Raw genomic sequence first — 226547 nt, forward strand, 5'->3', positions numbered from 1 at the left:
CAGTACCAACGTTCTAGGAGTTCACATGTTCAAGTCAGAAATCAAGAGTCTCTTCTTTGTCATGCTGCTGGCCACCGCCTCCATGGCCTCTGCTGCCCCTGCCAACTGCACAGAGTTCGGCGGCCGAAAGTTCTGCACCCAAGGTGGGAACGCGCCGCTGAAGGTATTCGGCATGTGTTGGAAGGAGCGCAGCGCGGCCGCTCAGCGCGGCGATGGCGCCAAGCTGGTGCCCAACTGGCTCGAACCGGCGACAGAGGCGACGGCATGCATGGCTGCCAAGGGCACAGAGGAATCACCTGTGAAGCAAAGCGCCGGAAAGGATTTCTGCACCGAGCAAGGCGACACATACATGCAAGGCATGCTGCGCCTTTGCAAAGCGGGCGCCACCCGAGACTTGTATGTCGTGCAAGAGGACTACTGCAGGATGGTCGCAACAACCTTCGTCGAGGTCGGCATGCTCAAGCCAGGCGGCGGGTCTGACCCCATCAACCTGCCGCTCATCGCTCCGTGTCTCAGGGCCCAAGGCTGGTCGATTTCTGCTGTCGAACCGAAAGGGCCGAAGCCGAACCAGCGCGTTGGAGCGACCGGAAGCCTTTAAGTGCGTGTGGCCGGCACATGCCGGCCGCCGCGATGACGACATTGGAGACGCGATGCGAGGCGCAGTGCCCCTGATCACGGCCGCACCCCTGATGGACCTGAGGTGCGGAGTTGAGTTGTTCGTTGTGGAGACTCGACTTGCGTTCCCCGGCGCCGATGGCGGAGATACACATCAGGAGCACAGCCTGACCGTGCTCGTGCTGTCGAATCCCGACGAGACTTCACGCCGGCGGTTGCGCGCAGAGGTGCCGAGGTATGTCGGCGCGCGGACCTGGATCGCCGAGTTCCCTGCCGATGACTGGGCTGGGCGCGTGGTCGAGCATTTGCACGCACTAGAACCGGCCTTCTTGGACCTTGTCATAGGACTGCAGGAGCCGAGGGATCAGGCAGTGCTACAGGTTTGCCATTTGCTGGAGCAACTGCGCGTAGAGGGTAGACACCATCTTGGTACGTTGGTCGCTGTCGCATCGCCGGAGGTCGCGCGGCCCGCGACGGCTGAACAATTGGGTTGGGTGTTGGCGCCACAGATGCCGGCCGCGGAGGGCGCCATGCTGTTGCACGCAGGGTTAGCCCAGCTGTCTGCGCCGGACCTCATTGAAGAAGTGTCTGCAGAGGATTTGGCGGGGGTCTGGGGTTCAGCGGCTCAGCCGGCATGTCTGATCTCTGCAGATGCTGGACAACTTTGCCATCTGCCGGTGTGGAGTGCACGCGGCCGTGTCGCTGCCTTTTGCCTGGTCAGCGCACAGTTCGGGCTGTACCAGGCCATGGTGCGTGATTTGAGCGCGTTGGGTGCCGAGAACCCCTTGATCGTGGTAGCAGCGAGGCTCACCCTGCCAGGCCGTGCCATTGAAGGATGGCCCTGCGTCATCGTGACCGCCGCAGGGCGAGTTGGCGATGTCACAAAACCTAGCTGAACGGTCAGACCTTGCGATGGACAAAGCGGGCACGCGAGACGCGCAATCGCCTCAAAAGAGCTTGCAGCTTCTCCGGCGGGTTGTTCTCGCGGGCGCCAATTGGTGACATGTGCGTCTTCGTGCTTCCTGCGTTCTCAAGCTTGAGTGTGATTTCCTTCTCCGCTCGGGGCGTGCACGGACGAACCAGTCCGCCCGGCACCCCGGAAAACTCGTCAAAACTGGAGTTGGTGCTGTTGTACAGACGGGGCCTTGGGGCGCCGCCGCGCTCCGCGCTTGCGTGGTTAACGTTCCGTAGATCACCGCTTTCGAGGAGATCGGTTGGCCGGCGCTGGCCACTCCCCTGCTGCACGAAGCAAGCGTGCCGTGTCATAGCCATCGATGAACATAAAACGGCATGGCGCTACGAGTGAGCGTTGAAGCGCGAAAGCTTCGACCGTCTTGCGGACGGCTGGCCCGATGGTGTGGCAGTGCTGCACCACATAGATGTCGGCTGGCGGGTTGAAGAGGCGGTAGACCTGGTCTCCGTTTTTGCCAAGATCTTTCATCGTCATCGGATGAAATTTCGCTGGTCCCTTCAGTAGGAATGCGCCGGTCCTACGTTGACCGTCCACAAGCAGCGTTCCCGAAAAGAGGTCACTTTCCTCGCCTCCCCAGTCTGCCGGCACGTGAAGCTCGCCGAGCATGCCAGCGATGGTCTCCTTGACCTTCTGCTCCGGAACTTCGCGCATGCGCTCGAACTCTGTCTTGGAGGGCATCCAGTGTGGGTCCATCCTTGAGAACTGATCGATGCTGGTGGGCAATAGCTGCAGCGATGACGCGAAAGGCAGCGACATGCCGGGTGTGTGGGTGACCAAGTCGCCGATGGCGAACGGTATCCCACGCACAGTGTCATCGGTGATCTCGGCGACGTAGGCATAGACGAACAACCGCGTTGATCCGGACATCCGCGAGTAGGCCGTGTCGTTGAGGAGCCCGTTCTTCGAGAACTCGATGACAAGCTTCTTGCCTTCGAGCGGATCGTCGAGCTTCTCAGTCAGCGTCAGTCCGCGGGACTTGTTGTTGGCACCAAAGCCCTTCCCGTAAAAGTGGCCGTTGTAGATGAACGGCTTGCCTGCAGCCAGCGATCCATCCAATGCCAACTGTTGCAGTGCCCGAACTTCACCGGTGGCAATCGCGTCTAGCAAGTAGTTGCCAACACTGTTGCTCAGGAGCGCCGAGGCCATTGGCACTTCGAAGCCCTGCAAGGCCTGTATGTGAGAGAGTGGGAGCTCTGTCGATTCGAGTAGGCCCAGCACGCGATCGCGACTCAGGTAAAACGACATCAGCCTCGCGGCCATGGGAGCACGGTCCGTCGTCATTTACTCGGCCTTCCTATCGCGAACCTTGGTTATGTCTGGGGGACCAACTTCATCTGCGCGGTATGTCGGCTCGCGTCTGGGTCCTGAGTTGCCTCTATCGCTTCAATCGCCGCACGGTACGTCGCTGGCAGATCATGCTCGCGCGCACCGGCCAGGACGTGGGCCTTGTACCAGCTGTACGGCTTTAGCGTCGAATCGGTGCGCGTCGCGTAGTACAGGGTCGCGACGAGTGGCTCGCCATTGACCTCAAGGTCAACCCGTCGTTCTGAGTAGCCATTGCCGAGGCCTTCCGCGCGATCGAGTGCAGCCTTTTGACATTGATCTATGGCGTACACCACGCCGTGTACCACCGCGCGGGGGGCATCAGTCGCGACGACATCACATTTCCCAGATCCATCCTTGCTGACCTTGTGCCAGACAAGCTGATGTCCTGTGAGAACCGCCCGGCCGATGACTCGGGCGGAGGGAACCCGCTCGCGCAGCCGCGCCGAACTCATATTTGATCCATAGGCGAAGTTGAAGAAGGTCAACGGATTGGCAGGCATGCCATCCTCTTCAAGGTGAAGTCCGGGACCACTTCCGGTAGACGCGGCTGGTTCGGCAGTCGAAGACATAGATGTGTGCGAACTGGCAGTTGCGGCCGAGCGTAGCGAGGTATGTATCCAGCCTCGGCAGCCAAACTTCGTCGGGGAACATGGGGTTGCCGTCGATATAGGCCAGCAAGGACAGCTCGCCTTGTGGTTCATAGTACTTCGCCATCTTCCCGCTGATTGCGTCAACGGTCGGGTCTCCTACCCAGGTCACGCCAGGTACATCAAACAGCGGTCCTCTCAAGCGGCCGCGGTCCACGCTGATGCGATCCACGAGGTCCTGGAGTGGTCCGCCATCGTCAAAGGCATCGCCGGTGAACCCTGGGGGTAGGCCCGTGAGCGCCGCGAAGATCTCGGGCAGGGCTTTTTTGCGTCGTTGGATGGTCAGGCGATCGTGGAACCCGAGGAAGATGTGGGCGTTGCCGTACTGCGCCCGGAAGGCATTTGACTCGGCAGTAGGTAGCCCCTCAAGGTAGGCAAGGCATGCGTCCTTCGTGCCGAGCTGCTGGCCTACCGTGGCTGAAAAGTCCTGATCGAGGATTTCGACAAGTTCGAACGCTCGCGGAGCGCCGCTCTCGGGCGAGTAGAGGATGTCTGGCTCGGGTGTGGGGCGACTCTCGAACGCGCCACCAGGTAAGAGGCCCACCGTGGTTCCAAAGCGCTCGAATACGAGTCGTTCCCGCTCTTCCTTTGTATGCATGGTCTGCGCGGCAAGCGGCTGGATCACTTCAACACCGTGGCTCGAAATAGTCGCCGGTCGCCACCGCCACATGAACTGCCGAAGGCGCGCCGTGCCTGCTGATCTCTGCGATCAGCAGGTTGACGTGATGATGGAGCACTTCATCGTTAATCAGTTCCAGCAGTCGGTACAGATCCTTCACGAAGGCCGACATCTCGACCTGGCCGATGATGATCTTGACGTCGGATTCCAGATAGCGAAGCTGTCGGATGCCGTAGGCCTGCCCGATACGGTACATCCGGAACAAGACCGAAGTTGGAAAGTGCAACGTGGTCGTCCCCTGGGCACCTCCGACCTTGAAATACGAATCGCCGACAGCGTCGGCCTCTTCGTCAAAGACCGACCGGACTGTGCTGTAGTTCAAGGCGTTGCGCTTTCTCATAAGCTAACGTTACATCTGAAGCAGCGCGAGTTGGTACCTGGCTCGGTCATGGCAAGTTCCTAGTGACGACGGCTGAGACTGCGGGCGAGCCGAGGACTACAAAACTTGTACGCGACGTTCTTGTGCCGGCGGCCACAGGTCGCTACTGGTCGACGAGCGGACGTTGCTACCAGTGCTTATGCCGCTGTCGCCGGCCAGAACACTGCTCCAGCGCGTTCCGTGAGCTGTGGCCGAGGTGCTGGCAGCGCACCGTGCCGCACGGATTTAAGTGTCTCGTGGTCGCGGAAATGGTGTCGTACTCGCCAGCCAACGGCGCGGGGAGCGCCCAGCTTCTCCGCAGAGCAGTTGTCCGCAAGATTTCAACATCGGCACGCTGGTCGATTGCAGCCAGCGTGGCGGGCCAGGTCAACCCAGCGCCCAAGCATGGCCTATGCGGTTGCGAGCCGCAAGACCAGGGGGCACCATTCAGGATGCACTGTCATCCGTTAAATTCAAGAACGCATGATGCAACTCAACGGGTTCGGAAGCCGGCGTACGGCCGTGCTCGCTATACCAAGTTGCGTCGCTAATGATGTCCGCCACCAGAAGCTTTTCCGCCGTGCGCGAAACCCGTCCGAGATAACCATTAACTCCGGCGGCGGCCTGAACTGAGGTGCCTGAGAGAACGTAGCCAACCATAAAGCCGACCGCGTGGTTCTCTCCATACTTGCCACTGGCGAAGCGGTCCACTCCCTCCACGACGTATTCGCGGCACAGGTGCGCATCGGAGCCAGAGATCCTCTTGCATTCGATGATCGCGTGAGGGTCGTGCTCCTGCGTCCGCAAGAAGACTTCGATCATCATCAGCGGGATATCGGTCCTCCCGTCAGGCAGCAACACGCTGGCTTTGGAGCGGGACTCTGTACCTGGCAAAACGATCAACTTCCAGGCTCCGCCCCTCAACGCACTACGCATGCCATCGCGCAGGCGTTCGGTCATCAGGACCTCGCCGGCGCCCGCGTTAACGTCCGATGATGCAGACGCCTGCTTCCACCCCGCGATAACAGTCAGCAGAATCGCTGCCACTACTTCGGGTCCCAGTTGGATGAATTCCCGTCCAATCGGTGGCGATGGCTCGTAGGGGATCCTCAAGCACCACCTCGTGAGAAGCTCTCCGCAACAACTGCGTCCGCATCTTCAAGTGCCGCTACGCCCATCCAATGCCGGCGTGCTGCTGGCTTGATGATCACGACCTCGTCACGGCCGTGTATGCGAAGCTCTCGTTCAGCGTTCAGCGCGGTCGCGATCTGAACCTTCAAACGCCTGCTTATTCGCGCAAGAACGTCGGCTAGTGGCCCCAGCGGTGTGACGGTTGCCACGTCGGATTCGCCCCATCCCTCCTCGACAACGAATCGGACCACGCGTAACGCTGCACCCCTGGGAAGGTCTATCACCTCGGCGCGCATGTGACGTTTCCTGCGAGCGGAAAACCAACCGTTCATTACCGATAGGAACGTCTTAGCGTATTCGGTGACTTCCGCGCTGCTGTCGCACGGCAGCGCTGAGTAAGCTCGCCCATCCTCCCACTGCCAGCCGGCTCGCAAATGACCGTCACGAACAACGACACGGTCGCTATCCGTCAGCTCGTAAAGATCGAAAACAGCCTCGTCTAGGGCGATCCAGTCAAGTTCTTCTCCAGGACGCTTCCGCATTGCCTGCTCGATTGCCAGCAAGCGTTTTCCTGCGTCCGAATTGATTGCAGTCTTGAAGTCCGGGACAGGGAGAAATCCGACATCGCGCATCAACAGCTTTCGCTTGTAGATGCCGAACTCAGACGCCGTCAGGCCGAAGAACCAAGACGCCAAGGACGAACTCAGGATCGTCGCCAGCAGATGTGCTGATTGCTTGTGTTTGCTTGGCAGCGATACGCCAAAGTACGAGTCAGTGAAGACTAGATCACGATCCGCGACGGCTACCGTGGCGCGCGGATGGCCCACGACCATCTCCTTGACGATCAGCAGCGGAGCGCGATAAGTGTCTCGAGAACGCGGCCACTGGGCCTTGGCCCTATTGAATGTCTGCAGGTCTCCTGGGATGTGAAAGTGCTGCATGTCGTTGGACTGCAGCAGCGCCAAGCCTCTCATCTCGTGCGCGTCGCGAGTCTGATTCGCAGGGCTACCCTGTGTCAGTCCATCGCGGAACTTGGTATCAAGGCCCGAGAGCCGCTCCGCCAAGCTCTCATGCGCCACCGTCAATTCTTGCAGCAACATGAGATCGCGACGGCGCCCAACCGCAGCAGCCTTCAACTTGAGCGGTTGTTTCTCAATCTCGCCCAGCGTCAGTTGAATCACGTCGCTAGGGGCAACCTCAAATGCGTGCGTTCTGGCGCCGCTGGGAGTCCAGGGGATCTGAACAACAGTCACCTGATCCTGTCGCTGCTTGGGCCTATGGCGCGCGAATAGCACCACGGCCGGCATCGCCGCAGTAGCAAACAGCCAACTGCACAAGTTTGAGAGATTGACCAGCGTGACTGGAGCAAGCGCACGCATGACGTGCTGAGCCGCAGCCATCCCTGTTCCGCTTCGACTGAAAAATGGCGTTGCACTGAGAATGACGCCAAAGCGGGTCTTTTCATGAGCGAACTCTGACGCCCTCAGAACAAAGTCCAGTCCCTCCCCGCGCGGCTGCGCGGGCACACCGACGGCTCTGGCTTGTCGCCGGACCGCAGTTCCAGCTTGCCCCTTGAAGCTCCAGGGAGGGTTTCCAACGATCAAATCGAAGGTCTTCAGCCCGGCTGGTGTCGTCAGCACCGCCTGGCCTTCGGCTTGACTTTCTACGCTTCGCGCGTCGCCTACCAGCAAAGTCTTGCCGATTAGCGGCTGGAACTTCAACGAATGCGGTGGCTGCGGGTCTGGATCCAGTTCAAGCGCAGCCAGGTAGAGGCTGAACGCGGCAACGCGAATGGCTGCATCACTGATATCAACCCCGTAAACCTGCTTGTACAGGGTTGAGCGAATCAGATCCCTTGTTAGCGGCTGACCATTCGCTCGCAAATGCACCAAGCGTCGGAGTGCTTCGACGAGAAACACCCCCGAACCGCAGGTCAAATCGAGCACGGATTCATTGCCGGTCAGACCGTCCATGACCTCGTCAAGGACCAACGAGACAACTGACAAGCGCGTGTAGTGGACCCCGTTGCGCAATGCCTCGTTTCGCTGCCCATCGACATGGGGCTCGGCGTGCGCGAACTGTTCGTAGATCGAGCTGATCAACTCGACTGGGATCACGTCAAATTGATAGGGGAAGAAGCTGAGTTGTCCGCTTTGAGGATCGACTGCTTCGAGGAAGTCCGCAACGCGCTTCAGATGATGGCCTGCGGGTGTCGTCCTTACCGAAGACGGTGGGAACATGTCGCCGTTGAAAGTCTCAGCCAGCCAAGCAAATAGCTTGGCCGTCGCATGGCGATCTCGTAACGCTGACGGAAGTGCTAGGTGGCCGCACACGCGCTTCAAGCGCGCGGCGCTCACGATCTCGCGGTCGATCAGATACTGGGTAAAGATGACTCGGCCGATCAGTGCCTGTGCAGCGGCGCGCGCCAAGTTGCCTGCGACCAGGTCGTGTTCGAGAAACGCCAGGTCTGCAAGCAGCTTCTGATCAACACTCGTTCTGCGATCAACTGTAGGCACCTTGGCCCAGAACTGACCAGTCTCAATCGCCAGCCGCCCGGCGAGTTCGTCCAACTCGATCAGCGACGCCTCGATGTTCTCGAATCGCCTGATCAGGTGCTTCTGGGCGTCACCTTCTTTGACGGGCGCTCCGAAACCGTTGTACAGGTCAATGCGTTGCGGAGAGATGACCCACAGCAGCGGAGCGAAGCCCTCGTTCCACACCTCGCGTCGCCATTGGCTGACGACATCGTCTGAGGGAGCATGCTGCTCAAACTTAAAGTAGACGGTCAGCGAAGAGGTGCTGCGCCAAAGTGCATCCGGTGCAAAGCCGCGGCCGCGGCGCGCGGCCTTCGCTTCGGCGCCGAGCCGAAGCCCGGCGGCGGGCTTTCCGTCAGGCAGATAGCCGGTTGCGGACAGCACATGTTCGAGGTTGGCAGCGCTCACGCCCTGCTCCGCACGGCTTCAGGTGGAAACGGCAAACTGGTCTGGCTGGGAGAGGGTGCGACGGGTAGCACGTGCTGCTGCAACCGCGAGATGAGCGGGTTCAGCGGAATTGCCAAGGTTGGCGAAGCCGACGGGTCGATGCCCCAGCTTCCCGAATCGCAAACGCTTGCCGCAGTGGGCGTGATGATCGCGATACCGCCTTCGAGAACCGGCGCTGCGGACTCTTCCAGCAGGCGGAACAGCGTGTCAACGCCACCGCTTATCGTCCCGATGTGAACACCTAAAGAATTGACAAGTTCGTGCGTGACGGCCAAGCCCACCAAGTCAGCAAAGCTGAAGCGGGCTGCTTTCCCCGTCTTGGTCGCCAAGTAGGGAATGGTTTTGCGCCAGTGCCGCACCGTCTCAGATGAGACTCCTGTAAGGGCTCGCATCTGATCTTGGGTGAATTGGATGACTGCAAAGCCTGGCATTCGCGTTGTTGACAACAAGAAAATCAGTGGATTCTTTCATGATGAGGCGGGCTGGGCAACAGGGAACTCATAGTGTCGGCAACCCTGCTGACAAGATCCGGCTACCCAAGGAGACCGTCCAGGGAAGGGATGCGCACGGCTAGTGTGCAGACAGGCTGCCAACTTTTTTTGCAGCTTCACCCACGCCGCCGCGACAGGAAGGCTGAACTTTGGCTTGGCGAAGCATTCCAGCAGCGAGGGCGCCTACCAACTGTAGATAATGCGGGGAGGTATCTACTCCTTGCAGCTTCGTTTTGGAACCGATTGCACGTCCAGCCGACCTTGAGCCCAGCGACCAAGAGTTGCTCGCACGGCCGTTCGTCGGACGAAGCTCGGTCAAACTGGACGTTGATCAAGCCGTCAGCAGCATTGATCGATTCGCTTGTTCTTGGCGATGGCGGAAGCCATCAACGCGCTGAGAACCTAGCACCCTGTTGCGCGCCACCCAAGACCTTCACGCTCTCGGAAACCTCCGAGAAGGTGGGTACAGCGTCAAGCAATGCGGGTAACGATGCGGGTATCAATCGAACAAATTTCGATTGATCGCCTGAAATTCTGAATCAAATCAATGGGTTATAGAATTTATGCTGCTGATGATCGACAACTACGACAGCTTCACGTTCAACATCGTCCAGTACCTCGGCGAGCTGGGCGCCGACGTGAAGGTGGTGCGCAACGACGAGATCACGGTGGCCGAGATGGCCGCGCTGAACCCGGATCACATCGTCTTCTCGCCCGGCCCCTGCACGCCCAATGAGGCGGGCGTCTGCGTGGAAGCCATCCAGCACTTCCTGGGCAAGAAGCCGCTGCTCGGCGTGTGCCTGGGCCACCAGTCCATGGGCCAGGCGCTGGGCGGCAAGATCATCCGCGCGCAGCGGCAGATGCACGGCAAGGCCAGCACGATCACGACCGACCAGCGCGGCGTGTTCAGCGGGCTGCCGCAGAGCTTTTCGGTGATCCGCTACCACTCGCTGGTCATCGAGGAAGCCACCTGCCCCGCCGTGCTGGAGATCACGGCCCGCAGCGAGGACGGCGAGATCATGGGCGTGCGCCACCGCGAGCTGGCCGGCACCGCCACGCCGTGCGAGGGTGTGCAGTTCCACCCCGAGTCCATCTTGAGCGAGCACGGCCACGCGATGCTGCGCAACTTCCTGGAGCTCAAGCCATGAGCGACTACGCGCCCACCTCGGGCGGTGCCGCGCGCGGCCCGGTGGTCGACCTGCGCAGCGACACCGTCACCAAGCCGACGCCCGCCATGCGCGAAGCCATCGCGCGGGCTGTGGTCGGTGACGATGTCTTTGGCGACGACCCGACCGTCAACGCGCTGCAGGAACGCGTCGCCGCGCTGCTTGGCAAGGACGCGGCCCTGTTCATGCCCAGCGGCACACAGAGCAACCTCTGCGGCCTGCTCGCGCATTGCGGCCGGGGCGACGAATACCTCGTCGGCCAGCTGGCCCACACCTACCGCTACGAAGGCGGCGGCGCGGCGGTGCTCGGCAGCATCCAGCCGCAGCCGCTGCCCAACCAGCCGGACGGCACGATCAAGCTCGAAGACATCGCGGCGGCCATCAAGCCGGACGACCCGCACTTCGCCCGCACCCGGCTGCTGGCGCTGGAGAACACCTGGGGCGGCAACATCCTGCCCGCCGGCTATGCCGAGGCTGCCTGCGACCTCGCCCACGCCCGCGGCCTGAGCACGCACCTGGACGGCGCCCGGCTGTTCAACGCCGCAGTCGCCACCGGCCGCACGGTGGCCGACCTCGCCCGCCCGTTCGACTCGGTCTCGATCTGCTTCAGCAAAGGCCTGGGCGCGCCCGTGGGTTCGATGCTGGTGGGCTCGCGCGAGTTGATCCAGCGCGCGCACCGCATCCGCAAGATGGTGGGCGGCGGCCTGCGCCAGGTCGGCCTGCTGGCCGCCGCGGCCGACCATGCGCTGACGCACCACGTCGAGCGCCTGGCCGACGACCACGCCTTGGCGCGCCGCCTCGCTGACGGCCTGGCGGCGCTGCCGGGTGTCACCGTCACGCCACCGCAGACCAATATCGTCTTCGCCCAGGTCGAAGGCGGCCGCGGCCCCGCGCTGCTGGACCACCTCAAAGCCCACGGCGTGCTGGCCACCGGCCTCATCGGCCTGCGCTTCGTCACCCACCTGGATGTCGACGCCGCCGGCATCGACCACGCCATCGCGGCTGCCCGCGACTTCTTCGAGAAGGCTTGACTGCCATGCCGATCACCGACACCGAAGCCCTGACCCGCGTCATCGAGCACCGGGAGATCTTCCACGACGAGATGCTCACGCTGATGCGCCGCATCATGGCCGGCGAGATGTCGCCCGTCATCGCGGCGGCCCTCATCACCGGCCTGCGCGTGAAGAAGGAAACCATCGGCGAGATCACCGCCGCCGCGCAGGTGATGCGCGAGCTGTCCAACAAGGTGCCGCTGGGCCCCCTGCCCCACCTCGTGGATGTGGTGGGCACCGGCGGCGATGGCGCGCACAGCTTCAACATCTCGACCTGCTCGATGTTCGTGGCCGCCGCGGCCGGCGCGCAAGTGGCCAAGCACGGCAACCGCAGCGTCAGCAGCAAGACCGGCAGCGCCGACGTGCTGGAGGCGCTGGGCGCCAACATTCAGCTCACCCCGCGCCAGGTGGCCGCGAGCGTGGCCGAATGCGGTATCGGCTTCATGTTCGCGCCCAACCACCACCCGGCGATGAAGAACATCGCGCCGGTGCGGCGTGAGCTGGGCGTGCGCACGATCTTCAACATCCTCGGGCCCCTCACCAACCCGGCAGGCGCGCCCAACATCCTGATGGGCGTGTTCCATCCCGATCTCGTCGGCATCCAGGTGCGCGTGCTGCAGCGCCTGGGGGCGGAGCATGCGCTGGTCGTCTACGGCAAGGACGGCATGGACGAGATCTCGCTAGGCGCGACCACGCTGGTGGGCGAGTTGAAGGACGGCGCCATCCGCGAGTACGAGGTGCACCCCGAGGACTTCGGCTTCGCGATGGCCAGCAACCGCAGCCTGAAGGTCGAGGGGCCCGAGCAGTCGCGCGAGATGCTGCTGGGCGTGCTTGACGGCCAGGCCGGCCCGGCGCGCGACATCGTGCTGCTCAACGCCGGTGCCACGCTCTACGCCGCCAATGTGGCCGCCTCGCTGCCCGACGGCATCGAGCGCGCCCGCAAGGCGCTGGACAGCGGTGCTGCGCGCGCCAAGCTCGACGCCTTCGTCAAGGCGACAAAGGGCCTGGGGGGCGCGGCATGAGCGCGGACATCCTGAACCGCATCGTCGAGGTCAAGTGGGAAGAGATCGCCGCCGCCAAGGCCCGGCGCTCGCTGGCCTCGCTGCGTGACGAGGCCGAGGGCCGGCGCGGCGAGCAGCGCGGCTTTGAGCGCGCGCTGCGGGCCAAGCTCGAAGCCGGCCAGCCGGGCGTCATCGCCGAGGTCAAGAAGGCCAGCCCCTCCAAGGGCGTGCTGCGCGAAGACTTCCGCCCCGCGGCCATCGCCGAGAGTTATGCCCGCCATGGTGCGGCCTGCCTCTCGGTGCTGACCGACGAACGCTTCTTCCAGGGCGCCACGGCCTATCTGCAGCAGGCCCGTGCCGCCTGCGAGCTGCCGGTGCTGCGCAAGGACTTCATGGTCGACGAGTACCAGGTCATGGATGCCGGCGCGATGGGTGCCGACTGCATCCTGCTGATCGCCGCCTGCCTGTCGGACGCGCAGATGAGCGACCTGGAAGCCGCCGCCCACGCCATCGGCCTGGATGTGCTGGTGGAGGTGCACGACGGCGACGAGCTCGACCGGGCGCTCAAGCTCAAGACGCCGCTGGTGGGCATCAACAACCGCAACCTGCGCACCTTCGAGGTGACGCTGGACACCACGCTCGGCCTGCTGCCCCGCGTGCCGGCCGACCGGCTGCTGGTCACCGAAAGCGGCATCCTCGGCGCCGCCGACGTGAAGCGCATGCGCGATGCGAACGTGCATGCCTTCCTCGTCGGCGAGGCCTTCATGCGCGCGCCCGACCCGGGCCAGGCCCTGGCCACGCTGTTCGGATGAAGCTCCCGCTGGCCATTCCCGACACCGACTGGCGCCCGGTCGTCGACGCCTGGGCCGCCAGCCCTGTGGGCCAGAAGCTGCAGGCCTATCTCGCCGAGCGCGTGGCCGCCGGCGCCACGATCTACCCGCCGGAGCCGCTGCGCGCGCTGCGCCTGACGCCGCTGTCGCAGACCCGCGTGGTCATCCTGGGCCAGGACCCGTACCACGGCCCGGGCCAGGCCGAGGGGCTGTCCTTCAGCGTGCCCGAGGGCGTGCCCTTCCCGCCCAGCCTGCGCAACATCTTCAAGGAAATCCAGCGCGACCTCGGCAAGCCCTTCCCACCCACCGGCAGCCTGGTGCGCTGGGCCGAGGGCGGCACGCTGCTGCTCAATGCCGTGCTGACCGTGGAAGACGGCCAGGCCGCGAGCCATGCCGGCAAGGGCTGGGAGGTGCTGACCGACGCGCTCATCCAGGCCGCCGCGCAAGACCCCGCGCCCAAGGTTTTCATGCTGTGGGGCAACTACGCCCAGGCCAAGGCCCCGCTGATCGAGGCCGCCGGCCAGGATCACCTCGTGCTGAAGGCCAACCACCCATCGCCGCTGTCGGCCACCAAGCCACCGCGCCCCTTCATTGGCTGCGGTCACTTCTCGACGGCCAAGGCCTGGCTCGAAGAGCGCGGCCGCGGCGCACCTCGGCGAACCGCTGACTAAGGCCGGGCCGGCACGACATTCGCGACCCAGGTGGGCAGATGCCAGGCACCGCCCGGCGCGATGAGCCGGCACTGGCCGGTGCTCGCCGACAGGGTCGGCACGAAGGCCTTGCCGTCCCAGGTCCAGGCCTCGTGGTGCCAGCAGTCGCCCAGGCCGCGGCCCTTGTGATCGGCGCTGACCGTGCCGGCGCTGTAGTCGCTGCCGTCGGTCGTCACCAGCACCGGCGCATAGGGCTCGCGGGCGTTGATGACCCAGAAACCCGAGCCCTGGTTGTAGGCCGCCGTCCAGCACACGCCGCTGGCCAGCAGCTGGTTGCGGCCCAGGCGTCGGACTTCCAGCTCGGCCCCCGCATTCGCCCCTGACAGCAGCTCACAGCTGTCAGCGTCGGGTGTCGCCGCCCGCAGCGCGCGCAGCAGCTGCTGCTTTTGTTGCGCGCCCAGCGTCACGGGGCGGTCGTCAGTGGCTGCAGCCTTCACCACCGGCGCGGGCAGCGGCTGCGCCACCGCGGCTTCGTCGGCCGCACCGCGCTTGACCAGAGCGCCCGACGTGCCCACGCGCCCCTGGAACTCGTCCATCTTCAGCAGCACCGCCGTCGCACCCGCGTTGGACAGGGCCCACTGCGCCTTGCCGGCCTTCCAGACGACGCGCCCGGTCCCGACCAGCGCCTGCAGCAGCGCCTGCGTCTGCGCGGGGCTCAAGGCCAGGCCGCCCGAGTCGTCTGCCCAAACCACCGTGCCCACGGCGCGGCCGTCGACGAACATGCCCAGCCGCGCGTCCTTGGGCAGCTTCGCCGCCTGCGTGTCGTCGCCATAGCTGGCCAGCAACAGCTCGCCCGTGACCGGTTCACGCGGCCCGGCCTTGCGGGTCAGCAGCACCGACACGCCCGCCATGTCGTCGTCTCCCTCGGCGTGATAGCCCGCTGCCCGGCAGGTGCGGGTGTTGTCGCACACCAGCTCCCAGTCCTTGTGAGCGAACGACAGGCTCCGCTCGGGCGCCTGCGCGCTGGCGGCGAAGGCCACGAAGGCGAGCACGAGGGCAAGAGCGACGGCGAGGGCGGTGGTCCAGCGGCTGGAAGACATGGGGGTCGGGTGGATGAAGTTCATGTCCAGTCTCGGCTTGTGGGGCCGGAGGATGCCAGCCGGTGCCGCGGAATCTTCCTTCCGGGCCCGCAGATTGTTCCGCCAGCAGCAACTCGTCGTTCTATTCGCCCGGCTTTATCCAACTCCAGCGAATACCTACAGTGGCGACCATCGGACAAGCCCCTAGATTTCCAAGAGGGTCCCCGAGCAGGAGAGTCCCCATGAACACGCGCTCCGTTTTCACGCTGATCACCGCCGCCACCGCCGTGGCCGCGCTCGCCGCTGGCATGCTGCTGGCCATCAATGCGCCCGTGCCATCGGCTGAAGATTTCGGCCAGTCCAGCGTCGTCGCCGCCAGCAACGAGCCGGCCTGAGGCGGGCTCGACCGTCCCGCCCCGGGCGATTCACTCGCCCGACTCGCCGCAACGCATCTTCAGGCCGCCCATCACCTCGCGGCCGATCAGCTCGACGACCCAGTCGACGAACACCCGCAACTTGCTGCTCAGGTGGCGGTTGGGCGGGTAGACCACATAGACCGGGATGGGTTCCGCGTCCCAATCCTCCAGCACCCTCACCAGTTCGCCGCTGCGCAGCAGCGGCCCGGCCATGAAGCAGGTCAGCTGCATCACGCCCAGGTGCGCCAGGCCCGCCTGCAGATAGGCACTGGCATCGTTCACGGCCAGGATGTGGTTGCCCACGATCTCGACCTTCTCCTCGCCACGCAGGAAGGTGTCGCCCATCACCTTGCCGGTACGGGCCGAGAAGTAGCCCACCATGCGGTGCGGGGTGTCGCCCAGGTCACGCGGATGCATGGGCTTGCCGTGGCGACGGATGTACTCGGGCGTGGCGCAAGTGATGAAGCGCAGCTCCGAGATGCGCCGTGCCACCAGACTCTGGTCGGTCAGCTCGCCGCCGCGGATCACGCAGTCGATGTTGTCGCTGATCAGGTCCACCGTGCGGTCGCTGACGCCGAGCTCGATCTGGATGTCCGGGTAGCGGGCGTAGAAGTCGGGCAGGTGCGGAATGATCATCTCGCGCCCCACCACGCCAGGCACATCGATACGGATGCGCCCACGTGGGGTGACTCGCGCCTGGTTCATGCTGCCTTCGAGCTCTTCCAGATCCGACAGCAGCCGCATCGCGCGCTCGTAATAGGCCGCGCCGTCGGGCGTGACCGTCACCCGCCGCGTGGTGCGGTTCAGCAGCTTGGTGCGCAGATGGGTTTCGAGCGTCTGGATGAGGCGAGTGACGGTGGCCTTGGGCAGGTCCAGCGAGTCGGCGGCCTTCGTGAAGGTGCCGGCTTCGACGACCCGGACAAAAGCTTGCATCGCAGAAAGACGGTCCATGGGCGAACGGTGGGCGGGCAAAGCCCCAGGGCTGGCAGGGATGCTGCGATTGTTCCACGGCCGGGAAAAGTGAGTCCGTTTTCGACCCGTTTATCCCTAACCCATCAATCACTATCTTTCGGGCCATGGACAAGCTCACGCCCCCTGCCTCCCTCCGCATCGGCCCCGCGCCGGGCCGGATGGCCCAGGTCTACCGGGCGCGGCGGCCGCTGGACGGTGACCGCCGCGCCTTGCTGCTGTGGCTGCACGGCGGCTGCTTCACCGGTGGTACCGTGGCCGACGCCGACCACCGTGGCGAACTGCTGGCCCAAGCCGGCGCCGACGTGGTCGCCCTGGACTACCCGTTGGCTCCGGACCATCCCTTCCCGGCCGGTCTGACCGCCGCCTTCGAGGCCCTGCAGGCGATTGCCGCCAAGCCGGCCCGCCTGACCGGCAGCACGCGCACCGCGCTCTTCGTGGGCGGGGAAGAAGGCGGCGGCAACATCGCTGCGGCCCTCGCACTGATGGCCCGCGACCAGCACGCCCCCGCCCTGGCGGGCCAGCTGCTGCTGTCGCCCATGCTCGACCCGCAGCTCGGCAGCGCCTCCATGCGCGAAGGCGAATGCGGGGGCTGCGAGTGCATCTACGCCCAAGGCTGGAAGGCCTATCTGGGCGACGGCATCCGCGCCGACCACCCCTACGCCGCGCCGATCAATGCCACTCGCCTCAGCGGCCTGGCACCCGCCCTGGTGCTGAGCCAGGCCGCCCACCCACTGAACGACGAATCTCGCCGCTATGCCGCGGCCCTGCGCCAGCACGGCTGCCAGGCCCGCGACCTCACCCTCGACACCCTCACGCCGGCCACCGCTCTCAATCCCATCCACGAATTCCTGCGTGACGCCGCCCGCCGGGCGCTGTCGCTGCCGGAGTGAATCCTGCCTGTCTCAAGGAGAGAACTCGAATGTCATCCACCCCTCGCTTCAACCGCCTCGGGGCCATCGCGGGCGCCGTCGCCCTCGTGGCCCTGGGCACCATCGGCTTCGGCCAATTCAACCGCCCGGCCCAGGCCGACGCCGGACCGGCCACGCCCCCCGCCACGCCCGTCTCGGTGGCCCAGGTCGTCAGCCAGGACGTGACCGCCTGGCAGGAGTTCTCCGGCCGGCTGGAAGCTGTGGACCGCGTCGACGTGCGCGCCCGCGTGTCTGGGGCCGTGCAGGCCGTGCACTTCCGCGAAGGCAGCCTCGTGAAGGCCGGCGACCTACTCGTCACCATCGACCCCGCGCCCTACCAGGCCGAGGTGGCACGCATGGAGGCCCAGCTCGCCGCGGCCCAGGCCCGCGTCACCTACACCCAGAGCGAGGCCCAGCGCGCCAAGGCCTTGTGGGACGACCGCGCCGTCGCCAAGCGCGAGTTCGACGAGAAGGACAACGCGGCCCGCGAGGCGGCGGCCAACCTGCGCGCCGCCCAGGCTGCCCTGCAGGCCGCCCAGCTCAACCTCGGCTACACCCAGGTGCGTGCGCCGGTGGCCGGCCGTGTCGGCAAGATTGAAGTGACCGCCGGCAATCTCGTCGCCGCAGGCGCCGGCGCGCCGGTGCTGACCACCCTGGTGTCGGTGAGCCCCATCTATGCGAGCTTCGACGCCGACGAGAAGATCGTCACCAGCGCCCTGGCCTCGCTGCCGGGCGACCGCCGGGGGCTGGAGCGCATCCCGGTCGAGATGGATGCCGGCGCCGAGGCCCAGACCGGCCGACTGCAGTTGGTGGACAACCAGGTCGACGCCAAGAGCGGCACCCTGCGCGTGCGCGCCGTGTTCGACAACAAGGACGGGCGGCTGATCCCGGGCCAGTTCGCCAAGCTGCGCATGGGCCAGGCCAAGAGCGCCCCGGCGCTGCTGGTCAATGAACGCGCCGTGGGCACCGACCAGGACAAGCGTTACGTCATCGTCGTCGGCGCCGGCAACCAGGCCGAATGGCGCCCGGTGACGCTGGGCGCGAATGTCAACGGCCTGCGCGTGGTGACCAGCGGCCTGAAGGGCGGCGAGCGCATCGTCGTGGGTGGCGTGCAGCGGGTGCGACCGGGGTCCGTCCTCGCCCCCAAGGACATCGCCATGGACGCCAAGCCTGAGCTCGCTGCTCAACAGGCGACCGGCAAGACCTCCTGATCTAGGACACCCAACCCCACCCGCGAGCGCTGTCTGCGGGCCGGCACCACCGGCCTGCGGGGGGCGTGCTGTCGCCTGAAACCGCCGCGCCCGCACCAGGAGTACCCATGAATCTCTCCAAATTCTTCATCGACCGCCCGATCTTCGCGGGCGTGCTCTCGCTGCTGATCTTCATCGGCGGCCTGCTGTCGATCCGCGCACTGCCGATCTCGGAATACCCCGATGTCGTGCCGCCGTCGGTCGTCGTGCGCGCCCAGTACCCGGGTGCCAACCCCAAGGTGATCGCCGAAACCGTGGCCACGCCGCTGGAAGAGGCCATCAACGGCGTCGAGGACATGCTCTACATGAGCAGCCAGGCCACCACCGACGGCCTGATGACGCTGACCGTCAGCTTCAAGCTCGGCACCGACCCTGACAAGGCCCAGCAGCTGGTGCAGAACCGCGTGAGCCAGGCCGAGGCGCGGCTGCCCGAGGAAGTGAAGCGCCTGGGCATCACCACGGTCAAGAGCAGCCCCGACCTGACCATGGTCGTGCACCTGACCTCGCCCAACGAGCGCTACGACATGACCTACCTGCGCAACTACGCGGTGCTCAACGTCAAGGACCGCCTCGCGCGCATCCCGGGCGTGGGCCAGGTGCAGCTGTTCGGTTCAGGCGATTACGCCATGCGCATCTGGCTGGACCCGCAGAAGGTGGCCGAGCACGGCCTGTCGGCCAGCGATGTGGTGGCCGCCATTCGCGGTCAGAACGTGCAGGCCGCGGCCGGCGTCGTCGGCGCCTCCCCCGGCCTGCAGGGCATCGACCTGCAGCTGTCGGTCAACGCACAGGGCCGGCTGCAGACGGTCGAGGAATTCGGCGACATCATCGTCAAGACCGGCAGCAACGGCGCCGTCACGCGGCTGCGCGACCTCGGCCGCCTGGAGCTGGGCGCTTCCGACTACGCGCTGCGCTCGCTGCTGGACAACAAGCCCGCCGTCGCGGTGCCGATCTTCCAGGCCCCGGGTGGCAATGCGCTGGACATCTCCACCAACGTGCGCGCCACGATGGCCGAGCTCAAGGCGCTGATGCCGGAAGGCGTGGACTACACCATCGTCTACGACCCCACCCAGTTCGTGCGCGCGTCCATCGAGTCCGTCATCCACACGCTGCTGGAGGCCGTGGCGCTGGTGGTGCTGGTCGTCATCCTGTTCCTGCAGACCTGGCGAGCTTCCATCATCCCGCTGCTGGCCGTGCCGGTGTCCATCATCGGCACCTTCGCGGTGATGCACGGCTTCGGCTTCTCCATCAACGCGCTGAGCCTGTTCGGCCTGGTCCTGGCCATCGGCATCGTGGTGGACGACGCCATCGTCGTGGTCGAGAACGTGGAGCGCAACATCGCCGCCGGCTTGAGCCCGCGTGACGCGACCTACCGCGCGATGCGCGAGGTGTCGGGCCCCATCATCGCGATCGCGCTTACGCTGATCTCGGTGTTCGTGCCGCTGGCCTTCATCACCGGCCTGACGGGCCAGTTCTACAAGCAGTTCGCGCTGACCATCGCCATCTCGACGGTGATCTCGGCCATCAACTCGCTGACGCTGTCGCCGGCGCTGGCCGCGATGCTGCTGAAGGACCACCACGCCCCCAAGGATGCGCTGACCCGCGCCATGGACCGCGTGCTGGGCGGCTTCTTCACCCGCTTCAACCGCCTGTTCACGCGCAGCTCCGAGAAGTACGGCAGCGGTGTGAAGACGCTGATGTCGCGCAAGGCCGTGATGATGGTGATCTACCTCGGCCTGGTGGCGGCTACCGCCGGACTGTTCAAGGCCGTACCGGGCGGCTTCGTGCCGGGGCAGGACAAGCAGTACCTGATCGGTTTTGCGCAGCTGCCGGACGGCGCCACGCTCGACCGCACCGAGGACGTCATCCGCCGCATGACCGACATCACGCTCAAGACCCCGGGCGTGGAGCATGCGGTGGCCTTCCCGGGCCTGTCGATCAATGGCTTCACCAACAGCGCCAGCTCGGGCATCGTCTTCGCGACGCTCAAGCCGTTTGCCGAGCGCAAGAGCATGGACCTGTCGGCCGGCGCCATCGCCGGGGCGCTGAATGCGCAATACGGCCAGATCGAGGACGCCTTCATCGTGATGTTCCCGCCGCCGCCGGTGCAGGGCCTGGGCACGACGGGCGGCTTCAAGCTGCAGCTGCAGGACCGCGGCGGCCTGGGCTATGAGGCGCTGGACCAGGCGCTCAAGGTCTTCATGGCCAAGGCGTACCAGACGCCCGAGTTGGCCGGCCTGTTCTCGAGCTACCAGGTGAACGTGCCGCAGCTCTACGCCGACCTTGACCGCACCCGCGCCCGCCAGCTCGGGGTCGCCGTGACCGACGTGTTCGACACGATGCAGATCTACCTCGGCAGCCTGTACGTGAACGACTTCAACAAGTTCGGCCGCACCTACTCCGTGCGCGTGCAGGCGGATGCCGCCTTCCGTGCGCGGGCCGAGGACATCGGCGCGCTGAAGGTGCGCTCGGCCTCGGGGGAGATGGTGCCGCTGTCGGCGCTGATGAAGGTCAAGCCGAGCTTCGGACCGGAGCGTGCGCTGCGCTACAACGGCTATCTGTCCGCCGACATCAACGGCGGCGCTGCACCCGGCTTCTCGTCGGGCCAGGCGCAGGCTGCGGTGGAGCGCATCGCCGCCGAGACGCTGCCGCCCGGCATCGGCTATGAGTGGACCGACCTGACCTACCAGGAAAAGATCGCCGGCAACTCGGCCGTGTGGGTGTTCCCGCTGGCCATCCTGCTCGTCTTCCTGGTGCTGGCCGCGCAGTACGAGAGCCTCACGCTGCCCATCGCCATCCTGCTGATCGTGCCCATGGGCCTGCTGGCGGCCATGGCCGGCGTGTGGATGAGCCATGGCGACAACAACGTCTTCACGCAGATCGGGCTCATCGTGCTGGTGGGGCTGTCGGCCAAGAACGCGATCCTGATCGTCGAGTTCGCTCGCGAACTGGAGTTCGCGGGGCGCACACCCGTGCAGGCGGCGCTGGAGGCTGCGCGGCTGCGGCTGCGTCCCATCCTGATGACGTCGATGGCCTTCGTGATGGGCGTGCTGCCGCTGGTGCTGTCCACCGGCGCCGGCGCCGAGATGCGCCAGGCCATGGGTGTGGCGGTGTTCGCCGGAATGATCGGCGTGACGCTGTTCGGCCTGTTCCTGACGCCGCTCTTCTACGTCATCGTGCGCCGCCTCACCGGCAATGCGCCGCTGCGCCACCACGGCGGGCAGGTCGCCGCGCCGGCCGACGTGGCCGCCGCGCCTGTCATCGATGCCCTGCCGCAGCGCGGCAAGTGAAAGCAAAGAGGCTCTCCATGAAATTGAACCTGACCCCACTTTTTGCAGCATTGCTGCTGGCGGGCTGCGCCTCGGTCGGCTCGGTCGATCCGGCGCGGCTGCCGCAGCCGCCGGCCGCTTACAAGACGACCGGCGCGAGCGACGCACCGGCACTGACGGAGACCTGGTGGCAGCCGTTTGCCGATCCGGTGCTGGACGACCTGGTCGCCCGTGCGCTGTCAGCCAACACCAGCGTGCAGGCGGCGGCCAGCCGGTTGGCGCAGGCCCGCGCGGCGCTCGGCTCGGCCCAGGCAGACCGGCTGCCGCAAGTTGGCGCCACCGCCGGCGCGGGCCGCTCGTCGACGCCGGGCCAGCTGGTGCCGCAGCCCGCCACGCAGTACAGCGCGGGCCTGAACCTGGCCTATGAACTGGACCTCGGCGGCCGGCTGCTGCAGGCGCGCAACGCGGCAGCGCTGGATGTGCAGGCGCGTGAGCAACTGCTTGCCGACGCCCGCCTGCTGGTGCAGGCCAACGTCGCGCGCGGTTATCTCGCGCTGCGGGCTCTGGATGCCGAGCGCGACATCGTTCGCAGCACGGTCGCGGCCTATGCCGACACCCTGGCCCTGACCGAGAAGCGGGCCCGCGCCGGTGACGTGGCCGACCTGGACTTGGCCCGGGTGCGCGCCGAACTGGCCGCCAACGAAGCCGAAGCGCTGGCGCTGGACCGCCGCCGCGTGGAACTGGAAACCGCCCTGGCCGTGCTGCTGGGTGAGCCGGCCTCCGGCTTCCAGCTCGCACCCACGGCATGGACGACCGCACTCCCCACCGTGCCGGCCGGTCTGCCTTCGGAGCTGCTGCAACGCCGCCCGGACCTGGCCGCCGCGCGCAGTCAGCTGGAGGCGGCACGTGCCCGCGTCGGCGAGGCGCGGGCCGCCTGGTGGCCCAGCCTGTCGCTGACGGCCCAGGGCGGCGGTGTGTCCAACGAGCTGTCCAACCTGCTCAAGAGCGGCGCCAGCACCTGGGGCGTGGGGCTGCTGGGCGCTTTGCCCCTGTTCGACGGCGGTCGCCGCGAAGCCGGCGTGAATGCGGCACAAGCGCAGCTCGACGGCTCGGTGATCGCCTTCCGCGAGCAGTTCCTGCTGGCGCTCAAGGACGTGGAAGACCAGCTCGGCGCCCTCGCCTTGCTGCAGGCCCAGGGCGAGGCGAACGCCCGCGCCGTCGCGGCGGCCGGCCAGGCGCTGAAGCTGTCGGACACGCGCTATCGCAACGGGCTGGTCAGCCAGCTGGAATTGCTGGATGCGCGTCGCAGCGAGTTGGCCAACCGGCGCGCGGCGCTGCAGGTGCGCTCGGCGCAATACCAGGCCACCGTTGGCCTGATCCGCGCCCTGGGCGGCGGCTGGCGGGACGAATCCGTCCGGCTGGCGGCAGGACGCCGTTGAAATGACCCGGCGGCGCGGCGCGGCGCCGCGTCAGGGCTCGGCCTTGCAGTTGGGCTTGCAGACCACCTCGTTGCGCCCCAGCAGCCGGATGGACTGCAGGCTCGACGGGGCGCGGTGCTTGCCGCACTTGAAGCAGGAGCGGGTATGGCCGCTGCCGAGAAAGGGCGATCCGCCCACTTTCGACGCATAGCGCAGGCCATCCTGGCGGACCGCGGTGACGGTGTCTTTGCTCATTCTTCGGCACAGGTCGGACGAAAAAGCCATTGACTCACGTCCTCCATGACAACGCCATCTCGCAAGCCCGCGGTTCTGTCCGAAAAACGCCGAACTCGCGGGCTTACCCTGCCCTGATCTGCGGGGTCGGGCACGCCGGGCTAATCGCGCAACCACGGAGAACGACCGGCGCCCGCCTGCGGAGACAATGCCGCTCCGTCAGGAACGACCCATGGCCAAGCTCTTCTTCCGTTACGCCGCGATGAACGCGGGCAAATCCACCGCCCTGCTGCAGGTGGCCCACAACTACGAGGAGCGCGGCCACCGCGTGCGCATCTTCACTGCGCGGCTGGACGATCGCTACGGCCATGGACGGGTCACATCACGCCTCGGGCCACAGCGGGAGGTGGAGCAGTTCGACGAGCACACCGATTTCGTCGCCCTGATGGACGCGACACCCGGCATTGCCTGCATCCTGGTGGACGAGGCGCAATTCCTGTCCAAGCCGCAGGTGGTGCAACTGCACGAGATGGCGCACCTGCGCAACCTGCCGGCCATCTGTTACGGCCTGCGCACCGATTTCCAGGGCGAGCTCTTCCCCGGTTCGGCCACGCTGCTGGCGCTGGCCGACGAGATGGACGAGATGAAGACGATCTGCGACTGCGGCCGCAAGGCCACCATGAACATGCGTGTGGACGCCAACAACCGCAAGGTGACGCAGGGCGCGCAGGTCGAGATCGGCGGCAACGCCCGCTACCGCTCGGTGTGCGGCCGCTGCTTCCGCCAGGGCTAGAAACGAGAAGGCGGCCAGCGGCCGCCCTTCGGTACGAGCAAGTCGACCCGGTGAGAGGGTCGAGTGGGCAGCCCGCGTCCCCGCGGGCTGGAGCCCGTTACTTTGCCGCGAGCTGCGCGTCCAGCTCCTTGCAGGAAGGCGAGCAGACGGGTTGCGACTTGCCAAGCAGCTTCTTGGACTTCAGCATTGCGCGAGGCCGATGCTTGCCACAGAGAAAGCACGACATCGTGGCCGCGCCGAACGAGGAGGTCGCCGCGAAAGGCGAGCCGGGAGCTTTGGAGCGGTAGCGCAGACCATCCGCTTCGATGGTGGTCTTGGTGGTTTCTTTGGCCACGCTGGTCCTGTCGAAGAGTGTTGTAAAGGGGACGCCGGGCAGACGTCGAGGCCCCGTATTTTCCACGATGTGGCGACCACCCCGGCCTAGGGCTTTCAACCCCCCTTGAATTGCGCTGGCCTTTTGCCGGCCCAGGCGGCCTGGCCCTCGACCAGATCAGCCGAATCGCGGGCCCGCGCGATGTCCTGCGCCAGGCGCTGCGGATCGAGCCGGCCGGCGGCGATCGCGTTCAGGTGCTGCTTCATCGGCAGCAAGGCCAGCGGCGCCATGCCGAGCAGGTCATCGACGAGTTGCTGCACGGCCGCGTCGAGCGCGTCGATGTCGGGCAGCAATTGATCGAGGTAGCCACACGCCAGCAGTGCTGGCGCGTCGAAGCGGCGGCCGGCCAGCATCACCTGCTTGGCCATGGCCAGGCCCAGGCGGTTCACGAAGCGCTGCAGGCCGCCCGGGTAGAAATGCAGCCCGATGCGGGCCGCGGGCACGAACATCTCGCCCCCCGGGCCGCCGAGGCGGAAATCACAGGCCAGCGCGAGGTCGGCCGCGCCGCCGAAGGCGCCGCCATGCAGCCGTGCAATCGTGATGGGGCGCACGGCTTCCAGCGCATCAGCCAGCTCGCCGAAGCGCGCGCCGGCATCGATCGCGCCCAGCGCCCCGAGATCGAAGCCGGCGCAGAAATGACGCCCGGCCCCGGCCAGCACCAGCACCCGGACGGTGTCGTTCGCGTCCACCTCGTGCAGGAAGCCACGCAGCAGCGCAAGGTCTTCGGCGGCCAGCCGGTTGGCCTGCTGCGGCCGGCGCAAGGTGATGCGGGCAACCGCCCCCGTCACAGTCAGCTCGGGTGGCAGCCCGGCGCGGGTGTCATCGGGCAAGAGAGAAGCGTCCACGGGAATCACGGCGCGTGCCGGCGCCTGGCTTTACAAGCCAGACATTGTGACGACGTAAGCTCCGGTTTCCACCGTCACAAAACCGTCATGTTGCCTACCCGCCGCCGCCTGCTGGGGCTGACCCTGGCCACCAGCCTCACCGCTGCCCTCACCGCCTGCTCGACCACGCCGCCGGCCACGCCGGTTGCCGCCGCAGCGCGCCCGCAACTCGTGGTGCTCGTCGTCATCGACGGCCTGCCCATGCGCCAGGTCACCGGTTACCGCGACCAGCTCGCGCCCGATGGGTTTGCCCGCTTCCTGGACCGCGGCCGCTGGTTCGCCGATGCGCACTACGCCCACGGCCACACCGTGACGGCCGCGGGCCACTCGGTCATGCTCAGCGGCGCCTACCCGCAGCGCAGCGGCATCATCAGCAACGAATGGCGCGACCCGGTGACGGGAGACCCGGTCTACAACACCGGCGACGCGGCCTACCAGTACATCGACAGCCCCACGGCGCCGCTGTCGGGCACCAGCCCGCGCAACCTGAAGGTCGAGACCCTGGGCGACGTGCTGCGCACCCGCTCGCCCGCCTCCAAGGTGATCGGCATCTCGGGCAAGGACCGCGGTGCCATCCTGCCGGCCGGCCACAAGGGCACGGCCTACATGTACATGACGGAGACGGGCCGCTTCGCCTCCAGCACTTACTACATGCCCGCCCACCCGCAGTGGGTGACCGACTTCAATGCCGCCAAGCCGGCCGACGCCTTCTTCAAGAAGACCTGGGCCCCGCTGCTGCCGGAGTCGGCCTACGCCCGCTCGGTGCCCGACGGCCAGAGCTGGCAGGTGGCCAGCGGCAACGGCAACAAGCTGCCCGCCGTCATCGGCGACAAGATGGATGCACCGGGCCCGCGCTTCTACGGCAACCTGCTGGCTTCGCCTTTCGGCGACGAGCTGACGCTGGCCTTCGCCCGCGCCGCCGTCACGAACGAAAAGCTCGGCCAGCGCGGCGTGACCGACATCCTGTCGGTCAGCCTGTCCAGCCACGACTACGTCAACCACGCCTTCGGCCCGGAGTCGCGCCTGTCGCACGACCACACGCTGCAGCTGGACCGCCATCTGCAGGCCTTCTTCCAGTTCCTGGACAAGACGGTGGGCGCCGGCAACTACGTGCTCGCGCTGACGGCCGACCACGGCTTCACCGACACGCCCGAATGGGCCATCACCCAGGGTCGCGACGCCGGCCGCTTCACCAACGGTCCGGCGCTGGCGGTGGTCAACGGCGCGCTGGCTGCCCGCTTCGGCGTGGACAAGCTGGCCTGGAACTTCTCCGCCTCCGGCCTGCTGCTCAACGAGAAGCTGGCCGCCGACAAGGGCCTGAAGTTCACCGACGTGCAGGCCGCGGCCCGCGACGAGCTGCTCAAGCTGCCCGGCGTGGCTGCCGTGTTCACCCGCGAGCAGCTGCTGGGCAGCGACACGACCACGCCGTTCCTGGAAGCCATGCGCAAGTCCTACGACCCGACGCGCGCCGCGCAGCTGCAGATCGTGCTCAAGCCGGGCTGGATCTTCAGCTACCGCGCCGGCGGCAGCACGCACGGCAGCCCGTATGACTACGACACCCATGTGCCGCTGCTGTTCTGGGGCCCCGGCTATGTGGGCCAGGGTGAAGTGAAGACCCGCGTGGAAGTGGCTGACCTGGCGCCCACGCTCGCCGGCATCACTGGCCTGCCCGCCCCGGCCCAGGCGCAGGGCCGCGACCTGAAGCTCAAGCCCTGACGAGCAGCTGAGCCGCCGTCTCGCCCCAGACGGCCTCGGTCAAGGCCAGCACGCCCAGCCGCCGGCCCAGCGCCGCGGCCTGGGCAGGGCCGGTGGCCGGCAGCATGACCAGCAGCCGGCCGTCGTCCAGCCGCATGCAGCCGTCCTCACCGCGGATCTGGGACAGCACCCGGGCCGGATCGCTACCAGCCGCAAGCGTGGCCACCGACAGCGGCCAGGCGCGCGGGTCGGCCAGCAAGGCTTGCAGCAGCTCACGCCCGACCTGGGTCGTCAGCAGTTGACCGGTCAGGGGCCGCGGGCCGGCCAGGGCGCTGATGTCGACGCCGGTGACGGCCAGACCGCCACTGGCCGTGCGCTGCTCCACCCACCACAGACGCCGGCCATCACGCCAGGCCTGCTCGTAACCCCGCTGGGCAATGCGGCTGCGCCGCTCGGGCGGGTCCACCGGCCCGAGGCCGGCGCGCTGGGCCGCCGCCACCAGCTCGGGCCAGGCAGGCGTGACGTGCCCCTCCAGGCCCCAGGCCGCGCGGTAGGCGGCATTGGCCTGCAGCAGCCGGTCGTCGGCGTCGTACAGGGCCAGCATCAGCGGGCCCTCGGCCAAGGTCTGCCACCAGAGTTCGTCGTGTGTCACGCCCCGATTCTGGGGCGGCCGGGCTCAGCGGCGCTGGATCTCGCCCGAGCCGGTGACGCTTTGGCGCAACTGTGGCCGGCCGGCGTAGCTGACATCGCCCGAACCGCTCAACTGCGCGTCCAGTTGTTCGGTGACGCCGAGTGACAGGTCGCCCGAGCCACTGCTCTGCACTTTGGCCGCCCGGCCGGCCAGCGCGCGGGCGTCGACATCGCCCGAGCCGCTGAGGGTCCACGACTGCTGCTCGGCACGGCCCGCCAGGCGCACATCGCCCGAGCCGCTGATGGCGACATTCAGGTCCTTGACGTCCACCAGGCCGAAGTAGGCGTCGCCGGAGCCGTTCACGGTCAGGCCGAGGCTGTCGCCCTTGAAGTTGTCCATGCGCAGATCGCCCGAACCCTCGATGGCGATGGCCTGCAGGCTGCGGGCGCTGAGCGTGACGGCCAGCGCACCGCGCGTGGTGAAGCTGGTGTCACGCTTCAGGCGCACCACCAGGGTGTCGCCCTCCACGACGGTCTCGACCAGGGGCTCGATGTTGTCATCGGCGATGACGGTCGCCTGGTCGCTGCCGCCCTGGCTGAGCTTCACGTCCACCGGGCCGTCCAGGCGCAGCTTGCTGAAGGCCGACAGCGCCCGCGTCTTCTCCACCTTGACGCCCGAGCCGCGCACACGGTGCTTGCCGCCGCCATATTCCACCGGGCCGGTGAAGCTGGCGGACCAGCCGTCGACTTCCTTCTTGATGCGCAGATGCCAGTCGTTCTCGCCGGCCTGTGCGGCGCTTGCGCAAAGCGCGGTGGCCAGGGCCAGCAGGGCGAGTCGTTTCATGAGGGTCTCCCGATTCGTCGATGCGGCGGCAGTGTGGCCAGCCGCACTGCCCCCTGCCCGGGGGACGCGACAAACTGCGCATTCGTGGGCATGAGCCGTAGCATCGGCCGATCACCAGGAGAGCCGCATGAAGTGGGAAGGCCAGCGCGAGAGCGAAAACGTTGAGGATGCCCGCGGCAGTGGGGGTGGCGGCGGACGCGGCCTGCCCATCGGTGGGCGCGGCATCGGCCTGGGCGGCATCGTCATCGCGTTGCTCGCGTCGTGGGTGCTGGGCGTGAATCCGCTGACGGTGCTGGGCTTGCTGAGTGGCGACGGGGGCGGCGTGGCGCCGGTGCAGGCGCCTGCGGGCGACTCCCATGCGCAGGACCCGGGCTACCGCTTCGTGAAGACCGTGCTGGCCGACACCGAAGACGTCTGGACCGCCTACTTCCAGCGCAGCGGCCAGGCCTACCCCATGCCCAAGCTGCGCGTGTTCCGCGGCAGCGAGCCGACCGCCTGCGGCCAGGGCGAGGCCGCCATGGGCCCGTTCTACTGCCCGGCCGACCGCAAGGTCTACATCGACCTGAGTTTCTACGACACCCTGCGCCAGCGGCTCGGGGCGCCCGGCGACTTCGCGCAGGCCTACGTCATCGCCCACGAGGTGGGCCACCACCTGCAGAACCTGATGGGCACCACCGCCAACCTGGACGAGGCGCGCCGGCGGGTGTCCGAGCGCGAGATGAACGCGCTGAGCGTGCGGCTGGAGCTGCAGGCGGACTGCTTCGCCGGCGTCTGGGCGCAGCTGTCGCAGCGCAGCAAGGGCTGGCTGGAGCAGGGGGACATCGAAGAGGCGCTGAATGCCGCCGCGCAGATCGGCGACGACACCCTGCAGCGCCGCGCCCGCGGCACGGTGGTGCCCGAGAGCTTCACCCACGGCAGCAGCGCGCAGCGGGTGCGGTGGTTCAAGCGCGGGTTGGAGGCGGGCGACTTGAAGGCCTGCAATACCTTCGGCGCTGAAGCGCTCTGAAGTGCTGGCCTGCGCCTGGCGTCAGTGGGTCGCGGCAGCCGCGCTGTCGGCGGCACTCGCCCGGCGCCGCATCCAGGCCTTGCGCAGAAGATGCCGGATCAGCAGCCCGGTCGGCATGCGAAGCGCGTGCGACCGCACATAGATGCGCTGCCGAGCCCAGGCGGCGCGCACGCTTGTGGCGCCGGTAGCCGGCTCCAGCAAGGCTGCCTCGTAAACCGGCAACCAGCGCTGCCAGGCCCAATCGGGCGACGCGGAGGCCGACAACGCAGCCAGTGTTGCGTTGGGCACGTCAGTGCCGAAAAGGTGCACCAGCAGGCGCAAACCCAGCGACACCGGCCCCGCAAGGTCGTTGCCCGCCGCCACGGATTCCAACCGCGCCCAGAAGTCCTCGGCGGCCGCGAACAGACCTACCATCCGGTGGGCATCGTGGAGATCGCGCAAGCCGTTGTGCAATTCCCCCTCGTGCATCAAGTGGGTCAGGCAATGGACCAGCAGGTCCTCCGGACAGGGCAGCCGCAAGGCCGGCAAACCGGGCAAGGGCCGTGAGCGGTCCAGAATAGCCTGAGCATTCGGTGCATTGCGCGCGGTGAGCGGCAAGATGTTGTGGTGCACGTCCAGCACCGTGCCCCGGCGCAAGTGGCTCATGGGCGGTAGTTCGTGCATCCACTGCCGGTAGTAGCGCTGGTCGTAGGGATCGGTCTTGGCACTGACCCAGCCGTGCAACATGAGGCGACTCTCGACATCGGCGAGCGCCGCCTTGGGCACCAGGATGTCGATGTCGCCAAACAGCCGGCCTGCGCCAATCTCGGGAAAGCCCATGACGTAGGCACTGCCCTTGAGCAGCAGCACCGGCACCTCCAGCACGCCCAGGGCAGCCTGCAACTGATGCGCCTCCCATCGGATCGACAGATGCTGGCGCTCGCCCATGGCATAAATGCCATCCAGGTGCAACTGCGCTTGGGGGTCGGCGCGCAAGCCGGCTTCCCGTAAGCGGGTGGTCAGCGCGCCCAGCAGGTTGGCTTCGCGCGCGGTGCTCACCAGCACCGACCAGGCCCGCGGGTCGAGCGCACTCGTGCGCGCCGGATCACGCAAGGTAAGCAGCAGCTCGCGGCGGGCTTTTGTGCGGCCAGGATCCGTCATGATGCACAGATCTGCCGCACGCCCGCGATACCGTCCTGCGTTGAGCCGTACACGAGCTCATAGCAAGCGACCCCGTCGAACATCGCGCACAAGGCTTCGAATCCGGGAGCGCCCATGCGCTCGCCGTTGAACGACTGTTCGGAGATCAACGTGAAAGCCTCCACCCGGCTCAGCGGCTCGACCTGGAGCGAGGCCCCAGCCTCGAACCTCGGGAACACCACCCAGGCCGCACGCGCCCGCTCACTCGCCCGCAACTGAGACTCGAGCGGGCTCGCCGCGTGGGTCACCGTGCCCTTGCGCGTGTCGCGGTAGATCGGCCCGAGACGAGCACCGGGGAAAGCGGACACGACGTTGATCGAGGCGTTCTTCAGACTGATCGGCCGCGGATGCGGCACGAGCAGGCCGTCCACGGGGTCAAGCACCGTCAACTCGTCTGAGAGCAAGCGCCATCCCTCCAGGAAGGCCAGGGACGCGCACAGCGTGCTCTTGCCCGCGCCCGGAAAGCCCGGCATGACGATGGCAGCCCCGTCACGCGCCAGCACCGCGCCGTGCATGACCAGCCAGCCCAGCGGACGTTGCGCGACGCACCAGTTCATGCCCCATTCGAACATCGGCGCTGCCTGCGCCGCCGGCAAGGGAAAGAAGGGCTCGACCCCGTCCAGCAGAAAGCGCGCCTGGGGCCGCCAAAAGCGCCGCACACCGCGGCCAGGCAGGATCTGGAGGTCGAAGTCGACGAAGCACGCCTCGCCCACCGCACGCTGCGCCTGCGGATAGAAGGTCTGGATGTGCTGACGCACGGCCGCGAAAGGAGACCGCAACCGAACGTTGAAAGGGGGAATGTGAAGAGTGGCTTCGAACACCGTCACTCGGGGGCAGGCGGAGCGACAGGTTGTATCACCCCGGCCTCAAGCAGCTGCGCCAGGGCAGCCTGCAGCTCATGGCCGGATGGCGCCGGGACGCCTGGTGCGTCGTTCACGCCAAGCGGCGCGGGTGAGGCGCCGGACTGGCGCCGCAGCAGTCGCGAGACGATGCGTTGGCCCAGGGCGTCGAGGACCCAATAGTCCCCTGAACAATCGTCGAAAGCCAGCCGATCCGAGCTTTCTTGCCAGTCCGGGCCCAGCCGAAGCTGTCGACCCGCACGGATGGTCCACGCCGCCAGGAGGGCAGCGTCCCCATCCGTCACTGCTTGCATAGATTGTCGACTGCCGCGTTGTCGTCGTACATGCCGCTGATATAGGCGATCACCTCAGCCGGGCTCCAGGGCTTGCTGCACTTCATCGAGCCCGGGCAATACATGCCCGTTTTGCTCAGCTGCGTCCACATGTCGACGACCTGCGCCTTCGTCATGGGGTAGCGGGTGGAGTTGCTGGTGAAGTAGCCCGCGTTCAGCCACGCGGCGGTCAGGTGGCGAAGCAGTTGCCCGGAGCCCGCGGCGCCGCCAAAGATGGCGTCGTTCGGCGCATTGAGGACCCACCACAGACTGACGCTGCCTTGGTACTGCGTCTTGCAGGTCCAGCCCGGGAACACGCTTTGCAGGCTGGTGCCCTGGTTGGTGATGTCGGTGAAAACCACCTTCTGGAGGGCGGTCGTGCAGGTCACGATGTTGCCGTTGACCTGCGGAAAGGTCGCGCCAGCGGGCGCCCAGTACGGCGAGTGCTGCGGCTGAACCCAGAAACCCGGGGAGCGACCGCCGGAACACACCGTGCTCGAGGCCGGACGGGGGCTGGTGTTGCCGCTCATGATGGCCGACGGGCTGCGGCAGACACCCCCGCCCAGCGCCGACTTGGCGCTGACCGCCAGCAACACCCCGGCGCCACCGCCGGCGCCTCGGAACAACCGGCGGCGGGCCAGGTTCACGCCCGGGGCGATGGCCGATTGCGGCTCGCCGTGCAGCGCTCCCTGTTCACTGTCGAACCGATTGTTATCCATTGAGTTCCCCTGGGTGCCGAAGGTGTGCAAGCCGCAGGCTCGCCTCTAAATTATCGCGTGGCCTCTCAGCGACGCCTCCCCCCGAATCAGGGTGAGGGCACCGACAACCGTGTCACGAAGTCCGCAATCCCGCGAGGGCGGCGAGCCCCCCAGATGCCTGGGCTGTCACCGCAGCTGGCGTGACCCCGCTGCGCGTCAGGCGGTCCGGCGCGACAGCCAGCTCAACGGCGATTCCTGGGTCGCGTGCCCCGACCCCGACTGGGATTCGAGAAAGTCGCTCGGCGGCTGGCTGCGGTACTCGCTGATGCCGCCGCCATCCAGGCAGGCATCCAGACCGAAGGCGGTACCGAGGTCGGCCGGGTCGGGCTGTTGGCGTGTTGCGACGTCACGGCGGAACAGACGCAGTGAAGGAACGAATCGCATGGCACACCTCGCTTGCTGGACAACGCGGACAACCACATCCAGCGCTGTGAGGTCAGTGTGCGGGAATCGTGTGACAACTGTGACCCCAGCTGTGAGTAAATATTGCCTCGGCAGGCATTCCGACACGGCTGCCAGGGGCCTTCTTCCCAGGAGAGATGCGTTCCCACCACGCGCGGCCTTCAATCGTGGGGGTCGTTGCTCGTTTGCAATTCTTTTCTCCTGTTGACCGCAGAGCCGGTTAGGGTTTGCACCTCCGCGCTTAAGCTGTGCGCCACCCAAGCCCCCCGGCTTTCGAATGAGTTCAAACCTGTTGACCTGGCTCGCCGCCGGCCTGATTGCCGTCGTGCTGGCCAGTACGTTGTGGATGGCCCATGCCATCCGTCCCGAGCAAGGCAGTTCCGCCGTGATGGTGGCCCAGGCACCTGCGGCCGCGGCTTCCGCCCCTGCGCGCCCCTGATCAGGCCAGCGCCAGGCGAGCCCCCTGCGCCAGCGCCTGGCCGATGCGGTCGAGCAGGGCATCTCGCCCTTGCAACTGCCATTGGTGCCAGTACAGCGCCACGTCCACGCTGACCTCGGGCTGCAGCACCAACAAGTCGCCGCTCGCCACCCAGGGGCGGATCTGGATCTCGGGCGCCACGCCGACGCCCCACCCCATGACCGCAGCGCGCACGTAAGCCTCGCTCGACGGCACGAAACGCTCGCGCAAGCGGGGTGAGCGCACACCGAAGGCCTGTGACACCCACTGCGCCTGCGTGTCGTCCTTGCGGTTGAAGACCAGGAACGGGGTGTCGGCAAAGCTGCCGGCATGCAGCCCCTGCGGCAACTGGGTCGCCAGGAAGCGCGGGCTGGCCACGGCCACATAGCGCATCACGCCCAGCGGCTGCACGCGGCAGCCCTGCAGCGCCTCGGCCACCGTCGAGACACACCCCAGCACGGCGCCCTGGCGCAGGCTGTCATGGGTGAAGTCCTGGTCGTCGACGACCAGTTCCAGACCGTAGCCCTCCTGCAGGCCCTGCTGCACCAGGCCATCCAGCGCCGGCAGCACCCAGGTGGCGAGGCTGTCCGCGTTGACCGCGATGGCCAGCCGTGACTGGGGCGCCACGCGCTCACCCAGTTCCCGCGCCACATCGACCCGCAGTGCCTGCAACTGCCGGGCAAACCGCAGCAGCACCTTGCCCGCCTCCGTCAGTCGCAGCGGCCGGGAACGCACCACGAGCGGCTGGCCCACCTGCGCTTCCAGGGCCCGCAGCCGCTGGGACACCGCGCTTTGCGTGATCGCCAAGCGCTGCGCCGCGCGCTCGAAGCCGAGCTCGTCAGCCAGGGCGGCCAGGCATTCCAGGGCTGCAGGATCGAACTCATTCATAAGCACTGCTAATGTATGGCGAAGAATATGAATGACTCTTCTGGAATTCACGCCCGCTGCCGAGAATCCGCCGATGTCCGCCTTCGCCCACCTCGCCCATCCGCAGGCGCCTGCCGTCTTCGCGCAGGGCTGGGCCATGGGTGCGGGGCTGATCCTGGCCATCGGCGCGCAGAACGCCCTGGTGTTGCGCCAAGGCCTGAGGCGCGAGCACGTGGGGGCGGTGGTGGCGGTCTGCACGCTGTCCGACTGGCTGCTCATCCTGCTGGGCGTGTTCGGCCTGGGTGCGTTGATCCAGGCCCAGCCGCTGCTGCTGGAGGTGTTCCGCTACGGCGGTGCGGCCTTCCTGCTGGGCTATGCAGCGCTCGCCGCCCGCCGCGCCTGGCGTCCGTCTGCCGGACTGGAAGCGGCCGGGCCGGCTGCCAGCCTCGGGGCCACGCTGAGCGCCGCCCTCGCCTTCACCTACCTCAATCCGCATGTCTACCTGGACACCGTGGTGCTGCTCGGCGGCCTCGGCGCCCGGCAGCCCCCTGAGCTGAGAGCCGCCTTCGCCACCGGCGCGGGCCTGGCGTCGGCGATGTGGTTCAGCCTGCTCGGATTCGGCGCTGCCGCGGCCGCCCCGCGCCTGCGCAGCCCCGCCACCTGGCGCGTGGTCGATGCCCTCATCGCTTTGCTGATGACGGGCCTGGGTTTACAACTTCTCCTGCAACCTCTCTAAGAACTCGAAGGATGGCCATGAAGATCGTCGTTCTCGGTGCCGGCATCATCGGCATCGCCACCGCCTGGTACCTGCTGGACGAGGGGCATGAAGTCATCGTCGTGGACCGCCAACCCGATGCCGCGCTGGAGACCAGCTTCGCCAACGGCGCGCAGATCTCGGTGAGCTTCTGCGAGCCCTGGGCCAACGCCGGCGCCCCCTTCAAGGTGGCCAAATGGCTGCTGCGCGACGACTCGCCGCTGCTGTTCCGCCCGCGGCTGGACCCCAACCAGTGGCGCTGGGGCCTGGCCTTCCTGATGCAGTGCACCGATGCCGCCTTCGAGCGCAACGTGGAAGAGCTGGTGCAGCTCGGCCGCTACTCGCACGAGTCGCTCAAGGAACTGGTCTCGCGCACTGGCATTGAGTACGACCGCCTGGAGCGCGGCATCCTGCACTTCTTCTCCAGCCAGGCCGATTTCGACAACGGCGCGGCCGGCGCCGAGATCATGCGCCGCCACGGCGTGGACCGCCGCGTGCTCAACCGCGAGGAAGTGCTGAAGGTCGAACCCGCGCTGGCCGCCTTCGGCCCGAAGGTGTTCGGCGGCACCTACACGCCCAGCGACGAAAGCGGCGACGCCAAGGTCTTCACGCAGAAGCTCGCGCGCCTGTGCGCCGAGCGCGGCGCGCAGTTCCTGTACGAGCACGACATCCTGGGCCTGCAGCGCGTGGGCGACGGCATCGAGTCGGCCCAGATCGCCCATGTGCGCACCGGCGAGCGCAAGACGCTGAAGGCCGATGCCTTCGTCGCCGCGATGGGCTCGTACACGCCCGCGCTGGTGCGGCCGCTGGGCGAGTGGCTGAACATCTACCCGGCCAAGGGCTACTCGGCCACGCTGCGCCTGAAAAAGCCCGAAGCCGCCAGCGTCGTCAGCCTGCTGGACGACACCCGCAAGATCGCGATCTCGCGCCTGGGCGACCACATCCGCATCGCCGGTACGGCTGAGCTCTCAGGCTTCGACCTCAACCTCGATTCGCCCACCGCCAAGGTGCGCTGCGCGGCCCTGGTGCGGCGCTACGAAGAGCTCTTCCCGGGCGTGGCGGACACGAGCGAGCCCAACTACTGGACCGGCCTGCGCCCGAGCACGCCCACCAACATCCCCTACATCGGCCGCAGCAAGGCCGCACGCAACCTGTGGCTGAACGCCGGCCACGGCACGCTGGGCTGGACGCATGGCGCCGGCTCGGGCCGCGCGGTCGTCGAGCTCATGGCCGGCCGCAAACCGGCGATGGCCTTCCGCTGCTACAACGTCTGACCCGAGCGCTTGATCAGAGCGACTTGAGCATCTCCTGCACCTGCGCCTGCTGCGGGAGCTTCGGGCCCAGCTTGGCCAGACCCTCCAGCTCCTGCTTGGCACCGGCCTTGTCGCCTGACTTCAACAAGATCTCCGCCAGGTTGAAGCGGTAGGCCGGCTGGTCCGGCAGATCGCTGACGAGCTGCCGCTGCTGGCTCACGGCCTTGGCGTAGTCCTTCTCGTTGGCCAGCACGGTGGCGTAGGTGTCGCGCAGCGGTGCGTAGTCGGGCTTGAGCTTCAGGCCGCGCTCCGCCAGCTCCCGGGCTCCTGCCTGACCGAACTTGCTGCGCAGCCAGGCCACGTTGTTGATCACGGGCAGCGCATCGGGGCTGCGCTTGAGCAGGGCCTCGTAGCGCGCGAGGGCCGGCTCCAGTTCGCCGCGCGACAGCAGCACATCGGCGGCTGCGCTCTCGAAAGTCACGTCCTGCGGGTGCGCGGCACGCCATTGCTTCTCGAACGCCAGCGCCTCGTCGCGCTTCTTGGCCGCCAGCAGCAGCGTGAACAGCCGCGCCGGCGCATCACCCGGGTCGTTCAGGGTCACGGCCTTGCGCAGCAGCGCAGCCGCGGGCTCGGGGCGATTGCGCCCGACCTCGATCTCGGCCTCGGCGATCAGCGCGAACGCCTCCTGCGGGAACTTCTTCTGGCGCTCGCGCAAGGCGGCCAAGGCTTCATCCACCCGCCCCTGGCGCGCCGCCAGCTGGATCACCAGCCGCTGGGCCGCCACGGATGACGGCTCAGCCTCCAGCGCGCGCTTGACCTCGCGCTCGGCGCCGGCGTAGTCCTTGTCCAGGTAACGCAGCTGGCCCAGGCCCAGCCAGCCTGAGGCGCGCGTGGGAGCGAGCACGGTGAGCTGGGTGTAGGTCTTGGCGGCCTGCGCCCGGTCGCCCGAGGCGATCTGGGTGCGCGCCAGCCGCTCGATGACGTCGGCGTTCTGAGGCATGGCCGCTGACGCCTCCTGGGCCGCCTGCGCCGCCTTGGCCGCGTTGCCCATGCGCAGGTAGTGATCGACCAGGGCCAGGCGCAAGGTCGCGTCGGTCGGCTCCTCGTTGACGCCGGTGGTCAGCACTTCGGTCACCCGTTCGACCGGTGCGCGGTTCTGCACCAGCAGCTCCGCCAGCGCCAGGCGCGCGGTCGCCGAATGCTTCTGGCTGGCCACGAAAGCCTCCAGCCGCTTGATGGCCCCATCGGCCCGGCCCGCCTGGATGTCCAGGGCCACCAGGCCCAGCACGGCGGGCAGGTAGCCGGCATCGGTCTTGACGGCGGCGTCGAAGGCGGCCTGGGCGGCTGCGTTGTCCTTGCGCGCGAGCTGGATGCGACCGCGCAGGCCATCCGGCACCGGACTGCCCTGCATCTTGGGCGCCAGCTTGTCGATCGCGGCCAGCGCGGCCGGCAGGTCGTTGCGCCGCAGAAGCGCATTGATCAGCATCAGGTCGTAGTTGTTGCCACTGTCCTTGGCCGCAAGCTCGCGCAACTGGGCAATGGCCGCATCGGCCTTGGCGCGGCTGGCACCCCCCGGCGCGCTGCTGTCGCGCACGATGGCCGACAGCGCCAGCGCCGCGGCCGTCTTGGGGTCGTCCGGGCGCAGCTTGGCGGCCGCCCCGAAGGCCTGGTCCGCCGCCTCGAAATTGCCCTGCATCAGCTGCGCCTTGCCGGCCAGCAGCAGGGTCTCGGCGTCGGCCTTGCCCGACTCCAGCAGCGGGCGCACCGTCTCCAGCGTCTTGCCCGGCGAACGGCGCTGCAGTTGCAGCGCGGCGTACTGGCGACGCAGGGCCGGATCATCCGGCGCCAGCTTGAGCGCCTGATTCAGCAGGTTCTCGGCCTCCGCCATCTCACCCAGCTGCTGATGCGCCCCCGACGCCACGCGCAGCAGCGGCAGGAAGTTGGGCATCTGCTTGAGCAGCGGCAGCGCCAGGTCGCGCGCCTTGGCCGGCTCGTTGCGCGCCAGCGCATCCTGCGCCTGCAGGAAGCGCCCTTGAGGCTTCTTGGCCAGCGCGGGCGGCATGTCGGCCACCAGCTTGCTGGCCACGTCGAGCTTCTGCTGGCCCAGGGCGATGCGAATCAGCAGCGAACGGGCGTCATAGACGTTGGGGTCCAGCACCAGCACGTTCTCCAGCAAGGGGCGCGCGTCCTCCACCTTGCCGCGTGACAGCAGCACCTCGGCCTTGAGCTGCAGGGCCTTGGGCGACTTGGGGTTCTTCAGCAACAGCTCGTCGAGCTGGGCCAGCGCCTCGTCGCCGGCGTTGCCGGCCCACTTGACCCGCGCCGACACGAGCACCGCCTCTTCAGACTCCGGCTGCAGCTGCAGCGCACGGCCCGCGCAGGCCTTGGCGTCCACCAGGTTGCCCTGAGTCAGGTGCGCCACGGCCAGGTGGCGCTGAAGCGTCGCCATCGCCACAGGATCCGCCAGGGACTCGTCATGGAACTCACCGATCAGCTTGCGCGCCTGGCCGGAGTTCAACATCGCCTCAGCCAGCGGCGGCACCACCTCGTCCCGCGGCGCGCCAAGCTCCCAGCCCCGGCGCAGCTCGATCTCCGCGCCCGACATGTCGCCCGCCTCCAGCAAGGCCTTGCCGAGCAGATAGCGGGCCTGGGCGTTGTCGGGCGATTGCTGCAGCAGGTTCTTCAGCTCGATCGCGGCACCGGCCGAGTCCTTCTGCGCCATGCGCTTCTGCGCCGAAGCCAGCAAGTCCTGCTCGGAGCGTTGACCGCAGGCCGTGAGGGCGGCGAGCATGATGAGGGTGAGAACACGGCGCGATTTCATGAGGTCTCCTTGTCGGCGCGGATTGTGTCCCTAGAATCCGCGCCCCCTTCTCAGGTCCGGCCCCCAAGCCCGGTAGTTTGCATGCTTCACCGCCCCCCTTTCTGCGCGATTGACTTCGGCACGTCCAACTCCGCAGTCGCGGTGCCGGACGCCGCCGGCGGCATGCAGCTCATCGAGCTGGAGCCGGGCCAGCGGACCATGCCCACGGCCGTCTTCTACTTCACCGAGGGTGAGCACGATGCCGACGGCCCGCCCCGCGCCTTCGGCCGCGCCGCCGTGGCGGCCTATGTCGAAGGCCACGACGGGCGGCTGATGCGCTCCATGAAGAGCATCCTCGGCTCGGCGTTGATCGACCAGACCACCGACGTCGGCGGCGGGCGCGGCGCCAAATACTCCGACATCGTCTCGGGCTACCTCAAGCGCCTGCGCCGCCTGGCCAGCGAACCCGAGCGCGTGGTGCTCGGCCGGCCGGTGTTCTTCGTCGACGGCGAGCCCGAGCGCGATGCCGCCGCCGAGGCCCAGCTGGCCGCGTGTGCCCGCGCGGTGGGCTTTCGGGAGGTGCAGTTCCAGTTCGAACCCATTGCCGCGGCCTTCGACTTCGAGCAGCAAGCCATCCGCCAGGGGCGGGGCGAGCAGATCGTGCTGGTGGCCGACATCGGCGGCGGCACGAGCGACTTTTCCATCGTGCGCGTCGGCCCCGAGCGGGCACCGCGCCTGGCGCGGCGCGACGACATCCTGGCCAGCCACGGCGTGCACATCGCCGGCACCGACTTCGACCGCCACATCGAGCTGGCCGGCGTGCTGCAGGCCTTCGGCTACCGGGCCACGGGGCCGAGCGGGCGCGAACTGCCCAGCGGCCTCTTCTTCGACCTCGCCACCTGGCACCTGATCAACACCTGCTACGCCCCACTGCGCGTGGCCGAGTGGCGCGGCATGAAGAGCTGGTTCAGCGACGTGCGGCAGCACGCCCGGCTGATGACGGTCCTGGAAGAGCGCCTGGGCCACGAACTGGCCGCACGGGCCGAGGGCGCCAAGATCGCCATCTCCGGTGGCGCCGACACCACCATCGACCTCAGCCATGTCGAGCGCGACCTGGTGCTGCCGCTGAGCGAGAAGACCGCGGTCGACGCGCTGCGCGCCGACCTGGACCGCATCATCGCGACCGCCCACGAGACCGTCGCCCTGGCCGGCCTGCAGCCGGCACAGATCGATGCGCTGTACTTCACGGGCGGCTCCACCGGCCTGCGCCTGCTGGTGGAGGGCATGGCGGCCGGCTTCCCGCAGGCCCAGCGCGTGACGGGCGACCGCTTCGCCTCGGTAGCCACGGGCCTGGGCCTGCACGCGCAGCGCCAGTTCGCCGCGGCCTGACCTCCGGCATCGCCGGCCCGGCGCTGCTACGCTGCGCGGCTTCGCACACCGAGGACGCGCTCCATGATCAAAGCCCTCACCTGGGCCACCCTCGCCCTGGCCGCCACCACGGTCCAGGCCGCCGAGCCCCAGACCTACCAGCAGCCTTCCGCCGAGATCCGCGCGGTGCTGGATGCGCCGCCCCTGCCGGGCCACATGCTGTCGCCCGACCAGCGCACGCTGGCCAGCATCAGCCTGCGCCGCTACCGCAGCATCGCCGAGCTGTCTCGGCCGGTACTGCGCCTGGCCGGCATGCGCATCGACGCCGGCGCCAGCAGCCCGCAGGTGACCGGCGCCATCGAATCCCTCACGCTGCGCGAACTGACCAACCCGGCGGCACCGGAGCGCGTGGTCAAGCTGCCGGCAGGCGGCAGTTTCTCGGCCATGCGCTGGTCGCCGGACAGCCGGCACTTCCTGCTGCACCGCCGCACCGCCAACGCCACCGAACTGTGGGTGGGCGATGCCGCCACCGGGAAGATCCGCGCGGTCAAGGGCGTGAAGCTCAACACCATCCTGAGCAGCTCGGTCGCCTGGGTGGGGCCTGACGAGATCGTTGCGCTGACGGTGCCCGAGCGGCGCGGCCCCGCGCCGGTGTTCGAGGCGCCCAGCGGCCCGAGCATCCAGGAATCCATGGGCCGCACCTCGCCCGAGCGCACGCTGCAGGACCTGCTGAAGAACAGCCAGGACGAAGCCCTGTTCACCTACCACGCAACCTCGGCTCTGCGCCGCATCCAGCTCGCCACCGGCACCTCTCGCGAGATCGGCAAGCCGGGCTTGTATGCCGACCTCGAAGCCGTCGGCACCCAGGGCGTGCTGCTGACGGAACGCCTGGTGCCGCCCTTCAGCTACCAGGTCACCTGGCAGGACTTCGCGCGCCAGGTGGCGCTGCACGACGCCAAGGGCCAGGTGTTGCGCGACCTCGGCACGGTCAAGCTCAAGGAGGGTGTGCCGGTCGAAGGCGTCATCACCGGCCCGCGCAACTTCAGCAGCTCGCCGCTGGCCGATGGCGCGGTGTATTGGGTCGAGGCCCTGGACGGTGGCGACCAGCGCAACAAGGTGCCCCAGCGCGACAAGCTCATGCGGCTGGACCCGCCCTACCAGGGCGAGGGCCGCGAAGTGCACCGCACCGCGGGCCGCCTGAGCAGCCTGATCTTCGTGGAGGGCAGCCCGCGCGCCCTGGTGACCGACTTCGACCGTGACCGCCTCTGGGTGACCACCGACCTCGTCGCGCTGGATGGCAGCGGCAAGCCGCAGCGCCTGCAGGACCGCTCCTGGCGCGACCGCTACAACGACCCGGGCCAACCCAGCCTGCGCCTGCAGCCCAATGGCCGTTATGCCGCCCGCGTGGACGGTGGCGACCGGCTGCTGTTCGCCGGTGCCGGCGCCAGCAAGGACGGCGACCTGCCCTTCCTCGACAGCGTCAGCCTGAAGGACGCCAAGGCCACGCGACTGTTCCGCTCGGGCACCACGCACTACGAGCGCCCGATCACGCTGCTGGCCGACGGCCGCCTGCTGACCAGCCGCGAAAGCGCCGCCGAGCCGCCCAACCTGATGCTGCGCAGCGGCGACGGCTTCGCGCAGATGCAGGCGCTCACGACCGTGGCCGACCCCACGCCGCAGCTGCGCGCCATCAAGCGCGAGCTGGTGAAGTTCAAGCGGGCCGACGGTGTGGAGCTGTCGTTCTGGATGTACCTGCCGCCGGACTACCAGGCCGGCCAGCGCCGCCCCACGCTGGTGTGGGCCTATCCGCTGGAGTTCACCGATGCCTCCACCGCCGGCCAGGTCAGCGGCTCCAGCAGCCGCTTCACGACGTTTGCCGGCTCCAGCCCGCTGATGCTGCTGCTGGACGGCTATGTGGTGCTGATGGACGCGACCATGCCGGTCGTGGGCGACCCCAAGACGGTGAACGACAGCTTCGTCGAGCAGATCACCGCCAACGCCCGCGCGATCGTGGACAAGGCGGCGGAGCTGGGCGTCAGCGACCCGCAGCAGATGGTGGTGGCCGGCCACAGCTATGGCGCGTTCATGACGGCCAACCTGCTGGCCCACACCCAGATCTTCAAGGCCGGCATCGCCCGCAGCGGCGCCTACAACCGCACGCTCACGCCCTTCGGCTTCCAGAGCGAACGCCGCACCTACTGGGAAGCGCAGGACGTCTACCTCAAGCTCTCGCCGTTCAACTACGCCGACAAGCTCAAGACACCGCTGCTGCTCATCCACGGTGAGAGCGACGACAACCCGGGCACCTTCCCCATCCAGTCGGCGCGCTTCTACCAGGCGCTGGCCGGCACGGGCGGCCAGGTGCGCTACGTGGTGCTGCCGCACGAGTCACACGGCTACTCGGCCCGCGAGTCCATCGGCCACACGCTGTGGGAGATGAGCACCTGGATGAAGCGGCAGACCAGCGATCCCAAGGCGCCTCGCTGAGCGCAGGGTCAGCGGCGCGGCGGCGGGGTGCGGCGCCGCTGCGCCGGATGCGGTGCCGGGCGTGTACCGGCGCGGGCGGCGGGCTTCAGGGGCCGTGACACATCGGCCAGCATCAGCACTGCGCTGACCAGGCCCTCCACCGCCTCTTCCAGGTCGGCCGGCGGCTCCAGGGACTCGATCTCCTCGAGCAGCGCATCGGCGTCTTCGAGGTCGTCGGGGTCCAGGTGCAGGTAGATGGCGGCCAGCGGCTCCAACATGGGCTCTTCGGGCAGCTTCATCAGCGCCGGATGCGCGTCCAGCGCATGCGCGAAGCCAGCCACCCAGGGCAGCACGGTTTCGCTCGGGTCATCGGTCTCGTCGAGCTCGAAGATCCATGGGTCGAACCACTGCCGGCCGGCGATGGCCACGTTCAACTCCTTGTGGCGGCGGCGCAGCAGGGCCAGCAGATCGTCGTTCACGCGGGCCGGCGTGGGGCGGCCTTCGGTATCCAGCACCGGCGGCAGCCAGGCGGCCAGCGGCACCGGCTCGGGCTGCAGCAGCACGCCGCAGAGGTAGCCGTCCACCATGCTCACGTCCAGCGGCTCCAGCGGCGCCGGCAGGGCGTCCAGCAGGGCCTGCAGGCGGTCGAGATCGGCTTCGGTCAGGGCTTCGGGCGGGCGGTGCGAGGCTTGGGGCATGGACGGATTATCAATAGACCGCCGTAAATATTGCCCACCACCGTCGGAGCCCGCCGCCTACAGTGGCTCATCCCAACGACGCCCTCGACCCCGAGGGCTTCCAGACCCGGCAGCTTGCTGACCGGGTCTTTTTTTGCCTGCGCTTCAGACCGCCATGCGCTCAGGTGACACGTAATGGCGTCGGAAGGTCTCGAAGTCCAGCGTGTCAGCCGCCTCGATGCGGGCCTGCTCGGCCAGTGACTGCGCCGCCATCTGCTCGAAGCGCTGCTGCAAGGCTGCCGGGTAGGGCAACGCCAGCAGGGCGTCACGGGTCAGGTCGCTCTGGTGCCGGATGAAGCCGACATAGCTGTTGTCAAAGCCCTCGCGCATGGCAGCCAGCATGCGCGCCGAGGGGCAGAGCTCGGGATGGGCCAGGCGCTGGGCCACGCGATCAAGCGCCTCGCGGTAGGCCCGCCCGCCGTGGGCAGCGTCCAAGGCATCGGCCTGCACCGCGCAGCCGGCGATGATCTCGCGCGCCCAGTCGGCGAGGCTGCGCTGGCCGCCTCGCCAGTGCTCCAGCATCAGGCCCGGCTCGCGGCCGCGCGCCGCCACCGCGTGCTGGTTGCGCGCATTCGAGGCGATCTCGGCGGGCGTGTCGTTGGGGCTGTCGCTGGCCAGGCAGTGCAGCAGGAAGGCGTCCAGCACGCGGATGGTGTCGGCGCCGATGCCCACCGGCTCGAAGGGGTCGAGATCCATCAGGCGCACCTCGATGTACTCCACACCGCGCTCGCGCAGCGCATGCAGCGGCCGCTCGCCCGAGCGGATCACGCGCTTGGCGCGGATGGTGCTGTAGAACTCGTTCTCGATCTGCAGCAGGCTGGTGGAGAGCTGGTTGTAGTCGCCGCCGGGCGTCTGCACGCCGATCGCCTCGTAAGCCGGATAGGGCGTGGTCAGCGCGTCCTGCAGCGAGGCGGCGTAGCTCTCCAGGCAGTTGTAGCTCACCGCGATGCTGGCCTGCGCGTCGCTCTGGTAGCCCAGCCGCCCCATGCGCAGCGAGGTGGCGTGCGGCAGGTAGAGCGTGCTGCCCGACAGGCGCTCCAGGCCGTGCTCGCGGCCGGCGACGAAGCTCTGGCACAGCGCCGGGCTGGCGCCGAAGAGGTAGAGCAGCAGCCAGCCCTCGCGGCGGAAGTTGCGGATCACGCCGAGATAGCCGTCCGTGCCCACGCCGGGGATGGACCAGTTGTAGTGGATGCCCGAGATGGTCTGCATGCGCCGGCCATAGCGCTGGCCCAGGCCCATGCGATAGACGCTCTTGGCGCGGCCGACGTTGCTGCTGCCGTAGCGGCCGATGGGAATGGTCTCGTCCGTCGGCAGGCCGCAGGGCATGGAGCCCACCCACAGCCGCTCGTCGGCCAGCGCGCGGTAGACGGCCTGGTGGATCTCGGTCAGCTCGGTCAGCACGTCATCCACACCGGCCTGCACGCCGGTGATGAGCTCCAGCTGGCTTTCGCTGTAGTCGGTCGTGATGTGCGGATGGGTCAGCGCAGCGCCCAGGGCGATGGGATGCGGGGTCAGCGCCAGGCCGCCGCCGGGCAGGGCCCGCAGGCTTTCCTTCTCGATGCCGCGGCGGATGCCGAGCAGGGTCTCTTTGTTGTTCATGGCGTCCGGGGACCGGAAATTGGGCCGAAACGGTAGCAGAAGCGCGCTACAACCGCCCGGGCACGCCCATTAAACGTGGATTACAGCTGGCCGGGCATGTCCCTGTCGGCCTGGCTGGGCCGCAGTTCATGGGTGCCTGCCTGGATGCCTTCGTGGTGGCTCAGATAGAGCGACACGTCGTAACGCTCCAGCCAGCCGACGGCCCGCAGCTTGTCGAGCACCGGCCCCTTGACCTCCGAGAACTCCAGCCGCAAGCCCTCAGCCGCGAGCGCCGCATGCAGTTCCTGCAGCGCCACCAGTCCCGAGACGTCGATGTGGTTGACCGGCGCCATGAGCATCAACACCCGCTGGGGCTGGCCCACGAAGGCGCGGTGGTCGCGCACATGGCCCATGACCGCATCACCCAGGCCCCGCGCATTCGTGAACACGAGGCTTTCGTCCACCCGCAGGCCCACCACCTCGGGCTGGCACTCCACCGCGTAGCGCTCGATGTTGCGATAGTGCTGGGTGCCCGGTACGCGGCCGATGCGCGCCACGTGCGGGCGCGCAGTGCGCTGGATCAGCAGCGCCACCGAGCCCACGACGCCGATGGCCAGCGCCGCCGCGATGCTCCACAGCAGCACCGCCGCGGTGACCGCGGCCATCAGCAGCCCTTCGGCCGGCGCGTAGCGCCAGGCATCGCGGTAGGGCTGCAGCGAAAAGCCGCCCAGCACCGCCACCACGATGGTGGCCGCCAGGACCGGCTTGGGCAGATGCGCCAAGGGCCCGGCCAGCATCAGCATGGCCAGGGCCATGAAGACCGCGACGAACACCAGGCTCCAGCGGGTGCGCGAGCCGGCCTCGTGCAGCAGGATGCTGCGCGAGAAGCTGCCCGCCACCGGCATGCCGCCGCTGACGGCCGCCACCAGGTTGGCCGCTGCAAGCCCGCGCATCTCGGCAGCCGGCAAGAGCTTCTCGCCGCGGCGCTGGGCCAGGGACTCCGACACCGCCAGGCTCGACACGAAACCCATCAACGCCACCAACGCCGCCGACGGCAGCAGCTGCAGCCACAGGCCGGGCTCCAGCGACGGCAGCCCGAGCGGCAAGGCCAGCGACGGCAGCGCCCCCACCTGGGCCACGCCTTGCGCCGCCGGCGTGAAGGCCGACAGCCCCATGGCCACCACGAGCAGCAGCAGCGGCGCCAGCCGGGCCAGCAGCGGCCGCCCGGCGCGCCGCGAGGCCAGCAACAGGCCGATCGCCACCGCGCCCCAGACCGCGCTCTGCCAACGCCAGCCGCCATGCACGGAGGAGGCGATCAGGTCCGGCAAGGTGAAGCCTGCCGCCGCGCTGCCCAGCAGCACCGGCAGCTGCCCGGCCGCGATCATCAGCGTCGCGCCGTTCTCGAAACCGCGCAGGGCCGGCACCGACAGCAGCGACGCGAGCGCATCCAGCCTGAGCAGCGCCGCCACCGCCAGCACCCCGCCCACTTCCGCCGCCAGCACCAGCGCGCCCGCCTCGGGGCTGATGCCTGCCGGCAGGCCACCCAGCGCCTGGGCAATCATCAGCGCCAGCACCGCCACCGGCCCCAGGCCCAGCACCGGGCTGGAGCCGAGCGCCGCGTAGGCCAGCAAGGGCAGCAGGCTGGCATAGAGGCCCACCTGCGGCGGCAGGCCGGCGAGCATGGCGTAGGCCAGGCTCTGCGGGATGAGCAGCACGGCCACCACCGCACCGGCCATCAGGTCGGCACGCCAGGTGGTGGGGAGGCGCACCCTCATGACCTCAACGATCGCCCCTGATGCCGGAGACCTCCAGCACGCGGGCCCACTTGGCCGTCTCGGCGGTCATCAGTGCCGCCAGGCCGGCCGCGCCCGTGCCATGCACCACGAGGCCGCGCTGGGTCAGGCGGTCCCGCAGCATCGGGTTGGCCAGCGCGGCCACGCAATCGCGCTGCAGCCGCGCGACCTGGTCGGCCGGCTGGCTGCTCGGCGCGAACAGGCCCGCCCAGGCGCTGGCTTCGTAGCCTTTCAGCGCCGGGCCGCCGGCCTCGGCCACCGTGGGCAGGTCAGGCAGGCTCGGACTGCGGCTGGCGGTCGTCACCCCCAGGGCCAGCAGCTTGCCGGCGCGGATCTGCGGCAGCGCGGTGGGCAGGGCGTCGAACATCAGGTCCATGTTGCCGGCCACCACGTCCTGCTGCGCCGAGCCGGTGCTGCGGTAGGGAAAGTGCAGCATGTAGGTCTGCGTCAGGCGCTTGAACAGCTCGCCAGCGAGATGGGTGGGCGTGCCATTGCCGCCCGAGGCGATGTGCAGCCGCCCGGGTTGGGCCGTCGCTGCATGGATGAGATCGGTCAGGCGGCGCACACCGAGGCTCTGGGCCACGGCGGGATTCATGACCAGCACCAGCGGCACGGTGGCGACCAGGCAGACGGGCGCGAAGTCACGCACCGGGTCGTAGGGCAGGCGGCGCGACAACAGGGGGTTGATCACGTGGGTGCTGACGCCGGCCATCAGGAAGCTGTGGCCGTCGCTGGCGCCTGCCACTTCGGCGCTGCCGATATTGCCGCCGGCCCCGGGCTTGGCTTCAACCACCACCGGCTGGCCCAGGCTGCGCTGCAATTCAGGCGCCAGCAAACGCGCGGCAACCTCGCTTGCCCCGCCAGCCGGAAAGGGCACCACGATGCGCAGCGGCCGGGTAGGCCAGGCGGAGGGCACACCGGTCGGCTGGGACCACGCGGAAGGAGCGGAGGAACCGGCCGCCGCGGCGGCGAGGGTGATCAGCAACTCCCGGCGCCGCAGCGGACCATGCGGCCATCCGGGGGGCCGTGCGGGAATCATGTCGGACCGGGCAGTTGGCGGAGTTGGACCTGCCCGTTGAGGCAGGCCCCATCAAAGTCTTGAAGGAGAGACGCGAGCATATCCGCGTTGGGCGCCTCCACCGCCGTGATGCCGACGCCGCGGTTGCGGCCCTCGGCCTTGGCCTTGTAGAGCACCATGTCGGCCCAGTTGACCGCCTGCTCCCAGTGCAGGCGCAATTCGGCACCGGCCGCCCCACCCAGCGGGAAGCTGGCGAAGCCGATGGAGGCGGTCACGCGCAACGGGCCGGCCGGCGTGTCGATGGTTTCGCCACCGATGCCGCGCAACACGCGGTCCGCCATCAAGGCGAGGTCTTCGCCCGGCAAGGCCGGCGAGAACACCAGGAACTCTTCGCCACCCCAGCGCACGACGAGGTCGGACTCCCGCACGGCCGCACGGATGCGGCGGGCAACCTCGACGATCACCGCATCACCCGCAGCGTGGCCATGCCAGTCGTTGATGTTCTTGAAGTGATCGATGTCGATCATCATCAGCGCGCCCTCGAAGCCCTCGTCGGGCTGCTCGCGGGTGCGCTGGTCCATGACCGCCAGGAAGTGGCGGCGGTTGGACAGGTCGGTCAGTGGGTCGCGCTCACTTTGCGCGCGCAGCAGGCGCTGGTTGGCCGTCAGGCGCGCCTGCGCGCGCCGCATGCGCACCAGCGTGACCACCACCAGGCCCAGCGACAGCAGCAGCAGCGCCCCCACCGCGAAGCCCACCTTCTGGGCCAGTTGCTGGTTGGCCAGCTGTTGGTCCTTGAGCTGGCCGTCGCGGGCCAGCAGGTCCAGATCGCGCTGCTTGGCGGCGCTGTCGTACTTGCGGCCCAGCTCCTCCAGCGCGGCGGCGCGGTTGCGCTCGTTGGCCCGGTCGGTGAGCTCACGCTCGGCATGCAGCGCGGTGAGCGCCTCCTTGAACTGCCCGGCCTCGGCCCAGGTGTCGGCCAATTCACGCAGCTCGCGCGCGCGCAGCACGAAGTCGCTCGGGTCCACGCCGAACTCGCTGACACGCATCAGCTCCAGCCGCGCCTGCTCGAACTGGCGCAGCTTGATGTGGGCCACCGCGAGGTTGTGGTGCAGGCTGCGCTCGTAGAAGCGGTCGCCGAAGCGCTGCAGCACCGGCAGCGCCCGCTGCCCGGCGGCCAGGGCCTCCTTGAGCATGCCCTGGTGCATGTAGGAGTCAACCAGGTTGGAGCGCAGCACCGCGGCCAGATGCGGCGCGTCGGCCTGCTCGGCCAGCAGCAGACCGGCCTCGAAGGCACTGCGGGCTGCCGCCATGTCCCGGGCGCGGCGTTCGATGGCGCCTTCGTAATTGCGCACCCGCGCGCCGGCCACCAGGTCACCGGCCGCCTCCGTCTCGGCCGCACGCAGTTCGGCGCGGGCGGCATCGATCTTGTCCTGGGACTGCAATGCCACCGCGAGCATGCCCAGGCTGATGGCGGCGAGATGCTTGTCTTCCCCGCCGCGTGCCAGCGCCAGGCTGCGCCGCGATGAGCTCTCGGCCAACGCGAACGCGCCCTGCGCATACTGCTCGCGCTGCTGGAGTCGCAAGGCCTCCCAGGCACCTCGGAAGTCGCAACCCATCTCGCGCACAGCGCGTCGCTCATCGCCCGGCGGGCAGCGCTTGTCGAACTCCGTGAGCGCGCGCTGGGCCAGCGGCGCGGCAGGCTTGCCGGCACGCTCCAGCGCCAGCGCACGCAGCAGCCAACTGGCGCCTGCGCCATCGGGCAGCGACATCAGCTGTTCCGCGATCGCCTCGGCCGCGTCGGCCTGACCCGCCTGCAGCAGGATGCGGCCGCGTGCCAGCAGCCAGGCCGCCTCGCGCGGCTGCCCGTGGTGGGCCTGGGCTGGCCAGCGCTGCTGCAGCTCGGCCAGCATGGCCTCGGGCGCGTCGTAGGCACGGCGGGTGATCTGCGCCAGCAGCGCATCCTCGGCCAGCGTGTCAGGCGCAGCCGCTGCCAGCCAGCAGGTGGTCAGCAGGGCCCATCCGACGATCCAGCCAGGCCAGCGCCTCATGCACCGAACTCCTTGGGCATCAACTCGCCCGCGCCGCTGCTGCGAAAACTCTGCGGGCCGGTCAGCGCCAGCAGGCCCACCTGCCCCTCGGCCCACGCGGCTTCGAGCCGGGCGGTCAGCTGCGCAGCCGCCAGCGCATCCGCGGCCTCGATGCGTTCCACGCCATAGGCCTTGTTGCGGCCATGCGCCTTGGCGAGATACATGACGGTGTCCACCAGGTCGATGGCCCGCTCCCAGGACAGCCGCAGGCCGTGCGGCGGCACCGGCAGGCTGACGAAACCGATGGAGGCTGTGACGGGAATGCTGCGGCCGTCCTGCACCACAGGCCGGCCGCCGATGAGGTCGAGCAGGCGCTGCGCCAGCTGCGGCCCGAACTGCGGCTCATGGCTGCGGGCCACGATCAGAAACTCCTCACCCCCCCAGCGCACGATGAGGTCGTCCTCCCGCACCGCCTCGCGCAGGCGGCTGGCAATGTCGATCAGCACGGTGTCACCCGCGGCATGGCCGTAGCTGTCGTTGATGCGCTTGAAGTGGTCGATGTCGATCAGGAAGACGCTGGCGGCCAGCCCCTCGCCGCTGGACAGGCTCTTGATGGCCGCCTGGAAATGCCGCCGGTTGGCCAAGCCCGTCAGCGGGTCGGTCTCGCTCTGGCGCTTCAGCGAGGCGTTGCTGTGGGCCAGGGCCTCGTTGGTGCGGCGCACGCGGCGGAACACCTGCCACAGCAGGCCCAGCGACACCAGCACGCAGCCGCCCAGCGCCGCCCACAGCATCAGCGCCAGATTGCGCTGATGGACCTGCTCGGCCTTGAGGGCGTTGTCGCGATTGAGCAGCTCGATGTCCCGCGCCCGCTGCTCGGCATCCTGGCGCTCCTGGGCTTCCAGCAGCAGCTTGCGGGTCTCGTCGCGCAGCACGCGCTCGCTGACGCGCCGGTGCTCGCGGTAGGCCGCCACGGCACCGGCCAGGTCGCCAGCACGTTCAAGATAGCCCGCCAGCTCTTCCCACCCAGCCGATGCATACGACAGCGCCCCCTGCTGCTCATCCAGGGTGTTGCCGGCGCGCACGTCGTCACGGCCTTCGGCCACGCGGCCCAGGGCGATCTTGGCCAGGCCGATGTTGGCCCGCGCCACGCTTTCCGCGCTGCTGTTGCGGCTGCTGCGGGCCAGCGGCAGGGCCTGCTCGGCGAGCTCCAGCGCCCGTGCCCAGTGACCCTGGCGCAGATGATGGTCGGCGAGGTTGGCCAGCCCCAGGGCGCGCACGGAGTCGGAGTCCGCGCGCTGGGCCTGCTCCAGCGCATCGGTGTAGGCCTGCAGTGCGATGCCGGGGTCACTGTCGCCGGAATAGACGATGCCCCGCATGGTGTAGACCCGGTTCAGTGTGACGGGGTCGGGGTCTTTCTGGGCCTCGGTGAGGGCCTGGCCGATGAGCTGGCGGGCACGCGCGGGCGTGTCGGCCCGGTTGGAGGTGAAGGCCAGCTCCATGAGACTGAGCGCCACGCGCCAGGGCTGCCCCATCTGCTCCCCCAGGCGCTGTGCGGCGTGGCCGTTGTTCAGCGCACTGTCGAGTTCACCCGAGTCGCTGCAGATGGCGGCCATCTGGTCGTGGTAGCGCCAGCGGAACACCGGCCCCGCGGCGGCGAGCTGGGTGGCATCCACGGCCAGCAGGGTCTTGCGGGCTTCGCGCAGGTCGCCATGGGCGCGCAGGTATTCGGCCGTGGCCGTGGCTGCGGCCACCAGGGCACTCGGCCGGCCGGCACCGGCCGGCCAGTCGCGCAGTTGCTGCACGAGCTGATCATTGAGGCTGCGGTCACGCGACAGGCCGGCCAGGTGGGCCCGCAGCGCCAGCACCTCCAATTCAGCGGTACTGCCGGGCGCAATGCCACCAGCCAGGGCCCGCAGCTCGCGCTCCAGCGGCGCCGGCCGCGCGCGCGCGGCCCGTTCGATGCGGTCCAGCTCCCGGCCCAGCTGTGCGTGCTGCGTGGCCGACGCGGCCTCGGCGGGCGCCCGGGCTTCCTCACGCGCGGGCGAGCAGGCACACAACAGCAGCAGCGCGGCCAAGGCCGCGCACAGCGTCGATCGTGAAGCCTGAGGAAGTTGCATCAAGGATGGGGCCTGGCGTTCCTGATGCCCGGCAGGCCCATTTCAGCGCGGTTCGGCACGCCCGCCACGCCAGATGCCCCCGGGGAGCGTTGAAAACGCACGTTACCGACCCTCAGGCCGGTTGTGCAGCCCCAGGGTTGTAACCGCGCGGCACCGCCCCGAGCAGGCGCTGCGTGTAGGCCTCACGCGGCGACCGGATCAAGACCTCGGTGGGTGCCTGCTCGACCACGTCGCCGTTCTGCATCACGAGCACCTCGTCGGAAATGAACTTCACCACGGCCAGATCGTGGCTGATGAAGATGTAGCTCAGGCCGAACTCGTCCTGCAGGTCGCGCAGCAGGTTCAGCACCTGCGCCTGCACCGACACGTCCAGCGCCGACACCGCCTCGTCCAGCACCAGCACTTCCGGCTGCAGGGTCAGGCAGCGGGCGATGGCGATGCGCTGGCGCTGGCCACCTGAGAACTCATGCGGGTACTTGGCCATGGCGGCTTCGTCCAGGCCCACGCGCTGGAGCAACGCCACCGCTCGCGCATCACGCTCGGCGGCATCCTTGCCGATGCCGTGGATCTCCATCGGCTCGCGCAGCGTCTGGCCGATGGTGAAGCGCGGGTTCAGCGAGGCATAGGGGTTCTGGAACACGACCTGGATGCGGCGGCGCATCTGCTGCCAGTCGGCGCCGCTGAGCTTGAGCAGGTCGCGCCCCTCGAACAGGACCTGGCCGCCGGTGGGCTCGTGCAGGCGCAGCAGCGTCAGGCCCATGGTGGTCTTGCCGGATCCCGACTCGCCGACCACGCCCAGCGTGTAGCCTTTGCGCAGCTTGAAGTTGACGCCCTTCACGGCCTTGAACTCGCGCTTGCCGAAGAGGCCGTCCTTGAGCCAGAAGCTCTTCTGCAGGCCCGTGACCTCCAGCAGCACCGGGGCCTCGGGGTCCTTGGCCCGCGTCTGCGCGGCGGCGCTGCGGCCGGCGATGTGGTCGTCGATGACCATCAGCCGCGCCGGGTTCTCGGTCAGCGACGGCCGGCAGGCGAGCAGCGCCTTGGTGTAGGCGTCCTGCGGGTCGCTGAAGATGCGCTCGACCGGCGCGTTCTCGCGCACCTGGCCATGGCGCATGACCACGACGTGATCGGAGATCTCACCCACCACGCCCAGGTCGTGCGAGATGAACAGCAGGCTCATCTTGTGGGTCTGCTTGAGCTTGGCCATCAGCTCCATGACCTGGCGCTGGATGGTCACGTCCAGAGCCGTCGTGGGCTCGTCGGCGATCAGCAGCTTCGGGCTGCAGGCCAGGGCCACCGCGATCATCACGCGCTGCTGCTGGCCGCCCGACATCTCGTGCGGAAAGGCCGACAGACGCCGCTTGGGCTCGGGGATGCCCACCTCGTGCAGCAGCTCCTCCGCGCGCACCAGGGCCTGGCGGCGCGTCATGCCCATGTGCTTCATCAGCGGCTCGCAGATTTGCGTGGCCACGTTGAAGACCGGGTTGAGCGAGCTCATCGGGTCCTGGAAGACGCAGGCGATGTCCTTGCCACGAATGGCCTGCAGCTCGCGCAGGCCCGTCTGCAGCAGGTCGCGCCCCTGGAACAGGATGCGGCCCTCGCGCTCGGCGTTGGTCGGCAGCAGGTTGAGCACCGACATGGCGGTCACGCTCTTGCCCGAGCCCGATTCGCCCACCAGCGCGACGGTGCTGTTTTCGGGCACGTCGAAGCTCACACCCTTGACGGCCAGCTGGCGTTGCATGACGCCGTCGACACGGCCCATGCGGAAGGCGACCTTGAGGTCTTGAATGCTCAGCAGCATGGTTTCACTCCAGCCCGCGAAGTTTCGGATCGAGGGCATCGCGCAGCGCGTCGGTGAAGAGCGCGAAGGCGGTGACGAACACGGCCATGAAGGCCGTCACGGCGGCGAGCTGCCACCAGTAGCCGAGGATCATCTCGTTCTGCGCCTCGGCCAGCATCGTGCCCCAGGAGACCTGGTCGACGCTCACGCCCAGCCCGAGGTAGCTCAGGATGACTTCGCTCTTGATGAAGCTCACCACGTGCAGCGACAACTGCACCAGCGCCACGTGCGACACGTTGGGCAGGATGTGCTTGAACATGCGCGACCACTGGCTCGCACCGATCGCCTCGGCCGAGCGCACGTACTCGCGCACCCGGTGCTTCATGAACTCGGCGCGCACCAACCGGTAGATGCCCGTCCAGCCGGTGAAGGCCAGGATGCACACCACCGCGCCAATGCCCCGCGGGAAGATGGCCGCGAAGGCGAAGATCAGCAGGATGGTCGGGATGGCGGTGAAGACGTTGTAGACCCACTCCAGGAAGTCGCCCACCTTGCCGCCGAAGAAGCCCGACAGCGCGCCCAGCACCGTGCCGATCAACGTGGCCACCAGCGCTGCCGCCAGGCCCACGACGATGGACACCTCGGCCCCCTTGATGACCTTGGCCAGCACGTCACGGCCCAGGCGGTCGCCGCCCAGCGGCAGGGTCTCGGCCCGGGCGATCTCCTCGGTCTTGAAGGCCTTGGCACGCTCGGCCCATTCGGCATAGCGCGGCGCGAGCGGGTCGATGTCGGTCAGGTCGACGTTGGGCCCCTTGGGCGAGACGATGGCGCCGGTGTCCTCGGCCGGCTGCGGCCCGAGCACCGTGGGTGGCGCGTTGGGCACGCCCACTTCCCTCTGCCAACCGGCGGCGATGAGGTCCGTCGCGGCCAGCAGCACCAGCACGAGGAAGAAGCCGACGATGGCCATGCAGACCATGCCGACGCGGTCGGTCTTCAGGCGCCGCCAGGAGGCGGCCCAGACGCCGCCGGAGGAGGAAGCAGCCGTTGTCATTTCAGAACCACCCGCGGGTCGACAAGCTTGTAGAGGAGGTCCACGAGCAGGTTGAAGGTCATGGTGAGCGCGGCCAGGTAGATGGCGAAGGCCTGCAGCACGGGGTAGTCACCGCGGTTGACCGCCAGCAGCAGCTCGCGGCCCAGGCCCGGGATGGAGAAGAACACCTCGATCAGGAAGCTGCCCACCAGCACGCCGGGCAGCAGCACCGACACGTTGGTCAGGATGGGGATCATCGCGTTGCGCAGCACATGCTTGAGCAGCACGGTGCGCTCCGTCAGGCCTTTGGCGCGGGCGGTGCGCACGTAGTCGTGCCCGATCTCGTCCAGGAAGAAGCTGCGGTACAGCCGGATCTGCGGTGCCAGCGACACCGCCACCGCCACCAGGATGGGCAGCGGCGCATAGGTGGTGAGGTTGGTCCAGTGGTTGCCCGTCCAGCCCTGCACCGGGAACCAGCCCAGGCGGAAGGCGAACAGGTACTGCGCCAGGATCACGTAGACCAGCAGCGAGATGGACACCGCCACCGTCGTGCAGATCATCACCGCGCGGTCGGTCAGGCTGCCGCGCACGGTGGCCACGGCCAGCGCAAACGGGATGGCCAGCACCACCTCGAGGATGAGGATGGGCACCGTCACGGTCAGCGTGGCCGGCAGGCGCGTGGCGAACAGGTTGGCCACCGACTCATTGGTGGCCCAGCTCTTGCCCCAATCGAAGGTGACGATCTGCTTGATGAAGATGTAGAGCTGCTCCCAGACCGGCTTGTTCAGGCCGAGCTGTTCGCGGATCGATTCGATCTGCTCGGGGCTGGCGTTCAACCCCCCAAGGATCACGGAAGGATCACTTCCAAAATACTTGAACAAAAAGAACACGAGCAGCACGACGCCGAGCAGGGTCGGGATCATCTGCCACACGCGCCGGATCAAATAGGCCGCCATCGAGGACTCCAGTGGGGCACCAAACAACCAGGTGCACCGCGGGTGACACGGGCAGCCTGGACAAAAAGCGGGGCGGAGTCTATGCGAGCGCAGGGCCTGCGGGCATGCCGGTTTCACTAGACTCCGCCACTTCGTTCGAACCCCCTTGCCCGAAATGAAGCTGCCCGTCCTGATCTGCGCCCTGCTGCTGAGCTGCGCCCTGCCCGGTGTCCAGGCCCAGGCCCCCGCACCGCAGAAAGTGCTGCGCTACGCCTTCAAGGTGGCCGAGACCGGCTTCGATCCGGCGCAGATCACCGACGCCTACTCCAAGGCCATCGCGGCCGGCATCTTCGACGCGCCGCTGGAATACGACTTCGGCGCCCGCCCGTTCAAGCTGCGGCCGGCCACGCTGAGCGAGATGCCCGAGATCAGCGCGGACTTCAAGACCATCACCATGCGGGTCAAGCCCGGCATCTACTTCGCCGACGACCCGGCCTTCAAGGGCCAGAAGCGCGAACTGACCGCGGCCGACTACGTCTACAGCGTCAAGCGCCACTACGACCCGAAGTTCAAGAGCGGCAACCTCTACATCCTGGAGAACGCCAAGATCCTCGGCCTGTCGGAGTTGCGCCGCGACCTGATGAAGGCCAAGAAGCCCTTCGACTACGACCGCGAGGTGGAAGGCCTGAAGACGCTGGACCGCTACACCTTCCAGATCAAGCTCGGCGTGCCGGACCCGCGCTTCGTCTACCAGTTCAGCGACGCCGGCTTCCTGGGCGCGGTGGCGCGCGAGGTGGTGGACTTCTACGGCGACAAGATCATGGAGCACCCGGTGGGCACCAACGCCTACCGCCTGGCGGAGTGGCGCCGCAGCTCGCGCATCGTGCTCGAGAAGAACCCCAACTTCCGCGAGGTGCGCTACGCCGAGACCGCGCCGCCGGATGCCAGCGAGCAGCTCAAGGCCGAGGTCGCCGCACTGCAGGGCCGCAAGCTGCCGCTGGCTGATCGCGTCGTCATCGACATCATCGAAGAGGCGCAGCCGCGCTGGCTGTCCTTCCTGCGCGGCGAGGCCGACGTGATCGAAGAGGTGCCCATCGACTTCGCCGGCGTGGCCATGCCCGGCAACCACCTGGCGCCCAACCTCGCCAAGCAGGGCATCACGATGACGCGCTACCCGCGCGCCGACATCTCGGTCAGCTACTTCAACATGGAAGACCCGGTGGTGGGCGGCTACACGCCGGAGAAGATCGCGCTGCGCCGTGCCATCAACCTGGCGGTGGACCTGGACAAGGAAATCCGCCTGGTGCGCCGCGGCCAGGCGCTCAAGAGCCAGGGGCCCATCCCGACCACCGTGTTCGGCTACGACCCGGCCTTCAAGTCGGAGATGACCGAGTACAGCGTGCCCAAGGCCCGTGCCCTGCTCGACATGTACGGCTACAAGGACCGCGACGGCGACGGCTGGCGCGAGCAGCCCAACGGCGAGCCGCTGTCCATCGAGTACTCGACGCTGGCCGACGGCGAGCGCCGCCAGCTGGCCGAGCAATGGCAGAAGAACATGGCGGCCATCGGCATCCGCATGACCTTCAAGATCGGGAAGTTCCCCGAGCAGCTCAAGGCGGCCAACGCCGGCAAACTGCAGATGTGGGGCGTCGGCTGGGTGGGCACCACGCCCGACGGCGACACTTTCCTGGCCTTGGGCTCGGGCAAGGCCAAGGGCTTTGCCAACAAGCCGCGCTTCGAGCTGGCCGCATTCGATGCGCTCTACGAGAAACAAAAGGCCCTGCCCGATGGCCCTGAGCGCCAGGCCCTGATGACCGAAGGTCAGCGCCTGCTGGTGGCCTACGCACCGTACAAATTTCACGTTCACCGCATCTGGACCGACATGGCACAGCCATGGGTGAAGGGCTACAGCCGCAACATCTTTGTGCGAGATTTCTGGAAGTACATCGACGTGGACCCCGCGGCCCAACCCAAATCCAGCTCATGAAGACCCTGCTTGCCACCCTGGCCACCGCGCTGGCGCTGGCACTCCCCGCAAGCGCCGCCGAACCCGCGGCGCCCGCCAAGACGCTGCGTTATGCGTTCCTGATCGCCGAGACGGGCTTCGACCCGGTGAAGCTGTCGGACATCTACTCGCGCACGATCACGGCGCACATCTTCGAGTCGCTCTACACCTACGACCCGCTGGCCCGGCCGAGCCGCATCGTGCCGCTGATCGCCGCGGGCGAGCCCGAAGTCAGCCCGGACTTCAAGACCTTCCGCTTCAAGATCCGGCCCGGCATCTACTTTGCCGACGACCCAGCGTTCAAAGGCAAGCGGCGCGAGGTCACCGCGCAGGATTTCGTCTACAGCATCAAGCGCTACGCCGACCCGGCCAACAACGCCCAGGGCTGGGTGGCCTACGAAGACGCCGGCATCGTGGGGCTGGCCGAGCTGCGCAGCCAGGTGATCAAGAGCAAGAAGCCCTTCCCCTACGACACGGAGGTGGCGGGCCTGAAGGCGCTGGACCGCTACACCCTGCAGGTCAAGACGGAAGAGCCCCGCCCGCGGCTGGTGGAATCGATCTTTGCTGGCAACGACCTGTACGGCGCCATGGCGCGCGAGGTGGTGGAGTTCTATGGCGACAGGATCGCCGAGCATCCGGTGGGCACCGGCCCCTTCATGCTCACCGCGTGGCGACGCAGCTCGCAGATGGTGCTGGAGCGCAACCCCGCCTACCGGGAGCGCTTGTATGAGGCCCAGCCGGCGCCCGACGATGCCGAAGGCCAGGCCATCCTGGCCAAGTTCAAGGGCCGACGCCTGCCGATGGTCGACCGCGTGGTGGTGGATGTCATCGTCGAGCGCCAGCCGCGCTGGCTGGCCTTCCTGAACAACGAGCATGACTTCATCGAGCGCGTGCCCGAGGAGTTCATCACCCAGGCTGCCCCCGGCGGCAAGCTGGCCCCCAACCTCGCCAAGCGTGGCATGCAGGCGCTGTTCACGCTGGCGCCGGATGTGTCGCTGACCTGCTTCAACATGGAAGACCCGGTCGTCGGCGGCATGACGCCCGACAAGATCGCGCTGCGTCGCGCCCTCTCGCTGGCCTACGACGTGCGCCGCGAGATCGTGCTGGCGCGCCGCGGCCAGGCGGTGCCGGCGCAGAGCCCCATCAAGCCCCACACCACCGGCTTCGACCCGAACTACAAGAGCGAGATGGGCGACTACGACCCCGCCCGCGCCAAGGCCCTGCTCGACATGTACGGCTATGTCGACAAGGACGGCGACGGCTGGCGCGACATGCCCGATGGCAGCCCGCTCGTACTCACGCGCAACACGCAATCCGATTCGCTCAGCCGCAGCATCGATGAGCTCTGGGACAAGGCACTGCGCGCGATTGGCATCAAGCTGCAACTCAAGATCCAGCAGTGGCCCGAGAACCTGAAGGCCGCGCAGGCCGGCAACTACCAGATGTGGCCGGTGGGCTCGACGGCCTCTCAGCCGGATGGCCTGGGCATCGTGCAGCGCTACTACGGCCCGGCCAGCGGCACGCAGAACCTGCCGCGCTTCAAGTTCGCGCCGCTGGACGAGCTGTACGACCGCATGCAGGCCATGCCCGACGGGCCGGAGCGCGAGGCGCTGTTCAAGGAGGTCAAGCGCATCGCGGCGGTCTACCTGCCCTACAAGGTGCACGTGCACCGCATCATCACGGACATCGAGCAGCCCTGGATGACGGGCTACCGCCGCCCGCTGTTCTGGCTGGACTTCTGGCAGTACGTCGACATCGACCCCAGCAAGCAGCCCGTCCGCTGATTTGCGCGGGTGCATCCTGCGCATTTGTCGGTCTGTCGCACGAGGCTGGCCCGCAGTGGCCCAAGCGTTAGGCTTCGCTTCATCAACACCGAGAGGAGCCCGACATGAACGACGCCGACGAACTCGCCAAACTGGCTGACCTGCATGCCCGCGGCGTGCTGAACGACGAGGAATTCGCCAAGGCCAAGGCCCGCGTGCTGAGCGGCCAGGGCAGCCCGGCCGGTGCCTACGCCGGCAGCAGCACCAGCCCGAACGTGGGCGCCGTCAACGGCTTGCGCCGCTCGCGCATGGACCGCTGGCTGGGTGGCGTCTGCGGCGGCGTGGCCCGCGCGACCGGCCTGGACTCCTGGGTCTGGCGCCTGATCTTCACGGTGCTTTTCCTGGCGTTCGGCAGCGGCATCCTGCTCTACATCCTGCTCTGGATCTTCGTACCGGAAGAGTGAGCCCACCCCCTACGGCCTGACGGCCGCCCCCTCAAGGGGGCACTGCCAGTGGCCCGGCGAAGCCGGTTCCACGGCAGTTGCTGGAGGGGTCGGCCCTGAAGGGCCTCCGAAAGTCTCCCGGGTATGCTGGGCTTACAACACGGAGACAGCGGATGAAGCAGCTTGCCGGGCTGGATGCCAGCTTCCTGTACCTTGAAACCCCGCAGATGCCGATGCATGTCGGTGCACTGCATGTGCTGGAGCTGCCGGCCGGGTACGACGGCGATTTCGTCGAGGACCTGCGGGAGCACATGCGGGCGCGGCTGCCGCTGCTGCCGGCGCTGCGGCGCAAACTGCTGGCGATGCCGCTGGGCCTGTCCAACCCGGGATGGGTCGATGCCGACCCCGATCTCGACGAGCACATCGTCGAGATCCCGCTGCCCGAAGGCAGCGGCATGGCGGAGCTGGAAGCGCAAGTGGGCGAGTTGCATCCGGTGCTGCTGGATCGCAGTCGCCCGCTGTGGAAGTTCCACGTCTTCACGGGCCTCGCGCCCAGCGACGAGCCCGGGCACGAGGGCCAGCCCCGCGTGGCGCTTTACACGCAGCTGCATCATGCCGCGGTTGACGGGCAGGCCGCCGTCGCCCTGGCCCAGGTCATCCTCGATCTGAGCCCCGAACCGCGCCCGGTGGAGGCGCTGGCCGCCCGCGGCAAGAAGCGGGGCCAGATCGGCACCGTGGGGCTGCTGCGCGCGGCCGTCTCGCAGCAGTGGCAGCAGACGGTCAAGCTCGCCCGCTCGCTGCCGGGCGCGGCTGGCATCCTCGGGCAGATGGCCGCGGGCTATGTGGGCGGCGCGGCGGCAGGCGCTTCGGTGGGCAAGCTGCGCCAGCTGCTGGCCGACGTGGCCGCGCAGACCACGGCCGTGGTGCGGGGTCGCGCGGCGGTGTCCAGCCTCGGGCCGGCGCCGCGCACGCGCTTCAACGTGAGCCTCTCGGCCACGCGGTCATTCGCCGGCGTCACCTTGCCACTGGCCGAGCTGAACCGCACCCGGCGGCTGCACGGCGCGAGCCTGAACGACGCCGTGCTCTTCGTCATCGGCGGTGCCTTGCGGCGCTACCTGACCAAGCATGGCCCGCTGCCGCGCAAGTCCCTCATTGCGGCGGTGCCGGTGTCCACCCGGGCCGCGGGCGACACCACGTCCAACAACCAGGCCACCATGACCCTGATGAGCCTGGGCACCCACCTCTCCAGCCCTGCCGAGCGCCTGGCCCACGTGATGGCCGCCAGCCACGCGATGAAGGCCCAGATGGCGCAACTCAAAAGCCTGATGCCGACCGACTTCCCGAGCCTCGGCATCCCATGGCTGATGCAGGCGGGCGCGCTGCTCTACGGCCGCGCCAAGGTCGCCGAGAAGCTGCCGGTCATCGCCAACGTCGTCATCTCCAACGTGCCTGGGCCGCAGGTGCCGCTGTACCTGGCCGGCGCACGCATGCTGACCAACTACCCGGCCTCGATCGCCGTGCACGGTCTGGCGCTGAACGTGACCGTGCAGACCTACGACCAGTCACTGGACATCGGCCTGATGGCCTGCGGCGAGGCCCTGCCCGGCACCGCCGAGCTGGCGGCCTACATCGAGACAGCCTTCATGGAGTTCCAGGCCCTGCCGGTGGCCGAGCCCGTGCCGACGGCGCGCAAGTCGGCGGCTCGCAAGACACAGGCACGCAAGACGACCGCTCTCAAGACGACCTCTCGCAAGGCCCCCGCCGCCAAGCCCGCTCGCACACCGCGCCGAGCGGCCAAGGCCGCATGAGCGCGGCTTGCCGCTGCCAGGGCTGTGGCGATCTGCTGCCCCAGCCCGATGCCATCTGCCCACGCTGCGATGCGGCGCTGTCGACACCGCCGACCGACACGGGTCGCTTCGTCTGCCCGCACTGCCAGGGGCGCTTCAGCCAACTGGCGGAGGTGCCTTGGCCGCCGCAGGTGCCCTGGTGGCGGCCGACGACGCTGCAGCTGCAATGCCCTCACTGCCACACGCCGCTGCGCGACCGCTTCGCGTCGCCGCCGTCGCGGTGGCTGGTGGCCTTCGCCATCGCCGCCGCCGTAGCGTCACAGCTCTACACGACGGGATGGACGCGACTGCTGCTGGGCCTGGCCATCCTCGGCGCCGTGTATGCGCCGCTGGCCTGGGCCGTGTGGTGCCACCGGGCCCACCGCAACGACCCGCACCGCTTCGTGCCCGGCACGACACGCCTCTGGGCCCAGGGCAACGACCGGCTGCGCCGACCGAGCGCTTTCTAGCAGGTCGCGCAGGCGACACGCCCGCCCCGGGCAAGCACGCCCCGGGCGCAGGCGCGGTCTGACTAACAATGACGGCGCTGTCCTGACTCCTGATTCCGCATGCCCAGCCCCCGCTCTCCGCGCTTCTCGCGCTGGCAAACCACCACCGCCGCGCATGTGCCCGACTGGTCCGACCTGCGCGCGCCCAATGCCTGGCTGCTGCTGCTGGAAGGCCGCGCGCCCTGGGAATACGCCGCCCTGCTGGCCGCCACGCCCTGGCTGAAGAAGCTGCCCCACGGCGACGGTCACCCGGTGCTGGTCTTCCCCGGCCTGGGCGCCAACGACCTGACCACCGCGCCGCTGCGCGCCCTGCTCGACTCGCTGGGCTATATGACCCAGCCCTGGGGCCAGGGCTTCAACTTCGGGCCGCGGGCCGGCGTGCTGGAGCAGATCAAGCACGACCTGCAGGCCCTGCACCGGCGCCACCATCGCAAGGTCAGCCTGCTGGGGTGGAGCCTGGGCGGCATCTATGCCCGCGAGCTGGCCAAGGAATGCCCCGACCTCGTGCGCTGCGTCATCACCCTGGGCACGCCTTTCACGGGCCACCCGCGCGCCACCAACGCCTGGCGCTTCTTCGAGCTGGTCAGCGGCCACACGTCCAACGACCCGGCCCTGATGGAGGCCATCCGCCAGCCGCCGCCCGTGCCCACCACCTCCATCTACTCCAAGACCGACGGCGTGGTCGCCTGGCGCTGCAGCGTCAACGAGCCCGGCCCGCTGGTGGAGAACATCGAGGTGCATGCCAGCCACATCGGCCTGGGCTTCAACCCGATGGCGCTCTACGCGCTGGCCGATCGCCTCGCCCAGCCCGAAGGCGCCTGGCAGCCCTTCGAGCCCAAGGGCGCGCGGCGCTGGTTCTACAAGACGCCAGGCGCTGCCTGAGCACGCGCAGCAGCCCGCCCGGCGCGCCGCTTTCGATCTCGCGGTAAGGTATCGCCTTCAACCCGGACCTGAGCCATGCACCACACCACCCTCGCCGCCGACGACAAGGCCGCCAAGAAAGAAGCCCCCGAGAAGATGGAAGAGCAGCTGCTCTTCAAGAGCCGCTACGTGATGATCTTTGGCGAGATCGACGACAAGATGGCACACGCCACCTGCCGCCGCCTGCTGGCGCTCGCCCAGGAGTCCGACGCGCCGATCACGCTGCTCATCTCCAGCCCCGGCGGCCATGTGGAAAGCGGCGACGCCATCCACGACATGATCCGCTTCGTGCGCGCCCCGGTCACCGTCATCGGCACCGGCTGGGTCGCCAGCGCCGGCACGCACATCTACCTGTCCGTGCCCAAGGAACGGCGCCTGGCCCTGCCCAACACCCGTTTCATGATCCACCAGCCAGCCGGCGGGGCCGGTGGCCAGGCCAGCGACATCGCCATCCAGGCCAAGGAAATCATCCGCACCCGCGAGCGCATCGCGGCCGTCATCGCCCGCGAGACTGGCCAGCCGCTGTCGCGCGTGGCGGTCGACATCGAGCGCGATTTCTGGATGAGCACCGACGAAGCCATCGCCTACGGCCTGGTGTCGCGCGTCATCGAGAAGCAGAGCGAACTCGGCTGATGCTCGCCGCGCGTTCCCGGGGCGCGGGCTGATGCAGCTCTCCTGCAACGGCGTGCGCCTCGAGGTGGAGGTGCACGGCCCCGACAGCGGCGAACCGCTGCTGATGATCATGGGCCTGGGCATGCAGCTCGTGGCCTGGCCCGACGGCCTGGTCGAGCAGCTGGTGGCGCGCGGCTTTCGCGTCATCCGCTACGACAACCGCGACGTCGGACTCTCCCAGCCCTTCGACGCCCTCGGCGTGCCCAACCTGCCGCTGGCCGCGTTGCTGCACACCTTCGGGCTGCCGGTGAAGGCGCCCTACCAGATCGCCGACCTGGCGCGCGATGCCGTCGGCGTGCTGGATGCGCTGGGCATCGCCCGGGCGCATGTCTGCGGCGCCTCCATGGGCGGCATGATCGCCCAGCACCTGGGCTTTGCCCATGGTGACCGGCTGAAGAGCCTCACGCTGATGATGACCACCAGCGGCCACCGCAGCCTGCCCAAGGAGAGCCTGAAGGTGCGGCGGGTGCTGCTGTCGCGCCCCAAGCCGGGCGCCACGACGGCGCAGAAGTTCGAGAACGTGCTGGACCATTTCGCGCACGTCTACGGCGTCATCGGCAGCCCGGGCTACCCGGCCGCACCCGAGGCACTGCGGGCGCGCATTGCAGCCGTGGTGAAGCGCTCGCACCGGCCCCAGGCAGTCACGCGCCAGCTTGTGGCCATTGCCGCCGACCGCCACCGGGCCGCGCGCCTGCCGCGCATCACCGCGCCCACCCTGGTGCTGCATGGCGAGGCCGACCCGCTGATCCCGGTGGCCGCCGCGCACGACCTGGCGCGGCGCATCCCGGGGGCGCAACTGCAGACGCTGCCGGGCTGGGGCCATGACCTGCCCGAGGCGCTGTGGCCGACGCTGGCCGAGGCGGTGGCCGCCAACGCGGCCCGGTCCGAAAGGTCCTGAACTCGGCGCTGAACCCTCAGCGCTGCGCGTCCGCCAGCGACGCGATGGTCTGGTAGGCCTGCAGCGCCTGCTCCAGGTCGGGGCTGCCTTCCAGCATTGCCCGCTTCAGCGCCAACTGCGCGTTCTCGGTCTGCTGTTCCTGGTCGGACACCGTGCCGTCCTGGTTGACGTCGGCCGAGGCCTGCACGATGCCGGTGGCGACCTTGGCGCTGTCCTGTGACGCCGCCGCACGGGCGCCCGCCGCCGAGACGTTCACCACCACCGAGGCCGGCTCTTCCTGCGGCCGGCGCGCCGGCACGGGCGACTCCATCGTGCCCGCCATAGCGGGGTTCGGGGTGGAGGAGACCGGGGTGACCATGGCGGATTCGGCGCGTTCGTACCGGGTTATCGGCCGCCGCCCGCAGAACTGAAGGCCAATCTCAGCGCCCGCGCGCCTCGGCCTTGATTTCGACCGTGGTGCGCTGCTTGTCCTCGCCCTCCACGGTGAGCGTCAGCGGCACGGTGTCACCGGCCTTGATGGGCGCCTTCAGGCCCATCAGCATCACGTGATAGCTGCCCGGCTTCAAGGCCACCGGCTGGCCGGCCGGCAGCGCCAAGGCGTCGACCGCGCGCATCTTCATGACGCCATCGTCCATCTTCATCTCGTGAATCTCGACCATCTCCGCCACCGGCGAACTCGCCGCCACCACCTTGGCGGCCTTGGTCGAGGTCAGCTGCATGAAGGCCCCCGTGGCCTTCTGCGGCGCCACGGTGGCGCGCACCCAGGGGTCGTCAACCTTGACCTGGGCGTGGGCAGCAAAGACGGTGAAGAGGGCGGAGGCGAGGAGGAAGCGGCGCATGGGGTGGAGATCGAAGTGCTGTGAGCCTTGAACTCTACCCACGGTGAGATCCAGCATGGCCGGCGGGCTTTTCGGTGACGCGTGCCAGCCCCGTCGCCGCCGATGCGCGCCAGGCGCGCTAAGGCCTTCGAGCCGTGCTGTCGACGAATTCGGCGCGCTGAGGCTTGAGGCGCGGGCCGTCGATGTATTGCGCGAGCTGGTCGATGTCACGAGGGCTCACGCCCTCGGCCCTGAAGAACTCTTTCCAGCCATCCACGACCACCGCCACCCGCTTGACCGCCTCGACGGCCGCATCTTTGGTGAGCCCAAAGGCCTGCACCTCCGACAAAGCGTTGTCGATCGAAGCATCGGCCTGATCCTTGCCGACCCTGAGCTGCTGCTGGCCCAGCCCCTGGACAGACGGCACCACGTCATAGGCCGGCGACAGGTCGTAGAACCCATCGGCTGCGCGCACGAAGGCATGGTTCTTTTCGTGGTCGTCCGTGTTGTCCATCAGGATGTTGAAGACCATGCGCTGGAACAGCTCCTTCTGCTGCGCACGGATGTCGGACGCGCGACCCAAACGCCGCAAGCTCTGAGCGAGCTCCGGGTAGCCCATGGGCAGGCCATTGGCCCGCAGCACGGTGTTGGCCGAGATCACGTGGGAACGCTTGTCGCCGGAGCGATCAAACCGCCTCACGGCGACGGCGTGACCGCGGCTCAGCGGCAACGCGCGGGTCTGCGCCACGGCCAGCCCGCAGTGGCTTGCCAAGCGCAGCGTGGCGTGCTCGACGAGCTCGGTGTTGAAGTCTTCGCCTTCGGAGAACTTCACGACCCATGGCGCACCGTCCATCTCGATCAGGGATTTGGGCCGGGCCCCGCCGAAGGATGGGCCGGGCCTGACCAGTCGCACAAGCCGTTCGTCCAGCTTCTCATCAGCGAGGATGGCGGCGATGGCGCGCCGCATCTCTTCGAGGTTGGCCAGGCTCGCCATGGCCCCCCCGGTGCTGGGCACATAGCGGCCCACCTCCGCGGAGACGCCCAACCCGCCGAAGCGGTCGTCGCCCGCAAAGTAGAGGTACTCCAGCACCGAGAGACGAGCCGGCTTGTAGAGGTTGCGAATGACCCGCTCACCCCAGCGATCGGGGCGCGCGTCATCAACGGCACCGGCGGCCATGTCGCGCTCCTTGGGCAGGTAGATCCCGCGGCCGAGCGGCAGGTCCTCGCTGAGCGCAAAGCCGTGCCGGATCCAGTCGGCCGCATACGCCAGGCCGACCTTGCGGTTGCCCACCTCGACGATGCGGCCCTTGTCCATCGCGATGATGCGGTGCGCGTTTCGCACGGCCGAGAGGCGGTGGGCAATGATGAAGACGGTGCGGCCCTGGCAGATGGCGCGCATGTTGTGCTGGATGATGGCTTCGCTCTCATAGTCCAGCGCGCTGGTGGCCTCGTCGAAGATCAGGATGCGCGGCTGGCTGAAGAGGGCCCGGGCGATCGCGATGCGCTGGCGCTGGCCGCCGGACAGGCTGCTGCCTTGCTCACCCACGACGGTGTCGTAGCCCTGCGGCAGCTCGGAGATGAACTCGTGGGCGCCCGCCAGCTTGGCAGCGTGGATGACGGCTTCCAGCGGTGCCGCCGGGTCGGCAATGGCGATGTTCTCTCGCACGCTGCGGTTGAAGAGCATGTTCTCCTGCAGCACCACGCCCACCTGGCGGCGCAGCTGGGCGGCGTCGATGAGGGCGATGTCGTGGCCGTCGACTTGCACGCGGCCACTCTCCGGGACGTAGAGGCGCTGGATGAGCTTGGTCAGCGTGCTCTTGCCGGAACCGCTGCGGCCGACGATGCCGATGACTTCGCCGGGGCGCACGTCCAGGCTCACGCCGTGCAGCACGGGCGGCGCGTCCGGGCGATAACGGAAGGTGAGGTTGTCCAGCGTCACACGGCCCTGCAGGCGCGGCAGCGGACTCACGCTCTGGGGCGGCAGTTCGGTGCGGGTGTTCAGGATGTCGCCCAGGCGTTCCATGGACAGGCCCGTCTGCTGGAAGTCGGTCCACATCTGCGCGATGCGCATGATGGGCTGGGCAAACGGATCGCGCCGTCGTCCTCGAGGCGCTGCCACGGCAGGCCCAGCACCAGGGCGTGCAGCTGCGGCTGCGTCAGCGGCATCTGTTCCAGCGTGACATCGCGAAGCCATACGAAACGGCCCTGGTGCAACCGCCGCGCTGCCAGCCATCGACCTTGTGATACGGCTGGATCAGGTCCTGCACGATCATGGTCAGCGAATTGCTCGCGCTATACAGGGCCCGCTTCAGGCTCGGCACGCCGTAGCCGCAGTGCCGCAGCAGCTGGCGCATGGTGGCTTGGTTTCGCTGGCCGCCCGGGGTGTAGGTGTCGAGCATCGGCGGTGTCCAGCGAGCCGAGTGAACCATCAGACCTCGAACGGTTTCCGGCCAAAAACTGGGATAGGAGGCGGCGATGCGTGCGCACATGCCAGCGGCGAGTCCAGTGGATGCGCTAGTGGCCCAGCTGAGAGCAAACAGCCGCTCATGCGGCTCATGGCCTGTAGTCAGCAAGGACAGGCTGTCCATAGAACTGGTGAAACCGGAGGCCTCGATGGCGGCATTGCCGCCTTCCATGACGATGTCCGGCTTGTAGGGCCAGCCTTGCTGCCAGGTGGCCGACGTCGTCGTGTACGGGCTCAGCCCGCCGGCGCAGGCGATGGGCTGGTATGCGGGCGCGTCTGCCGAGATGGTTGTCATCTCGGAATACGCCCCGACGGTCAGCGCATTCCACGCTTGGCCAGGGTCATGGATGGAGCTGGTGCTCAAGCTGTGCGGGTACGCAGCCCAAGCGGCACTGTCATTGGTGTTGCCTGCGGAAAGAACGAACAGCCGTCTTGTCGCGCCCTGTCCCTCGTAGTCGCAAGCCAGCCGGTCGACCTCGGCTGACCAGGATGAAGGCCGACCACGGTCGCGGCCGTCGGTGGAAGACACCGCCATCGCGAATACGCGGCGGCGCTCGACATCGGTGATCTCCACACGAGCGACAGCCTCCGCCGTGATCGCGCCAAATGACTCACCCTCGTTGTCGCCCGGCCCGCGCAGCACCTTCACAGACTCAAGGCGATGCGGAACCACCAGCGGCGCGTTCTCGGCCAGTGCGGCCGTGAGGTCGCCCAGCAGTGCCAGGCCGGCGAGCTCACTTCCATGGCCGTTCGCATCGTCTGGCCCCCAGGCCGGCTCTATGGCGTGGCGGTCCTCGTCGGCCACGAACGGCGCAAGAAGTGGGTGGCCGTGATTCACGCCGGTGTCCAGCAGCGTCACGTACGCGTTGCCGGTCGGTTCGGGAACCAGTCGCTGCAGCAGATCGTCCTGCCAGTCCGCCTGCTCACCGAGCGGCAGATTTGCGAAGAACTCCGCAGTGGTCTTGGCGCGGCGCAGTTCCGCGATCATGTTCAACACCAGTGGCGACTGCAGGAACTGATGCTTGGTACCGTGGACCTGGGCGACCATACGCTCGGGAAAGTGCAGCACGCGATCGCTGACCCGCAGCCCTGCCATGCCGGTCACCTTGCGGAAGTCGGCCAGCGTGCGCTCGGCATGCCCGCCGAGCGGGAGCCATGCCTCCCACCAAATGGCTTGATCCGCGGTGTCAGGCAAGGCCGCGACGTCATCCGTCCAGAGCGAGTCGAAGGTCGCCACGCGCAGCGCGCTGATGGCGTCCACGAGCGCTTGGTGATCAAGCGGAGTGCCGTTCTTGCTGGTCTTTCCGTCGACGTACTCAGTGATCAGGTTCTCGAAATGGCTCAACTTGCCTTGCGGCACGAACACTGTGGCCAGGATCTGCGCGCCCTGGTGCCGGACGTTCATCAGCTCGATGCCGCGATGGTCACGAGCAAGGCTCGCGGCGGCCATGGCCACACCCTGCTCGCTCTCAAACTCAACCTGGATGCCGATCGCACTCTGCACGCCAGCTTCGGCTTGCTCGGCCACACGCTGCTGTTGGGCGGTGGCGACCTGCGCCAACTGGGCGCGTAGCGCCCCCGCATGCTGCTGCCGGTCTTTCGCCGGTACCGTCGGTTTGGCGCCCCCGCCGATCGGCTTGGCGGTATAGCCCTCAACGCTGCAGGTGCCTTGAGGAAACAGGTGCGGGCGGTGCTGCTGATCTCCGGTAGCCATTCAGCGAACGCGCACTCAGACCTTGGCCACAGACGTGCGGCGACGCACGGCCTGGCGTTGTTGGAGAAGAACCTTCACGTCGTCAATCGGCACACTGACCTGGTCATGCATCACGGCTTCCTTGACCGCATCGCTTACGGCCCGCGTGATCTCTGCATGGCTTAGACCGACGGCTTCGGTCGTCAGCGCAGAGATGGCCTTGGTCGACTTCAGATAGCTACCCAAGCGCATGCGCAGCAGCGCACGAATCTCGTCTGCGGATGGCACGTGGTACTCAACCAGGTCATCGAAGCGTCGGAATAGAGCGTCGTCAAGGATGTCCACGTGATTCGTGGCGGCGACGATGACGCTGCTGGACTCATCCTGCTCGATCATCAGCAGGAAGCTGTTGAGGATGCGCCGGATCTCACCGACGTCGTTGGCCATGCCGCGCTGGCTGCCGATGGCGTCAAATTCGTCGAAGAAATACACGCCTCGGGTGGAGGCCACAGCGTCGAACACCTGGCGCAGCTTGGCGGCCGACTCGCCCATGAACTTGGTGATGAGCGCGTCCAGGCGCACTACAAACAACGGGATGCCCAACTCACCCGCCAACGCAGCGGCTGTCATCGTCTTGCCAGTGCCAGAAGGGCCAACCAGAAGGAGCTTGCGGCGCGGATGCAGGCCGTGGCTGCGTAGCTTGCTCAGATGTCGCTGCTCCTTCAGCACGCGCTGCAACCCGGCGAGCACTGGCGGCGCCAGCACCATGTCCGAAAGCCGTCTGGACGGGTAGGACACGGTCAGCAGGGATGCCAGCTCACCCTTGGGGCGAGCAAGCGGAATGGCGCCCTCGGGGGAGCCCGAGGGTCGGCGCGACTTGGCAGCGTCAAGCAGATCGCGCAGTTCCTCGGCGAGCTTGCCGTGTCCCTGTTTGGCCTCGTGCGCGGCCATCTGCATAGCGACCGAGTAGAAATGGCGCTCGTCTCCCTCCGCATAGGAGCGAAACAGGGCTTTGAGTTGATCGCCATTGGCCATGAGGTCATTGTCGCGTATGGCGCCCTGCGGAAGTCCAGTCTAGGGTTTGCCTGGGCCGTCTGTCGGCTCGCGCCACAGTGCCCCAATCAGCTGTGCTGACGGGTCACGACCTTGACGCCAGCTGGCTCAGCGGTCGTGGCTCCAGTATCGCGTAGCTGTGGTACGCCAGAGCGGCCAGACGCCCGTAAGCCGGGCTCGACGACCCGACCCACTCGCTCGGTCGGCGCAGCCCGCCACAGGCCACGGGAAGGCCCTGTAGGGGGCCGTCAGGCCTGCCCAAAGACCAGCGCACCACGCCAGCCATCCGCGATCCACACCTTTTGCAGCGAAAGTTCGCCGCATACGGAGTTGAGCCAAGCAGCGCCTGGGGGCGATTTCATTGGCACGCAGCGCTGCAGCTCTGTCATGGACCCCGCAACTGGGGGCCGGAATCGGCCCTTCATCCTCCTTCAATCCCGGCCGAGGGCCTGCACCCAACGCGCCCTCCCCGCGTCTCCTCGACATGTTCCACAAGAGTCCAACTCCATCGCTTGAATGGTCACCTGTTACCAAATCCGAACAGGGGCCGCATCCGAAAAGTTCAGAACTGAGTGAACAAAGTTCAGAACTGAATGGTTTTCGACACCTCGTCCAGGATCGGCAGTCGCCCTGCGCTCATCAGACACTTGCGCCAACTGTCCACGTGTACTATCGTACTAGTACACATTGGCAGCTCGCATGGACCCCACCCACTTCGTCCAGATCAACACCGGCTCGCCCGAGCCCATCTACCGGCAGCTCATCGAGCAGGTGAAGCGCCGCGTGGCGGCCGGGCAGTTGCAGGCGGGGGACGAGATTCCGTCCGTGCGGGAGCTGGCGCAGGCGCTGGCGGTGCACCCCATGACCATCTCCAAGGCGTATTCGATGCTGGAGATGGAAGGGGTGTTGGAGCGCCGGCGGGGGCTGTCGATGGTGGTGGCGGCCCAGCACCAGGGCGCCCAGCCCACGGCCGACCGGGTGGAGCTGCTGCGCCCCACGCTGGAGAAGGCCGCCGCCGAAGCCCGTGAGCTGGCCCTGCCGGCGGCGCAGGCACTGCACTTGTTCAAGACCATCCTCGAGGAGGCCTCCCGATGAGCCCGCACTTCCCTCCGGCCAGCACGCCGAGCGCCGACATCCGCGGCCTGAGCCTGCGCTACCCCCAGGGCCCCGCCGTGCTCGAAGGCCTGGACTGGCAGCTGCTACCCGGCCAGGTGGTAGGCCTGCTCGGGCGCAACGGCGCCGGCAAGACGACGCTGCTCGAAGCCCTGCTCGGCCTGCGCGAGCCCAGCAGCGGCGAGGTGCAGCTGTTCGGCCAGCCAGCCCAGGTGCTCGACGACGCCACCCGCGCCCGCATCGGCTATGTGCCGCAGCACAGCGACCTGTTCGAGAGCTTCAGCGCGGCGCAGCTGCTGGCCTACTTCCGCAGCTTCTACCCGCGCTGGAACGAGGCCAAGGTGGAGGGTCTGATGTCGCGCTGGGACATCGACCGCGACAAGCCCATCCGCAAGCTCTCGGGCGGGCAGAAGCAGCGCCTGTCCATCATCCGCGCGCTGGCCCATGAGCCCGACTTGCTGGTGCTGGACGAACCCGTCGCCAGCCTGGACCCGGCCGGCCGGCGCGACTTCCTGCGGGAGCTGGTGGGCGAGGTGCTGGACCGCGGCGCCACCGTGGTGTTCTCGACCCACATCCTGTCGGACCTGGAGCGGGTGGCCTTCAACATCGCCTTCCTGAGCCAAGGCCGCATCGCGCTGCAGGCGCCACTGGACGAGCTGCTGGAGCAGGTGCGCGCCTTCACCGGCAGCGTGACCGAGGTGGCGGCGCTGATGGCGCGGCTGGGCGCCCAGCCGCTCAAGCGCATACCGCTGGAAGCGGGCCGGGAGCGCGTGCTGGCCCGACTGCCCGCGCATGCCGAGTTGCCGGCCGGCGTGGCCGCCGACCGGCTCAACCTCGATGACCTGTTCACGGAGCTGACCTGATGAACACCGCCCAGCTGTCGCAGGTGCTGCTGGCGGCATGGCGCCAGCGCGACCGCAGCTCACCCTGGGGGCGCTGGCTGATCGCCGCGCTGGTGGTGCTGCCGAGCGTGGCCAGCGCGCTGCTGCTCCACGGACCGGCCCGATGGGGACTGCCGGCAGGCATTTCGCTGGTCATCATCCACATCGGCTGGCTGTTGATGGCGGCCAACCTGCAGATGCAGAACACCCCATCCGCCGCGCGTTTCGTGCCCGGCCATGTGCGCGCGCTGAGACAGGCCGGGTTGCTGTGCTGGGTGGCCTGTACCGCCGCGAGCTGCCTGCTGCTGGTCCTCGTCATGCCCACCCGCTTGCTGACCTGGCAGGCCGCGCTGCTTGGGAGTGCCGCCGCGGTGACCTTCACGATGTGGTCGACCCGGATCTGGTGGCTGTGGCTCCTGTTCTTCTTCTGGGGGCCGCTGCTGGGCGTGCTCAGCGAGCACCTGCCCCTTCCCCTGCAGGCCGCGCAGGCGCTGTGGCATGAACACCAGCACCTGACGCTGGCCGCCGGGCTGCTGGGGCTCGGGGCCCTGATGCCCGCAGCCTTCGGCCAGGGGGATGCGGCGCACCGCCGTGCCTATGGGCGATTGAGCCGCCTGCAGGAGATGCAGCGCATGTTCCAGGAAGGCCACCAGGCGACGCCGGCCCAGGCCTTCGTCGGGCTGGAGCGCTTCAGCCGGCCCTTCAACGCCGTCATCACGGCCTGGCGCGAGCATGTGCTGCGCAGGGCAGACAACACCTCGACCGCCAGCCTGCTGGCCCGCGCCGAGATCGTGCTGCATGCCAACCAGCACTGGGTCTATCAGCTCCTCACCGCAGCCTCCATCATGGCCAGCCTGGCGCTGATGTTGGGCGTCGTCGTGGGGTGGACGGGCGCGCCGTGGCAAGACCTGATCCACCACGGCGCCTTCGGCATCACCGTGGGCCTGGGCAGCATGGCCGTCATCCCGATGCTGGGGCGTGCCATGCTGTGGCAGACCCGTCGGGAGCAGGCCCTGCTGCGGCTGTTGCCGGGCCTGCCCCAAGGCCGCGCCGCGAACCGCGCCGTTGCGTGGCTGTCATTGCGCCATGCACTACTGGCCGCCGTGCTCGCGGCCGTGCTGATCCTGCCGCTGTGCCGCATCACCGACCAATGGGGGCTGCTGTGGCTGCCGCTCATGGCCGTGCCCTGGTCGCTCTGGACGGCCACGCGCTCGCCGGCCCACATGCGCCAGCCCACCGGCCTCCGGTCCATGCTGCCCGTCATGGCCTATTACCTGAGCGCCGCGGTGGCTTACGTCGGCACCGAACGACTGGGCCTGCCCATGGTGCCGTGGGCCGTCGGCCTGCTGGCCGTCAGCGCGGCCTGGGGTGCATGGCGCTGGCGCCGGCTCGACCACCAACCCGCGGCACTGCCGGCCGGGCGCCTGAGCTGAACGGTAGCTCGCTCAGATCGGCAGCTCGGTGAAGTAGCGCCCGCCGTGGAAGATCAGCGGCTGCGCGCCCGGCCGCGAGGTGCAGCGCTCCACCTCGCCGACGAAGATGACATGGTCGCCCTCTTCATAGCGGCTACGGTTGGCGCATTCGAAGGTGGCCACGGCGCCGTCCAGCACCGGCGCGCCGCCCGCGCCCTCGCGCCAGGCGACGCCGGCGAAGCGGTCGATGTCGCGGGTGGCGAAGCGCTGCGCCAGGTCTTTTTGATCGGCCGCCAGGATGTTGATCGCGTAGTGGGAGCCATGCGTGAACACCGGCATGGACCCGGCGCGTCGGGCCAGGCTCCACAGCACCAGCGGCGGGTCCAGCGACACGGAGTTGAAGGAATTGGCCGTCAGGCCCGCGAGGCTGCCGTCGGAACCGCGCACGGTGATGATGGTCACGCCCGTGGCGAACATCCCCAGGGCGGCGCGGAATTGCTGACTGTCCATGGCCAGGATTGTCGCTGCCCTGTCCTACGACAGCCCGCCCAGGGGCATCGCACAATCACGCGCATGAACGCCGCCGACTTCACCGTCCAAGACGACCTTCAGTTCAGCAACCAGCCGCGCCGCATGTTCGGCGACTGCGCCGACTGCGCCGCCGGCCGATGCACCCCGCCCGCCCAACGCAGCCGGCGGCTGTTCACCGGCCTGCTGGGCGCTGCCGCGCTGGCACCGGCCTGGGCGCGCGAAGGGGTGGATGTGGGCCCCAAGAGCAAGTTCGCGGGCCTGGTGTCGGCCGAGCAGCTGGAGGCCGCTGGCGGCCAGCAATACGCGCAGATGATGCGCGAGGCGGCACAGCAGCGGGCCCTGGCACCGATGGAACACCCGCAGGCCCAGCGGCTGCGCTACATCGCCCAGCGCATCGTGCCCTTCAGCTACGAATGGAACGACCGCGCGCGCCAATGGAAGTGGGAGGTGAACCTGCTGGGCAGCCCGCAGCTCAACGCCTTCTGCATGCCGGGCGGCAAGATCGCGTTCTATTACGGCATCCTCGAAAAGCTCCAGCTGGAAGACGACGAGGTCGCGGCCATCATGGGCCATGAAGTGGCCCACGCGCTGCGTGAGCATGCCCGCGAGCGCATGGGCAAGACGGCGGCGACCAACGGCGTCATCGAGCTCGGCTCGGCGCTGCTCGGTCTGGGCAACCTGGGCCGCGGCCTGGCGGGCCTCGGTGGCCAGCTGCTCACGCTGCGCTTCAGCCGAGAAGACGAGAGCGAGGCCGACCTGGTCGGCATCGAGCTCTCGGCCCGCGCCGGCTATGACCCCTCGGCCGCGGTGCGGCTGTGGGAAAAGATGATGTCGGCCAACAAAGGCGCGCCGCCGCAGTGGCTGTCCACCCACCCGGCCAGCGGCACGCGCATCCGCGACATCCAGGCCAACTTGTCGAAGGTGGCGGGACTCTACGCCCGCGCGCCACGCCCGGAGCGCCGCTTCCCGGTCGCCCCGCCGCTCAGGAGCGCGACCACCTCGCGCGACGGCTGACGCCCGCGCCTACCAGCGCGCCGGCAGGTTCTTCAGCCGCTGGTACTCGCCCGCGGCCACGCGGCGCAGGTAGCCGCCCAGCTCCAGGTCCTTGACCAGCTTGGACACCATCTCGCGCGAGCAGCCCAGGCGCTGGGCCATGCCCTGGTGAGTCAGCGCCAGGTGGCGGCCGTCGCCGGTGGATTCGTCCACCAGGTTCTTGAGCCGGCCGTAGACGTCGTTCAACGCCAGTTGCTTGGTCGACAGCGTGGCGGCCCGCGCACGGCGGATCACCTTGGTCAGCAGCTCGAAGGCGAACTCCGGGTGCTCGCTGATGTGGGTCAGCAGGCTGGCGCGTGTGACCATGACCAGGCGGCTGGCTTCTTCCGTGATGACGCTGGCCGAGCGCGGGCCACCGTCCAGGCTCATCTCGCCCACATACTCGCCGGGGCCGTAGACGCCGTAGGTGATCTCGCGGCCACGCACGTCGCTGCTGAACGCGCGCAGCGAACCGCTGAGGATGAGGTAGAGGTTGTCGCCGATCGAGCCTTCCTCGATCAGCACGATGCCCTTGCGGTAGCTGCGGGCAATGCCGCGTGCCGCCAGCAGCCGCAGCGACGGCGGCAGGGACTGGAATTCGTTGTCGAGAGCGTCGTCAGCCATCCAAGCAACGCCGGGGCATGAGGCCCGTGGCGCGCCCGAATGTTAGTGCTTGCCGGCCTGCCGACGCCCGCTGCTGCACGCCCTTGCGGCGTGACTCAGTTCACGAGCTTGGCCGGCCGCAGCGACGACACCAGCGGCGGCAGCAGCGCGAGCTGGCGCATCAGCTCGCCGATGCTGTCGGCACCGCTCTTGGCGCGGATGCTCTGGATCTGGCTGCGCACCGTAGAGATGGCCACGCCCTGGCGCTGCGCCACTTCGGTGGGCTTCACGCCATTGGACAGCGCCTTGAGCACCTCGGTCTCGGCCGGCGTGAGCTGGTAGCGCAACGCGAACCACTGCGCAGCCAGGTCACCGCAGAGCTGGCGGCGCTCCAGGATCAGCAGCACCGCCGCCTGGCTGACGTCGCGGTTGAGCGGCACCACCACCACGTTGGCCTTGCCGCATTCGGCGCGGTCATCACCCAGGCGCAGCAGGCAGCGGCGGCCGCTGGCTTCAGCGCCCTCCAGGGCTTCGGCCAGCGGGACGGCGTCGGTCAACAGCCGCGCACGCAGGTGCTGGCCGACGAGTTCCAGCGGATGGTTGTCTTCCAGGGAGGCGCGCGCCGCCAGGTTGGTATGCAGCACCCGGCCCGCGCCGTTGAGCAGCACCACGCCGTGGTCCAGCTCTTCGAGCACCAGGCTCATCCACTGGTTGGACAGCGAGGCCGCCGCGCGGCGCTCGCGAGGACGAGAGCCGGACGCTTGGCCCGGCGGCACCATATCGGACATCCACATCGCTCTGCACTCCCGGCCCGCACCCCGCAAGCCATCCTTAAAGCGTAGGAGAGCATGTTTGGCGCGCGTCGTAAATGTTGCTGAATGTGTTTGTGAACGAATTACAGCGGAGCGTGGCGCTACAGCTTAGGGATTGCGCGCCGGTCCAGCCAATGTTCAGCCGCGCTCGGCGACATAGGGGTTGGTGCGCCGCTCACGGCCCAGCGTGCCCTCGGGGCCATGGCCGGGAATGAAGACGGTGTCATCCCCCATCGGCCACAGCCGCGTGCGAATGGCGTCGAGCAGCTGCTGGTGGTTGCCTCCGGGGAAGTCCGTGCGGCCGATGCTGCCTGCAAACAGCACGTCGCCCACGAACGCCCGTTGCGCCGCCGCCGAGTGAAAGACCACGTGGCCCGGCGTGTGCCCCGGGCAGTGGCGCACCGTGAGGGTCTCGTGGCCGATCTGCACCGTGTCGCCATCATCCAGCCAGCGATCAGGCGTGAAGGTTTCAGCCGGCGGGAAGCCGAACATGCGGCTTTGCTGTGCCAGCCCGTCGATCCAGAACTGATCGCCCGGATGCGGCCCGACGATGGGCAGCCCCTGCTCCCGCGCCAGCTGCCCGGTGCCTCCAGCGTGGTCGATGTGCGCATGCGTCAACCAGATGGCCTTGAGCGCAAGCCCCCGCTGCGCCACCGCCGCCAACAGCCGCGGCAACTCGCCGCCTGGGTCGATGACGGCAGCGTCCAGGGTCTGGTCGCACCAGACGATGGAGCAGTTCTGCTGGAAGGGAGTGACGGGGAGGGTGAGGTATTGCAGCATGGGTGAGTGACGGGGACCTGGTTCAACCTGCATGCAAAGCCTGCAAGGCGGCCACGCAGCCGCGGTGCGACCCAGTGCCCGCATCGCCGTGCAGCGACGCGACTGGCTGACCTCAACCTCTCGATTGTCTGTTCACCAACCCTCGCGGCCGACGCAACGCCCAGGCAGCCGTCAAACCGAGCAGCCCCGCCAAGCCCACTTTGGCCCAGGTGTCCAACGCAGGTACCGAGATGATCCCACTCGGGGCATTGAAGTTGGTGATGGTGAACACCGCGTTCGTGCTGCCGTTCAGAGTCAGCGAGAAGGTCTGTCCGGCGACGACCGGGATCGAGACGGTGCCGCTTTGCGGGCCATCGTTCGAGCCCAGCGTTGTCGTGACCCCTGCCAAGGTGTAGCTGCCGGACGTGACAACACCGGCGTCGTTGAAGGACGTGCTGTCGTAGCTCCAGCTGAACGACAGCGTCCCGTTTGCGGGAATGTTGCCGGTGAGCGTGTAGCTGGATGAAATGTTGGCGCAGCCCGTGAATGTCCTGAGAACCAAGGTGTTGGGCATGCCCGCCGTGTTGACCTGGGACGAGCCACAGCCGAATGTCTGCGTGAATGGTGTCCAGTTGGCAGGTGCATAGCTGCCTGAAAAATCCGCCCGAGCGGGCATGCAAACCAGCAGGGCTGCGGACAGCAGCATGGCGAAGCGGCGATCTTTGCGGGAATGCAGCATGGCGAAGGCGTGAGTTTGATCTGCAAAACTGCCTGCAAAGCGTATCAGTTGCTCTAACCCGTCTGTTCAGGGATAGCACGGTTTGCAGCGATCCGGCCTGCGCTTCAACGTTGGCACAAGATGGCGGCGCCAGGGAATCGACGCCCGCGCGGCCTGCGGCCGCCCAGTTCAGCGCAGGGCCGTATCAATCCAGACCCCGAGCTTCGATGAGGACATCGCGCCGCTCTGGCGCGCTACTTCCCGGCCACCCACGAAGAGCAGCGTGGTCGGGATGCTGCGGATCTGCAGCGCGGCGCTGGCGCGTGGTGCAGCATCGCTGTCGACCTTCACGAAGCGCAGCTCGGGCCGTGCGGCGGCGAGTTGCTCGAAATGTGGCGCGTAGGCGCGGCAGGGCCCGCACCAGGCGGCCCAGAAATCCACCACCACCGGCGCCTCCGTGCCCTGCAGATAGGCCGACAGGTCGGCATCGCCCAACACCACCGGCCGTGCCGGTGCCACCGGCTGGCCACAGCGGCCGCAGCTCGGGTCATCGGCGAGGCGTGCTTCGGGCACACGGTTGCGGGTGCCGCAGTGGGGGCAGACGAGCAGCATGACAAGGCTCCTTGAGGGTCTGCCGCATATCGGGTGCGCCGCGGCAACTTAAAGAGGGCCGTCACGGTGCGGCTCGTTCATTGGCGGGCGGCTGCGCGGTGAGCCGGGGCAGTCCCAGGCGGTCTCCATGGACTCACCCTGTGGCGGCGCAGCCTCAAGCCGGCGAAGGTGCCTCGAAGACCAGGCAGAACCTGGCGCCACCACTGAGCGAACCCGTGAGGCCCACGGTGGCGCCATGCAGCTCGGCGATCTCCTTCACGATGGCCAGGCCCAGCCCGGTGCCGGGGCCCACGGCGCCGCTGCCGCGTGCAAACCGCTCGAAGATGCGTTCGCGCTCCTGCGCGGGCACGCCCGGCCCGTCGTCCTCCACCACCAGCGTCGGGGGATGGTCGGTGATGCCCAGGCGCACGACCCCACCAGGTGGCGTGTGGCGCAAGGCGTTGTCGACCAGATTGCCCAGCGCTTCGCTGATCAGCTCGGGCTGGCCTCGAATCATCACCGCGCGACCGCCGTCGGGCTCGCTGAGCTCCAGCCTCACGCCGCGGTCCGAGGCGGCGTCCTGGTAGGCGAGCCCGACGCCGTAGGCCAGCGGGGCAAGATCGACGCGCGAGAACTCGCGGCTCTTGTTCAGTTCGGGATCGAGCCGGCTCAGCGCAAGCAACTGTTGCAGCAGGCGGGCAGTGCGCTGCGTGGTCTCGCCCAGGTCCTGCAGCGCCGCCTTGACCGAGGCGAGGTCTGGGCCCTCCGCCGCCCGGGCCAGGCCGAGCTGCAGCGCGGTCAGCGGGGTGCGCAGTTGATGGGCCGCGGTGGAGGCGAAGCGCTGCTCCCGGGCCAGCACCTCCCGCACGCGCTGGTGCATGTCGTTCAGCGCGGTGGCGAACGGCAGCAGCTCACGTGGCACCTCGTCGGTCGGGATGGGGTCCAGCGAGAGGTGGGACCGCTCGTTCCAGCGCGCCGCCATCGCCTCCAGTGGGCTCACCGTCCGGCGCACGCCGCGCGCCACGACAACGGCGGCCAAGAGCAGCACCAGGCTCAGCGGTGAGAAGACGAGCAGCAGATCCGTCCGGGCATGGGCCCGCTTGATGAGCGTCTCCGCGACGCCCACGCGCACGCGCGGCGAGCCAGCGGGCGCGGCCTCCACCCAGACCACGCGCACCGGCTGCCCCCGGTAGACCGCATCGATGGCGCGTCCCTCCGCGCCGTAGAGGCGCTCATGGCGACCGGCCTGCGGCAGGTGCGGGCTGCCTGCCAGCAGCTGATCGCCCTCCAGCACGGCGAAGTAGACCCGGTCGGCCACGTCGTAGACCAGCATGGTTTCGGCCTGCCGGTCCAGCGCCAGCCGTGCATGCCCGTTCTCCGAGCGGACCTGCTGGGCCAGCGACCGTGCCGCATCCAGCAGCCAGCGATCGAAGGTCTTCTCGACCAGATAGTCGGCCCCCACCGCGCTGAAAAGACCGCCCAGCAGCACGATGGCCAGCACCGGCAGGCCCAGTCGCCATTGCAGCTCGCGCTGCAGCCAGCGACGGTGGCGGCGCGTCATGGACCGGCGGGCGCGTCCGCGAGGACGAGCCGGTAGCCGAAGCCCCGCACGGTATCGATCTGCACCGGGCCCTGCCCGAGCTTGCGCCGAAGTCGGGACACGTACACCTCCGCGGCGCTGTCGCCCACCTCGAGGTTCTTCTCGGCCAGGGCATCGATGATCACGCGCTTGGGGACCAGCCGCGGCGCGCGGCGCAACAGCAGCCCGAGCACCTCGAATTCGCGCGGATGCAGCTCCAGCGGCTCGCCGTCGAGCAGCAGCCGACCTTCGTCGCGCAGCCACAGCAGCGGGCCGAAGTGCAGGCGCGCATCACGGTCCCGCGAGTTGCGGCGCATCAGCGCCTCGATGCGGGCGTCCAGTTCGGTCGCGGCGAAGGGCTTGATCAGGTAATCGTCGGCGCCTGCCTGCAGCCCGCTGACGCGATCAGCCACCCGGTCGCGCGCCGTGAGGATGAGCACCGGCGTGCCGGGGTCACGGCTGCGCCAGCGCTGCAGCCAGTCCAGGCCGTCGCCGTCGGGCAGCTGCAGGTCCAGCACGATCAGGTCGTGGATGAGCTGGCGCGCTCGCTGATCCGCCTGCGACAGGGTTTCGCAAGGCATGACCTCCCAGCCCCTGGACTGCCATCGCAGCAGCAGTTCGCGGCGGATGTCGGGGTCATCCTCGATCAGGAGGATCTGCATGATGTGGCGCGTCCGAGGGCGACTGATAGGAAGTTGCAAGACTGCATGCCTAGCGTGGCGGCATGTCCCTTCAAGCACCGCATTCTTGCCCGCGCCAGCCGTCGTGAAGCCGTCAACCTCGCCACGCCCTCGGGTCATGCCCGGCTCGCTGCCGACGCTGGCGCGGCTGTCGCTGCTCGCCTTGCTGACAGCCTGCAGCAAGGCCCCCGCTCCGCCCAGCCCTGCCGCGCCGGCACCAGCAACCGCAGCCCGGCATGCCGATGCCGACCACCTCCGGTTTGCGCCGGGCTCGCCCCAGCTCGCGATGATCCACAGCAGCGTCGCCACAGCCTTCCCGCTACCTGTGGCGCAGCCCCTGGAGGCCCGCCTGGCCTATGACGAGGATGTGACGTCCCGACTGTCGCTGCCGGTGTCCGGCCGCGTGACCGAGCTGCGCGCCCGGCCGGGTGACCGGGTGCGGCGGGGCCAGGCCCTGCTCGTCATCGACTCGCCGGACGTCGGCAGCGCCATGGCGGACCTTGCACGGGCCGAGGCCGACCTGGCCCTCAAGCAGAAGACCGTGGCCCGGCTGCAAGACCTGTCGGGCGGCGACGCCGTGGCCCGCCGGGAGCTTGAGCAGGCCCAGGCAGACCTCGCCCAGGCCCGGGCGGAACAGGCGCGAGCGGCGCTGCGGCTGCGCAACCTCCACCTGGGCGAGAGCAGCCGGGAGGGACAACGCCTGACCCTCAGCAGCCCGCTCGACGGGGTCGTTGTGGAGCGCAATGCCAACCCCGCCATGGAGGTGTCGCCCTCGCTGACGTCGCCCCTGTTCGTGGTGGCCGACCTGCGGCACCTGTGGGTGCTGGCCGACCTGCCCGAGAAGCTCGGGCCGCAGGTGCGCGTCGGTGACCGGCTGGTGATCGAATCCGACGCCCTGCCGCAGGAACAACGCGAGGCACGCGTGGTGCAGGTGGGCCCGACAGTCGACCCGGCGACCCGGCGCGTGGTGCTGCGCGCCAAGCTCGACAACCCGGATGGCCGCCTGATGCCCGAGATGTTCGTGCGCGCCTGGCTACCCGCGCGGCGCGGCGAGCCGGCCGTGCGGGTGCCCAACACCGCCATCGTGACCCGCGGCGTGCATGCCTTCGTTTTCGTGGAGACGCAGGCCGGTGAGTTCCAGCGACGGCGCGTCGACCTCGCCGCCCGCGGAGGTGACGACAGTTTCGTCAGCCAGGGCCTCACGGCCGGCGAGCGTGTCGTGACGCAGGGCGCCCTGCTGCTGGACGCGGAGCTGAGCGCCCCGGCGGACGGGCAGCCATGATCGACCGGCTCATCGTCTTCGCGCTGACGCAGCGCGTGTTCGTGTTCGTGCTGGCCGCGGCGCTGATCGGCTTCGGCGCCTATTCCCTGAACAACCTGCCGATCGAGGCCTTCCCCGATGTGCAGGACGTGCAGGTGCGCGTCATCGCCCAGCTGGCCGGGCAGGCACCGCAGGACATGGAACGTGCCGTCACCTTGCCCATCGAGCGCGAGGTGTCGGGCATTCCCGGTCTGATCAACGTGCGCTCCGTGACCATGACCGGCCTGTCCATCGTCACGCTGACGTTTGCCGACGGCACGGACGACTATTTCGCACGGCAGCAGGTGCTTGAGAGGCTCTCGACGGTGAACCTGCCCGCGGGCGTGCAGCCGCAGCTGGCGCCGCTGTCGACGGCCGTGGGGGAGGTGTACCGCTACACCATCGACGCCCCGGGCCTGTCTCCCACCGAGATCCGCACCCTGCAGGACTGGACCATCCGGCCCGCGCTGCGCATGACGCCAGGCGTGGCCGACATCGTCACCTTCGGCGGCGCGATCCGGGAGTACCAGGTCGACGCGGACCTGATGGCCCTGCGCAAGTACCAGATCACGCTGGACCAGCTCAGCCAAGCCCTGGCCAACGGCAATGCGAGCACCGGCGGCAATGTGGTGCGGCAGGGCGATGCCTCGCTGGTGGTGCGCACGCAGGGGTTGTTCGCCAGCCTGGAGGACATCCGTCGCGTCGTCGTGGCCGCACGCCAGGGCCGGTCCATCACGGTGGCGGAGGTGGCGAACGTGCACCTGGGTGAGCGGCCACCCTACGGTGTCGTGGGCGTCGACGAGCGGGACCAGGCGGTCGAGGGCATCGTGTCCATGACCAAGGGCGGCAATCCGGCCAAGATCAACGCCGAACTGCGCGCACGCATCGAGCAGTTGCGCCCCCACCTGCCGGCCGGCGTGTCCATCGTGCCCATCTATGACCGGACGCAGCTGGTGCACCACACCGTCGCGACCGTGGCCGAGAACCTGCTGGTGGGCGCGGTGCTGGTCGTGGCCGTGCTGGTGGTGTTCCTGTCGAGCTGGCGTGCCGCGCTCGTCGTGGCCACCGTCATTCCGCTGGCGCTGCTGTTCGCCTTCATCCTGATGCACGCCCGCGGCGTGTCGGCCAACCTGATCTCGCTCGGCGCGGTGGACTTCGGCATCATCATCGACAGCGCGGTGGTCATTGTCGAGGCGCTGATGGTGCGCCTCGCCCTGCCCGACCGCACACCGGAGCCCGGGCTGTCGGAGGCCGGCTATCGCGTGCATGCCCTGCACCAGACCATGGGCGGCATGGCGCATCCGGTGCTCTTCTCCAAGGCCATCATCATCCTGGCCTTCGTGCCCATCTTCACGTTCCAGCGGGTCGAAGGAAAGATCTTCACGCCGGTTGCGCTGACGTTGAGCTTCGCGCTCATCGGCGCGGTGCTGCTGACCTTCACCGTGCTGCCGGCGCTGCTGGCGGGCATCCTGCAGCGGCGCAGCCTGCGCGAGAAGCACAAGCCCTGGCTCGCGCGGCTGCAGGACCGTTACCGGCGCGGACTGGTCGGCGCCCTGGCGCGTGGGCGGCTGGCGCTGGCGCTGTCGGCCCTGCCCGTGGTGGCTGCACTGGCCCTGGCGCCGCGCTTGGGCAGCGAGTTCCTGCCCAAGCTGGACGAAGGCAACATCTGGCTGACCATCACCCTGCCCACTTCGGCGGCGCTGGAGACGACGCAAGCCATCGAGAGCCGGGTGCGCGGCCTGCTGCGCGGCTACCCCGAAGTCGCCCACGTCATCTCACAGGTGGGGCGCCCGGACGACGGCTCCGACCCCAAGGGGGCCAACAACCTCGAGATCCTGGTGGACCTGCAGCCGCACGCGCAGTGGCGCTTCGCCAGCAAGGAGGCCCTGATCGCCGACATGACGGCACAACTCGCCGTCATCCCGGGCCTCTCCACCAACTTCTCGCAGGTCATCCAGGACAACGTCGAGGAGTCGCTCTCGGGCTTTCGGGGCGAGATCGTGGCCAAGATCACCGGCCCGAACCTGGACATCCTGGAGCAGAAGGCCGACCAGGTCGCCAACACCCTGCGCCGCCTCCCCGGCGCGACAGACGTGGACTACACCCGCGTGGGCGGGCAGGCGGAGATCGTCGTGACGCCGGACCGGCTTCGCCTGGCGCGCCTGGGCCTGGCCGTGGCCGACGTCAACAACCTGGTGAACGAGGCCATGGCCGGCAATGCGGTGTCGAGCTTCTTCGACGACGAGCGGCGCTTTGACATCGTGCTGCGCGCCGCACCCTCGCAGCGCAACAGCGTGGATGCGATCGGCAACCTGCCCCTGCCGCTCCCCGACAGCAAGAGCGCCAACGGGCTGGCGGTCGTCGCGCTGTCGGACGTGGCGCGCATCGAGGTGCGCGAGGGCGCCTCCCGCATCGTGCGGGAGGCTGGCAGCCGGGCGGTCATCGTCAAGGTCAACCTGATCGGCCGAGACCAGGGCAGCTTCATCGCCGAGGCGCAGGACGCCGTCGCGGCGGCAGTGCCGCTGCCTGACGGCTACGAGCTGCGCTGGGGCGGCCAGTTCGAGAACTCGCAGCGGGCGCTTGCGCGGCTGAGCGTCATCATCCCGCTCACGGCGCTGCTGATCTTCTCGCTGCTGTTCTGGACCTTCCGGTCGGTGCGACTGGCGCTGATGGTGCTGGCCATGGTGCCTTTCACGCTGGTCGGTGGCCTCGCGGCGCTCGGCCTCGCGGGCCTGCACCTGTCGGTGTCGGCCGCGGTGGGCTTCATCGCGGTGGCCGGCATCTCGGTGCAAAACGGCGTGATCCTGGCCGAAGAGGTGATGCAGCGTGTCCGCGCCGGCAGCGCGGTCGCGGCAGCCATCGTGGAAGGTGCGGTGGCACGCCTGCGCCCCATTCTGATGACGGCCCTGATGGCAGGCCTCGGGCTGCTGCCCGCTGCGCTGTCGCACGGCATCGGCAGCGAGACCCAGCGGCCCTTTGCCTGCGTCATCGTCGGCGGCATCGTCACCGGCACCCTGTTCACCCTGATCGCATTGCCAGTCGCCCTGCGGCGCTTCGCGAACTTCTCCGAGATCGAACATGACCGCTCGCGCGCCTGACCAGACCCGGCACCGGGCACTTGGCCTGCTCGCGGCCGCGGCCGCGCTCGTGCTGGCCGGCTGCGCCGCCGGCCCGGACTACACCCGTCCCACCGTGCCCACCGGGCGCGCCTTCTCCGAGACGGCACCGGCCGATGCCGCGCCCGTGCATGACCTGCCGCGCGACTGGTGGACCTTGTTCCGCCACCCGGCGCTGGATGCGCTGATGGCCGAGGCCTTCAAGAACAGCCCGACCCTGGCTGCGGCACGGCATGCGGTGCGGGCGGCCGAGGAGGCCCGGCTGGCGCAGCAGGCCGCCTTGTGGCCGCAGGTGCAGGCAACCGAGAGCCCGACCCGCACCAAGATCGCCGGCAACCTGGGCGGCAATTCGCCCGGTGTGCAGGGCGATGGCAGCGTCATCAGCACGGTGTCCAACCCGCCCCGGTCAGCGGGCGGCACCGCCCCCTTCAACCAGCCGGTGATCTACAACTTCCACACGGCCCAGGTGTCCATCAGCTATGCACCGGACGTGTTCGGCGGCCTGGGGCGGCAGGTGGAGTCTTCGGCAGCGCTGGCCCAGGCGCAGACCTATGAATGGCAGGCCGCCCGCGTGACGCTCGCGGCCAACCTGGCCTCCGCGGCCATCCTGGACGCGCAGCTGCGCCAGCAGATCCGCTCGGCGCAGGCTGCCGCCCAGGCTGCGCAGGACGCGTTGCGCCTGGCTGAACGGTTGCGGCAGGGCGGCTATCTGGCCGGCAGCGATGAAGCCGCCCAGCGACTGGCGCTGCTGAGCCTGCAGCAGGCCGTCCCGCCGCTGCAGCAGCAGCTGGAGCAGAACCGCAACTGGATGCGCGCCCTGATCGGCGCGCCGCAGGACCGGCCCTTGCCGGCGTTCGAGCTGTCGGACTTCCACTGGCCACAGGCCCTGCCGTCCAGCCTGCCCTCCCAGCTGCTGGAACAGCGTCCCGACGTGCGTGCCGCCGAAGCGCAACTGCACGCGGCCGTGGCGCAGATCGGTGTGGCCCGGGCCGCGCGGTTGCCGCAGTTCGCGATCACGGCTGACGCCGGCGGTGCCGCGTCGCGGCTGTCGCAGGCCTTCCTGGCCAGCGGCCGCTTCTTCGACCTGACCGCCACCTTGACCGCACCGTTGTTCGATGCCGGCGCCGCCAGGCACCGCGAGCTCGGCGCCGCGGCCACGGCGGCGCAGGCCGAGGCCCAGTACCGGGCCACGGTGCTGGGCGCGCTGCAGAACGTGGCCGACGTGCTGCAGGCCATGTCCGCCGATGACGCAGCCTGGACGCTGGCACAGCGCGGCACCGACACCACAGCCCAGGCACTGGCGCTGGCCCAGCGTCGCGTCGACGCGGGCTACCAGGACCGCAGTGCCCTGCTGGCCGCAGAGACCGCACACCATCAGGCCGAGCAGCAGGCCGCCGCAGCCCAGGCGGCGCGGCTGACCCACCTCGTGGCGCTGTACCAGGCGCTGGGCGGCGGCTGGTGGCATGACGACGACCCGCCCCGGGCGGCGGCCTCCCAACCCTGACGAAGGCACCTCCATGCATCCGACCCTCAGGCTCCTTCCCGCATGTCTCGGTGCGCTGCTCAGCGGCGCGTTGCTGGCGGGCTGCGCCACGGCCGAGCAGACCCAGCGGTTCAACGATGGCTGGAAGCCCGGCCACGTGAAGGCCGTCGGCACCGCGGCGGCGCTCGGCGAACAACATCCGCGCCTGGACTGCCGGTCGACCACCGACGCCGACGCGCCCAACACCGTCTATGCCGTCGTGAGCTACCCGCAAGGGCACCGCCACCCGTCGGTCATCGCGTCGGTGCCCGAGCAGTTGCATCCGGGCCTGGGCGAGACCGTCTGGGTCAACAGCCAGCGCTGCGTGCCGCTGGAGCCGCGCGCGGCGGGCGACTGAGGAGCACCGCCTCTCATGCACAAGCCAACCATCCTTGGCGCGGCGCTGCTGGGCACGGCGCTGCTGGCCCACGCGCAAGCCGCCGAAGACTGGAACCTGCATGGCCAGCTGACCTACATCGGCCAGCGCAAGCCGCGCTTGAACTCGCCCTATGCGGGCCCCAACAGCCTGCTGGCCGAGGCTGAGACCAGCTACTCCTTGACCGCCACGGCCGCTCTCGGCCTGCGGCTCGGCCCTCGCACGGAGGTCTACGTGAACCCGGAGGTGGCGCAGGGCCGCCCCATCTCGGGCCTGCTCGGCCTGGCCGGATTCAGCAACGGAGAACTCGCCAAGACCTCGGGCAGCCAACCCAAGCTCTACCGCGCCCGCCTGTTCGCCCGGCACACCATCGACCTCGGCGGCGATGCGGTGGACCTGGCGTCGGCCGCCAACCAGCTGGCGGGCGCGACGACGACCCGCCGCGTGGTGCTGACGGCCGGCGCACTGTCGGTGCTGGACATCTTCGACAACAACACCCTGGCCCACGACCCTCGCATGCAGTTCATGAACTGGGCGTTCATGACGCATGCCGCCTACGACTACCCGGCAGACTCGCGCGGCTACACCTACGGCCTGGCCGCCGAATACATCGACGACGGCTGGGCCCTGCGGGCCGGGCGTTTCAGCGTGCCGCGTGAGCCGAACCAGCTGCAGCTGGACAACCGATGGCGTCGCCACTTCGGCGACCAGGTCGAGCTCAGCCGTGACTACCGCGTCGGTGGGCAGGACGGCACCGTCCGCCTGCTGGCCTGGCGCATGCACGCCGCGATGGCGGATTACGCCGACCTGCTGCCATCGGCAGGCAAGCCGCTGCCGCTGGATGACTCGGTTCGCGCGCTGCGCAGCAAGGCTGGCCTCGGGGTCAGCGTCGAGCAGGCCTTGTCCGACCAGCTGGGCCTCTTCTTGCGCGCCTTCGCGGCCGATGGCAAGACCGAGACCTACGCCTTCACCGAGGCCGACCGGTCCTTCTCGGTCGGCGGCCAGCTTCGCGGCGCGGGCTGGCAGCGCCCCGACGATGTGATCGGCCTGGGCCTGGCCTGCAGCGGGTTGTCGGCTCGCCACCAGGCCTACCTGGCGCGCGGCGGGCAGACCTTCTTCCTGGGCGACGGCGCGCTGCGCTACCGCGCGGAACAGGACGCAGAGCTGTACTACCGCACCGCCCTCGCGCCCGGCCTGTCCGCCACGGCCGACGTCCAGCAGATTCGCAACCCTGGCTACAACGCCGACCGCGGCCCGGCCTGGTTCTATGCCTTGCGGCTGCACTGGGAACAGTGAGTGCCGCGCCGCCAAGCTGTCGCCCGACTGTCGGGCGTCAACGCCCCTCGTGCCCTGCCGTTCTTGTTCGCACGGGCCCGCCGTTTCAAGACTTCTCACCCACCCTTCAGGAGCAACTCATGAAAACCGCCCTCTCCCTCGCCCTCGGTACCTGCAGCCTGGCCCTGGCCAGCATGGCCTTCGCTCAGACCACGCCCACGCCCGACCCGGTCACCCAGGTCCAGCAGGACAACGCGCAGATCCGCCAGGACAACCGCAACATCCACGTCCAGCGCAAGGAGATCGCGCAGGACAACGCCCGCGCCAACGCCGACAAGCGCCGCATCGGCCACGATGACCGCAAGCTCGCCCGCGAGCGCAGTGAACGCAATGCCGACCAGCGCGCCGAAGACCAGGCCATCAAGCGCGGTGACGTGGCGGCAGCCCAGCGCGACGAAGCCGCCCGCGAACAGGAGAACCGCGACATCGGCCGCATCAAGCGCAACGAGGCCCATGCCAAGGCTGACCTCGCCGCCACTCGCGCTGACCGCCACGAGGAGTACAAGGAACTCGGCAGCGCCAAGGCCCAGAAGGCCGCCGACGTGCACAAGCGCAACGTCGACGCGAGCAAGATCCACTGAGGCCCGCGGCCTGCGCGGGGCGCTGCAGACCGGCGCCCCGCCACGGCCGCGGCGGCGCGCCAGCCCCACTCTCACAAGGAGTTCAGGAAGGCCAGCAGTGCGTCCCGGTCAGCCTTGGACAGTGCCTCGAAGCGCTGGCGCGATTTCTCCGCCTCGCCACCGTGCCACAGGATGGCCTCGGTCAGGTTGCGGGCGCGGCCGTCATGCAAATAGCCCACCTTGGCGCTGCTGCCCATGACCTTCTCGGTGTAGCCGATGCCCCACAGCGGTGACGTGCGCCAGAAGCTGCCCTGGGCCTGGCCTTCGCTGAAGCTGTCAGCCAGGGCCGGGCCCATGTCGTGCAGCAACAGGTCGGTGTAGGGCTTGATGGTCTGGTTGCGCAGCTCGGCGAACAAATGGCCCGAACCGGTCTTCAGCGTCGTGGTGTGGCAGGCGGTGCAGCGCGCATCCGAGAAGATGCGCGCGCCGGCTGCGACCTGCAGCGGGTCTACGCGGTGCTCATCCAGCGGCGCCACGCCCTTGGGGAAGCCGCTGGCCAGGCTGCGCTGGGCCGGCACGGCCAGCAGCGCGAGGTAGCGCGACACCTGCTGCAGGTCGGCCTCCGAGATGCCCGGCTCGGCCTTGCCCGCGGCGCAGGCCGCCGGGCCGCTGTTGCAGGCACGGCTCGGGTAGACGGGCGAGGTCACCGCCATGTCCTGCAGCAGGGCCGCGGCCGTCTGGTGGCGCAGCGAGGCCTTCGCGGCCTTCCAGCCGAAGCGGCCCAGGCGCACCGCGCCGGTCTCAGGGTCGAAGACGAAGTTGGGCACGCCCTTCACGCCGTCGGCATCGGGCGTGGCGCGTGCCAGCGCGAGGATGTCGGCTTCGGGCACGGCCTCCAGCAGGCCCACGCCGATCATCGGCTGCGCAGACCGCAGCGAGAACACCGGCGGCACGGGCCCGTCGAAGGCGAGCGTGGGCTTGCGCAGCTCCACCACCGTGCCATCGGCCAGCTTCACGCTGCGCGTCTCGAAGCCCGACACCCGCACGCCCTGGCCCCAGTCCTGCGGCGTGCCGCTGGCGGACTGCGCATTCATCTGGATGGCCGTGCCATAGCGCGAGTGCGGCACCTGCTGGCCGGTGGCGTCCAGCATGGCGGCGCGCACGGTCATGGTGTCAAGGCGCTGGTTCACCGCGGTGGGCGCGGGGCTGCGGCCGTTGTTCACGTGGCAGCCGATGCAGGCGCTCTGGTTGAAGCGCGTGCCCTGCAGACCCACGGCGGGTTGGTAGCGGTCGTTGCCGGGCTCGTTGTGGTCGCCGGTCGTGAAGTTGGTATGCACCAGCCGGCGGCCTTCCACGAAGCGCTGCATGTTCTGCATGCCCGCATGGTTATGCGGCTGCTGGAACATGAAGAGGCCGTTGTCCGAATAGTTGTACGACACCGAGCCGTCACCGCCGGTCAGTGTCGCCACCGGCAGCGGCGCGTTCATCAGCCGCGGCTGCACGCCGTAGGACGGGCGCAGGCCCACGCCGACCACATAGGTCCATTCGCCGGCGTAGTAGCGGATGCCCCCGTTGTCGCCGATGGCCTGCATGGCCTGGGTGGTCGAGAAGAACGAGGGCGAGACCTCGATCACATCACCCACCACCAGCGGCCGGGCCGGCACGCTCTTGCCGTTGGGCAGGCCGTCGGCGCCGAGGTCGGCATGGCCCGGGTAGTTTTTCACCGTGAGGCTGCAGCCGTTGTTCAGCAGGTTGGCGCTGAGCAGCTTGCCGTTGGGCGGGTAGGCGACCGGCGGGCAGATCGCGAGCTTGTTGTCGACCAGCTCGCCCGGCGCCATCCAGCCGTAGCCGGTGACGCCCGGGCGGTCGAAGGCGCGGAACCACGCCACGCCGCCGGGCAGCTGCGGCTGCGTGAAGTACTGGTTGACCTTCAGCGCGGGCTGGGTGACGCCGGCCACGCGACTGTTGTCGATGATCTCGAAGCCCCAGGTGCGGTTCTTGAAGTACTGCGGCACGAAGGTCAGGAAGTTGCCTGGGCCCTTGTCGACCGGGTTGCCGAGTGCATCGACCGTTTCGTTGGGGCCGTAGCCAGGCTCATTCCAGTCCTCACCGCGCTCCCGGCCGTGGCGGGCCAGGCCGCGCACGCCGAAGCGCGTGACGAGGGTGCCGTCAGGCAGCGTGAACTGCAGCGACTCCAGCGGCTCGGCGCTCGTGGGCAGCGGTACCAGGCCGGTGCCGCTGGCGGGGAAGCGAAGCGCCGAGGTGGCGATGTCGGGCAGGGTGTTGTCGCTGCCTGGCGTCTTGAACTCGACCTCGAACAGCGAGTAGCCGTACTGCGTGGCCCGCGCGATACCCTGCAGACGCAGGTAGCGGGCGTTCATGCCGAGGTTGAAAAACTCCTCGGTGCCGCCGCGGCCGTTGGCGACGTTGCGGATCTCGGTCCAGGTCTTGCCGTCGTCCGACGTGCGCAGCGAATAGGCCTTGCCGTAGGCGTTCTCCCAGACGAGCTTGAGATAACCCACCGCCGTCTTGCTGCCGAAGTCGAACTGGATCCAGGCGCCGTCCTCGAAGGCGCTGGCCCAGCGCGTGCCGGGTTTGCCGTCGATGGCCATCGCGGCGGAAGCACCGGCGTTCTCTGTCGCCGAAGAGGTGGCTGCGACCGGCTTGACCGCCTGGCCCGCCTCGGTCGGGCTTGGCGCCGGTGAAGGTGCCGGTGCGGGCGCAGGCGCGGGGGCCGGTGCCGGGCTGGGCGCCACGCCCGAGAAGGCCTGGATCTCGAAGATGGAGTACCCGTAGGCCGAGGAGCGCTGGATGCCCTTCATGCGCAGATAGCGCCCCTGGCCCGACAGGCCCGTCCAGTCCTCGGTGCCGCCCTGGCTGCCGGAGACGGCCTTCAGGGTGGTCCAGGTGGCGCCGTCCGCCGACACCTGCAATTCGTATTGCGTTGCGTGCGCCCGCTCCCAGTCGATGCGCACCCGGTTGATGGACACGGTGCGGCCGTAGTCCAGCGTCAGGAACTGGTCGTCCGTGAAACCGCTGCTCCAGCGGGTGTTGCTGTCGTGGTCGATGGCGGCGGCGGCCGACAGGTCGCCGCGCTCGGAGGCGCTGGCGGTGGCATTGACCGGGGTCAGTGCAGCTTCGGTGTCAGCCGCGGCGGCAGCCAGGGCCTTGGCCAGGGGCGGCGCTTCGCTGCGCTGTACACCCGGTTCGGGATTGCCGCCACCACAGGCGGCCAGGGCAAGGCTGAGGGCCAAGGGCAGGCCTCGTGTGGAAAGTTGGCGCATCGGCGGTCGTTTCATGGGGTTCTCCTGATTCGGTCCCTGCCATCCCTGCGCCTTCGGCACCTAAGATGACATCGTCGTCATTCACGGCTCATGGCCAGCTTCTGGCCGGCTCAAGACGGCGCGCATGCTGCCCCGAGGGCATGCCACCGGTCGCAGACCAATTCAGGCCCGCCCGACCAAACCAATTCAGCTCCACCATGCGCCGCCCGACCGAGCATTCGCTGACCCTGAGCCCGCGCGCCCCCGGCGTCACGCTGCAGCAATGGCTGTACGCGGCCCTTTGTGAAGCAATGCGCGACGGGACCCTGCAACCCGGCAGCCGGCTGCCGACCACCCGCAGCCTGGCGCGCGACCACGGCGTCTCGCGCTCCACGGTCACCGCAGTCTTTGAGCAACTTCTTGCCGACGGTTACATCTCGGCGCGGGTCGGTCGCGGCAGTTTTGTCGCGCCGGGTCTGGCGCGCCAGGCCGCCGAGCCGGCGCCGCGCCGCCCGGCGCCCGAGGCATTCCTGTCCCGCCGCGGCCGGCAGTTGGTGGACGAGGGTGCCGGGGTGCTGTCACGCCACGGCCCCTTGCCTCGCACCTTCGAGGCCGACCGCATCGACACCAGCCTCTTCCCGGCTGCCGTGTGGGCGCGGCTGGCTGCACGACGTGCGCGCTGGTACGAAGGCCAGGTGATGGCCGAGCCGCAGTGGCAGGGCCTGTCGGCGCTGCGTCAGACCCTGGCCGACCAGCTCGCGCTGTCGCGCGGCCTGCGTTGTGACGCGGGGCAGATCGTCATCGTGTCGGGCACGCGCCAGGCGACCGACCTGCTGGCGCGCTTGCTCGTCAACCCCGGCGAGCCGGTGTGGCTCGAAGACCCCGGCTCACACGCGCTGCAGGCGGTGTTGGCCGCCGCCGGAGCCCAGGTGGTGCCGGTGCCGGCGGATGACGAAGGCCTCGCCGTCGACGCGGGCCTGCGCGTGGCGCCCCGCGCCCGCCTGGCCTGCGTGACGGCCGGTGCGCAGATGCCGCTGGGCCAGCCCATGTCGACCGCACGGCGACAGGCCCTGCTGGCGTGGGCGCAGGCCAGTGGCGCCTACGTGCTGGACAAGGATCTCGCCGGTGACCTGCATTTCGACGGCAGCGGCGGCGACGCCCTGAAAGCCGCGGACACCGGCGACTGCGTCATCCACCTGGGCAGCCTCGCCTTCAGCATGGCGCCCTGCAAACGCCTGGCCTATGTGGTGCTGCCCCACCGCCTTGTGGACCCGTTCTGCAAGGCCCTGACGCTGACCCAGGGCCAGCCGTCGTTGCTGGAGCAGGCCGTGCTGAATGACTTCATGGCCGACGGGCATTGGGCGCGGCATGTGCGCCAGCTGCGCGCGGTCTACGGTTTTCGTGCCGACGTGCTGCGCCATCACCTGGACCGCCACTTCGGACGCTGGCTGGAGATGCCGCCGGTGCAACGCGGCCTGAACATGACCGTGCGCCTGCCCGCGGCCACGCGCGACGCCGACATTGCCGCCCGCGCGGCCGCGGCTGGCGTCTCAGTCACGCCCCTGTCGGCCTATGCGCTGCAGCATGCAGCGCCGCCGGGGTTGCGGCTGGGCTTTGCGGCCTTCTCCGAAGTGAGCATCCGCGACGGCGTGATGCAACTCGCTCGCGCAGTGGGCTGAGCCCAGCGCGAGCGAGCCCCGATCAGACGGCGGCTTCGAGGACCGCGCGGCTGGTGTCCAGCGTCACGTCGCCGTGCTCGCCGAGCTTCGTCATGCCGTGGGCCTCCAGCTTGGCGAGGATGGCGTCCAGACGCGGCTCGCGGATGCCGTGGCCCGACAGCTGCGTCGGCACCCCCATGCGTTCGAAGAAGGCGCGGGTGGCGGCAATGGCGCCGTCGATGCGGGCCTCCTCGCTGCCCTCACGCAGACCCCAGACGCGCTCGGCGTACTGCAGCAGCTTGGCGCGCTTGGGCTCGCGGCGGGCGGCCAGCATGGCGGGCAGCACGATGGCCAGGGTCTGCGCATGGTCCAGGCCATGCACGGCGGTGATCTCGTGGCCGAGCATGTGGGTGCTCCAGTCCTGCGGCACGCCGGCGCCGAGGTAGCCGTTCAAGGCCATGGTGGCGGCCCACATCACGTTGGCCCGGGCGTCGTAGTCGCTCGGGTTCTCCAGCAGCTTGGGGCCCTCCTCGATGAGGGTCAGCAGCAGGCCTTCGGCCATGCGGTCCTGCACCTTGGCATTGACCGGGTAGGTCAGGTATTGCTCGATGGTGTGCACGAAGGCGTCGACCACGCCATTGGCGGTTTGCCGCACCGGCAGGCTGAACAGGGTGCTCGGGTCCAGCACCGCGAAGCGCGGGAAGACCTTCTCGGAGCCGAAAAAGAGCTTGTCGCCCGTCTCGCGGCGGCTGATGACGGCCCCGGAGTTCATCTCCGAGCCGGTGGCCGCCAGCGTCAGCACCACGCCCAGCGGCACCGCGGTCTTGACCTTGCCCTTGCCGGTCAACAGGTCCCACGGGTCGCCCTCGTAGGGAATGCCGGCCACGATGAACTTGCTGCCGTCGGCGACCGAGCCGCCGCCCACCGCCAGCACGAAGTCGATGCCCTGCTCGCGGCCCAGCGTGACGGCGCGCATCAGCGTGGCGTAGTCGGGATTGGGCTCGATGCCGCCGAACTCGGCCACGATGCGCTCACCCAGGGCGGCACGCACCTGGTCCATGACGCCGTTGGCCAGCACACTGCCGCCGCCGTAGGTGACGAGCACACGGGCGCCGGCCGGCACCTGCTTGGCCACGCCGGCAATCTGCCCCTGGCCGAAGAGCACGCGGGTGGGGACGTAGAGGTTGAAGTTGTTCATGATCGGTTCTCGCGGGGGTGGAGGAACGGGAAAGCTTGACATCTTGGCAGGACATGCGCATCTGCGGCCGGCCGAGGGGAAATGCAAGGCGCGCGATCAGGCGGCCTGCGGCTGGGTGAACTCGGTGTAGCCCTCGGCACCGCCGCCGAAGTAGCTCGACGCGGGAGCGTCGAACAGTGGCCGGTTGTCGCGCAGGCGCTCGGCCAGGTCGGGGTTGCCGATGAAGGCGCGCCCGAAGGCGACGGCGTCGGCCCGGCCCTGGGCGGTGGCGTCCAGCGCGGCCTGGCGGTCGTAGCCGTTGTTGGCCATGTAGGCACCGGCAAAGGCCGCCCGAAGCGCACGGATGTCGAAGGCGTCGGCGCCGTTGCCAGCGTGCATCTGGCCTTCCACCACGTGCAGGTAGGCGATGCCCATCGCGCTGAGCTTGGCCACGAGGTAGCCGTGGGTCGGCATGGGCGTGCTGTCCAGCGGCGTGTCGCCGATGGCGGTGGACAGCGGCGACAGCCGCACGCCGACACGGTCGGCGCCCCAGACGCCGGCCACCGCCGCCACCACCTCCAGCGTGAGGCGGGCCCGGTTCTCGATGGAGCCGCCGTAGGCATCGGTGCGGTGGTTGGTGCTGTCGCGCAGGAACTGCTCCAGCAGGTAGCCGTTGGCGGCATGCACTTCCACGCCGTCGAAGCCGGCCGCCTTGGCACGCAGCGCGGCCTGGCGATAGTCCTCGATCAGCCCCGGGATCTCGTCGGTGCGCAGGGCGCGCGGCATGGACGGCGGCTCGAAGCCGTTCTCGGTGAAGACGCTGCCACCGGCCTGCAGGGCCGACGGCGCGACCGGCGCGGCGCCGCCTTCCTGCAGGCTGGTGTGCGACATGCGGCCCACATGCCACAGCTGCAGCACGATCTTGCCGCCGGCGGCGTGCACGGCGTCGGTCACGTGGCGCCACGCGGCCACGTGGTCGTCGGTGTAGATGCCCGGCGTGAAGGCGTAGCCGCGGCCCTGGCGGGAGATGTTGGTGGCCTCGGCGACGAGCAGGCCGGCGGAGGCGCGCTGGGCGTAGTAGGTGGCGGCCAGCGGTGTCTGCACGCCGTCCATGCCCGCACGGGAGCGGGTCAGCGGGGCCATGACGATGCGGTTCTTCACATCGATGGCGCCCAGGCGGGTGGGGGTGAACAGGGTCGGGGTGGTGGTCATGGCGGTCTCCAGATCAGGGGTTGCTGAGGGATGACCGAAGAATGGATGCAGTGCAGCAATTCATCCAATTTATCTATTGAATTCCAGATATTCACTGGTCAACATATCTGGATGCGCTACGACCTCAATCTGCTGCCCGTCTTCATGGCCTTGATGGAAGAGCGCAGCGTGACCCGCGCCGCCGCGCGGCTCAACATCACGCAGCCGGCGCTGTCCAACGCGCTCACGCGGCTGCGCGCGCTGCTGCTGGACCCGCTCTTCATCCGCGAGCGCTACGGCATGCAGCCCACGCCCAAGGCGCAGGAGCTGGCACCGGCCATCGCGGCGGCGCTGGCGGCGCTGGATGGCGTGATCCTCGGCCAGCAAGCCTTCGACCCGGCCCGGGCCGAGCTGCTGCTGACCATCGCGCCCAACAGCTATGTGGAGTTCGTGCTCGTGCCGGCCATCGTGGCGCGGCTGCGCGAGCGCGCGCCCGGCATCCGGCTGCGCCTGACGCCCTACGGCAGCGACCTCGCCGACACCGGCGTGATCTCCGGCACCACCGCCCTGGTGCTCGGCCGCATCGTCGACCCGCCAGACAACCTCGTGGTGCAGCACCTCATCGACGACGGCCTGGACTGCATCGTGCGCGCCGATCACCCGACCGTCGGCGCACGGCTGACCAAGGCGCAATACGAACGCCTCAAGCACGTCAACATGCTGCCGCCAGGGCGGCTGCGCGTGGGCCTGTTCCAGGCGCTGGAGCGCCAGGGCCTCAAGCGCGAAGTGGCGGTGTCGGTCACGCACTTCCTGGCCATCCCGGAGATGGTCGCCGTGACCGACTACTGCGCGACGCTGCCCCGCCTGATCTGCCGGCACCTCGCGCAGGACAAGCGGGTGAAGGTGCTGCCCGCGCCGGTGGACCTGGGCACGTTCCCGGTCCACATGGCCTGGCATGTGCGCTACCGGGACGACCCGGCGCACCGCTGGCTGCGGGCCCTGGTGGACGAGGTCGCCAAGGACGTGGCGGCCGGCCGTGCGGCGAGGGCTTCATAAAATCCGGCATGGCCACCGCACCGCTGACCCGACTCGAACTCCTCGCCCCTGCCCGCGACGCCGACATCGGCATCGAGGCCGTCAACCACGGGGCTGACGCCGTCTACATCGGCGGGCCGGGCTTTGGCGCGCGCGACAAGGCGGGCAACCCGATCGAGGACATCGCGCGGCTGGTGACGCACGCGCACCGCTACAACGCGCGCATCTTCGTGACGCTCAACACCATCCTGCGCGACGACGAGCTGGAGGGCGCCCGCCAGCTCGCCTGGCAGCTGTATGAGGCCGGCGTCGACGCCCTCATCGTGCAGGACATGGGCCTGCTGGAGCTGGACCTGCCGCCCATCCAGTTGCACGCCAGCACCCAGACCGACATCCGCACGCCTGAAAAGGCGCGCTTCCTGCAGGACGTGGGTTTCTCGCAGATGGTGCTGGCGCGCGAGCTGGACCTGCAGCAGATCCGCGCCATCAAGGCCGAGGTGCAGCAGGCCCACCTGGAGTTCTTCGTGCATGGCGCGCTGTGTGTCGCCTACAGCGGCCAGTGCTTCATCAGCCATGCGCACACCGGGCGCAGCGCCAACCGCGGCAGCTGCAGCCAGGAGTGCCGCCTGCCCTACACCGTGACCGACGCGGCCGGCCGCGTCATTGCGCACGACAAGCATGTGCTCAGCCTGAAGGACAACGACCAGAGCGCCAACCTGGAGGCCCTCATCGACGCCGGCATCCGCAGCTTCAAGATCGAGGGCCGCTACAAGGACATGGCCACCGTCAAGAACGTGACGGCCCACTACCGCACGCTGCTGGACGCCATCCTCGACCGCCGCCCCGAGCTGGCGCGCACCAGCCACGGCCGCTGCCGCTTCACCTTCACGCCCGAGCCCGAGCAGGCGTTCAACCGCGGCGGCACCGACTACTTCGTCAATGGCCGCAAGATCGACATCGGCGCCTTCGACACGCCCAAGCATGCTGGCATGCCGTTGGGTGAGGTCAAGCGCGTGGGCGCGGCGGAGTTCGACCTCGACACCGGCGACGCCACCCGCGTCGTCAACAACGGTGACGCGCTGACCTGGTGGGACCGGCAGGGCGAGCTGCAGGGCGTGCCAGTGAACGTGGCCACGCCGCTGGGCGGCACGCTGTGGCGCATCGAGCCCAACCTGTCCAAGGGCCAGGCGTTCAGCGACTTGAAAGACCTCTTCCCCGGCACCGCCGTGAGCCGCAACCGCGACATGGCCTGGGAGCGGCTGCTGGCCAAGCCGAGCAGCGAGCGCCGCATCGCGCTGGACGTGACCCTGGCCCAGGTGCAAGGCGGTTTCGAACTGAGCCTGAAAGACGAAACCGGCACCAAAGCCGCCGTGCGCCTGCCGCATGCCCATGAGCCGGCGCGCGATGCGAAGCAGGCCGAGGCGCAGCTCAAGGAGCACCTGGCCAAGCTCGGCGACACGATCTTCGAAGCCCGCCGCGTGCGCCTGGCGATGCGCGAGCCGCTGTTCCTGCCGGTCAGCAAGCTCAACGCGCTGCGCCGCGAGGCCGTGGCCGCCCTGGAGGCGGCCCGCACGGCGGCCTTCGAGCGCCTGCCGCGCGACCGCGCGGTGGAGCCGCCGGTGCCCTACCCCGACGACACCCTCACCTACCTCGCCAACGTCTACAACACGCAGGCCGCCGCGTTCTATGCGCGCCATGGCGTGAAGGTCATCGGCGCGGCCTACGAGAGCCACGAGGAACTCGGCGAGGTGCCGCTGATGATCACCAAGCACTGCGTGCGCTGGAGCCTGAGCCTGTGCCCCAAGCAGGCCAAGGGCGTGACCGGCGTGCAGGGCACGGTGCGCGCCGAGCCCCTGACGCTCAAGCATGGCGACGACACCCTCACGCTGCGCTTCGACTGCAAGCCCTGCGAGATGCATGTCGTGGGCGCCCTGCGCAAGAACGTGCTCAAGCAGCTGAACAGCCAGATGAAGGCCGAGCCGCTGACCTTCTACCGCACCCGGCCGACGGCGTAACCCGGCAGAACTCCGGGGCCGTATCAGCCCTGATCGGCCCACTGCCGCCGCGTCTGCGGTGACACACTCCGCCCCATCATTCGCAGGGGAGGTCGCGTGCCGGACAACGACAACACCGAGGTGCCGTTCACGCTGAGCCGGCGCCGCATCATCGGCACCGGCGCAGCCGCCGTGACGCTGCTGGTGCATGAACTGGCGCTGGCGCGCAAGCCGGGTGCGCCGCGCCTGCCCGGTGCCTTGCCACAGCCCGCCGGCACGCCCACCCAGCCCACCACGCCAGCGGGAGCCCCGGACTGGTCGGGCGGCCCAGGCCAGGCCCGCTTTCGCATCGACGGGCTGGCCAAGGTCACGGGGCAGAAGATCTATGCACGCGACTTCCGCGCCGCCGACATGCCCGGCTGGCCTCGCGCCGAACGCGCGGCCCTCATCCTGCGGGCGACCGACCCGCACCGCGCCTTCGCCGGGCTGGACCTGGCCCGGCTGGACGCCGCAGGCATCACCCCGCTGCTGACCATCACGCAGGCCCCGCTGCCGGACTACCCCTGGCCCCAGCGTGACCTCGCCTCGCTGAACCTGACGCTGCCGTTCTCCACGGCAGGTGCCGACGGCATCCGGCAGCTGCTCGTGCCCTGCGGCACGGCACCGCAGTTCTACGGCCAGCCGGTGGCCATCCTGGTGTTTGCCGATGCGACCACCCTGCGCCGCGCCCGGCGCGCGCTGCAGTTCGAGCCTGGCGTCGTGAAGCGCGGCGATGCCATCCCGCCGGGGGTCGCGTCGCCCTATCCGCCGGCCACCTACCTGACGCGTTATGAAGCGCCGGGCATCGCCCCGTTCTCGCAGGTGCAGGTGGGGGCCGAGTCCGACCCCTACGCCCCGGACTCCACCAGCGCGCCCTACAACAGCACCGCGCGCTCGCTGCGCGCGCGCATCGATGCGCGGCTGAAGGACCCGGCCCTGCTGCGCCTGTCGGGCCGCTACACGACCCAGGTGCTGGACCCGATGTTCATGGAGCCCGAGGCGGGCCTGGCGTGGCTGGACCGCCGCGGCGGCGGCACGCTCCACCTGGTGCTCGGCACCCAGGCCACCAACGGCGACGCGGGCGACAGCCTGGCCATGTTCGGTGCGCCCTGCGCCATCCAGGTGGGCACGGTGGTGCTGAACTCCTGCTATCCCGGCGGCGGCTTCGGTGGGCGCGACGTGTCGACCTTCCCACCCCTGCTCGCCGTCACGGCCGCGCTGGTGGACGCGCCCGTGCGCATCGCCCAGGACCGCTACGAGCAGTTCCAGGGCGGCCTGAAGCAGCTGGCCAGCCGCATCACGCAGGAGATCGCGGTGGACCCGGCCTCGGGTCGCTTCGTGGCCTTCGGCAGCCGCCAGGTGCTGCCTTCCGGCGGGCAGAACAACTACAGCCAGTTCGTGGCCATGCTGGCCGGCTACTGCGGCCTGTCGGGCTACGACATCCGCCAGGCCTATGTGGACGCCGCGGCCCAGCCCAGCACCGGCGTGGTGGCCGGTTCGATGCGCGGCTTCGGCGGCCCGCAGGCCAGCTTCGCCGTGGAGACACTCGTGGACGAGGTGGCCGTGGCGCTCAAGCGCGACCCGATCGAGCTGCGAGAGATCAACGCCCTGCGCGAAGGCGACCGCACCATCACCGGCGCGCCGCTGACGCAGGCCATGACGCTGCGCGAGATCTGCCGCCGCGCGCGCGCCCACCGGCTGTGGCGCCAGCGCGAGGCCGTCAAGGCCGCCAAGGCGCGCGAGGGCGTGCGCTACGGCGTGGGCTTCGCGCTGGCCAACCAGGCCTACGGCACGGGCAAGGACGGCGTCATGGCCGAGGTGGCGCTGGCGCCCGACGGGCGGCTTTCCGTGCGCACCAACTGCGTGGACATGGGCAACGGCTCGGCCACCACGCTGGCCATCTCCACCGCCGCCTGGTTGGGCCACAACGCGCACGACATCGTCATGGGCGATGTCGGCAGCTTCAATGCGCTGGGCGTGAGCAGCTACGCCGGCGGCAGCTGGAGCAAGCCCGACTGGACGGCCAGCTTCGCCATGTCCAGCAGCGCCTGCCTGACGGCCTTCCACCAGGTGCACGTGACCGAGCAGGCCAGCCGCGTGCTGTTCGAGGCGGGCCTGCTGCCGGCTGCCGCGGCCATCTGGGGGGTGCCACTCGCCCAGGTGCAGGGCCGCACGCGCTGGACCGCAGGTCATCTCGTGGCGCCGGGCCTGGCGCGGCTGTCACTGGTGGATCTCGCGGCCAAGGTGCATGCGGCGGGCCTGACCGCTGCGGCCATGGTGCACGGCCTGTATGAAGCCACCTGGGTGTCGGCCACCTACGCACTGCCGGCGGGCGCGCCGCTGCTGCTGCCCATCGACGCCTTGTCGCTGCGCCCCGCCGGGCAGACGAGCTGGCAGGTGGTACCGCGGCAGGACGTGATCCCGCCCAACCCCGAGGCAGGCCTGTATGGCCGCAGCCTCTACGCGCCCTCGGGCGCGCTGGTGGCGGTGGAGATCGCGCCACGCACCTTCGAGCCGCGCGTGGTGGCGGTGGAGCTGATCGTGGACGCCGGCCGCGTGCTGCAACCTGACCTGCTCGCGGGCCAGGCCCAGGGCGGCGTGGCCATGGGCATCGGCTACGCGCTGCTGGAGAACCTGCCCCTGGAAGCCGGCGGCGCCGGGGATGGCCGCTGGAACCTGGACCGCTATCACGTGGCCCTCAGCGCCGACGTGCCGCTGGCGCGGCTGAACCTCACGACGCTGCCGTCCGACGAACCCACGGCCAAGGGCATCGCCGAGGCCGTGCTCTGCCCGATCGCGCCGGCCGTCGGCAACGCGATTGCGCACGCCACCGCGCGACGCTTCCGTGCCCTGCCCATCACTGCTGCCGACATCGCAAAGGCCCTGTCATGAGCGACGCCCTCGTCCCTGTGAAGTTCCACGTCAACGGCCGCGCGGTCGACACGCGCGTGCCCGACGACCTGCCCCTCATCGACTTCCTGCAGGAGGCGCTGGGCCTGTCGGGCACCCGGCTGTGCTGCGGCATCGGTGTCTGCAAGGCCTGCACGGTGGCGGCACGCCGCTCACCCGGGAGCCAGGCCCAGCCCATGCTGGCCTGCTCCACGCCCGTGGCCTTGCTGCAGGGCCAGTCCATCACCACGGTGGAGGGCACTGGCAGCATGGAGCGCCCCAGTGCCGTGCAGCGAGCCTTCCTGGAGCACTTCGCCTTCCAGTGCGGCTACTGCACGCCGGGTTTCGTCATGGCCACCGAGATGCTGCTGGCGCGGCTGCGCGTCCAGCCGGTGAAGCGGGCGCAGCTCGACGCCGCCATCGAGGACGCGGTGGGGCAGCACATCTGCCGCTGCACCGGCTATGCCCGCTACCACCAGGCCATTCGTGCGGTGGTGCTGGCGGAGAAAGGGCTGGTGACGGCATGAGGTACGTGTTGCTGCTGCTCCTCGCGGGCACCGTTCAAACTGGCGTGCAGGCCGAGACGCTGGCTGCCTACGGCCGCCAGTGCGCCGAGCAGATCGCCGCCATCCCGGCCTTCAGCTGCATGGCCGGCCAGGAGATCCCGATCACCCAGGACGGCAAGCCCGTGCCGCCACAGCCGGCGCCTGCCACCTGCGACCGACCCTCGCTGCTGCCGCAGGTCGACGCGCAAAGCCAGTGCGTGCCCGGCAGCCGCGCCCTGGTGCTGCGCGATGACAAGACGGCCCAGATCAGCGCGATCTGCCGCAAGCAGGTCGCCCGGCCCGCGGGCAGCCCGCTGTTCGACGAGATCAACGTCATCTCCCACAGCCTGAAGGACGGCAAGACCTGCTGGTTCACCGCCAAGGCCGCCGCACCGCTGCGCGAGGACCGCGGCATCGACGGCCGCTGGGTGCCCTCGCCCAGCCTGCTGCCGCGCCAGCCTCAGCCGGCCAGCCCCGAGGGCCAGCGGCCGCTGCCGGCCGAGAAGGTCTGGCTGTCGCCGCGCGAGGTGGCCTGGAGCCAGCCCGCCTGCATCAGCTGCCACGACAGCGGACCCTTCATGTACAGCCCCTACATCGCCCAGACCACGCAGCTGCCCGGCGACCCCTTCGGCTTTTACCAGCCCAAGGCCATCGGCGAGGATTTCAAGAAGGCCTGGGCCAGGCTCAACGCCTTCGGCATCACGACGCGCGGCAACACCTGCACGGCCTGCCACCGCATGGGCAACATGAACTCCTGCCAGGTGGCCCTGCAGCAGTCCACCGGCAACGCGCCCCAGGCGGGCGGCAACGCCTGGTCCCGCCGCTTCCCGCAATCGCACTGGATGAGCCCCGGCAACCTGCACAGCCAGGCCCAATGGAACGAACAGTTCGCCAGCAGCCTGCAACAGCTCGCCGCCTGCTGCGCCGACCCGAAGGGGCCGGGCTGCCAGGTGGTGGACTACGGCGGGGGCAGCAGGAGCCGGCCGTGAGGTGGGACGGCATCCTGCAACGCTGGGACGACGCTCGCGGCTTTGGCTTCATCGCGCCCACGCGCGGCGGCGCGGAGGTCTTCGTGCACATCAGCGCCTTCGGCGAAAGGGCGGCGAAGCCGGTAGCAGGCGAGACCGTCAGCTTCGAGCTCGGTCGCGGCAAGGACGGCCGGCCCCAGGCGGTCAACGTGGTAAGACTGGCTCTCGGCGAACTGCCTGCAGTGTCGCCGCCAGCCCGTCACCAGCCGGCGCGCCCCAGGCGTGGCGCCTCGTCGTCAGCGCTGGGCGGGCTGTTGAGCCTGGCCGTGGCAGCCAGCGTGTTGGGCGCGGGTGCCTACTGGGGCTATGGCCACTTCCGCCAGTCCGCCCAACGCCGCAGCCTGGAGCAGATGCCCGCCGTCGCCGCACCCGCCCTGGAAACACCCAGCCCCCCCGGCTTCCGTTGCGACGGCCGCACCCACTGCTCACAGATGACCTCCTGCGCCGAGGCCACCTGGTTCATCAACCATTGCCCCGGCACCCAGATGGACGGCAACCACGACGGCGTCCCGTGCGAGCAGCAATGGTGCACAAGGCCGGGTGCGCGCTAGGCTGCGAGATCCAAGCCGACGCCGCCCAGCCCCATGCGCTTCACCCACCGCCATGCCGTCGAGACCGACCTGCCGCGCATCGTCGAGATCTACAACGCGGCCGTGGTCACACGCACCTGCAGCTGCGATCTCGATCCGATCACGGTCGAGGCCCGCCGGCCGTCCTTCCTGAAGCACACGCCCGATCACCGGCCCTTCTGGGTCGCCGAGGATGCGGACGCGCCATCGCTTGGCGTGGTGGGTTATCTGGCGTTCCTGCACTTCATGAACGAGCGGCCCGGCTACTTCATCACCGCGGACCTCGCCATCTATCTGCATCCCGCCCGTCAGCGCTGCGGCCTGGGCAGCTACCTGCTCGACGAGGCCGCACGGGCCGCGCCCGGGCTGGGCATCGAGGTGCTCACCGCCACCATCTTCGCGACCAACACCGGCAGCCTGCGGCTCTTCGAGAAGCACGGCTTCGAGCGCTGGGGCTGCATGCCCCGCGTGGCACGGCTGGAAGGGAGCGAGCGGGACCTGGTGCTGGTGGGACGGCGGTTGTGGGGCTGAGGGGGCGCCTCAGGACGCCGTGCGAGCAAAACGCATCAACCGCCCGCGGTAGCCTGCCCCCTCCAGCGCCGTCTCGTCGAGCGTGAAGCCCAGCGCCGCGAGCGCCCGTGTGAAGGCGGGGCGGTTGCCACGGTTGGGGTCGACGATCCAGACCTCGCAGGCCGGCAGCGCATGCCGCTCGATGAACGCGGCCAGCGCGCCGCCGTCGTCACGCTCGTACAGCACGTCGCTGCCGATGATGAGGTCGAAACGCCCCTGCACGCGCGGTGCGCCGCGCTCGGGTGGCGTGGCCTGCGCGCCCCAGTCGCCATGGCAGTAGCGCATGGGCGCCAGCTCATTCAGGCGCAGGTTCTCCAGCAGGAAGGCGCCGGCCAGCGGGTGGATGTCACTGGCGGTGACCTCGGCGCCGCGGCGGTGGCACACCAGGCTGGCCAGGGCCAGGCCGCAACCGATCTCCAGGATGCGCTCGCCGTCCGCCAGCGGCCGCACCGCCATCGCCGCCGCCAGCTGCAGGCCCGAAGGCCAGACCTGGCCGAACAGCGGCCACTGCGCCGAGGAGATGCCCAGTGCCTCGGCCGCGCCGGTGGGGTCGGCAAACTGGTCGTGGTCGAGCAGGGAGCGGATCTGCAGGTCCGCCGCACCGTTGATGGCGAGGGTCTGGACCTTGACGTCGTAGCCGGGCATGGCGCCTCCGGTGAACTGCAAAGGGAACGCGATGCAGCACGGGGAGGTCAGCACCACTGCGGGGCAGCGGCCGGGCGACAGGCCAGCGGGGCACAACGGCAAGCCGGCAGTGTAGGTGGCCGTGCAGAAAGGGACTAAGCTGCGCCAGCCCCATCGGGAGGAAAGGTGCACCATGTCGATACGCCCCGGATCGAAGACAGCCCTCGTGGTCGTGGATGTCCAGGCGGGGGTGGTCGCCGACGCATGGGCTCGTGACGCCGTCGTGCAGAACATCGCCCATGTGCTGACCCGCGCCCGCGCCAGCCGCGTGCCGGTCATCTGGGTGCAGCATGGCGACGACGAGCTGCCGCCTGGCTCGCCCGGCTGGCAGTGGGTGGCCGAGCTTCAGCCCGACCCGCAGGAGCTGCGCATCGACAAGCGGCACAACTCGTCGTTCGAAGACACGCCGCTGCTGGCCGAGCTGGACCGTCTCGGTGTCAACCATGTCGTGCTGGCCGGTGCGGCCACCAACTGGTGCATCCGGGCCACGGCCTACGGCGCGCTGGAGCGGGGCTTCGACCTGACCCTGGTGGCCGACGGCCACACCACGGCCGACCTGGACCTCGGCGCCGGCCGGCGGATTCCGGCCGAGTCCATCGTCGAGGACCTGAACGCCGCGATGCAGTGGCTGTCCTACCCCGGCCGGCGCAACGCGGTGGTGGCGGCGGCGGACCTGCGCTTCACGGCGCCCTGAGCCACCGCACGCCGCCCCGCGCTCAGCTCATCAAGCTGTAGGGGCCGCCGCGTTCCAGCGCCTTCTGGTAGGCCGGGCGGGCGTGGATGCGGGCCAGGAAGGCCTTGATCTTCGGATAGGCGTCGAGGGCGCCGCCTCGGGCCGCAGCGGCTTCCAACGGGAAGCTCATCTGCACGTCGGCCGCCGACATCTGCGCGCCGGCAAACCAGGGCCGTGCGGCGAGCTCGCTCTCCAGGAACTTGAGCTGCGCATCGATGTTGGGTTGCACGAAGCTGCCCAGCACCTTGTCGGCAATGCCACGGGCAATGGGCTTCACGAAGAAGGGCATCGGCGCGCGCTTGATCTTGTTGAAGATCAGCTTCATCAGCAGCGGCGGCATTGCCGAGCCTTCGGCGAAGTGCAGGTAATAGCGGTAGTGCAGCAGGTCTTGCTCGCTGGTGGGCTTCAGGCGCCCCTGGCCGTATTTGTCGACCAAATACTCCAGGATGGCGCCGCTCTCGGCGACGGTGAGCCCGCCGTCGGTGATGACCGGACTCTTGCCCAGCGGGTGCACTTGCCTGAGCTCCGGCGGCGCGAGCGAGGTCTTGGCATCGCGCTGATAGTGCTTGATCTCGTAGGGCAGGCCCAGCTCTTCGAGCAGCCACAGCACGCGCTGCGAGCGGGAGTTGTTGAGGTGGTGGACGGTGATCATGGCGCGAGTGTAGGCAGCCGCCTGCGGTCAGCGTGCAGGTGAAGGCGCCGGGGCCTCGTCAGGCGCCAGCACGCGGCCGAAGAGGAACTTCACCGCCAGCAGGCCCACGGCCGCCGCCAGCACCAGCACCGCATGCAGGCCCCAGAAACGCGAGCCGGGCATCACCTCCAGCAGCCCGGCCAGCCAGCCGACGAAGCTGTTGCCGAAGAACAGATGCAGGTAGTAGATGCCGATCATCAGGCCCTGCAGGCCGCGCGGCGCGGCGCGCGAGTACAGGGCCAGGCCCACCGGCATGATGTTGGCGAAGCCGATGTTGTTGACCAGCGCATAGCCAAAGGACCACGCCAGGCTGATGCGCGCGCCGCTGCCCTCGATGGCCAGCGCCGGGATCATCAGCAGCGCCGGCGCGCAGGCCGCCACGAAGCAGCCCAGGGCCATCTTGGTGATCTCGTCGGGCTCGCGGCGGCGGGTGGCCCACCAGCGCCAGAAGGCCAGCGACGCGAGCATGGTGCCGAAGCTGAGCAGCGCATCCACCGCCTGCAGCCAGGTCACCGGCACCTGGAAGCCGGCCACCGTCAGGTCCATGTGCTGCTGCGACCACAGCGGGAAGCCATTGTTGTATTGCTGGTTGCCGACGATGGACAGCATCAGCAGCGGGATCAGGGCCACCAGCAGCGCCACCTGCTGCCAGGCACGGCGGTCCAGCGGCGGGCGCACTTCGGCAGCATGCGCCGCACCGCGCGGCGCCTCCGGCGGCAGCCAGCGCCGGCCGGCCAGGTAGACCACCAGGCCAATGAGCATGCCCACGCCGGCCGAACCGAAGCCCCAGTGCCAGCCCACCTTCTCGCCCAGCGTGCCGCACACCAGCGGCGCGGCGACCACCGCCACCTGCACCGCCAGCATGAAGATCTGGAAGGCGCTCGCGCGGCGCCGGTCGCCCGGCGCGTAGAGGTCGCCCACTTGCGCGGCGATATTGCCCTTGAAGCAGCCCACGCCCAGCAGCAGGCAGCCGAGCGCCGGCAGCAGCGCCGTCTCGAAAGCCATCAGGAAGTGGCCTGCGGCCATCAGCAGCGCGCCGATGACCACGGTGCGGGTGCGGCCCAGCACGCGGTCGGCCAGCAGTCCGCCAAAGATCGGCGTCAGGTAGACCAGGCCCACGTAGAGCCCGAACACGACGGACGCCAGTTGCTGCGGCGAGCGCGGGCCCGTGACGCTCTCGATGGCATGGCGCAGCGCGTCGATGCCGGCCACCTGGCCGACGTTGTGGGGTAGGAACAGGTAGTTGCTGAGGTAGAGCACCAGCAGCGCCTGCATGCCGTAGTAGCTGAAGCGCTCCCACAGTTCACAGAAGGAAAGCCAGCCCAGGCCGGCCGGGTGGCCGAGGAAGGCGCGGTCATGACGCGCGCGGGCGTCAGCATCAGAGGCAGCAGAGGTCAAGATCGGTACAGCGAGTGAAAGCCACGGCAAGGGCGTGACTGTCCCCCGCCGCCCCAGGCCTGGCAATGCGCAATCGCCCCGGTGCCGTCGGTCATGCTTCTTCACGCGGGCGAACACAATGCTTCACATGACCTCACCTCGCATCCTCGTCACCGGCGGCACCGGCTACATCGCTGGCGTGCTGATCCGCCAGCTGCTGGCCGAAGGCTGGCAGGTGCACACCACCGTGCGCGACCTCGCGCGCGAAGCCGCCTTGCGCAAAACCCTGGGCGCCTCGCGTGGCGTCAAGAAGGATCAGCTGCACTGCTTCGCCGCCGACCTGATGGCCGATGCCGGTTGGGCCGAGGCCGCCCGCGGCTGCACGCATGTCGCGCATGTGGCCTCGCCGCTGCCCACGGGCGTGCCGCGGGATGCCAACGAGCTCATCGTGCCCGCCCGCGACGGTGCATTGCGCGCGCTGAAGGCGGCGCGCGATGCCGGCGCGCAGCGCGTGGTGATGACCTCCTCCGTCGCCGCCATCGCCTACGGCCACGGGCCGGGTGACCACCACTTCACCGAGGGCGACTGGACGAATCTGGACGCACCCGACGTGCCGCCCTACGTGCAATCCAAGACCGTGGCCGAGCGCGCCGCGCGCGACTGGGTGGCGCGCGAAGGCGGCGGCATCGAGTTCTGCACCGTGAACCCCTCCGTCGTGCTGGGGCCGGTGGCGAGTGCCGACTATTCGGCCAGTGTCGTCATCGTGCAGAGCCTGCTGCAGGGCCGCATCCCGGCGCTGCCGCGCATCGGCTTCGGCATCGTCGACGTGCGCGACGTGGCCGAGCTGCATTGGCGGGCGCTGACCGCCCCGGGCATGGCCGGCGAGCGCTTCATCGCCTGCGCGGGCTTCACCTGGCTGCGCGACATCGCCACCGTGCTGCGCGAGGAACTCGGTGACGATGCCCGCCGCGTGCCGACGCTGCAGCTGCCTGACTGGAGCGTGCGGCTGCTAGCGCGCATCAGCCCCACCGTACGCGCCGCCGCGAGCGAACTCGGGACCGCGCGCCACCAAGACTCAACGCATGCCCGCGAGGTCCTCGGCTGGGCGCCACGGCCGCCCCGCGAGGCCATCCTGAAGTCGGCGCGGGACTTGATGGCGCTGGGGGTGGTTCGAGCCTAAGGCTGCGGTGCCGCCGGTCGGCGCGGGCCGGGATGGCCTGCCCTACTTCCGGCGATAGTCCTTCAGCCCGAGTTCATGATCGAAGGCCTCACCCACGTCGCAATGGGGCTGGGCCGAGGTCTGCTCATGGTCGAACTCGAAGTACAGCCCCGGCCGCCCGACCTCGCCCGCGTCGTTGCGCTGCAGGCGATAGAAGCGGAAGGTCACCGGCGCCGGACTCGCGTAGCTGTCGCCGAGGGCCCGCTCCGCAATGATCAGCGTTGCGCCGGAACGCCCCACGGGCTGCAGCAAGCGGAAATCGCGCAGCAGGCAATCGGCACCGCCCGATGCCGCCAGCGTGAGGTGCTCGCCCTGAGCGTCGAACGCCGGCACGATTTGCCAGCTGGCTGGCTCGCCGCGAGCCGAGGGCATCGGCTGATAGATCGTCAGCACGTCGAAGCCATGCGCATTGAAGTTTTCACGGTGCGCCAGCACCGCCATCCCGGCGGGTGCGCCCGCCAGCAGCGCCACCCGGTTCACACCGTTCTGCAGGGGCTGCGCAGGCGGCGGGCGCGCCCCCGCCATGGCGGCTTGTGCACACAGCCAGAGCCCGAAGGCCGCGGCGAAGGGCACCCGCAGGCGCCGGGCCTCACGCGCCGGGTGACGGACAGCTGGGGTCATGGCGGCACCTCACGAAGGGATAGGCCGCCGATTCTGTTGATTCAGCCCGGAGCACAACAGCGTGACGGCGGAGGCTTTCTTCCGCGGATGCAAGACCATGCATGCAAACGAAAAGACGTAAACCTCGACAGGCTTGTGCTCGGCAAGTCACTGCCACGGCGCCATCGGTTGCATCACCGTGGATGCTGGGGCTAGCCAGCGCGACCGGCACCGGCCCAGGCCCTCAAGCGGACTTGCGGGCCACCAGCTTGACCTGAAGGTCGCAACCGACCGCAGCAGCGTACCTTTTCAAAGTGGCTAGGGAAGGTGCGTGGCGACCCGCGGCTTCCAGTCGAGAGACCGCACTCTTGGTCGTGCCCATGCGCTCCGCGACCGCGTCCTGGGTAAGTCCCGCCTTGGTTCGCGCCTTGAGCATCTGGCTGGCCAGCGTGTATTCGAGCTCCAAGGCCTCATAGGCCTCATCGAAGCCGGCCCGCTGTTTGGCCTTGTCCAGGAACGCGTTGTGGTCGTGCGCCACAGGTTTGTATTTCAGCTCAGCCACGCTGCAACTCCTTCAGGCGCTTGCGCGCCAGCTTCAGTTCACTGTCCGGCGTTTGCTGCGACTTCTTGATGAATGCGTGCAGCACCACGATGCGCTTGCCCACGAGAAGGCAGTAGAAAGCGCGCCCGATACCCTCCCGCCCTCTGGGCCGCAACTCGAACAGGCCGTCCCCGAACGCACGTGAGTGCGGCAAGCGAAGGCTCGGACCGTGCAGGATCAACAACTCAACCAAACGGGCATAGTCGGCCAGCACATCCACGGGCCAGGACTCGATCTCTTCGAGCACCCGAGCGTGAAAGTAACTGATCTCGAACGCCATGCGCGCATGTTAGCGGATTTGCTAACTTTTGCTCACCGCCCGCGGCGCTGCCACAGCGCCTTCTTGCCCTTCAACTGCCGCTCGATGCCGTCGTTCAGCCGCGCTCGCAGGTCGATGACCTCTTCCACGTAGCCGAACACGCCCGGGAAGCGCAGGTCCAGCCACAGCCACAGCGTGCAGATGCGCAGCGCCTGCTCCATGCGGTCCAGGCGCCCGTGCTGGTCGTATTCGTCCAGGAAGTGCGGCTCGCCGGCCTTGCCGGTGCGGGCGTGGTTCTGCGCCCAGCCGTGGAACTGGTCCACCAGCATCGGCAGGCGCGAGTCCACCGGCGCCTGGGCGTAGCGAAAGCGCTCCTGCAGCGGGAGCGCGATGGCGTTGCGGTCCAGCACTTCCGCCAGTTCGAGCATCTGCTCCAGCTCGGCCACGGCGAAGTGGGCGTCGTCCAGGCGCAGCTGCTGCATGAAGATGTTGAGCACCGCGTAGAGCTTGTTCACGCCCAGGCGGCGCGAGATGGTCTCCACATGCCGCCAGTTGGGGGCCACCGGCGCCTTGAAGTCGCGCGGGGCGCGGGGCTCCTTGGGCAGCAGCTGGCGCAGCGTCTTCATCGCGTCCGCCTCGGCCTCCTTGAGCACGCTGACGAAGCCCTCATCGTGCATGCCGTACCGGCCCGCGCGGCCCGCGATCTGGTGCACCTCGCTGACGCTGAGTTCGCGGTCACCCACGCCGTCGAACTTGGTCAGCGTGGAGAACAGCACGCGGCGGATGGGCAGGTTCAGGCCCATGCCGATGGCATCGGTCGCCACCAGGATGTCGCTCGCGCCCACCGCGAAGCGCTCGGCCTCGCGGCGGCGCACCTCGGGCGGCAGCGCGCCGTAGATGACGCTCACCGCATGGCCGTTCTGGGCGATCTGGTCGCGCAGCATCAGCACGTCGCGGCGGCTGAAGGCCACGACCGCGTCGCCCGCCTGCAGCTGTGTCATCGGCACGGGCGCCGGCATCAGCTGCACATGCTGCTTGCGCTCGAACAGGCGCCGCTCGGGCTTCTCGCCGCACAGCTGCAGCAGCCGCTCGATCGCGGGCGCGGCGTAGGCCGAGCCGATGATGATGAGCTCGCGCGCCGGCACGCCGACGATGGCCTGGGTCCAGGCCCAGCCGCGCGAGTCGTCGAAGATCATCTGCGCCTCGTCGATGACGGCCACGTCCACCACGTCGCGGGTGTTGACCATCTCGATGGTGCTGGAGACGACCCGGGCGTTGTCGGCCGGCACGCTCTCCTCGCCGGTCAACAGCGAGCAGGGCACGCCCCGGCCGACCAGCCGGTCCCGGCCCTCCAGCGCCAGCAGGCGCAGCGGCGCCAGGTACGCCCCGTCCAGCGCCTGCGCCAGCCGCTCGAAGGCCGCATGCGTCTTGCCGCTGTTGGGCGGCCCCAGGTAGAGCGTGACCTTGCGGCCGAGCTTGCGCGCGGCGTCGAAGCTGTCGGGGTAGCCCTGGAAGGCCAGCTCGCGGCCGAGGCTGGCCAGCGTGCTCTGCTCCTCCACCTGCTGTTCCCAGCGGTCCTGCGCCCGGGTGAGCGCCGCCTTCAGGTCGTCGAAGGGCATGGGCACGCCGCACTCGGCCTGCAGGCGCGGCAGCAGTGAGGCGAGCTGGGCGCTGTCGGCCAGGGCCTCGCTGCGGGCCACGAGGTGGTTCAGGTGCAGGGCCAGCTCGGCCTGATAGGAATACGCCGGTGCCTGGCCAAGCGCATGACGCAGCGCGGCCTGGTCGCCATCGCGGAAGAAGGCCCAGACCGGCGCCTCGGGCACGGGCACCCGGTGCGAGAGGTCGATGCGCCAGGCCTCATGCGCCAGCGTGATCGGGTGGATGCACAACCGCGTGAACACCAGGCCTTCGCGACGCAGCCCCAGGCTTTCGAGCTGGTGCAGGCGCTGCTGCATCAGGGCGCGCAGGGTGTTGGCCAGCGGTGTCGCATCGAGCTGCGCCAGCGCGACCGGGATGTGCTGCGGCAGGATCCAGCGGCTGGGCCGCCCGCCGCCGGCCGCCTTGGCGATCTGGATGGCGCCCAGGCGGTCCAGTGCGTCGTCGCTGCCGTCATCCAGGTCGGCCGGCACCAGCACCTGCGGCAGCGCATAAGCCGCCTGGCGGATGCGGGCCCAGTCCTCCGGCGCGAGGCCGGCAGGCAGTCGGGAGGCGTGACGAGGCTGGGGGAGGGGGAAGGCCGGCGCAGGCGGGCGGGCCGGCTTGGGGCTGGAGAGCGGAGAGACTTCTGAATTCACGCCGGAAGTGGAACACAGGCCGCGTCAGGCGCCGCCTCGCCCGGCGGCACCGCGGGCGCGGTGGGCTCGGTCAGCGTCATCAGGATGTCGGGGTACCAGGCGGCGTTCAAGCCGAGCGACTCGTCGACGCCCTGGTCCCGGTTCCCCATGTCCAGGCGCGAGGAATGGATGCCTGCCAGCAGCCAGGGCAGAGCGCCGCGCCCGGGCGCCCGCATCACCACGGGCGCACCACTGATACCGCGGTGCGTGCGCGCGTCCGTCAGGAAGCAGCCCCGGCCCTGGAACCGCCAACCATAGGGCGAGGCCACGCTGCCTTGCCGCACCACGGGCACGTGATGCAGCCCGTCGTGAAACCCCAGCGGGAAGCCGGGGATGAGCAGCGGCTCGCCCAAGCCAATATCGTCCCCGGGGCCGGGCAAGTGCTCGGGCGTGAAGGCCGCCATCGCCACATCAGCCGGCAGGGCGGCGGGGTCGATCTCCAACACGCCGACGTCGATCTCGCTGCCCTCGTCGCGGCCCTGGCGCCAGTTGGCCAGGCCCTCCCGGTAGAGCAACACCGACAGGCCGATGGAATCGGCCAGGTTGTCGGCGTCGGGGTGGATCTCGATCTCCAGGCGGTCGGGGTGGTGGCCGCTGGGTTCGTCGATGAAGACGTGCCGGCTGCTGACCAGGTAGAGCCGCCCGCCGCGCCGGAAAAAGAATCCCGTCGCATTCGTCAGGCCGATCTTGCCGACAAAGGTGCCGATGCGCGCCGTGGCCAGCAGCAGAGGGTCGATGGGTGCGGCAGCGGCAGTCAAGGCGCCGTGCTCAGTGCGACGGCTGGGGCGAGGCGCGCCCCAGCATCGAAGCGAGATGCTTGCAGACGTTCTCGCCGGTGGTCGTCAGGCGCAGCGAACCGCCATGCCACTCCATCCAGTGCAGGGCGACATAGTCCTCGATAAAACCCTCGTCGATCTCGGCCGCGCGGCGACGCTTGAGAAGGTCGACCGTGGCGAGCAGCCTGTCGCGCAGGGTGTCGCGGCGAGAGACCGGCGACGGGGTGGCAGGCAGCGACAGCTTGCGGACAGTACGGGGCTTGGTGGAAGCGTTCATCGGGAACTCCGGACGTGCGTGAGGACAAGCACCTGCCTTGCAGGAAGCGTGCCCGGTGGGCGGTGGCGGTGCCTGTGCGGGGCCTGCTTCGGGCGCTGCGCATGCAGCACGCCTGTCGGGCGGGCGAGCCGGGGCACCAGGGAGGGTGGCCGCCTCGACAGACGTTGAGAGGGGCCGGAGGGCGCTCGCCGCTTGAGGGTGGTTGACGACCGTGCCGGCCGGCGGGAGCCGGCCTGGCGTGAGGCGCGATGCGAGGGCGCCGGTGTCCAGCCACCGAGGTCGCGCCGTTGAGCAGAACGCGACGGGAGCCCCGAGTGTAGGCGCCGGCGCGCAGTCCTCAGGCCTGTCCTACAGGGCCCTGGGCCGGGTGCCGTCTGAAGGCGCGGCGATCCAGGCCTGCAGCTCCGCCGCCCGCGCATGCTTGGGCGCCAGCGCCAGGAAGGTCTTGTACGCGGCCATGGCCTTGGCGTCGTCGCCGGCCTGCAGGCGGGCGTCGCCCAGGTTGAGCCAGGCAAGCGACCGGCTGGCATCCATCTCCACGGCCTTCTCGAACCAGCCTGCGGCCTCGGCGAACTTGGACCGACGGTAGAGCACGAAGCCCAGGTTGTTGGCGGCCAGCGCGAACTTCGGCTGCAGTTGCAGCGCTTCCTTGAAGGCGGCTTCGGCCTCGTCGTAGCGGCGCTCGCGGTAGAGCTGCAGGCCGCGGTCGTTGGCGCGCTGGGCGGCCACGCGGGCGCCGGGGTCCACACGGGCGGTGGTGGCGGCCAGGGCCTGGTCTTTGCCGTCCAGGCCCTTGATGGTCACCTGCACGCCGCTGGCGCCGCCGGCGGCAGGAGCGGCCTGGCGGCTGGCGGTGCTGGCCTCGTCAATCTTGGCCGCCAGCTGGCTGGCCTTGTCGTCGAGCTGGGCGACGGCACCGCTCAGGCCGGGCTCCTGCGCGGTGGGCAATTCGAAAACGAACTCACCGCCCTCGCTGCCCGGCAGGCTGCCGAAGGCGGGCGTCTGGTGCGCAATCGCCGACACCGCGGGCGCCACGTAGGCGGCCAGCTCGGTCGCGGTGATCAGGCCGTCGCCGTTGAGGTCAGCCTTGCCGTTCAGGGCCTGCAGCAGTGTCCAGGTGAAGACGGAGTGGCCGCCCGGACCGTCGTCGGCCACCTGCTGGTCGGCGCCGCCGGCAGTCATCATCTGGCGGCCCACGCGGCGGGCATTGGTGCGGGCGAAGTTGCTGTCGGCCGCCACGCTGCCGGCGCGGGTCAGGCCCAGGCCCGAGTAGCAGGCGTCGATGACGAACAGGGCGTGCTTGGCCGTGATGGCCTCGGCCACCTCCTGCAGCTGCGGCATGGCGATGGCGTCGGCCTGTAGGTCGTTCAGGCCCGCGTCCACCGGCACGATGTAGCCCACCTCGCGGCCGCTGGGCAACTTGCGGGTGCTGCCATGGCCGGCGAAGAAGACGAACACGCGGTCGTCGCGCTTCACGCGTTTGGCGTCGCCGAAGCGCTCGTTCATGGCCTTCAGGATGTTGGCGCGCGTGGCCTCGGCGTCGGTCAGCAGGGTGACGTTGTCGGGCTTGAAGCCGAATCGCGTGACCAGCGCCTCGCGCACGGCCTGCGCATCGCGCACCGCATGCGCGAGCTTGGGCCAGGCGCTGTAGCCATTGATGCCGATGACCAGCGCATGGCTCTCGCGGTAGAGCTCGCCGGCCGCGAGCTGGGGCGGCGCGGGGCGGTCGCCGCTGATGACGAACTGCCCGTCCTTGAAGCTCGCGAAGCGCCAGCCGTCGGCGGCGAGCTGGTCGAGCACCAGCGGCAGCGCCTGCACGGTGCGGGCATGGATGTCGTGGAAGAGCACGATGCCGCGCTGCTGCTTCTCCAGCTCGGCCAGCACGCGCGCGGCGATGCTCTTGGGGATGGGGTCACTCCAGTCGAGGGAGTCGACGTTCCACATCATCGAGCGCAGCTTCAGCGCCTCGATGGTGCTCAAGGCGCCGTCGTTGCGGGCGCCGTACGGAAAACGAAACAGGGCGTCACCGCTGCGACCCGCCGCGTCCAGCAGCGCCTCCGTGTTCGCGGCCTCTTCCTTCACCTTGACCAGCTCGAACTTGCTCATCAGCCCATGGGTGAAGCTGTGGTTGGCCAGCTGATGCCCTGCGGCCAGCACACGCTTGGCCACCGCACTGCCGTTGCCCGGCAGCGGCTTGCCATCGGCGCCGACCTTGCCGAGGTTCTGCCCCAGCTGGAAGAACACGGCGGGTGCCTGGTAGCGCTTGAGGATGTCCAGGATCTCGTCGGTGTAGCGCGGGTGCGGGCCGTCGTCGAAGGTCAGCAGCACGGTCTTGGGCGGGAGCTTGTCGCCGAAGACCTCGCGGTCCTTGGCGGCCACGCCGCGCATCGCGCCTGATGCTGCCGAAGCCGGCACCTCCGGTGCGAGGTCCGCCGCCGCGGGCAGCTGGGCGCCGTGCTGCTTCATGACGGCCTCGCGGGTGTGCAGGGCGCGCAGCTTGGCGGTGTAGTCGGTCCAGCGTTCGCGCTTGAGCTCGATGCCGCGCTTGGCGAAGCCGCCGAAGACCTCCTTGAGCTCCTGCTCGTAGGCCTTCTGTACCTCGGCCAGGGTGTCGATGTCCTCCTGCGCCCGCCGGGCCAGCTTGATGCCGTCCAGCGTCTGCGAGGCCTTCAGGCCCGTGGCCAGTTGCTCCAGCACCTCCTTGAACGCCAGGCGGTCGGCGTCGAACCAGCCCGGCTCGCTCTCGATGCGGGTCAGCAGCGCGGTGGTGGCCTCCAGCGCGGCGGGCTGGAGCGCCGCCTCGGCCAGCGCCTGCTGGCGCTGCAGCAGCTCATGGAAGAGCTGCTGGCCCAGGGCCTGCACCTCACGGCGCTGCGCGGCGGGCAGTGCGGCCTCGCCGTCCATCAGCACGATGATCTGCCGGTGCAGGGCCAGCAGCCCGTCGGCCTGCTGGCTCAGGCGCGCGGTGGCGCCGGTGTCCTGTGGCGCCGAAGCGGCCGGCAGGGCGGCCGGCACGTTCTCGTTGCGCTGGCAGCCGGCCAGGCTCAGGGCCACGGCCAAGGGCAGGGACAGAGGAAGGAAGACTCGCAGGGACATCGACACGAGAACCAGGGCGCCCGGGCGCCAGCAGCTGAACTGGCCGGAAGTGGACCACAGCCGCCTGCAAGAATCGCGGTGAGCTTTCACGCCTGCGTCCCATGAATCTGCCTGCCTTCTCCCGCCGGCTGCTGGCCATCCTCGGCCTGAGCCTGACCGTCACGGCCTTCGCCCAGTCGCCTGCCGACGCGCCCCTGCCCGGCGTGCAGCACGGCCGCATCGAACGCTGGGCCAACCTGCCGTCCAAGTTCGTGGATGCGCGCCATGTGGACATCTGGCTGCCCGACGGCTACACGCCCACCCAGCGCTATGCGGTGCTCTACATGCACGATGGCCAGATGCTCTTCGATGCGCGCACCACCTGGAACAAGCAGGCCTGGCACGTGCAGGACGCGCTGACGCGCCTGCGCGCCGCCGGCCGCATCCGGGACGTCATCGTGGTGGGTGTGTGGAACAACGGCAAGTGGCGCCACAGCGAGTACATGCCGCAAGCCTTCCTGCCGGGGCTGCCGCCGGACTTCCGCGAGGCCCTGGTGCGCGACGGCCTGCAGGGCAAGCCCCAGAGCGACGCCTACCTGCGCTTCCTCGTCGAGGAACTCAAGCCCGCCATCGACGCGCGCTACGCCACCCGGCCCGACCGCGACAACACCTTCATCATGGGCTCCAGCATGGGCGGCCTGATCTCGGTCTATGCGATGAACCGCTACCCCGAGGTCTTCGGCGGCGCGGCCGGCCTGTCCACCCACTGGGTGGGCATCTTCAAGCCCAACGCCGCACTGCCGCTGGCGGCCTTCAACTTCCTGCGCGAGCACCTGGCCGACCCGGCCACCCACCGCCTCTACCAGGACCACGGCACGATCGAGCTCGACGCGCTCTACGCGCCCTACCAGTCCATCGTCAACAGCCTGGCCCGCGAGCGCGGCTACACGGATGGCCGCAACTTCCTGGCACTGACCTTCGAAGGCACCGGCCACAACGAGACCGCCTGGGCGCAGCGGCTGGAAGTGCCGCTGGCCTTCCTGCTGCAGCCCTGAGGCCCAGGGGAGGGGCCTCGCGCGGGAGGGCTGCGGCCGTCAGCCCGCCGCTGGCAACATGGGCCGAGCCGGCACGCCGGCCGCCCACACTCCGGAGGACCCCATGAAGACCTGGCTGGCCGCGCTCGCGGCGCTGACCCTGGCGGGCTGCAACCGCCCTGCTGAACTGCCCGCCGCCACCGGCGACGTCACGCCCACCACGCTGCAGGCGCAGGCGGCCGTGGCACAGGCCCTGCCGCTGGCCGAGCAGCAGGCCTTCGACGATGCCGCCCGCGGCCTGATCGCCCGGCCCGATGGGCAGATCCTGGCCGAGGACGGCCGCGTGCTGATGGACTTCGACGCCTACCGCTTCGTGCAGGGCGAGGCGCCGCCCACGGTCAACCCGAGCCTGTGGCGGCAGGCCAAGCTCAATGCCCAGATCGGGCTGTTCAAGGTGGTCGAGGGCGTGTGGCAGCTGCGCGGCTTCGACATCGGCAACATGACGCTCGTGCAGGGCCGCAGCGGCTGGATCGTCATCGACGCCCTCACCTGCCGCGAAACTGCGGCTGCGGCCATCGCCTTCGCGCGCAAGCACCTGGGCAACCAGCCCGTCACTGCGCTGCTCTACACCCACAGCCATGTGGACCATTTCGGCGGCGCGCTCGGCCTGCTGACGCCCGAGCAGGCCCGCCAGGTGCCGGTGATCGCCTCCGCCGGCTTCATGGAGGAGGCCACGAGTGAGAACCTGATGGTTGGCACGGCGATGGCGCGCCGCTCGATCTACCAGTTCGGCAAGAACCTGCCTGCCACCGTCCAGGGGCGCGTGGACACCGGCCTGGGCAAGGGCGTGGGCTACGGCCGCGTCGGGCTGCTGGCGCCCAACGACCTCATCACCCAGCCCACGGAGGAACGCACGCTCGATGGCGTGCGCTTCATCTTCCACAACGTGCCGGGCGCGGAGGCCCCGGCGGAGATGACCTTCTCCATCCCGGCGCTCAAGGTCTACGGCGGCGCCGAGAACCTCGCCCAGACCCTGCACAACCTGCTGCCGGTGCGCGGTGCCAAGGTACGCGACGCGCTGCGCTGGGCCGGCTACCTGCAGGACGCCCTCGACCAGCTCGGCGATGCCGAGGTCTACGTGGGCCAGCACAACTGGCCGGTCTGGGGGCGCGAGCGCATCGTCGACTTCATCACCCGCCAGCGCGATGCCTACAAATACCTGCACGACCAGACGGTGCGCCTGATCAACGCCGGCCTGACGCCCGCCGAGATCGCCGAGCAGGTCAAGCTGCCGGCCTCGCTGCAGACCTTCTTCCCGACGCGCGGCTATTACGGTGACGTGCGCCACAACGTCAAGGCCATCTACCAGTTCTACCTCGGCGCCTACGACGGCAACCCGGCCCACCTCAACCCGCTGCCACCGGAGGTGATGGGCCGGCGCTACGTGACCCTGGCCGGTGGCGCCGACAAGCTGATGGCCGCTGCACAGCAGGCCTTCGACGAGGGCGACTACCGCTGGGCGGCGGAGCTGCTGAACCGCCTGGTGATGGCCGACAGCCGCCACACCGGTGCGCGCCAGCTGCTGGCCCGCACCTACGACCAACTCGGCTACGCCGCCGAGGCCGCCACCTGGCGCAACAGCTACCTCAGCGCGGCGGCGGAGCTGCGCCAGGGGCCGCCGCAGCAGGGCATCGACCGGTCAGTGGCGCTGGACATGCTGCAGCAAACGCCCACCGAGCGCTTCCTGGAGGCGATGGCCGCCGGCCTGAACGGCCCGGCCGCCGAGGGCAAGGACTACCGCATCAACCTCGTCTTCACCGACCGCCCCGAAAGCCATGTGCTGTGGATCGAGAACGCGGTGCTGCACCACCGACGCGCCTCGCCCGCGGCGGACGCCCACGCGACGATGAAGCTCACCCATGCCTTCTTCATCCGGATGATGGCCGGCAAGGTGGGCGCCAAGGACCTGCTGATGTCTGACGAGATCCAGATCAGCGGCAGCCGCATCGACCTGGCCCGCTTCCTCGGCCTGATCGACAAGGCCCCGGGCACGTTCCCGATCGTCACGCGCTGAACCCGCAGCGCTCAGCCCGGCGCCGGCGCGTGGCCGACGCGCCCGCGTCGGCGCGCGCGGTCGGTCTCGCGCCACCAGGGCTGCACCGGCTCGCCGTGCGCCGGCTCCACGGCCTGGCCCAGGCGCGGCATCAGCAGCTGCGCGCCGGCCACCGGGCCTTGCGCCAGCAGCACCTCGGCCGGCTCGTCCCAGTCGTGCAGCGCCAGGCTGAAGGTGCCCCAGTGCACGGGCAGCAAGGTGCCGCCGCCCAGCAGCTGCAGCGCCTTCAGCGCATTCTCAGGACCGAGGTGGATGTCGCCCCAGGACGGGTGATGAGCGCCCACCTCCAGCAGCACCAGGTCGAAGCCGCCGAAGTGCTCGCGGATGCGCGCGTACTCCGGCGTCAGCCCGGTGTCACCGCTGAAGAACACCCGGTGCCGCGGCGTCTCGATGACGAGGGATGACCACAGCGTGGCGTTGCGATCCCGCAGCGAGCGGCCCGAGAAATGCTGGGACGGCGCTGCATGGATGCGCAGCTCGGCCGCAGGGGCCTGCCAGTGCTCCCACCAGTCCAGCTCCACGATGCGCTCCGGCGGCACGCCCCAGGCCTGCAGGTGGGCGCCCACGCCCAACGAGGTGATGAAGGGCACCTGCTGCAGCGCCACCAGCTCGCGGATGGTGCCGTGGTCGAGATGGTCATAGTGGTCATGCGAGATGACGACGGCATCCAGCGGCGGCAGCGCCTGCAGCCCCAGCGGCACGGGCTGGAAGCGCTGCGGGCCGAGCCACTGCAGCGGCGACGCGCGCTGAGCCCAGACCGGGTCGGTCAGCACCCGCAGGCCGTCGATCTCGATCAGCACCGTCGAATGCCCGAGCCAGGTCGCGCGCAGCCCACTGCCGGGGCGCCGGGCCCAGGTCTCCAGCGGGTTGACGGCCGGCAGCGGCGCCGAGGGCAGGCGCCGGCCCGCGGGCCGCAGCAGCTCGGTCACCGAGGGGCGCACCGTGCGGTCGCGCAGGCCGGGGTCGATGGGGTGGACGTTGTGGAAGCCCTCGCCCGTGTCGGTGACGCGATAGCGGGGCGACGCCCGCATGCGCGCCAGCCGCTCGCCGGCCGCGCGTTTGCCAAGAGATTTCATCGGATTGCCGACACCGCCGGCTGTGCACCAGGACGCAGGTAGATGACCTCTCCCGACGGCGTTTCAAGGCCATGGGCGGCACGCGCCCGCCGGCATTTGTCGTCACCGGGTTGCAGCTCCTGGCAGCTGCTCGAACGCCGGTCATAGATGGCACAGCGCACGCGGCGCCCCTCGTCGCCGTCGAGCGCGACACAGCGAGCGGGCTGGCGCTCGGTGCCAGCCATGCAACGCATCTGGGCGTTGACCTGCCGGGTCAAGCCGGCAGGCACCGTGCCGCCGGGGGCATCGTCTGCCTCGGCCCAATAGAAAGACACACGAAAAAAGGCGCAGCAGGCGCCACAGCGCTGACAGTCCAGTTCGGGGGCCACGGCCCGATCCTCCTCATTCGTCAGACGGGGCGGTGCTGTGTGCCCGCCCCCAGGGTGATGAAAAGCATGCGGCTGGGCCGGAACACCCGGGCGGTGTGCCAGGCCCCGCGCGGTACGACGACGGCACCCCGGCCCGTCAGGCGCTGCGCGCTGCGGCGTCCCTCGGCTTCCAGCAGGAACTCGATGTCGCCCTCCAGCAGGTAGACGAACTCGTCACCTTCGGGGTGCATCTCCCAGCTGGCCCAGTCCGCCTCGCAGCTGAACTCCGACACCAGCCAATCCCGGCCCAGGCCGTCCAGCACCTCGGGCGGCTGGCCCCAGAAGGCCTCGCCGCCGGGCAGCGTGCGGATGCCGCCACTGGCGGCGAGCAGGGCATAGGTCTGGTCGGGCAGCAAGGACATAGCCATCACCTGGAAGAAACCAGTCGCGCATTGTGCGGACCGTGACGCCCGTCACAAGCCCCTCACTTGAAAACCCCCAAGCCGGTCCAATCTCTGCTGCCAGGAACCGCTCTTTCGGGTGTCTGCATGTCGTCCGTCATCAAGCTTGCCCTTCCCGTTGAACTGCTGTCGCTCGTCCGGCTCGCCCACCTGCTGCAAGGCGTGGAGCACCAGACGGTGGACCCGCACCAATATCGCCTGCTGGTCGAGAAGCTGAGCGCCGAGCTGCGCGAGCACCAGGCCCACCCGGCACTGGCCACGGTGCTCGACCACTTCCCGGCTGCCGCGGAGCTGTACGAGAACCTGCAGTACGCGCATGCCGGTCTGTGCCGGGCACCGCTGGAGGCCTCGCTGCAGTCGGAGCTGGCCGCGCGCGAGCTGCTGGCGCGCGTCAGTCGCTGAGCAGGGCCTGACCCGCGGCGCGCCTCAGCCGCCGCGCCTCAGCGCGATCTCGAACACCACGCCGTCCGCCGCGTTGCGGGCGCTGATGCTGCCGCCCATCTTGGCCAGATAGGTCTTGGCCACGAACAGGCCCTGGCCGCGGCGCTGGCCGTCTTCGGCGTCGGCCGTGCTGACGCCGTAGTCAAAGATGCGGGTGAGCTGCGCCTCGTCGATCTGCGGCCCCTGGTTGTGCACCTCCACCACGGCCAGCTCGCCCTGCAGACGCAAGGTCAGCTGGATGGCAGTGCCGGGCACGCGATGGCGGTCGGCGTTGGTCAGCACGTGGGTCAGCGCGTCTTCAAGCGGGTATTCGTCCGCCTGCACCCAGGCCGGCTCGGGGGCCGCCGTGTAGGCAACGCTGGCGATGCCGGCGTAGGCCGCATTCGCCGCCACCTGGCGCAGGAAGGCGTCCAGGTCCAGCCGCCCCACCGCCAGCGTGGCTGCCGCCAGTGCCTCGCTCGGCGAGGCCTGGCCGTACAGCACCTTGACGGCCTGCTGCATGCGCTGCACGTAGCGACGGCTTGGGTCTTCGTCGGCGCCGTGCAGCAGCATCAGCGACTGCAGCGGCGACATGATCTCGTGGCCCACCGCATGCCACTGGTCGTGCTCGCGCTCGGCCCGCAGCTGCTCGCGGCGCAGGCTGTCGCGGGCCTGCTGCAGCAGGTCGGACAGCACGCCGGCGAGGATGCCCAGCTCGTCGCGCCCGCGCAGGTCGGCCACGTCCAGGGTGCCGAGCTCGGCCTGCCCGGCCTGCTGCATCTGGTGTGACAGCGCGGCCGCCCGCTTCGTGAGGACCGCCACGCGGCGGATCAGCCCCACCTCGATGATCAGCCAGGCCAGCGCCAGGGCCGCCAGCATCGCGCCGACCGGCCAGGCCAGGCGGGCCGCGCTGGCACTGAGCGTGCGGTCCAGGCCCTGCAGGTCGCCAGTCAGCGCCACGTCGAACCGCCCGCCCGGGGTGGTGACGCTGTCGCGCGCAGCCAAGGTGCGCGGCGTGGCCGGCGCGGGCAGGTGCTGGATCAAGGTCATCAGCCAGGGAGAGCCCGGCGCATCGGTTTCCTCGGCACCTTGCAGCAGCGCCACGACATGCGCCCCGCGGGTGATCTTCAAGGTCTCGCCCGGCGAAAGCGCCGCGGCCAGCCGGCTGAGGCTCAGCGGCGCTTGGGCACCGGCCGTGGCGCTGTCGAACAGCGGCACGCCGTCCGGGCCCAACAAGGACAGCCGCACGCCGGTGCGGGCGAGGTCAGCCGGCGGCCACTGCGGCCCGCCGGGCCGGAACAGAGCCTCGCGAAAGGCCTCCACCGGCAGCCGGATCGACACGGTCGTGCGCCGCGCGCAGGGCTCGGCGGCCGTGAGGCACGGTCCCTCGCGCCATACCCAGCCGCGAAAGTCCCGCTCGGGTCGCCGCCGGGGGCGCAGCGACGTGGTGTTGCCAGGCCCGTCCACCAGGAAACCCGGCAGCTGACCGCGCTGGGCGTCCAGCATCTCGACTGGCGCCAGCCAGTCCTGTTCGGGGCCACCCCCGGGCTGCAGCCGGATGTGCACCCGGTGCACGTCAGCCACCTCCAGCGCGCCCCGCTCGCGGCTGACCAGCGGCGGCGCGTCCAGGCTGGCCACGAGGTAGACAAAGCCCCCCGCGTAGGCATTGCTGCCCACCGCCGCACACAGGCTCGCGCCGCCTGGGTATTGCAGCGCGCAGCCCGCCATCTCGACCGCCCGGCGCGCCTTGTTGGCGTCGTCGAAATCGATGGCCCCGAACGGCAGCACCAGCGGGGCCAGCCAGCCCTCGCCCAACTGCGCCGGCTCGGGGTTCAGCAGCGCGAGCTGGCCCGACGGATGGCGCAGCTGCGCGACGATCTCGGCCAGCGACTTGGCGAAGGTCTGCTCATAGCGCTGCGCATTGCGCTGGCGCTCCTCGTTCAGCAGCGCCACCGCCAGCGCCAGCGTGGCCACCGCCAACGCGATGAACACCAGGTGGAAGACGATGCGGTTGCGAAACGCCGCGAGCCCCAGGCGGGGCACGTCGGGCAGCGTGAGATCGACGCGACCGAGCTTCACGCGCGGGCCCAACCCGTCAGAACACAGCCACAGAGGCACAGAGACACAGAGGCGGCTTCAGCACCTCCATCTCTGTGTCTCTGTGCCTCCGTGGCCTGTCTCGATGGGGGCAGCGCCATGGCGGTGCTCAGGTGGCGGTCCAGCGAAAGCCGCGCATCGGGATGTTCTCGATGCCGTCGAACGACGGGTCGACATCGCGGAAGGCATCGCGGATGGTCGCCACGTGCTTGCGCACGTTGTCGCGGTTGCGGCCACTCTTGACGACGTCGAACAGCTCTTCGTAGCTCACCACCTCGCCAGCCCGCTCGTGCAGTGTGGCGAGGATGCGCTGGGCCGTGAGCGGCAGGTTGACCCGCTGGCCGCGCCACATCGCCGAGCGCTGCTTGAGCGGGTCGAGCTGCAGGCTGTCATCGGCCGCCCGGGCGCCGCCCTTGGGCTCGCGCAGCCGCGCGGTGCGCAGGATGTCGAGGAAGGTCTCGATGAACTCGGCTTCGTCGAAGGTCGTCTTCTGCAGGTAATCCCAGGCGTCCAGCGCCTTCATGATGCTGCGGTAGATGGCTGCCGGCATGGCCGACACCACCAGCACCGGCGTGCCCAGGCCCTGCTTGTTGATCTCGTTGATCAGCGCCACGCCGGCATTGCGCTCGCGGCCGAGCTCAATGTCGAGCACGACCAGGTCGTAGCGTTCGCGGCGCAGCGCGGCCTCGGCGGCGTCCCGGTCAAACCATTGGTCGACGCTGAGTTCAGGGCGGGCGGCGCGAATCCACCCGGCGAGCTGCGCGCTGGTGGTGGGGTCGTCCTCGATGACGGCGATGCGGGGCGTGGCTGCGGATTATGGGCAGGGCCTCTGGGACTCACGTGGAAGAAATCTTCCGGGTGCCTTTGCCTAGAGCCTTTGCCGTTCGGTGCACCGTGCCGGGAATTCGCCCCGGCGGGCGAGTAACTTTTCTCTGTCGCGCCAGAGAAAAGTCACCAAAAGAGAGGCGCTGAACCGCAAGTCATCAGGCTGGTGCCAAGGCTCGCGCGCGAAAACTCAAGCTCGGCTTGTGCGCCGAAGCGACCCGCTGCGCTCTCGCTGCTGTCCCTGTCACGAGCGCCATCCATCGCACCTTCACGCCCGTTAACGCCGGCTGCACGCCGGGCTCACCAGTGAATGCGCCACATGCCTGGACGCGCCGTCGACGGCGCTTGGTTTTCAACTCGTGAGTTCGGCGTGCAGCCGACGTTGACCGCACAAGCGGTGGATGACGCGGGGTCTGGATAGGGTCAGCAGCGAGAGCGCAGCGGCTCGCCTCGGCTGAGGCTCTGAGCGTTTGTTTTCGCGCGATGCCCGTCGCAGGCCAGAGGCGACTTGCGGTTCAGCGCCTCTTCTTTGGTGACTTTCTTCTGGCGCAGCAGAAGAAAGTTACCCGCCCGCCGGGGCGGACTCCCGGCACGGTGCACCGAGTCCAAAGGCTCTCAGCAAAAGCGCCCGAAGCTCCGCGCAAAGGCCATCCGGCCCACCAACGGAGCAAACCTTCCGCCGCCGCGGAAGACACCCACCCGCCCCCGCCCTCGTCCCTTCCCCCGGTCCTGGACACCATGGCCACCGTGCATCGCGCCCTTCACTTCCGCGACGCCGACAGCCCCCAAGGACCGCACCATGCTGCACCGCCTCCAGTCCCTCGCCGCCTCGCTGCGCCAGGCTTTCCGTCGACGCGAGCAAGCCGCCGCCCCCCACCCTGCCCGCAGCCTGCCGCTGCGCCGCGCCCTGCCGCCGCTGCTGGCCCTGACCGCCGTGACGGCGGCCGGCTATGGCCTCGTGACCCACCCGCCGCTGCTGGCCGTGCCCCACGGCCAGGCCGCACTGCGTACCAACCAGTTCAGTGGCGGCACGAGCGAGTTCCGCAGCGGCAGCTTCCTGCGCCTGCCGGGCTTGCACGAGGTGCGCTTCTTCCCGCTGCGCGACCAGAGCTATCACCCAGTCGCGCTGGCCAAGGCCGGCGGGCCGGCGCCGCTGCAGTCGGTCGAAGGCCTGTCCCTCGGCCTGGACCTGAACGTGCGCTGGAGCGTGGACGCCACGCGTCTGCCCGAGCTGTCGCGCAAGCTGCCGGACGACATTGAAGCCGAGGTGATCGCGCCGGCCGTGCAGGCCGTCGTCTACAAGCAGGTGGCCAAGCGCACGGTGCGGGAGATCTTCTCCAGCCAGCGCGCGGAGATCGCCGCCGCGCTGGAAAGCGAGCTGCGCGCCCGCCTGGCCAGTGACGGCATCCTGCTCAAGAGCGTGCAGATCGGCTCGGTGGACCTGCCGGCCGACTACCGCCGCGGCATGGACAGCCTGCTGGCCGACAGCCTGGCCAGCGAGCGCATGCGCTACACGCTGGAGATCGCCGACAAGCGGGTCAAGGAGACCGAGCTGCAGGCCGCGGCCGACAAGGTGCGCCGCGAGACCGCCGCCGAAGCCGCCGGCCGCGAGCAGATCATTGCCGCCCGGGCGCAGGAGGAGGCCATGAAGCATGTGCTGCCCTTCAAGCAAAAGCTGATCGAGCAGCGCGCCCTTGAGGCGCAGGCCGAGAGCGCTGCCCGCATCAAGCAGGCCGAGGGCCAGGCCCAGGCTCGCCGCATCGAGATCGATGCCGAGGCGGCGGCGCGCCAGAAGCTGGCCGATGCCGAGGCCTACCGCGTGTCCCAGGTCGGCCGCGCCAACGCCGGCCAGATGGCGACGGAAGGCGCGTTGCTCACCAAGCATCCGCTGCTGGTGCAGAAGGCCATGGCCGACAAGCTGTCTGACAAGGTGCAGGTCATCATCGCGCCGCCCGGTTCGGGCGGCTTCATCGGCAATGCGCTGCTGGCGGGCGTGCAGGCCGCGCCCAAGGCCGAGCCGGTCGCGGCGGAAGCGGCCGCGGAGAAGGAGTAAGCCATGCGTCGCTTTGCGTTGATGGCACTGGCCGCCACGATGGCCGCGGCCTTCATCACCACCGCCCAGGCTGCGCCCGACTTCCCGCGGGCCGGCCTGGTGTCGCAGGACTCGCCGCTGCGCGGCGCCCCACGTGACACCGCCTCACTGCAGGCCCAGATGGGCCGGGGCGAGGCGTTGGAGATCCGCGGGGAGCGGGGTGACCACTGGCAGGTGTGGGACTACCGGCGCGAACGCGGCGGCTGGCTGCGCAAGAGCCAGGTGCTGCTGCTGCCCCGCGGTGACGGCGCCAGCGCCGAGCTGCTGGCGCAGTTGCGCCTGGCGCGCCAGCAATGGGGCACTGAAGGCCTGGGCCTGGGTCTGGCCGCCGCCTATGTGCAGGCGGCCACGCCAGCCGAGCTGGCCAGCCCCGGCGGGGCCGAGGCACTGGAGGCCATGGGCCTGTTTGCCGAGCGCATCGCTGACCGCGCCTCGCTGCCCGCGGCCCGGCCCGGCGAAGGCCAGCTCGCCGCGCAACTGGACGTGGCGGCGCGCTATGGCCTGAAGTTCGAGCAGTTCGAGCTCGACGAAGGCCGCGTGCAGGTCTGCTATGAGGGCGAAGCCTTCCGCCGCGTGCTGGCCGTGGGCGGCACGCCCGAGCAGCGCGCCCGCGCCGCCCTGGCCCTGACCCGGCCCGAGTGCCTGAGCCCGCGCGCCACACCCCGCGAGGCTGAAGCGCGCGACCAGTGGCGCCAGCAGGTGCTCGCGCAGGTGGACGCCGCCGGGCTGCCCGTGCACTGGAAGAACCGCCTGCTGATGCGCCGCGCCGCGGTGAGCGCGAGCCTGGCCTTTGCGCACGCGCGGCGCGGCCTGGCGCCCGAGCCGGTGCCGGGCTTGGCAGAGTTTGCAGGCATCGTGCCGACCGAGCTGACCGAGGACGACCAGCCGGCCTACGCCGAAGCCGCGATGCGCGTGAACGCAGCCCGCTGGCTCGGCAGCCCCGCGGGTGCGCGGGACTTCGGTCCGGTGCAGCTCACCCTGGTGGCGGGCGCCGACGGTGAGCGCTGTGTGGAGCTCAAGGACGCCGGGCGGCTGGTGGCACGCCGCTGCAGTTATGGTCAGGTCGCCATCGCCTCGGCGACGATGAACCGCGAGGGGCGTGCCTTGACGCTGGCGGCGCAGCCGCTGGACGGCTGGCGTGAGCTGTGGGTGTTCCGCAAGACCCGGGAGGGCTGGCGAGTGGAGGTGCTGCCCCCGGCGGCAGCCCAGCCCGGGCTCGGCGTCGCCGAGTTCGCCGGCTGGGTGCCGGGCGGCACGCAGATGCTGCTGGCACGTGAGGTGCGCGCGGAGGGCAAATACCGGCGCAGCTTCGAGCTGGTGTCGATCGACACCCTGGCCACGGAGCGCCAGGCGGCCGAGCCCGCGCAGATGGGCGCCTTCCAGCGCTGGGCTGACCCCGCCTGGCGTGGCGCCTCACCGATCCGGCGCTGACGCGATGGCGGCCGATCAGGCCGCCATCTTCACGGCCTCGGCGGTGGGCAGCTCCACCCGCGCGACGGTGCCCTTGCCCGGCTGGCTCTCCAGCCGGATGGCCCCATGCAGCAGGTTCTCCACCAGGCTGTGCACGACGAACAGGCCGAGGCCGCTGCCGCCCTGGCCGAAGCGCGTGGTGAAGAAGGGCTCGAAGGCGCGCTCCAGGTCCGCGCGCGGCATGCCGCCACCGTTGTCGCGCACCTCCAGCATCAGGTGGTGGGCCGGCGCCGGGGCGGTGCCGATGCGCACCTGGCCGGCGCTGCCGCCAAAGGCATGCAGGCAGGCGTTCTCGAACAGCTGCTCCAGCACCTGGCGCAGCACGTCGCGGTAGCCGTCCATCGCGAGCGACTCGGGCAGGTCGCAGATGAACTGCACGTGTCGCACACCCAGGCGGTGCTGCACGCTGGCCCAGGCCTGCTCAGCCACCTCGCGCAGCAGGAAGCGCGCATGCGTGGCGCGACCGCCGTCCTCGGTCAGCTGGCGAAAGCGGCTGATGAGCTGGAGCGCACGGCGCACGTTGTGCTCCACCAGCTGGGCGGCGTGGGCGGTCTGGGTGGTCCAGTCAGTCATCTCCTGGCGGCGCAGCGGCAGGTGGTTGGCCAGCTTGTCGGCCACCACACGGCTGTGCTCCCGCATCACGTCGGCCGACAGCAGCGCATTGCTCAGCGGCGTGTTGAGCTCGTGGGCAATGCCGGCCAGCAACTGGCCCAGCGCCGCGAGCTTGCGGCTGCTGACCAGCTCCTGCTGCGCCTGCAGCAGCTCGGCGGTGCGGGCCTGCACCTGCTCTTCCAGCCACTCGGCGGCGCGGCGGCGCTCGTCCTCCCGGCGCGCCTGATCGATGGCGATGCCGGCAAGGTTGCTGGCCACGCGCAAGGCGGTCAGCTCGTCAGGCCCGGGACGGCGCTGCTCGCGGTAATACATCGCAAAGCTGCCGATGACGCCCTGGTGGGCCGCATGGATGGGCTCCGACCAGCAGGCCTTGAAACCATGCGGCGCCACCAGCGCCTTGTAAGGCGCCCACAGCGGGTCGGTTTCGATGTCCTCGACGATGACCGTGCGGTCTTCGGCCATGGCCGTGCCGCAGGAGCCCACGCCCGGGCCGATGGACAGTCCGTCGAGCAGTTGCAGATAGCTCTGCGGCATCCGCGGGCCTGCGCCCGGGTGCATTTGCCGACCGTCCGAGTCCAGCAACATGACGCTGCAGAACATGCCGTCGAACTGGGCCTCGATGAGGGCCGTCAGGCGATTCAGCACGGCCTTGAGCGGCTGGCCGGTGGCGACCATCTGCAGCAGTTCGTTTTCGCCGTCAGACAGGGCCTGGGCGAAGGCGATGGCGCCCAGGTCGACCAGGCAGACGGTCATGAGCTCCCCCGGCGCGGCGCCGGTCAGCAGCAGCTCATGCGGACGCGTGCTGCCGTCGCGGCGCATCAGCGGCCACAGCAGCCGGCTGCTTTCGCCCGGCCCCAAGGCCTCGATCTGCTGCCGCAGCGCGTTGCACTGCCCAGGCAACTCGGGCGCGCACAGCCGCGACAACGGTTGGCCGACCAGCGTCGCCGCGGTATGGCCGAGCACGTCGGCGCGCCCGGAGGTCGCCTGCTCGATGAGCAACTCCGGCACCCGCCGGACTGACAGCATCGCCATGTGGGCCAGGTTGTCCATGATGGTCTCCGCAGTTTTCGCGTTATGAATCAAGTCGGGCGCCCAGGGGGCAACCACTGGCAACAAGCCCCTCGACTTTGCCCAAAACCGGGTTTGTCCGGGCCAGAATCGCCCCTTCACTTGCCGCAGATCAATCCGCCATGCCCCAAATGTTGCTGATCGTCGAACCCTTGGGCCAGCGCGCCGAACGTGGCCGTGCAGCTGGTGAGGTCTTGTACAAGCGCATGCTCGACTTTGCCAGTGAACTGCAAGCACAAGGCCTGCTGCTCGGTGTGAATTCACTCGGCAGTGAGGCCCGGCGTCTGGCCAAGCGCGACGGCAGCGCCCAGGTCTGGGACGGGCCCTTCGCGGAGTCGAAGGAGATGGTCGGCGGCTATTTCCTGCTGGACACCGACGACCCGGCCGTGGCCCTGGCCTGGGCGGAGCGCTGCCCGGCAGCCGAGTGGGCGACGGTGGAGATCCGCGGCGTGGGCCCCTGCTATCTGTGAGCCCCTGCCCCGCCCTCGCAGGGGCGGCGCGGCGCCGGCTTGTCGGCGAGAAGCTGGTGTTTTCCCGTAGTGCTGTCGAAAGTCGCCGGGCGCCATCGTCGTGCTCGGGAAGGCAGCACAACCGCTGCCGCGAGCACGAGGAGATGCCATGCGATTCATGATCCAGGTCCGCGCGACCGCCACCAGCGAGCGAGGTGACCCGCCCGGGCCCGAGTACGCCGAACTGTTCGAGCAGATGGGCGCCTTCCACGAGGAGATGGCGCGTGCCGGCGTGCTGCTGGACGGTGCCGGCCTGCGCCCGAGCCGCGATGGCTGGCGCCAGCGCTATCACGCCGATGGCCGCATGGAACGCATCGACGGGCCGTTTGCCGAAGCCAAGGAACTCATCGCGGGTTACACGCTGATCCAGGTGCGGTCGGTGGAAGAGGCCCAGGCCTGGGCCAGCCGCTTCCCCAAGCCCTTCGTGGGCATCGACTGCGAGATCGAGGTGCGCCGGCTCTACGAGGAGGCCGACTTCGGCCCCGGCGGCGACATGGAAATCCAGCGCGCCTGAGGGGGACCGCATGAGCACGCTCTCCCTCATCTTCATCACCTTAGGCGTGGCCGTCATGGGCCTGATGGCCTATGCCGCGACCCGGCCCGACGAATTCCGCGTCGAACGCCAGGCGCGCATCGAGGCGCCGGCCGAGCAGGTGTGGCCGCTTGTCAGCGAGCTGCGCGCCTTCAATCGCTGGAACCCGTATGAGCGCAAGGACCCGCTCATCAAGGGCGCCTACAGCGGCGCGGCCAGCGGCGTGGGCTCGCGCTACGACTGGGACAGCCGCGAGGTCGGCAGCGGCAGCCTGGAGATCACCGCGCTGCAGCACGGCCGCCGCGTGCAGATGAAGCTGGACTTCATCAAACCCTTCGAGGCACACAACCAGGCCGAGTTCGCGCTGCAGCCCCTGGCCGATGGCGCCACCGAGGTGCGCTGGACGATGCAGGGCCCGGCCAATTTCGTGTCCAAGCTGATGGGCGTGTTCATCGACATGGACCGCATGGTGGGCCGCGACTTCGAAGCCGGCCTGCAGAACCTGCGCCAGCTCGCCGAGGCCCGGCCATGATGGACCTGCACTTCAGCATCGACATCGCCGCCGCGCCGGCACGGGTGTGGGACTGCATGTTCGACCCGCTCGCCTACCGCGACTGGACGCGCGCCTTCGCCGAGGGCTCCTACTTCGAAGGCCGCTGGGCCGCCGGTGAGCGCCTGCGCTTTCTCGACCCGCAGGGCTTCGGCATGGAGGCGGTGGTGGACGACTGCCGGCTGCATGAGCACCTGTCCTTGCGGCTGGTGGGCGAACTCAAGGACGGCCGACCTGTGGCCGACAGCCCGCTGCGCACCCATCCGGCGCACGAGACCTATGCCTTCAGCCGGCAGCCCGACGGTGGCACCCGGCTTGCCGTGCAGCTGCAGGCCTGGAACGACGGCTTCCTGGCCTTTCTGCAGGACACCTGGCCGCAAGCCCTGCAGCGCCTGAAGACCCTGGCCGAATCAACCCACTGAAGGACGTGCCATGCACCGCCAGATCTACGTCAACCTGCCCTGCAAGGACCTCGCCGCGAGCAAGGCCTTCTTCGAGGCCATGGGCTATCAGTTCCACCCACAGTTCACCAACGACGTCGCAGCGGGCCTGGTGCTGGGCGACAACCTGTATGCCATGCTGCTGACGGAAGACTTCGCCCGCGGCTTCACGGCCAAGCCGTTGGTGGACGCGAAGGCGGCCACCGAGGTGTTGGTTTGCCTGAGCTGCGACAGCCGCGAGGAGGTCGATGCCCTGGTCGCCAAGGCGCGCGCAGCCGGCGCCGCCGTACCCCGCGAACCGCAGGACCATGGCTTCATGTACGGCCACGGCTTTGAAGACCTGGATGGCCACATCTGGGAGCTCGTGCACATGACCGCCATGCCACCGCAGGGCTGAACCTGGAGACACCCTCATGCAATTCACAGCCAAGCTCACCCCCTTCATCTGGTATCAGCGCGGTGCCGAAGACGCGGTCGCCCACTACCTGAAGGTCTTCGGCCCCGGCAAGGGCCGCGTGCTGCACACCCAGCGCTGGGGCGAGAACTCGCCCGGCGAAGCCGGCACCATCATGCTGCAGCAGGTGGAGCTGCTCGGCCTGCAGTTCACGGCCTTCAACGGCGGCCCGCACTTCAAGCTCACCGAAGCCTTCTCGCTCGCGGTGGCCTGCGCCGACCAGGCCGAGATTGACCATCTCTGGACGGAGCTGCAGGCCGGGGGTGGCCGCGAGAAGGCCTGCGGCTGGGTGGAAGACGCCTGGGGCGTGTCCTGGCAGATCATCCCGGCGGCCTGGTTCGACATGATCAACGACCCCGACCCGGCGCGGGTGCAGCGGGTGTTCCAGGCCATCTGGGCGATGGGCAAGATCGACCTCGCAGCACTTCAGCTCGCCTACGACGGAGCCTGATCGGGTGAGCCATGCCGACCTCGCCGCGGGCGTCTGGCGCCTGGAGCGCAGCCGCCTCGTGGGCGCGGCGGCCAAGCTGCTGCGCGATCTGGATGAAGCCGAGGATTGCGCGCAAGACGCCCTCATGGCGGCGCTGGACGCCTGGCCCCGCGACGGTGCGCCCGCCAACCCGGCGGCCTGGCTGATGACGGCCACCCGCAACAAGGCCCTCGACCGGTTGCGCCGACGCGCGATGCTGGAGCGCGAGCACGAGCACCTGGCCGCGGACGATGAGGCCTACGGCACGCATGTGGTGCCCGACTTCGTCGACCAGCTCGACGCCGCGCGGGACCAGGCCGAGATCGGCGACGAGTTGCTGCGGCTGATCTTCATCGCCTGCCACCCCGTGCTGCCGCGCGAGGCCCAGGTGGCGCTGACGCTGCGGCTGCTCGGCGGGCTGGAGACGGCCGAGATCGCCCGCGCCTTCCTGCAGCCCGAGCCGACCGTGGCCCAGCGCATCGTGCGCGCCAAGAAGGCCCTGCACGGCCAGGCCTTCGAGCTGCCCGGGGCGGACGAGCGCACCCAGCGCCTGCAGGCCGTGCTGGCCGTCGTCTACCTGATCTTCAACGAAGGCCACAGCGCCGGCAGCGGCGCCACACTGCTGCGCCCGGCGCTGTGTGACGAGGCCCTGCGCCTGGCCCGCCAACTGCAACATCTGCTGCCCGGCGAAGGCGAGGTGCACGGGCTGGCGGCGCTGCTGGAGATCCAGGCCTCGCGGCTGCCCGCGCGGCTGGATGCGCAGGGCCGCCCCGTGCTGCTGCCCGACCAGGACCGCCGCCGTTGGGACGCCCTGCTGATCCGCCGCGGGCTGGCCGCGCTTGACCAGGCGCAGTCCCTCGGCACGCCGGGCCCTTACACGCTGCAAGCGGCCATCGCCGCCTGCCATGCCCGCGCCGCGCGCGCCGAAGACACCGACTGGCCCGCCATCGTGGCCGGCTACGACCAGTTGCTGGCGCTCAACCCCTCGCCCGTCATCGCGCTGAACCGCGCCGTGGCGATCAGCTTCGCACGGGGACCGGCGGCAGCCTGGCCACTGCTGCAGGCCCTGGCCGGTGAACCCCAGTTGCAACGCTACCCCTGGCTGGCTGGCGCCCAGGCCGATGTGCTGGAGCGCCTGGGCCGCGTCGGCGAGGCCCGCGAGGCCTATCTGCGCGCGGCGGAACTGACCGACAACGCGGTCCAGCGGGAGTTGCTGACCGAGCGGGCGCGGCGCTTGGCCAGTTGAGCGCCCGCCTGCGGGTCAGCCGGGCTCGTGGGGCGATGCCGGCTGGCGCGCATCCCGCAGGTGCGCCGCCAGCTGGAACCACATCGCCGCCCACCCCGCCCCGAAGGCCCAGCCGGCGATCACGTCGCTGGCCCAGTGCACGCCCAGCACGACCCGTGTGGCGCCAATGATCAGCGCCATGGCGACGGCCACGCCGAGCAGGAACACCCGTTCACGCGTGCGCCCATGGCGCTGCGCGATCAGCACGCCCACGGTCAGGTAGAACACCGCCGACATGCTGGCGTGGCCGCTCGGGAAGCTCAGCCCCTCTTGCACCAGGGCCGCGAAATCCGCGTCGGGACGGGCCCGGCCGAACAGCGCCTTGAGGGTGCTGACCATCAAGGCCCCGCCGGCCATGGCCACGGCAACGGTCGCCGCCCGCGCCGGGCGGCCGACGCTGCACAGATAGGCCACCACCAGCACCGTGAACAGCGTCAGCACGGCTGTGCCGCCCAGCGCGCTGAAGTCACGCATGACCGCCTCGACCTTCGGATGCGCTGCGCGCCAACCCTGCGCGGCATGCAGCAGGGCTTCGTCCCAACGCACGGTCAGGCCCGCATGCATTGCGAAGGCGAGGACGGCGAACAGGGTCCAGGCCAGCGCGGCCAAGGCCCAGCCCCGGGGCGACACGCGCTGAGAGATCGACACGGTCGTCATGCGCGCAACAGCGCCTTGGCCGCCTCGACCCGCAAAGCCAGCGGTGCCGCTTCATCATCCAGCACCTGCTGCAGGAATTGCCGCGGATCGACGTGGCCCTCGGCCGCCGTCGGGGGCAGCTTCAGCGGTGTGCTCGCCTGAGGCGCTGGCCGCAGCGCCAGCATTGCGGCGTCGAAGGCCTCCGGCGTGATGGGCGACAGGCGCGCGAGCAGATCGGCCTGGCCTTCGGCACCGGGTTCGATGTCCAGCCACGGCGTCTCCACGAACACCGGGGCGAGGTCGGGTGCCACGAAAGCGGACCAGTTGCCGCTGGCCGCGTCCTGCGCCGGCACGGCAGGGACCAGGCTCTCGGCCTGCAGCCGCAGGCGCGACGCCGGCAGCTCGGGCAGGTAGCGGGCCCGCAGTCCCGCAAGGAACTGGCGCGCCTGCGCGGGCGCCACGGGCTGGGCAAACGAGAACCACAGCTGCAGCCCGTCGGTGCCCGACACCGCGATGGCCGGTGCCGGCAGCCCCAGGTCAGCCTGCACGCCGCGCCAGACGGCGCCCAGGGCGGTCCAGTCGGCCGGCGCGGCGACCTCGAGCCGCAAGGCCCGGGGGTGGTCCGGTGAATCGGTGTGATAGAGGCGGTGCAGTTCGGAGGTCAAGCGGCTCATGGCGCGCGTGAATCTACTCCACCCGCCAGCACGCCTCAGGGCAGCCGGAACACACCCACGGCCGCAGCCAGCTGTTCAGCATGCTGTCGCATCGCGCTGGAGGCCGCCGCGGTCTGCTCGACCAGGGCGGCGTTCTGCTGGGTCATCTGGTCGAGCTCCTGGATGGCCGTGCCGACCTGCGAGATGCCCTGCGACTGCTCGCGGGCGCCGCTGGAGATGGCGGCCAGCAGCTCGCCCACCTGGCGCGTGCTGTCGACGATGGCGCGGATGGTGGTGCCGGCCTCGGCCACGATCTTCTGCCCGCCGTCCACGCGCTCGCCGCTTTCCAGGATGAGTTGCTTGATCTCGCGCGCAGCCTCGGCGCTGCGCTGTGCCAGCGCCCGCACCTCGCTGGCCACCACCGCGAAGCCGCGGCCCTGCTCTCCGGCGCGCGCCGCCTCGACGGCCGCGTTCAGCGCCAGGATGTTGGTCTGGAAGGCAATGCTGTCGATCACGCCGATGATCTCGCCGATGCGCCGGCTGGAGGCCTCAATGCCCGACATGGTGCCCACCACTTGCTCGATCACCTCGCCGCCGCGGTTGGCCAGCTGCACATTGCCGTTGGCGGCGCTGGCGGCCTGCTGGGCGCCGTCGGTGGTGCTGGCCACGGTGGCGCTGATCTCTTCCATCGCGGAGGCGGTTTCTTCCAGGTTCGCGGCCGCCTGCTCGGTGCGCTGCGACAGGTCCATGCTGCCGGCGGCCACCTCCTGCGACGACAGGATGATGGCGTCGGCCGCCTGGCGCACGTCGCGCACGGTGCCGCGCAGCGAGGTCTGCATCTCGGCCAGCGAACGCAGCAGGTCGGCGGTCTCGTCCTGGCCCTTGGGCACGAGGGTGTCGGTCAGGTCGCCCGAGGCCATGGCCTTCATGCGCTGGGTGAGGGTGCGCATGCCCGAGCGCATCGACAGGAAGAAGCAGTAGAAGAAGTAGAGCCCCGCCAGCGCCATCAGCGAGATGAGCAGGGTGCCCGCCACGATGCGGCCGTTGAGCCGCACCTCGCGGGCCGCGAGCACGCGGTCCAGGTCGGCCGCCACGGCGCGCTGCAGCTTGCCCAGGTCGTCAATGGCGGCCGTGCTGCGCTTGACGATCTCGGCCGGCGCGGGCATCTCGCCGGCTTGCTGCATGACCAGCGGCTCCATCTCCGCGATGAAGGTGCGCGCCAGGCCCAGCTTGGCCATGTGGTCCTTCACGGGCAGCGCGGCGTTGAACTCGCCCACGCGCTTGAGGTCACCGTCGACTTGATCCAGCAGCTTCTTGTCCACCGCCAGACGCGCCGCAGCCTGGGCCGTGAGCTTGATGTTCTGCGGGTCGGCTGCGAGGCTGGCCAGTGCGCCACGGGTCAGGCCGAAGGTCTCCAGCATGTCAGGCAGGGTGACCGTGCCGGCGGCCATCAGGTAGTAGGAGTCGCCGTCCGGGTCCAGGGCCAGGCCGCTCTGGTCGACCACATGCTCGACCAGGTCGCCGAGCTGCTGGCTGACCTCGACATAGGGCTTGCGCACTTCAGCCGCGCTGAGGCCGGCGGGCTGGGCCTGGGCCGCCTTGAAGACCGTCATCAGGGCCTGCCAGTGCTCGCTGCCTGGGTCGGGCAAGCCATCCAGCAGCGGCTTACCCTGGCTGGCCAGGGCATCCAGGCTGGCCTTGAAGCGCTGGCGCAGCTCGGGCAGGTCAGGGCGCTCCACGCCATTGGCCTGGTCCACCAGCCCGCGTCGCAGCAGTTGCGTCGCCTCCATGGCCGGCACCATGAGCTGGATGGCCGCCAACCCCTGGCGCTCCATCTGCGTGGCCGCCACCACGGCACGCCGGTCAGACACCAGCATCCACGACGTGACCAGGATGGGCACGAGCAGGAACAGCAGGATCACGCTGGCCTTGGCCGGGAAGCGCATCTTGCGGAACCACGAGACGCCCAGGCGGGCCCAGACGGGCGTCGTGGCGGGCTTGGCGCGGGAGGCGAGGGAGAAACTCGACATGGACGATTCAACGAGCAGTGCTTGACCACGGCTTCCGGCAAGCTCGGAAGCCAAACGTTTGCAGGCCACGCCGCGGCACGACCTAATTTGTCAGTGTTAGCAATTCACCAAACCAGGGCAATGGCCGCCTCTCGGGCGATGCCGCTGCGCGTGGATTTGTGCCAGCCTGGGGCGTGAAGGCTGTCGCGTTTCGGCTGAATGCCTGCAAGTCGATTGCAGGACAGGCCTCGGGTCGAGCGGCTCGCCCGCAAGGCGCGACAGCGGGCGCTGGGCCGGCCAAGCGCCGCTTGCTGCTCAGGGGCGACGATCCAGCCGCAGCACCGGGTAGAGGTTGAAGCGCTCGTCCCAGCTCGGGTGCCGGCGATGGAAGAAGGTGAGCCGGGCCTCCGGGCTGGCGGCGAAAGCGGGGTCGTCGCGCAGCTGCGCCGCGAATGCCTCGCGCAGCGCCGGGCTGGCGGCGAGCTGCTCGCGGGCCACCTGCTCGGCCACATAGGGCTCCATGTATTCCTTGGGCTCGAAGGCGTTGGCGAAGCGCCCCCAGGTGGCCATCGAATCCGGTGCATCCGGCTCCAGCAGATGCATGGCCAGGGCCGCGAGCGGTTGGGCGATCGGCACGAAGAGGCTGCCGGCGGGCAGGTCGCGGGTCTCGTCGCGCCACTCGCCGGTGAGGCTCACGCGCTGGCGGCCTTCGGTCGTGGCGGCATCTCGCTTGACGGCGGTCGCACGGAAGACCTGCGCCGCAGCCCCGGGCCGCGCCTGGGCCAGGCGCTCGAAGCGCACCCCGTGCTGGGTCAGCTTCTCGCCCACCCAGGCCGCATGCTCGGCCGGCACCAGGTAGCCCGCGCCCGGCGCGCTCCGCACGCGGTCAGGCTCGATGCGGTCGCGCAGCGGCAGTCGCCAGACCTGCGGCCGCGTTTCGTCATAGCGGGTCATCAGCGCGCCGGAGATGTCGCTCGGCGTGCGGGTGTAGGCATAGCCGCGGAACTCGATCTCACGGGCTTCGTCACGGGTGCGCCAGGTCAGCGGGAGCTCGGTCAGCCGGCGCGCATCCGCCGCAAGCGCGGTCTGGCGCCAGCTGCGACCGTGGCGTGCCATCAGCGCGAGCACGGCATCTACCGTCTGGCGGGTGACGCGCACCCGGTGCGGGTAGGGCCGCCAGCTGTGGGTCTCCACCAGCATGCCCAGGCGGTTGCGCAGCAGGAAGTAGCCCTGGGAGAAGCGCGGTGTGGGCACGCTGTCGCGAAAGCCGCTGGCGGGGTTGTCGCTCTCGACGAAGGACGGGTAGAAGGGCAGTGGCAACGCACCTTGCCCGGCCAGCGCGGCGATGACGCCATCGCGCCAGGCGGTGCCGGCTTCGCGCAGCGCCGCGTCGCCGGCATGCACGGGCTCGACCATGATGGCGATGTCGTGCTCGAACTGGGCGCCGTCGGTGGTGTGCAGGTCGACCATGGCCAGTGGGTCCCAGGCGTTGACGAGGGCCAGCATGGCCTGCATCTCGGGCGCGTCGGCCTTGACGTAATCGCGGTTGAGGTTGAGGTTCTGCGCGGTGGTGCGCCAGCCCATCTGCTCGGGGCCGCGCTGGTTGGGGCGGTTCCAGGCGCCGAAGCGTTCATGCCCGTCGACGTTGAACACCGGCACGAACACCAGCACCTGGTCCTTCAACGCGCCCGGCCGGGCCAGCTGCTCGCGCAGGGCCAGGAAGCCGGCGTCCTTGCCCTCGATCTCGCCCGCGTGAATGCCGCCCTGGATGAGCGTGACCGGCAGCCCGGCCCGCCGCGCCGCCTCGGGCGTGAGCGCCCCGGCCTGGCTGGCCACCACCGCCCACATCGGCCGGCCCTGCGGGGTGACACCAAAGCGGAGGCAGCGCACCGCGCGGGGGTAGGCGCGGGCGAAGTCGTGGCACAGCCGATCGACTTCGTCATAACGGCCGGTCTGGGTGAAGCCGCTGCGTTCGGCATGGGTGGTCAGCGCGGGCGTGGCCAAGGCGGTGGCGCTGGCAGCCAGGCCAAGGGCCAGGAGCAAGGGACGGAACATGTCGCAAGCGGCTCGGCCGCAGGGTCGGGAAACGGCGGATTATTCGGCCGGAAGCTGCCGCCGTCTGTCAGTGGCGGTCCGGGGTCAGAGCTCGCCGCCGGTGAAGCGGGTGTCAGGCAGCTGCAGCACGCTGCGCAACTGCAGCCGCGTGGACGGCCAGCTCTGGGGCAGGCCATGGCTGGATTCCAGCTGGGCCTCCCGGGCGGCGGCGAGGCCCTCACGATGCGCCAGCTCGACGAAGGCCTGGGTGGCGTCGCGCGGCAGGGCCTGCGCGAACAGGAAGCCCTGGCCGATGCTGCAGCCCATCTCGGCCAGCACGTCCTGCTGCCCCACGGTCTCGATGCCCTCGGCCACGGTGTGCAGGCCGAGCGCCTGCGCCAGGTCGTGGATGGCCGACACGATGGCCCGCGCCCGGGCACCCGCGCGGGCGTGGTCGAGGTCGGCGATGAAGGCACGATCGATCTTGAGCTGGTCCAGCGGCAGGCGGCGCAGGTAGGCCAGCGAGGAGAAGCCGGTGCCGAAGTCGTCCAGCGCGATGCGCACGCCCAGCGCACGCAGGCGGGTCAGCAGGTCGATGGCGCGATGGTTGTCCTGCAGCAGGGCCGACTCGGTCAGCTCGACCTCCAGCCGGTCGGCGCGCAGGCCGCTGCGCTCCAGCGCCTCGATGACATGCAGCTCCAGCGGGCTGCGCTCGAACTGGTGGGCCGAGACGTTGACGGCCACCCGCAGCGAACCCGGCCAGCGCGCCGCATCGCGGCAGGCCACGAGCAACGCCCAAGCACCCATGGCGACGATGAGGCCGCTCTCTTCCGCCAGCGGGATGAAGACCGAGGGCGGCACAAGCCCGCGCGTGGGGTGGCGCCAGCGCATCAGCGCTTCAAAGCCGATCAGCTGGCCGCTGGCGAGCTCGATCTGCGGCTGGTAGTGCATCTCCAGCTCGCCGCTGTCCAGGGCCTGGCGCAGGTCGGCCAGCAAGGACAGGCGATCCTGGGCCTCCTGCTGCAGCGCCGGCTCGTACGGCATGAGCCGGTCACGCCCCGCGGCCTTGGCCGCCTGCAGGGCGAGGTCGGCAGCACGCATCAAGGCATCGGGCGCCTGGGCATGGCGAGGCGCACAGGCTGCGCCGATGCTGGCCCGGACGTCGATCTCATGGCCGTCGATGTGCACCGGCACGCGCAGGGCCGAACGCAGCTGCTTGCCCAGGCGGTGGATGGCCTCGGGGCTGAGCTCGTCACGCAGCAGCACCGCGAACTCGTCCGCCCCCAGGCGCGCGACCAGGTCGCCATTGCCGCGCCGGGCCGCCAGGCTTTCGGCCAGGCGCTCGCCGACGGTCGCCAGCAGGTGGTCGCCCGCCGCATGGCCCAGGGTGTCGTTGACCTGCTTGAAGCAGTCCAGGTCCAGCAGCAGCACGGTGCACGGCGACACCGGGCCGCCGCCGCCGAGCAGCAGCGCGAGCCGCCGCTGGAACTGGTGCCGGTTGGCAAGACCTGTCACCGCATCCTGGTCGGCCACGCGCATCAGCTCCCGCTCGCGCTCCCGCGCTTGCGTCACGTCACTGCACACGCCGCGCCAGCCCGCGCCCTCCAGCCGGTTGCCATTGAGCGACCACCAGACCACCTCGCCGCGCAACTGCAGCCGCAGATCGACGTCACGCAAGGGTTCGGCGGCGCCGAGCGCGCGGGTCAGGTGATCGAGGCGCCGCCAGGCGTCCGCATCGTCCGGGGGCAGATGACGGGCCAGCAGGGTCACCAGCGGCTGGCCCAACAGCGCCTCGACCGGCTCGCCCAGCTGCTCGGCCATGCGCCGCGACACGTGGCGCAGCCGGCCGTCGCGCCCGACCTCCCAGAGCCAGTCGCTCGCATGCTGCTCGAAATCCCGCAGCAGCAGCGACACCGTCAGGCGGTCCCGCGCCGCGGCGTACTGCGCATGCCGGCCTTGCAGGAACAGCCGCGCGTTCAGCAGCCCCGCCATGCCGAGCACCACGATGAACAGCGGCACCAACGGCAGCAGCGCGCTCATCCAGCTCACGGGGTGCAGCAGCAGGCCGACCGCCAGCGCGCCACATGACCCCAGCACCCAGGCCAGCGACACGGCCGGCAGCAGCGCGAACATCCAGGCCGCCGACGCAATCGCCCCGGCCAGGCAGGCCACGAGCGGCGCCTGCAGCGAGGAAGGGATGAGCGGTGCGACTTGCAGCACAAGCACCACATCCAGCACGCCACCCACGAACAGGTCGGCCGCCAGCCACAGGCCCGCCCGCACGCCGCGCTCCGGTGCCGAGGGTGAGCGGCGGTGGCATTCATGCCACCACAGCGCGAAGTTGAAGCCGTTGAGCGCCACCAGCGCGGCGAGCACCGGCCACAGCGGCACCAGATCGGTGCCTGCGGGCAGGGCCGCCATCAGCATGCTCACCGCAATGGCTGTGGCCACGGCTGAGATGGGCAGCTGCTCGACGATGGCGCGCCACTGGTCGTTGCGCAGGCGGGCCACATCCTCGGGGCTGTCGCCCGGCACCTGCCAGGCCGCAGCGATCAGGCCGGGCAGGCCGGCGCGTGCGCGCTGCCGCGGCGCAGAAGCAGGGTTGAGGGTGGAGGACGCAGGCTCGGCCATGAGCGGCCGATGCTAGGGGCCTGACAACGCTTTCGGCTGTGAAGCAATGCCCGAAACCGGCGTGTATGCGGGCCCGCGTGGCGCAGGCGCTGCGGGGTCAGCGGTCGGCGGCTGTCTCGCGCAGCATGCGCTGCATCAGCGTGAAGAAGCGGTCGTAGAACTCGCCTGCGGGGATCGTCTCCGACGCCACCTTCACGAGCGAATCCTGGGTGGAGGACAGCGGCACCGAAATCGAGCCCAGCGCACTCACGCCCAGGCTCGCGGCCTGCGGGTTTTTCTTGAGGGCGTAGCGGTCCTGCTGGGCGCTGACGTAGGCGGTGGCGATCTGCTGCTTCGGGCCATCCCCCACGCAGACCACGTTGAAGGCGATCTCCACATGCACCTCGCCCTCGGGCTGGAAGTGCTTGGCGCCGCGCACCACGCCGGCATCGGCCTTGCTGATGACGTAGCCCTGGCTCAGCAGCGCGCGCCGCGCGGCCTCGCAGGTGGCGTCCACATTCGCATCGAACAGCCGGGAGAAGGTCTCCTCCGCCGCGAAGCTCTCGCGCTGGTAGACCTTGCCCACCTTGTCGGAGGTCGCAGGGGTGCTGCCGCAGCCCGCCAGCAGGAGGCTGGCCAGCAGCGGCAGGGCCGAAAGGAGGAGGCGTCGCATGGGGGGATTATTCCGTCGTCGCGTTGCGGTTTGTTGCTGACCTTGATGCCCGCGGGGGCGCGGCACGCCGGCAAGGTGTGACCACCGGCAACGCGACGGGTGGACGCCGCGATGACAGCGCCGCCCCCCGCAACATCAGAACAGCCGGCCGATGTTGAGCAGCGTCAGCACGCCCAGCACCGCGAAGATCACCGCGGCAATGCCGTGCACCAGGGTCATCGAGACCTTGCGGGCAATCTTGTCGCCCAGGAACACGGCCGGCACGTTCGCCAGCATCATGCCAACGGTCGTGCCGAGCACCACCTGCACCACGTCCGCATAGCGGGCGGCCAGGGCGACGGTCGCGATCTGTGTCTTGTCGCCCATCTCCGCCAGGAAGAAGGCCACCACGGTGGTGCCGAACACGCCGAAGCGCTGGCGGTTGGTGGTGGCGTCGTCATCGAGCTTGTCGGGCACCAGCATCCAGCCCGCCATGGCGAGGAACGACAGGCCGATCACCCAGCGCAGCAGGTCCGGCCCCAGCGCATGCGCCACCCAGCCACCCAGCGCGCCGGCGGCGGCATGGTTGGCCAGGGTGGCCACCAGGATGCCCGCGATGATGGGCCAGGGCCGGCGGAACTTGGCGGCCAGCACGATGGCCAGCAACTGGGTCTTGTCACCCATCTCGCCGAGGGCGACGACACCGGTGGATACGAGGAATGCTTCCAAAAGGTTCTCCAACGGGCCGGCACCAATCCAATGACCACGACGCGACCCCGGCCCGAACCGGAGGCGTGTGGTCAAAGGTCTTGCCAGGCTGTGTGTGGAGCTGCTCGCGCCATGGCCAACGGCCAAGTGTGTTGACGCGAGCCCCTGCGTGGCGCAGGGCGGCTACTCCCCAATGACGGGGCGGAGTGTACCCCTGCCGGGAAGGAGGGGGCGCCGCCGCCATCGGGCCGCGCAAGCCGGGCCCGACGTCAGAAATCGGGCGCCATGACTGCCGGAAACCGACGGATGCCCCTGCGCAACACGCCTTCCTAGATTGACGGTGCACAGCCGGACACGCCCCGCGCTCCTCGAACAAGGACCGCCGCTCACAGCCATGGGCGACCACGCGCCCCAAGTCTCGAAGCGGGGGCGACCGCGCAGTGCCGGCCCCTACAGCCGTTCGACCGCAACCGACTCCAAAGGAGAATCCGATGAAGACCGTGAATCACCCACCCGCCCTGATCGCACAGGAGACCACGTCCTGGTGCTTTGCCGCCGCTGAGCAGATGGTGCGTCGCTACTTCAAGCTCGAAGACGACACCCAATGGCAGATTGCAGAACGTCTTTGCCGCGGTCTGCCTGGTGCACGAGCCGTGCCCAGCTGACGACTGTCTTCCCAACGGGGGCTGAGAACCAAGTACCGGCTCTTGCGACCGGTCATGAGCCGGCCCGGTCATCCAGAGGCTGGCGGGCTCAGGCTCGGACCGCCTGGCCTGACGGCAAGAGCAGCTGTTCGATGCTGCTGGCTGCGCTCATGGCCTTCGAGTGACTACTCAGGAGTTGTGCGGCCCTCTCAGATCGACCCAAAGCTACCAGTCGGTCGTCGGCGGCAGCAGTCATCCGCTGTTCAATGTGCCACCCACATGAGGAAGGTGGGCCTTGTGCCAGAAACCTGGGCTGAATGGGCGAGAACGATCCACCACTGGAGGTCAGGCGGGTCGCCGTGCAACTGGGAGCAGCCACCAGGTCCAGGCCTGGTCATGCCATGACGCTACTCTGAGGCTGCCGCCAGGTGCTCCGCGAAAGCCCGAACCTTTGCTGAATGCCGGCGTTGGCTAGGACTGACCAGGTGCACCGGCATGGAGGGCGCCGGCCAATCCGGCAGCAGCACCTGCAGATCGCCTTGCGACATCTCGTCCTCAAACAGCCAAGTGGGCGCGAACCCTATCCCCATCCCCGACAGGACCGCAGCGCGCACCACCTCGCTGCTGTTGGTCTGCAGATTGCCCTGCGCCCGGATCGTCACCTGCGTGCCGACCGCCACTGGTGCCCCGACGCCGGCGGTGAAGGTCCAGGCGTTCTGTGTCGCCAGCTCCGTGTAGACGATGCAGTTGTGACGCTGCAGATCTTCCGGCGCGCGCGGCGCCTTCAGACCCCGGGGCAGCGAGCGCAGGTACTTTCGGCTGGCGATCAAGGCGCGCTTTGTCGTCCCGATTCGGCGCGCCACCAGGGTACTGTCGGCCAACTCGCCGATGCGCACCGCCACATCGACACCTTGCTCGACGAGGTCGATGAAGCCGTCGTTCAGTCTCAGATCGATCTTCACGTGTGGGTGAAGGGCGAGGAAGCTCTTCACCTGCGGTAGCAGCTTCAGGCGGCCGAATCCGACCGAGGCGGCCACGCGAAGCAAGCCCGTGAGCTGCTGTTCGCCCTTCCGCAGGGAATTCTCGGCCTCGGCAATCTCGGCCACCAGGCGCCGGGCCTGCTCGAAGTAGCGCTCACCTTCCTCTGTCAGCGCCAGTGAGCGCGTCGTTCGATTCAGCAGGCGCGCGCCCAGCGTGCGCTCCAGCGCAGCAATCTGCTTGCTCACTGCACTCTGTGTCGCCTGGGTCTCACGGGCGACCGCCGAGAAGCTGCCGCTTTCGACCACCCGTACGAAGGCCTGCATCGCCGCCAGTCGGTCCATCCTCGCCCCTATTCATTCCTCGCTGGACTTGATGTTAGGACGAAATGCCGTCTAGCGCGGCTGGCAGTCACGAATCACAGTTCGCTCATCGCAACCGACTTCTTACCAGGAGCTACTGATGAACACTTCCAAGACTGTGGTCCTGATCACCGGCGCCCTCACCGGCATCGGCCGCGCGACCGCACTGGCCTTTGCCCGCGAGGGCGCCGCCGTGGCCGTGTCCGGCCGCCGCGACGAGGCTGGTCACGCATTGGCCGCTGAGCTTCGCGCACTGGGAGCGCGTGCCGAATACCTGCGTGCCGACGTGCGCGTCGAAGCCGATGTACGCGCCCTCGTCGAGCAGGTCGTCGAGCGCTTCGGCCGCCTGGACGTCGCGGTCAACAACGCGGGCACGGAGGGCCAACTCGGATTGCTGACCGAGCAGTCCGAAGACAACTACCGCGCGACGTTCGACACCAACGTGCTGGGCACCCTGCTGAGCCTGAAACACGAGATGCGCGTGATGCTGAAGCAGGGCCACGGCGCCATCGTCAACCTGTCCTCCATTGCCGGACAGGTCGGCTTCCCTGGCGCTTCAATCTACGTCGGCAGCAAGCACGCGGTCGAAGGTCTGACGAAGAGCGCGGCGCTGGAAGGTGCGGCCGCGGGCGTGCGGGTGAACGCCGTCGCGCCGGGCCCGGTGCAGACCGAAATGCTCGACCGCTTCACCGGCGGCAATGAAGACGCCAAGAGCGGCTTCCTGGCCAGCCTGCCCGCGCGTCGCGCCGGTAGCCCAGAAGAGATCGCCCAGACCATCCTCTTCCTGGCAAGTGACAAGGCGCGCTTTCTCACGGGCCAGTGCGTCAACGTCGACGGCGGCTTCACCGCGCAATGACAACTCCCGTCCTCTCTCAACTCCCTCAAAGAACATCCATGAAGTTCCCCCGCTCGATCCTCGTCGCCGCTACCGCGGCCATCGCCTTCGGCGCAGCCCACGCCGCCGATCCCGGTTACTTCACCAAGTACGACGGCATGCGCATGTCGCGCAACGGCGCCGGCGTGCTGCTGGTGGAGATGAACACCCAGGGTGGCCCGATCAAGTTCTCGGCGCGTGAACACGAACAGTTCGTCGACGCCTTCTACGACATCGGCCGTGACCGGGGCAACAAGGTCGTGATCCTCACTGGCGCTGGCGGCCAATGGATGGGCGACATCGACTTCGCGTCTTTTGGCAACGTGGCCGATCCTGATGTTTGGTCCAAGGTGCACGACGAAGGCACGCAGATCGTCGAGAACATCGCCAACATCCGAGTGCCGATGATCTGCGCCGTCGAAGGCAAGGCCTGGGTGCACACCGAGTACTGCCTGCTGGCCAACGTGATCGTGGCGGGCAACGGCGCCACGTTCCACGACGCGCCGCACTTCGCTGGCGGCATCGTGCCGGGCGACGGCATCTTCACAACTTGGTCGTACCGGGTCGGACCGACCCGCGCGGAGGCCATGCTGCTCGCCCCCAAGCCCCTGTCGGCCGCGACGGCGAAGGAGTGGGGCGCCGTGACCGAGGTCGTGCCGGATGGGCGCGCCACGAGCCGCGCCTACGAAATCGCAGCCGACTATCTCAAGAAGCCTGAAGTCACGCTGCGCAACACCCGCATCCACTTCGTGCAGCCCCTGAAGCAGGCGTTGGTACAGCAGACCGGCTACGGCCTGAGCCTCGAAGGCGCCAGCGCTTCGGCCCTGGTCAAGTCGTTCAACGCCTCGAAGTAAATCGTCTCCACCACGTTTCACCCACAAAGGAACTCCTCATGAACACGCTTCTCAACGTGCCCACGCGCGATCAAGTCTCGCCCGCAAATCAAGCTCTATTCGACAACCTCCAAAAGGGGCTCGGCATGGTGCCCAACCTATACGCCACGCTCGCCCATTCGGAGCATGCGCTGGGCAACTACCTCGCCTTCCAGAACGCGAAGAGCAGCATCAGCGGCAAGGCGCGCGAGGTCGTGAACCTGGTAGTCAGCCAGGTCAACGCCTGCGAGTACTGCCTCGCCGCGCACACGGTCATCGGCGGCATGGTCGGATTCACACCCGATCAGATCATCGAAATCCGTCGAGGCAGCGCGTCATTCGACGCCAAGCTCGACGCGCTGGCCAAGCTGGTCAAGAACGTCGCCAGCGAACGTGGCCATGCCGATCCGTCCCTCGTGCAGGCTTTCTTCGCGGCCGGCTGGACGGCCGAGAACCTGGTCGATGCCATCGTCGTCATCGGGGACAAGACCGTCACCAATTACCTGCATGGCACGACACGGGTACCGGTGGACTTTCCCGCCGCTCCCGCCCTGCCGGCGTGATCTTTGCGCGCCCGCTCATGGCACACCCGGCGTCGAACATGCCCCCCCGCGCAGAACATCTCCGGTTTGTCGCCGGCACGGCCGTGGGCCTGCTGGCAGCGGGTATCGGCGCCTCGTACACCGTGTTCGCGCGCTGGGGAATCACCCATGGGCTGCAGTCGCCGGATCTCACCGTGCTGCGCTTTGGCGTCGCGGGGGTGCTGACACTGCCCGTGCTGCTCTTCGCGTGGCGACGCGACGCGGCAGCCTTCCTCGCCCGCTGGCGTGCATGGCTCCTGGTCGCGCTCCTGGCGGGAGCGCCGTTCGGATTGCTGATGTTCGGTGCCTTGCAATTCGCGCCGGCAAGCCATGCCGCCGTGTTTCCCTTCACGGCCATGAGCGTGATGGGCATGGTGCTGGGAGCGCTCGTGCTGGGCGAGTCCCTGAGCGCGCGCAAGGTGGCGGGCATCGTCATCGTGCTTGCTGGCTTGCTGCTGCTGTCGGGCGTGGATGCCACAAGCTTCACGGCCCGAGCTGCGGTGGGCGATGCGATGTTCTTGACTGCAGGCACCTTGTGGGCGGGATTCGGCATCGTGCTGCGAAAGCAGCGGCTGGACCCCCTGCTCGCCACCGCAGTCGTCTCGCTCTCGGCACTGCTCACGTACGTGCCTGCCTACCTGCTGCTCGTCGGTCCCTCACGCCTGATGCAAGCTGCTCCGCTGGTGTTCTGGACCGAGGTGCTCGTGCAAGGCGTGATTGCCGGCACAGGGACGCTGTTCACCTATGCCAAGGTCGTCGCGATGCTGGGTTCGGCGCGCGCGGCCGTGTTCCCGGCCCTGGCTCCCGGATTGGCGGCATTGCTGGCCTGGCCCGTGCTCGGCCACGTGCCAGCCGTGGCCGAGGCGGCCGGCCTCGTCGTGGCGATGAGCGGATTGATCCTGGCCGTCGCGTCACCGACCCGGCACAGAGCCATTCCTTTCAACTGTCGGAGTCTTCTCATGGAAAAGCACAAGACATTGGCCGATCAACTGGCCGAATACAAGGCCGGATTCAAGCAGCGTGTGGCGCCAGAACGCGTGACGATGATGGAGGCCGCAACTGCGGATCTTCGTGCCAGCGGCGTCGAGGCCCGCGCGGTGCAGGTAGGAGCCAGCGCGCCGGATGTGACCTTGCCGGACGCCATGAACCGTCCGGTTCGACTCTCGGATCTGTGGCGTCGCGGTCCCGTGGTGCTGATCTTCTACAGGGACGGCTGGTGGCCGCAGGAAACGTCGCGGCGAACCAGACCGGAGCCAGTTCGCTCGTCTGCGTTTTGATGACTACATGCATCTGTTGATTGGCGAGATCCTGCATCACATCAACGTCGCGTATGTGGATCCGTTGAAGATCGAGATCCTCACCGAGCGAACGCGGCGCGGGGTGCTGGAGTGGCTGATGGCTCATCACGACGTATCTTCTGCCGCGGTGGACGTTGACCTGCTGAAGGCCAGGTGCTTGGCCGCTGATGCCGCGTAGACGGCCTGTGACCCAACACGCGAGCCAGCTTTGGTCTTTTGGGTGCGCTTGCCAAGGTGCCGCACCACCATGCGCTTCAACACTTTGACATTCGCCGGGTGCCGAACGCGGTCGGGTGGTTCGATACATTGACCTCCAGTTCGACACTTTGTTATCAACCCCCTGCCTCAGGAGCCCGATCCCATGGACCACCCCCAAGTCACCCTCACCCAACGCCAGGGCTACCAGTTCGAGCATCACTACGGCGCCGGCCTGCCGGTGCTGCTGGCCGACGAGCCGGCGCCGCTGGGCACGGGCACCGGCCCGAGCCCGGTGGACCTGCTGGCCTCGGCGGTGGGCAACTGCCTGAGCGCCTCGTTGCTGTTCGCCTGCCAGAAGTACAAGGATGACCCCGGCGCGCTGCGGGCCGAGGTCAAGGCGGACGTCGGTCGCAACGAGCGCAACCGCATGCGCGTGCTGGGCTTGGCGGTGGACCTGCACCTGGGCAAGCCCGCGGCCGAGCTGGGGCATCTGCAGCGGGTGCTCGACACCTTCGAGGACTTCTGCACCGTGACCCAAAGCGTGGCCGGCGCCATTCCTGTGACGTTGCGGGTGCTGGACAGCACGGGCGCGGTCGTGAAGGGCTGACGCCGCAGGCACAAAAAAGCCCGCCGGAAGCAGGCTTCGGGCGGGCTGGCTTTTCAGCGCCGCAGCGCTGATCAACGACCGAGGCTCAGGGGTAGAGCCCGCGCTCTTCACGAGCCTGCAGCACGCGCGTGCAGGCCACCGTGAAGGCTGCCGTGCGCAGCGGGATCTTGTGCTGTTCGCCCGTCTCCCAGATGTGCTTGAACGAGCCGACCATGATCTTGTCCAGCCGCAGGTTGATCTCGTCCTCGGTCCAGAAGAAGGACGAGAAGTCCTGCACCCACTCGAAGTAGGACACCGTCACGCCGCCGGCGTTGGCGATCACGTCGGGCACGACGACGATGCCGCGGTCGGCCAGCACGGCCTCGCCGTCAGGCGTGGTCGGGCCGTTGGCGCCTTCCAGCACGAGGCGAGTCGTTATGCGCTTGGCGCGCTCGGCGGTGATCTGGCCTTCGAGGGCAGCCGGGATCAGCACGTCGCTTTTGACGTCCCAGAAGTCTTCGTTGGCGATCATGTCGCCGCCCTTGAAGCCGGCCACGCCGCGGGTCTTGGCCACGTGGTCGAGCAGGTCGGCCATGTCGAAGCCGTCGCTGTTCATGATGGTGCCGGTGTGGTCCTGCACGGCCACGACCTTGGCGCCGTTGGCGGCGAACAGCTTGGCGGCGATGGAGCCGACGTTGCCGAAGCCCTGCACCGCAATGCGGGCGCCTTCCATGTCGATGTTCAGGCGGCGCATGGCCTCACGGCCCACCACGAACACGCCACGGCCGGTGGCGGCCACGCGGCCCAGCGAGCCGCCGAGTTCGATGGGCTTGCCGGTGACGACGCCGGTCGCGGTGGCGCCAGTGTTCATCGAGTAGGTGTCCATCATCCAGGCCATGATCTTGCCGTTCGTGTTCACGTCGGGCGCGGGGATGTCCTGGTTGGGGCCGATGATGATGCCGATCTCGCTGGTGTACCGGCGCGTAACCTTTTCCAGTTCCTTCATCGACAGCAGCGACGGGTCGACGCGGATGCCGCCCTTGGCGCCGCCATAGGGCAGGTTGACCGCCGCGTTCTTGATCGTCATCCAGGCCGACAGGGCCATCACTTCTTCCAGGGTGACGTCGGGGTGGTAGCGCACACCGCCCTTGCCCGGGCCACGCGTCAGGCTGTGCTGCACGCGGTAGCCCTCGAAGTGGGCGACGGTGCCGTTGTCCAGCTCGATCGGGATGTCCACGATCAGCGCGCGCTTGGGGCGGCGCAGCGTCTCCACCCAGCGGCTGAGCTTGCCCAGGTAGGGCTCGACGGCATCGATCTGCGACAGATAAGTCCCCCACGGGCTGTTGCGCGTGGGCGAAACGAACGACAGGTTGGGCATGAAATGCTCCGTAACTTTGAGTGGGGCGAACGGTAGCGCGAAGCGTCGCGCGGCAGACGCGGCTTGTCTAGCCAAGTGGTCATGCGCCTATGCAAGCAATGCATGGGGTGGGTTGCCGAGTGAGGAATTCACGGCCTTCGGGGGGCTGCAGCCACCGAATACCATCCCTGCGTGACCTCTCTGGACCTCGCCCTGCTCTATCTGGTTGCCGCCGTGTTCGGGGTGGTGATCTGCCGTTCGCTGAAGCTGCCGCCTATGCTGGGCTACCTCGCGGTGGGGGTGCTGATCGGGCCGAATGCGCTGGCGTTCGCGCACGATTCGGCCAGCATCCAGTACCTGGCCGAGTTCGGCGTGGTGTTCCTGATGTTCGCCATCGGGCTGGAGTTCAACCTGCCCAAGCTCAAGGCCCTGCGCACGGCCGTGTTCGGCCTGGGGATGTCGCAGGTGGTGCTGACCATCGCCGGCGCGCTGGCCGGCAATGTGCTGCTGACGCTGGCCTTCTCGATGCTCGGGCGCGCGTGGGACTTGAACTGGGGCGGTGCGCTGGTGTTGGGCGCGGCGATGGCCATGAGCTCCACCGCCATCGTCGTGAAGCTGATGGCCGAGCGGCTGGAGCTGGAAAGCCCGCACGGCCGGCTGGTGATGGGCGTGCTGCTGTTCCAGGACCTGGCGGTGGTGCCGCTGCTGGTGCTGATCCCGGCGCTGAACAGCAGCGGCGGCGAGATGGCCGAAGCCCTGGCATGGGCCGGGCTGAAGGCGGCTGTGCTGCTGACGCTGCTGCTGTACGGCGGCCAGAAGCTGATGCGCTGGTGGCTGACGCTGGTGGCCCGGCGCAAGAGCGACGAGCTTTTCATGCTCAACCTGCTGCTGGTGACCCTGGGCCTGGCCTGGATGACCGAGCACGCGGGGCTGAGCTTGGCGCTGGGCGCCTTCGTGGCGGGCATGTTGATCGCCGAGACCGAATACAAGCACCAGGTGGAGACCGACATCCGGCCCTTCCACGACGTGCTGCTGGGCCTGTTCTTCATCACCATCGGCATGAAGCTGGACTGGCGGCCGCTGGTGGACAGCTGGTGGCTGGTCATCCTGCTGACGGCGCTACCCATCCTGGCCAAGTTCGCGCTGATCGCCGGGCTGGCGCGGCTGTTCCGCTCGCCGCCGGGGGTGGCGCTGCGCACCGGCCTGTATCTCGCGCAGGCCGGCGAGTTCGGCTTCGTGCTGCTGACGCTGGGCGCCCAGCACCAGCTCATCGCGCCGCAGTGGGTGAGCCCGGTGCTGGCCAGCATGGTGCTGTCGATGCTGGCCACGCCGCTGCTCATCCTGTACAGCAACCGCATCGTGATGAAGCTCTCCAGCAGCGACTGGCTGATGCAGTCGGTGCAGCTCACCACCATCGCCAAGAAGAGCATCAAGGCCGAGGCCCACGTCATCATCTGCGGCTACGGCCGCTCGGGGCAGAACCTGGCCCGGCTGCTGGAGGGCGAGCACATCCCCTACATGGCGCTGGACCTCGACCCCGACCGCGTGCGCCAGGCCGCGGCTGCGGGCCAGAGCGTGGTGTTCGGCGACGCGGCCAAGGTGCAGAGCCTGATGGCTGCGGGCCTGGCACGCGCCAGCGCCGTGGTCGTGAGCTACCACGACACGCCTTCGGCGCTGAAGATCCTGCACCTGGTGCAGACGCATGCCCCGCGCGTGCCGGTCATCGTGCGCACCATCGACGACAGCGACCTCGAGAAGCTCAAGGCCGCCGGCGCCACGGAGGTCGTGCCCGAAGCCATTGAAGGCTCGCTGATGCTGGCCTCGCACGCACTCGCGCTGGTGGGTGTGCCGATGCGCCGCGTGATCCGCATCACCCGCGATGCGCGAGACCGCCGCTACGGCCTGCTGCGCGGCTACTTCCACGGTGCCGACGACGACACCGCCGACGAGATCGAGCAGGCCCGCCTGGCGTCGGTCACCCTGCCCACGGCCAGCCCGCATGCCGGCGAGGCGCTCGACGATCTCGCCCTGCACGCCCTGGGTGTCGCCGTGGTGTCATTGCGCCGAGCCAGCGGCAAGACCGTGATCGTGGACGACCACACCACGCTCGCGGGCGGCGACACGCTCGTCATCAGCGGCGTGCCCGCGGCACTCGCACTCGCCGAGGGAAAGTTGCTGTCCTAACGCACACATCCCCGGGTTGCTGCCGAGGCGTTGTTGGCAAACAGCGACAGATGCGCCGCTACAGTGCCGCCCATCAGCCGTGGCACAACGGCCTTCAGGGAGGAAAACACGCTCACCAAGCATGGCAGGTCAAGCCGCGCATGGGCGTGTTGGTGATCTTGCAGGCAGATGCACGCGGCTGATGCATCCTTTATCTCAACCTGCAAAAACACATGAAGAAGCTCAACGCCCTCGCCCTGCTGGCCGTCGCCGTGCTGTCCACCGGCTGCGCCTCCATCCTGAACGACCCGACCCAGGCCGTGAACGTGACCTCCTCCAACGGCAAGCCCATCACCGGCTCGGTGGATGGCAAGCCCTTCACCGGCCCGGCCGTCGTGCAGTTCACGCGCGCCAAGGCTGACAAGGTCGTGACGGTCGAGACCGCCGGCTGCGCCAAGAACACCGCCGTCGCCAGCTCGGTCGACTCCAAGTTCTTCATCAACATCCTGAGCGGCGGCGCCTTCGGCTCCACCACCGACTACTCGACCGAACGCATGTGGAAGTACGCGGACTCGGTCGTCGTCAGCTGCCAGTGATCCAGCGCCTGCGCTTGCGCATGCAAAGCGGCCTGCGGGCCGCTTTTGCATGGCTGTGCCTCGCCGCGCCCCACCTCACGGCCGCAGCGGCGCCTGACCTCGACGCGCTGGCCGCTCACCCGACCTGGGTGGCGTTGCTGCATGTGCGCCAGGGCGAGCCGATGGTGCGCGACCCCGGCTTCCTGCTGACGCTGCCGCACTTCTCGCTGCAGGCCGAGCTGCGGGCCACCCTCACGCTGCTGCAGGGCGACGATGCCCAGGCCCTGTGCCGCTTCCCCGCGCGCTACACCTGGCTGCGCCACCAGGGCGCCCTGCCCGAGCGCTCGCTCGCCCATTGCGGCGAGCTGGTCGAGTTCCGGACCCGCGCGCCCATGGAACAGGTCGCGCTGGTGTTCGCGTCCGAGACGCTGAGCCAGCCCTCCAGCATGATGGGCCACGTGTTCCTGAAGCTGGGTGGCCATGACGCGACCGGCACCTTCCGCGAACACGCCATCTCCTTCTACACCGAGCCGGTCACGTGGAACCTGCCGCGGCTGTTCTGGCGCAGCCTGGTGGTGGGCATGCCGGGCTACTTCACCCTCGGTCCCTACGCCGACCAGGTGCGCGGCTACGTCGAACGCGAGGGCCGCAACCTTTGGGAGCATCCACTGGAGCTGGATGCCGCGCAGCGCGAGCTGCTGCAGGCCCACCTGATGGAACTGCGCCCGGTGCAGTTCACCTACTTCTTCCAGCGCTACAACTGCGCCACGCTCGTGCAGCAGGTGCTCGCGGTGGTGCAGCCCCGCGTGCTGGACCACCCCGATCTCTGGACCACGCCCAAGGACGTGGTGCGCGCTGCGCAACAGGCCGGCCTGCTGGGCCCGGCCGTGGCCGTGAGTGCGCCACGCTGGACGCTGCACCTGCTGGACCAGGCACTGACGAGCGACGACGTCGCGGCCGTGCAGCAAGCCGTGGCGCAGCAAACCCTGCCCCCGACGTCGGGCACCGACCCGCGCAGCTTCCTGCGCCAACAGGCCGCGCTCGCATTGAACCAGCAGTGGATGGCCAACGGCCAGCGCTCGCCAGAAGCCGGCACGGCCTACCGCCAGCGGCTGGAGACTGCCGCACCGGCGCAGTTGGCCCTGGCCAGCAACCCCGCGTTCAGCCCGGCCGCGGCGCCGCCGGACAGCCAGTTCAGCCTCAGCCTGCAGCGCCGGGACGGTGATGACGCCGTGGTGATGACCTTCCTGCCGGCCTCGCATCGGCTGGAAGACCGCAACGACATGTACTTCAACGAAAGCGCGCTGCGCCTCTTCGAGGTGGCGCTGAGCCAATCGCTCCAGGGCCGCGGCGCACGGGTCGAGCGGGCCACCCTCTACGCCGTGGAGTCGCTGTTGCCGCGCGATCGTTTCACCGGCGGCCTGTCGGGTCGGTTCAAGATCGGCCACGAACCCCAGGCCGGCGGGGACCTGGCCAGCCGCGGCGCGCTGCTGGTGGAGGGCGGCCTCGGCATCACGCAGCGTTTCGGGCAGGACCTGGACATCTTCGCGCTCGCCACGGCCGGCGTCGGCGCGCGCCGCGGCGCCTATGTGTACGCCTCGCCCAGCGCGGGCTTCGTGCTGCGGCAGGTGTTCCAGATGAAGGCGATCGTCACGCTCAGCCTGCTGCACAACGGCCTGGGCGACGGGCGGACCACCCGCGAGTGGCAGTGGACGCAGGCCAAATACCTCGGGCCGAACTGGACCCTGGTGGGCCGTTACACGCTGCGCGAGCGGGCGCAGCAGCGCGCACGCGAGGCGGAGCTGCAGCTCAAGCGCCTGTTCTGACCCGGCATGCGGCCGAGGTCGCAACTCTCCCCTGCCACCTCGGTGACAAGCGCGCGCCGCGGGCTGCGCCACACTGCGCCACCGCCCGAGGAACCGCGCCATGAACTTCGACTACACCCCCAAGGTCGCGCAGATGCGCGAACGCCTGCTCGCCTTCTTCGACGAGCACATCTACCCCAACGAGCGCCGCTACCTGGAAGAAGTCGAAGCCAACCGGCGTGCAGGCAACCCCTGGCTCCCCACGAAGGTCATCGAAGACCTGAAGCCCAAGGCGCGCGAGGCCGGCCTGTGGAATCTCTTCCTGCCGCGCAGCACGCGGGCACCGGAAGGCCTGTCCAACCTCGAGTACGCCCCGCTGTGCGAGATCATGGGCCGCGTGTTCTGGGCGCCCGAGGTCTTCAACTGCTCGGCCCCTGACACCGGCAACATGGAGACCCTGGAGCGTTACGCATCCGAGGCGCTCAAGGACCGCTGGCTGGAGCCGCTGCTGCGCGGCGAGATCCGCTCGGCCTTCCTGATGACCGAGCCGGCCGTCGCCTCCAGCGACGCCACCAACATCGAATGCCGCATCGAACGCGACGGTGACCACTACGTCATCAACGGCCGCAAGTGGTGGAGCAGCGGTGCGGGCGACCCGCGCTGCGCCGTCTACATCGTGATGGGCAAGACCAACCCGGAGGCCGGGCGGCATGAGCAGCAGTCCATGATCGTGGTGCCGGCCGACGCGCCCGGCATCACCGTCGTGCGGCCGTTGTCGGTGTTCGGCTATGACGACGCGCCCCACGGCCACATGGAGGTGGTGCTGAAGAATGTGCGCGTGCCGGTCGAGAACATCCTGCTCGGCGAAGGCCGCGGCTTCGAGATCGCGCAGGGGCGCCTGGGCCCGGGCCGCATCCACCACTGCATGCGCAGCATCGGCGCGGCCGAGCGGGCGCTGGAGTTGATGTGCGAGCGCGCCATCGCCCGCACCGCCTTCGGCAAGACGATTGCCCAGCAGACCGTCACGCAGGAACGCATCGCCGAGGCGCGCTGCATGATCGAGCAGGCCCGCCTGCTGACGCTCAAGGCCGCCTACATGATGGACACCGTGGGCAACAAGGTCGCCAAGGCCGAGATCGCCATGATCAAGATCGTGGCGCCCAACATGGCCCTGCAGGTCATCGACTGGGCCATCCAGGTCTTCGGTGGCGCCGGTGTCTCCCAGGACACGCCGCTGGCCATGATGTGGGCCCACCAGCGCACGCTGCGCCTGGCCGACGGACCGGACGAAGTGCACCGCAACTCGCTGGCCAAACTGGAGCTGGCCAGCCACATGAAGCTGCCACGCGACCAGATCGCGATGCCTGTCACGCGAGGCGCCTGACACCGGCCACCCCGACGCCTGCGCGCAAGCCATCGCGGCTAGAGTCGGGCCCTTGCAAGAGAGGAGCCCGCGCCCGGCCATGCACGCCCACCCGCAGTTCGACCGCTACGCCCGTCACCTGGAGGGCGAGGCGCCCGCATTGGCGCGCCAATGGCTGGCCGGGATGCTGGAGGCCATGCGTGACCCTGCTGCCGCGGGCGTCGCCCACCTGGACCGCAAGGGGCTGTCAGGACTGCTGATGGCGGTCGAGCCCTTGCGCATGCACATCGGCGAATGCCTGTCGGGGCATCTGATCCAGGGCATCCAGGGCGCCGAGGCGCGGCTGCTCGGCCGCAGCGCGAGCGCCTCGGCCCTGAGCGGTTTCGACATCGATCAACTCACCCTGGTCGACGAGACGCAGGCCGAGAAGGACATCGAGATCTCCCGCGTCGTGCAACTCGTCGAGCTGAAGCTCGAATGGGAGCTGCGCGAGCTGCAGGGCCTGACCGCCACGCTGGTCACCGACGCCCGCCAGGGCGAGGACCCCATGCTGTGCAGCCCGGCCGTGCTGGCCCGCGCCATCAGCCAGACGGTGTACGAGCAGGTGCTGGAGCCCGAGCAGCAGGCGCTGTGGATGCGCCTGGCCGCCCCCATCCTGGTGGAGCAACTGCGCCCCTTCCTGCCCACGCTGGTGGAGCAGCTCAAGGGCCAGGGCCTGCAGGCGCCGCGCTACCGCGCCATCCTCGCCCCCAATTCCAGCGCCGTGCTCAAGGCGGGCGAGCCCCCCGGTGCGGCGCCGCCCGCGGGGAGCGGCGCAGCCGGCATGGTCGCCGTGCCGGGCATCGCAGCGGAGCAGCTGCAAACCCTGCTGCGCGCCATGCCTCTGCTGCAACGCGGCCTGCCCGCGGCGGCACGCGCTGCAGCACCCGCGCTGCCGCTGGCCGAGGGAGAACCCGCCTTCAGCCTGCAGCCGATGGGCCCGGGGCCGGCCGACACCGAGGCCGCCGCAGCATCACATGCCTTGCTCGGCCGCCTGTTCGAGCGGCTGCTGGACGACCCGCAGCTGGCGCCCGCGCTGCGGGGCGCCATCGCCAGGCTCGAGGCGCCGGTGCGCCAACTCGCGGCCCATGACCCGGCTGTGCTGGCGTCGGAGCAGCACCCGGCCTGGGCGCTGATCAACAAGATCGCGAGCCATTCCGCCGAGATGCCCGCGCATGACGCCGAGCGCGGCGAGGCCTTCCAGCGCTTCGTCGAACCGCTGGTGGCGCGCCTGCAGGACGACGAACCCGCCGAGCCCCAGGCCTATGTCCAGGCCCTGGCGCAGGTGCAGACCTTCATCGATGACGAGCGGGCCCAGCAGGTCGAGCGCACGCGCCCGGCCACCAATGCCCTGAGCCAGATGGAGGCCGAGCGCCGGCTGCTGCCGCTGATGCGCGACCAGGTCGAACTGCAGCTCACGCGCGCGCAGGACGTGAGCCCGCTGGTGCAGACCTTCCTGCGCGGTCCCTGGATCGAAGTGCTGGCCAAGGTGATGGCGACCGACGGTGCCGAGTCGCCCGAAGCGCAGGCCCTGGTCGGTACCGTGGACGAACTGCTGGCCAGCCTGCAACGCCCTGAAACGCCCGAGGCCCGCGCCGAATTGCGCCGCCGCCTGCCCCGCCTGATCGGCCGCGTGCAGCAAGGCATGGCCCTCATCGACCTGCCCCAGCAGCACCGCAACCGGGTGCTGGCCGAACTGATGCAGACCCATCGGCGCCATCTTGCCGAAAAGACGGAGAAGACCGAGAAGGCCGAAGCACCCACCGAGCCCGCCGCCCAAGCCCCGGTGGCCGCAGCACCCGCCGTGGCCGTTGCTGCCGCGTCGCCACCGGTGGCACCCGCCGCGCGGCCCGAGCCCGAGCTGGCCAGCGAGGCCCCTGACGCCTGGCAGGGCCACGAGACCCACGTCGGCACCCTGCCCACCGTGCCGATGGCGCTGGACGCCACCGACACGACCGAGGACTGGATCGACGGCCTGCGCGCCGGCCGCCGCTGCAAGCTCTACCTGCAGGGCGTGTGGGCGACTGCACAGCTGGCCTGGGCCAGCGACAACGGTGCGCTGTTCATGTTCACCAGCAACCTGGCCGGCGGCATGCACTCGATGACGCGGCGGGCGCTCAAGCGGCTGCGCAGCGAAGGCCTGGCCACCGACCTGGCCGACCCGACGCCCGTGCAGCGCGCCCTGGGCGGCCTGCTGCAGGCCTTGGGCAGCCAGGGCTGACCTAACGCGGCGCCAGCACGAAGTCCGGGTGGATGTCGCGCAGCCCGTGGCGCGGGAAGTCGATGCGCACCTGCTCGTCGCTGCACGCCTTCACCTCACCCCAGCCAAAGCGTCTGACCCGCACCCGCTGCCCCGCCTCGAAGCGCGCCGGGCGCGCCGCCACGGCTTCCGGGTGCACGGCCGGTGCGGGCCGCCCCTGAGCCCGCTCAGCCGCCAGCAAGCGGGTAAAGCGGGCGCAGCTGTCACAGTGGCCGCAACGGTCGGCGCCGTTGTCCAGCGCTTCGCCGAAGTGGGCCAGCACCGTCGCCCAGCGACAGCCGCCGGCCTTGGCATACAACACCATCGCCGCCAGGCCGTCACGGTCGCTGTCGCGACGCTGCTGGGCCATCGCCTCGGCGGCGCTGACAACGGCCTGGGGCGCCCGGCGCGCGGCCGGTGCTGCGGGCTTCAAGCCCGTGGCCTCGTTGCCGCGCAGGGCTCGGGCGGACCGCAGGGCCACCAGCACCCGCTCCAGGCGCCGCTGCGGCAGGCGCACCATCTCGGCCAGCGCCGCCGGCAGCCAGCCGCCTTGCGGGGTCTGGCTGCTCAGGGCTTGCCAGACCGCGGCGAGTTCCTCGCGCGAGGGCGGCTGGCCGCCCGCGAAGAACTGCTGCAGCGCCCGGTCGCCCTCGCGGAACAGCAGCAAGGCCTCGGCCGGCTCGCCGTCGCGGCCCGCGCGGCCGGACTCCTGCACATAGGCCTCGATGGACGCGGGCATCTGCGCATGCAGCACCAGGCGGATGTCGGGTTTGTCGATCCCCATGCCGAAGGCGTTGGTCGCCACCATGACCCGGCACTCGCCGCGCATGAAGGCCTCCTGCGCCGCCTCGCGGTCGCGCGCCGGCAGCTTGCCGTGGTACAGGCCCACACCCCCGGCCAGCCCGGAAAGCGCGCTCAGCTCACGCTGCAGCGCCGTGGCCTCGCGCACCGTGGCGCAATAGACGATGGCGCTGCCCTCGCAGGCCATCAGTCGCTGGCCAATGAGCTCGCGCCGCGCTGCCTCGGTCTGCGGCAGCTCCACGGCGAGCTGCAGGGTTGGCCGGTACACGCCGTGGCAGAGCACGCCCTCGCGCGGGATGGCCAGTGCCTCGGCGATCTCGCGCTGCACCGCCACCGGCGCCGTGGCCGTGAGGGCCAGCACCGGTGGTCGCCCGAGCGCACGCCGCGCGTCGCGCAGCGCACTGAACGCCGGACGGAAATCGTGGCCCCACTGGGTGATGCAGTGCGCCTCGTCCACCACCAGCAGGCCCACGCGCTGCTCTTGCAGCAGGCCCAGCGTGCGCGGGTCGGCCAGGCGCTCAGGCGTGGTGAAGAGCACCCGCACGGCACCCCGGGTCAGCAGCGCCTCGGTCTCCAGTCGCGTGTTGGCATCCACGCCCGAATGCAGCTGCCGCGCGGCAATGCCACGGGCCTGCAGCGTGTCGCACTGGTCTTTCATCAGCGCGATCAAGGGCGAGATGACGACCGTCAGGCTGTCACGCAGCACCGCGGGCAGCTGGTAGCACAGCGACTTGCCCGCGCCGGTGGGCATGACGGCCAAGGTGTTCTGCCCGGCCAGCACCCGCTCGATGACCTCGGCCTGCCCCGGCCGCAAGGCCTGCAGGCCGAAGACGCGGCGCAGCGTCTGGCGCAGCTTGACGGGCGTCACCGGCTCACGCGGCGGCAACTTCTCGGGTGGCGGCGCAGGGCGGGGCGAGTCTTCACGCGGGCCGAGCCGCCAGGCGGTGGCGGCGCTCATCGCGTGGCCTCGCGCCGGCCGGCCAGCACGCGGGTCACCCGGTCCAGCACCTCGGGCGCCCAGCCCATGCCGAGGTGGCTGGCTTCCACCTCGATGTCACGCGCCAGCGGCCAGCCGCGCGCATGGCGGCAGGCCTGCCAGGCCACCACGCCGTCGCGCCGGCTGTAGAGCGACACCGTGGGCACCGGCGGCGGCTCGGCCAGGCGCTCGCGCAGGTCGGCCCCGACCGGGGCCCGCTGCCCACTGAGCAGGCGGAAGAGCCAGCCCACATGCGTGTCGTCCACGCTGCCGCTGAACGGCGTGCCGATGGTGACCACCTGCTGCACGCGGTCGGGCCAGCGCTTGGCCAGCTCGCGGGCATAGAAGCCGCCCAGGCTCCAGCCCACCAGGCTCAGCTCGCGCGCCGGCGCGGCCCGCTTGGCCACGCGCTCGGCGAGGTCATCAAGCCAGGCCTGCACGTCGCCGCGCGGCCCGGTGTTCAGGCCCTGGCCCCAGTCCAGCGCCCGGAACCCGGCCCGTGCCAAGTGGCGCCTCAGCGGCCACAGGGTGCGGCCGTCGGTCCCGAGCCCGGGAAACAGCACGACGGTATGGCCGCCGCCCACCGCGCGCGGCGCATCACGCCAGGCAGCGGCGGCCCGCACGGCCTCCAGCGTGGCGCGCAACGGTTCGGAGGCCAGCAGCGACAGGGCGGGCCGACGGCTGGTCGCCGGCCGGGAAGGGCCAGCGGCCGGCAGGGAGGACGGGGTGGCATTCATGGCCTCATGCTGGGGCGCGCGGCAGCGGGCATATGCCAGCGCGCCGGACGGCAGCTTGTAGGACAGGCGGCGATGCGGCGCCCTCCTACGCCCATCGCCGCGGGCCTGCGGGCACACTGGCCCGACCATGACCAGCTTCTTCAAACCCTACCTCGTCGCCCTGCTTGTCATGGGTGTGCTCGACGCCCTCTGGCTGGGCATGCTGGCGCGTGACTTCTACCGCCAAGAAATGGGCGCGCAGATGGCCGAGTAGGTGCGCTGGCTGCCGGCGGCGCTGTTCTATTTCGGCTACCCGGCGGCCTTGGTGGCGCTGGCGCTGTTCCCGGCCGGCCAGCCGCTGGCGCACCAGGTCGCCCGGGCCGCCCTCGTCGGCCTGGTGGGCTATGGCGTCTATGACCTCACCAACCTCGCCACGCTGCAGCACTGGCCGGTGCGGCTGGCCGTGGTCGACACGGCCTGGGGCTGCTTGGCGAGCACGCTGGCCGGCGGTGCGGCGGCGTGGGTCGCGCAGCGCTATTCGTAGATCAAGCCACCGCCGGCCGCACCGCCCTGGGCGTCATCACCGCCCAGGATGAGCACGCGGCCGTCGGCCAGCGGCGTGACGGTGTGCCAGGCCCGACCCGCCGGCATGGCCGCCAGCGCGGCGGCGGCGGGGCCATAGCGACTGGCCGAGCGCGCCGCTGGTTCACCTGCCGTGAAGCCGCCGAAGAGCCGGACCTGACCATCCGCCCCGAGCAGGCTGCGCACCAGGCTGCGCGGCGTGTCCAGCCGCCCCTGGGGCTGCAAGGTCTGCGTGGTGGGGTCGAAGACCAGCACGGTGTCCAGCGGCTGGAAGCCCGTGTCGGTGCGCAGCTCGCCGCCAAGCACCCAGACGCGGCCGTCCGCCAGCCGGTGGGCGGCATGCATGGCGCGCCGCTCGCCGTCCAGCGGCGAGGCGACCGGCTCGAAGCGCTCGGTGCGCGGGTCGAACACCTCGGCCAGGCGCTGCGTCGGCCCGACGTGATCCCCGCCCACGATGAGCACCCGGCCGTCCGCCAGCAGCGTGGCGGTCGGGAATTCGCGCGCGTTCTGCATCGCCGTCGCCACGAGGCGAAAGCGCCGGGTGGCCGGGTCCCAGAGTTCCACGCTGGCACTGTCCAGCCCACCCACCAGCAGCACCCGGCCATCAGCCAGCGCCACGGCCGCATGCCGGCTGCGCGGGCGCACCGGCCAGCCGGCTGGCTCGACGGCGCCGCTGCGCAGGTCCACCAACTCGGCGAAGCCAGCGCTGCTCAGGCTCACCTGGCCGCCGACCACCAGGGCCCGGTCGTCGGCCAGCGCCACGGCCGTGTGCTGCGCCCGGCCCGTCGCCAGGCTGCCGATGCGCGTGAAGCGGCGGGTCGCGGGGTCGAAGCGGTCGATGGCCTCCGACATCGTGGGCAGCCCGCGCGACCCGCCCAGGACGATGACACCGCCGTCACGCGCCGCGAGGGCCGCGTGGTATTGCAACGGCTCGGGTGTGGCCAGGGGCAGGTAGCGGTCGCGGTACTGCGGCGTCACCGTCAGCTCGCGGCGCTGCGCCGGCTGGCCCGGCACCTCGACGATGAGCGTGTAGCGGCGCGGCCCGGCCAGCACCGGCGTGCTGACCGGCACGCCGCTCTGCACGGCGCCCACATCGGGCTCGATGCGGCCAGCACCACCCCTGAAGACGGCCGTCAGCTGCGCCGCCTCGCCCACGGCAACCGCAGCGGCCTCGAAGCTCTGGATGCCGGGCGCGGCCGGGGGCGAGCCGCCACCGCCACAGCCGGCCAGGCCCAGGGCGGCGGTGGAGGCCAGGAAATGGCGGCGGGTATGGGCTGAGGCAGACATCATCAAGCGCAGGTGGAAGCAGGTCAGGTCACGCATGCTGGGGACAGGCCCGGTCACCGTAAATTCCGGAATAGGTGATACCTTTTCGGCATGAACACGGCCGCCCACCGCAGCATCGACATCCGGCAGCTGCGCTATTTCCTGGTCGTGGCCGAGGAGCTGAACTTCCGCCGGGCGGCCGAGCGGCTGCACCTGACGCAGCCCCCGCTGTCCCGCCAGATTGCCGCGCTGGAGGCGGCACTCGGGGTGTCGCTGCTGGACCGCAGCGGCCCGGGCACCCGGCTGACGGCCGCCGGCGAGCAGGCCCGCGCTGCTTTTGCACAGGCCGTGCAGGCCTTCGACGCGGCCGTGGCCGGTGTGGCGGCCGGCGAGCCCACTGACCCGGAGCGACTGCGCCTGGGCCTGCCCTGGTGGATGGACATGAGCGCCTTCGCCACGCTGGACCGTGCCTGGCGAGACGCGACCCGGCAGGCCCCGCTGGAGCCGCTGCTGGCCACCGGCCCCGAACTGCTGGCGGCCCTGCTCAAGCGCACGCTGGACGCCGCCCTGATCGCGATGCCCCACGACCTGCAGGGCCTGCGCCACGCCGAGGTGGCCACGCTGGCCCACGTGGCCGTGGTGCCCGCCAGCAGCCCGCTGGCCCGCAAGCGGGCGTTGCGGCTGGCCGACCTGCAGGACGGGCCGGTGTTCCTGCGCTTTGCGCGGCGCGTGAACCCGGCGCTGTGGACGCACTACCAGCGCCAGTACGAGGCGCTGGGCTTCCAGCCGGCTCGCGAGGCCGATGCGCCCGGGACCTCCGCCACCATCGCGCAGATCGCAGCCGGGCGCGGCTGCACCCTGCTGCCCAGCGGCCTGGCACGCCAGCGCTACCCCGGCGTGGCCTACCGGCGGCTGCTGGACCCGGTGACGGTCCAGGTGCACCTGGTGTTCCGCGAGGGGCTGGCACCCGCCCTCGTGCAAGCCCTGACCGACCAAGGGGCGCTGTTCACCCAAGTGCTGGGCTGACGACGCCGGCCGCCAACGCCACAATCCGCCCCCATGGCCAAGACTGCCCCCCGACTCAGCCCCGAAGACGTGAAGCGCGTCATCGCCACCGCCTTCGAAGACGTCCCGCCCTACAACCGGGTGCTGCTGATGCATGGCATCGGCCACGGCGAACTGGTGGCGCTGCTCAAGCGCGAGCTCACGCCGGCCGCCTACAAGGTCTGGGCGGCGCGCGGCAAGACCAGCAAAGGCCCGACCAAGAAGGCGACCTGGCCCCATGGACGCTGACGTGAAAGGCCTGCTGCCCTTGCCTGCCCCATCGCTGCCTCTGCCCCGCGCCGCCGCCGCAGGCCTGAGCCGCCGGGGGGCGCTGGCACTCATCGCTAGCCTTGCCGCCTGCACCGACCCCGACAGCAGCTACCGCAACCGCATCGACACCGGCTGGCACCGCGACGACCTCGAAGCACTGATGCTGCGCTGGCACAAGCATGCGCCGCAACCGGACGGCAGCTTCCAGGCCCGCTTCGACCGCCGCTGGCAGCCCCGCGCCGGGGACGAGGTCTACCTGGTGGACCAGGCCCGGCTGGTGTTCTCGTTCGCGGCGGCGCATGAGTTCATTCCCGACGGCGGCTACCTGGCCCTCGCCAAACGGGCCGCGAGCCTGATGCTGATGCGCTTCCACGACGAGGTGCATGGCGGCTACTTCCACACCATCAGCCCCGATGGCCGACCCAAGTCCGTCGGCAAGCACGCCTACGACCACGCCTTCGTGCTGCTGGCACTGGCGGAGCTGTATCGCATCAGCGGCGACGTGCGCTTCCGCGAGGCCGCGCAACAGGCCTGGCTGGAAACCGAGCGGGGCTTCCTGGACGCGCACGGCGGCCTGCACTCCGAGTGCGAGCAGGACTTCAAGCCCCGCCCGGGCCCGCGCACGCAGAACCCGGTCATGCACATGTTCGAAGCCCTCTTGCTGCTGCGCAGTGCCAGCGGCGACAAGGTGGCCGAGACCGGCGCCCGGCGCCTGGGCGACTTCGTCGTGAACAAGCTGCTGCAGGGCCTGCCTGACGGCGGCGCCCTCATCCCGGAGTGGTACGACGAGAACTGGAAGCCGCTGGCCACCAAGGCCGAGGGCGGCGTGATCGACCTGGGCCACCAGTTCGAATGGACCCATCTGCTGACGAGCGGCGCGGTGGTGTCGCCCATCTACGCCCAGGTGTCAGAGCGCGTGCTGGCCTACGCCATGACCATCGCCTACGACGAGGCCGAGGGAGGCTGCGCCACGCGCGCCTTCCCCGACGGCACGGCCGTGGACCGGCGCAAGGGCTGGTGGCAGCAGGCCGAATGCCTGCACGCCCTGATGGTGGCCGCCCAGGCCTCGGGCCGCACCGACCTCTGGCGGCGCTACGAGCAGACGCTGGCCCTGGTGAAGAGCCAGGTCGTGGATGCCGAGCAAGGCGGCTGGCGCGCGGCCGATGCCCTGCCGTGCAAGACCGGCAGTTGCCGCGACGAGCAGCCGGAGCCCTATCACATGGTGCGGTTGCACCAGACGGCCCTGCGACCGGTGGTCTGAGGGCGCGCGCCGGCCCGGGTCTCGCCAAGGGGCCCGGTCGGGTCGTGCGTGGAGGGTTGCGATGTCAATATCGATATCAGCCCAGCCGTTGAATTGATTGGATGGCCATGCCAGGCCTGCCTAGGATGGTCTCTCGCCGGCAAACCGCGCCTGCGGCCCGGAACGACAACGAGACCCTCCCCCATGACGACAGAGGACAGGAAGCGCCAGGTCAAGCTGCGCTCGGCCGAATGGTTCGGCACCCAGGACAAGAACGGCTTCATGTACCGCTCCTGGATGAAGAACCAGGGCATTCCCGACCATGAGTTCCAGGGCAAGCCCATCATCGGCATCTGCAACACCTGGAGCGAGCTCACCCCCTGCAACGCCCACTTCCGCAAGCTCGCCGAGCATGTGAAGCGCGGCATCCTGGAGGCGGGTGGCTTCCCCGTCGAGTTCCCGGTGTTCTCCAACGGCGAGAGCAACCTGCGCCCCACCGCCATGCTCACGCGCAACCTCGCGAGCATGGACGTGGAGGAGAGCATCCGCGGCAACCCGATGGATGCCGTCGTGCTGCTGGTGGGCTGCGACAAGACCACGCCGGCGCTGCTGATGGGCGCGGCCAGCGTGGATGTGCCGGCCATCGTCGTCACCGGCGGGCCCATGCTCAACGGCAAGCTCAAGGGCAAGGACATCGGCTCGGGCACTGCGGTGTGGCAGCTGCATGAGCAGGTCAAGGCGGGCCAGATCAGCCTGCACGACTTCATGGCTGCGGAGGCGGGCCATTCGCGCTCGGCCGGCACCTGCAACACCATGGGCACCGCCAGCACCATGGCCTGCATCGCCGAGGCCCTGGGCACCTCGCTGCCGCACAACGCGGCCATTCCCGCCGTTGATGCGCGCCGTTATGTGCTGGCGCATCTCTCTGGCATGCGCATCGTCGACATGGTGTGGGAGCAGCTCACGCTGTCCAAGGTGCTGTCGCGCGCCGCCTTCGAGAATGCCATCCGCGTGAACGCGGCCATCGGTGGCTCCACCAACGCGGTCATCCACCTGAAGGCCATCGCCGGCCGCATCGGCGTGGACCTCGAACTCGAAGACTGGACCCGCATCGGCCGCGGCACGCCCACGCTGGTGGACCTGCTGCCCTCGGGCCGCTTCCTGATGGAGGAGTTCTATTACGCGGGCGGCCTGCCGGCCGTCATCCGCCGCCTGGGCGAAGCCAGCCTGCTGCCCCACCCGGGTGCGCTGACGGTCAACGGCCAGAGCCTGTGGGCCAACTGCCAGGACGCGCCCATCTACGACGACGAGGTCATCCGCCCGCTGAGCCGGCCCCTCATCGAAGACGGCGGCATCTGCGTGCTGCGCGGCAACCTCGCGCCGCGCGGCGCGGTGCTCAAGCCCTCGGCGGCCACGCCGGCGCTGATGAAGCACCGCGGCCGCGCCGTCGTGTTCGAGGACTTCGACGACTACAAGGCGCGCATCATGGACCCCGACCTGGCCGTGGACGCCAGCTCCATCCTGGTGATGAAGAACTGCGGCCCCAAGGGCTACCCCGGCATGGCCGAGGTCGGCAACATGGGCCTGCCCCCGAAGCTGCTGGCGGCAGGCGTGAAGGACATGGTGCGCATCTCCGACGCCCGCATGAGCGGCACCGCTTACGGCACCGTGGTGCTGCACGTGGCACCCGAAGCGCGCGCCGGCGGGCCGCTGGCCATCGTGCGCGAAGGTGACGTCATCGAGCTCGACTGCGCCGCCGGCCGCCTGCACCTGGACGTGCCCGAGGCCGAGATCGCCCGGCGCCTGGCGGACTGGGCCGCAGCCCAGGCCGTCGACCCGATGGACGCCAGCGGCTACCGCCACCTCTACGTGCAGCACGTGCTGCAGGCCGACGAGGGCTGTGACTTCGACTTCCTGCGCGGCAAGCGCGGCGCTGCCGTGCCGCGCCACTCCCACTGAAATGAAATCCAGACACAGCCACAGAGCAGACATGAGCAACAACATTCAAGGTCTCGCTCTGATTGGCGGTCAGCCCGTGCGCGGCAAGGGTGCTGTATTCCAGGCCTTCGACCCGAGCAAGAACGAAGCCCTCGGGCCTGACTTCCACGCCGTCGATGCCGCGCAGGTGAACGAGGCCTGCGCGCTGGCCGGTGCCGCCTTCGACGCCTACCGCGCAACCAGCGACCACGAGCGCGCGGACTTTCTCGACCAGATCGCCGCGCAGATCCTGGCGCTGGGCGACGACCTCATCGCGCGCGCCATGGCCGAGACCGGCCTGCCCCGCGCCCGGCTCGAAGGCGAGCGTGGCCGTACCGTCAACCAGCTCAAGCTGTTTGCCGAGCTGCTGCGCGAAGGCAGTTGGCAGGACGCCCGCATCGACACCGCCCTGCCCGCACGCACCCCGCCGCGGCCCGATCTGCGGTTGCGCCTCGTCGGCGTGGGGCCGGTCGCGGTGTTCGGCGCCAGCAACTTCCCGCTGGCTTTCTCGGTGGCCGGCGGAGACACCGCCGCCGCGCTGGCCGCCGGCTGCCCGGTCGTCGTGAAAGGGCACCCGGCCCACCCGGGCACCTGCGAACTGGTGGGCCGCGCAGTGGCCGAGGCCGTGCGGCAGTGCGGACAGCCCGCGGGCGTGTTCGCGTTGCTCGTGGGCAGCGCCCCGGGCAGCGGCCATGGCCTGGAGGAAAGCCTGGTGCGCCACGCCGCGATCCAGGCTGTGGGCTTTACCGGCTCGCGCCGCGCAGGCCTGGCACTGATGGCGGCGGCCGCCGCGCGCCCGCAGCCGATCCCCGTCTACGCCGAGATGAGCAGCATCAACCCGGTCATCTTGCTGCCCGGCGCGCTGAAGGCCCGAAGCGCCGAGATCGCCAGCGGTTTTGCCGCCTCGCTGACGATGGGGGTGGGTCAGTTCTGCACCAACCCCGGCCTGGTGCTGGCCCTGGGTGGGGCTGATTTCGAACGCTTCGCCGACGCCGCCACCGAGGCCCTGCGGCCGCTGCCGGCAGGCAGCATGCTCACGCCCGGCATCGCCAGCGCCTACCAGCGCGATGAAGACCAACTCGCCGGCCAGCCCCAGGTCACGACCCTGCTGCGCGGCGAATCGAGCGCCTGCCAGGCAGCGCCGGCCCTGTTCAGGACCACCGGCGCAGCTTTCCTGAGCCACCAGGCCCTGTCCGCCGAGATCTTCGGCCCGGCCTCGTTGCTGGTCGCCTGCCGTGACATGGATGAACTGCTGGCGGTGCTCGAAGGCCTGGAGGGCCAGCTCACCGCCACGCTGCAGCTGCAGGACGACGACGCCGACGACCTCGCCGCCGCACGCCGCCTGCTGCCGACGCTGGAGCGCAAGGTGGGGCGCATCCTGGCCAACGGCTTCCCGACGGGCGTCGAGGTGTCGACCGCCATGGTGCACGGCGGCCCCTTCCCGGCCACCAGCGACGGACGCAGCAGTTCGGTGGGCACCGCGGCCATCCAGCGCTTCCTGCGCCCGGTCTGCTACCAGAACCTGCCGCGCGCGCTGCTGCCGGCGGTGCTGCGAGAGCCCAATGAACGCGGCGTCTGGCGGCGACGCGATGGCGTGCTGACCCGCAATTGACCGCGTCCACGGCTGGCAGAACACAGCCACCGAGGCACAGAGACACAGAGAGGCCCTAAGGAATCCAAGACGACATCCAGACACAGACAGGCATCGAGCCGGCGACAAGACCCGGCGCCTCTGTGTCTCTGTGCCTCGGTGGCTGTGTTCAACCACGGCACGCGGCGCAGACCCACATCAAGACAACCCAGGAGACAACCCCATGAAGAAGCAGCTGCTGGCCCTCGTGGCCACCCTGGCCGTCGGTGCGAGCGCACTGGCCGCCGACCCCAAGCTGGTCATCAACCCCGACCAGCCCGGCCCCGTCATCCACCGCAACATCTACGGCCAGTTCGCCGAGCACCTGGGCACCGGCATCTACGAGGGCATGTGGGTGGGACCGGAGAGCAAGATTCCCAACGTGCGCGGCTGGCGCAAGGACGTGGTGAGTGCGCTCAAGGACTTGAAGGTGCCCCTCGTGCGCTGGCCCGGCGGCTGCTTCGCCGATGAGTACCACTGGCGCGACGGCATCGGCCCGCGCAACAAGCGCCCCATCAAGATCAACACCAACTGGGGAGGCGTGCCCGAGACCAACGCGGTCGGCACCCACGAGTTCTTCGACCTGGTCGAGCAACTCGGCGCCGAGGCCTACGTGAACGGCAACCTCGGCACGGGCAGTGCGCAGGAAATGTCCGAGTGGCTGGAGTACATGACCGGCGAGGGCAAGTCCACGCTGACCGACCTGCGCCGCAAGAACGGCCGCGACAAGCCCTTCCGCGTGCACTACTTCGCCGTGGGCAACGAGAGCTGGGGCTGCGGCGGCAACATGCGGCCGGAGTACTACGTGGACCTGTACCGCCAGGCCGTCACCTTCCTGAAGACGCCCGAGAAGAACCGCCCGCTCTTCATCGCCAGCGGCGGCCACGACGCCCGCACCGACTGGACCGAGGTGCTGGCCAAGGGCCTGAAGGGTGTGCCGTTCGATGCCATCTCCCACCACGGCTACACCCTGCCCACCGGCAAGTGGGAGAAGAAGGGCTCGGCCGTCGGCTTCCCCGAGGCCGAGTGGATCTCGACGCTGGCCCACACCCAGCGCGTGGACGAATGGGTGCGCAAGAACACCGCCATCCTCGACCAGCACGACCCCGCCAGGAAGGTCGGCTTCTACTTCGATGAATGGGGCAGCTGGTACGACCCCGAGCCCGGCAGCAACCCCGGCTTCCTCGTGCAGCGCAACACCCTGCGCGACGCGCTGCTGGCGGCCCTGCACTTCCACGTCTTCCACGCCCATGCCGAGCGCGTGAAGATGAGCAACGTGGCCCAGATGGTGAACGTGCTGCAGGCCATGATCCTCACCAGCAAGGACCAACTGGTGCTCACGCCCACCTACCACGCCTTCAAGCTCTACACGCCCTTCCAGGACGCGACCTCGCTGCCGGTGCGCATCGACGACAACCCGGTCTACAAGGTCGGCGCGGTCGAGATGCCGGGCCTGTCGGCCACCGCCGCCCGTGGCAAGGATGGCAAGCTCTACGTCGGCCTGGTCAACGCGAACGCGAACCAGCCGGCCGAGCTGACCGTGCAGGTCGGCAGCACCTCCCCCAAGGCCGCTCGCGGACAGCTGCTGACCGCCGCGGCCATGGACGCCCAGAACGAACTGGGCAAGGCGCCGCAGGTGCTGCCGCAGGCCTACGAGGCCCAGGCCGCGGGCGGCAGGCTGACGCTGAAGCTGCCGGCCAAATCCGTCCTTGTCGTTGCCATCGAGGGTTGAACCATGTCTACACGCCGCCGCACCCTGCTCACCGCCGCCGCCCTGTGGCTGCCTGTGGCCGCCTTCGCCGCCCCGATCACGATGGGCTTCTCGCAGGTGGGCGCCGAGAGTGAATGGCGCACCGCCAACTCCGCCTCGATCAAGGCCGCCGCCAAGGCGGCCGGCATCACGCTGAAGTTCGCCGATGCCCAGCAGAAGCAGGAGAACCAGGTCAAGGCCCTCCGCAGCTTCATCGCACAGAAGGTCGACGTCATCGCCTTCTCGCCCGTGGTGGAGAGCGGCTGGGACACCGTGCTGAAGGAAGCCAAGGCCGCCGGCATCCCGGTCATCCTGACCGACCGCGCGGTGAAGGTGGCCGACCCGTCGCTGTACGTCACCTTCATCGGCTCCGACTTCGTTGAAGAAGGCCGCAAGGCGGCGCGCTGGCTGCTGGAGCGCGCCGCCAAGACGCCGAACGCCACGCTGAACATCGTCGAACTGCAAGGCACCGTGGGCTCGGCACCCGCCATCGATCGCAAGAAGGGCTTCGAGGAGGTCATCAAGACCAACCCCAAGCTGCAGATCATCCGCTCGCAGTCGGGCGAGTTCACGCGCGCCAAGGGCAAGGAGGTGATGGAGTCCTTCCTGAAGCAGCGCGACAAGAAGATCGACGTGCTGTTCGCGCACAACGACGACATGGCCATCGGTGCCATCCAGGCGATCGAGGAAGCCGGGCTCAAGCCGGGCCAGGACATCGTCATCATCTCCATCGACGGCGTGCGTGGTGCTTTCGAGGCGATGAAGGCGGGCAAGCTCAACGTGACGGTGGAGTGCAACCCGCTGCTCGGGCCGCAGCTGATGCAGCTGGCGCAGGATGTGGTGGCGAAGAAGCCGGTGGAGAAGCGGATCACCGTCGAGGAAGGGGTGTTTCCGGCGGAGGTGGCGGCCAAGGAGTTGCCGAACCGGAAGTACTGAGTCATGGACCAGTCGATGCCCGGGTTGCTGGCACGGCCCAGCGGGGATTTCGCCCCCGCGGGCGACCTACGTTTTGTCCCGCCAAGAAGTAGGCAAAAAGCTCCCCCCGACCGCGCCGCCCCCCGCTTCGCTTCGGGTTCCCTGCGCTGCTCAGGCCTTGAGGGCTCGCGCGGAACTCGCTTCGCTACGCTGCGCTCAAACAACCGCGCGAAGTCAGTTGTTGAAGCGTGCTGCGCACGCGCCCTCAAGTCCTTGCGCTGCTCGGCGGCGCTCAAGGGGGTAAGACGAAATACCTCAAACGCCCGGCCTGTGCGATTGGCAACTCGGCTGTTCGGCTGCTCGGCTGTTGGCTGTTCGGGGTCTCCCCTTCAAAACCGCCGAGAAGCACAGAAGCCCGGGGCGCGCGCGCAGCGCGCTTCAACTTCTGACTTCGCGCCCCTTTGTCTGAGCGTAGTGAGCGCAGCGAACGAAGCGAGTTGGGCGCGGCCCCGGGCTTCGAGCATCGCAGGGCACCCCGAAGCGCAGCGCAGGGGCGGTTTTGCAGGGGTCGTTTTTTGCCTACTTTTTGTCGACACAAAAAGTAGGTCGCCCGCCGGGGCGAATTCCCGGCTGGGCCTTGCCAATAAGCCGACATCGGAGCGGCACCCATGAGCCCAGCCCCGGTGCTGGAGGTCACAAACCTCCACAAATCCTTCCCCGGCGTCAAAGCCCTCAGCAACGCCCACCTTCGCCTCTACCCCGGCGAGATCCACGCCCTGATGGGCCAGAACGGCGCCGGCAAGTCCACCCTCATCAAGGTGCTCACCGGCCTCTACACCCCTGACGCCGGCCACCTCACCCTCGATGGCCGGGCCATCGCCCCGACGCGCACCGAAGACGCGCAGGCGCTGGGCATCCGCACGGTCTACCAGGAGGTCAACCTCTGCCCCAACCTCAGCGTGGCCGAGAACATCTGCGCCGGGCGGTTTCCGCGCAAGCCGCTGCTGCAGGGCCGGCGCATCGACTGGGCGGCGGTGCACGCCGAGGCGCGGCGCGTGCTGGGGCAGATGGACCTGGCCATCGACGTCACCGCGCCGTTGTCGCACTACTCGCTGTCGGTGCAGCAGATGGTGGCGATTGCGCGAGCGCTGCGTTTGTCGGCGCGCGTGCTGATCCTGGACGAACCCACCTCCAGCCTGGACGATGCCGCGGTGCAGCGCCTCTTCACGGTGCTGCGGCGGTTGCGCGAGCAAGGCCTGGCCATCCTGTTCGTCACCCACTTCCTCGACCAGACCTACGCCCTGGCCGACCGCATCACGGTCATGCGCAATGGCGAGACCGAGGGTGAGTACCTGGCCAGCGAGCTGAGCCGCCTGGCCCTCGTGAACAAGATGGTGGGCGCTCCGCCCGACCAAGAGCCCAGCCGCTTGCAGAGCCGGGCCGCCCCGAGTGGCGAGCCGGTGCTGACCGCCACCGGCCTGGCCCGGCGTGGGGCACTGCAGCCGCTGGACCTGACCGTGCGGCGCGGCGAGGTGCTGGGGCTGGCGGGTCTGCTCGGCTCGGGCCGCACCGAGGCGGCGCGGCTGCTCTTCGGCGCGGATGCAGCCGACGCCGGCAGCATCACCGCGGCAGGCCGCACCCGTCGGTGGCGCTCACCGCGCGAGGCCATCGCCGCGGGCATCGCCTTCTGCTCCGAAGACCGCAAGCACGAAGGCGCCCTGCTCGACCTCTCGGTGCGCGACAACATCCTGCTGGCCCTGCAGGCCCGCGCCGGGCTGCGGCGCGTGTTGAGCCGCGAACAGCAGCAGGCGCTCGCCGAGGATTACATCCGGCGCCTGGGCATCAAGACGGCGAGCGCTGACACGCCCATCGGCCAACTTTCCGGCGGCAACCAGCAAAAGGCCCTGCTCGCCCGCTGGCTGGCCACGCAGCCGGCGGTGTTGATCCTGGACGAGCCCACGCGCGGCATCGACGTGCGCGCCAAGGAAGACCTGATGGACCAGGTGCGCACCCTGGCCCACCGCCAGGACAGCCAGGGCATGGCGCTCCTCTTCATCTCCTCCGAACTGCCCGAAGTGCTGCACTGCAGCGACCGCGTCCTGGTGATGCGGGACCGCCGCGCCGCCGGCACCTATGCCCGGGGTGAACTGGACGAGCGCAGCGTGCTCGAAGTCATCGCCGCCCAATCCAGCGCCTCCAGCGCCTCCAGCGCCACCAGCCCCGCATGACCTCGCGCCTCGCCATGCCCTCACCGCGCCCCGCCACAGCGGCGACCCGTGCGCTGCGCCACCCCCTCGCCCGGCCGCTGGCCGCGCTGATCCTGCTGCTGGCCACGGCGGCCGTGTGCGTGCCGGGCTTCCTGCACCTGGAGATCAAGGACGGCCACCTCTACGGCAACCTGGTCGACATCCTTCACCGCGCAGCCCCCTTGATGCTGGCCGCGCTGGGCATGACGCTGGTGATCGCGACACAGGGCATCGACGTGTCGGTGGGCGCGGTGGTGGCGATCGCCGGCACGGTGGCGTGCGCGCTGGTCGGCTCGCATGGATTGGCTGTGGCACTCACTGCGGCACTTGGAGCAGCGCTGTTGTGCGGGCTCTGGAACGGCCTGCTGGTCTCGGCCCTGGGCCTGCAGCCCATCATCGCCACGCTGATCCTGATGGTGGCCGGCCGCGGCCTGGCCCAGTTGATGGCGGACGGGCAGATCCTCACCGTCTATGAGCCCGCGAGCTTCTTCTGGCTGGGCGGCGGCTGGCTGCTCGGGCTGCCGGTGTCGTTCTTCGTGGTGGCCGCCGTGGCCGGCCTCACGGCCCTGCTGATGCAGCGCACGGCGCTGGGCCTGTTCATCCAGGCCGTGGGCATCAACCCGGTCGCCGCCCGCCTGGCCGGCGTGCACACCGCGGCGGTGGTGGGCTTCGTGTACGTCTATTGCAGCCTGGGCGCCGGCCTTGCCGGCCTGATGATCGCCTCCAACATCAAGAGCGCCGATGCCAACAACGCCGGCCTGCTGCTGGAGCTGGACGCCATCCTGGCCGTGACGCTGGGCGGCGGGCAGCTCAGCGGCGGGCGCTTCAGCCTGGCTGGCAGCCTCATCGGCGCCCTCATCCTCCAGACCCTCACCTCCACGATCTACGCGCTGGGCGTGCCGCCGCAGGTGACCATGGTCGTGAAGGCGGTCGTGGTGTTCGCCGTCTGCATCTCGCAGTCGTCGGTCTGGACGTCCCGGAGGTCGGCATGAACGCCTGGCGCCGGGCCCTGGCGGCTCCGTCCTTCACGAGTTGGGTCAGCGTGGCGCTGATGGCGCTGCTCTTCGCCGCGGGTGCGGCCCGCTACACGGGCTTCGCGTCGCCGCAGGTGGTGCTGAACCTGCTCATCGACAACGCCTTCCTGCTGGTCATCGCGGTGGGCATGAGCTTCGTGATCCTGTCCGGCGGCATCGACCTGTCGGTGGGCTCGGTGATGGCGCTGACCACGATGGTGGCGGCGTGGCTGCTGCAGGTGGCGCACTGGCCGGCCGAGACCGTCATCGCGCTGGCGCTGGCGGGCGGTGTGGCGTTCGGCGCGTTGCAGGGGCTGGTGATCCATGGCTTCCGGCTGCAGCCCTTCATCGTCACGCTGGCGGGCATGTTCCTGGCGCGCGGCCTGTGCTTCCTGATCAGCGTGGACAGCATCACCATCGACGCGCCTCTGTTCCTGAGCCTGTCGCAGACGCAGCTTCCGCTGTGGGGCGGCGCCTTCCTGTCCCCCGGCGCGGTCATTGCGCTCGCCGTGCTGGCGGCGGGCCTGTGGACGGCCCACGGCACAGCCTTCGGCCGCACGGTCTACGCGCTGGGTGGCAACGAAACCTCGGCGCTCATGATGGGCTTGCCGGTGGGCCGCACCAAGGTGGCGGTGTACGCGCTCAGCGGCGGCTGCGCCTCGCTGGCCGGGCTGCTCTTTGCCTTCTACATGCTCAGTGGCTACGGCCAGCACGGCCAGGGCGTGGAGCTGGACGCCATCGCCGCCGTCGTCATCGGCGGAACCGTGCTGACCGGGGGTTATGGCTATGTGGCCGGCGCGCTGTCAGGCGTGCTGGTGCTGGGCCTGATCCAGACCCTGATCGCCTTCGACGGCACGCTCAGCTCCTGGTGGACCAAGATGGTCATCGGCGGGCTGCTGTTCCTGTTTTGCGCCGTGCAGCGGCTGCTGGCGGTGCGCAAGGCCGGGGCCTGAGGCAGGGTTGCCGGTAGCCCTTCAGCGCAACGGCCCCGCGAACCGCGGGTAGGCTTGTGCCATGAACTCCGCTGCACCGTCTGTCATCCTGTCCATCACACCCCTGGGCATGCCATGGCCCACGCTGGACCCTTTCCTGTTCTGCGTCCATCACGACGACGCCTACCCGGCAGGCAATGGCCGTTACGGGCCGGATGCCGCGCTGCTGCGGGGCCGGCAGATCGGCAGTGACTTCTCCGGCCAGGCCGGCTGGAGCATGTACCACGGCGAGCAGGTGCCGGGCTTCCCGGCGCATCCGCACCGCGGCTTCGAGACCGTGACCATCGTGCGCCAGGGCCGCATCGATCATTCGGACTCCCTCGGCGCCGGTGCGCGCTTCGGCGGCGGCGATGTGCAGTGGCTGACCGCCGGGCGCGGCATCGTGCATGCGGAGATGTTCCCACTGCTGCGCACCGACGCGCCCAATCCGCTGGAGTTGTTCCAGATCTGGTTGAACCTGCCGTCGGCCAGCAAGATGGTGGCACCGCACTTCACGATGTTCTGGTCGCAGGACATCCCGCGCCAGCGCTTCACCGACGACGCCGGACGCGCGACCGAAGTGGTGAGCATTGCCGGCACCTTGCACACATCCGCCGGCGCGACCGCCCCGCTGGCTCCGCCGCCCGACTCCTGGGCCTCGCGTCCCGAGGCCGACGTGGCCATCTGGACACTGCGCCTGGCACCTGGCGCGCGCTGGACGCTGCCACCCGCCGCGGGGGCGGGCACGCGGCGCATGCTGTACTTCTTCGCGGGCCGCACGATCACGGTCGACGGCCAGGCCGTGGCCGTCAAACACGGGCTGGAGCTGCGCGCCGGGGCGGCCGTGCCCCTGGTCAACACCGGCGCCGAGCCGGCCGAGTTGCTGATGCTGCAGGGCCGCCCCATTGGCGAGCCCGTGGCCCAGTACGGGCCCTTCGTGATGAACACGCAGGCGCAGCTCCAGCAGGCTTTTGAAGACTACCGCCGCACCCAGTTCGGCGGCTGGCCCTGGCCCGATGCCGCGCCGGTGCATGGCGACGGCGCGGACCGCTTCGCCCGGCATGCCGATGGCCGCACCGAACGCTTCGCCGCCCAGGAGACGTCATGACCCCTCCCACTCCCCTGCCGCCCTACAGCCCCGAGACACTGGGCCGCGCCGAGGCCGACGCCCTGCCCGGCCCCACCGTGCTGGAGTTCGGCGCCAACTGGTGCAGCATCTGCCAAGGCGCCACGCCCGCCATCGCCGAGGCACTGGCCGGCAAGGCCCTGCGCCATCTGCGCATCGAAGACGGCCGCGGGCGGCCGCTGGGCCGGGCCTATGGCGTCAAGCTGTGGCCGACGCTGGTCATGCTGCAGGATGGCCGCGAGGTGGCGCGCGTCGTGCGCCCGCAAGGACCGCAAGACGTCACCACAGCCCTCGCCACGCTGACCGGCTGAGCGGCGTCAGGCGCGCATCGACGGCGCCCGTCAGGGCTTGGGCGCATCCAGCGTGATCGTGCCAAAGCTGACGAAGACGATCGGCCCGCCCGACCGAGCGCGATAGGCGCCGCTCGCACCCCCCAGCCGCGCGGCCACGGCGGTGAAGGCCCAGGCCTCTTCTTCGGTACAACGCACCAGGCGCGTCGTGTACTGCGGCTGCTGGTGCTGCTCACCCCAGGCCTTGGCCAGCGCCGCATGCTGACGCAGCGGTGGGAGCACCGAGGGGTGGTCCCAGCCCCACAGGAATGTGCCGTTGGCCGGGTTGTAGGTGCCAATGATCTGGACCGGTGCACGTGCCCGCTTGCCGTTGTCGAAGCTGAACGTGATCTGGCCCTGGTCCTGGTCGACGCTCCAGCTCGCGGCCTCGGACAGACGCCACAGGCCATCGTTGGCGGCCAGCTGGGCCTGCAGGCCGCCAACGCTTTGTTGGACATAGGCCTGAGCGTCATCCGCGCTATGTGCAGCAGATGAGCCGGCCAGAGCCAGGCAAAGGGCGGACAGCGGGGCGAGCAGCTTGTTCATGAGGGCAGGGCCTTGTGATACCCCGGAAGCAGTGAGAACCAGGTCCGAAGTGTGACCCCGAACCTGCCCCACCCGCGTCCGCAGTGGGGAAGCTAGGGGGCACCTTCCCCGAGGGTTAGGGAGGGCAGCAGCCCTGGCCCTTCAGCCGCCCTGCTGCAGCAGCTGATAGTCGCGCAGCGCCCGCAGCAGTGACTGCTGGCGCGCGCCGGGTGGCAGTTCGCGCGCGACCTGCGCAAAGCGGCCGACATTGCCGGCGTTCAGGAAGGGCCGGACGTTGTCGGCCACCGACTGCGCGGCTTGCCAGCCGCCGGTGTGCACGAGGCCGAGGAGCATGTCGTCGTAGCCGCTGTTCAGGCCCAGTTGCTGCCACTGCTGCAGCACCGGGTAGGCTTTGCCGAGCAGCACGGCGTCGTAGGTCTTCGCGAGGGCCGACACGGCGGCGGCCACGGTGTCGGCCGAGGGCGGCAGCCGTGCCGCCAGGGCCAGGGCTGCGGCCTGCACATGGCCGTCCGGGAAGGCCAGCAGCTCACGCGCCCAGGCGGCCTGCTCGGCCGGGCTGCCCTGGGCGGCGAGGCGCTCCAGTTGCTGCAGCACCAGGCCCACCACCGCGAAGTGCTCGTCCAGCCCCTCGCCGCGCGTCAGGCGGCAGCTGTCGGCGGCGTAGCAGCGCGTCAGCGCGCGCAGCGCCTGTGAGGGCGTGGCGCTGGCCAGTGCGGCGGCGCTGGCCGCCGCCGCTGGCCCCGCGGTGGACACCGGCCCGGTCGCCATCCCGGCCTGATCGGCCAGGGCCGGCGCGGCGACGCCATGGGTCACAGACGACGCGCTTGGCATCGGCGGGCCCGCCGTCACCGCGGGGGCTGAGCCCGGCGCTGTGGCCGAGACCCAGGCCCCGCCGGCCGCCAACCCGGCCAGCAAGACCACCCCCGCCCAGAAGCGCTTCACGCGGCTCTTCATGCGCCAGCCTCCTCAGGGCTGCAGGGCCAGGAAGGTGGCCGCCGGCCAGCGGTTGCTGCGGCAGGCCGCTGGTGCGCCGCCGCGGGTCAGGCAGGCGTTGACGAGGGCGCTGCCGAAGGGGCCGAAGACGTCCGTTTCGGTCGTGCCGTTGCGCACCACCGCCTCGGTGCAGTGAAAGCGATGGGCCGCCGAGCGCGTGGCACCGCGCGGGCAGTCGCCGTTGCCATTGGCGACTGCCGCCAGTGCCTTGGGCCAGATGGGCAGCGCCAGGGCGACGCCTTCCACCACGGTGGCCCGGTTGGCCGTGCAGACGGCGCCACCACCCGCGTCCAGGCACGCCTGCACGGCGGCAGCCGTGAAGGGGCCGTAGGTCTGGCTGGTGCTCATGCACTGGCGCAGGTGGGCGTCGTAGCGGGTGCCATTGGGGCACAGGGCCGGCTTGGTGGCGTCAGGTGCGGCGGCCGGCACGGCCCAGTTCGCCAGCGTCGAGGTGGGATACAGGTTGCCGGCAAAGATCCAGCCCTCGCGCAGCACGCCATCGGTGTGCGTGTACTCCAGCCGGTAGTAGAGGTTGTTGGCCGAGGCGGTGCCGAACACCTCCTTCACCTGCACCGGCGTGCCCGCCGGGATGGCCACCAGCAACGTGCCGCCGGGCGTGGCGCGCATGTTGAGGTTGGGCACGACCTTCACCCAGTCGCCTGCGTAGGCGATGACGCCCGCCCCAGCCGGGGCCGCGCCCACGGCGACGCTGGCATGGGTGGCCGCGGTGCCGGCATCGATCCAGCCATCGGTCAGCACGCCGTTGACGAGGGCGCGGATGCGATAGAGCCGCGTCTGCTGCGTGGCGCCGCTGACCATGAAGTCCAGCACCTGGTAGGTGCCAGCCGGCGCCTGGCCCAGCACCATGCCGTCGGGCGCGGAGCGCAGGTCCAGCGGCTTGAGCGTGGCGATGGCGCTGGCCAGGGATTGCAGGCCTGGCACCTGGGCGCGGCAGAGCTGGTGCCGGTTGTGGTCGACGCGGCTGAAGCCGGCCGTCTGCGACACGTAGACCTGCGTAATGCTGCCCTCGGCAAATGGCGCACGGCCGGCCAGGCAGGCCGCGTCGCGCACGTCATCCACGCATTCCAGCGTGCTGCCGTTGAGCACGCAGGCCGCGCTGCCCACGAGCAGCAGCTTGCCGGCTTCCACCGTGCCACCGGCGGGCACCGGGCAGCTCGGGCCGTTGTCCATCAGGCAGGCCACGTCGATGCCGGCGGCCTGGTTGAGGTTGGCCACGTCGGGCAGCCACAGGCGGTTGTCGTAGTTGTCGCGGTAGCCGTTGTCCTTGGCCACGTTGGCGTCGGCGGTGTTCTGCCAGCGGCAGACCTTGGTGGGGCCGCCGTTGTAGGCCGACCAGGCCGAGCGCGCCCGGCCACGCCAGTACTCGTCGACCTGCGCCGTGGTGCCTGTCGGCGCGGTGACGCCCCCCAGGCAGGCCGCAGGTGCCGCCTCCCACGCCGCGTAGTAGATGTCGATGGCGTAGGTGAAGTTCTGCATCATGTTCCAGCCCTTGCCTTCCTGGAGCTGGACGAAGTGATAGCGGTCGTCGACCTGCATCATCCCGTGGCCATGGCCGCTGTCGCCGCGCATCATCTTCAGCACATAGGGCTGGCCCGTCGACAGCTGCGCATCGCGGTAGTGCGACCAGAAGGTCTCCTGACGCAGCAGCGCGTAGGTGCCACGCTGGAAGGCCTCCAGCTCGCGCGCCGACACCGCCGGCTTGCGCGAGCGCAGGTAGCGGTCGCTCGCATCGCGGATGACCGGGTACATCGACTGCATGTAGCGCTGGCGCTCCACGGTGAGGCTGGTGGCGGCATCGTTGAAGATGACGCCGGCATAGTTCCCGCGTACGAAGCTGTCAGGACCAAAGGCCGAGGCGTCGCAGCCCGAGGGCGCGCGGCCGTGCGTCCAGCTGCCGCCGACCTTGTTGGTGCAGGCCCAGTCGTTCGGCGTCGCGGTGTAGGCGGCCTGGGCGCTGCCGGCCACGGCCAGCAGCAGGGTCATGAGGAGGTGTCGCATGGCGGTCTCCTCAGGCACGACGGCGGCGTGTGGCGATGGCCAGCAGGCCGCCCAGCATCAGCACCAGGCTGCCAGGCTCGGGCACGGCGGCCACGTCGCCCACCCGCACGGCCCAGGCCTGCGCCAGGGTGTCGGTGGACAGCTGCTCCTGTGCGCCCATGCCCATGAAAAAGGCCAATGCCCAGCCCGGCTCGCTGGCGGTGCTGGTCCAGAACACGGGCCCGATCGGGTTGGCGGGGTCGGCCAGGCCGATGAAGCTGCCGGTCTGCGTGAGGCTGCCGCTGCTGTTGCCCAGGCTCACATGGAAGAGATGGCCGAGCTCCGTGTTGCGGCCGGCGTTGTTCAGGCCGATGTCGGTGGAGCCGTCCTCGGCGTAGTCGAGCTGCAGCGCGATGCCGTTGACGGGCGCCACTGTGGGCAGCCGCCAGTCATCGAAGCCGCCGAAGCTCAGGCCCTCGGCCCAGGCCTTGGCGTCGGCCTGGGTTCGCAACCCACCCAGGGTCGCGTCAGTCAGCCAGGTGAGATCGGTGACGGTGTCGTAGACCATGGTGCCATTGGCCCGCGGCAGCAGGGCGGCCTGGGCGGATCCCAGGGTCAACAAGCCGGCGGCCAGGCCGGCGAACAGCTTCGTCTTGGTCATGTGGGAGCGCGAGCGGGTCGCGTGAGCTGAGGGCGGCACGCATGGTCTGCAAACCCGGCCGGCACGGACCAGCGGGTTAGTCCGCGGCCTGACTGCCAAATCGAGCGGCATGCATAACCCCCATGCATGCGCTGGCGCCGCGCCCGTCGAGCGCCGTCCCTGGCGTCAGCGAGACAATCCGGGGCTCGCACCCGCACCCCCCTAGTTCTTGGTCCCAATGACGATGGCCGACTGGTTCTCCCCCGCCCAACTCTTCGGCTACGTCGCCTTCGTGCTCGGCGTGGGATGTTTTCTGCAGACCGACGACCGGCGCTTCAAGTGGTTCATGGCGGGCGAGTGCGTGGCCTATGTCGTGCACTTCGCGCTGCTGGGCAACCCGACCGCGGTGGCGAGCTCTCTGATCTCGATGACGCGCTCGCTGCTGTCGCTGCGCACCCGGTCGAAGTGGGTGGCGGTGGCGGTGGTGGCGGCCAACATCGGCTTCGGCCTGGCTATCGCCCGCCAGCCGAGCGACTGGCTGCCGCTGACCGCCTCCTGCCTGGGCACCATCGCCCTGTTCACCCTGCAGGGCGTGCCGATGCGGCTGCTGATGCTGTGCGGCACCGGGCTGTGGATCGCCAACAACCTGATCGCCGGCTCCATCGGTGGCACGGCGCTGGAGATCGTCATCGCGGTCATCAACCTGACCACGATCACGCGGATGCTGCGTCAGCGGCCCCCGGAAGCAGCTTGAGCTCGCCCGGCGCGCCGACCCAGCCAGAGCAGGCCGGCCAGCCACAGCGCGGCGGTTGAAGGCTCGGGCACCAGAGAGGGCTCCGGGTCCAGCCAGTTGGCGGCGTTGAAGACGGCGCTGAAGCGGTTGTCCACGAAGGTCGTGCCCAGCACGCTGAAGGTGAAGCCGTACAGCACCACCGGGCTGTCGTTCACGGCGTCGTAGGCGGCATCCATGAAGGCGACCGAGGCGCTGACGCCGGGGTTGGGGTTGCCCGCCGTGGGCGCCTCCCGCTCCAGCTGCAAGAGCAGGTAGTCCACCTGCGACAGGTCCACCGGCAGGCTGGCGAGGCTGCGGCTGGCCAGCGCGTTACGGGTGAACACGCCGTCCTGGCGCGACTGCAGCTCGAAGTTCAGGAACGACGTCCCGGCCAGGTTGGCGGTGTAGCGGATCTGCAGCCGGTCACGGTAGTTGCCGCCGCCATCCGTGCCCACGCTGTTGCTGGTGCCCCCCAGGCCCAGCATCAGCGACTCACCCGCCGCCAGGCTGCTGAAGCTCCACAGGGACAGCACGTTGAAGCCGCGCTGGCTATCCACCAGGCCGAGCGCCGTGCCGGGTACCGCGGTAGTGGCCAGCGACAGCGAACGCGCCTGGAAGGGCGCCGGGGTGAGGTTGGTGGTGTTGTCGACGGCATCGGCGTAGCGGAAGCTCAGACCACCGACCCCGAACTGCTGGCCAAGCCAGTCCGCACCCGCGGCGGGCCGCTCGGCGCCTGCCGAAAACACACCGACGCCCGGACCGTAGACCCCCGCCACCGGGCCGGTCGGTGTCTGGAAGACCAGGCCGGTCGTGGGCGTGCCGTTGGCAAAGAGGTCATCGCTGCCGGTGCGGCTGCTGGCGTTGAAGGTGTCCAGCCCGAAGTAGCGCAACTCATGGCTGCCCCGCGCGTTCGCCGCCGCGCTGCCAGCCAACAACACGGCCAGCACGGCCAGGCGGCCCACCCAGCCTCGCACGGCCCTGGCGCCGATGCCGCCGCGAAGTTCCTGTTCCATGGTTCGCCTCCAGGCTCGCTGCGCCGGATGCTGCGCAGACCGACGTTGAAGAATGCCAAGCGGGAGCCGGACCGTCCTCCTCAAGCCTGTGGAAAGGGCGGCATCGCCGGGAAGCCGCCCATGCCCTACGGCACCTGACGGCTGCCTGCTTAGACTGCGCCGCATGACGACCCTCAAGACCTGGCTTGGCGCCGGCCTGCTGGCGGCCCATGCCGCGCACGCCCAGCCCGAGGCCGACCTGACCCTTGCCTTCACGCTGGAAGCCGGGCTGCCGGTGCTGCAGGCCCGCATCGATGGCCGCGAGGCGCGGCTGCTGATCGACTCCGGCGGCGCCGCGGCCCTGGCGCTGCGGGCCGACTGGGCCCCGGCGGGAGACGCAGCCAGCGCCGTCATGTCGCAGGACGCGCAGGGCCAGCTGCGGCGCAACGACCGCCTGGTGGTGCGTGAGGTGGTGATCGGGCCGCATGCCTTGCCGCAGGCGCCTGCCGCGCAGACCTGGGGCAAGGCCAAGCGCCCGGCGGCGGCCGACGGCTACCTGGGCTGGGGCTGGCTGCGCGAACGGCGTTGGGTGATCGATTACGCCGCGGGCCAGCTGCAGCGACTGGCCCCTGGCTCGCCCTTGCCGGCGGCCTGCGGCGGCGCCCCACTGCCGTTCGACATGCTTGGCAGCCTGGCCGTCGTGCGACTGCAGGCGGCCGATGGCCGGTTGCTGGCGCTCGGCCTGGACACGGGCGCCTCGCGCAACGTCATCACGCCGGGCCTGGCCGAAGCCGTGGCGGGCGGCACGCTCACGGCAGAGCGCCGTGTGCTGCAGGCCGGCCCGTTTGTCAGCGTGCCGCTGCAGGTGCCAGGGCTCGATGGGTTCCTGGGGCAGGACTTCTTCAGCCGCCACCGCGTGTGCATGGACCCTACCCGCCGGGAGCTGCGGGTGCAGCCGTTGGTGGGGTGAGGGTCGCTGACCTCAACGGTTGGTGGAGTAGTTGACCGGGAACCAGTCGTAGCCCTTGCCATCGGCGCGCAGACGGCCGATGCCGGGGAAGCTGACGTGGGTGATGGCGACGTAGTAACCGTCGCGGGCCGCAGCGGCGAACGCCGCCTCGCGCGCCGGGCGGGCGGTGGCCGGGTCGCTGTCGAACTGCACGGTCACCGCGGGCTCGGGGAACTGCACCGCCGCGACGTGCATCAGGTCGCCCCAGAACATCATCTTCTGGCCCTTGCTCTCGGCCACGTAGTTGCTGTGGCCGGGCGTGTGGCCGTAGGCGGGGAAGGCCTTCACACCGGGCACGATCTCCACGCCGCCCTGCTGGCCTTCGAAGGGCTTGAAGCGGCCGGCGTCCGCAAAGCCCTTGACCAAGGCCGCGATGGCCTTGCCGCCGTCGCCGCCCTTGGCGACCTGCTCCGGCGACAGCCAGAAATCGCTGTCGCGCTTGTCCAGGCGCAGCGTGGCATTGGGGAAGACGCTGCTGGAGGCGCCGCCGATGTGGTCGCCGTGCATGTGGGTGATGACGATCTCGTCGACCTGCTCGGGCGTGTAACCCGCTGCCTTGAGGTTGGCCACCACGCGGCCGGCCGTGGGGCCGAACAGGCCGGCGGTGCCGGTGTCCACCAGCACGACTTTCGTGCCGGTGTTGACCAGGTAGGCATTCACCGAGGTCTCCAGCGGCACGCCGAGGTAGGCGTGCTGCAGGGCACGCAGGGTGTTGGCGGGCGGCTGCTGCAGCAGCTTGTCCACCGGCAGGTCGATGGTGCCGTCGGACAGTGCGGTGATCTCGAAATCACCCAGTTGCACGCGGTACCAGCCCGGCGCCTGGCCCTTGAGCTGGGGCCCGGCGGCCAGCGCGGGCGCAGCGCAGGCGAGGGCGAAGAAGGCGGGCATCAGGCGCTTGAGCATGGTGTTCTCCGGGGGTGAGGGGACAAGGCGGCGCAGGATAGCGGCGGCCCGTCACCCTTGCAGCCCCCAGGGTGTTGTCCAGACAGCGGACACCCGCGCCGCCCGCTTTTGACTGGATTCCAGACATCATCCACCCTTCGGCGTGCCAAAACACGGGTTAGCTCGCAAGGGTTTGCCAGAGGTTGGCCCCTCATTGGCGCAGGCATGGCTTTTGCGCTGACAGGCCTTGGCACCCGAACACAACAACCAGGAGACAAGCCATGACCCGACGCCGCCTTGCCGCGCCTTCGCCGCTGCATTTCGCCATCCTCGCCGCGCTGGGCGCGGCGCTGCCCGCCCAGGCCCAACAGGCGACCGCCGAGACGGCCGTCACCACGCTGGACACCGTCAAGGTCACGGCGCGCAAGCGCGAGGAGTCACTGCAGGACGTGCCCGTGGCCGTGACGGCGCTGACCGCCGAGCAACTCGACAAGCTCGCCATCAAGGACCTCGGCGACCTGCAAGGCCAGGTGCCCAACCTCACCATCTACGCCGCCCGCGGCAGCAACACCACCATCACCACCTTCATCCGCGGCGTCGGCCAGGCTGACCCGCTGTGGGGCGTGGACCCGGGCGTGGGCATCTACTTTGACGACGTCTACATCGCCCGCCCGCAGGGCGCACTGCTGGACGTCTACGACGTGCAGCGCGTGGAAGTGCTGCGCGGCCCCCAGGGCACGCTCTACGGCAAGAACACCATCGGCGGCGCGGTGAAGTACGTCTCCAAGCCGCTGCCCACCAGCACCGAGGGCTCGGTGACGCTGGCGGTCGGCAACTACGGGCAGGTCAACGCCAAGGGCGGCGTGGGTACGGCGGTGAACGACGGCCAGGTGCGCTTCCGCATTGCCGGCGCCAGCCTGAACCGCGACGGCTACGGCAAGAACCTCACGGATGGCAGCCCGGTCAGCGACCAGGCCACCACCAGTGGCCGCGTGTCGCTGGGCTGGTTCCCCACGGGGTCGAGCTTCAACGCGCTGGTGTCGGTGGACCGCACCGTGGACGCCTCGCATATGCGCGGCTTCCAGCGCCTGAACGTGAACCCCTTCGACCCGGCCAAGACGCCCGCCACCACCGGCCGCTACGACATCGCCACCGGCATGCCCAACGCCAACCGCACCACCAGCGAGGGCGAATCGCTGACGCTGAACTGGGGCGTCACGAGCGACTGGAGCCTGAAGTACATCCTGGCCCATCGCGCCTCCGACACCAACACGTCCATCGACTTCGACGGCCTGCCCAACAAGATCGCTGACGTTCGCGCCGAGTACCACGACAGCTCGCAAAGCCACGAAATCCAGGCCGCCTACGAAGGCCAGAACAGCTCCGGCGTCATCGGCCTGTACTACTTTGACGGCCGCGCCGGCGGCACGGTGCGCAACAACTTCTTCAACCTGAGCTTCGGCACCACCAACGGTCAGGTCTACACCGAGGGCAAGGCCATCTTCGGCGACTGGAGCTGGCGCCTGACGCCGCAGTTCAGCGTCAGCACGGGCCTGCGCTACACCGACGAGAGCAAGCGCGCCGTGGTGCTGAACCAGGCCTTCGCCAACGACCAGTTCAGCGGCACCCCCATCGCCGTGCCGGCCAACTTCGACAAGACCCGTTCGGTGACCAACACCTCCCCGCGCGTGTCGCTGGAGTACAAGGCCAGCAACGCCATCAAGCTCTACACGACCGCGTCGCGCGGCTTCAAGAGCGGCGGCTACAACATCCGCGCCAACACGCTCGCCTTCCCGTCGTCGGGCCGGCCGTTCGAGGACGAGAAGCTCGACTCGCTGGAGGTCGGCGCCAAGATGATCCTGGACGGCGGCCGGCTGGAGCTGAACACCGCCCTCTTCCACAACAAGTACAAGAACGTGCAGCTGTCGGTGTTCACCAGCTACACCCAGGCCAACGGCCAGCCCGGCTTCTTCGGCGACTTCACCAACGCCGGCAAGGCCACGGTGCAGGGCGCCGAGGTCGAGTTCCTGTGGACGCCGACAACGGCCTGGCGCCTCAGCGGCAACCTGGCCACGCTGGACGCCAAGTACGACGAATACATCGACCGCGGCGTGAACGTGGCCGACCAGAAGAAGTTCACCAACACGCCCAAGTTCCAGGCCAGCGTGAACATCGAGCACTACCTGCCCCTGGCCGTGGGCACGCTGCGCTCGCGCCTCGGGGTCAGCCATCGCAGCAAGGTCTACCCGACGACCGACCTCGCCGAGTCGCTGGCGCAGGAGGCCTACACGCTCGTGAACGCCGGCCTGATCTGGGAGAAAGACAGCAAGCTGAGCTTCTTCCTGCAAGGCGCCAACCTGACCAACAAGGCCTACAAGACCGACGGCTACAACATCGCTGCGCTCGGCGTGCTGAACGCCTACTATGGCGCGCCGCGCACCTTCACCGTCGGTGGCACCTACAAGTTCTGACGTGAACCGCAGCGGTTTGGAGGGCGGCCCGGCGGGCCGCCCTTTTCCACGTCAGGGCCTGCGGCAGGAGGGACTCTCGCCACGGTACATTGCGCCAGCCATGCCCCTGTCCAAAAACCAGACACCCGCCGCGCTCGACATCCCCCAGGACGTCGACGGCCTGCTGCGCCTGGCCGCGCAGTCGATGTTCGACGTGCTGGCCCGCTCCACCGAAGGGATGATGGTGGTCGACCGTGACCACCGCGTCGTGTGGATCAGTGAGGGCTACAAGCGCTTCCTGCCCGCGCTCGGCTTCAGCGACGAGCACGAGTTCGTGGGCAAGCGCGTGGAAGACGTGGTGCCCAACACCCAGATGCTGCAGGTGCTGGAAACCGGCAAGCCGGTGCTGGTGGACCTGCTCACCAACAAGGCCGGCACCTTCCTCGTGAGCCGGCTGCCGCTGCGCAACGAGGGCGGCGAGGTGATCGGTGCGCTGGGCCTGGTGCTGCTGGACCACCCCGAAACCACCATGCAGCCGCTGATCACCAAGTTCGCGCGGCTGCAGCAGGAGCTGGAAGACACCCGTCGCCAGCTGGCCGCGCAGCGCCGCCCCAAGTACACGATCGCCAGCTTCATCGGCGCCAGCCCTGCGGCGCTGGAGGTCAAGCGCCAGGCACGCCGCGTGGCGCAGACCGACTCCACCGTGCTGCTGCTGGGTGAGACCGGCACCGGCAAGGAGCTGCTGGCCCACGCCATCCATGCCGCCTCGCGCCGGGCGCACCGGCCACTGGTCAGCGTCAACATCGCCGCGGTGCCCGAGACGCTGCTGGAGGCGGAGTTCTTCGGCGTCGCCCCGGGTGCCTACACGGGCGCCGAGCGCAAGGGGCGCGATGGCAAGTTCAAGCTGGCCGACGGCGGCACGCTCTTCCTCGACGAGATCGGCGACATGCCGCTGGCGCTGCAATCGAAGCTGCTGCGCGTGCTGCAGGAGCAGGAGGTCGAGCCGCTGGGCAGCAACACGGTCATGCGCATCGATGTGCGGGTGATCGCCGCCACCAGTCGCGACCTGGCGGCCATGGTGGCCGCCGGCAGCTTTCGCGCCGACCTCTACTACCGGCTCAATGTGCTGCCCATCCGCGTGCCCGCGCTGCGCGAGCGGCTGGAAGACATCGAAGCCCTGGCGGAAGCCCTGGGCGAAGACATCGCCCGGCGCAGCGGCATGCCGCAAAAGCTGCTCAGCCCCGATGCACTCGAATGGCTGGGTCGCCAGGCCTGGCCTGGCAACATCCGCGAACTGCGCAACACGCTGGAGCAGGTCAGCCTGATGAGCGATGACCTGCAACTGACCGCCCGCCACTTCCAGGGCGAGGCCCTGGCCCCGCTGGCAGCGCAGGCCCCCGCCGCGCCGCCCCCCGCCCCGTCAACGCCCACCAGCACCGGCGTGACCACGGCCCAGGCGGTGGCGCCGCTGCCGGAGCTGATCGAGGCCCTGGAGCGCGACGCGATCGCCCGCGCGCTGCAGGCCACCGGCGGCAACCGCATGGCGGCGGCCCGGCTGCTGCAGATCTCGCGCGCGTCGCTCTACGAGCGCCTGGCCAAGTGGCCGGATCTGGAATCGAAAGTCCAGGTTTCAGGCAACGCCTGAATTTCAGACACTCCGCAGGTGGCCGACCGCCCGAAACCTCGGGTCAACCCGCAGGAAAAACGCCCCCGGCGCCCCTTCCCCGCCGGGCACGGGCCTTGCACAAGAGGAAGACACCGTCTGCCGACAGAGCAGACCCGACAAGACCAGGAGACACGCCCATGCGCTTCACCACGCGCCGATTTGCCCTCGCCGCCGCCACCCTCGCGGTCGCCCTGCCCGGCCTCACGATGGCCGCCGGCAATGAGATCCGCATCGCCCACGTCTACAGCAAGACCGGCCCGCTGGAGGCCTACGGCAAGCAGACCCAGATCGGCCTCATGATGGGGCTGGACTACGCCACTGGCGGCACGATGATGGTCGCGGGCAAGAAGCTCGTCGTCATCGAGAAGGACGATCAGGGCAAGCCCGACGTGGGCAAGAGCCTGCTGGCCGCAGCCTACGGTGACGACAAGGCCGACGTCGCGGTCGGCCCGTCTTCCAGCGGCGTGGCCCTGGCCATGCTGCCCGTGGCCGAGGAGTACAAGAAGATCCTGCTGGTGGAGCCCGCCGTGGCCGACTCCATCACCGGCGACAAGTGGAACAAGTACATCTTCCGCACCGGCCGCAACTCCTCGCAGGACGCCATCGGCAACGCGGTAGCCTCCGACATCGCGGGCCTGAACATCGGCATCCTCGCGCAGGACTACGCCTTCGGCCGTGACGCCGTGAAGGCCTACAAGGAGGCCCTCAAGAAGGCCAAGATCGTCCACGAGGAGTACCTGCCCACGGCCACGACCGACTTCACCGCCGGCATCCAGCGACTGGTGGATTCGCTCAAGGACAAGCCCGGCCCCAAGGTCATCGCGGTGGTGTGGGCGGGTGCCACCACGCCCTTTGGCGCCCTGGCGGCGCTGGACCTGCAAAAGCGCTACGGCATCGCGGTGGGCTCGGGCGGCAACATCCTGCCGGCCATGGCGGCCTACAAGCAATTCCCGGGCATGGAAGGCGCCACCTACTACTACTTCGGCATTCCGAAGAACCCGGTCAACGAATGGCTGGTGGCCAACCACTACAAGCAGTTCAAGGCGCCGCCGGACTTCTTCACCGCGGGCGGCATGAGCGCCGGCATCGCGCTGGTGGAGGCCCTCAAGAAAACGGGCGGTGACACGGCGACGAACAAGCTCATCAAGACCATGGAAGGCATGAGCTTCGAGACGCCCAAGGGCAAGATGACCTTCCGCGCCGAAGACCACCAGGCGATGCAGTCGATGTACCACTTCCGCATCAAGATCGACCCGGCCTTCCCGTGGGGCGTGCCGGAGCTGGTGCGCGAGATCAAGCCGGAAGAAATGGCCGTGCCGATCCGCAACAAGCGTTGACAGCCCACCCCCTACCGACTTCGTCGGCCCCCTCAAGGGGGCGCTGCCAGTGGCCCGGCAAAGCCGGTTCCACGGCAGCCGCTGAGTCATTCACCACGCCCCTGCAGTGCTCGAAACCAAGAACCTCACCATCCGCTTCGGCGGCCATGTGGCCGTCGATGGCGTGAGCTGTGCCTTCCAGCCGGGCACGCTGACCGCCATCGTCGGCCCCAACGGCGCGGGCAAGACGACCTACTTCAACCTCATCTCGGGCCAGCTGGGTGCGAGCAGCGGCGAGGTGTGGCTGGACGGTGAGAACCTGACCGCCCTCGGCGCCCCGCAGCGCACGCGGCGCGGCCTGGGCCGGGCCTTCCAGCTGACCCAGCTCTTCGCCCACCTGACCGTGCTGGAGAACGTGCGCCTGGCGGTGCAGGCACGGCGCGGCCTGGGCCTGCGGCTGCTGTCGGTGTGGCTGTCGCACCGCGACCTGATCGACGAAGCCGAAGGCATTCTGAAACGCGTGCGGCTCGACCACCGTGCCACCGACCTCGCCGCCAGCCTGCCGCATGGCGACCAACGCAAGCTCGAAGTGGCCCTGCTCATCGCACTCGACCCCAAGGTCTACCTCTTCGACGAGCCCACCGCCGGCATGAGCGTGGACGAAGTGCCCGTGGTGCTGGACCTGATCCGCGCGCTCAAGGCCGAGAAGCGCCACACCCTGCTGCTGGTGGAGCACAAGATGGACGTGGTGCGCGAGCTGGCTGACCGCATCATCGTGCTGCACCAGGGCAAGCTCGTGGCCGACGGCGACCCCGCCACCGTGATCGCGTCGCCCGTGGTGCAAGAGGCTTACCTGGGGGTGGCGGCATGAGCGCGTTGCTGACCCTGCAGGGCGTGCACACGCATGTCGGGGCGTACCACATCCTGCATGGCGTGGACCTCACCGTGCCGGTGGGCGAGGTGACGATGCTGCTGGGCCGCAACGGCGCCGGCAAGACCAGCACGCTGCGCACGCTCATGGGCCTATGGACGGCGAGTCGCGGCACCGTCACCTTCAAGGGTGAAGACATCACCCACCTGCCGACCCCCGACATCGCCGCCCGCGGCATCGCCTACGTGCCCGAAACCATGGGCATCTTCGGCGAGCTCAGCGTGGCCGAGAACCTCCTGCTGGCTGCCCGCTCCGCGCGGCGCATGGCCGACCTGGATGCGGCCCGGCTGGACTGGCTCTTCAGCCTCTTTCCGGCACTCAAGACCTTCTGGCACCACCCAGCCGGCAAGCTCAGCGGTGGCCAGAAGCAGATGGTCGCGATCGCCCGCGCGCTGGTGGAGCCGCGCGAGCTGCTGGTCATCGACGAACCGAGCAAGGGGCTGGCGCCGGCCATCGTGGCGAACCTGATCTCGGCGTTGCGCGAGTTGAAGGCGACGCGCACGACCGTGCTGCTGGTGGAGCAGAACTTCCGGGTGGCTGCCGAACTGGGAGATTCCGTGGCCGTGATGGACGACGGCCGCGTGGTGCATCGCGGGGCAATGGCGGAGCTGATCGAGGATGGGTCGTTGCAGCAGCGGTTGCTGGGGTTGGCGTTGGGGGCGCATCAATGAGTGCTCGGGGCGCTGGCCGCTTGGCTTGTTTTGCTGCTTTTGCCGCTTTTGCGAAGAGCCTTTGCAGCTCGGTGCACCGTGCCGGGAGTTCGCCCCGGCGGGCGAGTAACTTTCTTCTGCTGCGCCAGAAGAAAGTCACCAAAGAAGAGGCGCTGAACCGCAAGTCGCCTCTGGCCTGCGAAGGAAATCGCGCGAAAACAGGCGCTCGGAGCCTCAGCCGAGGCGAGCCGCTGCGCTCTCGCTGCTGTCCCTATCCAGAGCCCGACGCCGCCACCGCTTGTGCGGTCAACGTCGGCTGCACGCCGAACTCACGAGTTGAAGTCAAGCGCCGTCGACGGCGCGTCGTGGCGCTTGGTGCATTCACTGGTGAGCCCGGCGTGCAGCCGGCGTTAACGGGCGTGAAGGTGCGATGGATGGCGCTCGTGACAGGGACAGCAGCGAGAGCGCAGCGGGTCGCTTCTTCGCAGTCCACGAGCGAGAGTTTTCGCGCGCGAGCTTCAGCACCAGCCCGATGGCTTGCGGTTCAGCGCCTCTTCTTTGGTGACTTTCTTCTGGCGCGACAGAAGAAAGTTACCCGCCCGCCGGGGCGGACTCCCGGCACAGTGCACCGAGTCCAAAGGCTCCCCGCAAAAGCGACCGAACAACCGGCCTACCGAGTCGAACGGCTCTACGCAAAAGAATCTCTCGAAGGCGGCAGCCCATGAAGCTCGACCCCAAACCCCTCGCGCTGCTCACAGCCCTCATCCTGCTGGCCCTGCCCCTGACCGGCAGCCCCAGCACCTGGCTCAACCTGACCCTGGCCGGCCTGGCCATGGGCCTCATCATCTTCGTCATCGCCTCCGGCCTGACCCTGGTCTTCGGCCTGATGGACGTGCTGAACTTCGGCCACGGCGTGTTCATCGCGCTGGGCGCGTTCATGGCGACAACGGTCCTGGCAGCGCTCGCGCCGTGGGCGGGCAGCCCTGACGTGCTGGCCAACCTCGCGGCGCTGGCCGCCGCCTGCCTGGCCGGCATGGCGATCGCCGCCGCGGTGGGCCTGGTGTTCGAGCGGGTGCTGGTGCGGCCCGTCTACGGCCAGCACCTCAAGCAGATCCTCATCACCATGGGCGGCATGATCATCGGCGAGGAGCTGATCAAGGCAACCTGGGGCGCCCAGCTCATCCCGCTGCCGCTGCCCGAGGCGCTGCGCGGCATCTTCCTGCTGGGCGACGTGGCGGTGGAGAAGTTCCGCGTGCTGGCCATGCTCGTCGGCGTGGTGGTGCTGGCCGGCCTGCTGCTCGTGCTCAACCGCACCAAGATCGGCCTGCTCATCCGCGCCGGCGTGCAGGACCGCGAGATGGTCGAGGCCCTGGGCTACCGCGTGAGGCGCCTGTTCGTGGGCGTGTTCGTGGCCGGTTCGGCGCTGGCCGGGCTGGGTGGCGTGCTATGGGGGCTGGTGCAGCAGGGCGTCACGCCGCAGATCGGCGCGCAGGTCAATCTGCTGCTGTTCATCGTCATCATCATCGGCGGGCTGGGATCAACCGTGGGTTGCCTGGTGGGTGCGCTGCTGGTGGGGCTGGTGGCCAACTACGTCGGCTTCCTTGCGCCCAAGGCGGCCCTGTTCTCCAACATCGGCCTGATGGTGGCGGTGCTGCTGTGGCGCCCGCAGGGCCTCTACCCGGTGGGAGCCAAGTGATGCGCGCCCTGCTCTCCCACGACCTGCCGCGCAGCCGCCTGCTCGCGGCGCTGCTCATCGCCTGCTTCGTCGGGCTGCTGGGCGCGCCCTTCATCTTTCCGGGCACGCAGGCACTCAACGTCGCCGCCAAGGTGCTGGTGTTCATCCTGCTGGTGGCGAGCTATGACCTGCTGCTGGGCTACACCGGCATCGTCAGCTTCGCGCACACGATGTTTGTCGGCATCGGTGCGTATGGCATTGCGATCGCGTCCACGCGGCTCGGGCCCGACTGGGCGTCGCTGGCCATCGGCTTCGTGGCGGCGCTGGCGCTCAGCGCGGTGCTGGCCCTGGCGATGGGCCTGGCCAGCCTGCGCGTGAAGGCCATCTTCTTCGCGATGATCACGCTCGCCGTGGCCTCGGCCTTCATGACGCTGTGCTCGCAGTTGAGCGACATCACGGGCGGCGAAGACGGCCTGAACTTCCAGTTGCCCGAAGCGCTGCGGCCCTCCACCGAGTTCCTCGAAGAGCCGGTGCTTGGCGTCATGATCGACGGCCGGCTGCTGACCTATTACGGCCTGTTCGTCGCGGTCACGGCGCTGATCCTGCTGCTGCTGCGCATCGTGAACTCGCCCTTCGGCCGCGTGCTGCAGGCCATCCGCGAGAACGAGTTCCGCGCCGAGGCCATCGGCTACCGGCCGGTGGTCTACCGCACCGGCGCCAACGTCATCGCCGCGCTGCTGGCCTGCTGCGGTGGCGCGCTGCTGGCGCTGTGGCTGCGCTACACCGGGCCCGAGACGGCGATGAGCATGGAGATCATGCTGGACCTGCTGCTCATCGTCGTCATCGGCGGCATGGGCACGGTCTACGGCGCGGTCATCGGCAGCGTGCTCTTCATCGTGGCGCAGAACTACCTGCAGGCCCTGCTCAAGGGGGCCGGCAGCTGGGTGGAGGGCGTGCCGGTGCTGGGGACGCTCATCTCACCCGACCGATGGCTGCTGTGGCTGGGCTTGCTGTTCGTGCTGGCCGTGTACCACTTCCCGGGCGGCATCGTCGGCCGCTTGCGACTGGCCGCGTGGGCCCGCGCGCGGAGAACGCCAACATGAGATCGCGCTACGTCACTTGCCTGGGCCGCGAACTGCACCTCACCGAATGGGGCGACCCAGCCGCGCCCACCGTCATCGCCTGGCACGGCCTGGCCCGCAGCGGCCGTGACTTCGACGACTTCGCCCGCGCCCTGAGCCCCCGCTGGCACGTCGTTTGCCCTGACACCCTGGGCCGTGGCCTGTCGCAGTGGGCGGTAGACCCGGCCAAGGAGTATTGCCTCGCGTTCTACGTCGAGCAGGCTGAGGCCTTGCTGGACCTGCTCGGCCTGGCCAAGGTCCACTGGGTGGGCACGTCAATGGGCGGGGCCATCGGCACGCTGGGCGCCGCCACGCGGCTGCGCGGCCGCATCAAGCGCCTGGTGCTCAATGACAACGGCCCCGAACTGGCCGCGCCGGCCCTCGCACGCATCCAGGCCTATGCCGGCCAACCGCCGAGCTTCATCACCGTCAGCGAGCTGGAGGCCTACTTCCGCCTCATCTATGCCAGCTTCGGCGCCCTCAGCGATGCGCAGTGGCTGCACCTCACCGAGACCTCGCTGCGCCGCCTGCCCGACGGCCGCGTGACACCGCACTACGACCCCGCACTGGTGCAGCAGTTCGCGCACCACCCTGACGACTACGGCCTGTGGGCCGCCTGGGACCAGCTCGACCTGCCGGTGCTGTGCCTGCGCGGCGAGGCCTCCACGCTGCTGACGGCCGAGACCGCCCAGGCCATGCGCGAGCGGGGGCCGCGGGCGGCCGTGGCGCTCATCCCAGGCTGCGGCCATGCGCCCGCGCTGAACACGCCGGAGCAGATCAGCCTCATCGAACGGTTTCTTCAAGTTGACCGTACCCCGTGAATGCCCGTAAGCCAGCGTAAGGCCCCAAGCCCTAGAGTCGCCCAGCCACTGCCCCAAGCCCATGAGTGATTTCATTCTCGAAACGCAGGACCTGACCAAGGAGTTCAAGGGCTTCACCGCCGTGGACGCCGTCAACCTGCGCGTGCAACGCGGCCACATCCATGCGCTGCTCGGCCCCAACGGTGCCGGCAAGACGACCTGCTTCAACCTGCTCACCAAGTTCCTGACGCCCACGCGCGGGCGCATCGTGTTCGCTGGCCACGACATCACCCGCGAGACCTCGGCCCAGATCGCCCGCCGCGGCGTGATCCGCTCCTTCCAGATCTCCGCCGTGTTCCCGCACCTCACGGTGCTGGAGAACGTGCGCATCGGCCTGCAGCGCTTCACCGGCACGAGCTTCCACTTCTGGCGGGGCCTGACCGGCCTGAAGACGCTCGACGCCAAGGTGCTGGCCCTGCTCGAACTCGTCGACCTGCGCGACATGGCCCACCTCAAGGCCGCCGACCTGCCCTACGGCCGCAAGCGGGCGCTGGAGATCGCCACCACCATGGCCATGGAGCCGCAGCTCATGCTGCTGGACGAACCCACGCAAGGCATGGGTCACGAAGACGTGGACCGCGTGACCGCCCTCATCAAGCGCGTGGCCGAAGGGCGCACGGTGCTGATGGTGGAGCACAACATGAAGGTGGTCGCCAGCATCGCCGACCGCATCACGGTGCTGGCCCGCGGCGCGGTGCTGGCCGAGGGCGACTACGCCACCGTGTCCAAGCACCCCGCGGTGTTGGAGGCGTACATGGGCACTGAGGCGACTGAGTTGCAGGGGGCGCATTGAAGTCCTTGGTGGTCGCCGCCATGCACGACGCGGGTCCGCTCGCGGACAGCCGTCGAGAGGCTCTTGCCAAGAGCCTCTCGACTCGGTGCACCGTGCCGGGAGTCCGCCCCGGCGGGCGGGTAACTTTCTTCTGCTGCGCCAGAAGAAAGTCACCAAAGAAGAGGCGCTTAACCGCAAGTCATCGGGCTGCTGCCAAGGCTCACGCGCGAAAACTCTCGCTCCGCTGGTTCGCCGAAGCGACCCGCTGCGCTCTCGCTGCTGTCCCTGTCACGAGCACCATCCATCGCACCTTCACGCCCGTTAACGCCGGCTGCACGCCGGGCTCACCAATGAATGCAGCTGCCGCCACGACGCGCCGTCGACGGCGCTTGACTTCAACTCGTGAGTTCGGCGTGCAGCCGACGTTGACCGCACAAGCGGTGGATGACTCGGGCTCTGGACAGGGACAGCAGCGAGAGCGTAGCGGCTCGCCTCGTCTGAGGCTTCGAGCGTTCGTTTTCGCGCGATGTCCTTCGCAGGCCACAGGCGACTTGCGGTTCAGCGCCTCTCTTTTGGTGACTTTTCTCTGGCGCGACAGAGAAAAGTTACTCGCCCGCCGGGGCGAACTCCCGGCACGGTGCACCGCGCTGCAAAGGCTCGCGCCACAAGCATCACAAACGCAAGTGCACCGAGCTGCAAACGCTCCCGGCAAGACCAACCCAACGCCCAGCGCTGCCTGACCCATGGCCACGCCCGCCCTCGACATCACCAACCTCCACGCCTGGTACGGCGAAAGCCACATCCTGCACGGCATCAACCTGCGCGTGCAGCCCGGCCAGGTCGTCACCTTGCTCGGCCGCAACGGCGCCGGCCGCACCACCACGCTGCGGGCCATCATGGGCCTGACCGGGGCGCGCAAGGGGTCCATCAAGGTCCATGGCGAAGAGACCATCGGCCTGTCCACCCACCGCATCGCCCAACTCGGCATCGGCTACTGCCCCGAGGAGCGCGGCATCTTCGCCAGCCTCACGACGGAAGAGAACCTGCGCCTGCCGCCTCTGCTCAAGAGCCGCCGCGGCAAGGTCATGAGCGAGAGCGAGATCTACGCGATGTTCCCCAACCTCGCGGAGCGGCGCGCCAGCCCCGGCACACGGCTGTCGGGCGGCGAGCAGCAGATGCTGGCGGTCGCGCGCATCCTGCGTACCGGTGCCGACATCCTGCTGCTCGACGAAATCTCCGAGGGCCTCGCGCCGGTGATCGTCCAGGCCCTGGCACGCATGATCCGCGAGCTCAAGAAGCAGGGTTTCACCATCATCATGGTCGAGCAGAACTTCCGCTTCGCTGCGCCCCTGGCCGACCACTTCATCGTCATCGAGCACGGCGAGGTCGTGCTCTCCTTCCCCGCCGCCGACCTTCCCGCCCACCAGGCGCAGATGGACGAGCTGCTCAGCGTCTGAACCAACAACCCACTGGAGACATCATGAAGAAGACCCTCATCGCCACCGCCTTGGTCACCGCCGGCTTCGCCGTGTCCATGAACGCACACGCGCAAATCTCGGGTGACGTCATCAAGATCGGCTTCCTGACCGACATGTCCAGCGTCTACGCCGACATCGACGGCGCCGGTGGCGTGGAAGCCATCAAGATGGCGATCGCCGACCTCAAGGGCGTGGCCGCGGGCAAGAAGGTCGAGCTGATCTTTGCCGACCACCAGAACAAGGCCGACGTCGCCTCCGCCAAGGCCCGCGAGTGGATCGACACCCAGGGGCTGGACCTGCTCATCGGCGGCACCAACTCCGGGGCCAACCTGGCCATGGCCACGGTGGCGGCCGAGAAGAAGAAGCCCTTCATCTCCATCGGCGCCGGCAGCTCCGCGCTCACCAACGCCAACTGCACGCCCTACACCATCCACTACGCCTACGACACCGTGGCCCTGGCCAACGGCACGGGCGGCGCAGTCACCAAGGCCGGCGGCAAGAACTGGTACTTCCTGACGGCCGACTACGCCTTCGGCCAGGCCCTGCAGGCCGACACCACCGCCGTGGTGCAGAAGAACGGCGGCACGGTGAAGGGCAGCGTCAAGCACCCGCTGAACGCGAGCGACTTCTCCAGCTTCCTGCTGCAGGCGCAAGGCTCGGGCGCGCAGATCCTGGGCCTGGCCAATGCCGGTGGCGACACCATCAACGCCATCAAGGCCGCAGGCGAGTTCGGCATCACCAAGAGCATGAAGCTCGCCGGCCTGCTGATGTTCATCAATGACGTGCACTCCCTGGGCCTGAAGACGACCGAAGGCATGTACCTGACCGACTCCTGGTACTGGAACCAAAGCCCCGAAGCCCGCGCCTGGAGCCGCCGCTTCTTCGAGAAGATGAAGCGCATGCCCTCGTCGCTGCAGGCGGCCGACTACTCCGCCGTGACGCACTACCTGAAGGCGGTGGAAGCCATCAAGACCGACGATGCGGACAAGGTCATGGCCCAGATGAAGGCCACGCCCATCAACGACTTCTACACCAAGGGCACGATCCGCAAGGAAGACGGCCGCGGCATCCATGACATGTTCCTGATGCAGGTGAAGTCGGTGAAGGAGTCCACCGAGCCCTGGGACTACTACAAGGTCGTCGCCAAGATCCCGGGCGAAGAGGCGTTCACCAAACTGGCCGACAGCAAGTGCCCCCTGGTGAAGAAGTAAGAACACAGCCACAGAGGCACAGAGCCACAGAGAAGCCCCGGCGCTTCTCTGCGTCCCGATCTCTCTGTGCCTCTGTGTCTCTGTGGCGTATTCCTGAGACGCGCACGACATGACAGAACTGTTCGGCATTCCCCTCCCCGCCCTGCTCGGCCAGCTGCTGCTCGGCCTGGTCAACGGCTCGTTCTACGCGATGCTGTCGCTGGGCCTGGCGGTCATCTTCGGCATGCTCAACATCATCAACTTCGCCCACGGGGCGCTGTACATGATGGGGGCCTTCTTCGCCTGGATGGGGCTCGAGTACCTGGGCCTGAACTACTGGGTCATGCTGGGCCTGGCGCCAATCGCGGTGGGCCTGGTCGGCATCGTGATCGAGCGCACCATGCTGCAGTGGCTCTACAAGCTCGACCACCTCTACGGCCTGCTGCTGACCTTTGGCATCACGCTGGTCATTGAAGGGGTCTTCCGCAGCTTCTACGGCGTCTCCGGCCAGCCCTACCAGGTGCCGGAGCAGCTCACCGGCGCCACCAACCTCGGCTTCATGATCCTGCCCAACTACCGGGCCTGGGTGGTGGTGGCGTCCCTCATCGTGTGCTTCGCGGTGTGGGCCCTCATCGAGAAGACCTCACTCGGCGCCAAGCTGCGGGCCGGCACCGAGAACCCCAAGCTCGTGCAGGCCTTCGGCATCAACGTGCCGCGCATGGTCACGCTCACCTATGCCGGCGGCGTGGCCCTGGCGGCGTTTGCCGGCGTGCTGGCCGCCCCCATCCTGCAGGTGTCGGCGTTGATGGGCAGCAACCTCATCATCGTGGTGTTCGCGGTGGTGGTCATCGGCGGCATGGGCTCCATCCTGGGTTCCATCCTCACCGGCCTGGGGCTGGGCATCGTCGAGGGTCTGACCAAGGTCTTCTACCCCGAGGCATCCAACACCGTCGTGTTCGTCGTAATGGCGATCGTCCTCCTCGTCCGTCCCGCCGGCCTCTTCGGTAAAGAGAAATGACTTCAACACAGCCACAGAGGCACAGAGACTCAGAGAGGCTGCGCATGCTCAAGCGGCCAACCGGCCTCTCTGTGTCTCTGTGCCTCTGTGGCTGTGTTCCTGCCTGACTGCGACAACCATGCCTTCCTCCCCTCGCGCCACCCTGCTCGGCTACGCCGCCCTCTTCATCGGCATCGGCCTGCTGCCGCTGCTGGGCGCCTATCCCGTGTTCGTGATGAAGGTGCTCTGCTACGCCCTCTTCGCCTGCGCCTTCAACTTGTTGGTGGGCTTCACCGGGCTGCTGTCCTTCGGGCATGCCGCCTTCCTGGGCACGGCCGGCTATGTGACCGGCCATGCGCTCAAGGTCTGGGCGCTGCCCACGCCGGTGGGGCTGTTGCTGGGCATGGGTGCCGCGGCGGCGGTGGGCCTGGTGTTCGGATTGCTGGCCATCCGGCGCTCGGGCATCTACTTCTCGATGATCACCCTGGCCCTGGCGCAGATGCTGTATTTCTTCTTCCTCCAGGCGCCCTTCACCGGCGGTGAGGATGGACTGCAGTCGGTGCCGCGCGGCAGCTTCCTGGGGCTGAACCTGGAAAACGACCTCACCTTGTTCTACGTCGTGCTGGGCCTCTTCGTCGCGGCCTTCTGGCTCATCTACCGCATCGTGCATTCGCCTTTCGGTCAGGTGCTGACTTCCATCCGCGAGAACGAGGCCCGCGCTACCTCGCTGGGCTACGACACGGCCCACTTCAAGCTGCTCGCCTTCGTGCTGTCGGCCGCCCTCGCCGGCCTGGCGGGCTCCACCAAGACGCTGGTGCTGGGCTTCGCCACCCTCACCGACGCGATCTGGACCACCTCGGGCCTCGTCATCCTGATGACGCTGGTGGGCGGCATGGGCACGCTGCTCGGGCCCATGGTCGGCGCGCTGGTCATCATCGCGCTCGAGAACAAGATCGGCGACTTCGGCACCGCGCTCGCCGACCTCACCGACGTGGCCTGGTTCAACGGGCTGGGCGAATCGGTCAGCCTCGTGACCGGGCTGATCTTCATCGTCTGCGTGCTGGCCTTCAGGCGCGGTTTGGTGGGCGAGGCGATGGCGCTGTGGGAGAAGCTGCAGGCGCGGGGGCGCTCGCCGGGGTCGCAGGCTTCCGCCTGAACACCAGCACATTGCCCGCCATCACGAGCACCAGCCCAACCAGGGCCGGTGCTGTCCAACGGTAGCCTTCCGCCCAGGCCGACACGTTCAGCGCCACCACCGGAAACACCACCGTGCTGTAGGCCGCCCGCTCGGGGCCCAGGCGCCCCACCAGCGTCAGGTACGCCGTGAAACCGATGACCGAGCCCGGGATGGCCAGGTAGAGCAGCGCGCCCACGTACCGCGGGCTGGTGTCGAACGCCCAGGGCACGCCGGCCACCGCGGCATAGCCCACGAGCAGCACCGTGCCCACGGCCATGCCCCAGGCATTGGTTTGCACGGGCTTGAGCCCCTGGCCCTGCAGCGCAGCCGACAGCAGGTTGCCCGTGGAGAAGCACAGCGTGCCCCCCAGCGCCCAGGCCAGCCCCGCCAGCGTCGCCGCCCCTGCCTGGTGCGCGGTGATCTCGGGCCAGAACAGCAACAACAGCCCGGCCAGCCCCAGCGTACCGCCACCCAGCACCTGGGGCGCCACCACGCGGCCATGCACCACGCGGGCCAGCAGCGCATTCCACAGTGCCGCACTGGAGAACACCACCGCCACCAGGCCGCTGGCGATATGCCGGCTGGCGTTCAGGAAGCAGACAAAGTTCAGGCAGAACAGGCACAGCCCCTGCGCCAGCACCCACAGCCGGGCGCGCCCGCGCGGCAGCACCAGCTGGCGCCGCCACAGCAGCCAGGCGAACAGCACCGCAGCCGCCAGGCCGAAGCGGTAGGCAATCGACAGCGCGATGGGCACCTCGCCCAGCTGCCACTTCAACGCGATCCAGGTGGTGCCCCAGATCAGCACCACCAGTCCATACAACAAGGCATTCATGCCGCCAGCATCGCGGCGGCGGGCGTGCGGCGATTGCATATTCCTGCGGTTGCTTGCGCGCGCCCCACGCACGGCGCCCGGGTCGGCCCTAGCATCTCGGCATGGCCGACCTCACCGCCGCCGTCACCGCTGACCTGCCCGTCTTCGACGTGCTGGGCCGCTCCAGCGCACGCCGCGAGCGCGAACTGGCGCTGCCGGGTGCGCTGCGCCTCGTGCAATGGCGCAACCAGGGCGGCCGCATGGACTACCAGCGGCCGGGCCACCACACGCTGTCGGTCTATCTGCAGGGCGGCACCGACACCCACCTCATCGAAACACCGCGCGAGACCGGCCACCCCGGCTGCCACTGCATCCTGCCCGCCGAGCATGAATCCCGCTGGAACGTGGCCGGGCCGCTGCGCTTCGTGCACCTCTACCTGTCGGAGGCGAGTTGGGCCGACCGCATCGTGCGCCTGCTGGATGCCGAGCCCCGCGCACTGACGCTGGAGCAGCGCATCTTCGGCCAGGACGCCACCCTCGCCGCCTGGGCCCAGGGCGTGGCCGCGCTCGACTGGACCCACCCCGCCGATCGCCTGCAGGCCGACGTGCTGACCCAGGCCGCACTCGACCACCTCGTGCTGCAGGCGGCGCGGCCAAGGCAGCGCGAGCGCGCCGGGAAGCCGGCCGGCGGGCTGTCCAGCGTCGCCCGGCGGCGGGTGCTGGCGTTTGTCGATGCCCACCTGGACAGCAGCGACCTGAGCCTGCCGCGCCTGGCCGCCGAGGCGCATCTGTCGGAATTCCACTTCGCACGCATGTTCCGGATCAGCCTGGGCTGCAGCGTGCACGACTGGGTGGCCACCCGGCGGCTGGCCAGCGCCCGCGAACTGCTGCGCGCCACCCGCCTGCCGCTGGCCGACATCGCCGCCGCCTGCGGCTATGCCAACGCCAGCCACCTGAGCCGCGCGGTGAAGGCGGGCACCGGCGCGACGCCCGGCCAGTGGCGCCGCAGCAGCACGGGATGAGGCCGGCAGCGGCTGGCGCCGCGGCCTTGCTGCCAGCACGTCGTCAGGATGCACATCCGAGTTAGGGGGGCCACCGCGGCGGGAACAGGCGCACCATGCCGGCCATGGTCACGTCACCCCGCTTCACGTTCATCGCCACGCTGGTCGTGGCGGTGGCGGCGGTCGTGCTGACGCTGGTCGTGACCGTCGACAGCGACCCGCCCGTGCGCCTGGCCAGCCAGCTGCCGCCGCCCCAGCGCTGAACGCCGGCCCGCGCGGCGTGACAAACGTCGCCCCTTCGCCACCATCGACGGCCCCGTTCGCGATCTCGACACGCCGGGGCGCGATGATGTGCGACCCTGACCTTGCATTCGCTCCCTGACGATGAACGAGCTGTTGATCTGGATCCTGGCCGCCGCGGCGGTCGCCGTCGTGCTGCTGCTGTGGGGGCTGAGCCGGCGCCGTCAGCGCCAGGCCGAGCTGGATCGTGAAACCGTCGTCCCCACCGGGCTGGAGGATGAGCCCACCGCGCCCGTCTCCACGCCCGACGCCGACATGCAGGCGGTGCGCGAGGTCGAGGAAGCGCTGAACCAACGCCTGGCCGAGCAACGTGCCGAGGAAGAGCGCATCGAAGCCGAGCGCGCGCAAGCGGAGCGCGACGACGCCGCCCGCCGCGCCGCTGAAGCCGAGGCACGCGAGGCACAAGCCCAGGCCGAAGCCGAACGCCTGGCCCGCGAACAAGCCGAACGGGAAGCCGCCGAAGCCGCCCGTGCCGCCGCCGAGGCCGAGGCCGAGCGCTTGGCCGAGGAAGCTGCCGCCCGTGAAGCTGAAGCCCGCCGCGCCGCCGAGGCTCAAGCCGAAGCGGAGCGCCTGGCCCGCGAGCAAGCCGAACGCGAAGCGGCCGAAGCCGAGGCCGCCCGTGCCGCGGCCGCCGCCGAGGCCGAGCGACAGGCCGCAGAGGCCGCCGCCCGCGAAGCCGAGGCCCGCCGAGTGGCTGAAGCCCAGGCCGAAGCAGAGCGCCTCGCCCGAGAGCAGGCCGAACGCGAGGCTGCCGAAGCTGAAGCCGCCCGGGCCGCCGCCGAGGCACAGCGGCTCGCCCAGGCGGCAGCTGCACGCGAAGCCGAAGCCCGCCGTGCCGCTGAAGCCCAGGCCGAAGCGGAGCGCGTGGCGCGCGAGCAGGCCGAACGTGAAGCCGCCGAAGCCGAGGCTCGCCGCGTCGCCGAAGCGGCTGCGGCACAAGCGGCCGCGCAAGCTGCTGCGGCAGCGGCCGCCGCCCAGCCCGCCACGGCCCCGCGCGAGCTGCGTGCCGACGAAACCCTGGTGCTCGTGGCCGACGACTCCAAGATCGTGCGCGTCAAGATCAGCCGCTTGCTCACCGGCCAGACCTACCGCGTCGCCCTGGCCGAAAGCGGCGAGCAGGCGCTCGAACTGCTGGCCGCCGAGCGCCCGCACGTCGTCATCACCGACGTCGAGATGCCCGGCATCGACGGCTTCGAGCTGACCCGCCAGGTGCGCGCCAACCCGGCGTGGTCCGACCTGCCGGTGCTGATGATCACCTCCTCCGACGACAAGCGCGAACAGGCCGAAGCCGCCGGCGTGACCCAGCTGCTCGGCAAGCCCTATTCCGAAGAAGCCCTGATCGCCGCCATCGAGCGCGCCCGCCTGGCGGTGCGCGTGCCGGCATAGGGCGGCAACTTGGGGCGGCTGTCGGCCAGGAGCAGCCCCTGGCGACCGACGCCTTTCAGGTAGCCTACCCCGATGGGCATCCCTGAGCTGTACGTCGACTTCAACGAAATGCTCGAACCTGATCTCGTCCTGCTTTCTGCCGCGGACAGCAAGGTAGCGGTGACGGGCGAGCAGATCTCGCTACGAGCAGGGCTTAAGGTAGCCATCTACATGGACGACTTCGACGATGAGGGGCGTCCAGACGACTTGGTCGCATTCGGTGTCGTCGAGGCCAATACTTCAGTGGGCTGGGCTGAACATGTGCGATGGTGCTGTCGCATTGACGACCACGGCATTCGCGACCGCTCGCAACTGTGACCTTGATCCGTGACCCTTTTCGGCCAGGAGCGGTCAGCTGCGGAGGTCTGCTTCCACGCTTGTCGGGGTGGCCGTGGGACGCGGGGGGACGCAATTGCTGCGCGGCCCTCCTCCTTTACCTTCGCAATTGCGTCCCCCCGCGTCCCACTCAGGCACCGTCGGTTTTCTTCGACGAACAAGCCGGGTGTCGCGCAAGCGGGCAGTGGGGCGGGCCTGATGCGCAAGTAAAGGAGGAGGGCCGCGCAGCAGACCGGGGGACATGGAGCATCAGGCCCGCCCCGCTGCCCGCTTCCATCCCGGTCGATGCAGGGGAGCATTGAGGGGGGGGGGCGACCCGACGAGTCGCCGTAGCGAGCAATTTAACGGCTGCTTTCCGGCCGCGATTTCCGTGGATCGGCAGACCGCTCAGGGTCGAAACCCGTCCTACACACCTCCCGCACACGCCACCTCTGATGCCCCAGCAGACAGGATTGCTGCCTGGGCACCTTACGTGCATGGCTTTCCCGCACAGGCGCGGGCCGGTATCGTCAGCCGTCTGTTGTCGCCGTCCGCCCCACCCATGGCCTTCCAACGCTTCACCGCCCCCGACCCCGCCGCCCACGAGGCCAGCATCGCCGAGCACCGGGCCCGGCTGGCCGCCGCTCAGGGTGAGCTGGCACGCCTGGATGCCACGGCCGACCTCGCGGCGCTGCTGACCACCGCGCGCCAGGAAGCCGAAGCCTTGACGCTGCTGGAACCGGCGGGCGAGGCCGCCGAGGCGTTGAGCCATGAAGAGGCGGCTGGCTGGTTCTGGAACGCCTATGCCACCGCGCTGCAGTACAGCGACCGCCGCGCGGAAGCCGAGCCGGTGTTCGCGAAGGCGCTCGCGGTGTCGCAGGCCGGCGGCTGGCAACGGCTGCAGGCCTTCGTGCTGCAGCACTGGGGCCGCAGCCTCGTCGAGCAGGGTCGGCTTGACGAGGCGCAGGCACGCTTTGAACAGGCACTGGCCCTGCGCCGCGCCCTGAACGATCCGCGCGCCAGCTCCACCGAGAACGCACTGACCGGCCTGACCGAGGTCCGTCGACTGCTGCATGGAAGCTGCCACTGCGGCGCGGTGCGGCTCACGCTGCCCTGGCTGCCGGAGACCGCCACGCGCTGCAACTGCTCGCTGTGCCGGCGAGTTGGCGGCACGTGGGCCTACTACCCGGTCGGCCGCGTGGTGATCGAGGGCCACCCCGAGCACACGCAAGGCTATGCCTGGGGTGACAAGACCCTCACCACCGTGCGCTGCGCCCACTGCGGCAGCGTCACCCACTGGGACCCGCTGAACGACGCCAGCGCAGGCCGCCACGGCGTGAACCTGGCCAACTTCGACCCCCAGGTGCTGGCGAGCACGACCGTGCGCCGCTTCGACGGGGCCGAGAGCTGGACCTATCTGGATTGAGGCAGAGGCGGCGAGTCGCCCGGACCCATCACCGTCGGCCCTCAGGACTTGACCGCCGCCACCACCTTGCCGAGAAAGGCATCCAGCGCCGGCCCGTTGTCGATCCAGCGCACCACCACGACCAGGTCGTTGTCGGGATCGATGTAGAGGATGTTCTGGCCGTTGCCGCGGAAGGTGACGCTGCGCTCGGGCGTCGACGGCAGGGCCTTGCGACCGGTGTTCAGGAACCAGTTGCAGTAGCCGTACTCGGCATTGGCGGGGCCGGGTGTGCGGGCCTTCGCGAGCCAGTCGGGCGAGAGGATCTGCCGGCCGGCCCATTGCCCGTCGCGCAGGTGCAGGTAGCCGAAGCGCGCCAGGTCCCAGGCGTCGATGAACATGCCGCCGCCCCAGTGCCCACCGCCGCTGACGCTTTGCATGCGCTGACCGTCGAGCTCGACCCAGCTGTTGTCGTAACCGTGCCAGCGCCAGCGGCTGGAGGCACCGATCGGGTCCATCACCTGCTCGCGCAGCACCTCGGGCAGCGGGCGGCGCCAGACCTGAAGGGCTGCCAACGCCAGCACGTTCACGCGCACGTCGTTGTACTTGTAGTGGGCGCCGGGCTCGTACACCGGGCGGTTGGGCCAGTCCTCGGGCGTCTTGCCCACCGGGCGGTCGGCCCAGTCGGGCTTGCCCCAGAGCGTGCCCTGCCAGTCGCTCGTCTGGCGCAGCAGGTGCTCCCAGGTGATGGGCGCGTTCTTGGGTGACGTGAACAGGTCGACGCCCGGCGGCATCGCATCGGCCACACGGTCGTCGGTACTGCGGATCAGGCCCTGCTGCCAGGCCAGGCCGACCACCGTGGACAGGAAGGTCTTGGTGATGCTGTGGCTCATGTCCACACGCCGGGTGTCGCCCCATTCGGCCACCACCTTGCCGCGGCGGATGACGAGGCCGTTGACGGCTGCCCGCTCCCGCGTCGGGCCGATCTGCCCGCCAAAATAGGGCTCGGCCTTGCCGAAGGTCTGCGCCAGCGCGAGGGCCTGGTCCCGCGGGGCCGGGTTCTCGTGCGCTTGCGCGTAGGCCACGGCCTCGGCCAGGCGGGCGGCGTCCAGGCCCACGGCGGCCGGGTCGGCGCGGGCCCAATCGCCGCGCGGGGGGAAGTAGGCAGCAGGCGCGGCAGCGGCAGCGGTGGCAACCAGCGCCAAGGACAGGCTGGCGGTGCACAGGAGTCGTCGGGTCGGCAGCATGCGCGCATTGTGGTGCGGCCGAGATGCCCTGACGGGCTCGCAGCGCAGTTGACCGGCGTCAGGCCATCGCGAGCCAATCGCGCGCACACTCTTGACCTTCCCACCATGGGAAGGCTGAGCATGCCTGCATCTGCCTCTGCCGAGCTTCGCCATGACCGCCACCACCGCCCCCCTTCCACGCCCATCCGCCCTGCATGACGTGACGCTGCAAGTCAGCGGCATGAGCTGCGCCTCTTGTGTGCGGCGGGTCGAGAAGGCCCTGCAAGCCGTGCCGGGCGTGCAGGCTGCCAGCGTCAACCTGGCCACCGAGAAGGCCACCGTTCAGGCTCTGCCGAACGTGCCGCCCCTGGCGCTGAAAGCCGCGCTCGACCAGGCCGGGTACCCGGCCGCCGTCGTCGAGGCCAGCGCGCCGCCGCCCGCTGAATCACCGCCCGACCCACGCGGCTGGTGGCCGGTGGCTGCGGCTGGCCTGCTGACTTTGCCGCTGGTGCTGCCGATGTTCAGCGGCCTGTTCGGGGCGATGTGGATGCTGCCCGGCTGGCTGCAGCTGCTGCTGGCCACGCCGGTGCAGTTCGTGCTCGGCGCGCGCTTCTACCGCGGCGGCTGGCAGGCGCTGAGGGCCGGCAGCGGCAACATGGATCTGCTGGTGGCCCTGGGCACCTCGGCGGCGTACGGCCTGTCGGTCTTCCTGATGTGGCGCCACCCGGGCCAAGCTCACCTGTACTTCGAGGGCTCGGCCGCCGTCATCACCCTGGTGCTGCTCGGCAAGTTTCTGGAACAACGCGCCAAGCGCCAGACCACCGACGCCATCCGCGCGCTCAACGCGCTGCGCCCGACCACGGCCCGCGTGCTGCGCGGCGAGCAGGAAGTGGACCTGCCGGTGGCGGAGGTACGCGTGGGCGATGTGGTGAGCATCCGCCCGGGCGACCGCATCCCGGTGGACGGTGAGGTCCTGACCGGCCGCAGCCATGTGGACGAGTCACTGCTCACGGGCGAAAGCCTGCCGGTGGCCAAGTCGCCCGGAGATCGCGTGACCGGCGGCGCCATCAACGCCGAAGGCGCGCTCACCGTGCGCACGACGGCCATCGGGGCGGAGACGGCACTGGCGCGCATCATCCGCATGGTGGAGTCGGCCCAGGCGGCCAAGGCCCCCATCCAGCGCATCGTGGACCGCGTGAGCGCCGTCTTCGTGCCGGTGGTGCTGGTGTGTGCGGCGCTGACCTTCGCCGGCTGGTGGCTGCACAACGGCGACGCCGAGGCCGCGCTGGTCAACGCGGTCGCGGTGCTCGTCATCGCCTGCCCCTGTGCGCTCGGCCTGGCCACGCCCACGACGCTGATGGCCGGCACCGGTGTGGCGGCCCGACAGGGCATCCTGATCAAGGACGCCGAAGCGCTGGAGCTGGCGCATGCGGTCACGGTGGTGGCCTTCGACAAGACCGGCACCCTGACCGTGGGGCAGCCCACGCTGACCGACCTCTGTCCCGCCGAAGGCCTGACGCGCGACGAGGTGCTGCAGCAGGCCGCCGCCCTGCAGCGCAGCAGCAGCCATCCGCTGGCCCTGGCCGTGCTCACTGAGGCGCGCGATCTGGCGCCGCTGACCGCCGAGGATGCCCGCGCACTGCCGGGCCGCGGGGTGCAGGGCCGGGTGCAGGGCCGCGCGCTCGCGCTGGGCAGCGCCCGGCTGGCGCAGGAACTCGGCGCCCACCGGGGGCCGCTGGTGGCCGAGGCCGACCGGCTGGCCGGGCAGGGCCGCACCGTGTCGTGGCTGGTGGAGGGTGACCGGCCGCTGGCCCTGCTCGCCTTCGGCGACCGCTTGAAAGACACCGCAGCCGCCGCCGTGGCCCAGCTGCAGGCTCGCGGCATCCACACCGTGATGCTGACCGGCGACAGCCGCAGCGCCGCTGCCAGTGTGGCGGGGGCCCTGGGCATCACCGATGTGCGCGCCGAAGTGCTGCCCGGCGACAAGGCTGCGGCGGTGCAAGGGCTGCGCGAGGGCGGCGCGGTGGTGGCCTTCGTGGGCGACGGCATCAACGATGCACCGGCCCTGGCCGCAGCCTCGGTGGGCTTTGCCATGGCCGGCGGGGCCGACGTGGCCAGCGAAGCCGCCGGCGTCACCTTGATGCGCGGCGACCCGCGCCTGGTGGCCGATGCGCTGGATGTGTCGCGCCGCACCTACGCCAAGATCCGCCAGGGCCTGTTCTGGGCGTTTGCGTACAACGTGGTCGGCATCCCGCTGGCGGCCTTCGGCCTGCTCAACCCGGTCATCGCCGGTGCGGCGATGGCCTTCAGCAGCGTCAGCGTAGTGGCCAATGCGCTCACGCTCAAGCGCTGGCGTGGCAGTGCGACCGAGGGTGCAGCCATGAACATCGGCGACGCGGCCCGCGCCTCGGGCGTGTCGGCCAAGATGATCCGGCACTACGAAAGCCTGGGCCTCGTCGACCCGCCGGCGCGCACCGACGCGGGTTACCGCGTCTACGCAGATCGCGAGGTGCACCTGCTGCGCTTCATCCGCCATTCGCGCGACCTGGGCTTTTCGCTGGCCCAGATCCAGGCGCTGCTCGGCCTGTGGCAAGACCGCGCCCGCCCCAGCCGCGAAGTGAGGGCCCTCGCCCAGAACCACCTGGCCGAGCTGGACGCCAAGCTCGCCGAGCTGCAGGCGATGCGCGCCACGCTGGCCGAGCTGATCGCGTGCTGCCACGGCGACGAACGACCGGACTGCCCCATCCTCGACACCCTGGCGGCGCCCGTAACAAAGCGCTGACACATCCGCGCTATCGTTGGCGCCTTGACTCTGCACTGCCTCACCATGCGACGCGTCCCTTCTGCCGCTCTGCTGGCTGCCCTGCTGGCTGCAACCACGGCCGCCCAGGCCGATTCCTTCGTCTCGTCTGCTGCCGGCGCCGGCTCGGCCTCGTCGGGCAGCGTGTCCGATTCGCTGAAGCAGTCGTCCGGCAGCAGCAGCGGCGGCGAACGCCGGGCCGAAGGCCGCTATCGCGTCACCGACGTGGCCCAGGCCGAGGCCGGCAAGCTGCGCCTCACACTGCAGCGCAACGGCGCGGAGCCCGTCGAGCTGACCCTGCCCAGGCAAGCCCTGGCGGCGCGCCCGGTGCAGGTGGGTGACGAGGTGCAGGCCACGCCGCAGCCCTACGGCATCGCTTTCGCCCATGCCGACACCGGCCGGGCGTTCTACCTGGTGCTGGAAGACGCCTGGCACCGCGAGCTGGCGGCCCGCCCGGTTGGCCCGGTCAGCCCGGTCAGCGCCTTGGCCGGGTCTTGATCCGTCGCGCCGCGGCGGCGCTTGGCGCGGCGCTCGGGCTGGCCGTCGGCACCGCCCACGCAGCTTCGGTGCTGCCCCAGGGCTGCGACCGCCCCTTGCAGATCGACGCGGGCCAGCAGGACCGCCTGCTGCGCTTCGCGGCCGTCGTGCGCGAACAGCTCGCCGGCTCGGGCAGTGCGGCGGCGCTGATCGCCCGTTCCGGCACGGATCTCTCGCGCTTCGGGCTGCGCTATTCGCATGCCGCCGTCGCCCTGGCCGACGGACTCGACCTGCCCTGGGCCGTGCGCCAGCTCTACTACGACTGCCAGGAGCGCCAGCCGCGCCTGTACGACCAAGGGCTGGCGGGCTTCGTGGTGGGCAGCGACAACCCCGCCGTGGGCTATGTGCGCCTGCTGCTGCTGCCGCCCGAGGCCGCCGAGCCGCTCGCCCACGCCACACGCGACCGCCCCCTCGCCCTGGGCCTGTTGAACGCCCGCTACAGCGCCAACGCCTATCCCTTCAGCACCAGCTACCAGAACTGCAACCAATGGGTGGCCGAGCTGCTGGCCGCGGCGCTGAGCGGCGTGCGCCGTCGCGAGGATGCCCAGGCCTGGCTGCGCGCCGAGGGCTATGCGCCAGCCCCGGTCCCGGCCTCGCCCTGGCTGATGCTGGCGGGGCGCTTCGTGCCCTGGCTGCATTTCCATGATCACCCGGAGGAGCTGCTGAACGCCGGCCTGGTGCAGACCAGCCTGCCCGACAGCCTGGAGGCCTTCGCGCAGCGCCGCTGGCCTGCGGCCCGGCGCGTGGAGCTTTGTCACGGCCCGCAAGGCATCGTGCTGCGCACCGCGGGGCCGCCGCTGCCGGACGGCTGCCGGCCCGAGCCGGGCGACCGCGTCACCCCCTGGCTCTGACGCGTCTCAGCGCAGCGCCTGCCAGCCCTCGGGCGTCCAGCGCAGCAGCAGCTCGGTGAGGGGGGCGGGGGAGCGCTTGGCAAGGTCACGGGCCTGCAGGCGCAAGGCTTGCAGGCCTGCGGGCGAATCGTCGGCACCGTAGAGCAGCAGGTTCTTGGCCGGCAGGGCCACCACCAGCACACCTTTCTGCGCCCGGGCCAGCGATGCCCAGTCGTCATGCAGCAGCACGCGACCCGACTCGTAGAAATCGCCCTCGAGCGCGCCCACCTGGCCCGCCACCACCGGCCGCGCCGCCTTGGCCATGGGCGAGAGCTGGCCGCGCAGCTGGGCCAGGGCCTCGGCGTAGGTGTCATCCACCGACAGGCCCAGGGCCTGGGCATCCGCTTCGCTGACCAGCCGTGCACTGCGGGGCGAATCCAGCATCACCAGGGCCACCAGGCCGTCGACCAGCGGCCGGCGGATGAAGTTGCTGCGGCCGCCCAGCGAGCCGGCGGCTCCGTCGGCGAAGGCGGTCGGGCGCACCACGGCCCGCAAAGCCGTGCGCGTGGGCGGCAGCGCCGCGTTCTTTTGCATGTCCACCACCGCACTCACATAACGCGCCAGCTCGGCGTCGCAGCCGGCGGCGTTGGCACGGCAGAAGGCGTTGACGCGGTCGAGGTTGGCCTGCGTCCCGCCGACCTTCAGCGTCAGCGGTTCGGTGACGTGCACCGCAGCCTCGCCGAGCTGGGCGCGCAGCAAGCTCGCCACCCGCTCCGTGAACGCCGCCTGCTCGGCCGGGCTGCCGTCGCTGCTGACCCATTGCGTGGTGCTGAACAACCCCAGCAGGCTGTCGTGCTCCGCCACCGCCTCACCGGAGCCCTCGAACGTCACCAGCGCCAGCGCGCCGCTGCGCGACAGCAGCGCGTACTGCAGCAGGAAGCTGCGCTGGAACAGCCCCGAGCGCTCACTGCCGATGAACTGCAGCCGCGTGCCGTCTGGCAGAGACTGGGTGCCCAACGGCAGCACCACGCGACCCGCCTGCGCGGCGCTGGTGGCCAGCAGCCCCTCGACCGACGCCTGCAGGCCTGCCAGCGACTCCGCCGTGGCGGTGGCGCCGGGCTTGGGCCGCATGACCGTGACCAGCGCCTTGATACCGCCCGGTCCGGCCAGCTCGAAAGGCGATTGCGTGGACTTGAGCGTGTAGCCCGCCGGCCAGTCCAACGACAGGGACCCAAGCCGGATCTCGGCGGCCCCGGCCAGCCCGGTGGACAGTGTGAAGGCAGCAAGCAGCAGGAGACAGCGCATCGGCAACACGGGCAGCTAGGACGCGCCAGTATGCCCACTCGACAAAACTGCGGATGGCAAGGCCGCCCGGCTTGCGCACAGTCCGCCCCCACAACACCAACCAACCTGTTCCTGGGGGCTTTCATGGACGACTTGCTGGAACCTGCCGCACCCGAAGCGGCGACCATGGCCGCTGCAGGCGATGCAGCCACGAGCGACGGTGCCGAGCTGCGCGGCTCTTCCTTCGACTACCTGACACAGCCGGGCACCGACCTCGCGGCCAAGGCCCAGGCCTTTCATGCCTGGGCGCAGACCCGGGTGCGGCGCGGCGTGTTCCCCTACGCCAAACGGCTGGGGGGCCGGCCAGGCGCCACCGCCGAGCTCACGCTGCTGGACGGCCAGCGGCACGCCGGGCTGAACTTCTCGTCGCAGGAGTACCTGTCGCTGGCCCGGCATCCGCAGGTGTGTGCCGCCGCGCAGGCGGCGATGGAGCGCTACGGCGTGCACAGCGCCGGCTCCACGGCCCTGGCCGGCAATGTGGAGGAAACCGTCGCCCTCGAACAAGAACTCGGCGCGCTGCTGCGCACGCCGGAAGTGCTGCTCTTCCCGACCGGCTGGGCCGCCGGCTTCGGCGCGATCAAGGGCCTGGTGCGGGAAAGCGACCACATCATCATCGACCAGCTCGCCCACAACTGCCTGCACGAGGGCGCACGCGCCGCCACGCCCAACATCCATCTGCACCGCCACCTGGACGTGGACCACGCCGAGCGCCTGCTCAAGCGGGTGCGCCAGCGTGATCCGCACAACGGCATCCTGGTGGTGACCGAGGGCTGCTTCTCGATGGACGCCGACGCCCCCGACATCGCCCGGCTGCAGGCCCTGGCCCGCGCACACGGCGCCCTGCTGATGGTGGACGTGGCGCATGACCTCGGCTCGCTGGGCGCGGGCGGCGGCGGGCAGCTGGAGCTGCAGGGGCTGCTCGGCCAGGTGGACCTGGTGATGGGTTCCTTCTCCAAGACCTTTGCGTCCAACGGTGGCTTCGTGGCCAGCCACGACCCGGCGATCAAGGAGTACCTGCGCTTCTACGCCGCGCCCAACACCTTCTCCAACGCGCTGTCGCCGGTGCAGGTGGCCGTCGTGCGCGCCTGCCTGAAGCTGGTGCGGTCCGAGGAAGGCGCGCAACGCCGCGGGCAGCTGATGCAGGCCATCCTGGCCTTGCGCGGGGCGCTGACCGCCCAGGGCATCACGGTACTGGGCCAGCCCTCGCCCATCGTGCCGGTCATGCTGGGCCCGGACGCGCTCGCGCGCATCGCCTGCCGCGAGATGGCCCAGGCCGGCCTGCTGGCCAATCTGGTGGAGTACCCGGCGGTGTCGCTGAACAGCGCCCGGCTGCGCATGCAGGTGATGGCCGACCACACGCCGGCGCTGGCCCGCACCGCCGCCGGCATCGTGGCCGAGTCGCTGAGCCGCGCGCGGGTGCTGACGTCGTTGTCTTGAGCGGGGTCAGTCGCGGGCCGGAATCTTGAGCCCCCGCTGCACGGCGGGGCGCGCCAGGAAAGCCTGCAGCACGCGGTCCACGTGCTTGAAGTCGGCATAACCCACCAGCTCGCCGGCGCCGTAGAAGCCGATCAGGTTGTTGACCCACGGGAAGGTGGCGATGTCGGCGATGCCGTACTCGTCGCCCACCAGCCACTCGCGGCCGGCGAGATGCTGGTCGAGCACCTTGAGCAGCCGGCGCGACTCCGCCACGTAGCGGTCGCGCGGGCGCTTGTCTTCGTAGTCCTTGCCAGCGAACTTGTGGAAGAACCCCAGCTGGCCGAAAATCGGCCCCACGCCGCCCATCTGGAACATCAGCCACTGCAACGCCTCGAAGCGCCGCGCGGTGTCGGTGGGCAGCAGCTGGCCGGTCTTGCTGGCCAGATACACCAGGATGGCACCGCTCTCGAACAACGCCAGCGGCTGGCCATCCGGCCCGTGGGGGTCGAGGATGGCCGGGATCTTGTTGTTCGGGTTGAGCGACAGGAAGGCCGGGCTCAGCTGGTCATTGGCATCGAAGCGCACCAGGTGCGGCTCGTACGGCAGGCCGGTCTCCTCCAGCGCGATCGACACCTTCACGCCATTGGGCGTGGGCAGCGAGTACAGCTGCAGCAAATCGGGGTGGCGGGCGGGCCATTTCTGGGTGATGGGGAAGGCGCTGAGGTCGGTCATGGGGGTCAGCCGGTGTCGAGGGAAGCCCGACTGTAGGCAGGCCGCCTTGGCCCTGCGACGGACAGGTCATGCGCTGGGTGGCAGGGCCTCGCCGGGCCAGGGCAGACGCTGCACCTGCGCCCCGGACCGCAAGGTGTTGTGCACCTCGGCCACGGCGTCGGTCTCATGGAGCAGCTGTTCGATCAGTGCCGGCGCGGCCGGGGACACGAGGCGGGCGCTGTAGCGCACGTCGCGTGCGGCCAGGCCGATGCCGTCGAAATCCGCGACGACCTGCACCTCGACCTCGGTCAACGGGATGCCCAGGCGCGCGGCCTCGCGGTAGAGATCGTTGCAATAGCAGGTGGCCAGAGCCAGCATGAGGAACTCGCCGCCATTGACGGCCGAGCCGCCACCCGCACGCCCCTCGATGGCCAGAGCCTGGGCGCGACCCGCGGTCGTGACGCTGACATGATGGGTACTGGCGGTGTTGCGGAGCTGGGCTGAAATCTGCATGCGAGCACTCCTGCGCGGCCGGGCACCGCCTGCGGCGGATGATGCCGCGGCGGGTGCTTCGCGCGGCAGCACAATACCCCCTATGTCCATCACCGCTCCCGCCGCCACGCCACCGTCGCGCCTGGCCCTGTACCTGCAGCTCATCCGCTGGGACCGCCCGGCCGGCTGGCTGTTGCTGCTGTGGCCGACGCTGTCGGCGCTGTGGATCGCGGCGGACGGTTTCCCCGGCTGGCACCTGCTGGCGGTGTTCACCCTCGGCACGGTGCTGATGCGCTCCGCCGGATGCTGCATCAACGACGTCGCCGACCGCGATTTCGACCGGCACGTGAAGCGCACCGCAGCCCGCCCGGTGACGACCGGCGCAGTGTCGGTGAAGGAAGCCCTGCTGCTGGGCGCCGGCCTGGCCCTGGTGTCCTTCGGCCTCGTGCTGACGACCAACCCGCCGGCCATCCTGCTGAGCTTTGCGGCGCTGGCGGTCGCCATCGCCTATCCCTTCGCCAAGCGCGTGCTGGCCATGCCGCAGGCCGTGCTGGGCGTGGCCTTTTCCTTCGGCATCCCGATGGCCTTCGCGGCGGCGCTGGGCGGTGTCGAATGGCACCTGCGCTCGGTGCCGCTGTCAGCCTGGGCGATGCTGGTCGCCAACCTGTTCTGGGTGCTGGCCTACGACACCGAGTACGCCATGGTCGACCGTGACGACGACCTTCAAATCGGCGTGCGCTCTTCGGCCATCGCGCTGGGCCGCTGGGATGTGGCGGGCATCATGGCCTTCTACGCCGTCTACCTGGCACTGTGGACGGCCCTCAGCCTGCGGCTCGGCCTGGGGCGGTGGTTCCTGCTCGGCGTGGCCGCCGCGGCGGCCCAGGCGGTGTGGCACTTCACACTGATCCGGCACCGCCGCCGCGATGACTGCTTCCGCGCTTTCCGCGCCAACCACTGGGTGGGCTTCGCGATCTTCGCGGGCACCGCACTGGACCTGGCCTTGCGCTGATGGACACCCGGCGACGTTTCCTGAGCAGCGGTTCGCTGCTGCTGCCGGGCTGGGCGACCGCCCAGCCCAAGGCCGAACCGGCCACCACCGGCCCGCTGCTGCTGGCCAACACGGTCTACCCGCCGCTGGTGAATCCCCAAGGGCATGCCAGCGGCGAAGGCGTGGACGTGGACATCGCCCGCGAAGCCCTGCGCCGCGGCGGCTGGCGAGACGGCGTCGAGGTGCAGTGGGTGCCCTGGAAGCGGGTCCTCTTCATGCTGGAGCGCGGTCTGGCGGACTTCACCACCACCGTCAACCACAGCGCCGAGCGCGACCGCTTCCTGCGCTGGAGCACCAGCTACCGTGCCGGCAAGCACTATCACTTCTACACCCGGCGCGGCGCCGGGGTGAAGCTGGACAAGCTGCAAGACCTGCGCGGGCTGCGACTGGCCGTGGGGTCGGGCTACATCTATCCGCAGCCTGTGCTCGACGAAGTCGAAGGCCGGGTCGAGCACGCCCGCGACGTAGGCTCGGCCGTGCAGCTGGTCGAGCACCAGCGGGCGGACGTGGTCATCGTGACCGCCCTGGTCGGGCTGTGGGAGATCCGCCAGCTCGGCCTCGCAGACCGGCTGGAGCGCCAGCCGCTGCAGTACTTCAATCCCGAGCCGACCTACATGGGCTTCGCCAAGGCCAGCCCCCGCGCCGCCGCCGGCCTCGCGGCCATGGATGCTGGACTGGCCAGCATGCTGCGCGACGGCAGCATCGGGCGCATCGAGAAGCGTTACGTGCGCTGAGCCCGCGCTGCAAGGCTGCGGCGTACGTCACACCAACCTGGGCCCGGTCAGCCCCGGAAAGGGGGAGGGAGCGGCCCCCTGCTCAGCCCTCCCTAAACTACGGCCGGCGGCAACGACCGCCATGCAGTGAATCAGGGAGTTTGCAGATGTCAGTTTCGATCCGCGGCACCGCCGCGATGGCCATGGTTCTGTGCGGCCTTCTGGCTGCTTGCGGCGGTGGCGGCGGCCCGAGCGGCTCGCCGTCGCTGGGCGGCACCAGTGGGTCCTCCAGCGGTTCATCCGGCAGTTCCTCGGGTAGTTCCTCAGGCAGCAGCGGCAGCTCATCCGGCAGCGCGGACATCGACCCTGCCGGCCCCTCCAGCAGCTTCGCCCAGCAATGCGCCGCGGCCAACACGCTGGCGCCCGCAGCCCAGCGCACCGCCACCCTGGCGACCGAAAAGAAATGGCTGCGCGCCTATTTCGACGAGGCCTATCTGTGGCGCGACGAGGTGCCCCGGGTCGACCCCTCGCTGGCGGCCTACAACCTCGGCGACACCTATGCCTCCATGGACGCCTACTTCGAGGCGCTCAAGTCCCGCAACATCACCGACACCGGTGCGCTGCGCGACCGTTTCAGCTTCACCTACCCCACCGAGAAGTGGAACGCGCTGTCACAGAGCGGGGTCGAGGCCGGCTATGGCATTGAATGGAAGCTCGGCGCCTCCACACCGCCGCGCCGCATCCGCATCGCCTATGTGGAGGCCGGCAGCCCGGCCGCCGCCGCAGGCCTGATGCGTGGTGACGAGCTCGTCAGCGCAGACGGTGTCAGCGCCGACGACGCCACCGCCGCCGGTGTGGACGCGCTCAATGCCGCCCTCTTCCCGGACGCCCGCGATGCCCGCCACACGTTCAGTTTCAAGCGCGGCGGCACGGCGCTCACGGCCAGCCTGACCAGCGCCGACATCACCCGCACACCCGTGCCGCAGTCGCGCGTGCTGACCCTGCCTTCGGGTCAGCGAGCCGGCTACCTGGTCTTCAACGACCATGTGCTGCCGGCCGAGCGCCAGCTGATCACGGCGATCTCCAGCTTCCAGGCGCAAGGCATCAAGGAGCTGGTGCTGGACCTGCGCTACAACGGCGGTGGCTACCTGTTCATCGCCAGTGAGCTGGCCACCATGATCGCCGGCACCACGCGCACCGCCGGCCAAGCGTTCGAGACGCTGAAGTACAACGCCAAGCGCAGCAGCGAGAACGAAACCACCCCCTTCTACAGCGACTCCTGTATCGCCGTAAACGGCCTGTGCACCGATGTGAAGCCGCTGCCGACGCTCAACCTGAGCCGGGTCTATGTGCTGGCCCAGTCCGGCACCTGCTCGGCCAGCGAGGCCATCATCAACGGCCTGCGCGGCGTGAATGTCGACGTGGTGCTGATCGGCGGCAAGACCTGCGGCAAGCCCTATGGCTTCACGGCCAAGGACAACTGCGGCATCAGCTACTTCCCGATCGAGTTCGCCGGCGTCAACGCCAAGGGCTTCGGGGACTATGCCGATGGCTTCGAGCCCGGCATCGGCACGTCGCAACGCCTGGTGAACGGCTGTGTGGTGGACGACGACCTCGACCACGCCCTGGGCGACACGCAAGAGGCCATGCTGGCCGCCGCGCTCAACCACACCAGCACCGGCCAATGCCCGGCGCGCCCGCAAGGCTCGGCCGGCGTGCGCGCCCAAGCGGCCACCGATGCCGCGCCGCTGCTGTCCGTCCGCCATCCGGCGCGCAACAACCGCCTGCGCCTGCCGCTAACGTCGCGCTAAGCCCTGCCCGAGGCGTGAAACCCGCGCGCCCAGCGCCGCAGCCTCAAGGCTGCGGCTTCACACCTTCGGGAAGCGCGCCCGGATCGCGTCCATCCAGGCCAGCAGCGCGAGCGTCTCGGCATGGGGCATGCGCGGGCTCTCGACCCAGCCCGCGCGGATGCAGGCCTGCGCCTCGGCGATCTCGCCCTCGAAGCCGTTGATCACAAACGGCGCCGCCACCCGCTCGGGCGGCGCCTTGCGGGTGACCAGCTCCATCGCCTCCGCCTGCCAGAAGTCCGTCGGGAAACGCAGAGCGGCCTTGGAGCCCAGGGCCTCGAAGCTGTTCACCGACGACGCATCGAATCCGCAACGGAACTGCGAGGTCACGCCTCCCGGGAAGACCAGCGTGGCGTTGACGACCGCATCCACGCCGGTCGGCGCGAGCTGAGCCTGGATGTTCATCGCCTCGGGCTCGGGGCAGACGCCGCCGTTCATCTGCTGCAGCACCCAGCGCGTGACGGCAAGGTTGTAGATGCCGATGTCCCACAGCGCACCGCCGGCCAGCGCCGGGTTCCATTGCCGATGCTCCGGGTTGTAGACCGACGAGAAGCAAAAGCTCGACTGCATCGCGCGCAGCTCACCGATGGCACCATCCTGCAGCAGGCGGGCCGCCACGTCATACGCGGGCAGGAAGCGCGTCCACAGGGCTTCCATCAGGAACACACCCCGCGAGCGGGCCAGGGTCACCAGGGCCTGGCCTTCGGCATGGGTGGTGACGAGCGGCTTCTCGCACAGCACCGGTTTGCCGGCCTCCAGCGCGGCGCGCACGTACTCGCCGTGGTAGGAGTGGGGGGTGGCGATGTAGACCGCATCGACCTCGTCGCTGCCGAGGACCTCCGCCAGCACCGTGGTCACGCGGGCTGGCGCTTCGCCCTCGCGCTGCCACTGGTTCGCGTAGGCCTGGCCTTTGGAGGCGTCGCGGGCAAAGACGGCTGACAGCCGGGCGCCCGGCACCGCCGGCAGCGCGCCGGCGAACCGGTTGGCGATGCCGCCCGGGCCGATCACGGCCCAACGAAAGGCAGGAGTGGAGTCAGGGGCCATGGCTGAGCGCTTTCACGAGGTCGGACTGGGTCAGGATGCCGACGAGCCGGGCTTGCTCGCCGACGATGGGAATGTGGTGATGGCCGGTGGCCGAGAACAGCGGCACCAGCTCGGCAATCGGCCGGTCGGCGCTGGCCACGCGCACCTGGCGGCTCATGATCTGGCCGACCACCTCGGGCTTGGTCGAATGCGTGCCGGGCGAAGGCTTGAGCAGGGACTGCAGCCGCCCCGCGAGGCCGTCACGCCGGTCGGCCTCGGCGGCGCGCATGAAGTCGGCCCGGGTCACGATGCCGGTGATGCGCTGCACCCGGTCCACCACCGGCAGGGCCTTGATGCGGTGCTGCTGCAGCAGGGCCCACGCTTCGGCCAGCGGCGTGCCGAACTCGGCCGTGATGACGGGGCTGCTCATGATGTCGCGGCAGCGCAGGCCGCCCAGGCGGTTGCGGTAGCTCAGCAACTCGGCCTCGTGCAGCAGATCGGCCAGGTCATCGCGCGGCACGTCCAGCACCTGGTTGTAGCGAACCAGCACCGCATCGAGCTCCGCCTCGCCGAAGCGCGGTGGCGCCACCTGCGCGCCGGCCGGCATCACGGCGGCCTGCTGGGCATGCGGGTAGCGCCGACCGGTGAGACTGTTGTAGGCCATGCCCGCGAGCACAAGCAGCAGCGAATTGAGGGCCACCGGCTCGAAGGCGAAATGCCAGTCTTGTGTGGCGCTCAGCACCATCAGCAGGCTGGCCGCGCCGCCCGGCGGATGCAGGCAGCGCAGCAGGAACATGAGCCCGATGGCCAGCGCCACCGCCACGGCAGCGATCGCAAACGGCGGCAGCGGCAGCCAGCGCAGGCAGGCGATGCCCACCAGCGCCGACACCGTGTTGCCGCCCACCACGGCCCACGGCTGCGCCAGCGGGCTGGCCGGCACACCGAACACCAGCACCGCACTGGCGCCGAGTGGCGCGACCAGCCACGGCAGGCTGGCCGGCATGAGCGCATGGCTCAAGCCGCCCGCGAGCAGCAGACCCAGCGCCGCCCCCAGCACGACCCGCAGGCGCTCACGCGTGTTGACCGCCTGCGGCGCGGGCCGCAGGGCGTTCAACCAGGGTCGGAGGTGGTCGGAGAGCAAGGCGGGAGACAGGTCGACGGCACGCGCCCGGAAGCCGGGCCGCCGATTGTGTCTGCCGCCGGCGCTCGCGCCGGATCAACCGGGTTTCATGCCGCCGGGATGCGGCTCACGAAATGACCCGCCTTGCGGTCAGGCCTTGCTGAGCAGGCCGTTGAGCTTGGCCTTGAGCACCAGCGCCTCGGCGCGGCGCGCCTTGGTCGCGGCGCGTTGGTAGGCGGCTTCGGCCTTCTCGCGCAGCGCGATGGCGCGCTGCAGGGCTTCCTGGTAACGCTCGACCGTGTAGGTGTTCTCGGTGCCGATGTAGACGCTGCGGGCCAGCGGCGTGTCGCCGAAGCGCGGCAGGGTCACGGCGAAGCTGCAGTCGCGCACCCGGCTGCCCGCGCGCTGGCGCACGATGGGCCCGGAGATGCCGGAGGGGAGGTCGCTTTGTTTCTTGCGGCTCGGCGTGCGGCGCAGCCGCGACGGTGCCGGCATCGTGGCGATGCGCTTGAGCAGCTCCTTGGTGGCCAGCGCCAGCGCCTTGCGCGCGCCGCTGCCATCCTGGCTGTGATCGGAATACAGCTTGGTGCCGCCATAACGCAGCTGCCAGCCGTGGGTCGACAAGTGGTCGATCCTTTGAATGCATTGCGGCACGACGAAGCGTTCGCCGCTGAAGATCACCACGTCTCGCGTGTTCATGTTCTATCCCCATTCGCTACGCCGGCCTGTGCCCCAGTTGCTGGCCGGTCTGGTTACTAACGTCTCCCTGATGCGGATGGAGTTTATGAGCGTTTATTCGTCGGCTGCGAATTTATGACTTTGCCAACACACATTCATGGGAATTCAGTCAGCTCTCAGACAGCGAATGACGGCCGAATGCGGCGAATGACAGCGTTAACTGCGGGAAAACACCGCAATCGATTGCAGCGTCCGCACCACAGTCCACCTGGCGACCAGCGACGGGCCGCCGCTCAGATCTAGCGTCTCGGGCGCCCCGGCCGGGCCCGGGCCAGCTCGGGTGCGAACAGTTCCATCACCCGCAATTGCGCGCCGCCGCGGGTGAAGACGGAATTGCGCGACCACAGCATCTGCGCCGAGGCTGGCGCCCCGGTGGCCGCCAGCCACTGCCGCTCGGCATGCCGCCGGGTGTGGCCATGCCGGGCCAGCCGGCGGGGCTGCAGTTCGCTGCGGCTGATGGCAGGGTCGTCGTACAGCAGATGCGCCAGCGGCCGGGCGCCCAGGCCCTTGAGAGCGCGCCAGGGGCCGGTGGTGGCGCGCTGATGCACCGCAGAACGTGCCCAGACCAGCGGCTGGCCGTCCACCCGCAGGATGACCTCCCGCACCAGCGTCAGCCCGCGCGGTGGCAGGCCCAGCGCCGCACGTTCCAGCGCACGGAACGGCGCCAC

Annotated in this window: 199 protein-coding genes, 3 pseudogenes and 1 riboswitch (1 of these 203 cut by a window edge); of the genes and pseudogenes, 112 read left to right on the forward strand and 90 right to left on the reverse strand. The window is 69.4% G+C overall.

The window, feature by feature from the left end; genetic code table 11:
• Window positions 1-25: 25 nt before the first annotated feature.
• Together CDO81_RS15340 and CDO81_RS15345 are read left to right on the forward strand one after the other, a co-directional pair.
• Window positions 26-598, forward strand: coding sequence for a hypothetical protein (locus CDO81_RS15340; protein WP_088484112.1), 573 nt, complete (start codon window positions 26-28; stop codon window positions 596-598).
• A gap of 115 nt (window positions 599-713) precedes the next feature.
• Window positions 714-1511 carry a hypothetical protein gene (locus tag CDO81_RS15345; RefSeq protein WP_158218298.1) on the forward strand — a complete coding sequence of 266 codons (798 nt, stop codon included), beginning with the start codon at window positions 714-716 and terminating at the stop codon, window positions 1509-1511.
• Between the two features lie 296 nt (window positions 1512-1807).
• On the opposite strand, the gene CDO81_RS15350 is transcribed toward CDO81_RS15345, so the two are convergent.
• The 7 genes from CDO81_RS15350 to CDO81_RS15380 form a co-directional block, all read right to left on the reverse strand.
• Complete coding sequence (locus CDO81_RS15350) at window positions 1808-2848, reverse strand: methyltransferase (protein WP_206602110.1); 1041 nt, start codon at window positions 2846-2848, stop codon at window positions 1808-1810.
• 50 nt (window positions 2849-2898) lie between these two features.
• Window positions 2899-3414, reverse strand: coding sequence for a gamma-glutamylcyclotransferase family protein (locus CDO81_RS15355; RefSeq protein WP_088484114.1), 516 nt, complete (start codon window positions 3412-3414; stop codon window positions 2899-2901).
• Between the two features lie 10 nt (window positions 3415-3424).
• Window positions 3425-4186, reverse strand: coding sequence for a hypothetical protein (locus CDO81_RS15360; protein ID WP_088484115.1), 762 nt, complete (start codon window positions 4184-4186; stop codon window positions 3425-3427).
• A 1-nt stretch (window position 4187) separates the two neighbouring features.
• Entirely contained in the window at window positions 4188-4580 is a 393-nt protein-coding gene (locus CDO81_RS15365; protein ID WP_144397267.1) for a hypothetical protein, read from the reverse strand.
• A gap of 465 nt (window positions 4581-5045) precedes the next feature.
• On the reverse strand, window positions 5046-5558 hold the full coding sequence (locus CDO81_RS15370; protein WP_088484441.1) for a hypothetical protein: 513 nt from the start codon (window positions 5556-5558) through the stop codon (window positions 5046-5048).
• Between the two features lie 149 nt (window positions 5559-5707).
• Window positions 5708-8671 (reverse strand): HsdM family class I SAM-dependent methyltransferase, encoded by a 2964-nt coding sequence (locus tag CDO81_RS15375; RefSeq protein WP_088484117.1) that lies wholly within the window; start codon window positions 8669-8671, stop codon window positions 5708-5710.
• Window positions 8668-9141 carry a MerR family transcriptional regulator gene (locus CDO81_RS15380; RefSeq protein ID WP_088484118.1) on the reverse strand — a complete coding sequence of 158 codons (474 nt, stop codon included), beginning with the start codon at window positions 9139-9141 and terminating at the stop codon, window positions 8668-8670. The genes CDO81_RS15375 and CDO81_RS15380 overlap by 4 nt, the downstream gene beginning before the upstream one ends.
• 623 nt (window positions 9142-9764) lie before the next feature.
• Here CDO81_RS15380 and CDO81_RS15385 point away from each other — a divergent pair.
• From CDO81_RS15385 to CDO81_RS15405, 5 genes are read left to right on the forward strand one after another with little or no spacing between them, the layout of a single operon-like run.
• Window positions 9765-10349 (forward strand): anthranilate synthase component II, encoded by a 585-nt coding sequence (locus CDO81_RS15385; RefSeq protein WP_088484119.1) that lies wholly within the window; start codon window positions 9765-9767, stop codon window positions 10347-10349.
• On the forward strand, window positions 10346-11398 hold the full coding sequence (ltaE, locus tag CDO81_RS15390; RefSeq protein WP_088484120.1) for a low-specificity L-threonine aldolase: 1053 nt from the start codon (window positions 10346-10348) through the stop codon (window positions 11396-11398). Before CDO81_RS15385 ends, ltaE begins: the two co-directional genes overlap by 4 nt.
• A gap of 5 nt (window positions 11399-11403) precedes the next feature.
• A complete protein-coding gene (gene trpD / locus CDO81_RS15395) occupies window positions 11404-12441 on the forward strand; it encodes an anthranilate phosphoribosyltransferase (protein WP_088484121.1) in 1038 nt (345 codons plus the stop codon).
• Window positions 12438-13232 (forward strand): indole-3-glycerol phosphate synthase TrpC, encoded by a 795-nt coding sequence (trpC, locus tag CDO81_RS15400; protein ID WP_088484122.1) that lies wholly within the window; start codon window positions 12438-12440, stop codon window positions 13230-13232. The genes trpD and trpC overlap by 4 nt, the downstream gene beginning before the upstream one ends.
• Complete coding sequence (locus CDO81_RS15405; protein ID WP_088484123.1) at window positions 13229-13921, forward strand: uracil-DNA glycosylase; 693 nt, start codon at window positions 13229-13231, stop codon at window positions 13919-13921. The genes trpC and CDO81_RS15405 overlap by 4 nt, the downstream gene beginning before the upstream one ends.
• Here CDO81_RS15405 and CDO81_RS15410 read toward each other — a convergent pair.
• Window positions 13918-15024: a DUF1176 domain-containing protein gene (locus tag CDO81_RS15410; RefSeq protein ID WP_206602111.1), complete on the reverse strand. Its 1107-nt coding sequence runs from the start codon at window positions 15022-15024 to the stop codon at window positions 13918-13920. The genes CDO81_RS15405 and CDO81_RS15410 overlap by 4 nt on opposite strands.
• Window positions 15025-15221: 197 nt before the next feature.
• On the opposite strand from CDO81_RS15410, the gene CDO81_RS28120 reads away from it, so the two are divergent.
• The gene (locus CDO81_RS28120) at window positions 15222-15374 is read left to right on the forward strand and encodes a hypothetical protein (RefSeq protein ID WP_158218299.1); all 153 of its coding nucleotides are present in this window, start codon (window positions 15222-15224) and stop codon (window positions 15372-15374) included.
• A 30-nt stretch (window positions 15375-15404) separates the two neighbouring features.
• Here the strand turns inward: CDO81_RS28120 and CDO81_RS15415 are convergent, their stop codons facing one another.
• Complete coding sequence (locus CDO81_RS15415; RefSeq protein ID WP_088484443.1) at window positions 15405-16346, reverse strand: LysR family transcriptional regulator; 942 nt, start codon at window positions 16344-16346, stop codon at window positions 15405-15407.
• 125 nt (window positions 16347-16471) lie between these two features.
• Here CDO81_RS15415 and CDO81_RS15420 point away from each other — a divergent pair, with 125 nt between their 5' ends.
• The 4 genes from CDO81_RS15420 to CDO81_RS15435 all read left to right on the forward strand — a co-directional run bounded on the left by CDO81_RS15420 (window position 16472) and on the right by CDO81_RS15435 (window position 23230).
• Window positions 16472-17257 (forward strand): alpha/beta hydrolase fold domain-containing protein, encoded by a 786-nt coding sequence (locus CDO81_RS15420; protein ID WP_088484124.1) that lies wholly within the window; start codon window positions 16472-16474, stop codon window positions 17255-17257.
• Between the two features lie 29 nt (window positions 17258-17286).
• A complete protein-coding gene (locus tag CDO81_RS15425; protein ID WP_088484125.1) occupies window positions 17287-18486 on the forward strand; it encodes an efflux RND transporter periplasmic adaptor subunit in 1200 nt (399 codons plus the stop codon).
• Window positions 18487-18593: 107 nt separating this feature from the next.
• Window positions 18594-21812, forward strand: coding sequence for an efflux RND transporter permease subunit (locus CDO81_RS15430; protein WP_088484126.1), 3219 nt, complete (start codon window positions 18594-18596; stop codon window positions 21810-21812).
• Between the two features lie 17 nt (window positions 21813-21829).
• The gene (locus tag CDO81_RS15435) at window positions 21830-23230 is read left to right on the forward strand and encodes an efflux transporter outer membrane subunit (protein ID WP_088484127.1); all 1401 of its coding nucleotides are present in this window, start codon (window positions 21830-21832) and stop codon (window positions 23228-23230) included.
• A gap of 30 nt (window positions 23231-23260) precedes the next feature.
• Here the strand turns inward: CDO81_RS15435 and CDO81_RS15440 are convergent, their stop codons facing one another.
• Entirely contained in the window at window positions 23261-23464 is a 204-nt protein-coding gene (locus CDO81_RS15440) for a hypothetical protein (RefSeq protein WP_088484128.1), read from the reverse strand.
• Window positions 23465-23675: 211 nt separating this feature from the next.
• Between CDO81_RS15440 and CDO81_RS15445 the strand changes: the two genes are divergently transcribed.
• Window positions 23676-24236: a thymidine kinase gene (locus CDO81_RS15445; RefSeq protein WP_088484129.1), complete on the forward strand. Its 561-nt coding sequence runs from the start codon at window positions 23676-23678 to the stop codon at window positions 24234-24236.
• Window positions 24237-24333: 97 nt separating this feature from the next.
• Here the strand turns inward: CDO81_RS15445 and CDO81_RS15450 are convergent, their stop codons facing one another.
• On the reverse strand, window positions 24334-24570 hold the full coding sequence (locus CDO81_RS15450; RefSeq protein ID WP_088484130.1) for a hypothetical protein: 237 nt from the start codon (window positions 24568-24570) through the stop codon (window positions 24334-24336).
• 95 nt (window positions 24571-24665) lie between these two features.
• Window positions 24666-25439, reverse strand: a complete 774-nt coding sequence (locus CDO81_RS15455) for an enoyl-CoA hydratase/isomerase family protein (RefSeq protein WP_241517024.1) — start codon at window positions 25437-25439, stop codon at window positions 24666-24668.
• Between the two features lie 102 nt (window positions 25440-25541).
• On the opposite strand from CDO81_RS15455, the gene CDO81_RS15460 reads away from it, so the two are divergent.
• The gene (locus CDO81_RS15460; RefSeq protein WP_088484131.1) at window positions 25542-27209 is read left to right on the forward strand and encodes an alkaline phosphatase family protein; all 1668 of its coding nucleotides are present in this window, start codon (window positions 25542-25544) and stop codon (window positions 27207-27209) included.
• Here the strand turns inward: CDO81_RS15460 and CDO81_RS15465 are convergent.
• Window positions 27199-27840, reverse strand: a complete 642-nt coding sequence (locus tag CDO81_RS15465) for a hypothetical protein (RefSeq protein WP_088484132.1) — start codon at window positions 27838-27840, stop codon at window positions 27199-27201. The two genes, CDO81_RS15460 and CDO81_RS15465, sit on opposite strands and share 11 nt — an antisense overlap.
• Before the next feature lie 24 nt (window positions 27841-27864).
• Entirely contained in the window at window positions 27865-28662 is a 798-nt protein-coding gene (locus CDO81_RS15470) for a head GIN domain-containing protein (RefSeq protein ID WP_088484133.1), read from the reverse strand.
• A gap of 127 nt (window positions 28663-28789) precedes the next feature.
• Between CDO81_RS15470 and ypfJ the strand changes: the two genes are divergently transcribed.
• Complete coding sequence (gene ypfJ, locus CDO81_RS15475; RefSeq protein ID WP_088484134.1) at window positions 28790-29668, forward strand: KPN_02809 family neutral zinc metallopeptidase; 879 nt, start codon at window positions 28790-28792, stop codon at window positions 29666-29668.
• A gap of 21 nt (window positions 29669-29689) precedes the next feature.
• Here the strand turns inward: ypfJ and CDO81_RS15480 are convergent, their stop codons facing one another.
• The 4 genes from CDO81_RS15480 to CDO81_RS15500 all read right to left on the reverse strand — a co-directional run bounded on the left by CDO81_RS15480 (window position 29690) and on the right by CDO81_RS15500 (window position 33160).
• Window positions 29690-30808 (reverse strand): nucleotidyltransferase domain-containing protein, encoded by a 1119-nt coding sequence (locus CDO81_RS15480; protein ID WP_088484135.1) that lies wholly within the window; start codon window positions 30806-30808, stop codon window positions 29690-29692.
• Entirely contained in the window at window positions 30805-31674 is an 870-nt protein-coding gene (locus CDO81_RS15485) for an HprK-related kinase A (protein WP_206602112.1), read from the reverse strand. The genes CDO81_RS15480 and CDO81_RS15485 overlap by 4 nt, the downstream gene beginning before the upstream one ends.
• 313 nt (window positions 31675-31987) lie before the next feature.
• Entirely contained in the window at window positions 31988-32767 is a 780-nt protein-coding gene (locus tag CDO81_RS15495) for a hypothetical protein (protein WP_144397268.1), read from the reverse strand.
• A gap of 165 nt (window positions 32768-32932) precedes the next feature.
• Window positions 32933-33160, reverse strand: a complete 228-nt coding sequence (locus CDO81_RS15500) for a hypothetical protein (protein ID WP_088484139.1) — start codon at window positions 33158-33160, stop codon at window positions 32933-32935.
• A gap of 295 nt (window positions 33161-33455) precedes the next feature.
• Between CDO81_RS15500 and CDO81_RS28125 the strand changes: the two genes are divergently transcribed.
• Complete coding sequence (locus tag CDO81_RS28125) at window positions 33456-33617, forward strand: hypothetical protein (RefSeq protein ID WP_158218300.1); 162 nt, start codon at window positions 33456-33458, stop codon at window positions 33615-33617.
• On the opposite strand, the gene CDO81_RS15505 is transcribed toward CDO81_RS28125, so the two are convergent.
• Complete coding sequence (locus CDO81_RS15505; protein ID WP_088484140.1) at window positions 33618-34523, reverse strand: LysR family transcriptional regulator ArgP; 906 nt, start codon at window positions 34521-34523, stop codon at window positions 33618-33620. It lies immediately after the preceding gene.
• A gap of 73 nt (window positions 34524-34596) precedes the next feature.
• On the opposite strand from CDO81_RS15505, the gene CDO81_RS15510 reads away from it, so the two are divergent.
• Window positions 34597-35238, forward strand: a complete 642-nt coding sequence (locus tag CDO81_RS15510; protein ID WP_193466513.1) for a LysE/ArgO family amino acid transporter — start codon at window positions 34597-34599, stop codon at window positions 35236-35238.
• Window positions 35239-35255: 17 nt separating this feature from the next.
• A complete protein-coding gene (locus tag CDO81_RS15515; protein ID WP_088484446.1) occupies window positions 35256-36530 on the forward strand; it encodes a D-amino acid dehydrogenase in 1275 nt (424 codons plus the stop codon).
• Window positions 36531-36543: 13 nt separating this feature from the next.
• On the opposite strand, the gene prsT is transcribed toward CDO81_RS15515, so the two are convergent.
• The gene (prsT, locus tag CDO81_RS15520; RefSeq protein WP_088484141.1) at window positions 36544-39330 is read right to left on the reverse strand and encodes an XrtA/PEP-CTERM system TPR-repeat protein PrsT; all 2787 of its coding nucleotides are present in this window, start codon (window positions 39328-39330) and stop codon (window positions 36544-36546) included.
• Between the two features lie 81 nt (window positions 39331-39411).
• Here prsT and CDO81_RS15525 point away from each other — a divergent pair, with 81 nt between their 5' ends.
• Both CDO81_RS15525 and CDO81_RS15530 read left to right on the forward strand, forming a co-directional pair.
• On the forward strand, window positions 39412-40698 hold the full coding sequence (locus CDO81_RS15525; protein ID WP_088484142.1) for an Hsp70 family protein: 1287 nt from the start codon (window positions 39412-39414) through the stop codon (window positions 40696-40698).
• Between the two features lie 63 nt (window positions 40699-40761).
• The gene (locus tag CDO81_RS15530) at window positions 40762-43164 is read left to right on the forward strand and encodes an alpha/beta hydrolase family protein (RefSeq protein ID WP_088484143.1); all 2403 of its coding nucleotides are present in this window, start codon (window positions 40762-40764) and stop codon (window positions 43162-43164) included.
• 8 nt (window positions 43165-43172) lie between these two features.
• On the opposite strand, the gene CDO81_RS15535 is transcribed toward CDO81_RS15530, so the two are convergent.
• The 9 genes from CDO81_RS15535 to CDO81_RS15575 form a co-directional block, all read right to left on the reverse strand.
• Window positions 43173-43841, reverse strand: a complete 669-nt coding sequence (locus CDO81_RS15535; RefSeq protein ID WP_088484144.1) for a YecA/YgfB family protein — start codon at window positions 43839-43841, stop codon at window positions 43173-43175.
• A gap of 144 nt (window positions 43842-43985) precedes the next feature.
• Window positions 43986-45479 carry a glutamate--cysteine ligase gene (gshA, locus tag CDO81_RS15540; RefSeq protein ID WP_088484145.1) on the reverse strand — a complete coding sequence of 498 codons (1494 nt, stop codon included), beginning with the start codon at window positions 45477-45479 and terminating at the stop codon, window positions 43986-43988.
• Between the two features lie 80 nt (window positions 45480-45559).
• A complete protein-coding gene (locus CDO81_RS15545) occupies window positions 45560-47233 on the reverse strand; it encodes a SulP family inorganic anion transporter (protein ID WP_088484146.1) in 1674 nt (557 codons plus the stop codon).
• A 4-nt stretch (window positions 47234-47237) separates the two neighbouring features.
• Window positions 47238-48236: a Bug family tripartite tricarboxylate transporter substrate binding protein gene (locus tag CDO81_RS15550; protein ID WP_241517025.1), complete on the reverse strand. Its 999-nt coding sequence runs from the start codon at window positions 48234-48236 to the stop codon at window positions 47238-47240.
• A gap of 50 nt (window positions 48237-48286) precedes the next feature.
• On the reverse strand, window positions 48287-50317 hold the full coding sequence (locus CDO81_RS15555; protein ID WP_088484148.1) for a GGDEF domain-containing protein: 2031 nt from the start codon (window positions 50315-50317) through the stop codon (window positions 48287-48289).
• Complete coding sequence (locus CDO81_RS15560) at window positions 50314-52413, reverse strand: tetratricopeptide repeat-containing diguanylate cyclase (protein ID WP_144397269.1); 2100 nt, start codon at window positions 52411-52413, stop codon at window positions 50314-50316. The genes CDO81_RS15555 and CDO81_RS15560 overlap by 4 nt, the downstream gene beginning before the upstream one ends.
• Window positions 52414-52525: 112 nt before the next feature.
• A complete protein-coding gene (locus tag CDO81_RS15565; RefSeq protein WP_241517026.1) occupies window positions 52526-54211 on the reverse strand; it encodes an ABC transporter ATP-binding protein in 1686 nt (561 codons plus the stop codon).
• A 4-nt stretch (window positions 54212-54215) separates the two neighbouring features.
• Complete coding sequence (locus tag CDO81_RS15570; RefSeq protein ID WP_088484151.1) at window positions 54216-55241, reverse strand: ABC transporter permease; 1026 nt, start codon at window positions 55239-55241, stop codon at window positions 54216-54218.
• The gene (locus CDO81_RS15575) at window positions 55238-56176 is read right to left on the reverse strand and encodes an ABC transporter permease (RefSeq protein ID WP_088484152.1); all 939 of its coding nucleotides are present in this window, start codon (window positions 56174-56176) and stop codon (window positions 55238-55240) included. The genes CDO81_RS15570 and CDO81_RS15575 overlap by 4 nt, the downstream gene beginning before the upstream one ends.
• A 154-nt stretch (window positions 56177-56330) precedes the next feature.
• On the opposite strand from CDO81_RS15575, the gene CDO81_RS15580 reads away from it, so the two are divergent.
• The 8 genes from CDO81_RS15580 to CDO81_RS15615 all read left to right on the forward strand — a co-directional run bounded on the left by CDO81_RS15580 (window position 56331) and on the right by CDO81_RS15615 (window position 65192).
• Complete coding sequence (locus tag CDO81_RS15580; protein WP_088484153.1) at window positions 56331-58142, forward strand: ABC transporter substrate-binding protein; 1812 nt, start codon at window positions 56331-56333, stop codon at window positions 58140-58142.
• The gene (locus tag CDO81_RS15585) at window positions 58139-59944 is read left to right on the forward strand and encodes an ABC transporter substrate-binding protein (protein ID WP_088484154.1); all 1806 of its coding nucleotides are present in this window, start codon (window positions 58139-58141) and stop codon (window positions 59942-59944) included. The genes CDO81_RS15580 and CDO81_RS15585 overlap by 4 nt, the downstream gene beginning before the upstream one ends.
• 104 nt (window positions 59945-60048) lie before the next feature.
• Window positions 60049-60387, forward strand: a complete 339-nt coding sequence (locus CDO81_RS15590) for a PspC domain-containing protein (RefSeq protein WP_088484155.1) — start codon at window positions 60049-60051, stop codon at window positions 60385-60387.
• Window positions 60388-60539: 152 nt separating this feature from the next.
• Complete coding sequence (locus CDO81_RS15595; protein WP_088484156.1) at window positions 60540-62174, forward strand: wax ester/triacylglycerol synthase family O-acyltransferase; 1635 nt, start codon at window positions 60540-60542, stop codon at window positions 62172-62174.
• Window positions 62171-62662, forward strand: coding sequence for a hypothetical protein (locus tag CDO81_RS15600; RefSeq protein WP_088484157.1), 492 nt, complete (start codon window positions 62171-62173; stop codon window positions 62660-62662). Before CDO81_RS15595 ends, CDO81_RS15600 begins: the two co-directional genes overlap by 4 nt.
• Window positions 62663-62761: 99 nt before the next feature.
• Window positions 62762-63583 (forward strand): esterase/lipase family protein, encoded by an 822-nt coding sequence (locus tag CDO81_RS15605; protein ID WP_088484158.1) that lies wholly within the window; start codon window positions 62762-62764, stop codon window positions 63581-63583.
• Window positions 63584-63658: 75 nt separating this feature from the next.
• The gene (locus tag CDO81_RS15610; RefSeq protein ID WP_088484159.1) at window positions 63659-64255 is read left to right on the forward strand and encodes an ATP-dependent Clp protease proteolytic subunit; all 597 of its coding nucleotides are present in this window, start codon (window positions 63659-63661) and stop codon (window positions 64253-64255) included.
• Window positions 64256-64286: 31 nt separating this feature from the next.
• Window positions 64287-65192: an alpha/beta fold hydrolase gene (locus CDO81_RS15615; protein WP_088484160.1), complete on the forward strand. Its 906-nt coding sequence runs from the start codon at window positions 64287-64289 to the stop codon at window positions 65190-65192.
• Window positions 65193-65208: 16 nt separating this feature from the next.
• Here CDO81_RS15615 and CDO81_RS15620 read toward each other — a convergent pair whose 3' ends face one another.
• The 7 genes and pseudogenes from CDO81_RS15620 to CDO81_RS15645 form a co-directional block, all read right to left on the reverse strand.
• A complete protein-coding gene (locus tag CDO81_RS15620) occupies window positions 65209-65550 on the reverse strand; it encodes a hypothetical protein (protein ID WP_144397270.1) in 342 nt (113 codons plus the stop codon).
• Between the two features lie 61 nt (window positions 65551-65611).
• Entirely contained in the window at window positions 65612-66031 is a 420-nt protein-coding gene (locus CDO81_RS15625) for a copper chaperone PCu(A)C (RefSeq protein WP_088484162.1), read from the reverse strand.
• Between the two features lie 118 nt (window positions 66032-66149).
• A complete protein-coding gene (locus CDO81_RS28850; RefSeq protein ID WP_338139978.1) occupies window positions 66150-67187 on the reverse strand; it encodes a type II toxin-antitoxin system HipA family toxin in 1038 nt (345 codons plus the stop codon).
• A gap of 72 nt (window positions 67188-67259) precedes the next feature.
• Window positions 67260-68093: pseudogene (locus CDO81_RS28855) on the reverse strand (ATP-binding cassette domain-containing protein); the annotation flags it as partial.
• Complete coding sequence (locus CDO81_RS29290; RefSeq protein WP_158218301.1) at window positions 68009-68224, reverse strand: hypothetical protein; 216 nt, start codon at window positions 68222-68224, stop codon at window positions 68009-68011. The pseudogene CDO81_RS28855 and the gene CDO81_RS29290, both read right to left, overlap by 85 nt.
• A complete protein-coding gene (locus CDO81_RS15640) occupies window positions 68167-70188 on the reverse strand; it encodes a S8 family peptidase (protein ID WP_088484165.1) in 2022 nt (673 codons plus the stop codon). Before CDO81_RS15640 ends, CDO81_RS29290 begins: the two co-directional genes overlap by 58 nt.
• Before the next feature lie 15 nt (window positions 70189-70203).
• A complete protein-coding gene (locus tag CDO81_RS15645) occupies window positions 70204-71202 on the reverse strand; it encodes an AAA family ATPase (protein WP_088484166.1) in 999 nt (332 codons plus the stop codon).
• Window positions 71203-71919: 717 nt separating this feature from the next.
• Here CDO81_RS15645 and CDO81_RS15650 point away from each other — a divergent pair.
• Genes CDO81_RS15650 through CDO81_RS15660 form a run of 3 tightly spaced genes read left to right on the forward strand, consistent with a single transcriptional unit; the run spans window position 71920 to window position 74647 of the window.
• The gene (locus CDO81_RS15650; protein WP_088484167.1) at window positions 71920-72315 is read left to right on the forward strand and encodes a GntR family transcriptional regulator; all 396 of its coding nucleotides are present in this window, start codon (window positions 71920-71922) and stop codon (window positions 72313-72315) included.
• Window positions 72312-73196 carry an ABC transporter ATP-binding protein gene (locus CDO81_RS15655; RefSeq protein ID WP_088484168.1) on the forward strand — a complete coding sequence of 295 codons (885 nt, stop codon included), beginning with the start codon at window positions 72312-72314 and terminating at the stop codon, window positions 73194-73196. The genes CDO81_RS15650 and CDO81_RS15655 overlap by 4 nt, the downstream gene beginning before the upstream one ends.
• Window positions 73196-74647, forward strand: coding sequence for a hypothetical protein (locus CDO81_RS15660; protein ID WP_088484169.1), 1452 nt, complete (start codon window positions 73196-73198; stop codon window positions 74645-74647). The genes CDO81_RS15655 and CDO81_RS15660 overlap by 1 nt, the downstream gene beginning before the upstream one ends.
• A 12-nt stretch (window positions 74648-74659) precedes the next feature.
• On the opposite strand, the gene CDO81_RS15665 is transcribed toward CDO81_RS15660, so the two are convergent.
• Window positions 74660-75136, reverse strand: coding sequence for a flavin reductase family protein (locus CDO81_RS15665; protein ID WP_193466507.1), 477 nt, complete (start codon window positions 75134-75136; stop codon window positions 74660-74662).
• Window positions 75137-75259: 123 nt separating this feature from the next.
• On the opposite strand from CDO81_RS15665, the gene CDO81_RS15670 reads away from it, so the two are divergent.
• On the forward strand, window positions 75260-76171 hold the full coding sequence (locus tag CDO81_RS15670; protein ID WP_088484448.1) for a M48 family metallopeptidase: 912 nt from the start codon (window positions 75260-75262) through the stop codon (window positions 76169-76171).
• A gap of 9 nt (window positions 76172-76180) precedes the next feature.
• Here CDO81_RS15670 and CDO81_RS15675 read toward each other — a convergent pair whose 3' ends face one another.
• From CDO81_RS15675 to CDO81_RS15705, 7 genes are all read right to left on the reverse strand, one after another.
• Window positions 76181-76813, reverse strand: coding sequence for a Crp/Fnr family transcriptional regulator (locus CDO81_RS15675; RefSeq protein WP_088484170.1), 633 nt, complete (start codon window positions 76811-76813; stop codon window positions 76181-76183).
• 95 nt (window positions 76814-76908) lie between these two features.
• Window positions 76909-77586, reverse strand: coding sequence for a helix-turn-helix transcriptional regulator (locus CDO81_RS15680; RefSeq protein ID WP_088484171.1), 678 nt, complete (start codon window positions 77584-77586; stop codon window positions 76909-76911).
• A 156-nt stretch (window positions 77587-77742) separates the two neighbouring features.
• Complete coding sequence (locus tag CDO81_RS15685) at window positions 77743-78384, reverse strand: MBL fold metallo-hydrolase (protein WP_088484172.1); 642 nt, start codon at window positions 78382-78384, stop codon at window positions 77743-77745.
• Between the two features lie 112 nt (window positions 78385-78496).
• A complete protein-coding gene (locus CDO81_RS15690) occupies window positions 78497-79102 on the reverse strand; it encodes an IPTL-CTERM sorting domain-containing protein (RefSeq protein ID WP_088484173.1) in 606 nt (201 codons plus the stop codon).
• A 168-nt stretch (window positions 79103-79270) separates the two neighbouring features.
• A complete protein-coding gene (trxC, locus tag CDO81_RS15695; protein WP_088484174.1) occupies window positions 79271-79693 on the reverse strand; it encodes a thioredoxin TrxC in 423 nt (140 codons plus the stop codon).
• Window positions 79694-79847: 154 nt separating this feature from the next.
• Window positions 79848-81233, reverse strand: a complete 1386-nt coding sequence (locus tag CDO81_RS15700; RefSeq protein ID WP_088484175.1) for a sensor histidine kinase — start codon at window positions 81231-81233, stop codon at window positions 79848-79850.
• The gene (locus CDO81_RS15705; protein WP_158218302.1) at window positions 81230-81913 is read right to left on the reverse strand and encodes a response regulator; all 684 of its coding nucleotides are present in this window, start codon (window positions 81911-81913) and stop codon (window positions 81230-81232) included. The genes CDO81_RS15700 and CDO81_RS15705 overlap by 4 nt, the downstream gene beginning before the upstream one ends.
• Before the next feature lie 136 nt (window positions 81914-82049).
• On the opposite strand from CDO81_RS15705, the gene CDO81_RS15710 reads away from it, so the two are divergent.
• From CDO81_RS15710 to CDO81_RS15735, 6 genes are all read left to right on the forward strand, one after another.
• Window positions 82050-83213 carry an efflux RND transporter periplasmic adaptor subunit gene (locus CDO81_RS15710; RefSeq protein ID WP_158218303.1) on the forward strand — a complete coding sequence of 388 codons (1164 nt, stop codon included), beginning with the start codon at window positions 82050-82052 and terminating at the stop codon, window positions 83211-83213.
• Entirely contained in the window at window positions 83210-86329 is a 3120-nt protein-coding gene (locus CDO81_RS15715) for an efflux RND transporter permease subunit (protein WP_088484177.1), read from the forward strand. The genes CDO81_RS15710 and CDO81_RS15715 overlap by 4 nt, the downstream gene beginning before the upstream one ends.
• A complete protein-coding gene (locus tag CDO81_RS15720) occupies window positions 86310-87851 on the forward strand; it encodes an efflux transporter outer membrane subunit (protein ID WP_088484178.1) in 1542 nt (513 codons plus the stop codon). Before CDO81_RS15715 ends, CDO81_RS15720 begins: the two co-directional genes overlap by 20 nt.
• Before the next feature lie 13 nt (window positions 87852-87864).
• Window positions 87865-88227: a hypothetical protein gene (locus CDO81_RS15725; RefSeq protein WP_144397272.1), complete on the forward strand. Its 363-nt coding sequence runs from the start codon at window positions 87865-87867 to the stop codon at window positions 88225-88227.
• A gap of 15 nt (window positions 88228-88242) precedes the next feature.
• On the forward strand, window positions 88243-89541 hold the full coding sequence (locus CDO81_RS15730) for a carbohydrate porin (protein WP_088484180.1): 1299 nt from the start codon (window positions 88243-88245) through the stop codon (window positions 89539-89541).
• Between the two features lie 119 nt (window positions 89542-89660).
• Window positions 89661-90161 carry a hypothetical protein gene (locus CDO81_RS15735; RefSeq protein WP_088484181.1) on the forward strand — a complete coding sequence of 167 codons (501 nt, stop codon included), beginning with the start codon at window positions 89661-89663 and terminating at the stop codon, window positions 90159-90161.
• A 71-nt stretch (window positions 90162-90232) separates the two neighbouring features.
• On the opposite strand, the gene CDO81_RS15740 is transcribed toward CDO81_RS15735, so the two are convergent.
• Window positions 90233-93439 (reverse strand): di-heme oxidoredictase family protein, encoded by a 3207-nt coding sequence (locus CDO81_RS15740; protein WP_241517028.1) that lies wholly within the window; start codon window positions 93437-93439, stop codon window positions 90233-90235.
• 182 nt (window positions 93440-93621) lie between these two features.
• Between CDO81_RS15740 and pdxR the strand changes: the two genes are divergently transcribed.
• Window positions 93622-95082, forward strand: coding sequence for a MocR-like pyridoxine biosynthesis transcription factor PdxR (gene pdxR, locus CDO81_RS15745; RefSeq protein ID WP_158218304.1), 1461 nt, complete (start codon window positions 93622-93624; stop codon window positions 95080-95082).
• Between the two features lie 22 nt (window positions 95083-95104).
• Here pdxR and CDO81_RS15750 read toward each other — a convergent pair whose 3' ends face one another.
• Complete coding sequence (locus CDO81_RS15750; protein ID WP_088484184.1) at window positions 95105-96259, reverse strand: iron-containing alcohol dehydrogenase; 1155 nt, start codon at window positions 96257-96259, stop codon at window positions 95105-95107.
• Window positions 96260-96355: 96 nt separating this feature from the next.
• The gene (locus CDO81_RS15755) at window positions 96356-97450 is read right to left on the reverse strand and encodes an alkene reductase (protein ID WP_088484185.1); all 1095 of its coding nucleotides are present in this window, start codon (window positions 97448-97450) and stop codon (window positions 96356-96358) included.
• Window positions 97451-97561: 111 nt separating this feature from the next.
• Between CDO81_RS15755 and CDO81_RS15760 the strand changes: the two genes are divergently transcribed.
• The 7 genes from CDO81_RS15760 to CDO81_RS15790 all read left to right on the forward strand — a co-directional run bounded on the left by CDO81_RS15760 (window position 97562) and on the right by CDO81_RS15790 (window position 106059).
• Complete coding sequence (locus CDO81_RS15760) at window positions 97562-98485, forward strand: LysR family transcriptional regulator (protein WP_088484186.1); 924 nt, start codon at window positions 97562-97564, stop codon at window positions 98483-98485.
• 8 nt (window positions 98486-98493) lie between these two features.
• The gene (locus tag CDO81_RS15765; protein ID WP_088484187.1) at window positions 98494-100479 is read left to right on the forward strand and encodes a peptidase U32 family protein; all 1986 of its coding nucleotides are present in this window, start codon (window positions 98494-98496) and stop codon (window positions 100477-100479) included.
• A gap of 96 nt (window positions 100480-100575) precedes the next feature.
• Complete coding sequence (locus CDO81_RS15770) at window positions 100576-103389, forward strand: xanthine dehydrogenase family protein molybdopterin-binding subunit (protein WP_088484188.1); 2814 nt, start codon at window positions 100576-100578, stop codon at window positions 103387-103389.
• A complete protein-coding gene (locus CDO81_RS15775; RefSeq protein WP_088484189.1) occupies window positions 103386-103913 on the forward strand; it encodes a (2Fe-2S)-binding protein in 528 nt (175 codons plus the stop codon). The genes CDO81_RS15770 and CDO81_RS15775 overlap by 4 nt, the downstream gene beginning before the upstream one ends.
• On the forward strand, window positions 103910-104920 hold the full coding sequence (locus CDO81_RS15780; RefSeq protein WP_088484190.1) for a hypothetical protein: 1011 nt from the start codon (window positions 103910-103912) through the stop codon (window positions 104918-104920). The genes CDO81_RS15775 and CDO81_RS15780 overlap by 4 nt, the downstream gene beginning before the upstream one ends.
• Window positions 104917-105510: a cold shock domain-containing protein gene (locus CDO81_RS15785; protein WP_088484191.1), complete on the forward strand. Its 594-nt coding sequence runs from the start codon at window positions 104917-104919 to the stop codon at window positions 105508-105510. The genes CDO81_RS15780 and CDO81_RS15785 overlap by 4 nt, the downstream gene beginning before the upstream one ends.
• Before the next feature lie 33 nt (window positions 105511-105543).
• Window positions 105544-106059, forward strand: a complete 516-nt coding sequence (locus tag CDO81_RS15790) for a GNAT family N-acetyltransferase (RefSeq protein ID WP_088484192.1) — start codon at window positions 105544-105546, stop codon at window positions 106057-106059.
• A gap of 9 nt (window positions 106060-106068) precedes the next feature.
• Here the strand turns inward: CDO81_RS15790 and CDO81_RS15795 are convergent, their stop codons facing one another.
• Window positions 106069-106743, reverse strand: coding sequence for a class I SAM-dependent methyltransferase (locus CDO81_RS15795; RefSeq protein ID WP_088484450.1), 675 nt, complete (start codon window positions 106741-106743; stop codon window positions 106069-106071).
• Window positions 106744-106915: 172 nt separating this feature from the next.
• On the opposite strand from CDO81_RS15795, the gene CDO81_RS15800 reads away from it, so the two are divergent.
• Window positions 106916-107476: an isochorismatase family protein gene (locus CDO81_RS15800; RefSeq protein ID WP_088484193.1), complete on the forward strand. Its 561-nt coding sequence runs from the start codon at window positions 106916-106918 to the stop codon at window positions 107474-107476.
• 22 nt (window positions 107477-107498) lie between these two features.
• Here CDO81_RS15800 and CDO81_RS15805 read toward each other — a convergent pair whose 3' ends face one another.
• The gene (locus tag CDO81_RS15805) at window positions 107499-108167 is read right to left on the reverse strand and encodes a glutathione S-transferase family protein (protein ID WP_088484194.1); all 669 of its coding nucleotides are present in this window, start codon (window positions 108165-108167) and stop codon (window positions 107499-107501) included.
• Window positions 108168-108194: 27 nt separating this feature from the next.
• A complete protein-coding gene (locus CDO81_RS15810) occupies window positions 108195-109604 on the reverse strand; it encodes a peptide MFS transporter (RefSeq protein WP_206602114.1) in 1410 nt (469 codons plus the stop codon).
• Between the two features lie 127 nt (window positions 109605-109731).
• On the opposite strand from CDO81_RS15810, the gene CDO81_RS15815 reads away from it, so the two are divergent.
• Window positions 109732-110763, forward strand: a complete 1032-nt coding sequence (locus tag CDO81_RS15815; protein ID WP_088484195.1) for an NAD-dependent epimerase/dehydratase family protein — start codon at window positions 109732-109734, stop codon at window positions 110761-110763.
• Window positions 110764-110805: 42 nt separating this feature from the next.
• Here CDO81_RS15815 and CDO81_RS15820 read toward each other — a convergent pair whose 3' ends face one another.
• The 7 genes from CDO81_RS15820 to CDO81_RS15850 all read right to left on the reverse strand — a co-directional run bounded on the left by CDO81_RS15820 (window position 110806) and on the right by CDO81_RS15850 (window position 118744).
• Entirely contained in the window at window positions 110806-111423 is a 618-nt protein-coding gene (locus CDO81_RS15820) for a hypothetical protein (RefSeq protein ID WP_088484196.1), read from the reverse strand.
• Between the two features lie 223 nt (window positions 111424-111646).
• Window positions 111647-111964, reverse strand: a complete 318-nt coding sequence (locus CDO81_RS28485; protein ID WP_088484197.1) for a helix-turn-helix domain-containing protein — start codon at window positions 111962-111964, stop codon at window positions 111647-111649.
• Window positions 111957-112283, reverse strand: coding sequence for a type II toxin-antitoxin system RelE/ParE family toxin (locus tag CDO81_RS15830; RefSeq protein ID WP_088484198.1), 327 nt, complete (start codon window positions 112281-112283; stop codon window positions 111957-111959). Before CDO81_RS15830 ends, CDO81_RS28485 begins: the two co-directional genes overlap by 8 nt.
• 32 nt (window positions 112284-112315) lie before the next feature.
• Window positions 112316-114556: a helicase-related protein gene (locus tag CDO81_RS15835; protein WP_088484199.1), complete on the reverse strand. Its 2241-nt coding sequence runs from the start codon at window positions 114554-114556 to the stop codon at window positions 112316-112318.
• Window positions 114553-115353 carry a trypsin-like peptidase domain-containing protein gene (locus tag CDO81_RS15840; protein WP_193466508.1) on the reverse strand — a complete coding sequence of 267 codons (801 nt, stop codon included), beginning with the start codon at window positions 115351-115353 and terminating at the stop codon, window positions 114553-114555. The genes CDO81_RS15835 and CDO81_RS15840 overlap by 4 nt, the downstream gene beginning before the upstream one ends.
• A 10-nt stretch (window positions 115354-115363) precedes the next feature.
• Window positions 115364-115648: a hypothetical protein gene (locus CDO81_RS15845; RefSeq protein ID WP_088484200.1), complete on the reverse strand. Its 285-nt coding sequence runs from the start codon at window positions 115646-115648 to the stop codon at window positions 115364-115366.
• A gap of 348 nt (window positions 115649-115996) precedes the next feature.
• Window positions 115997-118744, reverse strand: a complete 2748-nt coding sequence (locus tag CDO81_RS15850; protein WP_088484201.1) for a polysaccharide deacetylase family protein — start codon at window positions 118742-118744, stop codon at window positions 115997-115999.
• A 101-nt stretch (window positions 118745-118845) separates the two neighbouring features.
• Here CDO81_RS15850 and CDO81_RS15855 point away from each other — a divergent pair, with 101 nt between their 5' ends.
• Window positions 118846-119778 carry an alpha/beta hydrolase gene (locus CDO81_RS15855; protein ID WP_088484202.1) on the forward strand — a complete coding sequence of 311 codons (933 nt, stop codon included), beginning with the start codon at window positions 118846-118848 and terminating at the stop codon, window positions 119776-119778.
• 103 nt (window positions 119779-119881) lie between these two features.
• Entirely contained in the window at window positions 119882-121831 is a 1950-nt protein-coding gene (locus CDO81_RS15860) for an alkyl/aryl-sulfatase (protein WP_088484203.1), read from the forward strand.
• Between the two features lie 11 nt (window positions 121832-121842).
• Here CDO81_RS15860 and CDO81_RS15865 read toward each other — a convergent pair whose 3' ends face one another.
• The 3 genes from CDO81_RS15865 to CDO81_RS15875 are packed head-to-tail and all read right to left on the reverse strand — an operon-like array spanning window position 121843 to window position 123715.
• Window positions 121843-122946 (reverse strand): MBL fold metallo-hydrolase, encoded by a 1104-nt coding sequence (locus tag CDO81_RS15865; protein ID WP_088484204.1) that lies wholly within the window; start codon window positions 122944-122946, stop codon window positions 121843-121845.
• Complete coding sequence (locus tag CDO81_RS15870) at window positions 122943-123314, reverse strand: YkgJ family cysteine cluster protein (protein WP_088484205.1); 372 nt, start codon at window positions 123312-123314, stop codon at window positions 122943-122945. Before CDO81_RS15870 ends, CDO81_RS15865 begins: the two co-directional genes overlap by 4 nt.
• A 20-nt stretch (window positions 123315-123334) precedes the next feature.
• Window positions 123335-123715 (reverse strand): cupin domain-containing protein, encoded by a 381-nt coding sequence (locus CDO81_RS15875; RefSeq protein ID WP_088484206.1) that lies wholly within the window; start codon window positions 123713-123715, stop codon window positions 123335-123337.
• 126 nt (window positions 123716-123841) lie between these two features.
• Here CDO81_RS15875 and CDO81_RS15880 point away from each other — a divergent pair, with 126 nt between their 5' ends.
• The gene (locus tag CDO81_RS15880) at window positions 123842-124156 is read left to right on the forward strand and encodes a hypothetical protein (protein ID WP_241517030.1); all 315 of its coding nucleotides are present in this window, start codon (window positions 123842-123844) and stop codon (window positions 124154-124156) included.
• A gap of 24 nt (window positions 124157-124180) precedes the next feature.
• On the opposite strand, the gene CDO81_RS15885 is transcribed toward CDO81_RS15880, so the two are convergent.
• Both CDO81_RS15885 and CDO81_RS15890 read right to left on the reverse strand, forming a co-directional pair.
• Window positions 124181-126253 (reverse strand): sensor histidine kinase, encoded by a 2073-nt coding sequence (locus CDO81_RS15885; RefSeq protein ID WP_241517031.1) that lies wholly within the window; start codon window positions 126251-126253, stop codon window positions 124181-124183.
• Window positions 126254-126380: 127 nt separating this feature from the next.
• Window positions 126381-127067, reverse strand: a complete 687-nt coding sequence (locus CDO81_RS15890; RefSeq protein WP_088484207.1) for a response regulator transcription factor — start codon at window positions 127065-127067, stop codon at window positions 126381-126383.
• An 828-nt stretch (window positions 127068-127895) separates the two neighbouring features.
• Between CDO81_RS15890 and CDO81_RS15895 the strand changes: the two genes are divergently transcribed.
• Together CDO81_RS15895 and CDO81_RS15900 are read left to right on the forward strand one after the other, a co-directional pair.
• Complete coding sequence (locus CDO81_RS15895; protein WP_088484208.1) at window positions 127896-129149, forward strand: SPFH domain-containing protein; 1254 nt, start codon at window positions 127896-127898, stop codon at window positions 129147-129149.
• A 3-nt stretch (window positions 129150-129152) separates the two neighbouring features.
• Complete coding sequence (locus CDO81_RS15900; protein WP_241517032.1) at window positions 129153-130619, forward strand: hypothetical protein; 1467 nt, start codon at window positions 129153-129155, stop codon at window positions 130617-130619.
• Between the two features lie 15 nt (window positions 130620-130634).
• Here the strand turns inward: CDO81_RS15900 and CDO81_RS15905 are convergent, their stop codons facing one another.
• Window positions 130635-132320 (reverse strand): GAF domain-containing sensor histidine kinase, encoded by a 1686-nt coding sequence (locus CDO81_RS15905; RefSeq protein ID WP_088484209.1) that lies wholly within the window; start codon window positions 132318-132320, stop codon window positions 130635-130637.
• A gap of 140 nt (window positions 132321-132460) precedes the next feature.
• On the opposite strand from CDO81_RS15905, the gene CDO81_RS15910 reads away from it, so the two are divergent.
• The 7 genes from CDO81_RS15910 (at window position 132461) to CDO81_RS15940 (ending at window position 136538) form a co-directional block, all read left to right on the forward strand.
• Entirely contained in the window at window positions 132461-132808 is a 348-nt protein-coding gene (locus CDO81_RS15910) for a YciI family protein (protein WP_088484210.1), read from the forward strand.
• Between the two features lie 148 nt (window positions 132809-132956).
• Entirely contained in the window at window positions 132957-133361 is a 405-nt protein-coding gene (locus CDO81_RS15915; protein ID WP_088484211.1) for a YciI family protein, read from the forward strand.
• Window positions 133362-133371: 10 nt separating this feature from the next.
• Window positions 133372-133911, forward strand: a complete 540-nt coding sequence (locus CDO81_RS15920; RefSeq protein WP_088484212.1) for an SRPBCC family protein — start codon at window positions 133372-133374, stop codon at window positions 133909-133911.
• Window positions 133908-134351 carry an SRPBCC domain-containing protein gene (locus CDO81_RS15925; protein WP_088484213.1) on the forward strand — a complete coding sequence of 148 codons (444 nt, stop codon included), beginning with the start codon at window positions 133908-133910 and terminating at the stop codon, window positions 134349-134351. The genes CDO81_RS15920 and CDO81_RS15925 overlap by 4 nt, the downstream gene beginning before the upstream one ends.
• Before the next feature lie 10 nt (window positions 134352-134361).
• A complete protein-coding gene (locus CDO81_RS15930) occupies window positions 134362-134766 on the forward strand; it encodes a VOC family protein (protein ID WP_088484214.1) in 405 nt (134 codons plus the stop codon).
• A 16-nt stretch (window positions 134767-134782) separates the two neighbouring features.
• The gene (locus CDO81_RS15935) at window positions 134783-135274 is read left to right on the forward strand and encodes a VOC family protein (RefSeq protein WP_088484215.1); all 492 of its coding nucleotides are present in this window, start codon (window positions 134783-134785) and stop codon (window positions 135272-135274) included.
• A gap of 4 nt (window positions 135275-135278) precedes the next feature.
• A complete protein-coding gene (locus CDO81_RS15940) occupies window positions 135279-136538 on the forward strand; it encodes an RNA polymerase sigma factor (RefSeq protein ID WP_088484216.1) in 1260 nt (419 codons plus the stop codon).
• A 15-nt stretch (window positions 136539-136553) separates the two neighbouring features.
• On the opposite strand, the gene CDO81_RS15945 is transcribed toward CDO81_RS15940, so the two are convergent.
• From CDO81_RS15945 to CDO81_RS15975, 7 genes are all read right to left on the reverse strand, one after another.
• Complete coding sequence (locus CDO81_RS15945; RefSeq protein WP_088484217.1) at window positions 136554-137234, reverse strand: phosphatase PAP2 family protein; 681 nt, start codon at window positions 137232-137234, stop codon at window positions 136554-136556.
• On the reverse strand, window positions 137231-137887 hold the full coding sequence (locus CDO81_RS15950) for a hypothetical protein (RefSeq protein ID WP_088484218.1): 657 nt from the start codon (window positions 137885-137887) through the stop codon (window positions 137231-137233). The genes CDO81_RS15945 and CDO81_RS15950 overlap by 4 nt, the downstream gene beginning before the upstream one ends.
• A gap of 35 nt (window positions 137888-137922) precedes the next feature.
• The gene (locus CDO81_RS15955; protein WP_144397273.1) at window positions 137923-139896 is read right to left on the reverse strand and encodes a methyl-accepting chemotaxis protein; all 1974 of its coding nucleotides are present in this window, start codon (window positions 139894-139896) and stop codon (window positions 137923-137925) included.
• Between the two features lie 294 nt (window positions 139897-140190).
• Window positions 140191-141930 (reverse strand): M14 family metallopeptidase, encoded by a 1740-nt coding sequence (locus CDO81_RS15960; protein ID WP_088484219.1) that lies wholly within the window; start codon window positions 141928-141930, stop codon window positions 140191-140193.
• A gap of 84 nt (window positions 141931-142014) precedes the next feature.
• Window positions 142015-144540, reverse strand: a complete 2526-nt coding sequence (locus tag CDO81_RS15965) for a putative bifunctional diguanylate cyclase/phosphodiesterase (protein ID WP_088484220.1) — start codon at window positions 144538-144540, stop codon at window positions 142015-142017.
• A gap of 97 nt (window positions 144541-144637) precedes the next feature.
• On the reverse strand, window positions 144638-145192 hold the full coding sequence (locus tag CDO81_RS15970) for a DUF2242 domain-containing protein (RefSeq protein ID WP_088484221.1): 555 nt from the start codon (window positions 145190-145192) through the stop codon (window positions 144638-144640).
• Window positions 145193-145327: 135 nt separating this feature from the next.
• Complete coding sequence (locus CDO81_RS15975; protein WP_088484222.1) at window positions 145328-145900, reverse strand: TMEM165/GDT1 family protein; 573 nt, start codon at window positions 145898-145900, stop codon at window positions 145328-145330.
• Between the two features lie 10 nt (window positions 145901-145910).
• Window positions 145911-146083, reverse strand: a riboswitch (yybP-ykoY riboswitch).
• Window positions 146084-146370: 287 nt separating this feature from the next.
• Between CDO81_RS15975 and CDO81_RS28130 the strand changes: the two genes are divergently transcribed.
• Window positions 146371-146544 (forward strand): hypothetical protein, encoded by a 174-nt coding sequence (locus CDO81_RS28130; RefSeq protein WP_158218305.1) that lies wholly within the window; start codon window positions 146371-146373, stop codon window positions 146542-146544.
• A gap of 386 nt (window positions 146545-146930) precedes the next feature.
• On the opposite strand, the gene CDO81_RS15980 is transcribed toward CDO81_RS28130, so the two are convergent.
• Window positions 146931-147845 (reverse strand): LysR family transcriptional regulator, encoded by a 915-nt coding sequence (locus tag CDO81_RS15980; protein ID WP_088484223.1) that lies wholly within the window; start codon window positions 147843-147845, stop codon window positions 146931-146933.
• A gap of 118 nt (window positions 147846-147963) precedes the next feature.
• Here CDO81_RS15980 and CDO81_RS15985 point away from each other — a divergent pair, with 118 nt between their 5' ends.
• The 6 genes from CDO81_RS15985 (at window position 147964) to CDO81_RS16010 (ending at window position 152293) form a co-directional block, all read left to right on the forward strand.
• Window positions 147964-148719 carry an SDR family NAD(P)-dependent oxidoreductase gene (locus tag CDO81_RS15985; RefSeq protein WP_088484224.1) on the forward strand — a complete coding sequence of 252 codons (756 nt, stop codon included), beginning with the start codon at window positions 147964-147966 and terminating at the stop codon, window positions 148717-148719.
• A gap of 38 nt (window positions 148720-148757) precedes the next feature.
• Window positions 148758-149591, forward strand: a complete 834-nt coding sequence (locus CDO81_RS15990; RefSeq protein ID WP_088484225.1) for an enoyl-CoA hydratase/isomerase family protein — start codon at window positions 148758-148760, stop codon at window positions 149589-149591.
• A gap of 38 nt (window positions 149592-149629) precedes the next feature.
• The gene (locus CDO81_RS15995) at window positions 149630-150172 is read left to right on the forward strand and encodes a carboxymuconolactone decarboxylase family protein (protein ID WP_088484226.1); all 543 of its coding nucleotides are present in this window, start codon (window positions 149630-149632) and stop codon (window positions 150170-150172) included.
• Window positions 150173-150210: 38 nt separating this feature from the next.
• The gene (locus tag CDO81_RS16000) at window positions 150211-151467 is read left to right on the forward strand and encodes a DMT family transporter (RefSeq protein ID WP_158218306.1); all 1257 of its coding nucleotides are present in this window, start codon (window positions 150211-150213) and stop codon (window positions 151465-151467) included.
• Window positions 151468-151474: 7 nt separating this feature from the next.
• Entirely contained in the window at window positions 151475-151666 is a 192-nt protein-coding gene (locus CDO81_RS16005; protein ID WP_088484228.1) for a hypothetical protein, read from the forward strand.
• A gap of 183 nt (window positions 151667-151849) precedes the next feature.
• Window positions 151850-152293 (forward strand): OsmC family protein, encoded by a 444-nt coding sequence (locus tag CDO81_RS16010; protein ID WP_088484229.1) that lies wholly within the window; start codon window positions 151850-151852, stop codon window positions 152291-152293.
• Window positions 152294-152378: 85 nt separating this feature from the next.
• Here CDO81_RS16010 and CDO81_RS16015 read toward each other — a convergent pair whose 3' ends face one another.
• Complete coding sequence (locus CDO81_RS16015; protein WP_088484230.1) at window positions 152379-153650, reverse strand: Glu/Leu/Phe/Val family dehydrogenase; 1272 nt, start codon at window positions 153648-153650, stop codon at window positions 152379-152381.
• A gap of 171 nt (window positions 153651-153821) precedes the next feature.
• On the opposite strand from CDO81_RS16015, the gene CDO81_RS16020 reads away from it, so the two are divergent.
• The 5 genes from CDO81_RS16020 (at window position 153822) to CDO81_RS16040 (ending at window position 161795) form a co-directional block, all read left to right on the forward strand.
• On the forward strand, window positions 153822-155813 hold the full coding sequence (locus CDO81_RS16020) for a monovalent cation:proton antiporter family protein (RefSeq protein WP_088484231.1): 1992 nt from the start codon (window positions 153822-153824) through the stop codon (window positions 155811-155813).
• A gap of 212 nt (window positions 155814-156025) precedes the next feature.
• Complete coding sequence (locus tag CDO81_RS16025; protein ID WP_088484232.1) at window positions 156026-156388, forward strand: adenosine deaminase; 363 nt, start codon at window positions 156026-156028, stop codon at window positions 156386-156388.
• Between the two features lie 20 nt (window positions 156389-156408).
• Complete coding sequence (locus CDO81_RS16030; protein ID WP_144397274.1) at window positions 156409-158193, forward strand: lipoprotein N-acyltransferase Lnb domain-containing protein; 1785 nt, start codon at window positions 156409-156411, stop codon at window positions 158191-158193.
• Window positions 158194-158293: 100 nt separating this feature from the next.
• On the forward strand, window positions 158294-159556 hold the full coding sequence (locus CDO81_RS16035) for an acyl-CoA dehydrogenase family protein (RefSeq protein ID WP_088484234.1): 1263 nt from the start codon (window positions 158294-158296) through the stop codon (window positions 159554-159556).
• 79 nt (window positions 159557-159635) lie between these two features.
• Window positions 159636-161795: a DUF1631 family protein gene (locus tag CDO81_RS16040; RefSeq protein ID WP_088484235.1), complete on the forward strand. Its 2160-nt coding sequence runs from the start codon at window positions 159636-159638 to the stop codon at window positions 161793-161795.
• A gap of 1 nt (window position 161796) precedes the next feature.
• Here CDO81_RS16040 and CDO81_RS16045 read toward each other — a convergent pair whose 3' ends face one another.
• Both CDO81_RS16045 and CDO81_RS16050 read right to left on the reverse strand, forming a co-directional pair.
• The gene (locus CDO81_RS16045) at window positions 161797-163572 is read right to left on the reverse strand and encodes a RecQ family ATP-dependent DNA helicase (protein WP_088484236.1); all 1776 of its coding nucleotides are present in this window, start codon (window positions 163570-163572) and stop codon (window positions 161797-161799) included.
• The gene (locus CDO81_RS16050) at window positions 163569-164327 is read right to left on the reverse strand and encodes an alpha/beta hydrolase (RefSeq protein WP_158218307.1); all 759 of its coding nucleotides are present in this window, start codon (window positions 164325-164327) and stop codon (window positions 163569-163571) included. The genes CDO81_RS16045 and CDO81_RS16050 overlap by 4 nt, the downstream gene beginning before the upstream one ends.
• A 127-nt stretch (window positions 164328-164454) precedes the next feature.
• Here CDO81_RS16050 and CDO81_RS16055 point away from each other — a divergent pair.
• Window positions 164455-164850 (forward strand): annotated as a pseudogene (locus tag CDO81_RS16055) (DUF2177 family protein).
• On the opposite strand, the gene CDO81_RS16060 reads toward CDO81_RS16055, so the two are convergent.
• Window positions 164841-166211 (reverse strand): Kelch repeat-containing protein, encoded by a 1371-nt coding sequence (locus tag CDO81_RS16060; RefSeq protein ID WP_088484239.1) that lies wholly within the window; start codon window positions 166209-166211, stop codon window positions 164841-164843. The pseudogene CDO81_RS16055 and the gene CDO81_RS16060 overlap by 10 nt on opposite strands.
• A gap of 54 nt (window positions 166212-166265) precedes the next feature.
• Between CDO81_RS16060 and CDO81_RS16065 the strand changes: the two genes are divergently transcribed.
• The 12 genes from CDO81_RS16065 (at window position 166266) to CDO81_RS16120 (ending at window position 180647) form a co-directional block, all read left to right on the forward strand.
• Window positions 166266-167180, forward strand: coding sequence for a LysR family transcriptional regulator (locus tag CDO81_RS16065; RefSeq protein WP_088484240.1), 915 nt, complete (start codon window positions 166266-166268; stop codon window positions 167178-167180).
• Window positions 167181-167213: 33 nt separating this feature from the next.
• Window positions 167214-167447 carry a DUF2805 domain-containing protein gene (locus tag CDO81_RS16070; protein WP_088484241.1) on the forward strand — a complete coding sequence of 78 codons (234 nt, stop codon included), beginning with the start codon at window positions 167214-167216 and terminating at the stop codon, window positions 167445-167447.
• Window positions 167437-168729 (forward strand): AGE family epimerase/isomerase, encoded by a 1293-nt coding sequence (locus CDO81_RS16075; protein ID WP_158218308.1) that lies wholly within the window; start codon window positions 167437-167439, stop codon window positions 168727-168729. Before CDO81_RS16070 ends, CDO81_RS16075 begins: the two co-directional genes overlap by 11 nt.
• 183 nt (window positions 168730-168912) lie before the next feature.
• Window positions 168913-170667: an IlvD/Edd family dehydratase gene (locus CDO81_RS16080; RefSeq protein WP_088484243.1), complete on the forward strand. Its 1755-nt coding sequence runs from the start codon at window positions 168913-168915 to the stop codon at window positions 170665-170667.
• Window positions 170668-170698: 31 nt separating this feature from the next.
• A complete protein-coding gene (locus CDO81_RS16085; protein ID WP_088484244.1) occupies window positions 170699-172297 on the forward strand; it encodes an aldehyde dehydrogenase (NADP(+)) in 1599 nt (532 codons plus the stop codon).
• 202 nt (window positions 172298-172499) lie between these two features.
• Window positions 172500-174047 carry an alpha-N-arabinofuranosidase gene (locus CDO81_RS16090; protein ID WP_088484245.1) on the forward strand — a complete coding sequence of 516 codons (1548 nt, stop codon included), beginning with the start codon at window positions 172500-172502 and terminating at the stop codon, window positions 174045-174047.
• A 3-nt stretch (window positions 174048-174050) separates the two neighbouring features.
• Window positions 174051-175001, forward strand: a complete 951-nt coding sequence (locus CDO81_RS16095) for an ABC transporter substrate-binding protein (protein WP_088484246.1) — start codon at window positions 174051-174053, stop codon at window positions 174999-175001.
• Between the two features lie 647 nt (window positions 175002-175648).
• The gene (locus CDO81_RS16100; RefSeq protein WP_088484247.1) at window positions 175649-177208 is read left to right on the forward strand and encodes a sugar ABC transporter ATP-binding protein; all 1560 of its coding nucleotides are present in this window, start codon (window positions 175649-175651) and stop codon (window positions 177206-177208) included.
• Window positions 177205-178218, forward strand: coding sequence for an ABC transporter permease (locus CDO81_RS16105; protein ID WP_088484248.1), 1014 nt, complete (start codon window positions 177205-177207; stop codon window positions 178216-178218). The genes CDO81_RS16100 and CDO81_RS16105 overlap by 4 nt, the downstream gene beginning before the upstream one ends.
• Entirely contained in the window at window positions 178215-179192 is a 978-nt protein-coding gene (yjfF, locus tag CDO81_RS16110) for a galactofuranose ABC transporter, permease protein YjfF (RefSeq protein ID WP_088484249.1), read from the forward strand. Before CDO81_RS16105 ends, yjfF begins: the two co-directional genes overlap by 4 nt.
• Window positions 179193-179253: 61 nt before the next feature.
• Complete coding sequence (locus CDO81_RS16115; RefSeq protein ID WP_088484250.1) at window positions 179254-180318, forward strand: pirin family protein; 1065 nt, start codon at window positions 179254-179256, stop codon at window positions 180316-180318.
• Entirely contained in the window at window positions 180315-180647 is a 333-nt protein-coding gene (locus tag CDO81_RS16120) for a thioredoxin family protein (RefSeq protein WP_088484251.1), read from the forward strand. The genes CDO81_RS16115 and CDO81_RS16120 overlap by 4 nt, the downstream gene beginning before the upstream one ends.
• Window positions 180648-180677: 30 nt before the next feature.
• Here CDO81_RS16120 and CDO81_RS16125 read toward each other — a convergent pair whose 3' ends face one another.
• From CDO81_RS16125 to CDO81_RS16140, 4 genes are all read right to left on the reverse strand, one after another.
• The gene (locus CDO81_RS16125) at window positions 180678-181211 is read right to left on the reverse strand and encodes a DUF6882 domain-containing protein (RefSeq protein WP_241517033.1); all 534 of its coding nucleotides are present in this window, start codon (window positions 181209-181211) and stop codon (window positions 180678-180680) included.
• Between the two features lie 141 nt (window positions 181212-181352).
• Entirely contained in the window at window positions 181353-182165 is an 813-nt protein-coding gene (locus tag CDO81_RS16130) for a hypothetical protein (RefSeq protein WP_088484252.1), read from the reverse strand.
• A 12-nt stretch (window positions 182166-182177) separates the two neighbouring features.
• On the reverse strand, window positions 182178-184223 hold the full coding sequence (locus CDO81_RS16135) for a hypothetical protein (protein ID WP_144397277.1): 2046 nt from the start codon (window positions 184221-184223) through the stop codon (window positions 182178-182180).
• Window positions 184224-184233: 10 nt separating this feature from the next.
• Window positions 184234-184863, reverse strand: a complete 630-nt coding sequence (locus CDO81_RS16140; protein WP_158218309.1) for an Lcl domain-containing protein — start codon at window positions 184861-184863, stop codon at window positions 184234-184236.
• Window positions 184864-185086: 223 nt separating this feature from the next.
• On the opposite strand from CDO81_RS16140, the gene CDO81_RS16145 reads away from it, so the two are divergent.
• On the forward strand, window positions 185087-185596 hold the full coding sequence (locus CDO81_RS16145) for a YgjV family protein (protein ID WP_088484459.1): 510 nt from the start codon (window positions 185087-185089) through the stop codon (window positions 185594-185596).
• Here the strand turns inward: CDO81_RS16145 and CDO81_RS16150 are convergent.
• Window positions 185572-186627: a hypothetical protein gene (locus tag CDO81_RS16150; RefSeq protein WP_088484254.1), complete on the reverse strand. Its 1056-nt coding sequence runs from the start codon at window positions 186625-186627 to the stop codon at window positions 185572-185574. The genes CDO81_RS16145 and CDO81_RS16150 overlap by 25 nt on opposite strands.
• A gap of 163 nt (window positions 186628-186790) precedes the next feature.
• Here CDO81_RS16150 and CDO81_RS16155 point away from each other — a divergent pair, with 163 nt between their 5' ends.
• Entirely contained in the window at window positions 186791-187576 is a 786-nt protein-coding gene (locus CDO81_RS16155; protein ID WP_088484255.1) for a pepsin/retropepsin-like aspartic protease family protein, read from the forward strand.
• A gap of 12 nt (window positions 187577-187588) precedes the next feature.
• Here the strand turns inward: CDO81_RS16155 and CDO81_RS16160 are convergent, their stop codons facing one another.
• On the reverse strand, window positions 187589-188518 hold the full coding sequence (locus CDO81_RS16160; protein WP_206602115.1) for an MBL fold metallo-hydrolase: 930 nt from the start codon (window positions 188516-188518) through the stop codon (window positions 187589-187591).
• A 260-nt stretch (window positions 188519-188778) separates the two neighbouring features.
• Here CDO81_RS16160 and CDO81_RS16165 point away from each other — a divergent pair, with 260 nt between their 5' ends.
• The 13 genes from CDO81_RS16165 to CDO81_RS16225 all read left to right on the forward strand — a co-directional run bounded on the left by CDO81_RS16165 (window position 188779) and on the right by CDO81_RS16225 (window position 204759).
• Window positions 188779-190968: a TonB-dependent receptor gene (locus CDO81_RS16165; protein WP_206602116.1), complete on the forward strand. Its 2190-nt coding sequence runs from the start codon at window positions 188779-188781 to the stop codon at window positions 190966-190968.
• A 100-nt stretch (window positions 190969-191068) separates the two neighbouring features.
• Window positions 191069-192592 carry a sigma-54 interaction domain-containing protein gene (locus CDO81_RS16170; RefSeq protein WP_088484256.1) on the forward strand — a complete coding sequence of 508 codons (1524 nt, stop codon included), beginning with the start codon at window positions 191069-191071 and terminating at the stop codon, window positions 192590-192592.
• 158 nt (window positions 192593-192750) lie between these two features.
• Window positions 192751-193950, forward strand: coding sequence for a substrate-binding domain-containing protein (locus CDO81_RS16175; protein ID WP_193466509.1), 1200 nt, complete (start codon window positions 192751-192753; stop codon window positions 193948-193950).
• Window positions 193951-194056: 106 nt separating this feature from the next.
• Window positions 194057-194800, forward strand: a complete 744-nt coding sequence (locus CDO81_RS16180; protein ID WP_088484257.1) for an ABC transporter ATP-binding protein — start codon at window positions 194057-194059, stop codon at window positions 194798-194800.
• On the forward strand, window positions 194797-195531 hold the full coding sequence (locus CDO81_RS16185; RefSeq protein WP_088484258.1) for an ABC transporter ATP-binding protein: 735 nt from the start codon (window positions 194797-194799) through the stop codon (window positions 195529-195531). Before CDO81_RS16180 ends, CDO81_RS16185 begins: the two co-directional genes overlap by 4 nt.
• A 700-nt stretch (window positions 195532-196231) precedes the next feature.
• On the forward strand, window positions 196232-197206 hold the full coding sequence (locus CDO81_RS16190; RefSeq protein ID WP_088484259.1) for a branched-chain amino acid ABC transporter permease: 975 nt from the start codon (window positions 196232-196234) through the stop codon (window positions 197204-197206).
• Window positions 197203-198288, forward strand: coding sequence for a branched-chain amino acid ABC transporter permease (locus CDO81_RS16195; RefSeq protein WP_206602117.1), 1086 nt, complete (start codon window positions 197203-197205; stop codon window positions 198286-198288). Before CDO81_RS16190 ends, CDO81_RS16195 begins: the two co-directional genes overlap by 4 nt.
• Window positions 198285-199127 (forward strand): alpha/beta fold hydrolase, encoded by an 843-nt coding sequence (locus CDO81_RS16200; RefSeq protein WP_088484261.1) that lies wholly within the window; start codon window positions 198285-198287, stop codon window positions 199125-199127. The genes CDO81_RS16195 and CDO81_RS16200 overlap by 4 nt, the downstream gene beginning before the upstream one ends.
• Window positions 199128-199188: 61 nt before the next feature.
• Window positions 199189-199959, forward strand: coding sequence for an ABC transporter ATP-binding protein (locus tag CDO81_RS16205; protein ID WP_088484262.1), 771 nt, complete (start codon window positions 199189-199191; stop codon window positions 199957-199959).
• 722 nt (window positions 199960-200681) lie between these two features.
• On the forward strand, window positions 200682-201395 hold the full coding sequence (locus CDO81_RS16210) for an ABC transporter ATP-binding protein (protein ID WP_088484263.1): 714 nt from the start codon (window positions 200682-200684) through the stop codon (window positions 201393-201395).
• 23 nt (window positions 201396-201418) lie between these two features.
• The gene (locus tag CDO81_RS16215; protein WP_088484264.1) at window positions 201419-202627 is read left to right on the forward strand and encodes an ABC transporter substrate-binding protein; all 1209 of its coding nucleotides are present in this window, start codon (window positions 201419-201421) and stop codon (window positions 202625-202627) included.
• A gap of 109 nt (window positions 202628-202736) precedes the next feature.
• Window positions 202737-203624 carry a branched-chain amino acid ABC transporter permease gene (locus CDO81_RS16220; RefSeq protein ID WP_088484265.1) on the forward strand — a complete coding sequence of 296 codons (888 nt, stop codon included), beginning with the start codon at window positions 202737-202739 and terminating at the stop codon, window positions 203622-203624.
• A gap of 118 nt (window positions 203625-203742) precedes the next feature.
• Window positions 203743-204759, forward strand: coding sequence for a branched-chain amino acid ABC transporter permease (locus CDO81_RS16225; protein ID WP_088484266.1), 1017 nt, complete (start codon window positions 203743-203745; stop codon window positions 204757-204759).
• Here the strand turns inward: CDO81_RS16225 and CDO81_RS16230 are convergent.
• Entirely contained in the window at window positions 204671-205612 is a 942-nt protein-coding gene (locus tag CDO81_RS16230; RefSeq protein WP_088484463.1) for a DMT family transporter, read from the reverse strand. The genes CDO81_RS16225 and CDO81_RS16230 overlap by 89 nt on opposite strands.
• 101 nt (window positions 205613-205713) lie before the next feature.
• On the opposite strand from CDO81_RS16230, the gene CDO81_RS16235 reads away from it, so the two are divergent.
• From CDO81_RS16235 to CDO81_RS28490, 5 genes are all read left to right on the forward strand, one after another.
• On the forward strand, window positions 205714-206613 hold the full coding sequence (locus tag CDO81_RS16235; RefSeq protein ID WP_088484267.1) for a helix-turn-helix domain-containing protein: 900 nt from the start codon (window positions 205714-205716) through the stop codon (window positions 206611-206613).
• 104 nt (window positions 206614-206717) lie between these two features.
• The gene (locus CDO81_RS28135) at window positions 206718-206855 is read left to right on the forward strand and encodes a hypothetical protein (protein ID WP_158218310.1); all 138 of its coding nucleotides are present in this window, start codon (window positions 206718-206720) and stop codon (window positions 206853-206855) included.
• Between the two features lie 121 nt (window positions 206856-206976).
• The gene (locus tag CDO81_RS16240; protein WP_088484268.1) at window positions 206977-208278 is read left to right on the forward strand and encodes a response regulator; all 1302 of its coding nucleotides are present in this window, start codon (window positions 206977-206979) and stop codon (window positions 208276-208278) included.
• Window positions 208279-208350: 72 nt separating this feature from the next.
• Window positions 208351-208635, forward strand: coding sequence for a hypothetical protein (locus tag CDO81_RS16245; RefSeq protein ID WP_088484269.1), 285 nt, complete (start codon window positions 208351-208353; stop codon window positions 208633-208635).
• Between the two features lie 559 nt (window positions 208636-209194).
• Complete coding sequence (locus CDO81_RS28490; protein ID WP_206602118.1) at window positions 209195-210058, forward strand: GFA family protein; 864 nt, start codon at window positions 209195-209197, stop codon at window positions 210056-210058.
• A 41-nt stretch (window positions 210059-210099) separates the two neighbouring features.
• Here the strand turns inward: CDO81_RS28490 and CDO81_RS16255 are convergent, their stop codons facing one another.
• Entirely contained in the window at window positions 210100-211281 is a 1182-nt protein-coding gene (locus CDO81_RS16255) for a serine hydrolase domain-containing protein (protein WP_088484270.1), read from the reverse strand.
• 136 nt (window positions 211282-211417) lie between these two features.
• On the opposite strand from CDO81_RS16255, the pseudogene cueR reads away from it, so the two are divergent.
• The 3 genes and pseudogenes from cueR to CDO81_RS16270 form a co-directional block, all read left to right on the forward strand.
• A pseudogene (gene cueR / locus CDO81_RS16260) lies at window positions 211418-214042 on the forward strand (Cu(I)-responsive transcriptional regulator); the annotation flags it as partial.
• A gap of 45 nt (window positions 214043-214087) precedes the next feature.
• Complete coding sequence (locus CDO81_RS16265; protein WP_088484272.1) at window positions 214088-214558, forward strand: hypothetical protein; 471 nt, start codon at window positions 214088-214090, stop codon at window positions 214556-214558.
• Window positions 214555-215448 (forward strand): DUF2145 domain-containing protein, encoded by an 894-nt coding sequence (locus CDO81_RS16270; RefSeq protein WP_088484273.1) that lies wholly within the window; start codon window positions 214555-214557, stop codon window positions 215446-215448. Before CDO81_RS16265 ends, CDO81_RS16270 begins: the two co-directional genes overlap by 4 nt.
• A gap of 6 nt (window positions 215449-215454) precedes the next feature.
• Here CDO81_RS16270 and CDO81_RS27660 read toward each other — a convergent pair whose 3' ends face one another.
• Window positions 215455-216732: a DUF1444 domain-containing protein gene (locus tag CDO81_RS27660; protein ID WP_144397278.1), complete on the reverse strand. Its 1278-nt coding sequence runs from the start codon at window positions 216730-216732 to the stop codon at window positions 215455-215457.
• Window positions 216733-216855: 123 nt separating this feature from the next.
• On the opposite strand from CDO81_RS27660, the gene CDO81_RS27665 reads away from it, so the two are divergent.
• Window positions 216856-218208 carry an aminotransferase class I/II-fold pyridoxal phosphate-dependent enzyme gene (locus tag CDO81_RS27665; protein ID WP_158218311.1) on the forward strand — a complete coding sequence of 451 codons (1353 nt, stop codon included), beginning with the start codon at window positions 216856-216858 and terminating at the stop codon, window positions 218206-218208.
• Window positions 218209-218214: 6 nt separating this feature from the next.
• On the opposite strand, the gene CDO81_RS16280 is transcribed toward CDO81_RS27665, so the two are convergent.
• Window positions 218215-218919 carry a glutathione S-transferase N-terminal domain-containing protein gene (locus CDO81_RS16280; RefSeq protein ID WP_088484275.1) on the reverse strand — a complete coding sequence of 235 codons (705 nt, stop codon included), beginning with the start codon at window positions 218917-218919 and terminating at the stop codon, window positions 218215-218217.
• Between the two features lie 66 nt (window positions 218920-218985).
• Window positions 218986-219411 (reverse strand): OsmC family protein, encoded by a 426-nt coding sequence (locus tag CDO81_RS16285; RefSeq protein ID WP_088484276.1) that lies wholly within the window; start codon window positions 219409-219411, stop codon window positions 218986-218988.
• An 82-nt stretch (window positions 219412-219493) separates the two neighbouring features.
• On the opposite strand from CDO81_RS16285, the gene ubiA reads away from it, so the two are divergent.
• The 3 genes from ubiA to CDO81_RS16300 all read left to right on the forward strand — a co-directional run bounded on the left by ubiA (window position 219494) and on the right by CDO81_RS16300 (window position 222962).
• Entirely contained in the window at window positions 219494-220399 is a 906-nt protein-coding gene (gene ubiA / locus CDO81_RS16290; protein WP_088484277.1) for a 4-hydroxybenzoate octaprenyltransferase, read from the forward strand.
• Window positions 220399-221172: a substrate-binding periplasmic protein gene (locus CDO81_RS16295; RefSeq protein WP_088484278.1), complete on the forward strand. Its 774-nt coding sequence runs from the start codon at window positions 220399-220401 to the stop codon at window positions 221170-221172. Before ubiA ends, CDO81_RS16295 begins: the two co-directional genes overlap by 1 nt.
• Before the next feature lie 146 nt (window positions 221173-221318).
• On the forward strand, window positions 221319-222962 hold the full coding sequence (locus tag CDO81_RS16300; protein WP_088484279.1) for a S41 family peptidase: 1644 nt from the start codon (window positions 221319-221321) through the stop codon (window positions 222960-222962).
• 57 nt (window positions 222963-223019) lie between these two features.
• Here CDO81_RS16300 and CDO81_RS16305 read toward each other — a convergent pair whose 3' ends face one another.
• From CDO81_RS16305 to CDO81_RS16320, 4 genes are all read right to left on the reverse strand, one after another.
• Window positions 223020-224042, reverse strand: coding sequence for a Gfo/Idh/MocA family protein (locus CDO81_RS16305; protein WP_088484280.1), 1023 nt, complete (start codon window positions 224040-224042; stop codon window positions 223020-223022).
• Entirely contained in the window at window positions 224032-225135 is a 1104-nt protein-coding gene (locus CDO81_RS16310; RefSeq protein ID WP_241517034.1) for an HPP family protein, read from the reverse strand. The genes CDO81_RS16305 and CDO81_RS16310 overlap by 11 nt, the downstream gene beginning before the upstream one ends.
• A 156-nt stretch (window positions 225136-225291) precedes the next feature.
• Window positions 225292-225840 (reverse strand): hypothetical protein, encoded by a 549-nt coding sequence (locus tag CDO81_RS16315; protein WP_088484282.1) that lies wholly within the window; start codon window positions 225838-225840, stop codon window positions 225292-225294.
• A gap of 278 nt (window positions 225841-226118) precedes the next feature.
• Window positions 226119-226547 carry the 3' portion of a chorismate--pyruvate lyase family protein gene (locus CDO81_RS16320; RefSeq protein ID WP_088484283.1) on the reverse strand. Its footprint extends 114 nt past the window's final position, so only the last 429 of its 543 coding nucleotides appear in the window; its start codon lies off the right edge, out of view; it ends in the stop codon at window positions 226119-226121.

This window comes from Roseateles puraquae, from assembly GCF_002205845.1.
GTDB lineage: Bacteria > Pseudomonadota > Gammaproteobacteria > Burkholderiales > Burkholderiaceae_C > Pelomonas > Pelomonas puraquae.

What these genes read in the sequence shown, in the direction of transcription:
- CDO81_RS15340 (WP_088484112.1), top strand. Translation starts at nt 26, where the DNA reads ATGTTCAAGTCAGAAATCAAGAGTCTCTTCTTTGTCATGCTGCTGGCC.
- CDO81_RS15350 (WP_206602110.1), bottom strand. Translation starts at nt 2,848, where the DNA reads ATGGCCGCGAGGCTGATGTCGTTTTACCTGAGTCGCGATCGCGTGCTG.
- CDO81_RS15355 (WP_088484114.1), bottom strand. Translation starts at nt 3,414, where the DNA reads ATGCCTGCCAATCCGTTGACCTTCTTCAACTTCGCCTATGGATCAAAT.
- CDO81_RS15365 (WP_144397267.1), bottom strand. Translation starts at nt 4,580, where the DNA reads ATGAGAAAGCGCAACGCCTTGAACTACAGCACAGTCCGGTCGGTCTTT.
- CDO81_RS15370 (WP_088484441.1), bottom strand. Translation starts at nt 5,558, where the DNA reads ATGACCGAACGCCTGCGCGATGGCATGCGTAGTGCGTTGAGGGGCGGA.
- CDO81_RS15380 (WP_088484118.1), bottom strand. Translation starts at nt 9,141, where the DNA reads ATGCCAGGCTTTGCAGTCATCCAATTCACCCAAGATCAGATGCGAGCC.
- CDO81_RS15385 (WP_088484119.1), top strand. Translation starts at nt 9,765, where the DNA reads ATGCTGCTGATGATCGACAACTACGACAGCTTCACGTTCAACATCGTC.
- ltaE (WP_088484120.1), top strand. Translation starts at nt 10,346, where the DNA reads ATGAGCGACTACGCGCCCACCTCGGGCGGTGCCGCGCGCGGCCCGGTG.
- trpD (WP_088484121.1), top strand. Translation starts at nt 11,404, where the DNA reads ATGCCGATCACCGACACCGAAGCCCTGACCCGCGTCATCGAGCACCGG.
- trpC (WP_088484122.1), top strand. Translation starts at nt 12,438, where the DNA reads ATGAGCGCGGACATCCTGAACCGCATCGTCGAGGTCAAGTGGGAAGAG.
- CDO81_RS15405 (WP_088484123.1), top strand. Translation starts at nt 13,229, where the DNA reads ATGAAGCTCCCGCTGGCCATTCCCGACACCGACTGGCGCCCGGTCGTC.
- CDO81_RS15410 (WP_206602111.1), bottom strand. Translation starts at nt 15,024, where the DNA reads ATGAACTTCATCCACCCGACCCCCATGTCTTCCAGCCGCTGGACCACC.
- CDO81_RS28120 (WP_158218299.1), top strand. Translation starts at nt 15,222, where the DNA reads ATGAACACGCGCTCCGTTTTCACGCTGATCACCGCCGCCACCGCCGTG.
- CDO81_RS15415 (WP_088484443.1), bottom strand. Translation starts at nt 16,346, where the DNA reads ATGGACCGTCTTTCTGCGATGCAAGCTTTTGTCCGGGTCGTCGAAGCC.
- CDO81_RS15420 (WP_088484124.1), top strand. Translation starts at nt 16,472, where the DNA reads ATGGACAAGCTCACGCCCCCTGCCTCCCTCCGCATCGGCCCCGCGCCG.
- CDO81_RS15425 (WP_088484125.1), top strand. Translation starts at nt 17,287, where the DNA reads ATGTCATCCACCCCTCGCTTCAACCGCCTCGGGGCCATCGCGGGCGCC.
- CDO81_RS15430 (WP_088484126.1), top strand. Translation starts at nt 18,594, where the DNA reads ATGAATCTCTCCAAATTCTTCATCGACCGCCCGATCTTCGCGGGCGTG.
- CDO81_RS15435 (WP_088484127.1), top strand. Translation starts at nt 21,830, where the DNA reads ATGAAATTGAACCTGACCCCACTTTTTGCAGCATTGCTGCTGGCGGGC.
- CDO81_RS15440 (WP_088484128.1), bottom strand. Translation starts at nt 23,464, where the DNA reads ATGAGCAAAGACACCGTCACCGCGGTCCGCCAGGATGGCCTGCGCTAT.
- CDO81_RS15445 (WP_088484129.1), top strand. Translation starts at nt 23,676, where the DNA reads ATGGCCAAGCTCTTCTTCCGTTACGCCGCGATGAACGCGGGCAAATCC.
- CDO81_RS15460 (WP_088484131.1), top strand. Translation starts at nt 25,542, where the DNA reads ATGTTGCCTACCCGCCGCCGCCTGCTGGGGCTGACCCTGGCCACCAGC.
- CDO81_RS15470 (WP_088484133.1), bottom strand. Translation starts at nt 28,662, where the DNA reads ATGAAACGACTCGCCCTGCTGGCCCTGGCCACCGCGCTTTGCGCAAGC.
- ypfJ (WP_088484134.1), top strand. Translation starts at nt 28,790, where the DNA reads ATGAAGTGGGAAGGCCAGCGCGAGAGCGAAAACGTTGAGGATGCCCGC.
- CDO81_RS15480 (WP_088484135.1), bottom strand. Translation starts at nt 30,808, where the DNA reads ATGACGGATCCTGGCCGCACAAAAGCCCGCCGCGAGCTGCTGCTTACC.
- CDO81_RS15500 (WP_088484139.1), bottom strand. Translation starts at nt 33,160, where the DNA reads ATGCGATTCGTTCCTTCACTGCGTCTGTTCCGCCGTGACGTCGCAACA.
- CDO81_RS28125 (WP_158218300.1), top strand. Translation starts at nt 33,456, where the DNA reads ATGAGTTCAAACCTGTTGACCTGGCTCGCCGCCGGCCTGATTGCCGTC.
- CDO81_RS15505 (WP_088484140.1), bottom strand. Translation starts at nt 34,523, where the DNA reads ATGAATGAGTTCGATCCTGCAGCCCTGGAATGCCTGGCCGCCCTGGCT.
- CDO81_RS15510 (WP_193466513.1), top strand. Translation starts at nt 34,597, where the DNA reads ATGTCCGCCTTCGCCCACCTCGCCCATCCGCAGGCGCCTGCCGTCTTC.
- CDO81_RS15515 (WP_088484446.1), top strand. Translation starts at nt 35,256, where the DNA reads ATGAAGATCGTCGTTCTCGGTGCCGGCATCATCGGCATCGCCACCGCC.
- prsT (WP_088484141.1), bottom strand. Translation starts at nt 39,330, where the DNA reads ATGAAATCGCGCCGTGTTCTCACCCTCATCATGCTCGCCGCCCTCACG.
- CDO81_RS15525 (WP_088484142.1), top strand. Translation starts at nt 39,412, where the DNA reads ATGCTTCACCGCCCCCCTTTCTGCGCGATTGACTTCGGCACGTCCAAC.
- CDO81_RS15530 (WP_088484143.1), top strand. Translation starts at nt 40,762, where the DNA reads ATGATCAAAGCCCTCACCTGGGCCACCCTCGCCCTGGCCGCCACCACG.
- CDO81_RS15535 (WP_088484144.1), bottom strand. Translation starts at nt 43,841, where the DNA reads ATGCCCCAAGCCTCGCACCGCCCGCCCGAAGCCCTGACCGAAGCCGAT.
- gshA (WP_088484145.1), bottom strand. Translation starts at nt 45,479, where the DNA reads ATGAACAACAAAGAGACCCTGCTCGGCATCCGCCGCGGCATCGAGAAG.
- CDO81_RS15545 (WP_088484146.1), bottom strand. Translation starts at nt 47,233, where the DNA reads ATGAGGGTGCGCCTCCCCACCACCTGGCGTGCCGACCTGATGGCCGGT.
- CDO81_RS15555 (WP_088484148.1), bottom strand. Translation starts at nt 50,317, where the DNA reads ATGAGGCGCTGGCCTGGCTGGATCGTCGGATGGGCCCTGCTGACCACC.
- CDO81_RS15560 (WP_144397269.1), bottom strand. Translation starts at nt 52,413, where the DNA reads ATGCAACTTCCTCAGGCTTCACGATCGACGCTGTGCGCGGCCTTGGCC.
- CDO81_RS15565 (WP_241517026.1), bottom strand. Translation starts at nt 54,211, where the DNA reads ATGCTGCTGAGCATTCAAGACCTCAAGGTCGCCTTCCGCATGGGCCGT.
- CDO81_RS15570 (WP_088484151.1), bottom strand. Translation starts at nt 55,241, where the DNA reads ATGACAACGGCTGCTTCCTCCTCCGGCGGCGTCTGGGCCGCCTCCTGG.
- CDO81_RS15575 (WP_088484152.1), bottom strand. Translation starts at nt 56,176, where the DNA reads ATGGCGGCCTATTTGATCCGGCGCGTGTGGCAGATGATCCCGACCCTG.
- CDO81_RS15580 (WP_088484153.1), top strand. Translation starts at nt 56,331, where the DNA reads ATGAAGCTGCCCGTCCTGATCTGCGCCCTGCTGCTGAGCTGCGCCCTG.
- CDO81_RS15585 (WP_088484154.1), top strand. Translation starts at nt 58,139, where the DNA reads ATGAAGACCCTGCTTGCCACCCTGGCCACCGCGCTGGCGCTGGCACTC.
- CDO81_RS15590 (WP_088484155.1), top strand. Translation starts at nt 60,049, where the DNA reads ATGAACGACGCCGACGAACTCGCCAAACTGGCTGACCTGCATGCCCGC.
- CDO81_RS15595 (WP_088484156.1), top strand. Translation starts at nt 60,540, where the DNA reads ATGAAGCAGCTTGCCGGGCTGGATGCCAGCTTCCTGTACCTTGAAACC.
- CDO81_RS15600 (WP_088484157.1), top strand. Translation starts at nt 62,171, where the DNA reads ATGAGCGCGGCTTGCCGCTGCCAGGGCTGTGGCGATCTGCTGCCCCAG.
- CDO81_RS15605 (WP_088484158.1), top strand. Translation starts at nt 62,762, where the DNA reads ATGCCCAGCCCCCGCTCTCCGCGCTTCTCGCGCTGGCAAACCACCACC.
- CDO81_RS15610 (WP_088484159.1), top strand. Translation starts at nt 63,659, where the DNA reads ATGCACCACACCACCCTCGCCGCCGACGACAAGGCCGCCAAGAAAGAA.
- CDO81_RS15615 (WP_088484160.1), top strand. Translation starts at nt 64,287, where the DNA reads ATGCAGCTCTCCTGCAACGGCGTGCGCCTCGAGGTGGAGGTGCACGGC.
- CDO81_RS15620 (WP_144397270.1), bottom strand. Translation starts at nt 65,550, where the DNA reads ATGGTCACCCCGGTCTCCTCCACCCCGAACCCCGCTATGGCGGGCACG.
- CDO81_RS15625 (WP_088484162.1), bottom strand. Translation starts at nt 66,031, where the DNA reads ATGCGCCGCTTCCTCCTCGCCTCCGCCCTCTTCACCGTCTTTGCTGCC.
- CDO81_RS28850 (WP_338139978.1), bottom strand. Translation starts at nt 67,187, where the DNA reads ATGGCCGCCGGTGCCGTTGATGACGCGCGCCCCGATCGCTGGGGTGAG.
- CDO81_RS15640 (WP_088484165.1), bottom strand. Translation starts at nt 70,188, where the DNA reads ATGGCTACCGGAGATCAGCAGCACCGCCCGCACCTGTTTCCTCAAGGC.
- CDO81_RS15645 (WP_088484166.1), bottom strand. Translation starts at nt 71,202, where the DNA reads ATGGCCAATGGCGATCAACTCAAAGCCCTGTTTCGCTCCTATGCGGAG.
- CDO81_RS15650 (WP_088484167.1), top strand. Translation starts at nt 71,920, where the DNA reads ATGGACCCCACCCACTTCGTCCAGATCAACACCGGCTCGCCCGAGCCC.
- CDO81_RS15655 (WP_088484168.1), top strand. Translation starts at nt 72,312, where the DNA reads ATGAGCCCGCACTTCCCTCCGGCCAGCACGCCGAGCGCCGACATCCGC.
- CDO81_RS15660 (WP_088484169.1), top strand. Translation starts at nt 73,196, where the DNA reads ATGAACACCGCCCAGCTGTCGCAGGTGCTGCTGGCGGCATGGCGCCAG.
- CDO81_RS15665 (WP_193466507.1), bottom strand. Translation starts at nt 75,136, where the DNA reads ATGGACAGTCAGCAATTCCGCGCCGCCCTGGGGATGTTCGCCACGGGC.
- CDO81_RS15670 (WP_088484448.1), top strand. Translation starts at nt 75,260, where the DNA reads ATGTTCGGCGACTGCGCCGACTGCGCCGCCGGCCGATGCACCCCGCCC.
- CDO81_RS15675 (WP_088484170.1), bottom strand. Translation starts at nt 76,813, where the DNA reads ATGGCTGACGACGCTCTCGACAACGAATTCCAGTCCCTGCCGCCGTCG.
- CDO81_RS15680 (WP_088484171.1), bottom strand. Translation starts at nt 77,586, where the DNA reads ATGTGGATGTCCGATATGGTGCCGCCGGGCCAAGCGTCCGGCTCTCGT.
- CDO81_RS15685 (WP_088484172.1), bottom strand. Translation starts at nt 78,384, where the DNA reads ATGCTGCAATACCTCACCCTCCCCGTCACTCCCTTCCAGCAGAACTGC.
- CDO81_RS15690 (WP_088484173.1), bottom strand. Translation starts at nt 79,102, where the DNA reads ATGCTGCATTCCCGCAAAGATCGCCGCTTCGCCATGCTGCTGTCCGCA.
- trxC (WP_088484174.1), bottom strand. Translation starts at nt 79,693, where the DNA reads ATGCTGCTCGTCTGCCCCCACTGCGGCACCCGCAACCGTGTGCCCGAA.
- CDO81_RS15700 (WP_088484175.1), bottom strand. Translation starts at nt 81,233, where the DNA reads ATGACGCGCCGCCACCGTCGCTGGCTGCAGCGCGAGCTGCAATGGCGA.
- CDO81_RS15705 (WP_158218302.1), bottom strand. Translation starts at nt 81,913, where the DNA reads ATGCAGATCCTCCTGATCGAGGATGACCCCGACATCCGCCGCGAACTG.
- CDO81_RS15710 (WP_158218303.1), top strand. Translation starts at nt 82,050, where the DNA reads ATGCCCGGCTCGCTGCCGACGCTGGCGCGGCTGTCGCTGCTCGCCTTG.
- CDO81_RS15715 (WP_088484177.1), top strand. Translation starts at nt 83,210, where the DNA reads ATGATCGACCGGCTCATCGTCTTCGCGCTGACGCAGCGCGTGTTCGTG.
- CDO81_RS15720 (WP_088484178.1), top strand. Translation starts at nt 86,310, where the DNA reads ATGACCGCTCGCGCGCCTGACCAGACCCGGCACCGGGCACTTGGCCTG.
- CDO81_RS15725 (WP_144397272.1), top strand. Translation starts at nt 87,865, where the DNA reads ATGCATCCGACCCTCAGGCTCCTTCCCGCATGTCTCGGTGCGCTGCTC.
- CDO81_RS15730 (WP_088484180.1), top strand. Translation starts at nt 88,243, where the DNA reads ATGCACAAGCCAACCATCCTTGGCGCGGCGCTGCTGGGCACGGCGCTG.
- CDO81_RS15735 (WP_088484181.1), top strand. Translation starts at nt 89,661, where the DNA reads ATGAAAACCGCCCTCTCCCTCGCCCTCGGTACCTGCAGCCTGGCCCTG.
- CDO81_RS15740 (WP_241517028.1), bottom strand. Translation starts at nt 93,439, where the DNA reads ATGAAACGACCGCCGATGCGCCAACTTTCCACACGAGGCCTGCCCTTG.
- pdxR (WP_158218304.1), top strand. Translation starts at nt 93,622, where the DNA reads ATGCGCCGCCCGACCGAGCATTCGCTGACCCTGAGCCCGCGCGCCCCC.
- CDO81_RS15750 (WP_088484184.1), bottom strand. Translation starts at nt 96,259, where the DNA reads ATGAACAACTTCAACCTCTACGTCCCCACCCGCGTGCTCTTCGGCCAG.
- CDO81_RS15755 (WP_088484185.1), bottom strand. Translation starts at nt 97,450, where the DNA reads ATGACCACCACCCCGACCCTGTTCACCCCCACCCGCCTGGGCGCCATC.
- CDO81_RS15760 (WP_088484186.1), top strand. Translation starts at nt 97,562, where the DNA reads ATGCGCTACGACCTCAATCTGCTGCCCGTCTTCATGGCCTTGATGGAA.
- CDO81_RS15765 (WP_088484187.1), top strand. Translation starts at nt 98,494, where the DNA reads ATGGCCACCGCACCGCTGACCCGACTCGAACTCCTCGCCCCTGCCCGC.
- CDO81_RS15775 (WP_088484189.1), top strand. Translation starts at nt 103,386, where the DNA reads ATGAGCGACGCCCTCGTCCCTGTGAAGTTCCACGTCAACGGCCGCGCG.
- CDO81_RS15780 (WP_088484190.1), top strand. Translation starts at nt 103,910, where the DNA reads ATGAGGTACGTGTTGCTGCTGCTCCTCGCGGGCACCGTTCAAACTGGC.
- CDO81_RS15790 (WP_088484192.1), top strand. Translation starts at nt 105,544, where the DNA reads ATGCGCTTCACCCACCGCCATGCCGTCGAGACCGACCTGCCGCGCATC.
- CDO81_RS15795 (WP_088484450.1), bottom strand. Translation starts at nt 106,743, where the DNA reads ATGCCCGGCTACGACGTCAAGGTCCAGACCCTCGCCATCAACGGTGCG.
- CDO81_RS15800 (WP_088484193.1), top strand. Translation starts at nt 106,916, where the DNA reads ATGTCGATACGCCCCGGATCGAAGACAGCCCTCGTGGTCGTGGATGTC.
- CDO81_RS15805 (WP_088484194.1), bottom strand. Translation starts at nt 108,167, where the DNA reads ATGATCACCGTCCACCACCTCAACAACTCCCGCTCGCAGCGCGTGCTG.
- CDO81_RS15815 (WP_088484195.1), top strand. Translation starts at nt 109,732, where the DNA reads ATGACCTCACCTCGCATCCTCGTCACCGGCGGCACCGGCTACATCGCT.
- CDO81_RS15820 (WP_088484196.1), bottom strand. Translation starts at nt 111,423, where the DNA reads ATGACCCCAGCTGTCCGTCACCCGGCGCGTGAGGCCCGGCGCCTGCGG.
- CDO81_RS15830 (WP_088484198.1), bottom strand. Translation starts at nt 112,283, where the DNA reads ATGGCGTTCGAGATCAGTTACTTTCACGCTCGGGTGCTCGAAGAGATC.
- CDO81_RS15845 (WP_088484200.1), bottom strand. Translation starts at nt 115,648, where the DNA reads ATGAACGCTTCCACCAAGCCCCGTACTGTCCGCAAGCTGTCGCTGCCT.
- CDO81_RS15850 (WP_088484201.1), bottom strand. Translation starts at nt 118,744, where the DNA reads ATGTCCCTGCGAGTCTTCCTTCCTCTGTCCCTGCCCTTGGCCGTGGCC.
- CDO81_RS15855 (WP_088484202.1), top strand. Translation starts at nt 118,846, where the DNA reads ATGAATCTGCCTGCCTTCTCCCGCCGGCTGCTGGCCATCCTCGGCCTG.
- CDO81_RS15860 (WP_088484203.1), top strand. Translation starts at nt 119,882, where the DNA reads ATGAAGACCTGGCTGGCCGCGCTCGCGGCGCTGACCCTGGCGGGCTGC.
- CDO81_RS15865 (WP_088484204.1), bottom strand. Translation starts at nt 122,946, where the DNA reads ATGAAATCTCTTGGCAAACGCGCGGCCGGCGAGCGGCTGGCGCGCATG.
- CDO81_RS15875 (WP_088484206.1), bottom strand. Translation starts at nt 123,715, where the DNA reads ATGTCCTTGCTGCCCGACCAGACCTATGCCCTGCTCGCCGCCAGTGGC.
- CDO81_RS15880 (WP_241517030.1), top strand. Translation starts at nt 123,842, where the DNA reads ATGTCGTCCGTCATCAAGCTTGCCCTTCCCGTTGAACTGCTGTCGCTC.
- CDO81_RS15895 (WP_088484208.1), top strand. Translation starts at nt 127,896, where the DNA reads ATGCTGCACCGCCTCCAGTCCCTCGCCGCCTCGCTGCGCCAGGCTTTC.
- CDO81_RS15900 (WP_241517032.1), top strand. Translation starts at nt 129,153, where the DNA reads ATGCGTCGCTTTGCGTTGATGGCACTGGCCGCCACGATGGCCGCGGCC.
- CDO81_RS15905 (WP_088484209.1), bottom strand. Translation starts at nt 132,320, where the DNA reads ATGGACAACCTGGCCCACATGGCGATGCTGTCAGTCCGGCGGGTGCCG.
- CDO81_RS15910 (WP_088484210.1), top strand. Translation starts at nt 132,461, where the DNA reads ATGCCCCAAATGTTGCTGATCGTCGAACCCTTGGGCCAGCGCGCCGAA.
- CDO81_RS15915 (WP_088484211.1), top strand. Translation starts at nt 132,957, where the DNA reads ATGCGATTCATGATCCAGGTCCGCGCGACCGCCACCAGCGAGCGAGGT.
- CDO81_RS15920 (WP_088484212.1), top strand. Translation starts at nt 133,372, where the DNA reads ATGAGCACGCTCTCCCTCATCTTCATCACCTTAGGCGTGGCCGTCATG.
- CDO81_RS15925 (WP_088484213.1), top strand. Translation starts at nt 133,908, where the DNA reads ATGATGGACCTGCACTTCAGCATCGACATCGCCGCCGCGCCGGCACGG.
- CDO81_RS15930 (WP_088484214.1), top strand. Translation starts at nt 134,362, where the DNA reads ATGCACCGCCAGATCTACGTCAACCTGCCCTGCAAGGACCTCGCCGCG.
- CDO81_RS15935 (WP_088484215.1), top strand. Translation starts at nt 134,783, where the DNA reads ATGCAATTCACAGCCAAGCTCACCCCCTTCATCTGGTATCAGCGCGGT.
- CDO81_RS15945 (WP_088484217.1), bottom strand. Translation starts at nt 137,234, where the DNA reads ATGACGACCGTGTCGATCTCTCAGCGCGTGTCGCCCCGGGGCTGGGCC.
- CDO81_RS15950 (WP_088484218.1), bottom strand. Translation starts at nt 137,887, where the DNA reads ATGAGCCGCTTGACCTCCGAACTGCACCGCCTCTATCACACCGATTCA.
- CDO81_RS15955 (WP_144397273.1), bottom strand. Translation starts at nt 139,896, where the DNA reads ATGTCGAGTTTCTCCCTCGCCTCCCGCGCCAAGCCCGCCACGACGCCC.
- CDO81_RS15960 (WP_088484219.1), bottom strand. Translation starts at nt 141,930, where the DNA reads ATGTTCCGTCCCTTGCTCCTGGCCCTTGGCCTGGCTGCCAGCGCCACC.
- CDO81_RS15965 (WP_088484220.1), bottom strand. Translation starts at nt 144,540, where the DNA reads ATGGCCGAGCCTGCGTCCTCCACCCTCAACCCTGCTTCTGCGCCGCGG.
- CDO81_RS15970 (WP_088484221.1), bottom strand. Translation starts at nt 145,192, where the DNA reads ATGCGACGCCTCCTCCTTTCGGCCCTGCCGCTGCTGGCCAGCCTCCTG.
- CDO81_RS28130 (WP_158218305.1), top strand. Translation starts at nt 146,371, where the DNA reads ATGAAGACCGTGAATCACCCACCCGCCCTGATCGCACAGGAGACCACG.
- CDO81_RS15980 (WP_088484223.1), bottom strand. Translation starts at nt 147,845, where the DNA reads ATGGACCGACTGGCGGCGATGCAGGCCTTCGTACGGGTGGTCGAAAGC.
- CDO81_RS15985 (WP_088484224.1), top strand. Translation starts at nt 147,964, where the DNA reads ATGAACACTTCCAAGACTGTGGTCCTGATCACCGGCGCCCTCACCGGC.
- CDO81_RS15990 (WP_088484225.1), top strand. Translation starts at nt 148,758, where the DNA reads ATGAAGTTCCCCCGCTCGATCCTCGTCGCCGCTACCGCGGCCATCGCC.
- CDO81_RS15995 (WP_088484226.1), top strand. Translation starts at nt 149,630, where the DNA reads ATGAACACGCTTCTCAACGTGCCCACGCGCGATCAAGTCTCGCCCGCA.
- CDO81_RS16000 (WP_158218306.1), top strand. Translation starts at nt 150,211, where the DNA reads ATGCCCCCCCGCGCAGAACATCTCCGGTTTGTCGCCGGCACGGCCGTG.
- CDO81_RS16005 (WP_088484228.1), top strand. Translation starts at nt 151,475, where the DNA reads ATGCATCTGTTGATTGGCGAGATCCTGCATCACATCAACGTCGCGTAT.
- CDO81_RS16010 (WP_088484229.1), top strand. Translation starts at nt 151,850, where the DNA reads ATGGACCACCCCCAAGTCACCCTCACCCAACGCCAGGGCTACCAGTTC.
- CDO81_RS16015 (WP_088484230.1), bottom strand. Translation starts at nt 153,650, where the DNA reads ATGCCCAACCTGTCGTTCGTTTCGCCCACGCGCAACAGCCCGTGGGGG.
- CDO81_RS16025 (WP_088484232.1), top strand. Translation starts at nt 156,026, where the DNA reads ATGAAGAAGCTCAACGCCCTCGCCCTGCTGGCCGTCGCCGTGCTGTCC.
- CDO81_RS16030 (WP_144397274.1), top strand. Translation starts at nt 156,409, where the DNA reads ATGCAAAGCGGCCTGCGGGCCGCTTTTGCATGGCTGTGCCTCGCCGCG.
- CDO81_RS16035 (WP_088484234.1), top strand. Translation starts at nt 158,294, where the DNA reads ATGAACTTCGACTACACCCCCAAGGTCGCGCAGATGCGCGAACGCCTG.
- CDO81_RS16040 (WP_088484235.1), top strand. Translation starts at nt 159,636, where the DNA reads ATGCACGCCCACCCGCAGTTCGACCGCTACGCCCGTCACCTGGAGGGC.
- CDO81_RS16045 (WP_088484236.1), bottom strand. Translation starts at nt 163,572, where the DNA reads ATGAGCGCCGCCACCGCCTGGCGGCTCGGCCCGCGTGAAGACTCGCCC.
- CDO81_RS16050 (WP_158218307.1), bottom strand. Translation starts at nt 164,327, where the DNA reads ATGAATGCCACCCCGTCCTCCCTGCCGGCCGCTGGCCCTTCCCGGCCG.
- CDO81_RS16060 (WP_088484239.1), bottom strand. Translation starts at nt 166,211, where the DNA reads ATGCGTGACCTGACCTGCTTCCACCTGCGCTTGATGATGTCTGCCTCA.
- CDO81_RS16065 (WP_088484240.1), top strand. Translation starts at nt 166,266, where the DNA reads ATGAACACGGCCGCCCACCGCAGCATCGACATCCGGCAGCTGCGCTAT.
- CDO81_RS16070 (WP_088484241.1), top strand. Translation starts at nt 167,214, where the DNA reads ATGGCCAAGACTGCCCCCCGACTCAGCCCCGAAGACGTGAAGCGCGTC.
- CDO81_RS16075 (WP_158218308.1), top strand. Translation starts at nt 167,437, where the DNA reads ATGGACGCTGACGTGAAAGGCCTGCTGCCCTTGCCTGCCCCATCGCTG.
- CDO81_RS16080 (WP_088484243.1), top strand. Translation starts at nt 168,913, where the DNA reads ATGACGACAGAGGACAGGAAGCGCCAGGTCAAGCTGCGCTCGGCCGAA.
- CDO81_RS16085 (WP_088484244.1), top strand. Translation starts at nt 170,699, where the DNA reads ATGAGCAACAACATTCAAGGTCTCGCTCTGATTGGCGGTCAGCCCGTG.
- CDO81_RS16090 (WP_088484245.1), top strand. Translation starts at nt 172,500, where the DNA reads ATGAAGAAGCAGCTGCTGGCCCTCGTGGCCACCCTGGCCGTCGGTGCG.
- CDO81_RS16095 (WP_088484246.1), top strand. Translation starts at nt 174,051, where the DNA reads ATGTCTACACGCCGCCGCACCCTGCTCACCGCCGCCGCCCTGTGGCTG.
- CDO81_RS16100 (WP_088484247.1), top strand. Translation starts at nt 175,649, where the DNA reads ATGAGCCCAGCCCCGGTGCTGGAGGTCACAAACCTCCACAAATCCTTC.
- CDO81_RS16105 (WP_088484248.1), top strand. Translation starts at nt 177,205, where the DNA reads ATGACCTCGCGCCTCGCCATGCCCTCACCGCGCCCCGCCACAGCGGCG.
- yjfF (WP_088484249.1), top strand. Translation starts at nt 178,215, where the DNA reads ATGAACGCCTGGCGCCGGGCCCTGGCGGCTCCGTCCTTCACGAGTTGG.
- CDO81_RS16115 (WP_088484250.1), top strand. Translation starts at nt 179,254, where the DNA reads ATGAACTCCGCTGCACCGTCTGTCATCCTGTCCATCACACCCCTGGGC.
- CDO81_RS16120 (WP_088484251.1), top strand. Translation starts at nt 180,315, where the DNA reads ATGACCCCTCCCACTCCCCTGCCGCCCTACAGCCCCGAGACACTGGGC.
- CDO81_RS16125 (WP_241517033.1), bottom strand. Translation starts at nt 181,211, where the DNA reads ATGAACAAGCTGCTCGCCCCGCTGTCCGCCCTTTGCCTGGCTCTGGCC.
- CDO81_RS16130 (WP_088484252.1), bottom strand. Translation starts at nt 182,165, where the DNA reads ATGAAGAGCCGCGTGAAGCGCTTCTGGGCGGGGGTGGTCTTGCTGGCC.
- CDO81_RS16135 (WP_144397277.1), bottom strand. Translation starts at nt 184,223, where the DNA reads ATGCGACACCTCCTCATGACCCTGCTGCTGGCCGTGGCCGGCAGCGCC.
- CDO81_RS16140 (WP_158218309.1), bottom strand. Translation starts at nt 184,863, where the DNA reads ATGACCAAGACGAAGCTGTTCGCCGGCCTGGCCGCCGGCTTGTTGACC.
- CDO81_RS16145 (WP_088484459.1), top strand. Translation starts at nt 185,087, where the DNA reads ATGGCCGACTGGTTCTCCCCCGCCCAACTCTTCGGCTACGTCGCCTTC.
- CDO81_RS16150 (WP_088484254.1), bottom strand. Translation starts at nt 186,627, where the DNA reads ATGGAACAGGAACTTCGCGGCGGCATCGGCGCCAGGGCCGTGCGAGGC.
- CDO81_RS16155 (WP_088484255.1), top strand. Translation starts at nt 186,791, where the DNA reads ATGACGACCCTCAAGACCTGGCTTGGCGCCGGCCTGCTGGCGGCCCAT.
- CDO81_RS16160 (WP_206602115.1), bottom strand. Translation starts at nt 188,518, where the DNA reads ATGCTCAAGCGCCTGATGCCCGCCTTCTTCGCCCTCGCCTGCGCTGCG.
- CDO81_RS16165 (WP_206602116.1), top strand. Translation starts at nt 188,779, where the DNA reads ATGACCCGACGCCGCCTTGCCGCGCCTTCGCCGCTGCATTTCGCCATC.
- CDO81_RS16170 (WP_088484256.1), top strand. Translation starts at nt 191,069, where the DNA reads ATGCCCCTGTCCAAAAACCAGACACCCGCCGCGCTCGACATCCCCCAG.
- CDO81_RS16175 (WP_193466509.1), top strand. Translation starts at nt 192,751, where the DNA reads ATGCGCTTCACCACGCGCCGATTTGCCCTCGCCGCCGCCACCCTCGCG.
- CDO81_RS16185 (WP_088484258.1), top strand. Translation starts at nt 194,797, where the DNA reads ATGAGCGCGTTGCTGACCCTGCAGGGCGTGCACACGCATGTCGGGGCG.
- CDO81_RS16190 (WP_088484259.1), top strand. Translation starts at nt 196,232, where the DNA reads ATGAAGCTCGACCCCAAACCCCTCGCGCTGCTCACAGCCCTCATCCTG.
- CDO81_RS16200 (WP_088484261.1), top strand. Translation starts at nt 198,285, where the DNA reads ATGAGATCGCGCTACGTCACTTGCCTGGGCCGCGAACTGCACCTCACC.
- CDO81_RS16205 (WP_088484262.1), top strand. Translation starts at nt 199,189, where the DNA reads ATGAGTGATTTCATTCTCGAAACGCAGGACCTGACCAAGGAGTTCAAG.
- CDO81_RS16210 (WP_088484263.1), top strand. Translation starts at nt 200,682, where the DNA reads ATGGCCACGCCCGCCCTCGACATCACCAACCTCCACGCCTGGTACGGC.
- CDO81_RS16215 (WP_088484264.1), top strand. Translation starts at nt 201,419, where the DNA reads ATGAAGAAGACCCTCATCGCCACCGCCTTGGTCACCGCCGGCTTCGCC.
- CDO81_RS16220 (WP_088484265.1), top strand. Translation starts at nt 202,737, where the DNA reads ATGACAGAACTGTTCGGCATTCCCCTCCCCGCCCTGCTCGGCCAGCTG.
- CDO81_RS16225 (WP_088484266.1), top strand. Translation starts at nt 203,743, where the DNA reads ATGCCTTCCTCCCCTCGCGCCACCCTGCTCGGCTACGCCGCCCTCTTC.
- CDO81_RS16230 (WP_088484463.1), bottom strand. Translation starts at nt 205,612, where the DNA reads ATGAATGCCTTGTTGTATGGACTGGTGGTGCTGATCTGGGGCACCACC.
- CDO81_RS16235 (WP_088484267.1), top strand. Translation starts at nt 205,714, where the DNA reads ATGGCCGACCTCACCGCCGCCGTCACCGCTGACCTGCCCGTCTTCGAC.
- CDO81_RS28135 (WP_158218310.1), top strand. Translation starts at nt 206,718, where the DNA reads ATGGTCACGTCACCCCGCTTCACGTTCATCGCCACGCTGGTCGTGGCG.
- CDO81_RS16240 (WP_088484268.1), top strand. Translation starts at nt 206,977, where the DNA reads ATGAACGAGCTGTTGATCTGGATCCTGGCCGCCGCGGCGGTCGCCGTC.
- CDO81_RS16245 (WP_088484269.1), top strand. Translation starts at nt 208,351, where the DNA reads ATGGGCATCCCTGAGCTGTACGTCGACTTCAACGAAATGCTCGAACCT.
- CDO81_RS28490 (WP_206602118.1), top strand. Translation starts at nt 209,195, where the DNA reads ATGGCCTTCCAACGCTTCACCGCCCCCGACCCCGCCGCCCACGAGGCC.
- CDO81_RS16255 (WP_088484270.1), bottom strand. Translation starts at nt 211,281, where the DNA reads ATGCTGCCGACCCGACGACTCCTGTGCACCGCCAGCCTGTCCTTGGCG.
- CDO81_RS16265 (WP_088484272.1), top strand. Translation starts at nt 214,088, where the DNA reads ATGCGACGCGTCCCTTCTGCCGCTCTGCTGGCTGCCCTGCTGGCTGCA.
- CDO81_RS27660 (WP_144397278.1), bottom strand. Translation starts at nt 216,732, where the DNA reads ATGCGCTGTCTCCTGCTGCTTGCTGCCTTCACACTGTCCACCGGGCTG.
- CDO81_RS27665 (WP_158218311.1), top strand. Translation starts at nt 216,856, where the DNA reads ATGGACGACTTGCTGGAACCTGCCGCACCCGAAGCGGCGACCATGGCC.
- CDO81_RS16280 (WP_088484275.1), bottom strand. Translation starts at nt 218,919, where the DNA reads ATGACCGACCTCAGCGCCTTCCCCATCACCCAGAAATGGCCCGCCCGC.
- CDO81_RS16285 (WP_088484276.1), bottom strand. Translation starts at nt 219,411, where the DNA reads ATGCAGATTTCAGCCCAGCTCCGCAACACCGCCAGTACCCATCATGTC.
- ubiA (WP_088484277.1), top strand. Translation starts at nt 219,494, where the DNA reads ATGTCCATCACCGCTCCCGCCGCCACGCCACCGTCGCGCCTGGCCCTG.
- CDO81_RS16295 (WP_088484278.1), top strand. Translation starts at nt 220,399, where the DNA reads ATGGACACCCGGCGACGTTTCCTGAGCAGCGGTTCGCTGCTGCTGCCG.
- CDO81_RS16300 (WP_088484279.1), top strand. Translation starts at nt 221,319, where the DNA reads ATGTCAGTTTCGATCCGCGGCACCGCCGCGATGGCCATGGTTCTGTGC.
- CDO81_RS16305 (WP_088484280.1), bottom strand. Translation starts at nt 224,042, where the DNA reads ATGGCCCCTGACTCCACTCCTGCCTTTCGTTGGGCCGTGATCGGCCCG.
- CDO81_RS16315 (WP_088484282.1), bottom strand. Translation starts at nt 225,840, where the DNA reads ATGAACACGCGAGACGTGGTGATCTTCAGCGGCGAACGCTTCGTCGTG.